This window comes from Streptomyces sp. R35 (genome assembly GCF_041053035.1).
Taxonomy (GTDB): Bacteria; Actinomycetota; Actinomycetes; order Streptomycetales; family Streptomycetaceae; genus Streptomyces; species Streptomyces lutosisoli.
Genome location: NZ_CP163440.1, coordinates 4,728,664 through 4,954,958, shown reverse-complemented (window position 1 = coordinate 4,954,958; position 226,295 = coordinate 4,728,664). Strand labels below are relative to the sequence as shown.

The window sequence follows — 226,295 nt, the reverse complement described above, 5'->3', positions numbered from 1 at the left end:
CCCGGACCACCCCTTCCCCGAAATGGGCCACGCCTTCACCGTCGACATGAGTGCCGACGGGGAGTGGATCGCGGTCAGCAGTTACGTCGGCGCGCGTGTCGTCAGGTCCCAGGTAGGGATCTACCGCACCGCCGACCTCTCCCTCTGGCACCTCGTGGAGCTGGACCAGAGCATTGAGGGACTCGCCTTCCACCCCGCCCTCCCGCTGCTGGCCATCGCCACGGAGGAGGGCGACGAGGCGTACCGCCGTGGGGAGTTGGTGCTGTACGAGCCGGGGACCCGGCGCCGTACCGCCGTGCCCTTCGACGAGGTGGGCGTGACGGCGTTGCACTGGATCGACGAGCGCCGTCTGGAGATCGCCGTCGCGGAACCGGACCATGCCTACGAACGCGACGGCTCCGACGCCTACTTGGCGTGCGTCGCCGAACGGGACGACTGGCGCGGCTGCCTGGACGACGTGGCGGCGGGCGGGCTCGCCTTCGGGCCGCGCACCCCCGTGGACGACGACGGCCCGTCGGCCTGGGACCCGATCCCCCCGAGGCCCCCGCTGGCCGACCTGGCGGACCGGGCAGGGCGGACCTGGAACCGCCGTGACGAGGTCGTCGCCGTGGAGGCGCTCACCGACGGCCGCGTGATCGCCGCCCTGCGCTGCGGCACCCTCCTGGAGTGCTGGTCGGCGGAGGGCGAGCTCCTGTGGTCGGTGCCGGAGCCGGACGATTTCTCGCACCGCTCCGGCGGGCAGCTGTACATCACACCGGACGAGGAGACGGCCTGGGTCACGGTCCTCGTCGGGAGGAGCGACGACCGGAGCACGCTGCTCCGCCGCATCGCGCTCACGGACGGCACCCAACTCGCCGAACACCGACTCGACTTCCCCGTCGCCATCACGGCGCGTGCGGACGGCGCCTGGGTGGCCCGCGACTCCCGCGACCTGTTCCCGCCGGCGCGCTGGCCACCGTACGAGAGCCGTGTGTACACGCCCTCCGGCAAGCAGCTCGGCACGCTCGAACTCGGCGAGTGCGACCGCTCGTTCGACTTCCACGTGCGCCGCTCGCCCCGCCTGCTCTTCCTCTGTCGCGCCGAGGAGGAGAACGAGAAAGAGAACAGTGAGAAGTGGGTCGTCGAGGCCACGCCGAAGGGGATCGAGCCGCTCTTCCCGTTCCTGGAGGACGCCGCGCCGGACGACTACGTCATGGGCGGCCCCGCCGTGTACGTCCATGACGCCCTCGGCCCGGGCATCGTCCACTCCGTCCTCGTCAACCGCCGCAACCCCCGCCTCCTGCGCCGAGCCCTTCCGCACGGCGACATCGTCTGGACCTGCCCCACGGACGCCCGGGTGACGGGCGTGGACACCCACGAGGGGCTCGTCCACGTGGTGACCGGCGGGCACGAACTGCTGACCCTGCGCGCGGACGACGGCAAGGTCATGCACCGCGGGACGACCACCGACGAGGACACCTACGGCCCGTACGCCTTCACTCCGTGCAGCCTGACCGTCGCCCCGAACGGCGACCTGCTGATCGGTACGGCGGAGGGGCGCATCCTCGTGCGCCGAAGTGGCGGCCTGGAGTAGAAACGGGAGGAGAACCGGGTTGTCGGCGACGGCCGCCATCGGTCAGGGTTCCGGCATGACCGCTGATCACGACACCCCAACCACCAGCACAAGCGCCGCCGGACTCCCCGTACTCGCCGAGGAGATCACGGCGTACTACGAACGCGACAACGAGGACGGGCGGCTGCGGAAGGGCAGCGGGCGACTGGAGTTCTGGCGCACGCAGGACGTCCTGCGCCGGCTCCTGCCGCCCGCTCCGGCGAAGGTGCTGGACGTGGGCGGCGGCAGCGGCGTCCACGCGCAGTGGCTGGCCGCCGACGGGTACGACGTCGAACTCCTCGACCCGGTACCGCTGCACGTCGAACGGGCCGCACGGCTCCCGGGCGTCACCGCACACGTCGGCGACGCCCGCGCCCTGCGCCTGCCCGACGAGTCGGCGGACGTCGTCCTGCTGCTCGGCCCCCTCTACCACCTCCCCGAGCGGGAGGACCGGGTCCGGGCCCTCGGCGAGGCTCGGCGCGTGGTGCGCCCTGGGGGAGTGGTGGTCGCCGCGACCATCAACCGGTTCGCGGGGCTGCACGACACCCTCAGCACGGGCCTGTACTTCGACCCCGACCGGCGACCGCAGATCGAGTCCGCCGCCCGGGACGGCCGGATGCGTCCCACCGGAGGGGACAAGTCCCTGTTCACCACGGCCTACTTCCACCAACCCGCGGACGTGCTCGACGAGTTCGCGGCGGCCGGGCTGGCTCCCTCCGGCCAGTACGGTGTCGAAGGCGCGGCCTGGCTGATGGGAGACGTCTCCGCGTGGCTGGACGATCCCGGCCGACGGGAGTCGGTCCTGCGGGCCGTGCGGCAGACCGAGTCCGAGCCGTCGCTGCTCGGCGTCAGCGGCCACCTGCTCACGGCGGGCGGCAGGCGGTAGGCAGGCGGAGAAACCTCACCCCCGGCCCAACACCACCGTCCCCGACGAACAGAACCAGCCCCCGGTCCCGGACGCCACGGCCAGCTGCGGCAAACCCCCGTCGGCCCTCCGTACCTGCCGCTCTTGCGCCACCTCGCCCCGCAGCTGCCGTACGGCCTCCACCAGTAGGAACAGGCCCCGCATGCCGGGGTGTTGGGCCGACAGGCCGCCTCCGTCCGTGTTCACCGGCAGCTCCCCGTTCACCAGCAACCGTCCCTTCCCGGCGTCCACGAAGGAACCCCCCTCGCCCTTCGCGCAGAAGCCGAGGTCTTCCAGGGTCACGAGGGTCATGTAGGTGAAGGCGTCGTAGATCTCGGCGAAGTCGATCTCGTCCGGGCGGACCCCGGCGCGCTCGAACGCGAGCGGGCCGCTCACCGCCGCCGGGGACACCGTGAAGTCGGCCCACTCGGACATGGTGGTGTGCGAGACGTGCTCGCCGGTGCCGAGGACCCACACCGGGGCCGTACGGCAGTCGCGTACGTACTCCTCGGCCGCCAGCAGCACCGCCGCGCCGCCGTCGGAGCGGATGCAGCAGTGCAGCTTGGTGAAGGGGTCCGCGATCACCGGGCCGGACAGGACGTCGTCGACGGTGATCGGGTCGCGGAACATCGCCTCCGGGTTCGCCGCCGCGTTCGCGCGGGCCTGGACCGCGACCGAGGCGAGCTGTTCCGGCGTCGTGCCGTACTGGTGCATATGGCGGCGCGCGGCCATCGCGTACTTGGCGATGAGCGTGTGGCCGTACGGGACCTCGAACTGCAAGGGCCCCCGCGCGCCGAAGGACAGATTGCCCGTGCGCCGCCCCGCCTTGATGTCCGCGCGCGCCGTCGACCCGTACACGAGCAGGACGGCGTTCGCGTGGCCCGCCGCGATCGCGTCGGCCGCATGCGCCGCCATGACCTCCCAGGTGGAGCCGCCGACAGAGGTGGAGTCGACCCACGTGGGCTTCAGGCCCATGTATTCGGCCACTTCTATGGGGGCCAGCGTGCCGAGGCCCGCCGACGCGAAGCCGTCGATCACCGATCGGTCCAGGCCCGAGTCGGCCAGCGCACGGCGGGCCGCCTGGGCGTGCAGGGCGTACGGGGTGGTCTCGTCGACGCGGCCGCAGTCGGAGAGGGCTACGCCCACGACGGCGACCTTGCGCCGGCCGGAAGTCTGAGCCGACATGTGCCGACCGGACGTCCGATCCGATATGCGTTGGCCGGAAGTCCTTGGAGTTCCTGGCGTCGTCGTCATGAATCTGACGGTACATCAGATAAGTGCCCTGCCGGGAGGTCGCTGTCGGGAGATCGCCGCTGGGGGACCTGTCGCGAGATCCCTGTCGGGAGGCGGTCGCACCCCTGTGCATCTGTGACCCCTCGCCCTAACATGACGGCCCGTCAGATCCTGGATGGATTCGAGGAGCCCGCCCATGGACGCCCGTTTCACCGCCGAACAGGACGAGATCCGCCGTACCCTCCGGGAACTCCTCCTCAAACGCTGCGGTCCGGAGGAGGTGCGGGCCGCCGTGCGGACCCCCGCCGGGTACGACAGCGGTCTCTGGGAGGCGCTCGCGGGGCAGCTCGGGCTGCCCGGGCTCGCCCTTCCCGAGGCGTACGGCGGTGTCGGCTGCTCGGTGACCGAACTCGCCCTGGCCTGCGAGGAGTCGGGGCGCGCCCTCGCTCCCTCGCCGCTGCTGTCCACGGCGGTGCTCGCCGCCCCGCTGATCCTGGCCCTCGGCAGCGCATCCCAGCGGGCCGGACTGCTGCCGCGCCTCGCCTCGGGCGAGCTGACCGCCGCGCTCGCCGTGCCGGGGGCCGGGCCGGCCACCGCGCTCGGCCTGGTCGGCGACAACCGGGGGGACTGGGCGGGCGGCGGGCGCGCCGGGGGCGTACAGGCGCGGCGGGTCGAGGGTGTGTGGCGCCTCTATGGGCAGGCGGCACAGGTGCTCGACGGACATAGTGCGGGGCTGCTTGTGGTGGCCGCGCACACAGGGGGATTCGCTCGGTCGCGGACGTTGCTGTTCCTGGTGCGGGAGGGTGCCGAGGGGCTCGTACGGGTGCGGCAGACATCGTTGGACGAGACACGGCCGCAGGCCCGGATCGAACTGCGGGACGTGGAGGCCGAGTTGCTCGGCGAGGACGACCCCGACGAGCCCGGCGTTCCCGGTGCGCTCGCCGCCGTCGGGGACACCGCCGCCGCCGTGCTCGCCACGGAGGCCGTGGGCGCCGCCGACCGTGCGCTGGAGCGGACCGTCGAGTACGTACGCCAACGCGAGCAGTTCGGGCGGGCGATCGGCTCCTTCCAGGCGGTGAAGCACCGGCTGGCCGATGTGTACGTGGCGGTGCAGGCGGCGCGCTCGGCGGCGTACTACGCGGCCTGGGCGACCGCGCACGGAGAGAACGTCGGCGGACTGGCGCTCGCCCAGGCGCTGGAGGCGCTCCGCACGGCATCCTCCGAGGGTATCCAGCTGCACGGCGGCATCGGCTTCACCTGGGAGCACGAGGCCCATCTCTACTTCAAGCGCGCGTCCGGCGACGAACTGCTCTTCGGGCCGGTCCACCGGCTGCGCGGGTACGCCGCCGACGCCGCGCGTCTCTTCGACGGCGGCGAGGTGACGGTCTGATGGCCCCCGGAGTCCGACTGGTGCAGAAGGTGTCCTCGACCCGGACCTTCGCGAAGATCGCGCCGCATCTGATCCCCGTCCTGGACCGGGCCGTACACCGCCTCACACGCGGAAAGGTACTGCTCAGCGCACAGATGCTGCCGGGAGTGATCCTGACGTCCACCGGCGCGCGGAGCGGACTTGAGCGCCGTACGCCGCTCGCCTGCATGCCGGAGGAGGGCGGGCGCAGCTGGATCCTGATCGGCTCCAACTTCGGGCGCACCGACCACCCCGCCTGGACCCACAACCTCCTCGCCCGTCCTGACGCCGAGGTCAGCTGGAAGGGCGAGGACGTCCCGGTCACGGCCCACCTGCTGGAGGGCGAGCAGCGGGCGGCGGCCTGGAAGGCGGTCTTGGCCTTCTGGCCGCCGTATGCGACGTATCAGGCTCGCGTGGAGCGGGAGATACGGCTCTTCAGGATCGAACGGCGATGACGACGCGCTCCTGGGCGCGCCCAGGTGCCTCACCGGCGCCTCAGTGCGTCGAGACCTGGAGGCAGGCCACGTCGTACTGGGACACCGAGTGGGGGTTCGTGGAGTTCTGGGGCTGCTCGCCGGCGTAGTGGGTGCCGGAGACGCCGTCGGGGTTGAAGGCGGAGCCGGGGGCACTCTCGGAGTGCCCGGGGCGGGTGGGCTGGTCTTCGCAGGACGCGCCGGGCTGGCCCACCGCGAAGGCGGGGGCGGCGGCGATACCCGCGGCGCCGGTGACCAGGGCGACCGAGGACAGGGCCAGGGCCGCGCGCTTCAGGAGGTTCATGGTCGCCTCTCCTTTCGCATACATCTGTCTGGATTCGCGGACATCCGGCTAGCGGGCATCTGCCTACTAGCGGACATCTGTCTATACGTGCGCAAAACGGATAGGGATTGCTCACCGCGACTACAGCGTCGCCAGCCGCTCCACCAGCAGGAACGCACCGATCCCGAGCATCGCGGCGCCCGACGTTCGGGTGACCGCGCGGGCGGCGGCCGGGCGTGCGCCCAGGACGGCCCGGGCCAGGGCGCCGACCGTCAGATACACGGCGGCGCAGCACCCCATGTGCAGCAGCCCGAGTACGGCGGTCTGCGCCGCCACCGGCAGGTGCCCGCCCCCGGCGACGAGGAACTGCGGCAGCACGGAGAGGTAGAGGAGCAGGCCCTTGGGGTTGAGGCCGCTGATCGTGGCGCCGCGCAGAAAGGCACGGGCGGGACGCGTGCCGTCGGCCCCCTCCTCGGCCGTGGCCCCCGGAACCCCGGGGCGCCGGAGCACCCCCCACCCCAGCCACACCAGATACCCCGCCCCGACCACCGTCAGCACGGTGAGCACTGCTGGGGACCCCGCCACCAGCACCGCGAGCCCAGCCACTGCCAGCAGCGTGTGGACGGCGTATCCGGAGACGAGGCCCGAAACGGCCGGAACCACCGACCGGCCTCGCAGCCCCGCCGAGATCGCGTACGCCCAGTCGGCGCCCGGTACACACACCAGTAGCAGGTCCAGGGCGAGGAAGGAGAGGAGGGTTCCGGAATCCATAGCGGGGACATTAGGCGCGATTGGCCCGAAAGTGTTCCTGAAATTTGCCCTGATCCGCGGTTTCAGAGGGAAAATATTCCTCATGGATTCCATGGACCAGAAGATTCTTGCCGAGCTCCAGCAGGACGGGCGGCTGACCGTGACGGAGCTGGCCGCGCGGGTGCGGCTCAGTGTCTCGCCGTGTCATCGGCGTCTGAGGGAGCTGGAGCGGTCCGGAGCCATCCGCGGATACCGCGCGGTCGTGGATCCAGCCGCGGTCGGCCTGACCTTCGAAGCGCTGGTCTTCGTCTCGATGCGCCAGGAGGACCGGGACACCGTCGCCGACTTCGAGCGCGCGCTGGCCGACATCCCGCACGTACTGGACGCGCAACGGCTCTTCGGGGAGCCGGACTATCTCCTACGGGTCGCCACCGCCGACCTCGCGGCCTTCCAGCGGCTCTACGACGACCGGCTGGCGACGCTGCCGGGTGTGCAGCGGCTGACGTCGACGCTCGTGATGAAGCATGTGGTCACGGACCGGCCGTTGCCCGCGTGACCGGCGCCGCCCGCGCGACCGCCCGTACAGCGCAGGAGGCGGCAGCCCACACCGGTGGACTGCCGCCTACATGACAGGAGTTGAGGCAAGGAGGAGCGAAGGAAAGAGGGCAAGGAGGCGAGGGGGGAAGGAGGAAAGGGGCAAGGAGGGGCGAAGCGTTACTTCGTCGGCTTCTTGCCGGTCACGCCGAGGTGCACCAACAGCGCGAGGTTCGGCTTGAGTTCAGCCTGCTTGACGCCCCACGTCTGGAAGCCCTTCTGGTGCGAGGCCACCGCCGCGAGCATGGCGACAAGGGAACCGGCCATCGCTGCCGGGTTCACGTCCTTGTCGACCTTGCCCTTGGACTGGAGGTCGGTGACCGTGTCCGTAAGGGAGTTGTTCACGGAGTTCAGGATCTTCATACGGATCTTGTAGAACCGCTTGTCGCCCTCGGCGGCACCCAGATCGACGACCCGCAGGATCGCGTCGTTCCTGCGCCAGAACTCCAGGAAGCCGTCGACGAGTTCCTGCGCGGTCTGCCAGCCGGCCTTGCCGACCCAGGAACGCCCTTCGAGCAGCTGGGTCAACCCGGCGCCCTCCGCGGCCATTTGCTCGGCGATCTCCAGGACGGCGCCTTCGACGTCCGGGAAGTACTGGTAGAAGGTCGCGGGCGAAGTTCCCGCCTTCCGGGCGACATCAATGACTTTGACGTCCCGGTAGGGCGAGGAGCTGAGCATCTCGCTGAGGCAGTCGAGCAGCTTCTGCCGAGTCGCCTGCCCACGCCGTCCGGCCACGCGGCCGTCGACGGTACGCACTTGTCCTGTCATGCCGTCAGCTTACCGAGGGGTGATCGGAGCGCGATTCGGCCGACTGCAAATGGGGTGTGGCCGTTCGGCGCGGGGGTGCGCGGGGGGTTCACGAGGGTGCGCGGGAGCGATTCACGGGCGTTCCTGGGGTTCACGGGGGTGGGTGCTTCTGCTCTGCGGGATGCGTGAAGGGCCGTTAGCTTGGCCGCATGGCCGATTCAGCCGTTTTCGCCGACTTCACCGAGGGCGTGCCCTGCTGGGTCGACGCACAGCTCCCCGACGTGGAGGCGGGCAAGCGCTTCTACGGCGAGCTCTTCGGCTGGACCTTCGCGGAGGGGTACGGCCCGTCCGGCCTGGCGCACCTCGACGGTGAGCCCGTCGCCGGGCTCACGCCCAAGCTGGACGGCCGGATGCCCACCGTATGGACGGTGTACTTCGCGACGCCCGACGTCATCGGGCTCTCCCGGCGGATCATGGACGCGGGCGGGCAGGTCATCACCACCCCGACGGCGGCCGGCCTGTCCGGCGAACTGGGCACGATGGCCCTCGTGACTGACCCCGAGGGCGCTGTCTTCGGCCTCTGGCAGGCCGGCACCCTCCCCGGCTTCGGCAAGCGCCACCAACGGGGCACCTTCTGCTGGGCCGAGCTGTACGCACGGGACACCACGGCCGTCGACCGCTTCTACGGCACCCTCTTCCACGACGCCCTCTTCGGCCCCGACGCGACCCCCGACTTCGGCCGCGCACCCGTCTCCGACGTTTTCCCGGCCGAAATGCCGCCCCACTTCCTCGTCCACTTCGGCGTCGAGGACTGTGAGGCGGTACTCGGGACGGTGAACCGGCTCGGCGGCCGTGTCCAGGCGACACCCTTCGACACGTCGTACGGACGGGTGGCCGTGGTCACGGACAATCAGGGGGCGTCCTTCGCCGTACTTCAGCGGTGATGCGTCGTACTTGAGCGGTGTGAGCCGTACTTGAGTGGTGATGAGCTGTACTTCAAAGGTGAACAGTCGCGTTTCGGCCTGACCATGGCCGCGGCGGGCCCGAGGAGCGGGTGGAATGTCCCGAGACACCCCGATCCGCCCCCGGGTTCGCAACCTGTGGCTCGGCCAGGAAGAATCGGGGTGCGTGCCGCCATGGCGGTGCGGTGGTGAGACGCTGCACTGGGCCGCGTTCATACGTGGATGACGTGGCTCGTACGGGGAGGTGGCAGGCAAGTGGTGGATCAGCTGACGCAGCACGATCCGCGGCGGATCGGGCCGTTCGAGGTGCTGGGACGGCTGGGTGCCGGCGGCATGGGGCTGGTCTATCTCGCGCGCTCGGCTTCCGGCCGGCGCGTGGCGATCAAGACGGTCAGGACGGAGCTCGCCGAGGACCAGCTGTTCCGGGTCCGCTTCTCGCGTGAGGTCGAGGCGGCCCGCGCCGTGTCCGGCTTCTACACGGCGGCGGTGGTCGACGCCGACGCGCGCGCCGCGGTGCCGTGGCTGGCCACCGCGTATGTGCCCGCGCCCTCGCTCGAGGAAATAGTGAACGAGTGCGGGCCGCTCCCGGCCCAGGCGGTGCGCTGGCTGGCGGCGGGCGTCGCGGAGGCCCTGCAGTCGATCCATGGCGCGGGTCTCGTCCACCGTGACCTCAAGCCCTCCAACGTCCTCGTCGTCGAGGACGGGCCGCGCGTGATCGACTTCGGCATCGCGTCCGGCGTCTCGAACACCCGTCTGACCATGACGAACGTCGCCGTCGGTACGCCCGCTTACATGTCCCCCGAGCAGGCGAAGGACTCGCGCAGCGTGACCGGCGCGAGCGACGTCTTCTCACTGGGATCGATGCTGGTGTTCGCCGCGACCGGCCACGCGCCCTTCCACGGCGCGAACCCGGTCGAGACGGTGTTCATGCTGCTGCGTGAGGGCCCGGACCTCGAAGGCCTGCCCGCCGAGCTGCGCCCGCTCATCGAGTCCTGCATGCAGATGGAGGCGACGGCGCGTCCCAACCCCGCCGATCTCCAGGCCCAGCTCGCGCCCCACCTCTTCGGCTCCGGCTCCGACGACAGCGGTACGGCGTCGGCGTGGCTGCCCGAGCGGGCGGTGGGCCTGATTGAGACGCGCCGTGGCGGCCGTCCGCCCGTGAAGCCCTCCTCCGGGGGGAGTGGACGGAGTGGTGGGGGGCGCGTGCCCGCGCCCGCACCCCCCTCGCACGCGCCTGTGCCCGTGGGGGCGCCCGACACCGGCCCCGTGCGCCTCGCGGGCGCCCAGGTGCCCATCGGCCCCGGCCCGCGCGTCGCGGACGCCCGCGCTGCCGCCGTGAAGGCGCCCCCTCCGGAAGCCGGGCTCGCGGCGTCCTGGTCCCGGCCGCGCGCCGGCGTGAACGGTGCCGATCCGGCGCCCGCGCCCACCGTCGCGCCCCCCGCGCCCGATTCACCCTCCGGCTGGCGCCCCTGGCGCTTCCGTATGTCCAACGACGTCTGGGGTACGCCCTCGGTCGCCGGCGACCTCGTCTACGTCACCTCCTTCGAGGTCCACGCCCTCGACGTCGCGACCGGCCGACGCCGCTTCAAGACGCGGGACGTGGCGTGGTCGATGGCGGTCGCGGACGGCCGTATCCACGCCTCGGACGGCCCCACGCTGTTCGCGCTGGACGCCCGCGAGGGAGGCGACCTCTGGCGCCTGTCGACGGACGCCTGGGTGTACTCGCTCAAGGCTGACCGGGGAACCGTCATCACCGGCACGCGCGGTGGCGGAGTCCAGGCGTGGGAGGCCTCCAACGGCCAGAAACTCTGGGAGCTGACCGGCGCCCAGACCGACTTCGAGTCCCCGGAGGCCGGGCCCGCCATCCACGACGGCACGGTGTACGTCTGGAAGGACGCCCGGCTGCGCGCCCTGGAGGCCCGTACCGGTGAGGAGCGCTGGTCGTACCCGATCGGCGACGCGGCCTCCTGCGGCGGCGTTCCGGTCCGGCTGACCCAGGCGCCCGACGGCTACGTCTACGTCTCCGCCGGCACCCGCGTCCTCGCCGTCGACGTGGCGAGCGGGCACGTCCGCTGGCACTTCGAGGCCCCGGCGGTCTTCCTCTGTCCGCCCACCTTCGCGCCGGGCCCGGCGGTGACGGGCGGCGGCGTCTACCTGGCCGACTACCTCGGCACGGTCTACGCCCTCGACGCCACCGACGGCCGCGACCGCTGGCGCATCGCCACCGAGTCCCGCGCCTCCATCGAGCCGGTGCTCGTCGCCGCCGGGCACGTCCACGTCGGCAGCGGCAAGGGCCTGTACACCCTCGACGCCGTCACCGGCACCCCGAAGTGGCGTTTCCAGGCCGGCGGCGACCTCGTCGGCGCCCCCGCCGTCGCCGACGGCCGCATCCACTTCGGCTCCACCGACCATCTCCTGTACACCCTGAAGTCCGACGACGGCCGACTCCGCTGGAAGCTGGCGACCGGGGGTGAGATCACCGGGGCTCCGGTGGTCAAGGACGGCGTGGTGTACGCGTGCAGCAAGGATCGGTGCGTGTACGCGTTGGACGCGGAGAAGGGAACGGGGACGGCTCGGACTACGTGAGCCGCCCCCACCGCTGGGGCTCCGCCCCAGACCCCGGGGGTCGTTCGTCGGCTGCGGGCCGGTGGGGGCCGTTCGCGCAGTTCCCCGCGCCCCTTAAGGGGCGCGGCCCCCAGGAACGGGATGGGACGGGTAGGGGCGGCGGGGGCGAAAACGTGTGACGGCCGTCGTGCCGGGCACGGAAGGGGTGCCGGACGGCGGCCGTCTTGATGGCGACGCTACGCCGCGTGCGACGAACCCGCCACGCGGAGCCACCGGAGGTCACCGCAGGCGGAAGCCGGGACGGCGGGCCGTGAACAGCCCCGCCTGCCGTTCCCCCGGCAGATTCCCGAGCGACACGAGCTGCGGCGCATGCGCGAGGGCCTGCGCCCGAGCCGCCTCCTTGGCCAGCCACAACGCCCGCACCGTCCCCTGCACCGCCTCCACCGGATACGAGGCGATGACAGCGGCACAATCGACGGCCGCCCCCAACGCCGCACCGGGCGCGGTGAGTTCCGACACCAGCCCCACCTCGTACGCCCGCCGCGCCGACACCCGCTCGGCGGTCCCCATCAACGCCATCCGCGCCACCTCCCCGAACGGCATCCGCTGCGCCATGTAGATCGACTCGTACGCGCTGACCATCCCGTACGTCGTATGCGGGTCGAAGAAGGTCGCCGCTTCGTCGGCCACCACGAACTCCGCCTCCCCCAGCAGATAGAAGGCACCCCCGCAGGCGATCCCGTTCACGGCGGCGATCACGGGCTTCCACAGGTCGTTCGCCTTCGGCCCGATCGCGACGAGCGGATCGTCCACCATGTAGGGGGAGTCGGGCTGCGGCACGACGACGTCGCGGTCGATCCCCGTGCAGAAGGCCCGCGTGCCCGCCCCGGTGATGACGAGCGCCCGTACGGTGTCGTCGAACCGGAACTCCCGCCAGGCGGCGGCGAGTTCGGCGGCCGTGTCGAGGTCGATGGCGTTGAGCTTCGCGGGCCGGTCGAGGGTGAGGACGGCGACGCCGGTGTCCTTGTCTGCGGTGACGCGCAGCCCGCCGCTCACGGCCGCTCCAGCACCCAGCGGGGCACGGCTACACCGTTCACCTCGGCGAACACCACCTGCACCCGCGCCCCGATCCGGATCCGTTCCGGCGGGACGGAGTTGAGGGCCTCACCGGCACCGCTCACCAGATTCCCCACGAGCCGTATCCGGGGGGCGTCCGCCAGCTCCACCACGATCGCGTTGTACGGGGCCTGCTCCGCGTAGGCGGGAAGCAGCGGCGGATGCGGGAAGACGTACGACCAGACCTTCCCCCTGCCGCTCATCTCCCGCCACCCGCTCGCGAAGGAGTGGCAGTGCGGGCAGCAGGGCCGGGGCGGAAAGCGCAGTTCGCCGCAGTCGGCGCAGGACTGGATCCGGAGTTCGCCTCGGGCCGCGTACTCCCAGAAGGGGGCGCCGTCGTCGTCGGGAACGGGCGAGAGAAGGGACTCGTCCGAGGTCGTGGCGTGAGTGGCGCTCGTGGTGCTCGTAGCGTTCGTGGTGCTCGTGGTGTTGATGGTGGTCATGGCGGCGGCTCCTCAGGCCCGGAGTAGAAGCGCGGACGTCGGTACGCCCTCACCCGCCGTGACCAGGCAGGTGGCGGCACCGGGGACTTGGGCCGTACTGGTCCCGCGCAGTTGCTTCACGCCCTCGTTGATGAGGTTGAAGCCGTGCACGTACGCCTCGCTGAGCCCGCCCCCGCCGGTGTTGACGGGCAGCCGCCCGCCGATCTCCAGCGCGCCGCCCTCCGTGAAGGCCGCGCCTTCCCCTCTCCCGCAGAAGCCGTATCCCTCAAGGGAGAGCGGTATGAGAGGCGTGAACGCGTCGTAGATCTGGGCCACATCGACATCGTCCGGCGTGAAGTCGGCGTGTTTCCAAAGGTGCCGGGCGGCGGTCCAGGCGGGTCCGGTGAGCGGGTCGTCGTTCCAGTAGTTGACCATGCCGTGATGCTGGGCGGGCAGGCCCTGGGCGGCGGAGTGGACGTACACGGGGCGCCGGCGGCAGTCGCGGGCGCGCTCGGCGGAGACGATCACGCAGGCCAACGCCCCGTCTGTCTCAAGGCAGTTGTCGAAGAGGCAGAGGGGTTCGCTGATCCAGCGGGAGGTCATGTACATCTCGCGGGTCAACGGCCGCTCGTACATGATCGCGGCCGGGTTCTGGTTGGCGCGGTTCCGGCAGGCGAGGGCGACGTTGAAGAGGTGGTCGCGGGTGGCGCCGTACTCGTGCATGTAGCGGCGCGCGAGCATGCCGATCTCGTCGGCGGGCCGGAGGAGGCCGAAGGGGCGGGTCCACTGGGCGGGGGTGGGGAGTTGGACGGCGGTGTTCTTCCACGGCCGGGGCCCGGACCCCCGCTTCCGCGACCGCCAGGCCACCCCCACCGTCGCCTGCCCGCCGGCGATGGCGGCGGCGAGATGCGCGACGGTGGCGCAGGAGCCGCCGCCTCCGTAGCCGACCTTGCTGAAGAAGGTGAGGTCGCCCAGACCGACCGCCTTGGCCACCTCCACCTCGTCCGTCTCCTCCATGGTGTAGGAGGCGAGCCCGTCGACTTCGGCGGGCGCGATCCCGGCGTCGTCGAGGGCGGCGAGGATCGCCCGGCAGGCCAAGGCCTTCTCGGATTCGGGGAGTTGTTTGGCGAAGGGAGTCTGCCCGATCCCGACGACGGCTGTGGCGTCCTTGATCCCCGGCATGGGTGCACCTCCGCAGACAGTCCCGGCTGCTGACAGGGCGTCAGGCTACAGCTAATCTGACGGTCAGTCAGCTAGTGTGCTTGGGCCGACGGGAGGCGGGCGATGCGCGGAGACCTGGAGTGGGGCAGCATCCCGGGACTGGTGCGGTCGGCGGCGACACGGTTCGCGGAGCGCGAGGCGGTTGTCGAGGGCCGTACACGGGTCTCGTACGCCGAGTTGGGCGCCCGCGTCGAACGTGCGGCGGCGGCCTGCGTCGCGAACGGGGTGCGGCTCGGCGACCGCGTCGCCATCTGGGCGCCGAACACCCTGGACTGGATCGTCTCGGCGCTGGGCGCGGTGTCGGCGGGGGCGGTGCTGGTGCCGCTGAACACGCGGTTCAAGGGCGCGGAGGCGGCGTACGTCCTCTCCCGGAGCCGGGCGAAGCTGCTGTTCGTGACGGGCACCTTCCTCGGGACGTCGTATGTGGCGTCACTGCGGCGGGCCGCGGGTGAGGGGCAGGGGGAGGCAGAGGGTGAGGCTGAGAGGAATGCCGCCGGCCCGCTCCCGGGCCTCCCGCACCTGGAACAGGTGGTCGTCCTCGCGGACGACGCCCCCGCCGACTTCCGTACCTGGAAGGACTTCCTGGCGAGCGGGGAGGGCGTGGGGGCGGAGGAGGTACGGCAGCGGGGGGACACCGTGTCCGGCTCCTGCGCCTCGGACATCGTCTTCACGTCGGGCACGACGGGCCGCCCCAAGGGCGCCCTGATCACCCACGCCCAGACACTCCGCGGCTACGCGATCTGGAGCGACCTCGCGGGCCTGCGCGAGGGCGACCGCTACCTGATCGTGAACCCCTTCTTCCACACCTTCGGCTACAAGGCGGGCATCGTCGCCTGTCTGATGCGCGGCGCGACGATGATCCCGCAGCCGGTGTTCAACGTGGACACCGTGCTGGCGAACGTCGCGTCGGAACGCATCTCGGTCCTCCCGGGCCCGCCCACCCTCCACCAGTCACTCCTGGACCACCCCTCCCGCGACGCGTACGACCTCTCGGCGCTCCGTCTGGTGGTGACGGGCGCGGCGGTGGTCCCCCTGCGCCTGGTGGAACGCCTGAAGTCGGAGCTGAAGATCGACACGGTGCTGACGGCGTACGGACTGTCCGAGGCGAGCGGCATCGTCACGATGTGCCGCCGGGGAGACGCGGCGCAGGTGATCGCCTCGACCTCGGGCCGGGCGATCCCGGACACCGAGATACGGGTCGAGGCCGCCCTCGGCTCCCCGGGCGAGGTCCTGGTCCGCGGATTCAACGTCATGCAGGGCTACTTCGAGGATCCGGACGCCACGGCGACGGTCCTCGACGCCGACGGCTGGCTGCACACGGGCGACGTCGGCGTCCTCGACGACGCCGGCAACCTCCGTATCACCGACCGCATCAAAGACATGTTCATCGTCGGCGGCTTCAACGCCTACCCCGCCGAGATAGAACAACTCCTCGGCCTGCACCCGGACGTGGCCGACGTCGCGGTGATCGGCGTACCGGACGGACGCCTGGGCGAGGTGGGCAAGGCGTACGTGGTCCGCCGGGCGGGGGCTGTACTGACCGCCGACGACCTCATCGCGTGGTCCCGGCGCGAGATGGCGAACTACAAGGTGCCGAGGGCGGTGGAGTTCGTGGGGGAGCTGCCGCGGAACGCGAGCGGGAAGGTGGTGAAGGGGGAGTTGCGGGGGCGGTGAGGGTCTGAAGGGTCAGGTGGGTCAGGGGGGCAGGTGGGTCAGGGGGGCAGGCGGGGCAGCCGGGTCAGGCGGGCCCCGAGGCTGCGAATGAGGCTGCGAATGAGGCGGCCGGAAAAACTTCCGGCCGTCGTGTCACACCCGTACGCCGCCCGGTGTCAATCCAGTGACGGACGCACACACCAGCCCGGGCGGATCGGATCAACCCCGCCCCGGCCCCCCTGACAAGGAGCCTCCCCCATGTCCACTGCCCACATCATCGTCACCATCCTGGCCGCCGCCATGTCGGGCTACTCGGCCGGCGCCATCCTCTTCCACGCCCAGTGGGTCCTCCAGGCCCTGACCGACTACAGCGTCCCCCGCTCGTGGTGGCCCTGGCTCGGTGCGGCCAAGGCGGCGGGGTCCGTGGGCCTGCTGGCCGGCCTGTTCGTACCACCGCTCGGCGTCGCGGCCGGAATCGGCCTGGTCCTGTACTTCACCGGGGCGGCGATCACCGTGGCCCGGGCGCGCTGGTACTCGCACATTCCGTTCCCGCTGGTGTATGCGGCGCCGGTGGTGGGGGCGTTGGCGCTGGGAGTGGCTGTCTGAGGGCGCTGGAGCGACGCGCTCCCCTGTCTGCTCGCTGAGGGGGCGGAATCCGCCGCATTCGCGGACGCCGCCCCCTCAGCGCGCGCCGCTGCCGGAATCGGCCGCACCCAGGGCGGCGCGGATCTGGGCAAGCATCCCCGCCGCCCGGTGAAAGACATCCTCCGCGGTGAAGCGCAGCAGTGTCCGGACCTCGGGGCACTGGAGGATCTGGTTGAAGCGGTGCAGGTCGCGGCGGTGGGCGTCGCGGGTGCCGTGATAGGCGTAGCCCTCGATCTCCACTCCCAGGCCCTCGGCACGGAAGAGGAAGTCCAGGAAGCGGCGGCGTCCGTCGGGGGTACGCAACTCGGCCTGGGGTTCGGGCCGGAGGCCGACGTCGTGCATCCGCAGGCGCGCGATCGTCTCTGCGGGGGACCCGGAGTTCGGGTCGGCGAGCCGTAGTCTGTCTCGCGCTCGGGGCGCTCCGAGGAGCGGGGCTTCGAGGGCGGCGGCGAGCGCGGCCGGCGTGGTGAGCGGGGCGCGCCGCACGGAGCCGATCCTGCGCCGGGTGAGTGCCGACTCCACGGCGACGAGGGCGTCGTCCCTCGGTTCGGCCCGCAGGAGGTCGGCGACGGTGCGGTTCACTCCGGTGACCCGCAGCCCTTGCCGTTCCACGACCTCGCACGGGGCGAGGGGGATCCGGTGCACCTGTACGCCCTCGCCTCCGCGCCGGACGCTGAGCCCGGGGTCGGTGAAGTCCAGGGTGGTTCGGTTGCTTACGGTGTCCAGCGTCTCGATCCGCCAGAGCCGGGCCGCCGAACGGTGACTCACGACGAGTTGGGGCTTGAGGAGCTGCGCGGCCTTGAGAAGCGTGAGGAGGTCCACGTCCCACCCCGGCGGGACCCAGGCACCCGTCTGAACCCGCGTCCACCCCTCGGCACCCAGCCGCCGAAAGAGGGAGACCCGAGGCCACCCGCTCCCGAGGGCCCGCGAGGTGAGCAACACACCCCCTTCCACGAGCCCCTTCAACTCCGCACGCTCCACGGGCCCACTGTCCCGCACCCGCCCGGTCGCCCTCCGGCCCCTGTGGATAACTCACCCGGAGGCGGCCGAGGTGGGCGGGGGAGGAGGGATTGGCAGATGCGTGCCAGGGGTGGGCCTGTGGGGGCGGGTTCTTACGCCGAGAACGTGGAACGGGATTGCCAATCGCTCCCGCCCATAGCCTCGGTTAGTGCTTCAGGGAGTTTAGGAAAGGGGTCCAAGAGGTCGTGCGGAACAGGAGTACTGGGCCGTTCTGGGATTTTGAGTCGCGGACGGGGATGACTCCGGGGTGGCCGGGGGCGACCTCGACGCAATCGCCGCCGCTGCCGTTGCTGTAGCTGCTCTTGCGCCAGGCCACGGTGCTCAAGTCAGGCTTTGTGCTGGCCATTTCGGTAGTCCTCTGCTGCTTGCTCGACCAGGGTCAGGGACTCGTCCGGCGGAAGCGCCGCTGCCCTGAGCAGATCGTACGACCTCCGGTAGTTCTTCACGAGGGCCGGAAAGTCGATGAGCTGGCCGCTGTGCAGGCCCTCCGTGTACACCACGGGCGGTGCGTCCGGGAAGGTCATGACCTTGACCATGCCCATCATGAGCGGGTGGGCTGCCGCCGTTTCCGGAACGATCTGCAAAACGCTCTGCGTGGAGCGGATCACGTGCGCGATGTGCCCCAGCTGGGCGGCCATCTCCGCGGGTTCCAGCAACGGATTGCGGATCAGCGTCTCGTGTAGCACTGCCCAGAACGCCGGGTGTTCCTCGCTCTCCCAGAGCTGCGCGCGCTCCATGCGGGCGCGGACCTGCTTCTCTACGGTTTCGGGCGGCAGCCACGGAAGCGAGGTGTGCACGACCCTCGTGGCATACGCCGCGGTCTGGAGCAGCCCTGGGATCAGTGAGGGCGCCCACTCCTCAATCGTCTCCGCATGCCGCTCCATCTCCGCCACGTCGGCGAAGTACTCCGCGTGCCCCGACTGCCGTGCCCGGCGTACATCTTCACAACGCCGCTCGAAAAAGCCGTCGGTCCCGAGCTTCTGGTCGGCGTGCCGGGCCAGGTCCAGCGGCATGCGTCGCTCACCCCGCTCGATCTGACTCAGAAACGGCACGCCCCGGTAGCTGCCCTCCGCCAGTTGTTCGAGCGTGAGGCCCGCCAGCTCCCTTTTGAAGCGCAACTCGGCGCCGTAGAAGGAGGGAACGTTCGCCGAAGCGTCGGGATTCTTACGGGAGGGCACAACACACCACCACCATTTGCCAGTTGCCGTGCGTAACTCAAACCTCTTTTACGGTACGCCGCTTCACGTCATGGTGTGACTGCTTCGTCACGGAACGCGACGGCTCGGCTCACGGAAGGCGTACCCCATGCAAGCCCACCAACCCCCCACCGCCCACGACGTGGAACGCTGCGTGGACGAACTCCGCGCCGCCCTCGTGGCCCACGGCGTCACGCTGCCCTCCCTGCGCGTCGACCTGCCGAGTTTCGCGGGCACGTACCGGCCCCCGGCGGGGCTGGTGGCGCTCGGAAACTGCAACACCGCGACCGCGCGCAGACTCACCGCCGTGCTTAAGGGGGATGGCCGGATCCCCGGCGCAGCTCATCTCGAACTCGATCTGCTCGCCGTACCCAAGGCGGTGCCGGACCTGCGCCGCGCCGTACGGGGGCATCTGGGCGAGCCCTGCGCGGATGTTCAGCTCTGCGTCACCGAGCTGGTGGCCAATGTCATCCGGCATGTGGGGGAGGGGACTCCGGTACGCGTACGGGTGTTCCGGGCGGAGGCCCGCACCCGCGTCGAGGTCACCGACCCGGATCCGCGCGCCCTGCCAGTCCTCCTGCACGCCACGGGCGACGACGGGTCCGGGCGCGGCCTTGCCCTGCTTGAGGCGGTGGCGTTGAGGTGGGGTGTGGAGCAGAGAGGTGCGAGCAAGACCGTGTGGTGCGAGTTGGGGGAAGGGTAGTGCGACTGCTGGTCCTGCTGCTGTCACGCCTGCTCGCGCTGTTGCTTCCCGGCACCGGCAGGCGGCGGTGCGGTGTGCGGGACCTCGGGCCCACGGAAGTGACCCCGTCGCCGAGGCGTCCCCGACCGCACCCCGGCGCGGCGCTCGCCCTCCCACGCCTTCGCAGCCCGTACGCCCGCGAAGCCGCCACAGACCACCGCGTCGATGTCACCGCCGCCCCGCTCACTCGCCCTTACTACCGCGCGGCGGAGAAGCAGCGGCTTCAGGAGGAACGGCGCTTGGCGCTGTTGCTCGCACTGGAAGGCGTGGACTTCGGACCGGCAGCTATTCACGGTGTGATGGTGGGTGCATGAGGGGCGGACGTATCGCGGCCGGGTTGTCAGGGGTTGTGTCGTGGAGCGTCAGGGGCGTGTGGCGGACGTACGAAAAGGAGTTGGATGCGACGTTGGGGGCCGAGGGCATCGCTTGGCCCCCAACGCGTGACAGCTCAGGTCGCGTGCATGTCGTCCGTGGTGACGGGGGTGTCCGTGGCGTGCATGTCGTCCGTGGTGACGGGGGTGTCCGTGGCATGCATGTCGGCGAATGCCGGTGCTGACGTGCCGATCGCGGCAGCGGCCGCGATGGCCACGGTGACGAGGGCCTTCTTGGCACGAGTCATTCCAACTCCTCGGGGAGAGGGGACCTCTGGACACCGAGTGACGCTAGCGTCAGGGGGGGCGATTGTTCGAGTGACTCGAACGGTTCCCGCCATGAAATGGCGTGAACCGTGCATCGGACACACGTCGGCCGCGACGGCTCCCCCTCCGCGCCGCCGCGGCCGACGTCCCCGTCAGGCAGGTCTCTTCTGGTGTCAGCTGGTCTCGTCGGTGATGTGGCTGTCCTGCGGCGTGAGCAGGTCGGCGACGGCGGCGGGCTCGTCGGTGATGTGACTGTCCTGAGTGGTCACCGTGGCAGGCTCGTCGGTGATGTGGCTGTCCTGCGGCGTGACCGTGGACTTCTTGGCGTCGCTCATTTCATGAACTCCATCGACGTGTGGGAGAGCTGGATCAGTGAGGCCAGTCCGGCCGCTCCCCCGTGGGCTTCCGGACTGGCCTCTTTGGGCTGCCCACCCTAGTTCGGCGGTGCGAGGCCCTCTTCGGTGACCCATCTGCCCCCCGACACGACGGATCGACTAAGGAGAGAATGGCCCTCGGTGATAAACGAACGATGAACGTCCCGGCCTGGCGTCAGGCGGCCTGCGCGGGCGCCAGCAGACCGCGGACTTCCGCGATCTCCGGCGACCCCAATTCCTCATAGATTCGGGCCGCTTCCTGCCAGCAGACCTGGGCACGTCCGGTCTGGCCGATGGCGGTGAGCGCACGGCCGAGGACCGTGAGCACGTTGCCGCGTCGCCATTCGCCGCCGATGCCTCGCAATACGGTCAAGGCCATCTCTGCGTTCGCCGCTGCCTGGGCCGGTCGACGAGCCATCAGATCCACTTCGGCAAGGCGGAACAGCGTCATTCCTTCCCACAGGCGCTGACGGCTGTCGCGGAAAATGGTCAGCGCATGGGAGAGCCGTTCCTGCGCTTCGTCCGCCCGGTCCGCCTGTGCCAGGGCGAGACCCAGGGCGTAACTCCCGTTCGCAAGGCGAAGAGTGAGGCCCATATGGCGATAGATCTCAGTACCCGCCTCGGCGAGTTCCACCGCGCTCGCCACTTGGTTCATGGCCAGGTGCACCCTTGAGAGGTTGCACAGGGCACTGGCTTCACCTGCGCGATTGCCGTCTGCCTGGAAGGCTGCGAGCGTTTGCTGTAGGTACACCTCTGCCGCGCTGTGCCTGCTTTGGTAGGCCGCAACGATGCCGCGCTCACTGGGGGCGTTGCAGTTCGTCCAGGGGTCGTCCGCGTCCGCTGCGAGCAGCATGGCGCGCTCGGCCTCCTTCTCCGCCTCCGCGAACCTTCCCGCTGTGCTGTGCACTTGGGCGAGCGTGGTGCGTGCCCGGGCCTCTACGCGTGCATCACCGGCCGCCTCGCCCGCGTCGCGAACGGCAGCTGTGGTGGTACCGAACTGGTGTGAGTTCGCCCCCGATTCGGCCAGGTCTTTCGCAGCGAGAAGCAGGTCCACGGCCCTGCGCAGAGTGCTGAGCGAGACGGACTGCCGGACGGTGGCCAGAAGGCAGTCGGCCTCCGCGTACAGCCAGTCCAAAGCCGTGCGGTGATCTGTGAAGGAGAGGCCTGGGTACTGAGTCGGCTCAATGTGCTCCACGGTGCGGTCCCCCGGCCGTTCAATCGCGTAAACCCCCGCCGCCGTAGCCAGATAAAAGTCCAGCAACCGCGACATAGCCGCCTCCCGCTCACTCGGCGGCTGCTCGTCCCGCTCCGCGCAAGCACGCGCGTAGAGGCGTACGAGGTCGTGGTACCGGTACCGGCCGGGCGCCGCGGACTCGAGCAGCGATGTGTCGACGAGGGACTCCAGCAGGTCTTCCGTGTCCTCGACCGGAAGGTCCAGCACCGCCGCAGCGGCCGCCACGGAGATGTCCGGGCCGTCGGCGAGGCCCAGGAGGCGGAACGCGCGCGCCTGCGCCGGCTCCAGCTGCCCGTACCCCAGCTCGAAAGTCGCCTTCACCGCCAAGTCCCCGGCCTGGAGTTCGTCCAGGCGGCGGCGTTCGTCCGCAAGCTTCGCCGCCAGTACGGAGACCGTCCAGGTGCGCCGGGCGGCCAGTCGTGACGCCGCGATGCGGATCGCGAGGGGCAGGAAGCCGCACGCCGCGACCACGTCCAGGGCGGCCTCCCGCTCGGAGGCGACCCGCTCCTGGCCCACGATCTTGGTGAAGAGCTGGAGGGCCTCCTCGGGGGACATGACGTCCAGGTCCACCAGATGGGCGCCCGCGAGGTCCACCATCCGTACCCGGGAGGTGACCAGCGCCGCGCAGCCCTCCATCCCGGGGAGCAGGGGACGGACTTGCGCGGCGTCGCGGGCGTTGTCCAGCAGGACGAGGACGCGACGGCCGTCGAGGACCGAGCGGTACAGGGCCGAGCGTTCCTCCAGGGAGTCGGGGATCGCGGAGTCGGCCGTGCCGAGGGCGCGGAGGAAGGCGCCCAGGACCGTTTCCGGTTCGGCCGCTCTTGAACCCGCGCCCTGGAGGTCGACGTACAGCTGCCCGTCGGGGAAGGCGGCGCGCGCCTGGTGGGCGACGTGTACGGCCAGGGTGGTCTTGCCCACGCCCCCGATGCCCGCCAGCGCCGAGACCGCCATGACCCGGCCCGCGTCGGACGACGCCGAGGCCAGGACGTCGCTCAGTTCCTGTACGAAGGACGTCCGGCCGGTGAAGTCCGTGACCGTGGCGGGCAGTTGGGCGGGGCGGACGGGTGCGGCGGCGGGTTCGGCGGCCGGGGCCGACGGTTCGGCGAGGCCCGGGTCCGCCTGGAGTATGCGCTGCTGGAGTTCCTTCAGGCCCGCCCTCGGGTCGACGCCCAGCTCGTCGGCGAGCAGGCGCCGCGTGTCCGCGTAGACCGCCAGCGCTTCCGCCTGGCGGCCGCTGCGGTACAGCGCCAGCATCAGCAGCTCGCGCAACCGCTCCCGCAGCGGATGTGCCGCCGTCAGGGCCGTGAGCTCCGAGACCGCCTCCGCGTGGCAGGCCTGCTCCAGGTCCATGTCGAGCCGCGACTCCAGCAGCTGGAGGCGCCACTCCTCCAGCCGGGCGCGCTGTGTCTCGGCGTACGGCCCGGGAACGCTCGCCAGCACCTCGCCGTCCCACAGGCCGAGCGCGTCGCGCAGCACCTCGCGGGCACGGCAGAGGTCACCGGAGCCGCGGGCCTTCTCCGCCTCGGCCGCCAGTTCCTGGGCGCGGGCGAGGTCCAGGGCGCCCTCGCCGAGGGACCGGATCGCGTACCCGCCCGACTCGCTGACCAGGACTTCGGGGCCCAGCGCCTTGCGGAGCCGGGAGGCGTACGTCCGTACGGCGGCCAGGGCCTGGGACGGGGGCTCGTCGCCCCACAGCGCGTCGATGAGCTCGGAGGCCGTCGCCGTGCGGCCCTCGCGGAGCAGCAGCGCGGCCAGCAGGGCGCGTTGCTGCGGGGACCCCGCCGGCAGGGGCTCCTCGTCGCGCCAGGCGCGCACCGGTCCGAGCACGCTGAAGCGCAACGCCGCCGATTCCTCGCGACGCCACTGCTCCGGTACTCGCGGCACACCGTCCATCGCTGCCCCCTGCCGAACCGTCAGTACAACGAGGCCAGTTTGCCTTGTTCATGGCGGATGCGTCAGCCGTGCGAGACGGCGATCACAGGCAGCCGCACGGGACGCCACAGGGTCCTCACATACTCTCCCCACACAACCGCACACAGTCGACCATTCCGGACGCCCGGCAAGGGGGCGGACAGGTGCCCGACGGCCAGCAGGCGGATAGCAGACGGGGAGGGCACCGGTAGCTCGCGAGTAGCTGACGGGTCGTCAGATCAGCGCTACCGTGGGCCGTATGGAGACCATGGAGACGCCCGCGGCCGGCCCGGCCTTCCCGAAGATCATCTCCGTCGACGACCACACGGTGGAGCCCCCGAACGTCTGGCAGGACCGGCTCCCGAAGAAGTACCTGGACACCGGCCCTCGCATAGTCCGCGCGCCGCTGAAGGAAATGACCTTCCTGGGCGGAAAGTTCGCGCCCGTCATGGGCAGCCCCGGCGACGACGGCCCCATCGGCGACTGGTGGGTGTACGAAGACCTGCACCGGCCGCTCACCCGTCTCGACACCGCCGTCGGATACGACAGGGACGAGATACGCCTCGAAGTCATCACGTACGAGCAGATGCGACCGGGCTCGTACGACGTCCCCCAGCGCCTGGCCGACATGGACGTCAACCACGTACAGTCCGCCCTCTGCTTCCCCACCTTCCCCCGCTTCTGCGGCCAGACGTTCACCGAGGCCAAGGACCGTGAGCTGGGACTTCTCGGGGTCAGGGCCTACAACGACTGGATGGTGGAGGAGTGGTGCGGACCGGCCGCCCGGGGTCGTCTCATTCCGCTCACCCTCATCCCCCTGTGGGACCCCGCGCTTGCGGCGGAAGAAGTACGCCGCAATGCCGCCCGTGGCGTACGCGCGGTGGCCTTCTCCGAGATTCCGCCCCACCTGGGGCTGCCCTCCGTCCACACCGACGACTGGGACCCCTTCCTCGCCGCCTGCGACGAGACCGGCACGGTCGTCGCCATGCACATCGGCTCCTCCAGCCGTATGCCGTCGACCTCCGCCGACGCCCCGCCCGCCGTCGGCTCCACCATCACCTTCGCCAACTGCTGCTTCTCGATGGTCGACTGGCTGATGAGCGGCAAGTTCGAGCGCTTCCCGAACCTGAAGGTGATGTACGCGGAAGGGCAGATCGGCTGGATCCCCTACATCCTTGAGCGCGCGGATGTGGTGTGGGAGGAGAACCGCGGCTGGGGCGGCGTCGCCGACAAGGTCCACCGCCCGCCGTCCGAACTCTTCGCCGACCACGTCTACGGCTGCTTCTTCGACGACGCCTTCGGCCTCAGGAACCTCGACGCGATCGGCGTCGGCAACGTCCTCTACGAGACCGACTACCCGCACTCCGACTCGACCTGGCCGAAGTCGAAGGAGGTCGGCGAGGCCCAGATGGGGCACCTGGCCCCGGACGTCGTCGAGCGGATCGTGCGGGGGAACGCGATCGAGCTGCTGGGGCTGACGGAGGACGGGCTGTGGCCCCGGGGAGGCGCCGGTTAACGATTCGGGAATTCCCGCCGTCTTCCAGGGCAACCCTGCCACCACCACAGGAGTCGTACTGGCGGCGGAGTGAGGATCTTGACTTCTCCGTCGGGCAGCTGCACTTTCAGCGCGGGAGTTTGGGTTCCACATGAGAAGACGCAAGTTTCGTTCCCGCCTCGGACTCGTGGCCGCCGTGGCCGTCGCCGGAGCCGTTGTCGGCCCGGTGAGCGCGCACGCGGCCGGTACGGCGAGCGCCGGGGCGACGAGCGTGCGCGCCGACTTCAACGGCGACGGGTACACGGACCTCGCCGTCGCCGCCCCCTGGGGCACGGTCGGCGGGTACGCCCGTGCCGGGTACGTGAGCGTCGTGTACGGCTCCTCGCAGGGGCTGGACACCAAGCACCGGCAGGTCATCAGCCAGAACACGACCGGCATCCCCGGCGCCGCCGAGACCGGCGACTGGTTCGGCTGGGGCCTGTCCCTCGGCGACCTGGATGGCGACGGGTACACGGACCTGGTCGTCGGCGCCCCGAGCGAGGACGTCGGGTCGGTGCAGGAGGCGGGCACCCTGACCGTCGTCTGGGGCGGGAAGACGGGTCTGTCCGGCGGCAAGGTCGTGGCGACCGGCTCCATGCTCGACCAGGTCAAGCCCCGGCACGCCACCGTCGGCGACTTCAACGGCGACGGCCGGCTCGACGTGGCCACGGACAACCATCTGCTGACCGGTCCGTTCACCCGCACCGCCGGTGCCGCGGCGTCCGCGGACATCGCCTTCGACCTCAGCTACGAAGACGCCGGCTTCGTCATCGACGACGTCGCCGCCGGGGACGTCGACCACGACGGCATCACCGACCTCGTCGGGCTCGTCCACACCCCCACCGAGGAGGGTCCGCCGGGCGCCGCCTATCGCATCGCCTACCTCCACGGCACCAAGCAGGGGCTGAGCGACCTGGTCGTCCTGAAGCGGTCCGACGGCACCAACATGCCCGGCGGCTCCAGCCTCGGCCTCGGCGACGTGAACAAGGACGGGTACGCCGATCTGGTCGTCGGGCGCCCCGTCGACGGCCAAGGTGAGGAATCCGTCGAACCGGCGCTCCTCGGCGGGCAGGTCGGCGTGGTGTACGGCTCGGCGAACGGGCCCGACACCTCTCGTACGACGGTGATCAACCAGGACACGGCGGGCGTGCCCGGAGTGTCCGAGAAGGGCGATGACTTCGGCCTGGGCATCTCCGTCGGGGACACCAACGGCGACGGGTACGCGGACGTCGCCGTCGGCACCCCGGGTGAGGCCGTGGGCACGATCGCCTCGGCGGGCGGCGTGGCCGTGCTGCGCGGCGGTGCGTCCGGTCTCACCGGCAGCGGCGCCGTGTCCTTCACCCAGAACACCACGGGTGTGCCCGGCACCGCCGAGAAGGGCGACCTCTTCGGCGGGCACACCGCGCTGGCCGACACCAACCATGACGGCCGTGCCGAGCTGTACGTCGCCGCGCACGGCGAGAACACCTACGACGGCGCCGTCTGGGCCTTCCGCTCCACCAGCACCGGCCCGACCGCCTCCGGCTCGGTCGCCTTCGGGCCCGCCGAGGTCGGTGCGCCCGTCACCGACGCCTGGTTCGGCTTCGGCTTCGCCCGCTGACGCACAGCCCACGCGCCCTGTCCCGGGCAACAGCCCCGGCGGACATGTTCCGCCGGGGCTTCCCCTTGTCTGACGCGGCGTCAGCGACGACTATGTGCGAGTCCCATTCAATCTGACGGTTCGTCAGCCGGGCGGCCGTCGGTCAGGCAAGGGGGTCGTCGTGCCCGTCCCGTCCGAGGAACGCCTCTCCTACGGCATCCAGCTCCCCGTCCAGTCCCAGAGCACCATCTACGCGGAACCCTGGGAAGCCGCCGCCGGCCCCGACGACCTCGTCGAGATCGCCCGCGCCGCCGACCGCGCCGGATTCGCCTATGTCGCGAGCTGCGACCACGTCGCGATCCCACGCAGGCTCGCGGGCGCGATGAGCACCGTCTGGTACGACCCGGTCGCCACCCTCGCCTTCCTCGCGGGCGTGACCGAGCGCGTCCGGCTGCTCAGTCATGTCGCGATCGTCGGGCTCAGGCATCCGCTCGTCACGGCCAAGCAGTACGCGACCCTCGACCATCTGTCGGGCGGCCGTCTGGTCCTCGGGGTGGGCGCCGGGCACGTGCGGGAGGAGTTCGAGGCGGTCGGGGCCGACTTCGAGCGCCGGGGAGCCGTCCTCGACGAGACGATCGACGCGCTGCGCGCCGCGCTCGGGTCGGACGAGTTCCCCGTCCACCACGGCAAGATGTACGACTTCGAGGGGCTCGGCCAGCGGCCCAGGCCTGCCCAGGAGCGGGTCCCCGTGTGGGTGGGCGGCTCCTCGCCCGCCGCCGTGCGCCGGGCCGCGCTGCGCGGCGACGGCTGGCTGCCGCAGGGTGATCCGCGCGACCGGCTGCCGGGGCAGATCGCCCGGCTCCGGGAGCTGCGCGCCGGGGCGGGGATCGAGGAACCCCTGACCGTCGGCGCCATCACCGAGCCGCTGTACGTCGGCGAGCCCGGCTGGGAGGTCGGGCGGCGCACGCTGAGCGGGCCGCCCGAGGCTCTGGCCGAGTCGCTGCGGGAGTACGGCGCGATGGGCGTGCACCAGATACAGGTGCGGTTCCGCAGCCGGAGCCGCGAGGAACTCACGGACCAGATCGCGGCGTTCGGCGCGGACGTCGCGCCCCACCTCAACTAGGGAGTCACGGCATGGGCAAGCTGGACGGGCGCGTCGTTCTCATCACCGGTGCGGCGCGCGGGCAGGGCGAGCAGGAGGCGCGGCTCTTCGCGGCGGAGGGTGCCGACGTCGTCGTCGCGGATGTGCTCGACGACCAGGGTGAGGCCCTGGCCAAGGAGATCGGCGCGCGGTACGTCCATCTCGACGTGAGCCAGGAGGCCGACTGGCACGCGGCCGTCGCCGCCGCGAAGAGCGCGTACGGGCGCATCGACGGGCTCGTCAACAACGCCGGCATCCTCCGCTTCAACGAGCTGGTCGCCACGCCCCTCGACGAGTTCCAGCAGATCGTGCAGGTCAACCAGGTCGGGGTGTTCCTCGGGATCAAGACCGTCGCGCCCGAGATCGAGGCCGCGGGCGGGGGGACCATAGTGAACACCGCCTCGTACGCGGGGCTCACCGGGATGGCGTGGGTGGGGGCGTACTCCGCGACCAAGCACGCCATCGTCGGGCTGACCCGGGTCGCCGCACTCGAACTGGCCGCCAAGAAGATCCGTGTCAACGCCGTCTGCCCGGGCGCCGTCGACACCGCCATGAGCAACCCCGCCCAGCTCGACCCGGACGCCGACCCCGCCGACAGCGCGGCGGCCTCCGAGGCGCTCGACGAGCTGTACCGCAAGCTCGTGCCGCTCGGGCGGATCGGCAGGCCGGAGGAGGTTGCCCGGCTCGCCCTCTTCCTGACCGGTGAGGACTCCTCGTACATCACCGGGCAGCCGTTCGTGATCGACGGCGGCTGGCTGGCGGGCGTCAGCGTTCTCTGACGTCGTATCAGGTATTGACGGTGCATGCGCGCGGTGGAACAGTCGGCTCAAAGAATCTGACGATGCGTCAGATAACTGGATGGGGACGGTGAACCTCCTTGGAATTCGGGCTCTTTGTACAGGGATACGTGGGCAAGCGGGCCGAGACCGATCCGCTCGCGGAGCACAAGGCGCTGATGGAGGAGACCGAGTACGTCATCCAGGCGGACAAGTCCGGCTTCAAGTACGCCTGGGCGTCCGAGCACCACTTCCTGGAGGAGTACTCGCACCTCTCCGCCAATGACGTCTACCTCGGCTATCTGGCGCACGCGACGGACCGCATCCACCTCGGCTCGGGCATCTTCAACCCCCTCGCCCAGGTCAACCACCCCGTGAAGGTCGCCGAGAAGGTCGCCATGCTCGACCATCTCACCGAGAACCGCTTCGAGTTCGGGTCCGGACGCGGTGCGGGATCGCACGAGATCCTCGGCTTCCTTCCCGGCATCACCGACATGAACTACACCAAGGAGATCTGGGAAGAGACCATCGCCGAGTTCCCCAAGATGTGGCTCCAGGACGAGTACGTCGGGTTCAAGGGCAAGCACTGGCAGCTGCCGCCCCGCAAGGTGCTCCCCAAGCCGTACGGGAAGTCGCACCCCGCGATGTGGTACGCCGCCGGGTCGCCGCCCTCGTACGCGATGGCCGCCCGCAAGGGCCTGGGTGTGCTCGGCTTCAGCGTGCAGAAGGTCTCCGACATGGAGTGGGTCCTTGAGCAGTACAAGACGGCGGTCGTCGACGCCGAGCCCATCGGGGACTTCGTCAACGACAACGTGATGGTGACGACCACCGCGATCTGCGCGCCCACGCACGACGAGGCGATCCGGATCGCGGTGAGCGGCGGGCTGCACTATCTGCCCTCCCTCGTCTTCCGCTACCACGACACCTTCCCGCGCCCCGAGGGCTTCCCCGTCTGGCCCGAGACGCTCCCCGAGTACAACGCCGAGTTCGTCGAACTCCTCATAGAGGAAGAGCTGTTGATCTGCGGCGACCCCGACGAGGTGCTCACCCAGTGCAAGCGCTGGGAGCAGGCGGGCGCCGACCAGCTGAGCTTCGGGCTCCCGGTCGGAGTGCCCAAGGAGGAGACCCTCCAGACGATCCGGATGATCGGCGAGCACGTCATTCCGAAGATCGACACGGATCCTGTGCATCGGACTACGCGGTTCCGGGGGGCGGTCTGAGGTTCGTGGGCGACTGCGGGCTGGTTGTGGTTGCTCGCGCCGTTCCCCGCGCCCCTTTCGGGGCGCACCTCCACCCACGATTGGAAAGGGGCGCATCTCCGTGCTCGACCATCTGATCAAGGGCGCGACCGTCGTGGACGGGACGGGCGAGCCCGCGTACACCGCCGACGTGGGGATACGGGACGGCCGTATCGCCATCGTCGGCATGACCACCGAGGAGGCGAGGACGACCGAGGACGCGCACGGCCTCGTCCTCGCCCCCGGCTTCGTCGACCCCCACACCCACTACGACGCCCAGCTCTTCTGGGACCCGTACGCGACCCCGTCCCTGAACCACGGGGTCACGACGGTCGCGGGCGGCAACTGCGGCTTCACGCTCGCGCCGCTGAACCCCGCCAGGCCGGAGGACGCCGACTACACACGGCGGATGATGTCCAAGGTCGAGGGCATGTCCCTGGTCGCCCTGGAGGAGGGCGCGCCCTGGAGCTGGCACTCCTTCGGCGAGTACCTGGACGCGCTGGAAGGCCGGATCGCCGTCAACGCGGGCTTCATGGTGGGGCATTGCGCGCTGCGGCGGTACGTCATGGGCGCGGACGCGGTGGGCGGGCAGCCGACCCCCGGTCAGCTCGCGGACATGCTCGCCCTCTTCCACGAGGCGATGGACGCCGGGGCCTGGGGCCTGTCCACCACCCAGTCGTCCACGCACTCCGACGGCGACGGGAAGCCGGTCGCGTCCCGGCACGCGAAGCCCGCCGAGCTGCTGGCGCTGGCGAAGGCGGTGGGCGAGCACGAGGGCACCCAGATCGAGGCGATCGTCGCCGGGTGCCTCGACCAGTTCAGCGATGACGAGATCGACCTGTTCGTGGAGATGAGCGCGGCCGCGGGAAGGCCCCTGAACTGGAACGTGCTGACGATCGACGCCGCCGTCCCCGAACGCGTCCCCCGCCAGCTGGAGGCAAGCGACCGCGCCCGCAAGGCCGGCGCCCGCATCGTCGCGCTCACCATGCCGATCCTCACGCCGATGAACATGTCGCTCGGCACGTTCTGCGCGCTGAACCTCATCCCCGGCTGGGGCGAGGTGCTGGGCCTGCCCGTGCCGGAGCGCATCGCCCGGCTGCGCGACCCGGACGTACGGGCCGAGATGCTGCGGCGGGCGGGCTCCAAGGAGGCCGGCGTCTTCCGGCGGCTCGCCAACTTCGGGCGGTACGTCATCGGCGACACGTACAGCGTGGCGAACGAAGGCCTGACCGGGCGGGTCGTCAACGACATCGCGGCCGAGCGGGGTCAGGAACCCTTCGCATGCCTGGTCGAGATCTGCGCGGCCGACGAACTGCGTACGGTCCTGTGGCCGATGCCCACCGACAACGACCCCGGCTCGTGGGCCCTGCGCGCCGAGACCTGGCAGCACCAGGACGTCATGCTCGGCGGCTCCGACGCGGGCGCCCATCTGGACCGCATGTGCGGAGCCCCGTACACCACCCGCTTCATCGGCGACTGCCTGCGCGGGCGGAAACTGGCGACGCTGGAGCAGGCCGTGAAGATGCTGACGGACGATCCGGCGCGGCTCTTCGGCCTGCGCGAGCGCGGACGGATCGTGGAGGGCTTCCATGCCGACCTGGTGCTCTTCGACCCGGAACGGATCGACGCCGGAAAGGCCACCCTGGTGCACGACCTGCCGGGTGACAGTCCGCGGCTCGACTCCAGGGCGATCGGGATAACGGCCGTGTGGGTCAACGGGGTTGAGGCGATACGGGGTGACGTGGTGACGGGCGCGGTGCCGGGGAAGGTGCTCCGCTCCGGGCGGGACACACGGACGGTGAGCACCAAGTGACCCAGGAACAGCGATTGTTCATCGGCGGGTCGTGGGTGGAGCCCGACCACGGGCACTACGAGGTGACCGACCCGGCGACCGAGGGTGTCGTCGGGCGGGCGCCGGAGGCCTCACGGGATCAGGTGCACACGGCCGCGGCCGCGGCCCGCGAGGCCTTCACTGCGTGGTCGCGCACACCCGCCGAGGAACGCGCCGCCGTCCTCTCCCGCGCGGCGGACATCATCCAGCGCAACTTCGTCCCGTACGCCGAACTCGCCCAGGCCGAGAGCGGCGCCACGACCGGGACAGCGCGCGGCATGCAGGTGGGGGTGGGCATGGCCCGCTTCCGGCGCTACGCGAAGACCGAGCCCGTCGAGCAGCCGCTGCCCCCGCAGATCAACGAGGCCGGCCCCTTCGGCAAGGCTGCCGTGATGGGAGCTGTGGCCGTGCGCCAGCCCGTGGGCGTCGTCACCTGCATCACCTCGTACAACAACCCCTGGGCCAACCCGGCGGGCAAGATCGCCCCGGCGCTGGCGATGGGCAACACGGTGGTCGTGAAGCCGGCCCCGCAGGACCCCCTGTCCGTGTACCGGATGGCGGAGGCCCTGGAAGCGGCGGGCGCCCCGCCGGGCGTGGTCAACGTGGTCAGCGGTTCGCGTCCGGAGGTGGGTGAGGCCGCCGTCGACTCCCCGGACGTCGACATGGTCAGCTTCACCGGTTCGACGGCGGTCGGGCAGCGCATCGCCGAGGTGTGCGGGCGCGGGATGAAGCGGCAGCTGATGGAGCTGGGCGGCAAAGGCGCGGCGGTCGTTTTCGACGACGCCGATCTGGAGTCGGCGGTGTCGGGCATCGGCACGACCTTCTCCTTCTACAGCGGGCAGATCTGCACGGCGCCGACCCGGGTGCTGGTGCAGCGGGGCGTGCACGACCGATTGGTCGAGCAACTCGCCGCGTACGCCGGTTACTTGAAGGTGGGCGACCCGAGGGAGCCGGGCACGGTCGTCGGACCGGTCATCTCGGCGGCACACCGGGACCGGGTCGAGTCGTACGTCGACCTCGGCCGGAAGGAGGGCGCCCGGGTGGTCACGGGCGGCGACCGTCCCGCTCTCGACCGCGGCTTCTATGTGGCCCCCACCCTGTTGGCCGACTGCACCCCGGACATGCGCGTGGTCCGCGAGGAGATCTTCGGCCCGGTCGTCGTGGTCGTCCCCTTCGACGACGAGGAGGAGGGCATCGCCCTCGCCAACGACTCCGACTACGGGCTGATCGACTACGTCTGGTCCGGCGACGTCGCCCGCGCCTTCCGCGTCGCCCGCCGGCTGCGCGCCGGCGGGGTGGGCGTGAACACGGTCGGCCGCAACATGGAGGCGCCGTTCGGGGGCTTCAAGAAGAGCGGGGTGGGGAGGGACGTGGGGTCGTACGCCCTGCACGCGTACAGCGAGGTGCAGGCGATCGTGTGGCCGGGGTGAGGCCGCTCAGCCGGTCAGATCGACCCGCACGGTCAACAGGTTCGTGCCGAGCGCTCGTACGGCGGTGCTGTTCATCCGGGGCAGCGACCTGAGGCGGGCGCGGGCGTCGTCCTCGGGGAGCGGATGGGCGATGCCGGGGTGCCAGCGCCCGTTGATGCGGACCCGGACCTTCGGGTCGGCCATGATGTTCCGTACGTAGTGGGACTTCTCGCCGAACTCCGAGACGAGCCAGAACGTATCCCCGACACGCCGCCCGCCGAGCGGTGTCCGGCGCGGCAGCCCGGAGCTGCGCCCGGTGGTCTCCAGGAGGGTCTGCCAGGGCAGCCGTTTGATGACCGGATTGCCGATCCTCCGCTGGAACGTCGTGACGGCCCGGTGCTTGATCTCGTTGTAGCGCGACATGGGGGGCTCTTCCGGTTCGGGTATCAGCGAGCCTATCGGGGTGGCGGGGATCCGGCGGCGCGCCTCGACCTGTCCAAGGGCTCAGTGCCCGCCCGGGCCCCCGGATCCCGCCCGGCTCACTCTGACGCGCGTTCGTCGCGGTGGACGACCGTGATGCGGCGTTCGGAGCCAGGGGTGTCGAGTTCGTCGACCACGGCGACGGCCAGGTCCTCGGCGCTGATCCATGATTGCCCGTCGGCGCCGGTGAGCAAGGTGTCGGTGCCGCGCCGATAGCGGCCGGTTCGGTCACCGGGTTCGAGCAGGGCCGGCGGGCTCAGGTAGACCCAATCGGCACCGGTGTGGGCCTGGCAGACCCGCAGCTGAGCTATCCCGGCAGCGGCGACGGTCTTCCATTCGGCGGGCACGTACGCGGGGTTGTCGGCGACCAGCAGGTCGTGGTCGTCGGGGCTGCGCAACGCGCCGGCGCCGCCGACCACGAGAACGCGGATCCCGAGCTGTGCGGCGACATCCAGCACCGTACGGGTGGCGCCGACCAAGAACTCCTGGTCGACCGGAAGGGTCCGTACGGTCAGCACGACGGCGTCCGCGGCGCCGTTCGAGGCATCGTTCGGGGCGCCGTTCGGGGACGAGCCCGCAAGCGCCTCGCGTACGGCGTGCGAGTCGTTCACGTCGACCGCGATCGGTGTCACGTTCGGGTCCTCACTCGCAGGCTTCCGGGACAGGGCGAGCACCTGGTGTCCGCGTGCACGGGCCTCGGTGATCACCCGGCTGCCGACCATCCCGGTGGCGCCGACCACAGCGATCGTCATACCTGACTTCATCGAATTCTCCTGTTCGGGGGGTTGAGCTGTGCGGCGAGCAAGGCGGCCAGGGCGAGGACGAAACCAAGGGTCTGCGGCAGGCTCAGTGACTCGCCGAGCGCGAGGCCGATGGCGGTCGCGACCAGCGGAGACAGCAGCACCAGCGGTGCGGTCGCGCCCACCGGCAGCTTTCCGATCCCGCGGAACCACAGCGTGTACGCGATCAGCCCGCCCATGCTGCCGAGCCACAGGTAGCCGCCGACCGCTCCGGCGTCGATCCGCTGCGGCACCCCCTCGATCGCGAGGGTGAGCGGGAGCAACAGCAGCCCGCCGACCGTCAGTTGCCAGCCGGCAAGGGTGAGTGGACCGACCCCCGCCGGACGGCCCCAGCGCTTGGTGAGGACGACCCCGCCGGCCATGGTGGCCGTATGGCCGAGGCCGGCGAGTACTCCGACGGCGTCCAGCCGGGCCCCCGGACCGAGCACGACGAGTCCGACGCCGATCACACCGATCACGCCCCAGGCCAGTCGCCAGGCCGTCGGCCGGTCGTGGAGCACCGCGACGGCCAGGCCCGCGACCAGCAGCGGCTGGACAGCGCCGAGGGTGGCGGCGACACCGCCGGGGAGTCGCTCGGCCGCCAGGAACAACAGGGGCATCCCGCCGATGTTGAGCACGCCGAGGACGGCGGCCTTCCACCACCAGTCCCCGCGCGGGAGCACGCGGGTGAGCGCCAGCGCGAGCAGCCCGGCGGGCAGGGCGCGCATCAGCCCGGCGAACAGCGGATGCCCGGGCGGCAGCAGTTCCGTGGTGACGACGTACGTGGTGCCCCAGGACGCGGGAGCGAGTGCGGTCAGCGCGACGGTCGCCGCCTGCTGTGCGGACGTGGACGAGGTCCTGGACGGGATCCGCGGCCGGTCCGGTGATCGCTCGGTCATGGAATGCATGTGAGGAAGTCTCGGCACAACGCGTCATGAATCCAACGCATGCTTGCCATGCCAGCTATGAACGAGAACGATCACTGTGTGGATCTCCAGCAGATGCGATACGTCGTGGCCGTCGCCGAAACCCGTAACTTCACGCGCGCGGCGGAGCGCTGTTCCGTGGTGCAGTCGTCCCTCAGCCACCGCATCGCGAGCCTGGAACGGGAGCTCGGGGTCAAGCTGTTCGCCCGGTCCAGCCGCCGCGTCGAGCTGACCAGTGCGGGAGCGGCGTTTCTCGCGGGCGCGCGCGAGTGCCTGGCCGCCGCCGACCGTGCCGTCGCCGACGCCGCCGCCGCGACCGGCGTCGTACGCGGCCGGCTCGCCGTCGGCGTGATCGTGACCACGGCTGCCGTCGACGTACCCGAACTGCTGCAGCGGTACCGCGCCCGGCACCCGGACGTCCGCGTCGCCCTCCGCTCCGGACGTAGCGACGAACTGGCGGCGGCGATCCGGAATGGCGACCTGGACATCGCGTTCCTCGGGCTGCCGGAGGGCGAACCGCCGTCCGGTGTGGAGACCGTTGTTCTCGACCACGACGAGCACGTACTGGTGGTGCCGGCCGGGCACCGGCTCGCGGGCGCTTCCCGGGTCGCGCTGCACGAGATCGCCGAGGAGACGTTCGTGGACTTCGTGGCCGGGACGCCTGCCCGGGCCCAGTCCGACCAGGCGTTCGCCGCCGCGGGACTGGTCCGCGACGTCGCGTACGAGGCCGGCGTCGTCGAGCTGATCACCCGGCTGATCGCGCGCGGGCTCGGTGTCGCGCTGCTGCCGTCGGCGTTCATCCGGCCGCTGGCCGCCGACGACCCCGAACTGGCGCTGGTCCCGGTGGCCGACGGACCGCACCGCATCGAGTACCTGGCGTGGAGCCGGTTCAACCCGAGCCCGGCCACCCGGGCGATGCTCGACGTTCTCGGGGTCGGACGGCGATCAACAACGTAGCGATGCTACGGCAGGGGGTAGCGGCGCTAACGTCAAAGTGTTAGCGTTGTTTCTGCCGGAAAGCGAAACACCGCTACCCCAGCCGTGACAAGGAGCAACGCCATGAGCGAGCAGCCCAGCACCCCCACCGCCTCCACTGTTAGCAACGCTTCCCCCCGCGTCGCGATCGTCACCGGAGGTTCCCGTGGCATCGGCCGCGAGACCGCCGAGCGCCTGGCCGCCGAGGGATACGCCGTCGTCGTGAACTATGCGGGCAACGAGGTCGAGGCCGACAAGGCCGTCGCCGCGATCACCGAGACCGGCGGACAGGCCATCGCCTTCCGTGCCGACGTGGCCGACGAGACCGAGGTGGCGGCCCTCTATGACGCCGCCGAGGCCACGTACGGCGGAGTCGACGTCGTCGTGCACGCGGCGGGCGTCATGACCCTGGCCCCGCTTGTCGACCTCGACCTCGACGCCCTCGACCGGATGCACCGCACCAACATCCGCGGCACGTTCGTCGTCGACCAGCAGGCCGCGCGCCGGCTGCGCGCGGGCGGCGCGATCATCAACTTCTCCAGCTCCGTGCTGGCCCTCGCGATCCCCGGCTACAGCGCGTACGCCGCCACCAAGGGCGCCGTCGAGGCCATGACCCTGATCCTGGCCCGCGAGATGCGCGGCCGGGACATCACCGTCAACGCGGTGGCCCCCGGGCCGACCGCCACCGCCCTGTTCCTGGACGGCAAGGACGAGGAGACCATCGCGCGGATGGCCGCCCAGCCGCCGCTGGAGCGCCTCGGCACCCCCGAGGACATCGCCGGGGTCGTCGCCTTCCTCGCGGGACCGGCCGGGCGCTGGGTCAACGGCCAGGTGGTCCGGGCCAACGGCGGGATCGCGTAAGCCCCGCGGGGCAGCCCCCCGTCCCCTTCTCCCCTTCTTCCCTTCTCCACTTCAAGGAGTTCCGCCATGCCTGTCACGGGCAAGACGATCGTCATCACCGGCGCCGGTTCGGGTTTCGGCGCCCTGGCCGCCCGCGCCCTCGCCCGCGCCGGGCACACGGTCTACGCCGCGATGCGCGACACCGCGGGCCGCAACGCGGGCCGGGTCGCCGAGGCCGAGGCGTACGAGGCCGAGCACCAGGTGGACCTGCGTACCGTCGAACTGGACGTCCTCTCCCAGGAGTCGGCCGACGCCGCCGTCGCCACGATCCTCGCGGAGGCGGGCCGCCTGGACGTCGTCGTCCACAACGCGGGCCACATGGTGACCGGCCCGACCGAGGCCTTCACACCCGAGGAGCTGGCCGCGGTGTACGACACGAACGTGCTCGGCACCCAGCGCGTCAACCGGGCCGCGCTGCCGCACCTGCGCGCCCAGCGGCACGGCCTGCTGCTGTGGGTCGGCTCCACGTCCAGCAGGGGCGGCACCCCGCCCTACCTGGCGCCGTACTTCGCCGCCAAGGCCGCGATGGACGCGCTCGCCGTGTCGTACGCCGCCGAGCTGGCCCGCTTCGACATCGAGACGACCATCGTGGTGCCGGGCGCCTTCACCTCCGGCACGAATCACTTCGCCACGGGCGGCCACCCCTCCGAGCAGACGGTGATTCCGGCGTACGAGGAGCGCTACGCGGGCCTGATGGACCAGGTCGCCGAGCGCCTGGCCGCCCTCGCGCCGGCCGACGCGGACGTGTCGCTCGTCGCCGACGCGATCGTCGAGGTCGTCGACACCCCGCACGGCGAGCGGCCGTTCCGGGTCCACGTCGACCCCGCCAACGACGGCTCGGAGGAGGTCAGCCGCGTAGCGGACCGCATCCGCGCCGAGTTCCTCACGCGCATCGGCCTCGACGACCTCCTCGCCCCGCACGAGACGGCCGTATGACCAGCCGTATGACCTCGGGTAGCGTCGCTACCGTGAGTACGAAAGCGCGCATTCTCGAAGTGGCGGCCGCCCTGGTCGCGGAATCCCCGAACGGGGACGTCTCGACGCGGGCGGTGTGCGAGGCGGCGGGCGTCGGCGCGCCGGCCCTCTACCGCCACTTCGGGGACAAAGAGGGCCTGCTGTCGGCGGTCGTCGACAACGGCTGGGACAAGTACCTGGCGACCAAGCGCGACCGCGCCCCCGGCACGGACCCGGTCCAGGACCTGCGCGACGGCTGGGACACCCACACCGAGTTCGCCCTCCAGAACCCGAACCTCTACCGCCTCATGAACTCCCCGGCCATGCGCACCCCACCCGCCGCGGCCCTGGAGTCCCACCAGATCCTCACGTCCGACCTCCAACGGGCCGCCGAACAGGGCAAGTTGCGCCTCGCCCCCGAGCTCGCCGCCCAGATCATCATGTCCGCCAACGTCGGCGTCGCCCTGATGCTGGTCTCCCGCCCGGCGACCTTCAGCGACAAGAGCGTGTCGCGGCGGGTTCGGGACGCGGTGCACGCGGTGGTCTTCATACCGGAGGTGACCGGCTCCGGTCCCGCCCTCGCGCCGGCCGACGGTGACGAGGTGGAGGTTCCCGCCACGGCGGCCCGCCTGGGCGCGATGATCCGTACGTCCCCGAGCCCGGCCTTCACCCCCGCCGAAACGGGCCTGCTGACCGAGTGGCTGGACCGGCTCTCCAACACGTCACGGGACTGAGGGATGGGGCACGCCGGGTCGGGTCAGGGGTGGTCGGAGGGAACCTGATGGGACCTGGTCCGGTGACGGCTGCGGAATTCGGCCAGCAGCTCGTCGGTCGCCTCGGCCCCGGCGCTCACGGCGGCGTGGACCTCACGGAAGTAGTTCTCGTAGCCGGCGGGGGTGTAGAGGCACAGGGCGCGGGCGGGGACCGAGCCCGCATTGCGGAAGCCGTGCGGGGTGCCGCGGGTGGCAGCGAGCAGATGTCCGGGGCCGGCCGTCACCTCACCGTCTCCTGTGTGGAGCGTCAACTCGCCCTCAAGAACGTAGAAGTACTCGTCGTGTCCGTCGTGCACGTGTGGTCTGGCACCGATGGTGCCCGGAGCGAGGCTGAACTCCTCGAAGGCGAAGTGCCCGCCCGTGTGCTCGCCGGTGAGCCGGAAAAAGTGCGCGACACCGGCGACGTCTATGAGTTCACCGTCCTGGGGGCCACGTAGCAGCGCACGGACGGGAGATCGGGCCTGGTGATCGGTCATGGGCGCATTGTGGCCCAGCGGCTGTCCGGGGAGTCATGAGCGGAGCCGGAGCCCGGCCCCCACGCCAACTCCGCGACCCACCTCAGCTCGTTTCTGCGGTGGCGGCGACCCCGCACGGTGATGTGCTCCCGCTCGCTCATGTCGAGCAGGTGCTGGAGCTGGGTGCGCGCCACATCCCGGCCACCGACGCGCATGCGCAGGGCTTCATCAGGAGCAGATCATGAGCGCACAGCCTGAGCACGGCTGGGGAGCGATGCCTCTCCCCGAGATCCGGACCGTGGACGACCTGCGCAGCGCGCTCAGCCGTTACGGCTTTCCCGGCGACCGGGAGCGGTTCGAGGAGGAGCTGGCGGCGGCTGTAGGAGCCGCCCCGACCAACGATTTCGAGGGCGCCGCAGCCGTGGTCCGGGCCTACCGGCACCGCGTCCACATCAGGAATTCGCCCGAGATCACGGCGGCGCTCGAAGATGCCCGCGCCGGAGGCGGCGGTACATGAGCGAGGCCGCGTACTCAGGCCACGAGCGCGCACCGGCCTGAGTACGAACGCGGATGCCGCCCCGTCACAGGCCTCCGTAACGTCCGTCTCATGGAGAACACCGGCAGCACCTTGGACACCGCCGACCTCGACGCCGAGCCCCGGCGCACCGCCGCCGAGTGGACCGGGCTGACCGTCCTCGCGATCCTCGTGCTGTTCACCGGCGCCTTCATCGGGATGCTCGGGCCGCTGCTCGCCATCGCCTGCGAGGCCTGCCAGGACGGCGTCCGCACCCCGCAGTTCGGCGACGCGCTGTTCGCCGTCGCGCGGTACGCGGTGCCGCTCGTCACCTTGGGGACGGTCGTCGGCGTCTTCGTCCCCAAGGGCGGCGCACGAGTGGGCGGGGTCGGGCTGGGGGTGCTGGTGGTGCTCCTGGTGGCGATGCTGGTCCTCGGCCAGTGAGCGCGGGCCTCGTCAGCTGGGCGGCGGCATCCCCTACGCGGAGCGGAAGGAGCGGGTGAAGTCCGCGGGACGGCAGAAGCCCCAGCGTGAGGCTATGGCGTGGATGGTGCGGGATCAGGCCACCGAGCCGTCGTCGCTCGCCCTCACGCCCCCAGGAAGATCGGGTTCGTGAACGCCGCCAGCGCCCCAGGCAGGGGACCGGCCGCCACCTCGTGCCGCAACTCGGCCCGTACGTACGCCGCGTACGCAGGCGTCGTACGCCACTCGGCCGTGCCGGAGCCGGACACCGGCAGCGGAGCACTCGTCAACAGCACCCCCTGATCGGTGACGAAGCGCACCGTGCAGCGGGGTGCGCCACTGACCTCCAGGCGGACCGTGACCGGAGTGTCGGCGTCGACCTCCAGCCGCTCGCCGATCCCCGCGTGCTCGCCCTTCGAACCCGTCGCCGTGAAGGTCAGGGAGACCAGCTTCGACTCGGCCACGTACGAGCGCCCCGCGCGGATGCCGTCCTGGATGGCCTCGCGGGTCAGGTCGTCGGCGAGGACGACCGTCTGGGGGGTGCCGACGGGGTCGGGGTCGCGGTGGGCGTCACTGTTGCCCATCGCCGGGATCCAGTCCCGTGAGCCGGTGCGGGCGGAGGCGACCAGCATGTTGTCCCAGTCGGCGAGGGTGACCTCGTCGTCGGGGGTGTAGGGGCCGTTCCACACCTCGACGGCGTCCGCCTCCCCGAAGCCGAACTTCCAGCCGCAGCCGACGCAGGTGGCGTGCGGATGGGCGGGGACGACGAGACCTCCGGCGCGGCGGATCTGGCGCGCGTACTTGCCGAAACGGTTGTCGCGGGCCCGGTAGCGCCAGTCGACGAAGGTGCCGGGGTCGGTTCCCAGCGCGACCACATGGCCGTTGCGGGTCGTGACCTCCTCACCGAGCATGATCAGAAGGTCGTCGCCCGCCTGGTCCGCCCAATGGGGGTGCGAGGCGTGAGTGTTGTGCTCGGACGTGTTGATGAAGTCCAGGCCCGCGGTACGCGCCAGCGCCGCGATCTCCGCCGGGGTGCGGCGGCCGTCCGAGTACCAGGAGTGCAGATGGCAGTCGCCGCGGTACCAGTCGCGGCCGCGGCCCTTCGCGCGCGACGGCGGGTACACCGGCTTCGGGGTCGCGCCCTGCTCTCCGTACGTGAGGGTGATCGTGATCTCGTACGGCAGTCCCTGCGGCGCCACCGTGTACGGGCCGAGCGCGATGTGCCACGTCCCCGCCCTGACCGGTCCCGGGATGTAGCCGGGCGTCGCGTCGTCGCCGCGGAGGAAGAACTCCGTGCGTGCCCCGCCCGACCAGCCGCGGAAGCCCCGGCCGCCCGCCTCCGTGCCGCGCTCGTCGAAGATGCCGATGTCGAGGGCGTTGCCCGCGGTGCCGGCCGGGACGGACGGCTTCTCGTAGGTGTACGCGACCTTGATCTCCCGTACGCCGTGCGGGACTTCGACCGGGAGGTACACGAAGTCCGGCGAACCGATGGGCAGGGTGCCGCGCACCGTCCGGGTCTCCTGGCTGCCGTCGGCCGCGTCGTCGGCCTCGGCGCCGCTCGCGAAGGTCACGCTTCCCAACGTAAGCGCGGCGGCGGCGCCCGTCACGAACAGCGCGCGTCTCGCCATGAGGTTTCCCTCAACGTTTCCCGTGACGTTTCCGTGGTCGTCCTCGCACATGCTGCTGCTCCCAGGGTGTCGAGGGTGCCGAGAGTGGTGAGTTGGCAGTGACATGACATCGTGTGGTGCGGGTGGGGCTGGGTGAGAGACAGATGCAAGCCTCGTATCCGGCCGTGAACACAGGCGCACAGGAAGGGAATCGGCACCTGTCGCGCAGAACGACAGCAGGACGACAGCAGGACGACGGCAGGGGCGACGCCTGTTGAGCCTCCGTGCCCTGGTCGGCGCGGATGCCCGCCGCCAGTGGCGCTGTGTAACGATCTGCGGCCCCCGACGAATACGGCCGGGCCCTGCAATGCCTGATCACCGCGACCGTATGCTCGAAGGATGACGATTTCCGCGACTCCCGGAACCGGTCCCGGAACCGGGCCGACGGCGAACTCCATGCGGCGCGCGCTCAAGCGTGCGCGGGACGGCGTCGCGCTCGATGTCGCCGAGGCGGCGGTGCTGTTGCAGGCGCGCGGCGCTGACCTCGACGACCTGGCCGCGTCCGCCGCGAAGGTGCGGGACGCGGGCCTGGCGGCGGCGGGCCGCCCCGGCGTCATCACGTACTCGAAGAGCGTCTTCATCCCGCTGACCCGGCTGTGCCGGGACAAATGCCACTACTGCACCTTTGTGACCGTGCCGGGCAAGCTGCGCCGCGCCGGACACGGGATGTTCATGTCCCCCGACGAGGTCCTCGACATCGCCCGCCGCGGCGCCGAACTCGGCTGCAAGGAAGCCCTCATCACCCTCGGCGACAAGCCGGAGGACCGCTGGCCGGAGGCCCGCGAGTGGCTGGACGCCCACGGGTACGACGACACGATCGCGTACGTACGGGCCATCTCCATCCGCATCCTGGAGGAGACGGGCCTGCTGCCGCACCTCAACCCGGGTGTCATGTCGTGGACCGACTTCCAGCGGCTGAAGCCGGTGGCCCCGAGCATGGGCATGATGCTGGAGACGACCGCGACCCGGCTGTGGAGTGAGCCGGGCGGACCGCACTACGGCTCCCCCGACAAGGAACCGGCGGTCCGGCTGCGCGTGCTGGAGGACGCGGGCCGCTCCTCCGTCCCCTTCACCAGCGGGCTGCTGATCGGCATCGGGGAGACGTACGAGGAGCGCGCGGACTCACTCTTCGCGCTGCGCCGCGTGTCGCGGGCGTACCACGGCATCCAGGAACTGATCATCCAGAACTTCCGCGCCAAGCCGGACACCGCGATGCGCGGGATGCCGGACGCGGAACTGGACGAGCTGGTGGCCACGGTCGCGGTGGCCCGGCACATCATGGGCCCGGCGGCCTGTCTCCAGGCGCCGCCGAACCTGGTCGACAGCGAGTACGGGCGGCTCATCGGCGCGGGGATCGACGACTGGGGCGGGGTCTCACCCCTGACCATCGACCATGTGAACCCCGAGCGCCCGTGGCCGCGGATCGAGGAGCTGGCGTCCCATTCGGCCACCGCCGGCTTCGAACTGCGGGAACGTCTCTGCGTGTACCCCGAGTTCGTCCAGCGCGGTGAGCCCTGGCTGGACCCGCGGCTGCTGCCGCACGTACGGGCGCTGGCGGACCCGGAGACGGGCCTCGCCCGCGAGGACGCGGTGGTCGAGGGACACCCGTGGCAGGAGCCGGAAGAGGCCTTCACATCCTCCGGCCGCACCGACCTGCACCACACGATCGACACCGAGGGACGTACGTCCGACCGCCGCGACGACTTCGACGCGGTGTACGGCGACTGGGAGGCGCTGCGCGAGGCCGCCGCGCCCGGGATGGTGCCGTCCCGCATCGACACGGACGTACGGGCGGCGCTGGCGACGGCGGCGGACGACCCCACCAAGCTGACCGACGACGAGGCCCTGGCCCTGCTGCACGCGGACGGTCCGGCGCTGGACGCCCTGTGCCGGGTGGCGGACGACGTCCGCAAGTCGATGGTCGGCGACGACGTGACGTACATCGTCACGCGGAACATCAACTTCACCAACGTCTGCTACACCGGCTGCCGCTTCTGCGCCTTCGCCCAGCGCCGCACGGACGCCGACGCGTACACGCTCTCCCTGGAGCAGGTGGCGGACCGCGCCGCCCAGGCCTGGGACGTGGGCGCGGTCGAGGTCTGCATGCAGGGCGGCATCCACCCGGACCTCCCCGGCACGGCGTACTTCGACATCGCGAAGGCGGTGAAGGAGAGGGTCCCCGGCATGCATGTGCACGCGTTCTCGCCCATGGAGGTGGTGAACGGCGCGACCCGCACGGGCATGTCGATCCGCGAGTGGCTCTCGGCGGCCAAGGAGGCCGGCCTGGACTCGATCCCGGGCACGGCGGCGGAGATCCTGGACGACGAGGTCCGCTGGATCCTGACGAAGGGCAAGCTGCCGGCGGCGACCTGGATCGAGGTGGTGACGACGGCCCACGAACTGGGCATCCGCTCCTCCTCGACAATGATGTACGGCCATGTCGACCAGCCCCGCCACTGGCTCGGCCACTTCCGGACCCTGGCGGACATCCAGCAACGCACCGGCGGCTTCACGGAGTTCGTGACCCTCCCCTTCATCCACACCAACGCTCCGGTGTACCTGGCGGGCATCGCCCGCCCGGGCCCGACGACCCGCGACAACCGCGCGGTGGTGGCCATGGCCCGCCTTCTCCTGCACCCGCACATCCCCAACATCCAGACCAGCTGGGTGAAGTTGGGGACCGAGGGCGCGGCGGAGATGCTCCGCTCGGGCGCGAACGACCTCGGCGGGACGCTGATGGAGGAGACCATCTCGCGGATGGCGGGCTCGTCCTACGGCTCGTACAAGTCGGTCAAGGACCTGATCGCGGTGGCGGAGGCGGCGGGGCGTCCGGCGAGGGCGCGGACGACGTTGTACGGGGAGGTGCCGGAGGAGCGGCAGCGGGCGGCTGCCGCTTCCGACGGGCATCTGCCGGAGCTGTTGCCGGTGTTGGAGTCTCCGTGAGGACGACTACTCGGTGTCCTTGGGGTGGCGGGTAGACGCGTACACGAGGTGGACGGTGCGGCGTGTTTCGTCGACGAGATAGCGCACGCGACCGCCTGCCGTCACCTCGTACTCCCACTGGGGATACTCCTGGCCGCCAAGGTTGCCCGTGGCCAGACGACCGCGCAGCCGGTGCTGACGGTCGGGATCCGCTCGGGACAGCGGGTCGCAGCGCAGCGCCTCGAAGCAGCGCCGGGTGTTGCCCGGCGCCTCCGCGCCCAGCTCGCCCCATCCCTTCGCCGCCTCGTTCGTCGCGAATCGCAGGCGCCATTCCCCGCCCACCGGCGGTGGGGTGACGTCGTCGCCCCGCTTCGGGCTCACGGCGCGGTCACCTCGCCGTGGTCCTCGTCCGGCAGCCGACGGGTGAGCTGCGCGGTGAGCTCGGGGTCGGCGAGGATGCGTGCCGTCGCGCGCCATTCGACGACGACTCGGTGGAGATTGCCATGGACGTCCAGCTGGGCCGCGTCGTACGTGCCGTCGATGAGCTCGGCGACGAACTCCTTCAACTCGTCCGCCGACAGATGACGAACCCACGGGAAGACTGAGGGAAGTGCCCGCACTATGGCCCGCTCACCGGCATCGCTGCGCACGAGGGCGGCCAGAAGGCGGGCCGTGATGTCCGCCGTCTCCTCGCGCTGCTGATCATGGCGTGCCGTCGTCAGGTAGAGATCCTCGCCGTCCCGGCGCGTGATGTGTACGCGCTGAGCCCGGTCGAGCGTGTCCGCGACACGCTTGGAGTTCTTCGAGAGCTCGGAGAAGGCGACCGTGGGAGTGGACATGGCCCCACCGTACTTCGGAACGTATTCCGAAGTCAATCGTCGGGTGTCTGTCCGGGCTCTCGGGCCCTCTGCCAGAATTCAGTCGGACCAGCTACGGGGGTGGGACGGATGGGGCCGACGCGACCGTCGATGCAGGAGCTGATCGGGCGCCGTAAACGCGCGGGTTTCGTCGGCCGTCGCAGCGAGCTCGACCTCTTCCGCGCCAACTTCGACACCTCGCCGGAGGATGAGCGGCACAGCTTCGTCTTTCATGTCCACGGAACGGCGGGAGTCGGCAAGTCCTCGCTGGTCCGTGAACTGGAGGCCCTGGCTGCGCAGCGCAAGGCGCTCACCGCCTGCACGGACGAGACCGTGAACAGCGTGCCGGAGGTGCTGGCGGCGATCAGTGCGCAGTTCGCCAAGCAGGGCGCGGAGTTGAAGGCCCTCGACAAACTCCTCGCCGCCTACCGGCAGCGCCGCCATGAGGCGGAGACGGCGTCGGCTGTGCTGGACCCCGGCGCGCCCCAGCCGCCCTCCGCGGGCAGCATGGCCGTGGCCCAGGCGGGGGTGATCGGACTGGGCATGGTGCCGGGCGTGGGCGCATTCGCCGGAGCCATCGACCCGGCCCAAGTGGCCTATGGCACAGACTGGTTGAGGGCGGCGCTCAGCGCGCGCTTCCGGAATCACGACGATGTGCAGCTGGTCCTGGAGCCGCTGAATGTCCTGACCCCGGTCTTCGTCTCGGAGCTGGACCGGGTGGCCGGCTACGCGCCCTGGATCGCGCTGTTCTTCGACACCTACGAGCGAACCGCCCCCTTCCTCGATCCCTGGCTGCTCGACCTCATCACCACGGACCGGTACGGCGCGCTGCCCGCGAACGTGGTCGTCACGCTGGCGGGCCAGCACGGCCCCGACCCCGCCCGCTGGGCGGACTACGCCGGGTTCGTCACCGAGATCGCCCTGGAGCCGTTCACGGAGTCCGAGGCACGCCAACTCCTGGCGGCGAGAGGAGTGGTGGACGAGGGCGTCGTACGAGAAGTGCTGCGGTTGTCCGGGTGCCTTCCGGTGCTTGTGTCGACTCTCGCCGAGAATCCGGGTGTGGTCGACGACCCCACGGCCACCGCAGTGGAGCGCTTCCTCAAGTGGGAGCGCGATCCGGCGCGGCGGGAGGCCGCACTCATGTGCGCTCTGCCGCGGCAGCTGGACGAGGACGTGTTCCGGGCCACCGTGGACGACGGGGAGACCGAGGGGTCGTACGAGTGGCTGCGCGGGATGCCCTTCGTGAGCGAGCGGGTCGGCCGCGTCCGCTACCACGATGTCGTGCGTACCGCCATGCTCCGGCTGCAGCGGACGCGGTCGCCGCGACAGTGGGCCGAGCGGCACGCACGGCTCGCGGAGGTGTTCGGGGAATGGCGTGCCGGGGCGGAAGAGGGGCTGGAACCGGACGAGTGGTGGCTCGACGAGCCATGGCGTGAGCTGAGGCTTGAAGAGTCGTACCACCTGTTGTGCGCACGGCCGCAGACGGCACTGAGGCAGGTGCTCACGGATTTCGTCGGAGCCTGCCGCGCAGATGCGGTCGCGGCGCGTGGCTGCGCGCAGGCGTTGGCCGACGCGGGGGAGCACGCAGACGCGGAGGCGCTCCGCGCATGGGGGCGTGACCTTCTCGCGGCGGTCTCGGGAGAGTCGGGCACTGTACTGAGCGGGCTCGGGTTGTTGCTGGACCGGGCAGGCCTCGACGCGGAGACCCGGGCCGTGGCGCACATGGTGCGGGGACGGGAACTGCGGCAGACGGGAGAGGACGAGAAGGCACTCGTGGAGTTCGATCGGGCCGTCGCTCTGGCTCCGACGTCCGCGAGGGCGTACCACGAGCGTGGCCTCTTTCACGCGCTGCTGCGTGAGCCTGCTGCAGCCTTGGCGGACCTGGACCGTGCCGACGCATTGCGCCCCGACACCGCCTGGATCATCTTTGACCGGGGCATCGTTCTGCAGCACCTGGGCCGTCATGAAGAGGCCGTGGCGGCCTTCGACCGTGTGCTGACCTTCGATCCTGCAGATCGGTTGGCATGGGCAAGCCGGGGGTACAGCAAGCACTTCCTCGGCGACGACGACGGGGCGCTCGCGGACTTTGACCGAGCACTGGAGATCGACGCCGAATATCTGTGGGCTCTCGCCCACAGAGCTGAGGTATATCGCCGCCAGGGGCGGCTCGATGAGTCGTTCGCAGACCTCGATTGTGCTGTACGGGCAGCACCGGACAGTGCGTGGATCGCGTCCGAACGAGGAGACGCCTACCGATTGGTGGGCCGGTACGAGGAGGCTGTCGAGGAACTCGGGAGGGCCTGCGAGCTGAACGCGGAGTACGCGTCGGCACATGCCGGCCGCGGAGACGCGCTCCTCCGTCTGAACCGCCTCGATGAGGCGCTCGCGGCCTTCGACCGCGCGATCGAGCTTGAGCCCACCTACGTGTGGGCACTGCTGAACCGTGCTCGTCTGCGCGGAGACCTGGGCGACGAGGAGGGCAGGTTCGCCGATCTTGGTCTGGCTGTCGCGGCTGAATCATCGGGTAGCCGGGCCTTGCACCAGCGAAGTGTTGCTCACCTCAAGGCCGGCCGTTTCGAGGAGGCGCTGGCTGACGCAGACCTCGCGCTGGAACGGGAACCCGACAATGTCGATCATCGTGACCTCAGGAGCATCGCCCTGTCCGCGCTGGGCAAGCACGCCGAATTGGGTGCCCAGCTCGACCGCATATTGGAGCACGATCCCGACGACTGGGCAGTGCTGGGGGCCAGAGGCAGGAACCATCTGAGCTTGCGGCAGTACTCCGAGTCACTGCGGGACCTGAACAGAGCCGTCTCCCTTCGCGCGGACCAGGCGGGCCTGTACGCGGCCCGCGCGAATACATGCATCGCCATCGGACGGCTTGAGCCGGCACTCGCCGACCTTGGCCAGTGTGTTGAGCGCGGCCACGAGACCGAGTGGGCGCGCGGCAGAACCGTTGATGTCCTGCTGATGCAGGGACGGTACGACGACGCGGTGCGACTGCTGGAAGGCATCCACTCGACCGGCGGCCTTAAAGGCAACATGGCCGCCATGGGCGTTTACTGGTACGTCGACGCGATGTGGGCCGCCGACGTCATGACCGGCCGGTGGGAACGGACTCGGCAGCTCGCCGACTGGCTGTACGCGAACCATCCCGACGGAGCGGTCAGGTTGGCCTTGACGGTGGGTCTGACGGAGGGCGCGGAGGCCGCTGAACCCCTGTGGCGCGAGGCACGGACCGCCACGGCGGACGCGGACGCGCCGGACACCCGGCGGATACTGCCCAGTTGTGCACTTGGAGAGTGGAGCGGGGCCGACACGTCGCTCTCCGCGGCGCTCGCCGTGAACCACGACTGGGAGGACCTGGCTCACCTGGCCGACTCACTCAGCCTCCTGGCGCGTTGCCCCGGCGTCGATACGGCACTCGTCCGATCCCACCTGGCCCGGGTCGTCGGAGCCCGTGATGTCTTCCAGTCCCGTTACGCGGAGTAGGTCTCGACAGACGCCGCCCATGACCGGTCCGCGAAGCCGTCCTGCACGGCCGCGTACCGGGCCGCGACTTCAGGATGACGCTCCGGCTCGGTACGGCCGGGGTGCTCCGTATCGAGGTGACCGACGCCCGGGGTGACCGGGTCCCGCGTATCCCGGACCCGGTCGAGGAGTGCGCGGAATCGGGGCGGGGGCTGCGGCTGGTGGTGGCGTACGCGGACCGTTGGGGCGTCGACGAGGCACCGGCTCACTGCAAGACCGTCTGGGCCGAACTGGCGCCGGATCGCGTAAATCCGTGACCCGGTCGAGCGCGACGCCAAAGAAATAAGAACCGGGGAAAGAACCAACCCGGCCCCACCGCCCCCGGCGATCACCCGCAGGAGTGAACATCGCCAACTCGGCTGGCGCGGAAGCCGTGTTGTGGTGCAGCGTCGGCGAAACAACCGCACGCATAATTTCGGCCCCCGCCGGGACGGCAATCCCAGTGCGAGGGCCTGATCACCAAGGAAGACAGAACCTTCCCCATGACTGCACAGCAGCCTAGCGCGCCTCCGCGCGCCCGGTCCGGCCCTTCCGGACCCGGAATCGACCACGTCACCGAACGCCACCACGAGCAGTTCACCGTGGTCGGGAACCACCTCGCCCAGCACCCCGAGCTGTCCCTCACGGCGATCGGCCTGGCCACCCACATCCAATCGCTGCCCAAGGGCACCCCCGTCGGGATCAAGGCCCTGGCTGCCCGATTCCCCGAGGGGGAGATCCGGATCGCCGCCGCCCTAAGGGAGTTGGAGGCGCACGGCTATCTGACCCGCATCAAGGAGCGGCTGCGGTCCGGCCGGGTAGTGACCCGGACGATCTCTTACAACAGGCCACGGCTCGCGGCCCTTCCGGCTGCGGCTCTCGCGTCCGATGCCCACGTGACTCCCGCAATTCCTGTGACTCCCGTGGCTCCCGTAATTCCCGTCGCGCCGCCAGACTCCCTGGACCCGGAACCCGCACCCCCGAGCCATTGCCCGGCGGTCGATCTCCTCTCCGGCCTACGGGCCTACGACGCACGCCTGTTGCTCACGGAACGGGATGTACACCGCCTGGCGCCATTCGTCTCCGCCTGGCTGGAGCGAGGCGTGCCCGCCTCTGCCGTACGGCTAACCCTGATGAACGGCCTGCCCCAGGAGCCGATCCGGCATCCAGCGCGATTCCTCGCGCACCGCCTCGTTGCCCAGCTTCCGCCGCCCCTGCCCACCGCACCACAACCACACAGCACCGCCACCCCTCTTGGCTCCCTTCGTCCTGACCCTTTCCAGACCTGCGACGGGTGCGAACGGGCCTTTCGTGCTCCGAGCCCTGGCCGCTGCCGTGACTGTCGCGCGTGCGGGGCGACGGCATAGAAAACCGCCCAGTCCGCACCGGAGGTCACCATGAGTGCCCAGACCGGCGGCCCGTACGGACCGCTGATCCCCATGCCCGAGCTCACGCCGGACGCGCTGCGGGCAGCGGTCGCGCGGATCGCGCCGAGCCGGATCCCGGCCCTCACACAGCACCTCTTCGAAGCCACGACGAACGCGCAGCAGACGCAGAGCCTCGCGCCGCTGCGGGCCTTCGTGCACTCCTGGGCCGTGCTCGTGGCGATCGAACGACACCCGGAACGTGCCTCCCGGCTCCGTGCACTCGAACGCATCGTGGACGCGGGGGAGCAGAACCCGGCAGAGGCCATCGCAGAGATCCGTGCGATCCGGGAGGCTGCCGAGGCGGAGGCTTTCTGCCCGTACCCCGCCATGCGTGCATCTACGTCTGCAATGTCACCTGGTATGGCTGATACCTGACCACTTGGGGTCACTCCGGTCACATTCCGCATACCGTTCCGGGCCCTCAACCGCCCGTTCCCGTTCGATTACAGTGCTGAGCTGTCGGACGTAAGGACGTGCCTCGGGAGGTCTCGGTGGGTGCGACAGCCGGTGCCGTCTGGGGCCGTGCCGAACAGCAGGACTTCCGCAGCAGGGTGCGCGGAACGCTGCTGGGGGCCGCCGTCGGCGACGCCCTGGGCGCGCCGCTCGACGGGCTCAGTCTGGAGGAGATCCGGGAGGCGTACGGCGCGGAGGGCCTCACCGACCTGGCCTTCGGATACGGCAGACGCGGTGCCGTCACGCACCTCACCCAGCTCACGCTGTTCAGCGTCGACGGGCTGATCCGTGCCCAGGTGCGCCGCGACACCGGCGCCTGGCATCCGCCGACCGACCTCCACCGGGCCTACCGCCGCTGGGCGGCCACCCAGAGCGACTGGGGGCCCGACGAGCGCCGCAAGGACGACGGCTGGCTGGCCCGCGAGGAATGGCTGTACGCCCGCCGCGACCCGGCCCGGTCCTGTCTGCTCGGCCTCGGTGACGAGACCATGGGCACGCCGGACGCGCCCAAGAACCCCGGCGAGCCCGGGCCCGAGGCCGCCGCCCGCTCCGCGCCCTTCGGGCTCCTCGTCGGCTGGGAGCCGCAGCTCGTGGTGCAGCTCGCCGTGGAGTGCGCGGCGCAGACCCACGGCCACCCCACCGCGTACCTGTCGGCGGGCGCGTACGCCGTGATCGTGCACGCGCTGGCCCGGGGCGAGAGCCTCGACGGGGGCGTGCAGCGGGCGCTGGCGGTGCTTGCCGCACGGCCGGGGCACGAGCCCGTCACCGACGCGCTCCAGCACGCGCTGGGCGCCGTGCGGCAGGGGATGCCGTCGCCGGGGCGGGTGGAGGAACTCGCCGGGGACGGTACGGCGGAGGGGGCGCTGGCGGTCGCGGTGTACTGCGCGCTGGTCGGGGAGGACATCCGGCACGGGTTGTGCCTCGCGGTGAACCAGGGTGGGGCCTCCGGTGTGGCGGGGGCGCTCACCGGGGGGCTGCTGGGCGCCCTGCACGGCGAGACTGCGCTCCCGCCGGCCTGGCTGGCCGAGCTGGAGGGCCGTCCCACCATCCTCGTCCTCGCCGACGACTTCGCGATGGAGATGACCCAGGGTCCGGCCCTCCACGGCCCGGGCGGCTCCTCACCGGGCTGGCTGGCCCGCTACCCACGGGGCTGACACCGAGGGGTTCTTCGCCCCCGCCGCCCCTACCCGTCCCATCCCTGGGGGCTGCGCCCCCAGACCCCCTGGGTTGTGCGTCGGCTGCGGGCCGGTGGGGGCTTGTCGCGCAGTTCCCCGCGCCCCTAAAAGCACAAGCCGCCCCCACCCACCCGCAGCCGAACGAACAACCAAACCAACCAACTAAACGCCGGACGGGCTCGCCGTGTCCGCCCCGTCCGCCTGGGCCGGGATCGCCACCCCCATAGCCCCGTCGTCGTCATCGGTGTTGATCTTCTCGATGATCGCGTCCCGCTCCGGCGTGTCCTCGGGCTTCAGGAAGCCGATGAGGATGTACAGGACGAGGGAGATGGCCATGGGGACGGAGACCTGGTATTCCAGCTTCACATCGGTGCGCTGGGAGAAGTCCAGGTTGTAGTTGACGAAGAAGAAGGCGAGCAGGCCGCAGGCCCAGCTGGTCAGGGCCGCCGTCGGGCCGGACTTACGGAACGGTCGGAGCAGGCCCAGGATGAACGGGATCGCGATCGGGCCCATGAGTCCGGCCACCCACTTGATGACGACGGTGATGATGTCCTTGAAGGCGGGGGAGTTGACCTGCGTCGCCACGGCCATGGAGAAGCCGAGGAAGGCGACCGTCGTGACGCGCCCCGCGATCAGACCGGCCCGGGTGTCCCAGGCTCGCGCGGCCTTCGACAGCACCGGCGCCACGTCCCGGGTGAAGACTGCCGCGATGGCGTTGGCGTCCGAGGAGCACATGGCCATCGTGTGGGAGAAGAAGCCGACGACCACCAGGCCCAACAGGCCGTGGGGGAGGAGCTGTTCGGTCATCAGGCCGTACGCGTCCGACCCGTCGGGCTTCTTCGCCGTCACCAGCAGCGGCGACAGCCACATGGGGATGAAGAGGATCACCGGCCACACGAACCACAGGCCGGCGGAGAGGAAGGCGGACCGCGTTGCCTGCTTGGCACTGCCCGTCGCCATGTAGCGCTGGGCCTGGTTCCACATGCCGCCGTTGTACTCGAACAGCTTGATGAAGAGATAGGCGATGAAGAACACCGTCAGATACGGGCCCGCGAAACCGTCCGCGTGACCGTTCAGCTTCGGCGAGTCCAGCGCCTTGGACAGGCCGCCCTGGTCGGAGATCTTGTTCAGCGCGATGACCAGCATCGAGACACCGGCCAGCAACTGGATGACGAACTGGCCGAGTTCGGTGAGCGCGTCGGCCCACAGCCCGCCGATCGTGCAGTACACGGCCGTGATGCTGCCGGTGATGAGGATGCCCTGGGTGAGGGTGACCCCGGTGAAGACGGTGAGCAGGGTCGAGATCGCGGCCCACTTCGCGCCGACGTCCACGATCTTCAGCAGGATGCCGGACCAGGCGAGTGCCTGCTGCGTCGGCACGTTGTAGCGGTCCTTGAGGTACTCCAGGGGTGAGGCGACGTGCAGTCGCGAGCGCAGCCTGTTGAGGCGGGGCGCGAACGCCTTGGCGCCGATGGCCACGCCGATGGCGATGGGCAGCGCCCAGGTGACGTACGACGTGATGCCGTACGTGTACGCGATGCCGGCGTATCCGGTGAACATCACCGCGCTGTAGCCCGACATGTGGTGCGAGATGCCGGACAGCCACCACGGCATCTTGCCGCCCGCGGTGAAGAAGTCGCTGACATCGTCCACACGCTTGTGGGACCAGACACCGATCGCGGTCATGACGCCGAAGTACGCGACCAGGACGGCCCAGTCGAGACCGTTCATGTGCCCCCTCCAGGGGTCCGCCTTGTGAACTTGCAGATACCGGACGGCACTTCGCCAGTACGCACATGGGCGGCGCCCCCGTTGCGGGAGCGGGGACTTCGGGGATTGAACCGCTGGTCCGACCAGCCGGTCAAGACCTCCTGCGGTCACAGATATGAACACAGATCAGAAAGCAGAACGATTTTGCTTCTACTTTACCCGTACGGCTGTTGTCGTGCTCGTGACGTGGAACACACGATGAGCGGGCACTTCGTCAGACCCACAGCAGCAACGACAAGCAGCCATGGCAAGCAACCATGGCAAGCAGTGACAGCAAGCAGCAACAACAAGTCGACGGCCGTGCGGGATGCGGGTCCCGTACGCCTGAGAAGGGAGCGCCGGCGCGCCAACCCCGGCCGTGGGGACCGACGGAACGGTCGAATCTATGCCCCGCCAGGCTTCGATGAGGCATCTGACCTGGGATTATCGGGTGCCAGTCGACGTGTGTGAGGGGATTCAGTCGTGCTCTTCCTCCTCGGATTCCATGCGCCGGATTCCCTCGTGGGTGAGGGTGACCATCGCGGGGGTGTTGCCCGTGTCCCAGTCGACGGTGATCAGGCCTTCGCCCGCCAGGTAGGTGCAGGCGGCGGCCAGGTCCTGTTCCGGTACGTGGAGGTCGTGCCGCAGCTGTGCCCCGGTGATGCCGAGGAGGCGGTTGCCTTCGACGGCTTTGTACAGGACCTGGAGCACCTGTTCGCGGTAGGTCTTGCGTTCCCGCAGTGTGGCCATGACCGCGTCCTCTCGTGTGCGGGGGTGGGCTCCGGGCCCGGGGCTCTCAGATTTCGTCGGAGTGGGCGCCCGCGCCGGCAGGGGTCCGGCTGGCGGCCAGCCAGGAGCGGGCGGGGCCGGCGGGTGCTGCCGTGTCCACGGTGAGGTGGAGGCGAGTGCCGCCGCCGAAGCCGGGATAGCTGCGCTGTTCCGCTCCGGCGAAGCAGTGACGAAGCGCTTCCGCGACCGCGCGGGCGGCTTCGGGCGTGTGCGCGATGATCCGGACCTCGGCGTACCCGAGCTTCGGCAGTATCTGGGTCTCGTTCTCGATGTACTTCACGCGGGGGTGCTCCCTTTCGGAGTGGGCGAGAAGCCGGCGGGTGGGGGCGCCGTGGCGCCCCGCCCGCTGCCCCGGGCCGGAGGAAGGTCTGTTCGGTCTGTTCCTCACCGGTCGGCATCCGTGCGGTGGGCTCGACGACTGGTGTCGTCCGGCAGGCCGGGAGGTCTCGGCAGGGGGTCGCTGAAGTGGTAGGCCGCGATCCGCGCGTCGTGCTGGGCGTTCAGCAGGTGGATCCGGAGCATTCCGATGCCGATTGCCAGGATGATCAGCGCGACGAGGACGATGGTCTCCATGTCGCTCACCTCCAGGTGCTTTCGGGCAGACGGAGGGCGCTTCGTCCCATCGGGTACCCGAAGGGGGACATGCAGGCCCCGCCTTCGCCCTCCCAGGTGGCTTCCCGGCGCACGGCGTCGCGGATGCCGTGCCTGATGGCGGCTTCGTCGGCCATCAGGACGCCGGCGGTGAGGACGCTGCCGGGGATCGCGGCGGCGGCCATCAGGCGGGCCGCGGCGGCGGGCTCGGTCTCGGGCGGGATGACGAGGAGGTCCCAGCGCCCCACGGTGTAGGAGAGCAGGATCAGCTTGTCGGGGTCCTGTTCGGTGAACCAGGCCACGTGCAGCGTGCGCCCGTCCACGGGCACCGTGTGGGGGATGACCGGCCAGCGGGTGGGGTTCACGGTGACGCGGGTGATGCGCCCCCAGGGTTCCTCCAGGGCGGCGGCGAGCGGTGGGAGCTCGGCTGCAAGGTCGCGGGAGTAGGGCCACCAGGCCCCGTCCAGCTGGCCGGCGAGGGTGGTCTTCGGGGTGAGGGACAAGCGTGCCGGGAGCTCTGCGGCGAGGTCGCGGGGCGTGGTCCGGTCGAAGGTCGTGATCATGATGCGGACCTGCCCCCGGACTGCCCGTCGGCAGTCCGGTTTTTATGCGATCGCCGGAAATGACACCCGCGTGAAAGCGGGTGCGCGAAGTACTTCCGGTGCTTTTACTGTACGCCCGTTCGATGGACTATAAACCGGTTTGACCAGGTATTTTCCGGCGAAGGCGCGGTGCAGAGCAGCGGTGCGGGCGGCGGGATCACCGTGAAACGACGGCGGGCTCGCGTACGTCGTCGGCCGGGCGCCGGTGCCGACCTGCGACGAGGCACGGCCGCACCCCGTAGACGGGCGGATCCACATGGCTGACTCCGACATTTCCGGCCTCGGGGCGTGGGCTCCGCAATCGTGGTGCGGCTTTCGGCTCAGTCCAGGGCGGCGAGGTGATCGGCGGCGCCCCCGCGCCACTCCATCAGGAAGAGGGTCGCGTCGTCGCTGGTCGTGCCGCCCCGTTCCTCCATCAGGGCGTGGGAGAGGGCGCGCACCACCGCACGCACTCGTTTCTCCGCGTGCTCGATGCGGTTGATCCAGTGGACGAGTTGTTCCTCGCCGAACTGCTCTTCGCCGGCTTCGTGCTCCTCGATGAGGCCGTCGGTGAAGCACAGCACCCGGTCGCCGCGTTGGAGGGTCTGCTCGCTGATCAGGGGCTGTTCACCGCCGAAGCCGACCGGCAGGGTGGTCGGGCTCTCCAGTTGCTGGACGACCTCGTGGTTACGGATCAGCAGCGGTGCGGGATGGCCCGCGTTGACCCATTGCAGATGGCCCGTTGTGATATCCAGGCGCATCATCTGCGCGGTGACGAAGTGCTCGGGCCCGAACTGCCCGGCGATGGCCCGGTCCATGAACGCGTAGATCTCAGCCAGTCCGACGTCGGCGCGTCTGGCGTGCCGGTAGGCGCCGATAGCGACGGTCGCCATGGTGGCGGCGTTCAGGCCGTGGCCCATCGCGTCGATCACCGCCAGATGCAGGATGTCGTCATTGAGGGCGTAGTCGAAGCTGTCGCCGGCGACCTTGTAGGCGGGCTCGAGGATTCCGGCCACCTCGACCTGCGGGACGGACATGGCCAGCGGGGGCATCAGGGACCACTGGATCTCCGCGGCCACGCTCATCGGCTCGCGGCGCCGGGCCTGGAAGAACCGGTCGGTGTAGCTGTGCTTGGTGACCAGAGTGTCGGCGACCAGGCCGGCGAGCCTGCGCAGCAGTCGCCGGTCGTCGTCATCGGCGGTGTCCAGGGTGAGGGCCATCACTCCCACCTGGTCGCTGCCGTCCAGCAACGGCAGGTACATCCGGACACCGTCGGCCTGTGACACCTCCACAGGCGTCGCGGACAGGAAGGCCGTGCCGGCGTGGGAGTCACCGATCGGCTCGGGCTCGCCGACGGTCAGCCGCCTGCCCGGCAGCGGCACCAGCACCCGCTGGCCGTAGTCCTGAAGGAGGATCGAGACGTCGCGGCCGCCGACCCTGGCCACCTCTTCCGCGACCAGCGGGGCGATCAGCTGCGGCGGCATCTCGTGCGCCCGGTCCAGCAGCACCCCCAGTAGCCGCTCGCCGAACCCTTCAGACCGGTCCACCATGGCCTTGTCAGGCCACCGCTCGCTGTCCGCCATGGCCGCCTCCTTCACTCCACCAGAGCCGATTTCGCCTGCTCGATGGGTGTTCCGAGGGGCCGCTCACGGGACGGCACGGTGTTCGGCCTCGGGGGCTTGGAGCTGGCCCGGCTCACCTTGCACCGCAGAACCGACGCCCGCCCCGACACGCGCGGGTCCACCCGGCGGTCACGGCAGATCCGCTCGAGACCCACTCATCTGTACACACGGGCTCCTGACACGACCGTGATCAACCCGCACAGAGTGACGTGGCCGGCCAGCCTGAAGAGCCCATTACGCCAAAAGCGGCATGTCGTACCAGGTCGGGACGGGTGGCTCTCAACTTCGGCCGCGGGGAACATCGGTACAGCGGTTGTCGGTGCGTACGGCGGACGGAAGTCCCCCCCGACAGTGATCGAGGATCTTCCTCTAACGCATGAGTTCGCCGGCGTTCACGAGCAGCGACTGCCCCGTGATCGCCCGCGCCCGGTCGGACGCCAGGAACGCCACGGCGTCCGCCACATCCCCGTCCGTGGCCAGCTCGGGCAGGGCCATCCGCTCGGCGAGCCGCTTCAGTACGTCCGCCTCCGGTACACCCTCGGTGTGGGCGGTGAACTGTACGTACGCCTCGACGGGCGGGCCCCACATCCAGCCGGGCAGCACGGTGTTGACCCGGATCCGGTGCGGGCCGAGTTCCCGGGCCATGGAGTACATCGCGCTCGTCAGCGCACCCTTCGACGCCGCGTAGGCCGCCTGGCTCACCTGGCTCGGCGCGGCCACCGACGACTGGGTGCCGATGATGACGACCGAGCCGCCGCGTGTCTTCAGCGCGGGCAGGCAGGCGCGGGTCATCCGCAGGGTGCCGAGCAGATTCACGTCGATGACCGACTGCCAGGTGGTGAAGTCGGCGTCCTCCAGGCCACCGAAGTAGCTGTCCCAGGCGGCCACATGGGCGACCGCGTCGATCCGCCCGAAACGGTCGAGGGCGAGCGCCGCCAGCGCCTCGCACTGCCCCTCGTCCGTGATGTCCGTCGCCCGGTACGCCGTGTGCGCGCCGTCCGGATCGATGTCGGCCGCCGCCTTGGCCAGATTCGCCTCCGTGCGCGCCCCGAGCACCGCGTTGCCCCCGTCGCGCACCACGGCCGCCGCGACCTGATGGCCGAGACCGGCCCCTACCCCCGACACCACGACGGTCTTGCCAGCGAGCAGTGACATCGGCGGCCTCCCTGAGTCCCGTACGGAGTCTGGCGCATTGTCTGACGGAGCGTCAGAGTATGGGCGTCCGGCGGAAGAAGGAAGGGGATCGTCATGTCGGAGGAGACTCGCAGCGACACCTACGCGGAACTGGCCGCCCTCGGCCCGTACGGCGTCCACCCGGGCCACGCCCTGATCACCATGGTCGAACCGCACCCGGGCCACGAGTACGCGTACAACCGCTGGTACGAGGACGACCACTACTACGCCGGCGCGATGGCGATGCCCTGGATGTACGCGGGACGCCGCTGGGTGGCGACCCGCGATCTCCAACTCCTGCGCTACCCGGAGAAGTCGGCGGTCGCCCAGCCCGTCACCGCGGGCTGCTACATCTCCACGTACTGGGTCACCGACGGCCGCTACGACGACCACATGAAGTGGACCGTCGGCATCAACAAGCGGCTGAATCGCGACGGCCGCGTCTACCAGGACCGTACGCACGTCTTCACGGCCTTCCAGGACCACGAGGCCACCGTCTACCGCGACGGTGCCGCCGGCCCCCGCGACTTCCACGCCCTCGACCACCCGTACGCGGGCCTGGTCGTCGAGGTCATCGACGCCGAATCCGCCGTGCGACGCGCCGAGTTGCTGGAGTGGCTGCGATCCCGCCACCTCCCGAAGCGCCTGGCGGGTTCCCCTGCCGCCATGGTCACCCTCTTCCGCCCGACCCCCCTCCCCGGCGACCGCATGACGTACGTCAAGCAGGTCGAGGGCGTGGATACGCGGCTGACCCTGCTGTGGTTCCTGGAGGCGGACCCCCGGGAGTGCTGGGAGGGCTTCTTCACGGGCTTGGGCGAGGGGGTGGCCGAATCAGGCCTGGGGCGAGTGGAGTTGGTGGCTCCGTTCATTCCGACCGTGCCGGGGACGGATCGGTACGTGGACCTGCTTCGGTAGCGACAGGAAGCGCCAGGTAGCGACAGGAAGCGGCATGTGACGGGTAGTGGGTGGCCGAGGTCAATGCCGAGCCCCCTCGGCCGGGACGGCGGGCCAGTCGAGAGGGCTCTGTCAGTGAGTCTTATGAAGTTGTGGTGGGTCATGAGTCAGGTGAGGTCTTAAGCTCCCCGGCTCACCTCGGCGACGAAGGCGTTCCACGCGTCGGCGGGGAACGCCAGTGTGGGGCCCTGGGTGACCTTGGAGTCCCGTACGTCGATCGCCGCGAGAACCGGGGACTTGACCTCGACGCAGGCGCCGTTGCCGGTGGAGTAGGAAGACTTGGTCCACGTGTCGGTGGCACCCTGCTGAATAGGCATGTTCTCTCCAGTAAGCAGTCGTTCATCGGTGAGTTGCCGCCACCGGCCCGCGTCGACGCGCTGTCACCGTGCTGCGGGTTCGTTCCGGAACCCGCAGCTCGGATTGCGCCAACGTTGTTGTTCGGTGGCGTGATCGACGCTACTCGCCAACATCGGCTGACGAAGCGACTATTCACTCGACTGGATGGCATATTCCAGTGGGGTCTTCCGCGCCGACGTGGCGAAGGTGTATTGTCCGGCACCTTCTCGTCGGGTACCCCTGTGGGGCCGCCCCATGCCTCTCAGCGCGCGTACTCCTTCGCGATGTCCGCGATGAACTGACGCGACTGTTCCACGTTCAGGGCCTGCGCCCGCAGATGCTCGTACATCACGCTGTACTTCTGGACGTCGTTCGCCTTCTCCAGGTACAGGTCGCTGGTGACGCCCTCGATGTAGACGACGCTGGAATCGGCCGCGTCGGGGAACTCCAGGATCGCGTACTGGCCGTTCAGCCCCGGGTGTGCGCCCATGTCGAAGGGGATCACCTGCACGGTGACGTGCGGCAGTTGGGACTGCTCGACGAGGTGTTCCAGCTGGTCGCGCATGAGGGAGCGGTTGCCGACGGTGCGGCGCAGTGCGGCCTCGTCGAGGACGGTCCACAGGCGCAGCGGGTTGTCCGGGGCGGAGATTCGTTCCTGCCGCTTCAGCCGTACCTGGACCCGCTTGTCGATGTCGCCGGGCGCGGTCTCGGGCAGGGCTCCCGCGATCAGGGACTCGGCGTACGGGCGGGTCTGGAGGAGTCCGGGGACGACCTGCGGGTCGTAGACGCGCAGTGACGCGGCGTCGGTTTCCAGTCCGATGTAGACGCTGTACGGGATGTCGCCGAAGGAGTGCCACCAGCCCTGCTGGCGCGAGTCCTTGGCCATCTGCATCAGGGAGTCGACGATCCGGTGGTCGTCCACCTCGTAGACCCCGCACAGATCGCGGACGTCTCGCTGGCTGATACTGCGCCGCCCGTTCTCCAGACGGCTGATCTTGGACTGCGAGACCAGGAGCCGCTCGGCGACCTCTTCGGCCGTCATGCCCTTGAGCTCACGGAGCCGGCGCAGCTCCTGGCCCAGCCGGCGCCGCCGGACGGTGGGATTGACATTGGACGCCACGGGACGTGCACCTCCGGCTGCGGGCCTCTACTTTGCGTATCTGCTGTTGAGCAGACTGCCACCAAGGTGCTTTCTACCGCTGGGAAACAGCGGATATGCGCTGGGTACACGCCAGTTCGGGGATCCGGCGTGTATATACGCCTGCCCCGGCCCTCGTCGGCGCTCGCGCACATGCGGCCGCGCGGGGCGGTGGGGCCGTGTCGTCGTCCGGACGTACGGCCTCATCGCCCCGCGCGAGCCAGCGGCTCCCGAACCGGATCCTGGGGACTGCGGTGCGGCGCTGAGGTGAAAAATGGCGGTGCTGTTCGTGCTGCGGTGCCTTCGGTACTGGCGGCCTGATCGTGCCGTCGGTACCGATCGTGCGTCGGTACTGATCGTGCGGTGGTGCTGGTCATACGTCGGTGCTGGTCGAGCTCGCGCGGCCCTGGGGCTACGGCTCAGTGGGCCACGGCTCGCGCCATGGCACCGTGGCGCGATTGCATCGGAACACCGCGGGCGGGTTCCGGCGCGGACCTGACTCCGGCGCTGGCCGGACGGCCTGCCGGTGCCGGGTTACGGCGTGGCTGTGCGGCCACACCGTTCTGAACGTCCATGACCGCGTGGGCCACGAGGCCGCCCATGGGGTCATGCCTGATCAGGTCCCGCAGCCGGGAGCGGGACGAGCGTCCCTCGTTCCCCGGATACAGGTGCTTGCCGAGACCGACCGCATGGGCCAGCGCGGCGAGCGCCGCGGTCCGCGGGTCCGGCGGTACGCCGGTGCGGATCGCGGTGTCCAGCCGGGCTCTGATCTCCCGGCTGATCTCCGTGTCCGTCGCTTGGTAGCGAGTCGTTGGCAGCACCCCGCACATCTGGCCGGCCACGGCATGGACCATGCCGCACCTCTCCAGATGCGAGAGGTAGGTCTGGCGCAGCCCCAGTCGGGGTCCGCCAATCCAGTTCACCGCGCGCACGGGTGCTCCGCGTCGGCGAAGCAGTTCCAACGCACAGTCCAGCGTTGGGTCTCCAGTCGGCCGTGGCTGCACCACGGCGATACGATCCCCGTCTGGGGCTATCCGTCCGGCCAGCGCCAGCTCTACTAGCTGTGCTCCGGCCAGACCGAGGTCGAGCGACTGAGGCTGTGCGGTGGTACCCGTGGTCGGGTCCAGCGCCAGCAGTAGAAGCTCTTCCGGAATTGATCTGCGGCTCCTGCCCATCCATGCCTCCCCGCGTGGATGAATGACAGGGTGACCCCTCTCACATTGGTCTGTCGAGGGTGCGTGACCGGTTCGTAGTGGAACCGATAGATATGTCGTTCTCGTCTACCGCAGGGGTTAAGCCCTCACACAGGACACTGGTACATGGTTCGGACAGCGGTGTCCGGGCGGCGGTTCACGGGTTTTCACGGTTCGGTTGGGCGCACGGAGGGTGTGCGGCCCATGGAGGAGGCATCGGTGGCGGGCGAGTCCCCCGACAGGTCGAAGCAGCACGAGTCGTCGGCGTCGTCGGCAGAAGCGACGCCGGGGACCCCGGCCGCGGTTCCGAGTCCGGCGCGGGGCGCCGCGTCGGCCGCGGCTTCGGCTCCGGCCGCGGCTGACCCCCGCATGGCGGTGGCCCGCGAACGGGCGTCCACCGTCGGGGTGGATCAGGCTACGGCGGTGTTCTCCACGAAGGCCCTCGCGGCGGCGGAACGATCGCTGAAGCAGGCCGAGGGGACCTCCGCGCCGGAGGATGCCCCGTCGGACGGGGGCGCGTCCTCCGGGTCCGGCACGGGTGGCCCCGGGGGCGACTCCCGACTGCGCGCGGCTGTGGCCGCGTGGGTGGCGGGGGCGGACGGGGACGAGTCCGCGGCGGCCGGCCGTGACGGCCGGGTCTCCGCCGCGGGGCGCCCTGGGACCGACACGGCCACGGAGGACACCGACGACGTGGCTGACGCCGCCGACGAGGAATCCACCGAGCCGACGGCCGACGCCGACGCCACCGCCGACGCGGCGGACGCCGAGGGTGACGGTGGCGCGACGGCGTCCGGCGACGAGCCGACGCGCGGGGAACGGGGTTCCGGCTCCAGGGGCTCCGACGCGGCTGCGGACAGCGCCGCGTCCGTGGTCGACGCCGAGGGTGACCGTGAGGCGGGGGCGACTGACGTGGCGTCAACTGTCGATGTTGATGTCGATGCCACCGCCGACGATGACACCGCCTCCGGCGAGGCTTCTGCCGCGGGGGAGCCCGAGGCCAAGAGTGCCTCCGACACCGCCTCCGCGCCCGCGGCCGAGCCCGAGGGCAAGCCCGAGGAGGAGGGCGGCACTTCGGGCAAGGATGCCGCCTCCGGTCCGAAGAGCACGTCGGAGGACTCGCCCAAGGAGCCCGCCGACGCGTCTCCGAAGGGCACGTCGGAGGACTCCCCGAAGGAGCCCTCGAAGGCCACCTCGGCCCCCTCCAAGGACTCCACGGACTCGAAGGACCCGGCTTCCGCCGAGTCCCCGGTGGACACCCGGGACTCGAAGGACTCCGTCGACTCGGAGGCCTCCGCTGACGCGAAGGACAAGCACCCGGTCGACCCGCGGGCCTCCGCGGCCGCGAAGAGCTCCACGGACCCGAAGGCTTCCGCGGCGGCCAAGGCTCCGGCCGATGCCAAGGCTCCGGCCGACGCCAAGACTCCGACCGACGTCAAGGCTTCCGCGGCGGCCAAGTCCCCGGTCGACGCCAAGGACTCCACTCCCGAGCCCCCCGTCGACCAGCCCACCGCCATCTTCAAGGCCCCCCGGCCCCCGGCCGTGGACCAGCCCACCACCATGCTCAAGCTGGGCGGCGCCACCAAGCCGCCCGCCGCCAAGCCCGCAGGCGAGTCCGACGCCAAGCCCGCGAGCAAGCCCACCCCCACCGTCAAGCCCGAGTCCGACCCCGAGCGCACCAGCAAGTTCGTTGCCCTCAAGTCGCTCGACGCGGCGGCGGCCCCCGCGAAGCCGAAGACCCCGGCCGGGCCCGCGAGCACCCCCGCCGACGCGACCGCCGCCCTCCCGCAGGTCGGCCCCGAGCGCACCACCCAGCAGCCGTTGCCGCCGAAGCCGCCGCTGGATCTGCTGGCCGAGCTGACGAACACGCCGCCGCCCCCGCAGACCCCGGTCCGGACGGTCGTGCGGCGGGTCAAGATCTGGACCCCGCTGGTCCTGCTGCTCGCGGTGATCTTTGCAGTCGTACAGGCGGTACGCCCGCTCCCGGCCCCGGCCCTCGCGCTCACCGCCGACGAGACGTACACCTTCGACGGCGGCACGCTCGACCTGCCCTGGCCGGGTCAGGGACAGTCGGCGATCGAGGTCGAGGGCGTCGGCAGCCTCGGCACGGAGGGCAAGCAGTCGCCCGCCCCCATCGCGAGCGTCGCCAAGATCATGACGGCGTACGTGATCCTTCAGGAGCACCCGCTGAAGGGGAACGAGGGCGGCGAGAAGATCACCGTCGACCAGCAGGCCGAGGACGAGTCGAAGCTGCCGGACGAGTCGACGGCGGCGATGTCGAAGGGCCAGCAGTTCACGGAGCGCCAGATGCTCCAGATGCTGATGATCCCCTCGGGCAACAACGCGGCACGGCTGCTGGCCCGCTGGGACTCCGACAACAAGACCTTCGTCGCCAAGATGAATGCCGCGGCCAAGAAGCTCGGCATGACGAAGTCGACGTACACGGACCCGAGCGGTCTGGAGAAGACGACGGTCAGCACCGCCACCGACCAGCTCAAGCTGGCCAAGGCCGTCATGCAGGACGAGGTGTTCCGCGGCATCGTCGGGATGGCCAGCGCCAAGATCCCCGGCCTCGACAGCACCATCTACAACAACAATGACCTGCTGGTGAAGCAGGTCGGCGTGATCGGCCTGAAGACCGGCTCGTCGACGCCCGCGGGCGGCAACCTGGTGTGGGCCGCCACCAAGACCGTGAACGGCAAGACGCAGACGGTCTACGGAGCCGTCCTGAACCAGAACGCCGGCACCGGCAAGGTCTGGGACAGCCTCCAGCTGGCGCTCACCAACAGCCAGAAGCTGATCAACAAGGTCCAGCAGAGCCTGATCTCCGCCACGGTCGTGAAGAAGGGCCAGGTCGTCGGCTATGTGGACGACCAGCTCGGCGGCCAGACCCCCGTCGTCGCCACCAAGAACATGACGGCGGTCGGCTGGCCCGGTCTGAAGACCAAGCTGTCGGTCGGCCTGGTCGACGGCAAGGCGGTTCCGCACAGCGGCAAGGCCGGCACGGTCGTCGGTCAGCTGACGGTCGGCGACGGCTCCAGTCACGCCGTGAAGATCCCCGTCGCGCTCCAGTCGGACCTCGCCGAGCCCGCCCTCGGCGCCAAGCTGACCCGCGTCGGCTGAACGGACCGTACGCAGCGGCCGTAGGAACAGTCGTACGGAACGGACGTACGCACCGGTGAGGTACCGACCCGCGCACCGGTGACGTACGACATATACGAAAGAACGCACCGCACCCCGCCGATGGCGCCCCACCCGGGCGCCCACCGACGGGGTGCGTGCTAGCGTCGCGAGATCGGGGCTGGTCGCGAGCCGCGGGTCCCGGACGAGACGGAAAACGGGACAGTGGGAGTGCCTTGCAGTGGCCACAGCGGAGCCGACACACGCCGACGACGCCGATCCGGGCCCAGGAACAGGCCCGCGAATACCGCTGCGCGCCCGCACATCTGAGGGAGGGCGCGACGAAGCGTCCGAGGTGGCACACAGCACCCGCCTGAGCCGGTTCCTCCGGCACCCCGTCACCCTCGCCACCGCCCTCTCCGGCGTACTGCACATCGTCTGGTTCTTCACGTTCGCGAACAGTGGCGGGGATCTCGCCGCGCAGGACGCGTGGGCGGAGTTCGTGGGGCGGCACCCGGACTCGGCGTACAACCTCGCCTGGTACGGCGGGATGCACCCGGTGTCGTACAGCGTGGTGTCGCCGTATCTGATGTCGGTGCTCGGCGTCCGTACGACGATGATGATCGCCGGGACCATCTCGGCGGGCCTGCTGACGCTGATCCTGATCCGCAGCCGGGCGGTGAAGAACCCGCTGTGGCCGGCCCTCGGGGGCGTCTTCGCGCTGCTGTGCAACGCGATCTCGGGCCGGGTGACGTACGGCCTGGGCATCGTGTTCGCGCTCGGTGCGACGGCGATCGTCTTCTGCTGGCCGTACCGCTGGCGCTACAAACGCTGGGCGAAGGCCCTGTGCGCGGCGCCGCTCGCCGCGCTGGCGACCGCCGCGTCGCCGGTGGCCGGACTGTTCGTCGGCCTGGTGGCGGTGGCCCTGTTCCTCCAGAAGCGCCGCCCCGGCGCATACGCCCTCGGGATCGCGCCGACGCTCGTGGTGGCGGTGTCGGCCTGGCTGTTCCCGTTCTCCGGCACCCAGCCGATGGCCTGGTACTCGGTCATCCTGCCGTTCCTGTACGCGGTCCTGGTCTTCTGCCTGGTTCCCAAGGAGTGGAAGACGGTACGGATCACGGCGGCGGTGTACGGCCTCGGTGTCCTCCTCGTCTGGCTGATCAGCTCGCAGATCGGCACCAACATCAGCCGGCTCCCGATGCTGTTCGGGGGCGTCACGCTGCTGGCGGCCCTGCCCTTCACCGTGCCGAAGTCGCGCAAGTGGTACACCCTCGTCATCGCCATCGTCGGGCTCAACGGGTGGATCGGCTTCAAGTCGATCGACGACATAGTGCATACGACTCCGGCGGCGTCCTGGGCCCGCGAGCTGGCCCCTCTCGTCAACGAGCTTCAGGTGGTGGGCGCCGAGAAGGGCCGCGTGGAAGTGGTCCCCGCCCGTTCCCACCGGGAGGCCTCCGCCCTCGCCCCGTACGTGAACCTCGCCCGCGGCTGGAACCGCCAGGCCGACATGGAGCGCAACCCGCTCTTCTACGACGACACCCTCAACTCCGCGAACTACCACGAGTGGCTGCAGCGCTGGGCCGTCCACTACGTGGTGCTGCCGAAGGGCGAACCGGACGGTGACGGCGGCGAACGCGAACGCCAGCTCGTCCAGCGCGGTATGCCTTACCTCCGGCAGATCTGGGGCGACGCGAACTGGCAGCTCTTCGCGGTCACGGACCCCGCGCAGCTCGCCGAGCCCAACGCCGTCGTCGACAGCGCGGAGCAGGGTGAGCTGACCATCGAGGTGGAGAAGGCGGGGCGCATCCTCATTCGCGTGCCGTACTCCCCGTGGCTCAGCATCGTCGACGCCAAGGGCAAGAGTGTGCAGCCGCCGCAGGAGACGGAGGCGTCCAAGCACCGTGAGGACGGCACGCCGAAGACGTTCGACAACCTCAACGGTTGCCTGATGCCGACGGAGGAGACCGCGGCGGGCGACAAATGGACCGAACTCCTGGCCCCCAAGCCGGGCACCTACCGCCTGGCGGCGCCCTACCAGCTCCCGCGGGGGACACCGTGCCCTGAGGAACTGCGCTGACACCTGGCGGTTGAAAGATTGCGCAGTTCCCCGCGCCCCTTTTAGGGGCGCGGGGAACTGCGCAATCTTTTAGCGGGGGTCTGGGGGCGCAGCCCCCAGGAACGGGATGGGACGGGTAGGGGCGGCGGGGGCGAAAACCAGCCCCGACGACGTCACCTCACCGGAAACGCCACATCGCACACCGCGTCCTCCGGCCCCGCCGCGTCCCAGTCCGCGAAGTAGATCTCACGGCAGGGACCGTCGTACGACAGCCCCTGTTCGGTGATCCACGCCTCGACGGCCTCGAAGGCGGCGAGGATCTGGGGGTGGGCGACCTGGGCCTTGGTGATACGGGCGTAGGCGAGCCGCTGGGCGGGCTCGACACGCACCTGGATTCCCCGGGCCCGCGGCTGCCCCTCGGCCCAGGCCCGCGCGGCGTCCGCGTCGGCGACCGGTACGCACGACTCGGCGGGTCCGTCGCTCTCGTTGCTGACCGCGGCGTAGTAGACGACGAAGGGGTCTCCGGTGATCCCCCCGGCCTCCCGGGCGCCCTCCTCCAGCCGCCCCAGCGCGGCCGGGATCCAGACCGGCAGCTCGTCCGCGAGCATGTGCCGCTTCTCCGTCAGCACCACGCGCTCGGGCAACTCGACCGTCTCGATCACGAACTTCCCGTACATCTCCGAACTCCTCCCGGACAGCCGTCCACGGAGGTACTCGGCCAGCGTCCGCTGCGAGGCGAACCGCGCCTCGATGTCCGCCCAGTACGCGTCGAGAAGGCCGGCGGCGGCGGAACCTTCCGCCGCCACCACCTCCGCGATCCGCGCGAGCGGCATGTCGAGCTGCCGCAGCAGCGCGACGAGCCGGGCGCGCTCGGCCTGGTCGGCGCGGTAGTAGCGGTAACCGCTGACCTCGTCGACGTGCGCCGGGGCCAGCAGCCCCAGCCGGTCGTACAGCCGCAGGGCTTTCGGCGAGAGCCGGGCCCGCGCGGCGAACGCACCGATCGTGAGCAGTTCCTTGTCCACGAGCACATCCTCCGTCACCGGGCTCCTTCCGCCCGGTGACATGAAGGCTCGACCCTGCCCCAGGGGCAAGGTCAACCGGCGAGCTGCTTCTCCACCGCCGCGACGACCTCGGCCGACTCCGGCTCGGTCTGCGGCGAGAAGCGGGCGACGACCGCGCCGTCCCGGCCGATCAGGAACTTCTCGAAGTTCCAGCGGATGTCCCCGCTGTGGCCCTCGGCGTCCTCGGTGCCGACCAGCCGCTCGTACAGTCCGTGCCGCGCGTCGCCGTTCACCTCGACCTTCTCGGTGAGCGGGAAGGTCACGCCGTACGTGGCGGAGCAGAACTCGGCGATCTCCTCGGAGGTGCCGGGCTCCTGCCCGAGGAACTGGTTGCAGGGCACGCCGAGGACGGTGAAGCCCTGGTCGGCGTAGCGCTCCTGGAGTCGCTCAAGGCCCGCGTACTGCGGGGTCAGCCCGCACTTGGAGGCCACGTTCACGATGAGGACGGCCTTGCCGCGGTACTGGCCGAGATCGGCCGAACCGCCCTTGAGTGCCCCGATTTCGACGTCAAGTACAGAATTCTCAGTAGTCATACAGCGATGCTAACCAGCGTGCACGGGCCGCTCGAAGAAGGTCTCCAGGACGACCGTCGCCTGCGTCCCGCTGACCCCCTCGATCGCGTACAGGCGGCGCAGTACGTCCTGGAGCTGTTCGGTCGTCGCCGTGCGCACCTTCACCAGCAACGATGCGCTGCCCGCGATGACGTGGGCCTCCTGGATCTCGGGTACGGCGGCGAAGGCGTCGGCCCGCTCGCCCATCCACGTATTCGAGTCGACGAGCACGAAGGCGAGGACCCCGCGGTCGAGCGCCGCGGGGTCGACGTCGACCGTCGTGGCCCGGATGACCCCCTGTTCACGCAGCTTGCGCACACGCTCGTGCGCGGCGCCCGCCGACAGGCCGACCGCCTTGCCCAGCACGGCGTAGGACTGGGTGGCGTCCTGCTGAAGCAGTGCGATCAGCTGACGGTCAATGTCATCCACTCGTTTCATGGAAAGACCATATCTCGTTCGGCGGTGTGCGTGTTACGTTGAATCACATCCTGATCACTGCCGCATCAATGGTGCGTCAACGCTGCTGAGGGGAAACCATGTCCGGCCACATCGTCAAAGGCCTGTACGAGATCCTGGACGACCGCTTCCGCACCGGCCGCTGTGTCAACGGCGACAGCAGGCTGGAGGTGCTCCACTCCGACTGCCGCTGGGCCGAGGGCCCGCTCTACGTGCCCGCCTGGCGTCAGCTGATCTGGAGCGACATCCCGAACGACCGCATCCTGCGCTGGGACGAGGGCACCGGGACGACCGGCCTCTTCCGCGCCCCGGCCGGTCACAGCAACGGCAACACCCTCGACCGCCAGGGCCGCCTGGTCACCTGCGAGCAGGGCAACCGCCGCGTCACCCGCACCGAGCCCGACGGCAGCGTCACCGTCCTCGCCGACCGCTACGACGGCAAGCGGCTCAACAGCCCGAACGACGCGGTCGTCCGCTCCGACGGCACGATCTGGTTCTCCGACCCGGACTTCGGCATCACCAGCGACTACGAGGGCCACCGCGCCGAGTCCGAGATCGGCGCCCGCAACCTGTACCGGATCGACCCGGCGAGCGGCGAGGTCACGCTCGCCGCGGACGGCTTCGACGGGCCCAACGGCGTCATCCTCTCGCCCGACGAGAAGCGGCTGTACGTCTCCGACACCCGCGCCGCCCGCATCCACGTCTTCGACGTCCACGACGACGGCACCCTCACGAACGGCAAGGTCTTCGCCGAGGCCAAGGGCGACGTCCACTTCGACAACATCCGCTTCGACGACGAGGGCCGCCTGTGGGCCGCCGCCCTCGCGGACGGCGTGCACTGCTACGCCCCCGACGGCGACCTCATCGGCCGGCTGCTCGTGCCCGAGACGGTCTCCAACATCGCGTTCGGCGGCCCGAAGAACAACCGCCTGTTCATCACGGCGTCCACGTCGCTGTACTCGCTGGTGATGTCGGTGACGGGGGCGCCGCGCGTCTGAGCCTCACGCGCCTCACCTGCATTGCGCGCATCAGGCGCCTTGCGCGGCCCGCACCAGCACCTCACCGGCCGCCGTCCGCGAGTACAGCACCGACCGCCCCGCCCGTCGCCGCTCCACCAGCCGCGCGTCCAGCAGCACCTTCAGATGCCGCCCGACCGAGCCCAGCGCCTGCCCGGTCACGGCGACGAGCTGGCTCGTGGACATGGGGGAGTCGAGGAGGACGAGGACGCCGGCGCGGGCGGGGCCGAGAAGCGCGCCGAGGCTCTCCGGGACGGCCTCGCCGCCCACGTCGGTCAGAGCGCCCGCGCAGGGGTAGACGACGGCGTACCGGTGCGGCTCCTCCCAGCTCACCCACCCGGCCTTCGGCGTGACGGGTACGAAGAGGAGCTGGGCGCCGGAGATCTCGCGCGGCGGGTACTCGTGCAGGTTGACCTGGAGCCGGTTGTCGCCGAGCCATCGGGTCCCGGGCCGCAGCGCGTCCAGGGCCGCCGCCCAGCCGCCCTGACTGAGGTGTGCAGTCCGGGCGACCACGTCCGCCTCCAGGATGCGCCGCCGACGGTCCCAGTAAGGGCGTACGGACTCCTCCCATACGTAGGTGAGGAGACCGGCGGCGCGTTCGGGCAGGTCGTCGCGGTCCGCGAGTTCGGCGGGGAGGGGGCCGCGCAGGGAGCGGGTGAGGTGGGCGCGGGCGGCCTCCGGCTTCGCCTCGCGCACCCGGGCGACTTCGGCCTCGAAGGACTCGTCGCCGTACGGGGTCGGGGTCAGGAAGTCGGCGATCCAGTCCCGGCCGAGGCCGGACCGGATCAGCAGCGCGGTGACCGGATCGGTGGCCAGGCGCCTTTGGTACGCGGGCAGGTGGGCGTTCAGCCAGGTGCGCTCGCCGGGGTGGGTGGCGGTGCCCGCGTGCAGCAGCTTCAGGCTCGCGAAGGTCTCGGCGAGGGGGGAGAGGGCGAAGCGGCTGCCGGCGAGGGTGTCGGCGTTGACCTGCCACCAGCCCATCCGCCGCCCGCCCTCCGTCCGCCCTTTGGTTTCGCGTCCGCGCGAAACAATAACGGCCGCCCGTCGCGTCCTCGCAGACTCCGCCCATGCGCAGCTACTCGGACCTCTTCCGCACGCGGGAGTTCACCCCGCTGTTCCTCTCCTCCTGTTTCCGGACCGCCGCCTCGACGGTGAGCGGTCTGGCCCTCGCCACCCTCGTGTACCGGGCGACGGGTTCGCCGCTGCTCACCGCGCTGAGCATGTTCGGCCCGTCGCTGGCGCAGGTCGTCGGCGCGACGACCATGCTGTCGGCGGCGGACCGGCTGCCGCCGAGGGCGACCGTGGCGGGCATCGCGCTCGCGTTCGGGGCCGGTACGGCGGTGATGTCGATCCCGGGCATGCCCGTCTGGACGATCTTCGTCCTGCTCCTGCTCCTCGGCCTGATCCAGTCGTTCGGCGGCGGAGTGCTGTGGGGTCTGCTGAACGAGATCCTCGCCAAGGACGGCAACAGCGGAAACAGCGGCGAGGGCAGCAAGGGCAGCAATAGCAGCAATAGCAGCAATGGCGGCAACAGCGGCTATCTGCTGGGGCGTTCGGTGTTCAACATGATGAATGGCATTGCGCAGATCACCGGGTACGGGACGGGAGGCGTCCTGGTCGCGCTGCTGTCCCCTCGCGTCACGCTCCTCACGGCGGCCGCGCTGTACCTGGCCGCCGCGGTGGTCGCCCGCCTCGGCCTGACCCGCCGCGCCCCGCGCGCCTTGGGCCGTCCCTCGATCGCGACGACCTGGCGCACCAACGCCCGCCTGTTCTCCTCGCCCGAGCGCCGCACCCTCTACCTCCTCCTCTGGATCCCCAACGGCCTGATCGTCGGCTGCGAATCGCTGTTCGTGTCGTACGCGCCGAGCCGGGCGGGCGCGCTGTTCGCCTTCGCGGCGTTCGGGATGTTCGTGGGGGACGTGACGACGGGCCGCCTCCTGCCGCCCCGGGTGCGGGCGCGCCTCGGCATCCCGTTCCTGCTGCTGCTCGCGACTCCGTATCTGGTGTTCGTGCTCCGGCCGGGCGTGGCTGTCGCGGCGGCCGCCGTAGCGGTGGCTTCCATCGGCTTCGGTTCGAGCCTGATGCAGCAGGAACGCCTGGTGGCCCTGATCCCCGACGAACTGAGCGGCCACGCCCTCGGGTTGCACACGGCAGGGATGCTCACCATGCAGGGCGCGAGTGCGGCGCTGGCGGGTGGGGTGGCCCAACTGACCTCGCCCGGTACGGCGATGACGGTGATGGCGGTCGCCTCGATCGCCGTGACGCTGACGCTGGCGCCAACGGTGGGAGGTGTCCGCGCCAAGGGGGAGCCAAGCGAGAGTGAACTCTCCCTGAATTGAGCCAAGTTGGGCGACATGGGTCACAACCACCCCACGGTCGCCAGTGTCGAAGGAGGTGACCAAAAAGCGCACACGAGCGCGCAGAAACACACCAGGGCACACCAAGGGGTAACCATGTTCAGTCGCCGCAGCCGCCGTACCACAGCCGCCGCCGCCTTGCCGAAGGCACTGGCGCTCGCCGCCGTGTGCGCCGCGGTCGCCGTCCCGACGGCGACGGCCCACGCCGCGACCGCCACGAGCGCGTCGGCCAAGAGCGCGACGGCGAATGTCGTGGGCCAGAAGCTCTACTACACGGCGGCCGCGGGCCAGAAGAACAACCTGAGCATCACCTGGAAGCTCGGCGCGTTCGACTCGGGGTCCCAGCTCTCCGACTTCATCTACACCTTCGACGACTCCGTCACGATCGCCCTCGGCGACGGCTGTGTCCGCCCGGACGCCACCGACGACACCAAGGCGGTCTGCACGGTCACCGAGCCCAACACCTCGGCATCCGACCTCGACTCCCTGATCGTCGACCTCGGCGACGGCGACGACACCGCGACGACCGGCGACACCAGCGGTGGGTACACGAGGATCTACGGCGGCACGGGCAACGACACCCTGACCGGCCACGGCGTGGACGTCCTCTACGGGCAGGACGGCAACGACCACCTCGCCGGGGGCGGCGGGGTCTACGACGAGGGCGCGTACGGCGGCGCGGGCAACGACACGCTCGTGAAGTGCCACGCCGAGTGCCACGGCGGCACGGGCAACGACAGCCTGTCGGGCACGAGTTCGGGCAACGCCCTCTTCGGCGACGACGGCAAGGACAAGCTGTACGGCAACGCGGGCGGCGACCTCCTCCAGGGCGGCCGCGGCAACGACTCCCTGTACGGCGGCACGGGCAACGACAAGCTGTACGGCAACAGCGGCGACGATCTGCTGCACGGGGGCGCGGGGACCGACTTCCTGTCGGGCGGCCCGGGCAGCGACAGGGTGTACCAGTACTGAGGCAGCCGCCCGCCGGTTGTCGCCCCCGCCGCCCCTACCCGTCCCATCCCTGGGGGCTCCGCCCCCAGACCCCCAAAAGATTGCGCAGTTCCCCGCGCCCCTAAAAGGGGCGCGGGGAACTGCGCGACCAGCCCCCACCCACCCCGACACCGAACCGGCCCGCCGTTGACACTCTCCGTGTCCGCCCGCTAACTTCACGGCGTCGTCGCCACACCAGGAGCACGAGGCTCCATTGGGACTAGCGACGCGAAGGACACTCTCCAGTTGACTACTGCAACTGTTTCCGAGAGCCGGCACGTCACTCCCAGGCCAACCATCTCCGGCCTCTTCAGAGTTCAGCCTTACACCCCCCACTGCCAGGTCATCCACGCGGCGGGCGACCACGCCGTGATCGGTGTCTCGCCGGGCAACAGCTACTTCTCGGCCCGCCGGATCAACGACCTGGCCCGCTGGGGGATCGAGCACTTCGACCGGGTCGACTTCGTCTATACGGACCTCCATGTGGCGGACATGTACGAGGCGTTGGGCTACGCACCCGACGACGCCCGCCGCAAGGCGGTCAAGAACCTCCGGGGCGTACGCGCCAAGGTGACCGCCGCCGCTGAGGAGTTCGGCGCCGGGGGGCTCGCCGCGTACGCGATGTCCGACTTCGTGGACAACCCCGCGTACCGGCGGATCCACGACCACATCCGCGAACTCCTCGACACCGACGGGGAGTTCCGCCGGACCTGCGACACCCTCGTGGACGCGTACCTCTCCTCGAAGGTCCTCGACGGACGGGAGGGCACCGCGCGGCAGCGCGAGGTCTGCCTGCAGTACGTCTGCGCCGAGGCCCCGCTGTTCCTGGACACCCCGGCCATCCTGGGCGTCCCGTCCTCCCTCAACTGCTACCACCAGCTCCTGCCGATGGCCGAGCTGCTCTACGCGCGTGGTTCGGGCCTGCGTGCGTCCCGCAACCAGGGCCACGCGATCGTCACGCCCGCCGGCCCGGAAGGAGCCACCGATGACGACCACTGAGACGCTGATCGACTTCCCGTTCTCGTGGCGGGGCGACCAACTTCCCTCCGAAGTCGAGGAGCTGCGGACATCGGCCCCGGTGCGCCGGGTACGGACCATCGCGGGCGACGAGGCCTGGCTGGTCTCCTCGTACGACCTGTGCAAGCAGGTGCTGGAGGACGACCGCTTCAGCCTGAAGGACACCTCGGCGCCCGGCGTGCCACGCCAGTACGCGCTGACGATCCCGCCCGAGGTCGTCAACAACATGGGCAACATCACGGGTGCCGGGCTGCGCAAGGCCGTCCTCAAGGCGCTCAACCCGAAGAGCGAGGGCCTGACGGACTGGATGCGGTCGTACGCGGCCGAACTGATCGACGGCCTGCTGGCCGAGGGCGCCCCCGCGGACCTGCGCGGCGGCTTCGCGGACCCGTACTCGGCGGCCATGCACTGCCACATCCTCGGCATCCCGCAGACGGACGCGCCCCGGCTGATGCGCAGCCTGGACATCGCGTTCATGAACTCCGCCTGCCCGGTCACGGGCGCCAAGCTGAACTGGGACCGGGACATCGCGTACATGACCGCCCGCCTGGACGACCCGTCGACGACGGGCCTGATGTCCGAGCTGGCGGCCCTGCGCGAGGACCCGGAGTACGCCCACCTGACCGACGAGATGCTCGCGACGGTGGGGGTGACGATGTTCGGCGCGGGCGTCATCTCGACCTCGGGCTTCCTGGCGATGGCGCTCGTGTCGCTCCTCCAACGCCCGGAGCTGAGGCGGGAGTTGACCGCGAACCCCGCCCGCATCTCGGCTGCCGTCGACGAACTCCTGCGCGTCAACCTCTCCATCGGTGACGGCCTGCCCCGCCTGGCCCTGGAGGACGTACGGCTCGGCGAGGTGGAGGTCCGGAAGGGCGAACTGGTCCTGGTGCTGGTCGAGGGCGCCAACTTCGACCCGGCGCAGTTCCCGGACCCGTACCGCTTCGACCTCACCCGCGACAACAGCACCACGCACCTCTCCTTCGGGGGCGGCCGCCACTACTGCCCGGCGACGGCCCTGGGGAAGAGGCACGCGGAGACAGCGCTGGAGGTGCTGCTGGAGCGGATGCCCGACATCCAACTGGCAGTCCCGATCGAGCAGTTGGTCTGGCGGACGGGCTTCATGAAGCGCATCCCGGAGAGACTCCCGGTGATGTGGTGAGGGTGTGATGTCCGGCCGCCGAGACAGGCCCTAGCGGTCCAGACAGGCGAGGACCGCGAGGACGCGCCGGTTGTCGGTGTCGGATGGCGGAAGGCCGAGCTTGGTGAAGATGTCGCCGATGTGCTTGGCGACGGCCTTCTCCGAGATGAACAGGCCTTCCGCCATCCCGGCGTTGGAGCGGCCCTGGGCAAGCCGGCCGAGGAGCTGGGAGACCACCTGGGGTCCATGGCCGTTACTGGGAAGTCCCCTTCGTGGGCGGCTGCCGCCGCGTCCCGTAATAGCTGCGCGAGATGGACCACACGCCAAGGGGCATGGCGGGCAGCAGGGCCAGCCCCGACCAGGGCTCGGGAATCCGGCTCCGCAGGACGGTGACGCCGACGGCGACAGCCACCAGCCAGAGCATCAGCAGGGGACGTCGTGCGACATGACGTGCGACGCTCGTGAACTTCGGTCGCTCGTCTGTGCGTTCAGCGCTCGTTGGCCGCATGGCTGGACGATAGCGGCCTGTTCCGTCCCGGGGTTTCCCGGGACACCATGTGCGCATGCGCCGCAGACAGCCCCTGACACCGACTCCGACACCGACACAGGCACCGGCACCTTCGCGCGAGACCGAGCGCTGGACCTCCGCGCCGGACCCGCTCCTCGCCCTGGCCCTGGGCGACTTGGCCTTCTACGAGCAGGTGCGCGACTCGGCCCGACGGTGGTACCGCCTGTCCGAGCTGGGAGCCCTGACCACGTCCTCGTGCACGGTGGTGGCGGCGGGCCTGGGCGCACCGGCGTGGCTGACGGCCCTCATAGCCGGGGGAGCCCTGTTCTTCACGGGCTTCCGTCAGGTGTTCGGCCACGGGCCCCGCTACGTCCTGGCGGCCCAGTCCCGGGAAGGACTGCGCAGAGCCATCAACCGCTACCAGTTGCTCCCCGACTCGGCCCGCGACGAAGAGGCCCGCCAAACCCTCCTCGCCGCCGTCGAGAACGTAGGAGCCGAGGAACTCCGACAGTGGTCCGACCAGCGCCAGCGCGCGACTACGGGGGGCAGCTCCCCGAGCTGACCGGGGTCCGGGCGAGAGGCACCTCGGATCACGGATCGCTACAACCCCAGGGGCCCTCCAGATGTCCAGGACATGACCGGGTGGCCAACGCCCCCCCGGTCACCGTCCCGACCTCTGACCGACCCCCGACCAACCTCGACGAGGAGACCAACCGTGCGTCAGCACCTCCGCCCCTCGGCAGCCCTCGTGGCCGCCGCCGCGATCGCCGCCGTCGTCCCCGTGGTCGTCGCCCCCGTGGCGCACGCCGAGGAGGGCGCGCCCGACCTGGTGATCTCGACGCTGCCGCGCGCCACTCCCCAGCCCGGCGAGACGTACGACCAGTCCGTCACCCTCACCAACAAGGGCACGGCGGCGGCGGACGGCGTCACCTTCCGTATCCGCCTGACCCGTGGCCTCGACTTCCCCGAGACCGTCGAGGGCTGCACCTACTCGACCATCGAGGACCAGGTCAGACAGGCGCTGTGCGAACTCGACACGGTCATCGAACCCGGTGCCTCCATCACCACGCCCGTACGGTTCAAGGCGCTGCCCAAGGCGCTGATGGAGGCCGTTGAGTACGGCACGGGGCCCACCGGTGATACCCCCGGCGAGGGGTACAACGACAGCTACAAGCGCCTGGCCCTGACCGCGGACAGCTCGGCGGACCTCGTGGCCGTCGGTGACCGGGCCGAGGCGGCTCCCGGCAGCACCGTGACGGTCAAGGCGACGCTGCGCAACGACGGCCCCGGCTGGATCCAGAACCAGGAGAGCGACGACCAGACGGCACTCATGGTGCAGATCCCGCCCGGCACCGTCGCCACCGAAGTGCCCAAGGACTGCGAGCCGTTCGGCATCGACGGCCCGACCGGCCCGTCGGAACCGGGCAAGCCCCGCTACGTGTGCTCGCCCGCCGACCACACCATCGAGGTCGGCCAGTCGCTCACCTACTCCTTCACGCTCAAGCTCAAGGACACCATGCAGGACACCAAGGGCGAGGTGAGGGCGACCTCCGTGTACGACATCCACCCGGTGTTCGACAAGAACGCGGCCAACGACACGGCCGCCCTCACCATCGACGTACCCGCCCAGGCCACCTCGGGAGGCACCAGCACCGGCGGCTCGGACGACGGCGGCTCCGACACGGGCGGCGACGACAACGACCCCCAGCCGCAGTCCGCCGGCGGCACGGGCACGACGGGCTCCAGCTCGGCGGGCACCTCGGCCGGCGGCTCCACGGGCGGTTCCAGCAGCAGCTCCACCGGCAGTTCCACGGGCGGCAACCTGGCGAGCACGGGCTCGAACGGCACCCCGCTCCTCACCGCCGCCGCAGCCATCGCCGCGGCACTCGGCGCTCTCCTGATCCTGGCCGTACGCCGGCGCGCGGGCACCAAGTCCTCCTGAGGCCCTCGTCGGTCCCGTGCACGACAGCGCCGGGCGAGCCGGAGTGGCCATCCACGCCCTGGGACAACATCCCGCCCGACCCCGACGATCCTCTCCGCAAGCTGATTTTCCAGGGGAAGAAGCGAGGCCGGCCACCGCTATGGCTCCGTTATGGCTCCGTCGAACGGGGCTGGGTCTCCGGGATCCGTGAGGTGAAGAACATCGCGAGGAGAGCGGCGAAGGCGAGGATGGCGAGTGCGGCGCGCAGACCGTCGATCCTCGCCTCGGCGTTCGCGTCGAGTGCCGCTTGAGTCACCTTGGTGCTCGTACCCGCTTCGTCGAGGGCGGACTTGAGCTGGGCGTCCGACAAGAACGGTACGCCGCTTTGGAGTTCGACCGTCGCCTGGTTCTGAACCTCGGCCGGGATCGCCGGATTCTGGTCCACGCTGGTGAGGAAGGAGGTCGTCAGCGCGGCGATCATGACCGACCCGGCGAGCGCCGTACCGATGGAGGCGCCGAGGTTGGTGACGGCGTTCTGGACGCCGCCGACTTCCGCGCTCTGTGCTTCAGGCACCGCGGACACGGTGACCGAGCCGAGCTGGGACGCCAGCGCGCCCATGCCGAGCCCGATCAGCAGAAGGGGGATGGTGACGATTTCCGCACTGGCGTCCACGTCGAGCGCGGCCATCAGGACCACCGCGCCCGCGAGCAACGCGAGGATCCCGAGCCGCACCACCCGTCGCGGCGAGACGTCCGGCAGGAAGCGGGGGATCAGGACGGCGGCCGCCAGCAGCGTCAAAGAGAGCGGCAGGATGCGGGCGCCGGTCATGAGCGCGGACAGGCCCAGGGCCACCGACAGATAGAGCGGTACGACGAAGAACACGCCCATCTGAACGAGGTACTGGAAGAAGAACATCGTCAGTCCGCCGGTGAGCTGCTTGTTGTGCAGCATGGCCGGGTCGATGAGTGGTTCTTTGCGCCGCTCCACCATGTGGTTCTCCCAGGAGAGGAAGAGCCAGATCAGCAGCAGACCGGCCAGCATGAGCCACATGACCAGCGAGACCCCGAGCCACGAGGGCGTGTCGGGCTTCGGCTGGAACCAGCCCCATTCGTCCGAGCGGAGTACGCCGTAGACGAAGACCCCGAGCCCCAGCGCGGACAGCACGGTGCCGACGAGATCGATGCGAGGCCGTTCGGCGACCGGCGCGTCGGCGATGCGGCCGGCGAGCACCAGGATGCCGAACACCATCACGACCTCACCGGCGAAGACCCACCGCCAGGAGAAGTACGTCGTCGCGACTCCCCCGATGAGCGGCCCGACCGCGATCGCCACGGCACCTGCGGCCGCTACGAGACCGTAGGCGGCGGGACGGCGCTCCGTGACGAAGTTGCTCGCCACGAGCGCCACGATCGCGGGCAGGATGAGTGCCGCCCCGATGCCCTCCAGGAACGACCAGCCCAGCAGCAGTACGGGCAGGTTCGGCGCGAGCGCCGTGGTGAGGGAGCCACAGCCGTAGATGAAGCAGCCGATCATGAACGCGCGTTTGCGGCCGATCAGCGCCCCTACCTTGCCGCCGGGGATCATGAACATCGCCATCACGAGGGTGTAGGCCGTGATGGCGCCCTGGATACCGGTCACCGTCGTGCCCACGTCGTCGGCCACCGTCGCGATCGAGACGTTCATGACCGAGCTGTCGAGCGCCATCAGGAACTGTCCGGCCGCGAGCGCCACCAGGACAATGCGCGCCGTTGCCGAACTCTCAGCAGTGCCTGTCCTGGGTGCCATGGGCGAATGGTCCCAGCGGCCCCGCACGATGGATCCGCGACCCGCCATGGAGATCAGCTGATTGGCGGACGGGAAGTGGGTGGAGCGATTCCGGGCGGTACGGGGCAGACGGCCACCACCTGCCGCGATGAGCGGTGACGGCGGCGATCAAGGTGGCCGAGATGCCTGCCGGATCAGAGTGTGGAACGGTGGAGGCAAGCCGGGTACAGCGCCCATACGGGGCGGGCGCCCCCCGGGCCGCGCCGTCCAGGAGGTGGCATGGCGGCGACCAGGTCAGCAGGAGCCCCTCGGAGTGCCAGCCGCAGACGAATCGTCGACCGGACCCGTTGGACATCATCGGGGCCGAGTCGGGGGACCGTCTGCGGGAGTTCGTGCCCATGCGCTACGGCCGGACGCCGGACTCTCCCTTCCGCTTCTGCGCACCGGCCGGGTCTTCGCCGAAGTCGCCTGACGCGGCGTCGGCACCACGCGACAGGGAGAACCGCCCATGACCGAGAACAGGACCCCTGAAGAGAACCTGGGTGCGCTCGCAGAGGGCAACGCCCCAGTGTTCGAGACCCTGGTCCACATGACGACCGACACCTTCGAGCGGTCGGGTCTGGACGAGGAGACCTATCTGCTCCTGCGTATCGCCGCGCTCGTGGCGATGGACGCCGCACCCGCCTCCTACCTCCTCAATGTCGGAGCGGCCGGTGCGATCGGCGTCCCGCTGGAAAAGGTGCAGGGAACACTCGTCGCGGTCGCGCCCGTGGTGGGCACCGCCCGGATCGTGTCGGCCGCGGGTCATATCGCGGAGGCGTACCAGGCGGCCTGACGCGGCGCTGGTAGGTGTCGGCAAGGGGGCAGGAAATGTCTGTCGCGTCGCGAGGCGCGACCAAGGCAGGAGGACAACGATGAGTAAGAACCTGATCCTGGCGTACGACTACCCACTCCTGGGCGCGTTCTGGACGATGCTGTGGATCTTCATGTGGGTCCTGTGGCTGTTCCTGCTGTTCCGCGTCATCGGCGACATCTTCCGGGACGACTCGATGGGTGGCTGGGGGAAGACCGGATGGCTCCTCTTCGTGATCCTCCTGCCGTTCCTCGGCATCTTCGTGTACCTGATCGCCCGGGGACGCGACATGGGCAAGCGTGAGCAGGAGCACGCCATGGCGCAGAGGGCATCGTTCGACACCTACATCAAGGAAACCGCCGGAGGTACGAGCCACGCGGACGAGCTGGCGAAGCTCTCCGACCTCAAGAACAAGGGCGCGATCACCGAGGCGGAGTTCCAGCAGGCCAAGCAGAAGGTCCTGGCGGCCTGATCCGGTGCCGGCCGCGGCCGCGCCGCCGCCGGCACCTGAGTTGTTCGGCACGGTCCGTCGCCCTGCTGCCGCTGCTCGTCGCGCAGGAGCACCGGCAGGAGACACGAGGAACCCCCGGGTCCATGACACTGACCGGGGGTTCCTCGCTAGCCCTTGGTGGCCTCGTCCAGGAGCAGATACAGCAGGCCGACCAGGCTGCCGCTGCTGGGCACCACCGACTCAAGGACGATCACCGTCAAGCTGACGGCCAGCGACGATTCGGGCATCAAGTCCGCGGACTTCACGCTCTACCACGGAAGCAGCCTCAGCAACGCCGACGCGGTCCTGAAGCCCAGCGAGGCGGCGCCGGTGTGCACGGCAGACGGAACCACTTCCGTCTGCACCGCGCACTACACGATCGACCCCCGGCGTGATCTGAAAAACTCGCTGGCCGGCATCTGGAAGGTCAACGTCGAAGCCGACGCCAACGACGGGGACTACGTGAAGGTGGACGGCTACACCACCTTCTTCATGAAGCGCTACGCCAAGCTGACCGCCAACGCTTCTCCCGAGCCTGTCGCCAAGGGCGGCACCATCACCGTCACGGGCAAGCTCACCCGGGCCAACTGGGACACCCACGACTACCGCGGCTACACGAACCAGCGCGCCTACCTCGAGTTCCGCCGACCGGGCACCGACTACTACGAGTCTCTGGGCTACACCACCACGAACTCCACCGGGGTCGCCACCGCGAAGGTCACCGCCACCGCCGACCGCTACTGGCGCTATGAATTCAGAGGCACCATGACAACTCGTGCCGTCAAGGCGACGGGTGACTTCGTGGACGTTCGTTAGCCGTGTCGGGCTCGGTCGATCGGCCGGGCCCGGGGCGCCCCTCCACCACCAGTGGTCGTGCCTCCAGGTGCTGCCTCTTTCGCGCGTGCGGGGCACCTCGGCGTCCCCTGCGACAAGGACGCGATGATGACGCTTGTCGTGGGGGCAGGGGAAGGAAACGGCGTGGTTAGTTCGGGGTCGCAGGAGTCGTGCTTTTGGTCCTGGGGCTGGGGTCTGTGGCGGGCTGGTGACAGCGCCGACCGCCCCAGCCACAGCAGGGTTTCCCACCTCTGCCCGCATACAGACAGCACGCCGCAGAGGCGGCGCGCCCGCGCCGTGCGCGTGCCCAACCGGACGCCGACGCCGCTTCATTGAGCGCGGCCACTTGCCGTGAGCCCACCCCTCACTCCAACGGCTCAGCACTGGTTGCGGCGTCTCACGGAGCCGAGTGTGGTGGGGCTTATGCAGTCACAGTCTCGTGCTTCGGGCGGCGGTACCTCAGGGCCGCCCGACCGGCCGCCCGTCGAGCGGTCGCACTGGGTGGCCTTCGCAGGGGTCATGCTGATGCTGAGCGGCCTGTTCGACATCATCAATGGCTTCGTCGCCCTGCTGGACGACGGCTACTACTCCACGACCGTCGATCACGGTAACCGACTTCTCATCTTCAACTATGACGCCTGGGGCTGGGTGTGGATCTTTGTCGGCATCGCGCAGATCCTGGCCAGTCTCGGCGTATTCATGGGGTCGAGATTCGCGCGGATCGCCGGCATCGTGCTGGCCGGTGCCTGCATGGTCGGCCAGCTGATTTTCCTCTCGACCTTTCCTTTCTGGTCCCTGGCCACCATGGCCCTCTCCGTGCTTGTCATCTACGGGCTGGTCTCCGTGCCTCGCCACCTTCCGGGCGAGCGGGTCTGAACCCGCCCGGCCAGTCCCGGAGCCTGGTGCCTGGGGGACCGGACGGTGTGAGAAAGCGCAGCCGGACAGAGTGAAGCGCGCAGGCGGTCAGGCACCAGGGCCCGAGTCGGCTGAGTGCTGAGCACGGAGCGTCAGGGCAGAGTGAAAGGGGCCGGCGCGGGAGGAAATCCTCCTTGGCCGGCCCTTCGTGCTGTGCCCCCGGCAGGATTCGAACCTGCGACACCCGCTTTTCGATCACGCGGAAGTTGACCCACCACGTCAGTGACGGCTTCTCCAGTCCGCAGGCCGCCGCCGGTGCGGCCAGGACGCGCTCGATGACCTGGGCTCGTACGTCCGGCTGCCAGGCGGCATCCAAGACCGCGATGCCGATCACCATCGCGTCGAGTTCCTGACCGGCGTTCGGAAGCAGCCGTCTGACGATCGCCATCATGTCGCGCTCGCGCTCGACGAAGTGCACCTGGAACATGCGCCGGCGGCCGGAGCAGGCTGCCTGTGCAGTCCTGGCCCAGGCCCTGGGCCTTGAAGTGCTTCTTGCTGGTGGGGCGCTTGGCGGCTGAGCCGTCGCCCTGCTTCAACCTCCGTAGTCCAAGATGCGCTGCTGGATGCGGCGGTGTGCGGCCGTGCGACCGCCCGCCGGAAGTGCTCTTGTGGGACCCTGCAGGGCATCGGGCCCCGCCCCGGCCCGTACGGTACCTTCCTGCGGCGCACCCCAACCCGCCCGCGGCAGCGGACAAGGACGCGGAGAAGCACACCGGATGAGCGCACGTTTCGAGGAGATCGACTGGCGGGCGACCCCCATGGGCGAGATCAGCCTGCGGCGTCGGCGGGACCCCGTGTCGGGGGAGGACGTGTACGAGGTGAAGCTCGGCGACGAGTACCTGATGTCCAGCCTCTTCACCGCGGGGGAGGTCGAGCTGGCCCGGCTCGGCCTGGCGGAGCTGCCCGACGGCCCGCTCGATGTCGCCGTGGGCGGACTCGGCCTCGGTTACACGGCCCGGGCTGCGCTGGACGATCCGCGGGTGCGCTCGCTGATCGTCGTCGACGCCCTGGCCGAGGTGATCGACTGGCACCGGCGCGGGCTCGTACCGCTGGGCGCGGGACTGGTGTCGGACTCCCGGTGCCGGCTGGTGCGCGGGGACTTCTTCGCGATGGCCGCGGGGAGCGCGGCTGCGGGCGGTCCGGTGCCTGCAGACGGTGCGGAGGTGGGCGGTCCGGTGCCTGCGGGGGGCACGGCCCGCGGCGTCGGTGCGGCCCCGCGGGGTCTGGACCCCGAGACTCCCGGCCGCCGTTTCCACGCGATCCTGCTGGACGTCGACCACTCACCGCGCCATGTGCTGCACCCCGGCCATGCCGCGCTCTACCGCCCGGCCGGTCTGACCGCTCTGGCCGAACTGCTCCATCCCGGGGGCGTGTTCGCGCTGTGGTCGAACGACCCGCCGGACGAGGAGTTCGGCTCGGTGCTCGCGGAGGTCTTCACGGAGACCGCTGCGCACGTGGTCGATTTCGACAATCCGCTCCAGGGCGGGACCGCGGCCAACACTGTCTATATCGCCCGCAGGCACGACGGCTGAGGACACCCGGGCAGCGCAGCGGCCGCCACCGGGGTCTCCGTCCCCCGTTCCAACCCGCAGGACGTATGTCTGTCCGGCCGGCTCCCGCCGGTCCACTCCAAGGGCATGGTCCGGAAAGACCGCAAGGCGCTCAAGCATGGTTTGAGGCACGGTCGGCCTGGCTGGAACCAGCAGAGCACGAGCGGTCTGAAAACTGCGCTCTCGGCTTGGGAAGCGACGGCGCTTGTACCGCGACGTGGCTTCTGACCTGCGTAGATACCGTCTCCTGGAGGGCCCTGCGGGTCGGCTTGCACCGCTGTCGACCGTGGTCGTCCGCTCTGAAGGGCACGCCGTGGGCACGGAGGGATGGGACCCCGGAGGGTGCGACGGTCATTCCGCGCGGTCGCGGCGCTCTCTGCTGTCCGGTCCCTGCCGACCGGCCGGCAGACGGGCGGAGTCGGGCGGTTCGGCCTCTTGGCAGGCCGAACCGCCCGTACCCTTCGTGGTGTCTACGGCGTCACATAGCGGGCGCCAAACACTGGAGGCAACACCCCGTGCTGATCGCTCAGCGTCCCTCGTTGACCGAAGAGGTCGTCGACGAATTCCGCTCCCGGTTCGTGATCGAGCCGCTGGAGCCGGGCTTCGGCTACACCCTCGGCAACTCCCTGCGTCGTACGCTCCTCTCCTCGATCCCCGGTGCGGCTGTCACGTCCATCCGGATCGACGGTGTTCTGCACGAGTTCACCACCGTGCCGGGCGTCAAGGAGGACGTCACCGACCTGATCCTCAACATCAAGCAGCTGGTCGTCTCCTCGGAGCACGACGAGCCGGTCGTGATGTACCTGCGCAAGCAGGGTCCGGGTCTGGTCACCGCCGCCGACATCGCGCCCCCGGCCGGTGTCGAGGTGCACAACCCCGACCTCGTCCTCGCCACGCTCAACGGCAAGGGCAAGCTGGAGATGGAGCTGACCGTCGAGCGCGGTCGCGGTTACGTCTCCGCCGTTCAGAACAAGCAGGTGGGCCAGGAGATCGGCCGTATCCCGGTCGACTCCATCTACTCGCCCGTTCTGAAGGTCACGTACAAGGTCGAGGCGACCCGTGTCGAGCAGCGCACCGACTTCGACAAGCTGATCGTCGACGTCGAGACCAAGCAGGCCATGCGTCCCCGTGACGCCATGGCTTCGGCCGGTAAGACCCTGGTCGAGCTGTTCGGACTCGCCCGCGAGCTCAACATCGACGCCGAGGGCATCGACATGGGCCCGTCCCCCACGGACGCCGCCCTCGCCGCCGACCTCGCGCTGCCGATCGAGGAGCTTGAGCTCACCGTTCGGTCGTACAACTGCCTCAAGCGCGAAGGCGTCCACTCCGTGGGTGAGCTCCTTGCGCGCTCCGAGGCCGACTTGCTGGACATCCGCAACTTCGGTGCGAAGTCCATCGACGAGGTCAAGGCGAAGCTGGCCGGCCTGGGCCTGGCCCTGAAGGACAGCCCGCCCGGATTCGACCCGACCGCCGCCGCGGACGCCTTCGGCGCGGACGACAACGCGGACGCGGGTTTCGTGGAGACCGAGCAGTACTGAACGCTGCGCCGGGTCGCGGGGGAGCCAGGAAGGCAGAGGAGCCGGCGACAAGCACCGGCCGACCGCACCCGGCTCCCCGAGGGCCCATCGGCGGAGATACAGACGCCCAAGCCCTCCGAACCTGATCAAGATGGCGAAGACGGCTGCCATCTCTACCTCGTCTTGCCTTCTGTCTCCCCGGATGCGGCCGAGGAGGCCGCCTGACGCGCTGTCCCCCGTTTGTCGCCGGGGCACGAAACAGCCCCCTCGGAGATCACTCCGAGGGGGCTGTTCGATGCTTAATGCCTAGTCAGGCTAGGTGCCCCCGGCAGGATTCGAACCTGCGACACCCGCTTTAGGAGTTCGATCCGAGCCCGCTCCGACTGCTGTCGTCAGTCGCGCCAGCGATCCGTGATCTCCGACCGATCGATGCCCCGCCTCGTCGCCAGAGCGGCCACGTCCACACCGTGCTCGCTCAGGGTGAGGTCGATGTATTCGCACAGCTGCTCCCGCTCCTCCGTGCAGAAGCCAGCGCCGTCGTGCTGGCCGTCTCCGTCGATCGCGTTGAGTGCGAGAACCACCCCCTCAACAGTTCCGAAGACAGCTTCGTCGGACGGCTCCCGCAGCGCGCGCACCTCGCCTTCGAACGCCTGCAGGGCGGCGTCCGTCGCCCGCAGCAACGACTCGGGGTAGAGATCCGCCCCACCCGCTGTCGTGGCCCGACCTTCCCCGTGCTAGGTTGCGCCCCTTGATCGTGAAGGTTATGTGGGGGCCTTTCATGAAGCTGGCGCGATTCTCGCCGCCAACCGCCGCAGCGCTGCTCGTGGGACTGACGACTGTCATCGGTCCCGGCGCGGTCGACTCGTACGCGGCGTCGGACATACCGCTGCCGATCGCGCACTTCGCGCACATGGTCGTGGACGCGCCGCACGGACACCTGTTCATCAGCGGCGGCGCCGGCACCGACGGCATTCTCGTCACCGACCTCGACGGCGGGAACCCGACGATGATCAGTGGTGAGCCGGGTGCCACGGGTCTCACCCTCTCCGAAGACGGATCCGCGCTGTACGCGGCTCTCCCGGACCAGGACGCGATCGCGGCGATCAGCACGGAGAACCTGACCGAGTCGGCTCGTTACGGTACGGGCGCGGGCACCCGTCCGGACTCGCTGGCCGTCGCCGGGGGCACTCTCTGGTTCGGCTACGGGACAGCGGGCGCTGACGGCATCGGATCCATCGACGGAGCCGGTACGGTCACTTTGCGGCAGGATTCCGGCACTTGGTCGGCAACGCCCATGCTGGCGACGACCCCGACGCCCTCCGGCGTACTCGCGGCCGCCGTGCAGACGGGCGACACCTCCGCCTTCGTCACGTACCGGGCCGAGGGCGGTGCGCTGACCCGGCAGGCCGCGAAGGCGCTGCCCGTCCCTGACCTGAGCGACTTCGAGGTCACGGCGGACGGGCTGCACTTGGCGGTCGCGTCATTGCAGAACGCGACCGCCAATCGGTACCGCACCTCGGATCTGGCGGTCGACGGGCAGTTCGCCACGGAGGTGTGGGGCAAGGCTGTCGCCGTGGCCCCGGACGGGACCATGGCCAGTGGCGGCCGCGGACTCAAGACGTTTCCGGAAACGGGCGAAGGCTTCTACACCGAGTACTACTACGCCCGGGAGCTGAACCCCGCCGCACACGGTTTCGCCTGGGCACCGGACGAGAGCCGGCTCTACGGCGTGGCCGTCGACGCCTCCGGGGGAACACCGACGCTCCACATCTCTCGTAACCCGGAAATCGCGCCGGTCACGCTCTACGGACACTGGACCACTCCGCTCGCCCCCGGCGAGGCCTACTCGTTCGTGGTGTCGCCCGAGTCGACCCTCAGCCTCGGCGCCGGAGAATCCATGCTTCCCGGCACCGTACGCATCACGCGCTACGACGACGCCGATCCGGACGGCGTGCTCGTCCCGGACCCGACAGCCACCCCGGCAAGGATCCCGGTCAGCTTCTTCGGCTCCTACCGCGTCGACGGCACGGCTCCCCTCACCGGTCAACTGAGCTTCCGCGTCGACTACTCCGGAAGTGGCCACTACGGACCGGCCGGCCGCCCCTTCGACATCCCGGTCGCCAAGTACGCCCCCACCATGGCGCTGACCGCTCCCTCCTCCGCCGATCGTGCCGCACCGCTGACCGTCACCGGCCACCTCACCTGGCCGCATGCGCATGTGACGACCGGCGCGGTCCACGTCGTGAAGACCGACCTGGCGCACCCTTCCGGCTACTCGGTGGGCACCGTGCCCGTCGCCGCCGACGGCAGCTTCGCCTTCCACGACACCCCGCAGGTCGGCGACGCGAACACGTACGCCTTCACCTACGACGGTGGCACCTCCTACCTCCCGGTCACGACGTCGGCGAAGGTGCAGGTGTCCCGAGCCACTCCGACCCTGAGCGTGGCGACCGACGCGAAGTCGTACCACTCCGGCGCGACCGTCAAAGTCACCGCGCATCTGGGGACCACGTACAACTCCCGCTCCGTGACGCTGTACGACCAGCCCGCGGGCACGTCGCGGACGCAGCTCAAGAGCGGCAAGGTCGACGCGCACGGGAACCTCGTCGCGTACTACAAGATCACCCGCAACACCGTCTTCAGCGCGGCCTTCGCGGGGGACTACCGCTACGCGCCGCGCACGGTGACCACCAGCGCGACCCTCACGCCGACGGTCCGGACGCAGATGCAGTGGCCGCTCTCGACCACTCGCATCGGATCCACCACCTACCAGGTCTTCTACAAGTCCGAAGTCAACATGGGCTTCAACCTGCAGGTGACCCCCCATCAGTCCGGCGGCTGCATGTCGGTGTACGTCGAGCACTACTACTCGGGGGCCTGGCACCAGGTCACCTCGCAGAGTTGCGTGCCCTTGTACTCCGACGGCTGGTACGGCTACGGCCGGGCTCTCAAGCTCTTCGCGAGCAACGACCACTACCGCATCCGCGGCCACTACACGCCGCCGGCCAAGGGCGCACAGACCGGCAGCGTGTGGAGCCAGTGGACCTACCTCACGGTCCGCCCCGGCAGCCCCTCGTGAGGCCGAAACCCTCGGGGCCGTCCAGCACCCGCAGCTGAACCGACACGAGTCGGGGCGCCGCCCGGCCCCTTCAAGAACCCGCACGCGCAGCCAGCCGGCCGTGCGTGCGGTGTATCCGGCGCTCGTCGCACCGCGTCGCCCAGTCCGCCGGCCTCCCCATGATCCGGTTGCACGACGTCCGACACGGCACGGCCACCCCTCGCCACGGCGGCCGGAGTCTTACCTCGCGTCGTGATGGAGATCCTCGGCCAACCCCAGATCAGCATCACCACGGACGTCTACACCCACGGCGTCCAGAACACGCAGCGCGAGACCATGAGCCCCATGGACCAGCTGCTGCGGAGGCGTCCCGGTCGTCAGTGACCACCGGCGTTGACGTCAGAAGGAGATGCGGAGGGCCCCGGACCATGATCGGTCCGGGGTCCTTTGGCTGGTGCCCCCGGCAGGATTCGAACCTGCGACACCCGCTTTAGGAGTGAGGTCGAGTCCTTGCCGGGGAATGCCTGGCGCTGCCGCGCGGTGCTGTTTCCCCTGGTCAGAAGCGCAGGGCGAGCCACTTGATTCCGGCTCATGCCGCCGTGTACCGGGCTGTCCGCTCACGCATCGCTCACGCGCTGTCGGCTGCTGAGCAGCGCGTGGGTCAGATCTGGTCGAGGTCGATCTCCACCGCGAAGGGGGCCGCTGCCTTGAGGACGCCGGTGAACACGTCTCCGTCCCGGTAGGTCTTCGTCGCGGGGTCGAGAACGTAGGTGTACACGAGAGGAACGCCTGTTGCGGCCTGCTCGATCCTCCAGTAGAAGCCGATGCCTGCCTTGGCGTACTGGTCGACCTTCACGATCCGGTCGGTGGTCTCCGAGCCTGGCGACACCACCTCCGCGACCAGCAGCACGTGCTCAGGGCGGGTGGGGGTGATGTCGATAGTGTCCGCGCGGTACACGACGACGTCCGGGCGGCGATTGGTGAGAGGGACGTCCTGAAGCCGGACGTCGAAGTCCGTGTCGGCGTTCCACTCCGGGCCCGAGGCGGCATCCAGGGCGTTCGCCAGAATCCGGGCCAGCCGGTTGTGCCGCTTGGACGCACTCGGACTCACGACGACCATCCCGTCCACGATCTCGATACCGGCGCACTGCTCCTCGGACCAGGACTCGTACTCCTCCGCCGTGATCTGCTCATGCATCCACGCCGGGGCCATCATCTCGGCCGTCATGAAGCACCTCCCGGACACTGTGCTGCGGGCCCGATCCCGTTGGATTCAGCGTACTGTCTGCCGTCCGTCGGGCATGCAGATCTCGCTCACGCCCCTCCCCGTCGGCCGGCATCCGACCAGCGAGCCCACGACAAGTGAGGAACCAGCGCAGGCCTGCGGAACGTCCCGGTTGGCAGCCGCGCCTTCGTGGAGGGACCGTACGGGGCGTTCACGCACTCTCCGGCTTTCATCACCAGAGTGCCGCTAGATTTTGTGCGTATTTGCGTTCGTGGTGATGGTGATCCAATGGTCCTCCGGCCGTCGCACTTTTCAGACCTACGTGACATGCTAGGAGTTGAAAGCCCGCTGCGCGGAATCATCTTCGTCGAGGATGAAGTGGCGCGGGAGCTCCTAAGGCTGATTCTCTCCGCGCATGGCTTCACTGGCGGGAATGAAGTTGAAGTAATCGACATAGGTTCATGGAATGACGTGCTGATCGCCGCGGATGGAATTAATAGGTCAGAAAGAATCCGGGGCGTAGCAGTTGTTGATGGCGACCAGCGTGAAAATCTGAATGGGAGGGATAAGGGGCGCGGCGCCTTGTTCCTTCCCGGTAATTTGCCCCCTGAGCAAGTGGTAATACGTAGCGCTGTCCTGTATCCGAATGAATTGGCCGAAATGCTCGGCCGTTCTCAATCCTCGATGAGCGTCTACCTGGCTGAGCTAGTAGGAATGGACCATCATCGATGGTTGGAGACCTTAGCTCGCAGGACAGGGAATGACTGGCGTTACTGCCTGTGGTCGGCATTCACCATTTGGAATAAACTCTCCGAGAATCATGCAGAGGCGGAGATCCTGGTCCGAGAAATCGAGAAGAGAGTTTGTTGGCTTGCGTAGAAGCCCGGGGGGAATGACGCAAGGTCGGCGGAGCGGCTTTGGGGTGGCGCTGCTTTGGCGCGAGTGATCATGGCCCCGTAAGCTTGCGGCGCGTCGGGCAGGTAGTGGACCTGCCCGGTAAAGCACGACGTTGGGGCCATGATCTTCGAGGCTCGCGCCAAAGTGGCTCCGTAAAGCCGTGGAGCCGACCGCCCCAGCCACGACGTACCCCTTCTCTGGGATCAGGTGGCTGATTGCTGTGTGCGCGGCCCGGCCGGGGGCCGGGCCGCGCGCGGTGAGCGGAGCGAGCCGCCTTGAACCAGTAGAGAAAGTTGTAACTCAGTCGGTCGCGCGAGGCTTGTCCGGTCTCGGTTGGTGCTTGGCCCAGTGGCTTCGCTGAGGGCTGGCCGCCGGGGTTTGCGGAGAGGCGTGGTGGGCCGAACAGTCAGTTGCTCGCCCAGGATTCGGTTAGGGGAGCAGCTCACAAGGCCCGATGGCGACACCAACGCTCGGCGGCTGTGAGGAGACGGGTTGTCCACGCATCCGGCCGGTTGCCCGCGATCTCCGTCCACACCGCGGCGTTGGCTCTGGCGAAGGCAGTCACCGTGGTGGGTGGAGCGCTGGGCCAGGCAGGGATTTGTGCGGCCTGGGCTTCTGCCTGTTCGGGGGTATGGCCGGATGCGATGAGCCAGATGATCCAGTACGCGGGGTCGATCCAGGCGGCGCCTCGGGTTGCCCAGCCCCAGTCGACGAGGTGCGCGCGGTCGTCGGTGATGAGGACGTTGTGGTCGTTCCAGTCGGTGTGGAGCAGGGCGTCGCCCTTGAAGGCCTCCGCGTCGGCCGGGTTGTCGACGTAGCCGGCCAGGCGTTGTTCGGCTCGGCGGAGTTCGATGTCGGGACACGGAGTCTCGCCGAGCCGGCGCAGGGCCTCCACGACCTTGGGGAGGTCGGGTGAGCCCGGGCTGAAGTCGGCGTGGTGGCCGTTGACGGCCTCGAAGCCGAGGATGTCCCAGCCATCGGCGACGACGTGGAAGAGCAGGGCCGGAGCGAGCGGTGTGACGTAAGGGTTGATGTCGGCTTCACGCTGCTGGGTCCAGACCCAGCGGTGCCCCGCGGGCAATCCCTTGAGAAACACGGCCCCGTCGGCGGTGCGCATACGGACGGAGAGCGCGCTGTTCAGGCCGGAGGGGATCGCCTCGGCTTCAAGGATCGGCCCCGTCTCGGCCTCGATCGCAGCGCGGACCTGAGCGGGAAGTTCGTCGTAGTCGACGGAGGTCACGGCCATGGTGGTCAGGTTTCCAGACGCGAGGCCGGAAGGGGCCCTGCGGCGCGTGAGACGTCGCAAGGCCCCTCCGCAGGTGGGAGTGGGGGTGGGTCAGTTGTACGGGTTGTCGTCGCCGCAGCCGGGCAGGGCCGTCTGCGCGAAGGCGTCGAGGTCCTCGATCAGTTCGATGAGGAGGTCGCCCTCCTCTGCGTCGGCCGGACGGATGGGCGCGATCTCGATGTCCACCAGTGCCATAGGTGTTCAGCTCCTTGTCTGTGCGTGTTGGCAGTACCTGTTCAGTGGTGCCTTCGCCTCCTGGTAGACCTTGGCCAGCGGCCTGCAGACCCGGCAGGTACCGGAGAGCCGACAGCCGGAGCAGCCACCAGTGCGAAGCATCAAGGCATCGGCGACGCCGCCCAGTTGGGCGAGTCCCTCGACGCCTTCTGTCATCAGCGGAATGGCGTTGTCGCGGCCGACCTTGCAGATCGATGCCATGCCTTGCGGGTCGACGTGGAAGAACGTGTGGCCGGCGTTGCAGCCCCGGAACGGCTCGCGGTCGCCGAGGTGGTCCGGGGCCTGGGAAGCGAGGGTCTCGGCTCCGCCGTAGATCGTCGGAGACATATGCGTGTACTCGCGGTACGGAAGCCCGTAGCGGTCGGCGAAGGCCCGCATCCCGTCGGCCTCATGGGCGTTGTGCCGCGTGATGATCAGCGCCAGATCGAGGGGCAGGTCGGCTTCGTGGGCGGCGTTCAGGCCCTTGAGGAACATGCGGTACGCGCCCTTGCGGCGGGTCAGGCCGTCGTAGGACTCGGCGGTGGCGCCGTACAGGCTGATGGTGATCCGGTTCGGGCGGCGGCGTGCGAGCAGGGCGAGGTTCTTGGGGGTGGCGAGGCGGGAGCCGTTGGTGAGGATCTCCACGAGCATGCCGAGTTCGTGGGCCATCTGGTATGTCTCCGGGAACAGCTTGTCGATCATTGGCTCGCCGCCGGTGAGCTGGAGCCACAGCACTCCAGCGGCTTGGATGGTGCGCAGGAGGCGTTCGCGGTCGAGCCATTCAAGGCCGGAGAATTGCTTCAGGCCCAGATAGCAGTGCTCGCAGTCGTAGTTGCAGCCCAGGTTCAGCTCGTACGAGGCACGGGCGTACGGGAGGGGGGAGGGCAAGCGGACGTGGACCGCCTCGTCGAGCGCCTTGCCCACCAGATCCACGGCCCAGGTGCGTCGCGCGACGTTGACCAGCCAGGTCGGAACCCCATCGGAAGGGCGGGGGCCCTGGACGTAGTCGGGTTCGGGGCCCATGAGGGCGCGATAGCGGTCGAACGGCAGGCGGACGGCCTTGCCGCTGCCCGGGCGGACCAGCAGGTGGTGTTCGAGGAACGGGGCGGCGATCAGCTCATGCATGGGTCTCCTCCTTCGGCTCGCCGAGGAGCAGGCGGGCCCAGACGGTCTTGCCCAGGGGACTGCGCGGGCGATGGCCGGTCTCCTCGGCAAGGGCGGCAACGAGGTGCAGACCGCGGCCACGTTCGTCGTCCGTACCGGCCGTGACGGGTCGGGGCTGCCGGGGCGTGGGGTCGGACACCTCCACGAGACAGTCGGCTCTTTGGGCCGTGACCCGCACTTCGAAGAGGTGTCCGGCTCTGTGGCCGTGCTGGACGGCGTTGGTGGCCAGCTCGCTGCAGATCAGCAGCGCCCGGTCGATGTCGTCCTGGCCGTAGCCCCAGCCCGCCAGAGCCCTGCCGACCTGTCTGCGCACGAGGGCGATGCACCTGGGGGTGGATGTGAACTGCATGGTCCAGAGCCGGGCGGCCTGCTGGTTGGGCGTCGTCATCGGGAGCATCGCGTCCCCTCTTCGCGGGCGGTTGCGGAACATCAGCTCACCGCAGACAGCGATCACGGGATCAGGTCATGGTGATTACCCAACGTGGGTAACATCCTTGGCGGTTGACTCCCCACACCGTCCGCCGCCGCGGGACGAGGAAGAGGGACCCGAGTGTCCGGACCACCGCCTCATCGCGCGCTTCCATCAGAGTTATTGGCCAGCCCCGAATGGCAGGAAGCCTGCCGACAACGGGACTTCACCCGTGTCTTCCACCTGGTCAAGACGAAGGCGGGCATCTACCCCTCGCGCGTGGCGGCACTGTGCGGCATGACGCCCAGCCGGGTCGGCGAGATCATGGCCGGCCGTCGGAGCCTGGCCCACATCGACGTGATCGAGCGCGTCGCCGACGGGCTCCGTATCCCGGGCGCGATGCTGGGCCTCGCCCACCGTCCGTGGGAGATCCCCGCGCCTGCCCATGTACGGGAGCGGGCACTCGCTGCCGCTCCGACAGAGGAACCCAGCGCAGCTGGCCCCGCGCCCAGCGAAGGCCTGGATGACCTCCTGGCCCTGGCCGATGGCCAGGTCACTCGCTCCACGCTCACGGCGCTGCGGTCCTCGGTGGAGGACTACTGGCGACTCGACGACCAGCACGGAGGCGCATCGCTGCGGCCCGCAGTCCTCGGGCATCTTCGCTACGTCACTCAGCTCATGCGTACCGCCGAAGCCGCGCTTCACCGGGATCTGCAGTCGCTGGCCGCGGAGTTGGCGCGCCTCGTGGGCTGGGCGTACTTCGACGCCCGCCAGTACAGCACTGCTCGCACCTATTTCACTCAGGCCCTCCAGCTCTCCCGCGGCCAGGGAGACGGCCTGTTCATGGCCAACGTGCTCTCCTGCATGAGCCTGCAGGCCACCTACGACGGCAACCCCATCGACGCTCTCGCCCTCGCCTGCAAGGCCCAGGACACCGCCCGGTCCTCCGGCGATCAGCCGCTCGTGATGTCGATGCTGCACATGCGCGAAGCCTTCGCCCATGCCACCCTGCGCGACGCCCTCTCCTGTCACCAGGCCATCGACCGCTCTCGCGACGCGTACGAACACGCGCGTGGCCGTGAGGACGAAGCGCCTTCCTGGGTGCGGTACTTCGACGAGACCAAGCTCATCGTCGACACCGGCATCGCCCTGGCGCGGCTCGGTGAGGCGGGACGGGCCGAACCGCTGATCGCCGAGGGGCTTCGACGGGAGAGGGGCGCTCAGCAGCGCGGCCGCGCCTTCCACGCCTTCTGGCTTGCCAGCACCCAGCTGCAGCAGGGCAGACTCGACGACGCATGTCGCAGTGCGGGACTGGCCCTTGACCTGTCGGCGACCATCGATTCGCCTCGGGTGGCCGGCCATGTCCACGAGTTCCATCGGCGTCTTACGCCCTACGCGCGGGAGGCATCCGTGATCGCCTTCGAGCAGCGGATGCGGGAGGTCCTCGGCCAGGACCTGTCCTAGCCCTTGGTGGCCTCGTCAAGGAGCAGATACAGCAGGCCGACCAGGCTGCCGCTGCTGACGATCTCCCGGCGGTCGATCATGCCGCGGACCTCCGAGATCGGGATCCACTCGATGCGGTCAGCCTCGTTCTTCTCCGTCGGTGGGCCGATATGAGTGGCCCCATCGGCGCGGAAGACATGGTGCTCGGAGTCGGTGATGCCATTGGCGGGCTGCGCGTACACCAGCGGTTTCATGGCCTCGACACGCCAGCCGGTTTCCTCCTCCACCTCTCGGGCGGCTGCCTGCTCCGGAGTCTCGTCCGCTTCGATGAGGCCCATGGGCAGTTCCCAGCCCCAGGTATCGGTGATGAAGCGGTGGCGCCACATCATCAGCACGCGCTTCTGCTTGTCGACCACGGCGGCGACCGCCAGGTGCCGCATCCGTACGACATGGTGTTCCCAGCGGTGGCCGTCCGGCTGCTGCACGTCCACCAGCCACAGGTTGACCCACGGGTTGCTGTAGATCTGCCGTTCACCATGCACGGTCCACTGCATGAGTCCAACTCCCTGTCGCCGGTGCCGTTTCCAGCATGTCACTTCGACGAGAAACCGTCCGCCGTACCGCTACGCCGGCGGTGACGCCGACGAGTGCCAACATCGCGGTGGGGAGCCGTGGAGAGTCCTGTCAGGGACATGCCCCATGGCTGCCGCTCGGCGGGCTGCTCTTGCTCTGTTCGCACGCCGACCGACTCGGAGGGATGATCCGCAAGGGGGGCGGCCGGAACGGGCCATGAGGACCCCACTGGGATGAAACGGCACGAGAGTGGCGCGGAGCCGGATACGGCAAAGGGCCAGCCTGGGAGGAAAACCCTCCTGAGCTGGCCCTTCTCTCTGTGCCCCCGGCAGGATTCGAACCTGCGACACCCGCTTTAGGAGAGAGGCTGGGGAACAGTGCCGCTGGCCTGCGCCTTCGGCGCCTGGTGAGGCAGCCGCAAACTCGACTGCAAGAACCCCTGTTGACCGTGGCTGACCCTTGCATCTGGCACGGCAGTGGCACGAACCTCAGCCGACGAACGTCAGCCACGATGACGGGTGCGCTGGCCGATCAGGCGCGCGTGTGCCTCGCTGCACCCCCACCGGCCTCAGCCACGCTATCGGGGCTTGTCGTCGCCAACAGCAAGTTGCACCAGCCGGCCCGTGACTACGGCGTGAGCCCTCAGCTTGGGAAGCATGTGCACTCTCCAAGGCAGCCCTTCTGTCCCTATACCGGGATTACGGAAGGTTCCCCGCAGAAGTCCGAAATCCGCAATCACTCGTAAGCGTCGCCAGGAATTCCTTTATGGCTTTATCGCGCAGGAAGTCGATGTATGCGGTATCCCATTCGTCTAGAAACTCTCGATGGGAGAAACCGATCCGGCCAGTACCGTCGGGGAATGAATAGGTTTCGCCACTGTAGCCGAAGGTGAGCCACAGACCCGCTCCGTTTTTATTGGCGGGCGCTTCGACCGCATACCGCTCAAGGCGTCTCAATACTTGGCCAGGGGTCCGTTCAACCTCCACCCATCGTGTAATGTTCACATCTGTTCTACTTGTGTCGCTGACGAACTTCTCATCACGGGAAAGCCTTCCGGTGTCGCTAGGAACCCCACTCACGAGCCTACTCATTATGTATGAATTGCGCACAGATTCTTCCTGCAGCGGACTGCCAGAGAACTTCTTTAGGTCATGCAGGAGGAACTTGAACGCAAAACCTGCTCTGAATACCTTGAATTCTCGGTCGGTAGTCTTTCGTAGCATTTCAAGAATGCTAGCAATCAGCACCTTCACATTTGGCATCAGGGACAGGTACCAATCATGAAAATCGGCGAACCGCGAACCCTGCCGGTGAAGCATTATCCTGGAATTGTCGAGCTGTAGCTCAAAATCGAAACGATCGTCATTGTAGGCGACTCCGCACTTGCTTGGCCCGCTCATTAGGGTTAGTTCATCCTCGCTGAAAAAGCGAGCACTATCCACTGCAGTCACAACGCTGTCGTATATAGCGCTAGACATGCCTGATGCTTTAACTGGGTCAGAGAGCTCTGGCACGGGAGGAATATCTGCAATCAACGCGAACTCATTGACATCTGTTAGCATCCTAAAGATGTCGATACCCGAGTGGTAGCTATCCCATGTGATCATTCCTTCGGCGGTCATCTTTCCTCCCAGATGTCTATGTATCTGTGCTTTGGTAGGCTTTGCTGCGATAGCGCAGGTCGTCGGCTCGGATTGAAATTTCCATTCCGTCGCCATTCTTTTCGACCGTGCTGAGGCGTCGAGTCATGTACGGAAATATGAGTTGATGCAAGCCTCGTGCGCCCATCTTTAGTTGCGCGGCATCTGTCGCCAGGATTCGGTAGGATGCCTCATCAATGGTGAGCCGCATTTGAATTGCATCAAAATACTCTCGCCACAAGCACAAGGGAGACTCCGTCTCGTGGCGCAGGATCGCTTCAAGGTCTCGATCTGTTAGTGACTCATATTGGACAATAAGCGGCAATCGAGAGCTTAGCTCGGGCAAGAAACCGTAGTGTGTGACATCTTCAGAAACGATTGAGTCGGATCCAAATAGCTGCCGGTATATCTCATCCCCCGTGCGCTGTGCCTGAATTTCGTTGCTGGTGATTTCAGTGAAAGCCCCGCCAACTATTATTAGCAGCTTACTGCTGTCTATATACTGCTCTTGCGGCTGACTCTCGTCGCCACGGTGCTTAACCCCCACGCGAATATAGTCACCCTCGACAAACTTGAGAAGGCGGCGCTGAACTAGTCTGCGGTTGGCGTCTCCTTCTGATTCCTGTAGCTTTCTGGTTGCAAGCTTGTCGAACTCGTCGAGGAAAACTACTCCCGTATGGGCATTCCGTGACACTTCTTCCTCGTTAAAGTATTCGCTAGACCTTTGATTTAGACTTGCTTCGGCAGAGCGCCAGAGCATCAGCATAATGTCTTCAATTTGAAGACCCACTACTCCCGATGGGACGAGTCCTGTGGCGTCTGCGATCACGAAGGGCAAGCCCAGGTTACTTGCGAGTGTCCGCATGGAGTGCGTCTTTCCTACGCCAGTGGGACCCATCAGCACTGCTCGTGGGAGCACACGGTCGTAGGCTATATTTCCCTTGGGCTGCTGTGATATTCGAGCCAAGTGCATAGAGAACAGCAGACTTAGTTGCCGCTTAGCGCTCTCCTGGCCGACTACTGCGCGGTCCAAGCAAGCCTTCAAGGTTTCTGGGTGTATGTCATTGATACCTGTGGTCATTAAGCATCACCGACTCAATCGACCTCAGCGACAAGTCCATTCATGCTATTCCAGTTCTGCCCTTGAATATCCGTCCAAGTGACGTTGATCTCGAACGTGAGACCCGGCTCGTTTCCTGCGTCGGTGAAGTCATAGAACGTCGCGGATCCCTCAGATGGCGGGATAGCTCCGTCCTCGTCGCTTGATGCCGAGAACTCTTGACTGCGAGTTCCCTGATGATCTCTTGCCTTTACTTCTATGTGCCAATCGAAAATTGGAGCCCGAGAGTTGTTTCGAACGGCGATCTCCCACCCGATGGGTTTGCCCAGCTGATTCTTATGCCGTCTGGGCCATACGGTAAAGAGAGATGCCTCCGCCGTCCGTTCCTGGATTTTCTGCAGGGATTCTCTATCCAGTCGACTCCTGCGCTCAGAAAATACTTCCCAGATTGTAAACGATAGAACCGCAGCGGTAGCTATTGATCCGAACCATTGCCCCGCTGAGCCGGCGATCTGAACATTCCAGCCCAGATTGTTCTGCCATAGAAGAATGGTTACGATCCAACCTGTAACGGCAAGCGCGAGACCCAGGCGTGTCCAAAAAAGCGCAGAACGCCTAAGGGGCACGTTCGGACTGGACAAGGGGTCACCCGCCAATTGCTTGGTACTATCACTTTGCTTGGGGAACTCCTAAATTTAGAGTGCGTCGACTTTGAGCTGATCGCAACCTGGCTCGGCTGCTTATGGCTAAATAGTAGAGAAACAGACTAGTTTCTGGGACAACGGCGGCTACAGCTGAGAGTGCCCTCGCTGGCTCCGATCGCCCTAGCCGCCCGTCAGCCTTTCGCATCAGGTGGGGTGATTGCTTGATCGCGGCACGGGCGCTGGCCGGGCTGGAGCGGGACGGAGGCAGGAGTGCAGGCCCGGCCGGGGGCCGGGCCGCGCGCGGGGAGCGGAGCGAGCCGCCTTGAACCAGTAGAGAAAGTTGTAACTCAGTAGGTCTGCTGGGGCTTGAAGTCGTATGCACAGGCCGGGAGTTCGATGCCCTGTCGGTGAGCGAGTGCCACGAAGAGGACTGGGCGAATCGTCCAGGTGATGCGTGTGCCGGCGTGGGTCACTGAGACTGTGCAGGGCTCCATGCGTGCGAGGGCTCTCCGGGTCCGGATGCGTCCCTCGTAGAGCCAGGCCCACGCTTCGTCGGAGGCATCGGCGTCGAGCGCCGGCGAGATCGTGCGGAGTGCGACCGCGACCCATCGGTCGGCCTGCGGTGCCGTATAGGCGTCGAAGGATGCCCGGAGCTCTGGCGGTTCACCTTCGGCGAGTTCTTCGGTCCAGCACTCGCACCAGTAGCCGCGCCGCGGCTTGTCCATCAGCACGGGTGGCCTCCCCTGCGGGCCGCGGTGAAGAGCTCTGCTGTGACGGTGTGGCCGCCGTCGCTGTCGTGGACCACGACGCGGTGCGCGATCACGCTGACCATGCCCAACCCGCGGCCGTGCTCGGCCTCTTGGTCCTGGTGCTCGACGGCCGGAGCCGATCCCGTGCCTCCGTCATCCGTGACCGAAAGAGCGATCACCTGCGAGGAGACCGCGAGCGCGAGATGGAAGCTGCCCGACTCCTTGCCGCTGGCCGTGTGGAGGATCGCGTTCGCGCTCAGCTCGCTCACGATCAGTTCCGCGTCCTCCGCTAAAGGCGAGTCGCGCAGGATGTCGCGCGTCCAGCGGCGGGCTCTGCTCACCTCTTCCGGGAAACCTGGGCAAGTGAGGCCCCAGACCCGCGCAGTGCTCGTATACTCGTGCATACAAGTTCCTTCGTGCTGGTAGGCCGCCATGTGCAGCGGGTTCGGGCTAGACGAGTTTCACGCCGTCGTGGGCGCGGATGGCCGGCGGGGACGCAGCGTCGAGAGCATCCAGGACGCGGATCGCGTACGCCTCGTCGGCGAGGTCGATGACTTCTCCGCGGGTGGCCCAACGCAGCGCGTGGGTCTCGTCCCCGGTTGTGGGCGTGCCGTCGGCGGCCTCGCAGCGGAAGACCAGAGAGACGATCAAGCCCGTCATGTTCTTGTAGACGCCGGTGAGGGTCGCGGGAAGCGCGATCTTGATGCCGGTCTCTTCGAGGACTTCGCGCTGAAGTGCCTCGGGGAGGGTTTCCTCTCGCTCGACAACGCCACCCGGAGGTTCCCACTGGCCGTTGTCGCGCCGCTGGATCAAGAGGGCCCGGCCCTGGTCGTCGACGATGACTCCGGCAACGCTCACGGAGTGCGGACGGTCAGTGGTCACGTTCCTCGGCCCTCTCGGATGGCTAGGCTCTCCACCGTAGCAACAACACTCGCCCACTCGTCTAGATACCTAAAGGAGTACTCGTGACCTCACTTCCGTCCCTGCTCGGCGATCTGGACCCCACGAGCGATCGTGCGGTGTTCCGGCAGATCGCTGACCAGCTGCGCGAGGCCATCGACCGTGGGCGATTCAAGGAGGGCGAAAAGCTCCCCTCGGAAGCCGAACTTGTCGAGCACTACGGAGTGTCCCGGATGACTGTCCGGAACTCTTTCTCCATCCTCCAGGGCGAGGGGCTGGTGCACGCCGAGCATGGCAAGGGCGTCTTCGTCCGGCCGCGACCGCCCGTCCGCCGACTGGCCTCCGACCGGTTCGCCCGGCGCCACCGCGAGCAGGGGAAGTCCGCGTTCATCGTCGAAGCGGACGCCGCGGGCAGTCACCCGCAGGTGGACAGTCTTGAGGTCAAGGAGGAGAAGGCCAGTCAGGACATCTCCACCCGGCTCGGGTCCGTGCGGCGCGTGCTGGCTCGTCGGCGCCGGTATCTGCTCGACGGTCGTCCGGTTGAGTTCGCCACCTCGTATCTTCCGCTCGATATCGCGCGCGGTACGCAGATCGCCGAGCCCAACCCCGGTCCTGGCGGCATCTACGCCCGTCTGGAGGAGCTGGGTCATCACCTCGACCACTTCGAGGAAGAGATCCGCGCCCGGATGCCCTCGCCGATCGAGGTCAAGACGCTCCGGCTGGCCTCGGGTGTGCCGGTGATCCACCTGATCCGCACCGCGTACGACACCGAGGGGCGGGCCGTGGAGGTCTGCGACACGGTGATGGCGGCGGATGCGTACGTGCTGTCGTACCAGCTCCCGGCCACGTGAACACGGGTCGTGAAGTGTCTGGCGGAGCCTGGACGGGTGACGACCGTGAACACAACGATGCATGTCACGAGCGCTGGTTGCAGGTGCAGCACAGGCCTACCGGCCAGGCCGGCTATCGGGATGGCTGGTATGACGCGCAATGCGGCGGGTGTCACTACTGGATTGCGCTGAGTGGAGAGTTGGGGCGGGACTGGGGGGTCTGTACCCACCCCACCTCGGCGTTCGACGGGCAGGTCCGCTTCGAGCACGACGGTTGCGATCGCTTCACCCTCCGCCAAGACGGCTCCTTCGGGTGAGTTCGGGTGGTGCGTGGGGATGCTTTTCGGACTCGTATGCCCCAACAGGCCTACTCGTATAGACGAGTGGCCGAGTTGCATGGCAAGGTGGTTCACGTTCCCGGAGTCACCGGGTTCGAAGACTGCATCTTGTCTAGACGAGTAGATGGGAAGAAATCTTGCGCACCATCCGTGTGGAGACCTCGGCCGCGACGATCCTGCTGACCGAGGCGCCCGAGCCCAAGGTCCGCGACCGTCAGACCGGCGAGATCGCGAAGGACGCCGTCAGTGGCGAGGCCCTGATGACGATCGGCGTCGTCTACATCGAGGAGGGGGAGTCGTCCCTGATCAAGGTCACGGTTCCGGAGAGCGGGGTGTCCGAGGGGCTCGCGCTCGGTGCTCCGGTCTCGCTGCCGGGGCTCGTGGCCCGGCCCTGGGAGAGCGTGTTCAACGGGCAGCAGCGGCACGGCATCGCCTACCGTTCCGCGGCCGTCACTCCGGCCGCGTTCCCGGTCGCCATGGGGGCCACGGCCTGATGACCGATCTGTCAGCGCTTCTGGAGGTGGGTGGTCCTGTCGCCGCGCTCGGCGGCGGGGCTGCCTACACCCGGGCCAAACACCCCGGGGTCTACTGGTCCACGGTCGGCCTGCCGATATCCACGGCCCGGCTGCTCAGTTCGTACAGCTCGGTGATGGAGGCGTGCGGTCTGACCGTGGCTCCGTCCCGGCTGCGGGTCCTGGCGGTCAAGGCCACCACTCGACGTGAGGTCCGGCCCGTACCGCCGCGTCGGGGCATCATCCGCCCTACGTCGACCGGGTTACGCCTTCGCCTGAGGCTCGCCCCGGGACAGGAACCGGCCGACGTGGCTGCCTCGGCCGAACGGCTTCGGCACGCCTGGGGAGTTCACGCCGTGTACGTCACGGCCGTCAAGCCCGGTGTGGTCGAACTGCGGCTCGTCGGCTTCGACGTTCTGCGGCGGGTGCGGATGCCGCGCAAGGTCGCGTCCGGGCTCCTCAAAGTGCCCGTCGCCCTGCGCGAGGACGCCACCCCGTTCGTACGCGACTACCGGACCGTTCCCCACCAACTCACCCTCGGTGCAACGCTGTCGGGCAAGTCCATGTACCTGCGCCACCTGGTCACCGGACTCGCTTCGCAACCTGTCGCCCTGGTCGGCATCGACTGCAAGCGCGGCGTGGAACTGTCCCCCTTCGCGGCGAGGCTCTCGGCTCTCGCCACCGATCCGGAGCAGGCGGCCGAGCTACTGCCTGTGCTCATCAAAGAGATGGAGGACCGGTACGAACTGATCAAGGCCCGTCAGGGTCTCGCCCCGGGCACGCCCGACGAGGAGATCACCTCGGACGTCTGGGGACTTCCCGAGGACGAACGCCCCGTACCCATTGTGCTGTTCGTCGACGAAGTGGCCGAACTCTTCCTCGTCGCCACACGCAAGGACGAGGAACGCCGGGACGAGATGGTCACCCAGCTCATCCGCCTCGCCCAACTCGGCCGCGCTGCCGGGATCTACCTGGAGGTCTGCGGGCAGCGCTTCGGCGCCGAACTGGGCAAGGGAGCGACGATGCTCCGGGCCCAGCTGTCCGGCCGCGTCTGCCACCGCGTCAACGACGAAGCCTCCGCCAAGATGGCCCTGGGCGACATCGCCCCCGAAGCAGTCTCCGCCGCCTGCGCCATCGCGCCCGAGCGGCCAGGCCTCGCCGTCGCGGGCGACGCCTCCGGCGGCTGGTCCCGCATCCGCACGCCCTACCTCTCTCTCGGCGACGCCGCCGAGATCTGCCGGGAGTCGGCGCACCTGGTGCCCGACCTGCCCGCACTCAAGCCCTTCCGGCCCGACGTGCCCGTACACCCCGTCGAGTCTCTGGCCCCGGTTGTCCAGCCTCGCCCTGTGACCGACTGAGCTTTCCCTCTTCCTCCCGGTCGGCGTGACCGTCTCGCGCCAGGTCCCTACCCCTGCCATGCCTGATTCCGGAAGGAGCCGCAGCATGCGTGCCCAACTGGCCCGTGTCGACGCGGTGCTCGTCCAAGCGGTCATCGCCGCCGCGCTGTCGTTTGCCCACCTGCACGACGTCGCCTCGGCGGCCGGTCAGGACGGGTGGAAGGCGTGGGCGTATCCCGTCTCGGTCGACCTGTTGCTCGTCGCGGCCTGGCGTCGGCTGCGGACCGGTGACGCGAAGGCCGCTGGGTGGTGCTGGTTCGTCATCGCGCTCGTCGCATCCCTCGGTGCGAATGTCGCCACTGCCGGGCTCCTTGACCCGGACCAGGTCCCGGCCTGGCTTCGCATCCTCGTTGCGGGCTGGCCCGCGGTCGCCTTCCTCGGCGGCACGCTCCTCGCCCACTCGGCGCCAGCACCCCGCGAGGACACCGAGGACCAGGAGGACGCGCCCGAAGCCGTACCGGAGCTCCCCGCGCAACCAACATCCGAACCGACCCCAGCTCCGTCCGCCGTATCCGTCCCGGCCGCACTGGTCGAGCACGCCCGAAAGGTCGCCGCCGAACACCAGACCCGTACGGGAGCGGCCATCGACACCCCGACCCTCCGAGCCCGACTCGGTGTCCCCGCGCCAATGGCCGACGCCATCGCCGCTCAGCTCTGAAAGGAGATCCGCGTGACCCCCAACCGCCGCTTCCGCTCCGTCACCCGCATCGGCCCCGTTCAGGTCGGCACGTCCTACGACGGCCGGGGCCGTGAGAAGCACACCGCAGCCTGTACCGCTCCGCGCTGCGGCTTCTCCGCCGACTACGACAGCCGCGCCGCCGCCGAACTGGCCGCCCGCACCCACCGCTGCCCCGTCCGCTGAAAGGACCCGCCCCCGTGACCGTCAGCCTGCCGCTTGTCCTCGTCCTCGGGCTCATCGCCTGGGGAGCGGTCAAGTTCCTCGGCGTCCGTACCTGGGTCGTCGTCGTGATCGCCCTGTTCGGCTTCCTGCTCTCACAGACCTTCATGGCTCCCGCCATCGACTCAGGCACGCGCTCCGGCGTGAGCGTCATAAACGGCTCACACGACTAGACGAGTAGGCAAGGAGAGGTTCGCCGTGTTCCTGCCCAAGTACCCCGACAACCCGACACCGCCGCCCGCGCACACCCACACCCCGGCCGATCCCGCACCCGTACGACGTGCGGCCCCGCAGATCTCCATCAGCCCGGGAGCGGTCGCGGCCGTCCTCGTCGGCGGAGTCGTCCTCACCGCGCTCCTGGCCGCCGTCGCCGTCACGGCCATCTCCGTGGCCATCGCCGCGGTGGTCCTGCGCTCGATGCTCCGCGACCAGCACCGCCGCTGAAATCCGCTGAACAACAGATCCCCGGGACGGCCTCGATACCGCCAAGCATCCGCCGCCCCGGGGGCCCTACCCCTCCTAGCCGAAGCCAGAAGGAGAAAGCCATCATCACCCGCTCCACTCCGCCACCGCTTCCCCAACTCGCCGAACTGGTCGCGCTCGGCACCATGCCCGAACTGCTGCGGCAACTCTCAAGCCTCGGCGGCTGTACCCACCCGATCCGCCTCGACGGCCACCGCACCGAGTACGACGTGAACACCCACACCGGCGAGATCGGCAACGTCCTCCACCACCTCGACTCCGCCAGCCTCCCGGCCGGGCACCTCCTGGTCCGCTGCAACAACCGTCGTACGACCCGCTGCGAAGCCTGCGCCGAGGTCTACCGCCGCGACACCTTCCACCTGATCACCTCCGGCCTGCGCGGCGGCAAGGGCATCCCGGAACGCGTCGCCGCACACCCCCGCGTCTTCGCCACCTTCACCGCCCCGAGCTTCGGGCCCGTCCACAACCGCCCCACAGGTCCGGCCGGTTCGGTCCGCCGCTGCCGGTGCGGCGTCCTCCACGACCAGGACGACGACGCCCTCGGTACCCCGCTCAACCCGGACACCTACGACTACGAAGCCGCCGTCCTCTGGAACGCGCACGCCGGTCCGCTCTGGCGGCGCTTCTCCACCTACCTGCGCCGCGAGGTCGCCAAGCGCGCCGGACTCTCACAGCGCGCCTTCCGCGAACACGCCCGGGTCTCCTTCGCCAAGGTCGCCGAGTACCAGAAGCGCGGCGCCGTCCACTTCCACGCCGTCATCCGCATCGACGGACCCGAGGGCGGCGACACCCCGCCTCCCGCCTGGGCAACCGCCGAGCTGCTCACCGACGCCATAGGTGCCGCCGCTGCCCACGCCCGCGTGGACGGCCCCGTCATCGACGGACGCGCGCACACCTTCACCTTCGGCCGCCAACTCGACGTACGAACCATCCGATCCGCCGACTTCGACGGCGGCCAGGAACTCACCGAGCGGGCCGTCGCCTCCTACATCGCCAAGTACGCCACCAAGGGCGCCGAGACCGCGACGGGAGCTCTCGACCGCCCGCTCAAGTTCCTCGCCGAACTCGCCCAGCTCGACATCAGCGACCACGCCCGCCGGCTGATCCGCACCGCCTGGACCCTCGGCGCACACAAGGAATTAGAGGACCTCCGGCTCCGGGCCTGGGCCCACATGCTCGGCTTCCGCGGTCACTTCTCCACCAAGTCCCGCCGCTACTCCACCACCCTCGGCGCCCTCCGCACCGCCCGCACCGAATGGCGCCGCGCCCAAGCCGCAGCAGCTGCCGAGGGCGACACCGACACGACTCTCGTTGTCTCGCACTGGGTCTTCGCCGGAACCGGTCTGTCCTCCGCCGAAGCCTGGCTCGCCGCATCCCTCGAACCCGCCCCCGGAACAGAAGGAGAACCGACCCGTGGCTGACCGCTATCTCACCGTGGCGCAGGTCGCCGAACTTCTCGGGACTACGGAGCGGTTCCCGCGCCGCCTCATTGCGGAGCGGCGCATTGTGTTCGTCAAGGTCGGCCGACATGTGCGCATCCCCGAGAGCGCGTTGGGGACCTTCATCGAGGCTCACACCATTCACCCGATACGCCGGAGTGGTGGGGCCCTGCGGACGGCTGCCTGATGGCTAACAAGAAGGGAAGGCGCAGAAGCTTCGGGTCCTGCCGTCAGCTCGCCTCCGGCCGGTGGCAGGTGCGCTACCGCGACCCGGAGACCGGTCTCCTTCGCCCGGCTGAGAAGACGTACGACACCAAGACCGATGCGCAGGTCGCGCTCACGCACATCGAGGCCGACATCACCCGCGGGCAGTGGACGGACCCCGATGCTGGGGATGTTAACTTCGCCGAATATGCCACGGCGTGGCTGAGGGATCGGAAACTGGCCGACCGGACTCGTGAGCGGAATGAGTCGGTGATGCGGCTGCATATCGTTCCCGTTTTCGGCGCGGGCTCCATCGCTGACGTCACGACCGCTCGGGTGCGGAGCTGGCCCGGCAAGCTGCTCGCTGCTGGGGTGGGGGAGCCCACGGTGGTCAAGGCGTACCAACTGCTGCGGGCCCTGATGAACACCGCGGTAGATGACGAGCTGATCCGCCGCAACCCGTGCCGGATCAAAGGCGCGGACAGCTACGACGTGCCCGAGCGGCCCGTGTTGTCGGTGGCGGAAGTCTTCGGAGTCGCCGATGCCATCGCCCCGCGCTATCGGCTGCTCGTCCTCCTGGCCGCGTTCACGACTCTCCGCTTCGGGGAGCTGGCCGCGCTGCGTCGCAAGGACATCGATCTGAACGGCCGCCTGGTCGTGGTTCGCCGGGCCCAGGCCGAGTTGCAGAACGGGCGGCTCTTCGACAAGGCGCCCAAGTCGGCCGCCGGCGTCCGGACCGTTTCCTTCCCCGCTGAGCTGGTCGACGAGATCAGCCACCACCTGAAGCACTACGCCGCCGATGGCCAGGAGGGGCATCTGTTCATCGGCCCACAGGGCGGGCAGCTTCGGCGGAGCAACTTCAGGGATGACTGGATCAAGGCCAGGAAGGCGGCGGGCGTCTCGGCCGAGCTGCACTTTCACGACCTGAGGCACACCGGCAATACGTTGGCTTCGACGGCTGGCGCCAGCACCCGGGAGCTGATGACGCGGATGGGGCACAGCAGCTCGCGCGCGGCGTTGATCTATCAGCACATGACGAGTGACCGTGATCGGGCGATCGCCGATCGGCTCGGCTCGATGATCCGGGAGACAGAAGGGAAACGGGCTCCTAAGGGAGAGGAGCATGAGGGGCCGCTGCCCTCATAAGAGATAGGCGCAGGGAGCGTCTGCTGTGCACGCGCAGCAAGTCGCTCGCTTCGAAAGCTTCCCGAAGGGCGGTCTCCGCCCACTCAAGTGTCTGCTGGAGACTGGCTGCCTCGGCTCGCGTCCCGTCGGTCCAGTCGCGGACCGGACCGCTCGATCGGACATGGTCAGCCAACGACACGCGAGCGGCGTAGGCAGCGGATTGCAGGGCCACCAGGGAGTCGGGAACCTGTATGTCGTCCACCCCCACATGCTAGGCGCGGCGGGAGTGCCATAGGGCAGGCTCAGCGGCGTTGTGGCACGTGTGTGGCACGGCGCCGAACATGCCGAAGGGCCAGTTCGAGGAGATAAAGCCTCTGAACTGGCCCTTCATCGTGTGCCCCCGGCAGGATTCGAACCTGCGACACCCGCTTTAGGAGAGCGGTGCTCTATCCCCTGAGCTACGAAGGCGGGGATCTGTCGGAAACCGTGTCTGGCAATTGGTCCGCGGGTGAGCGGATCGATGCAGACGAGGTCTCGCCAGTTGTGTGGCGGCGTGGTCGATGTAACGGCCGTGCCACCGCCGACAGTGTAGCGGTTGGGGAGATGGCAGCTGTCGAGTAAGTCAGGGTGGGGACTGGGAGTCGGCCAGTGCGGAGCGCTGTGAGGCTCCGGACGCCGGTCCGGTCCTGCGGCCGACCGGCATCGAGGCCCACACGGCCGCCCTCCACGTCGCCAACCACGACCCCGACGCCCATCAGCCACCACACCGTGCCGACCTCGGGCGCCCCACGAAACACCCTTCCTCCGCTGCCTGCTGCCACCCAGCACATAACAAACAGACCAGTCTGAATTGTGTGAAGTGCGGACTGTCGAGCAGGTGGGCCTTGCGTGGGCGGGTGTCTCGCCGTGGTCGTACTTAACGGAGTCTCAGAGGCTGCTCAAAGGAGTTGTGTCGCAGGGCTGCCATCCGAAACAGGCATGGTTGTATGATTTGACTTCACCGCGGGGGCCGGTTCGGCGTGTTCGGGATGTCCATGTTTTCCGTGTTTTTCGTGATTTCCATCTTTTCCATGTATTGCTCGTGCTTTGAAGAAGAGAGGGCGGGTGCAGCCGATGCAGACGCGGTCCGAGCACACCCGTGAGGCGCTCGTCCGCGCCACGGCGGAACTGATCGCGGACGGCCAGCCCTCCGACGCGGGCCTGGTCAACATCTGCCACCGGGCGGGCGTGAGCCGAGGGGCCCTCTATCACCACTTTCCCTCCACCGCGGCCCTGGCGGCCGCCGTGTACGCGCAGGCGCGCAGCCGGGTCGTCGCGTTGACGGAGGAGGCGTTCGAGGGTCCGGCGGCGGACGCCCCGGAGCGTTTTCTCGCCGCTCTGGGCGAGGCCCTGCGCACGGAGGAGGTCGTCCGGGCGGGGATGCGGCTCGCGGCGGACGGGTCGGCCGGGCCGCCGCGACTGCGCGACGATCTGCTGACGATGGTTCACCAGCGCGTCTCCGACACGCATCAGGACGTCGTACGACCGACGCGGGACCCGGCCGATCTCGCCGATCTGGCCGTGGTGGTGGCCGCCGGGCTGGAGTCGCTGGGATACAGCGACGACGTCTGGTGGGACGCCAAGACCTCGCGGCGGCTGTGGGGATTGCTGCGCCCGCTCTACAGCCCGGACGGGGAGGAGCGGGACTGAGTGCGGCCGGCCTCGGCCCTGGCCGCTGACCTCCGGGCCCCTCGGTCCGGCTCCTGTCTTCCGGCCCCCGGGGCCGAGGCGGCCGTCGCGGCCGAACCGCAACCCGTAAGTCCGCAGCAGCCCGCGGCTTTCGGCCCTCAGCCCGCGGCTTTCGGCCCTCAGTCCGCGGCTCTCAGGCTTCGCTGCCGACCGGCGACAGGCGAGCGGGCCTGAGCCGCGCGCGCCGGCCGGCAGTACCCGGCCGGTCCTCAGCTTTCGGCGTCGGCCGGTGGCGGAGTCGTGCGCAGTCGGCCGATCAGGCCCGGGATGGCCAGGCCCGGCAGCAGGAAGCGCCAGAACACGCCGGTCCGTTCGGGCAGGTCCTCGCGCTTGGTGTACGCCTGGGACATGATCTGGAGACCGGTGAAGGCGCCGACGATGGTCGACGCGGCCTCGCGCACATCCACGCCGGGCAGGATCTCGCCCCGCTCCTCGGCTTCCTGCAACAGGCCGAGAATGGCCACGCTGGACTGCTCGTAGGCGGTCTCCGGCGGGACGGAGAAGGACGTCTGCTCGACGGCGAGGCGCACACTGGCGCGCAGTACCGGGTCGGTCTGGAGTCGCCTGGCGAACTGCATGGTCAGGTCGATGACGGCCTGGAGCTTCACCGGCTGGTCGGAAACCGTCAGGGCCTCGCCGTGCGCTGCCACCAGGGCGAGCGCGATGGCTTCCTTGGAAGGGAAGTGGTGGTAGAGCGAACCGCGGGTGAGACCGGTTCTGGCGAGGATGTCGTTGGTGCTCGCGGCGTCGTAGCCGCACTCGTCGAACACCTGCGCAGCAGCTTCCAGGATCGACTGCCGCGACCGCTTACCGCGTTCCTGCTGAGCCATGCCAGATCCTCACCCTGAATTAACAGACTAGTCTGTATTGTATCGCGACTGTCGCGATAGTCGCGACGGTGCGGGATGCCGGCGGCGGCAGGGTGGCACTTTCGGTCAGGCGTGGCCTCCGGGGCGGGGACCCGGGGCGAGTCCAGGGTGTCTAGGGGTGGCCGAGCCGGAAGCCGATGCCCCGGACGGTGGTGATCCATTCGCTGGCGCCGAGCTTGCCGCGCAGGGTGCTGACGTGGGTGTCGACGGTGCGGCCGTGCGGGGACCACGCGTCGTCCCAGACCTGGGCCATGATCTGGCGTCGCGGGACGACGGTGTCGGGCTGCGACGCCAGCAGGTACAGCAGGTCGAACTCCTTGCGGGTCAGGTCGACCTGCTCCCCGTCCAGTGTGGCCACCCGGGCGCCCGCGTCGATGCGCAGCGGCCCGTGGTCGATGATCCGCGCGGTGGAGCTCTGCTGCGAGCGCACCCGGCGCATCACCGCGTCCATACGGGCCAGCAGCTCGCGGAAGCCGTACGGCTTGACGAGGTAGTCGTCGGAGCCGGCCTGGAGGCCGAGCACCCGGTCGAGTTCGGAGCCGCGCGCGGTGACGGTGATGATCGGGGTGTTGCTCACCGCGCGGATGCCGCGGCACACCTCAAGGCCGTCCAGGTCGGGCAGATCGAGGTCGAGCAGCACCAGGTCGGCGTCGTGATGCGCCCGCAGCGCCTGGGCTCCGGTGCCCACGCTCTGGGCGGCGTAGCCCTGGCGCAGCAGGCCCTTGAGGAGTGTGTCGGCGGCCCGTGCGTCGTTCTCCACGACCAGTACCCGCAGTACCCCTTCCCGGTTCGCGCCCTGTGGGGCGGTCGCCCCTGCCCCCCGGGCCGCGGTGATCGCGGGTCGGTGTGGCTGGTAGTGCTCCGATGTTGGTTCGAGTACATCCACGGCCTGCCGATTCATTGCCCCTCCTGAGTCACAGCCTCGTCATCACAGACTGCTGAACGCTCACAGCAGCGAAGATACCAAACAGACTTGTCTGATTGTCAACCATGATTCACCCACCTCCGCGCCCCTGTGTGGAGGCTCACTAGATGCGTCGTGAGCAGTGACGGCACGGTGTTTCCGGGCTTCTGCCGAGGTCAAGCACGGTGGGTTACTTCTGGGTCGGCGGGTTGCGGCGCTGGCGGAGTTCCATCGCAACCGTACTGAGCTGCCTGTTTTGAAGGTCTGGTGGAGCGAATCGGGCAATTCGCCGCTACTCGCCTGTAGCGGAGTGTCGCATGGGGTGACAGGGGCAAATCTTTACTTGAAAAACCGAACTGACCTGTCTGTATCTTGGCGTTGCAGAAGACGTCGGCCAAGGGGGGTGCCGATGTCCGGAGTGCTACCCCCTGCCCGGAAACTGACAGGAGTGCTGCACATGCGGGATCTGAAGACTCTGCCTCGACTGACCACCACGGTGCCGCGCGAGTACGTCCATCGCGCCGCTGTCTCCGAAGTCCTCCTCACCGGCTGGGAAGCCGACGATCTCCGCGGCCCGGGCGGCCGGGAGGGCTTCGTGGTCAAGGCCCAGTGGCCGCGCAGCCACTCGCTCTTCGCCCGGGAGGGCGGCTACCAGGACCCCATGCTGGTGGTCGAGTCCGTCCGCCAGGTCGGCTCGCTCCTCGCCCACGCCGAGTTCGGGGTGCCGTTCGGATACCAGTTCCTGATGGGGGACATCTCCTTCGCCGCCGCACCCGAACTCCTCGTCGCGGACGCCGTCCCCACCGAGGTCGAACTGCGCACGGTCTGCCGCGACATCGTCCGCCGGGGCCGCTCGCTCTGCGGGATGCGGTACGACGTCACGGTGCTCCGCGAGGGAAAGGCGCTGGCCACCGCCGGGGCCGGTTTCCGTTGCGTGAGCCCGGACGTCCACCGGCGGCTGCGCGGCGGCCGTCCCACCACCACCGGCCGCACACCGCTGCCGGCGATCGATCCGGCCGCCGTGGGGCACACCAGCACCCGGCACGTCGTCCTCGCCGAGCCGGTGCCGGGCACCGGGAACCGCTGGGAACTGCGGATCGACACCGCTCATCCGACCTACTTCGACCACCCGGTGGACCACGTGCCCGGGATGGTGCTGCTGGAGGCCGCCCGGCAGGCCGCCCACGCCTCGACCGGGATGCCCGACGCCCTCCTCCTCGACCTGAAGAGCGACTTCACGCGCTACGCCGAGTTCGACGCCCCGTGCTGGATCGAGGCACGCCCCGAGCGGCACGGCGGCACGGGCGACGTCCTGGTGCGGGTGCGCGGCACGCAGCAGGAGGAGACCGTCTTCGGCGCCGAAATGATACTGAGCCCCCGCACCCGCTGAGCCGGGCATCTGCTGAGTCGGGCATCTGCTGAGCCAGCACCCGCCGAGCCAAGCACCCGCTGAGCCGGCACCGCCGAGCCAAGCACCCGCTGAGCCGAGTACCTCACTGGAGAGTGCCCAATGCCTACCATCATGATCACCGGCGCGTCCGGCTTCGTGGGCGGCCATGTGACCCGCGAAGCGGAGCGGCAGCAGGCCGGCGTACGGGTCATGGCGCGCCGCCGGCCCGTGCCGGACTCCGGCCGCCGCGTCGTCCCCGGCGATCTGGCCGACCCGGCGAGCCTGCGCGGGGTGTGCGACGGCGTCGACGTCCTGATCCACTGCGCCTCGCAGATCGGTGGAACCGTCGAGGCCAACGAGGCTGTCAACGCCCGTGGTACGACCGCCCTCGTCGACGAGGCGCGCCGCGCGGGAGTCTCGCGCATCGTGTATCTCAGTACCGCTTCCGTCTACGGCCGCGGAGTCTTCCGCGGCAGCCGGCCCGGGGAACTGACCCGTAATCCCGGATCACCCACGTCCCGCACCCGGGCCGTCGCCGAGGACGCCGTCCTCTCGGCCGGCGGCATCGTCCTGCGGCCCCATCTGGTCTACGGGGAGGGCGACACCTGGGTGGGCCCGGGCCTGACCCGGATCCTGCGCACCCTGCCCGGCACGGTGGGGGGCTGGCCCTCCCTCATGTCCGTCATAGCCGTAAGGGACCTGGCCCGGCTCATGGTGGCCACCGCCCTCGCGCCCCTCTCCGCCCTGACCGCGGCCGTCTACCACGCGGCCCACCCGGAGCCCGTCACGGTGGACGCGGTGCTGCGGGCCGTCGCCGAGTGCACGGCGACGCCCTGGCCGGAACTGGAACTCACGGTCGAGCAGGCCCGCGCGATCCTCGCGGCGAACGGTCAGCCGCCGTCCGTACTGGACATGCTGACGACCGATCACTTCTTCGACAGCGACCCGCTCTGGTCCGACCTCGGCCGTGAGCCCGGGGCCGGTTTCGACGAGGAGTTCCAGGGCGCCGCGCACTGGTACCGAAAGACCCTGCGGGCGGCCTGAAGAGCCGCCCGCTTCCACCGCCGGAAACTCCGGACACAACCGCCGGAAACTGAGGAGTAGTTCATCGTGCGCAAGGTGCTCATCGCCAACCGTGGCGAAATCGCTGTCCGCGTGGCCCGGGCGTGCCGGGATGCCGGGATCGCGAGCGTTGCCGTGTATGCGGAACCGGACCGGGACGCTCTGCATGTCCGTGCGGCGGACGAGGCGTTCGCGTTGGGCGGTGACACCCCGGCCACCAGTTACCTGGACATCGCCAAGGTGCTGCAGGCCGCCAAGGATGCGGGGGCGGACGCCATCCACCCCGGGTACGGCTTCCTGTCCGAGAACGCCGACTTCGCCCAGGCCGTTCTCGACGCCGGGCTGATCTGGATCGGCCCGCCCCCGCAGGCCATCCGTGACCTGGGTGACAAGGTCGCCGCCCGGCACATCGCCCAGCGCGCCGGCGCTCCGCTGGTCGCGGGCACCCCCGACCCGGTCTCCGGCGCGGAGGAAGTCGTCGCGTTCGCCGAGCAGCACGGCCTGCCGATCGCGATCAAGGCCGCGTTCGGCGGTGGCGGGCGCGGCCTGAAGGTCGCCCGCACCCTCGAAGAAGTCCCCGAGCTGTACGAGTCCGCGGTCCGCGAGGCCGTTGCCGCGTTCGGCCGGGGCGAGTGCTTCGTCGAGCGCTACCTCGACAAGCCCCGCCACGTGGAGACCCAGTGCCTGGCCGACTCCCACGGCAATGTCGTCGTCGTCTCCACCCGTGACTGCTCGCTGCAGCGCCGTCACCAGAAGCTGGTCGAGGAGGCCCCCGCCCCCTTCCTGTCCGATGCGCAGGTCGCCGAGCTGTACGCGTCCTCCAAGGCCATCCTGAAGGAGGCCGGCTACGTCGGCGCGGGCACGGTGGAGTTCCTCGTCGGCATGGACGGCACGATCTCCTTCCTGGAGGTCAACACCCGTCTGCAGGTCGAACACCCCGTCACCGAGGAAGTCGCCGGACTCGACCTGGTCCGCGAGATGTTCCGCATCGCCGACGGCGAGGAACTCGGCTACGGCGACCCCGAACTGCGCGGCCACTCCCTCGAGTTCCGCATCAACGGCGAAGACCCCGGCCGCGGCTTCCTGCCCGCCCCGGGCACCGTCACCGCCTTCGCCCCGCCGTCCGGGCCGGGGGTCCGCCTGGACGCGGGTGTGGAGTCCGGCAGCGTGATCGGCCCGGCCTGGGACTCCCTGCTCGCCAAGCTGATCGTCACCGGCGCCACCCGCGAACAGGCCCTCCAGCGCGCCGCCCGCGCCCTGGAGGAGTTCCAGGTCGAGGGCATGGCCACCGCCATCCCCTTCCACCGCAAGGTGGTCACCGACCCCGCGTTCGCCCCCGAACTCGGCGGATCCGACGCACCGTTCACGGTCCACACCCGCTGGATCGAGACCGAGTTCGTCAACGAGATCCCCGCCTTCAGCGCCTCCACCGATACGGAGGCCGAGGAGGAGCCGGGCCGCGAGACGGTGGTCGTCGAGGTCGGCGGCAAGCGTCTGGAGGTCTCGCTGCCGGTCTCGCTGGGCATGTCGCTGGCCCGCACCGGGCTTGCCGCCGGTGCCAAGCCCAAGCGCCGCGCCGCCAAGAAGTCCGGCCCGGTCGCTTCCGGCGACACCCTCGCCTCGCCGATGCAGGGCACCATCGTCAAGGTCGCCGTCGAGGAAGGCCAGGAAGTCAACGAAGGCGACCTGATCGTCGTCCTGGAAGCCATGAAGATGGAACAGCCGCTGAACGCCCACCGCTCCGGCACCATCAAGGGCCTGTCCGCCGAAGTCGGCGCCTCCGTCACATCCGGCGCCGCCATCTGCGAAATCAAGGACTGACGGTCAGTCCTCATGCGAGGCCGTTGTTCGCCCCCGCCGCCCCTACCCGTCCCATCCCCAGGGGCTCCGCCCCTTCGACCCCGGGGGGTTGTTCGTCGGGTGCGGGTGGGTGGGGGTTGCTCGCGCAGTTCCCCGCGCCCCTAAAAGATGGGCCGGTGGGGGATCGCGGGGCGCAGCCCCGCGCCTTTAGGGGCGCGGGGAACTGCGCGGCCAGCCCCCACGGCCCGCACCCGAAGAACCCACCCGAAGCACAGGCCCTACGCGGCAGCCCCCCGCCCCCTGAGCGTCTCCACGACATCCCCGCCGTGGTAGTACGTACGGCCTTGGCGGCTGCGGCGGCGCCACTTGGACTCGCTCGCGTGGCGGTACACGCTGCCGGTCGGGACGCCCCAGAGGCGGGCGATGTCGGCCGCGGTCACCCAGCGCACGGGTTCCGGATCCGCGGCAGCGGGACGCTCGGCGGTCGCGCCGGCGCCGGCAGCAGCCTCGGTCTCGGCCCCCGTCTCGGGGACCGTGCCGCTGAGGCGGCGCCTGAGCTGGAGCCACTCGTGGCCCAGCCAGAGGTGCGCGGGGTCGCGGTCGCAGCGGATCACGGCGGGGAGTTGTGGCTGCTGGGGTCTGACGACCGCGGCCAGTGAGCCTGTGCAGCCCGGTTCCACGCACGCGCCGATCGGGACCTGATGGCGTACCTCGGGATCCACCACCCGGCGGGCGCGCCGGACCAGCCGGGCCACCTCGGCGGAGAACTCGCCCGCGGCGTCGTGCCCGGCGAGCCAGTCGAGGTGCCGGTCGAGGAACGCGGCCAGCGGGAGCACCGCCCGGCGCGGCGCGGGCGCCCGGCGCTCCTTGACCACGGCGCCCGCCCAGGATCCGAGCACGCCCAGGATCTCGGTCCGCGCCTCGGCCGCCCCGGCGTTGAAGGCCATGCCGGGCAGCGGGCCGCCGGACGTCTTGGGGCGGGCCGGGTCGCTGGCGCTGCCGGCCAGCCGGCGGCCGCAGGCCTCGTACAGCTCGGGCAGCCGCCCCAGTTCCGCGGACAGCCGTTCCCGGCAGACCGGGCACAGCCGGCTGCCCGCGGCCGCGAGGTGCCGGCCGTGCCCGGACACTTCGAGGCCGGTGCAGCCCGCTCCCACGCACGCCCGCACGGCGGTCGCGCGGGCTCCTTCAGTAGTTGTCGGTGCATTCCCCACTTGATCCCCCACTCGTGGTTGTCCACATGGCGGGAAAGTTAGTTCGACAGAGATTTGCCGTGCAACCCGGAGAGGGGTCTCCTGTCGAGGGCCTGACCTTCTTCTGGGATCCGCACGCGGCTTTTCGTTCACCTGACGTTGTTTCACGTTCACCTGAACTCGAATCCATTGACTCAGGCGGCGGATCCGAAGAAGCTACTCAGTAATTTCGGAGAACTGGCTCCAGGGGTGCGGAACCTTGCGGAACCCCTTCGGCGGCAGGCGTCTCTGTCCGAAGTGTGCCTGGTCGGGCCGGACTTGACATTCCTCTGTACCTCGCCTGACGTTCTCTTGTATCTCATGTACTTCCGCTGGAAAAGTGGACGGAATCCTTGAACCGGAACTGTTGAGGGCGTCGCCGGAAGCGAAGAACATGGAACCTAACGTCGCTGAATTGTCGTTAATTCGCGCCGTGTGAATCTATTTCCTTTCGTCGATCCCGCGCGGATCAGATCAGAACCGGAAGAAGAGGCAGAACCATATGACCAAGATCGGAATCATCCTCGGCAGCACCCGCCCGGGCCGCCGGGGCCAGATGGTGGCCGAGTGGGTGGCCAAGGTCGGTGCCGAGCAGGTCCCGGACGCGGTCTTCGAGGTCCTCGACCTCGCGGACTTCGCCCTTCCGATCCTCGACGAGCCGCAGCCGCCGGCGTTCGGCAAGTACAGCAAGGAGCACACCCAGAAGTGGGCTGAGGCCATCAGCTCCTACGACGGCTTCGTGTTCGTGACCCCCGAGTACAACCGCTCGATCCCGGGCGTCCTGAAGAACGCGCTCGACTTCGTCTACTCCGAGTGGAACAACAAGGCCGCCGGCTTCGTCGGTTACGGCCTCCAGGGCGGCGCCCGTGCCATCGAGCACCTGCGGCTGATCCTGTCGGAGCTGAAGGTGGCCACCGTCCGTTCCCAGGTCGGCCTGTCCCTCTTCGGTGACTTCACCATCAGCAACCCGACGGAGCCCGGCGAGTTCACCCCCGGCGCCCACCAGGTGCAGACCCTGACCACCATGCTGGAAGAGACCGTTTCCTGGGCGCAGGCGCTGAAGCCGCTGCGCGAGGGCGCGTGACCCGGGTAGAGGCCGAGCCCGCAGCACCTCAGGAGATCACCCCGGCGATTTGGCGACTCGCCGGGGTGATCGCTCTTGGCGCGTTCGCGGGCGGCCTGGACACCTCGCTCATCAACATCGCGCTGGAGACGATCCAGCGCGAGTTCCATGCCGGTATCGGCACGGCTCAGTGGGTCGCCAGTGGCTACCTGCTGGCGCTGGCCGTCTCGCTGCCGATCTGCGCCTGGCTCGGCCGCCGGGTCGGCGCGGGCCGGCTGTACCTGTGGGCGCTGGCCGCGTTCACGGTGATCTCCGCGCTGTGCGGACTGGCCCCGAACATCGAGTCGTTGATCGTCCTGCGTGTGTTCCAGGGGCTGACCGCGGGCCTGCTCGTCCCGACCGGCCAGACGATCCTCGGCCAGGCCGTGGGACCGGGCCGGCTCGGCCGTGTGATGGCCCGGCTCGGCATCGCCGTCACGCTCGCGCCGGCGCTCGGGCCCACGCTCGGCGGCCTGATGCTGCACTCGCTGTCCTGGCGCTGGCTGTTCCTGATCAACGTGCCGCTCGGCGTGATCGCCATCCTGCTGGGGCGGCGCTATCTGCCGCTCGACAAGGGGGCGTCGACCACAAAGGCGGACTGGACCGGCTACGGCTACATCGGCCTCGGTCTGCCGCTGGTCGTGTACGGGCTCACCAGCTGGGGCGAGCTGGGCTCCCCGGACGGGTCCAGGGTGCTGCTGCCGCTCGCGATCGGCGTCGCGGGCCTGATCGCCTTCGTCCGGCACGCCACCCGCCGTGAGCAGCCGCTGCTGGACCTGCGGCTGTTCCGCGACCCCGGCTATGTGGCGGCCTGCGCGGGCTTCATGTTCAACGGGGCGCTGGGCTTCGGCAGCGCGCTGCTGTTCCCGCTCTACTTCCAGCTGCTGCACTCCGACGGCGTGGTCGCCACCGGACTGCAGATGCTTCCGCTGGGCCTGGGCACCGCGATCATGCTCCCGCTCGGCGGGCGGCTGACCGACAAGTACACCGGAGGTCCCGTCGCCGTGCTCGGCGCCGGTCTCACCACCCTGGTCACCGGCGCGTTCGCGCTGGCCGACCACCCCGGCACGGTGTTCGTCCAGTTCCTGCTGTTCGGCCTCGGCATGGGAACCGGCCTCGCCACCACCCCGATGATGGTCGCCGCGTTCGGCATCGTCCCCCGGGACCGGCTGCCCGACGCCACCGCGCAGATCAACATCCTGGTCCGGATCGGCGGCGCCCTGGGCGCGGCCCTGTTCTCGGTCATCGTCGCCCGCGGCCTGTCCGAAGGCGCCGAACACGCCTTCCACACCGCCCTGTGGTGGCAGTTCGGCACGGCCGTCGCCGCCCTGCTCGGCACCCTCGGGCTGTGGGCGGCACTGAGCTCCGGCAACCGGCCGACTCCGGCACCGGCACATCCCCACTCCTCAGGAAAGGCCTGAACATGGGTGAGACCGTTTACGACGTAGCCATCCTCGGCTCGGGCATGGCCGGCGGCATGCTCGGGGCCGTGCTCGCCCGCAACGGCGTCAGCGTGCTGCTGATCGACGCGGGCGTCCATCCCCGGTTCGCCGTCGGCGAGTCGACGATTCCGTACACCTCCGTGCTCACGAAGATCATCGCGGAGCGCTACTCGGTGCCCGAGCTGGAGCCGCTCGCCAGCCACCAGGGGATCATCGAGAAGGTCTCCCCGATGTGCGGGAAGAAGGCGAACTTCGGCTTCGTCTACCACCGCGAGGGGCACCCGCACGACCCCGAGCAGATCAACCAGATGGTGATCCCCGCCTGGCAGCGCACCGAGAGCCATCTGTTCCGCCAGGACGTCGACGCCTATCTGTTCCACCTCGCGGTCTCCTACGGGGTCGAGCCGCTCAGCGGCACCCGCATCCAGGACATCGACGTCGACCCGGCCGAGGGCGTCACGCTGCGCTCGGACAAGGGCGAGGAGTTCCGCGCCCGCTACCTCGTGGACGGCAGCGGCTTCCGCTCGCCGGTCGCCGACAAGTTCGGCCTGCGTGACGTGCCCACCCGGGCCCGCCACCACTCCCGCTCCATGTTCACCCACATGGTCGGGGTGACGCCCTTCGACGACGCCGAGGCCGCCCAGCCGCACAAGCACCGCAGCCCCTGGCACGAGGGCACACTGCACCACGTCTTCGACGGCGGCTGGCTGTGGGTCATCCCGTTCGACAACGAGGACGACTCGCTCAACCCGCTGTGCAGCGTCGGCCTGACGCTGGACGAGCGGGTCTTCCCCAAGACCGACCTGACCGCGCAGGAGGAGTTCGACGACTTCCTGCGCCGCTACCCGGAGATCGCCGAGCAGTTCCAGAAGGCCAAGGCGGTACGGCCCTGGGTCAGCACGGGACGGCTCCAGTACTCCGCCCACGACACCGTGGGCGAGCGCTTCACCCTGACCTCCCACGCGGCCGGTTTCATCGACGCGCTGTACTCCCGCGGCCTGACCAACACGCTGGAGGTCGTCAACGCCCTCGCCTGGCGGCTGATCGAGGCGTCCAAGGACGGCGACTGGTCGACCGAGCGCTTCGCCTTCATCGACGTGCTCCAGCAGGGCCTGTTCGACGTCCACGACGACGTCGTCTACAGCTCCTTCGTCGGCTTCAGGCACTACGACCTGTGGAACGCGGTGCTCCGCGTCTGGGAGGCGACCACCGTCATGCCGACGGTGACCCTGGAGCAGGCCTACCGGCGGTTCCTGGACAGCCACGACGACCAGGTGTTCCGCGACCTGGAGAAGCGGCAGCACCCGGGCCTGCCCGACCCCGTCGGCCAGGACATCCACGAGCTGCTGACGTTCACCCGGGAGACCTGTCAGGCCGTCGAGGCGGGAACGCTCGACCCGGCCGAGGCCGCCGAGCGGGTCTTCGCCCGGATCTCCACCTCGCCCTGCCTGCCCGAGCCCTTCGACCGGGGCAACCGGGACGACAAGTGCTTCGAGGCGACTCCGGAACTCGTCGAGCTCGCCCAGAAGTGGGGCCGTACCACCGCACCCGAACACATCGCCCAGATCTTCAACTGAGGGCGCAGGAGGACGACTTAAGGAGTCTGATGCCACCCATAGATCTGCTGTTCCTCGACATCGTCATCATTCTGGCCGCCGCCCGTCTCCTCGGGGCGGCGGCCGTCTTCGTGAAGCAGCCCAGGGTGATCGGAGAGATCGCGGCGGGGATCGTCCTCGGCCCGACGCTGCTCGGTCATCTGGCGGGCGACGCGGTCTTCCCCACGTCGGTGATCCCGCCGCTGAAGACCCTGGCCGCCGTCGGCCTGGTCCTGTTCATGTTCGTGGTCGGGATGGAGCTGGACCACCGCCTCATCCAGGGCAAGGGCCGTGTCGTCACCGGGGTCGCGGCGGGCGCCACGCTGCTGCCGCTCGCGCTGGGCTGCTCCTTCGCGCTCTGGCTCGCTCCCCGGTACGCCGACGGCGGCACGCTGCCCTTCGTGCTGTTCTTCGGGGTGTCGGTGTCGGCCACCGCGTTCCCCGTGCTCGCCCGCATCCTCACCGACCGCGGGATGCAGCACACGCTGATCGGCGGGATCGCCCTCGCCGCGGCCGCCGTCATCGATGTCGTCGCCTACGCCTTGCTGGCCGTGGCGGTGGCCCTCGCCTCCGCCTCCGGCCACGAGTCCTGGCGGCTGCTGCTCGCCCCGGTGTACGTGCTGCTGATGTTCCGTCTGGTACGGCCGCTGCTGCGCCGCCTTGCCGACGCCGCCGAGCCGCTGCCGTACCTGCTGATCGGCCTGTTCGCCTCGGCCTGGGCCGCCGAGTGGATGCAGATCCACTACATCTTCGGGGCGTTCGTGTTCGGCGCGGTGATGCCGCGCTCCGAGGGGTTCCTGGAGCGCCTCAGGGAACGGCTTGACCCGGCCATCCATCTGATGCTGCCGGTGTTCTTCGCGGTCACCGGGCTCACCGTCGACCTGACCGGGCTGCGCCTGAGCGAACTGGGCATCCTCGGCGTGATCCTGGCGATCTCCATCTTCGGCAAGGTCGGCGGCGGATACGCGGCGGCCCGTCTGTCCGGCATCCCGCCCCGGGGCTCGGCGGTCGTGGCGTCCCTGGTCAACGCCCGCGGGCTGACCGAGATCGTCATCCTCTCGGTGGGCCTGGAACAGGGCCTGATCGACGTCGAGCTCTACGCGATGCTCCTGGTCATGGCCCTGATCACCACGGCGATGACCGGGCCGCTGCTCAGCTGGAGTTACCCGGCCGACCGGCTGCGCGAGGACCTCGACGCGGCGGGCCGGGCCGGTGTGCGCACTCCCCGGTCCCCGAGCAAGGCCACGGTGCCGGACTCGGGACCTTCCGACGAACCTCTTGGAGACAACACCGATGGACGCTGATGTCATCGTCGTGGGAGCCGGCCCGGCCGGCCTGATGCTCGCCGGTGAGCTGCGGCTCGCCGGGGTCGACACCATCGTCGTCGAACGCCTCCCGGAACGCACCGGCGAGTCACGCGGACTGGGCTTCACCGCCCGCACGATGGAGGTCTTCGACCAGCGGGGGCTGCTGTCCCGGTTCGGCGACATCACCACCAGCAACGTGGGCCACTTCGGCGGGCTGCCGGTCGACTTCGCCGTGCTGGAGGGCGCGCACCAGGCGGCCAAGAGCGTGCCCCAGTCGCAGACCGAGGCGGTGCTCGAAGCCTGGGTGAAGGAACTCGGCGCGGATCTGCGCCGCGGCCACGAGGTCGTCGAGCTCACCAACGGCCCCGACGCCGTGGAGGTCGAGGTCAAGGGCCCCGACGGCAGCCAGACGCTGCGCGCCCGCTACCTCGTCGGCTGCGACGGCGGTCGCAGCCTGGTCCGCAAGACGGCGGGCTTCGACTTCCCCGGCACCGCGGCGACCCTGGAGATGTTCCTCGCCGACGTCAAGGGTCTCGAAATCGAACCGTCCATGATCGGGACGACGTACCCCGGCGGCATGGTCATGGTCGGCCCGCTGCCCGGTGGCGTCACCCGGCTGATCCTGTGCGAGCGGGGCATCCCGCCGAAGCGCCGTACCAGCCCTCCCGGTTTCGACGAGGTGGCCGAGGGCTGGAAGCGGGTCACCGGTCAGGACATCTCGCACGGCGAGGCGGTCTGGGTGAGCTCCTTCGGGGACGCCACCCGGCAGGCCACCGAGTACCGCCGCGGCCGGGTGTTCCTCGCCGGGGACGCCGCGCACATCCATCTGCCCGCCGGCGGCCAGGGGATGAACACCAGCATCCAGGACGCGGTCAACCTCGGCTGGAAGCTCGCCGCCGTGATCCGCGGCAAGGCCCCCGAGGCCCTGCTGGACACCTACCACGACGAGCGCCACCCGGTCGGCAAGCGGCTGCTGATGAACACCCAGGCCCAGGGCCTGCTGTTCCTCAGCGGCTCCGAGGTGCAGCCACTGCGCGACGTACTGAACGAGCTGATCAAGTACGACGACGTCAGCAAGCACCTCGCCGCGATGGTCAGCGGTCTGGAGATCGGCTACGACGTCGGCGGCGGCCGGCATCCGCTGCTCGGCCGCCGGATGCCGCACCTGGAGCTGGTCGGCGACGGCTTCAAGACCAGCAGCACCGAGCTGCTGCACGGCGGCCGCGGTGTCCTGCTCGACCTGGCGGACAACGCGGCACTCAGGCGCCGGTCCGCCGGCTGGGCCGACCGCGTCGACACGGTGACCGCCGAGCCGCACGCCGTCGCCGACAGCAGCGCGCTGGCCGGCACGTCGGCCGTCCTGATCCGCCCCGACGGCTACATCGCCTGGGCGGCGCCCGGCAGCCACGGCGACCTGCCGATGGCGCTGGACCGCTGGTTCGGCCCCGCACGCTGAGCCGCCGCGCCCCCGCCCCCTGCACGGCCGTCGGCCGCGCCACCGGACGGCCGGCGCACGGCAACGCCCGTACGCCGGCCGTCCGGTGGCCGATCGCCGGAACCCAAGGAGTTTTCCCGTATGCCGCAGCCCGTCCTGCGCGAGGTCGAGCACGAGATCACCGTCTCGGCTCCCGCCGCCACCGTGTACCGCCTCATCGCCGAGGTGGACAACTGGCCGCGGATCTACCCACGGACCGTCTACGCCGAGCAGGTCCCGGAGGCCGGTGGGCAGGAACTCGTCCGCATCTGGGCCACCACCGAGGCGTCGTTCGAACACTGGACGGCGCTGCGCACCCTCGACCCGGAGCATCTGCGGATCACCTTCCGGCCCACCGGATTCGGCCCGCCCCTCGCGTCGATGGACGGCGGCTGGGTCATCGAGCCGCTGTCCCCGGCCGAGTCGAGGGTGCGGCTGCTGCACGCGTTCAGTGTCGTCGACAACGACCCCGGGGAACTGAAGCGGATCGACAGCGCCGTCGACCGCAACTCCCGTACCGAACTCGCCGATCTGAAGAAGAGCGTCGAAGAGGCTTACCTGGCTGAGGAGTTCACCTTCTCGTTCGAGGACACCGCGCGGATCGCGGGCTCGGCCGAGGACGTCTACGACTTCGTCAACGAGGCCCAGCTGTGGGCCGAGCGCCTGCCGCACATCACGGAGGTCCGGCTCGACGAGGACAAACCCGGCCTGCAGACCCTGGAGACGGTGACCCGGGCCCCGGACGGTTCGACCCACCTCTCCAGGTCCCACCGGGTCTGCCTCCCGCACCACCGGATCGCCTACCGGCAGGTCACCTTGCCCGCGCTGCTGAGCCTGCACACCGGCTCCTGGACGTTCGAGGAGACCGCCGCGGGTGTGGCCGCGTCCGCCCGGCACACCGTCGTGCTGAACACCGCGAACATCACCGCGATCCTCGGCCCGGACGCGACTGTCGCCGACGCCCGCGCGCACGTCCGTGAATCGCTCGGCGGCACCGGCCGGGCCGTGCTCGCGTACGCCAAGCGGTACGCCGAACGCGGGCGATGAGCCCGGCCGGCGGATCGGCACCCCCACCCCACCCACGATCTGGAAGAAGGACATGAGCGGACTCACGGGCAAGACAGCGCTGGTCACGGGCTCCAGCCGCGGCATGGGCCGGGCGGCCGCCCGGCGGCTCGCGGCCGACGGCGCACTGGTCGCCGTCCACTACAGCAGCAACAAGGAAGCGGCCGAGGACGTCGTCGCGGCCATCGAGAAGGACGGCGGCCGCGCCTTCGCGGTGCGGGCCGAACTCGGCGGGCCCGGCGACGTCCACGAGCTGTTCCTTGAGCTCGAAGAGGGCCTGCGGGAGCGCACCGGCTCGCCCGGGCTGAACATCCTGGTCAACAACGCCGGGATCATGGGCGGGGTCAAGCCCGAGGACACCACCCCCGAGAAGTTCGACGAGCTGTTCGCGGTGAACGCCAAGGCGCCGTTCTTCCTCATCCAGCGCGCGCTGAAGAACATGCCGGACGGCGGCCGGATCATCAACATCACCTCCGGGCTCACGCACTTCGCCAACCCGGACGAGATCGCGTACGCCATGAGCAAGGGCGCCGTCGAGCAGCTCGCGCTGCACTTCGCCAAGCACCTCGGCCCGCGCGGGATCACCGTGAACAGCGTCGCGCCGGGCATCACCCGCAACGACAACCCGGTGTTCGGCATCCCCGAAGCCGTCGAGCAGATGGCGCAGCTGTCCGCCTTCAACCGCGTCGGCGAGCCCGAGGACATCGCCGACGTCGTGGCCTTCCTCGCCTCCGACGACGCCCGCTGGATCACCGGCTCCTTCGTGGACGCCACCGGCGGCACCCTCCTTGGCTGAGGCCGGGATGACGACGTCTGCGACGGACGCCCGCCGGCAGGGTCTGCTGATCGTGCTGGCCGGCAACATGCTCATCGACGCCCTTGAGGTGTCGACGCTGGTCGTGGCCATGCCCTCGATCGCGGCGGACCTGCGTCTGTCGCCCACGGCCGTGCAGTGGACGATGAGCGCCTTCGCCCTGGGCTTCGGCGGTCTGATGCTGTTCGGCACCCGGCTGGTGGAGCTGCTCGGCCGCCGCCGGGTCTATCTGGCGGGGCTGCTCCTGTTCGCTGCCGCGTCCGTGGTCGCGGCCTTCGCCGGTGACCCCGCGCTGCTGGCGGCGACCCGCTTCGTCAAGGGCTTCTGCGTGGCGCTCACCGCGCCCACCGGGCTGGCCATCATCAGCACCGCCTTCGAGGAGGGCCCGGCCCGCCAGAAGGCCGTGTCCGTCTACTCCTTCTTCGGGGCCTGCGGATTCACCGCGGGCCTCGTGCTGTCCGGCGTCCTCACCGCGGTGAGCTGGCGCTGGACGCTGGCGTTCCCGGCCCCGGTCGTCCTGGTGCTGTTCGCCTTCTGTCTGCGGCTCATCCCGGCCGGCCCGGCCACCGCGGGACCGCGGCAGCCGGGCCGCTTCGACGCGGCGGGGGCGACGGCCCTCGCGGGCGCGCTGGTCGCGCTCGTCTGCGCCATCGTCTCGGCGGGCTCGGGGATCCGGACGGGCGTCGCGCTGGTTGTCCTTGCGGTGCTGGTGGCCGCGTTCGTGGCCATCGAGCGGCGCGCGCCGCGGCCGCTCGTCAAGGCGGCCGCGGTCACCAGCGGTCCGCTCATCAGGTCCGCGCTCGGCGGCGCGGCGTTCAACGGCTCCTATCTGGGGCTGCTGTTCGTCGCCACGTTCCAGTTGCAGGCCCGGCAGGGCTGGTCGCCCCTGGTGACCGCGCTCGCCCTGCTGCCCGCGAGCCTGCCGCTGGCGCTGACGTCGCTCTCGTCGGGGCGGATGGTGCGCCGGTTCGGCGGGCCGCCGCTGATCGCGGCCGGCGCGTTCCTCGCACTGCTCGGCTACCTGGTCTATCCGCGGGAGCACCCGCCACAGTCGTACGCCGTCGATGTGCTGCCCACGCTGCTGCTGGTGGGGGCGGGCTTCGTGCTCGCCTTCGCGCCCCTGAACATGCAGGCCGCGTCCGGGGTACCGGCCGAGCTGCGGCCGATGGCCGGCGGTGTGTTCCAGGCGGCGGTCCAGACGGGCGCCGCCGTGGCCGTCTCCTCGGCCGCGGTCCTCTCGGAGCGGTCCTCAGGCGGCGCGGCACTGCGTTTCGTCGCCGTGCTGTCGGCCTTCGGGCTGCTCGTCGCGCTCACCGGACTGCTCCCGCGCCGCCTGCCGCGGACCGGCGCACCTCGCTCTTCCGCATCCGAACTCCGGAGGTAATGGCCCGATGCCCGATCTGACCGGCCTGTTGTCCGCGGCCGAGACCGCCGCCGAGGTCGCGGCCCGCCACGCGGCCACGGCCGACACCGACCGCAGACTCTCCGACGAGGTGGTCGAGACACTGATCACCGCCGGGTTCGCCCGCCGTTTCGTGCCCGAGCACCTCGGCGGCGCACCCGTCGGCTTCACCGAGCTCATGGAGTCGGTGGCCACGGTCGCCGAGGGCTGCGCCTCCGCCGGATGGGTCGCTTCGCTGATGGCGCAGGGCGCCCGCATCTCCGGCTATCTGCCCGCGGAGGGCCAGGCCGAGGTGTGGGCGAAGGGACCCGACACCCTGGTGGTCGTCGGGTTCGTCTCCCAGGGCAGCGTGCGAGCGGTGGACGGCGGCTGGGTCCTGTCGGGCGACTGGCCCTACGTCAGCGGGATCGAGTTCTCCGAATGGGCGCTCCTGCTGGCCGACGACGGGGACGGCGCGCGTTTCTTCGCCGTGCCCCGCCCCGACTACGGCATCACCGAGTCGTGGTTCACGCTCGGCATGCGGGCCACCGGCAGCCACTCGCTGACCCTCGACGAGGTCTTCGTCCCGGCCCACCGGTCCTTCCCCCGCGACGAGATGTTCCTCGGCCGGCCCGCCGTGTCCCGCGAACCGTTCCACACCGCACCGCTGTTCGCGGTGAACGGGCTGACCTTCGGCTCGCCCGTCCTCGGCGCTGCCCGCGGCGCCCTGAAGCTCGCCGCTCGCACCCTGCCGGCCCGTGACGCCGCCCGGACCGGCTTCGCCCGCGCGGCCGGTGAGATCGAGGCGGCGACCCTGCTGCTCACCCGGGTGGCCGAGAACGCCGACCTGGGGCTGTACGACGAGGACCGGCTGCGGCGCGCCTCCCTCGACAGTGCCCTCGCGGTGGACCTGCTGGCCGGTGCGGTCGAGCGGGTGTTCGCCGAGGCCGGCACCCGGGGCCAGCGCGAGACGCAGCCGCTGAACCGGGTCTGGCGCGACGTCCGCGTCGCCGCCGGCCACGGGGCGCTGCGGTTCGAGCCCGCCGCGATGCGGTTCACCGAGCCGCTGCTCAGCGCCTCATGACCGCTCCCGTCCACTCCCGAAAGGTGTCCGCCATGCCCACCAGGCCCTTGCGCCTCGCGGTGCTCACCACCTGCGGCAACGACAGCAGGTCCGGTCCCCTGGTCGCCCAGTGGTTCGTCCGCGAGGCCGAGCAGTACGGCGACTTCGCGGTCGACGTGATCGACCTGGCCACGGCCGAACTGCCCGTCATGATCACCCGGCCGCCGAACGAGGAGGCGGAACGGCAGCTGTCGTCCGTCACCCCGCGGCTGGCCGCCGCCGACGCGTTCGTCGTCGTGACCCCCGAGTACAACCGCGCCTACCCGGCCGTCCTCAAGAGCGCGATCGACTGGCACGTCGCCGAGTGGCGCGCCAAGCCGATCGGCTTCGTGTCCTACGGCGGGCGGTCCGGAGGCCTGCGCGCGATCGAGCAGCTGCACCCGGTCTTCGCCGAGCTGCACGCCGTCACGCTGCGGGACTCGGTCAGCTTCATGGACGTATGGGACCAGTTCGGTCCCGACGGACTGCCCAAGGACGGCCCCGGCTGCAGCGGAGCGGCCAAGGTCATGCTCGACCAGCTGCAGTGGTGGGCGGCCTCGCTCCACGACGCCCGGCTGAGCCGCCCCTACCGGGTCTGAACCCCTCACACCACGGAGACCAACCGATGCGCGTCCTGATCACGACCATGCCCGCGCCCACCCATCTCACCCCGAACGTGCCGCTCGCCTGGGCGCTGCACAACGCCGGGCACGAGGTGCGGGTGGTGAGCCACCCCAGCATGGTCGAGCACATCACCTCGGCCGGGCTGACCGCGGTACCGGCCGGCGAGAACGTGAACATCCCGGCCGCCGTCCAGGCCACCGCCCAGGACGAGCGGCTGGAGCGGATCACCGAGGCCCTCGGTCTCGGCACGGGCCCCGACGACGCCGACAAGCGCGGCCACATCCGCAACTTCGTGCTCGCGGCCTTCACCCTCTACTACTCCCAGGAGGCGGTCGGCGCCGGCGGCCGGGCCTTCACCGACGACCTCATCGCCCACGCCCGCGCCTGGCAGCCCGACCTGGTGCTGTGGGACCCGCTCGTGCTGGCGTCGCCGATCGCGGCCCGCGCCTGCGGGGCCGCGCACGCCCGGGTGCTGTGGGGCCTGGACCGCACGGGCTGGCTGCGCCGGCGGTTCCTGGACCAGCTGGCCGACCCGGCGTCGGGCCTGGACGAGGACCTCATCCGGCAGGTGATGCAGCCGACGCTCGACCGCCTCGGGCACGAGTTCGACGAGGAGCTCCTGACGGGGCAGTGGACCATCGACCTCATGCCGCCCCGGCTGGCGGCGGCCGAGGCGACCGGCCTGCGCACCATCCATCTGCGCCGGGTGCCCTACGCCGGTCCGGCCACCGTGCCCGACTGGCTGAGCACCCCGCCCGAGCGCCCCCGGATCTGCCTGACCCTGGGCGCCAGCGGGCGCACGTTCTTCCAGGAGAACCACGGCATCTCGATCGCCGCGCTGCTGGAGATGCTCGGCGACCTCGACGTCGAGGTCGTCGCCACCTTCAACTCCGTACAGCTCGACAAGGCCGGCACGGTGCCCGCCAACGTCCGTACGGTCGACTACATCCCGCTCGGCCAGCTGCTGCCGACCTGCTCGGCGATCATCCACCACGGCGGCGGCGGCACCTACGCGGCCGCGGCCGCGCACAAGGTCCCGCAGATCGTCATCCCCAAGCACTTCGGCGACTTCCTGGACAACGCCCGGTACGTCGCCGAGCGCGGCGCGGGTGTCCTGGTGGACCGCGAGACGACCACCATGGACGAGCTGAAGAAGCAGATCCTCCAGGTCCTCACCGAGCCGTCGTTCCAGGACGGTGCCGCCGACCTGTACGAGGAGGCGCTCGGCACGCCGGGCCCCAACGAGATCGTCCCGGTTCTGGAGCGGCTCGCCCGCGAACACCGGTCCCGGACCGCGCCCGTCGCGTGATCCACACGTCCTATCGAAGGAGCACCGCATGGCTACGCCCGAAGCAACCCTCGTACGTGCCCAGGCCGGTCCCGCGGAGGACCGGCGCGCACTCGTGGACGCGGCCCGCGCCGTCTTCGCCCGCGAGGGCTGGATCCACACCACCCTGGAGGCCGTCGCGGCGCAGGCCGGTCTCGACACCGAGGACGTGGGCCACTACTTCAAGGACAAGGAACAGCTGCTGCTGTCCGTCCTCCTGGACAGTGCCGCCTCGCTGTCGGCCGCGCTGACGGTCATCGCGGAGAGCCACCTGGCGGAGATCACCGACCTGGAGCGGGACCTGGTGGCGCTGGGCCGGGACTGGCTGACACCGCTGGCCACGTTCCCCGAGCACTTCGCCATCGTGCGCCATCTCCAGGCCGAGGCGGCCCGGCTGCCGGCCGGTCTGCTGGAGATGTGGCAGACCGCCGGGCCCCGGCAGGCCCAGCGGGAGCTGGCCCGCCGCTTCCAGCGCGTCGCCGACCAGGGACTGCTCGACATCGCCGACGCCGACTGTGCCGCGGGCCGCTTCATCCAGCTCGTCGCCGGCGGTGCGGTCACGCGCTCCTTCTACGGCGCCGTTCCGCTCGCGGAGTACGAGACGGAGCAGCTCATCAGCACCGGCGTCGAGGACTTCATCCGCCTCTACCGCCCTTACGCGGGCCGCTGACCGGCCCCCCATGACGCCCGCACACCCAGCCCGGACGACTGACAACGGACGAGAACGGAAGAGAGAAGACATGCACAGCACCCTCATCGTGGCGCGCATGGACCTGGCGTCCAGCGCCGAAGTGGGCCGCCTGTTCGCCGAGTTCGACCGGACGGACATGCCGCACCGCATGGGCACCCGCCGCCGCCAGCTGTTCGCGTACAACGGCCTGTACTTCCACCTTCAGGACTTCGACACCGACAACGGCGGCGAGCTGATCGAGGAAGCCAAGACCGATCCCCGGTTCGTCGGGATCAGCCAGGACCTCAAGCCGTTCATCGAGGCCTACGACCCGGAGACCTGGCGGTCCCCGAAGGACGCCATGGCCACCCGCTTCTACAACTGGTCGGCCGCTCAGTGATGCCGCCGACGACCGACACGAAGGGAGGCCACGTCCAGTGAGCCGTCGCGTTGTCATCACCGGGGTCGGCGTGCTGGCGCCGGGCGGTATCGGTGCCAAGAACTTCTGGAGTCTGCTCAGCGAGGGGCGCACGGCGACGAGGGGCATCACCTTCTTCGACCCCTCCTCGTTCCGCTCGCAGGTCGCGGCGGAGGCCGACTTCGACCCCGAGCTGCACGGGCTCACCCCGCAGGAGATACGCCGGATGGACCGGGCGGCCCAGTTCGGTGTCGTCGCCGCCCGGGAGGCGCTGGCCGACAGCGGCCTGGCCCTGGCCGGCTTCGACCCGCACCGCACCGGCGTCACCATCGGCAGCGCCGTCGGCGCGACCACCGGACTCGACGAGGAGTACCGGGTCGTCAGCGACGACGGCCGGCTCGACCTGGTCGACCACACCTACGCGCCCCAGCACCTCTACAACTACTTCGTGCCCAGCTCCTTCTCGGCCGAGGTGGCCTGGGCGGTCGGCGCCGAGGGCCCGGCCACCGTGGTGTCCACCGGCTGCACCTCCGGTCTCGACTCCGTCGGCCACGCCGTCGAGCTGATCCGTGAGGGCAGCGCCGACGTCATGATCACCGGCGCCACCGACGCCCCGATCTCGCCGATCACGATGGCGTGCTTCGACGCGATCAAGGCGACCACGCCGCGCAACGACGACCCCGAGCACGCCTCGCGCCCCTTCGACAGCACCCGCAACGGGTTCGTCCTCGGTGAGGGTGCGGCCGTGTTCGTGCTGGAGGAGCTGGAGAGCGCCAGGAAGCGCGGCGCCCACATCTACGCCGAGATCGCCGGGTACGCCTCCCGCTGCAACGCCTTCCACATGACGGGTCTGCGGCCCGACGGCCGGGAGATGGCCGAGGCGATCCGGGTGGCGCTGGGAGAGGCGCGGATGAACCCCGAGTCCATCGACTACATCAACGCCCATGGCTCGGGCACCAAGCAGAACGACCGCCACGAGACGGCGGCGTTCAAGCTCAGCCTCGGCGACCACGCGTACCGCACGCCGGTCAGCTCGATCAAGTCGATGGTCGGGCACTCGCTCGGCGCGATCGGCTCGATCGAGATCGCCGCGTCGGTGCTGGCGATGGAGAACAACGTGGTGCCGCCCACCGCGAACCTGCACACCCCCGACCCGGAGTGCGACCTCGACTACGTCCCGCTCACCGCGCGCGAGCACCGCACCGACGCGGTGCTGACGGTCGGCAGCGGCTTCGGCGGGTTCCAGAGCGCGATGGTGCTGGCCCGTCCGGAAAGGAGTGCGGCATGACCGCCAAGGCAGTGATCACCGGCATCGGCGTCGCCACCGCCAACGGGCTCGGTGTGGACGACTTCTGGGCCGCGACCCGCGTCGGCAAGAACGCGATCGGTCCCGTCACCCGCTTCGACGCGTCCTCCTACCCGGCGCGCCTTGCGGGGGAGATCAACGGCTTCGCGGCCGAGGAGCACCTGCCCAGCCGGCTGCTCCCGCAGACCGACCGGATGACCCGGCTCGCGCTGGTCGCCGCGGACTGCGCCTTCGAGGACGCCGACGTACGGCCCGGGGACATCCCCGAGTTCGACATGGGCGTGGTCACCGCGTCGACGTCCGGCGGCTTCGAGTTCGGCCAGAACGAGCTGAAGAAGCTGTGGAGCCAGGGCAGTCAGTACGTGAGCGCGTACCAGTCCTTCGCCTGGTTCTACGCGGTCAACAGCGGCCAGATCTCCATCCGCAACGGGATGCGGGGCCCCAGCGGTGTCGTCGTCAGCGACCACGCGGGCGGCCTCGACGCGATCGCGCAGGCGCGGCGGCAGATCCGCAAGGGCAGCAAGCTGATCTTCTCCGGCGGCTTCGACGCCTCGATCTGCCCCTGGGGCTGGGTCGCGCAGATCGCCGGCGGCCGGCTGTCCACCCGCAGCGACCCCGAGCGCGCGTACCTCCCGTTCGACGCGGACGCCAACGGCTATGTGCCGGGCGAGGGCGGGGCGCTGCTCATCCTGGAGAACGAGCAGACCGCCCGCGAGCGCGGTGCCCGCACCATCTATGGCGAGATCGCGGGCTACGGCGCCACGTTCGACCCGAAGCCGGGCAGCGACCGCGAGCCGGCGCTGCGCCGCGCCATCGAGGTGGCGCTGGCCGACGCCGGTGTGGCGGCCGAGGACGTGGACGTCGTCTTCGCCGACGGCGCCGGCACACCCGACCTGGACCGTGCCGAAGTGGACGCGATCACCGCGGTCTTCGGCCCCGGCGGGGTCCCGGTCACCGCGCCGAAGACGATGATCGGGCGGCTCTACTCCGGTGCCGCCCCGGTCGACGTGGTCTCCGCGGTGCTGTCCATCCGCGAGGGCATCATCCCGCCCACCACCAACGTGGAGTGCGCGCCCGCCTACGACATCGACCTGGTCGTCGGACAGCCGCGTCCCGCTTCGGTGCGCACGGCACTCGTCCTCGCCCGCGGTTACGGCGGCTTCAACTCCGCCGTGGTCGTCCGCGAGACCGACTGACCTCCGGCCGCCCGCCGGCCGGACGCCCCCTCTACCGAAGTGCCCGTCGCCACCCGGCGGCGGGCACTCGTCATGCAGCACATCGGAGCGCCCATCGGCGCGAGAAAGGCAGGCACATCCATGTCCGAGCGGACGTTCACCATCGAGGACCTCAAGCGCATCCTCCTGGAGGGTGCCGGTGCCGAGGAGGGTGTGGACCTCGACGGCGACATCCTCGACACGGAGTTCGAGGAGCTGGGCTACGAGTCACTGGCTCTGCTGGAGACCGGCGGCCGAATAGAGCGCGAGTACGGCATATCGCTGGACGACGACGTCTTCACCGACAACCGCACCCCGCGGACGCTCGTCACCGCCATCAACACGCAGCTCGAAGCCCTCGTCGCTCCCTGACGCCCCCGGCCCCCGGGCCTTCCGGCCCCCTCCCCGCGCGGCCGCCGTGTCCCCCGCACGGCGGCCGCGTCCCTTTTCCTCCCAGCAGTTCCCCCTCCGTCCCTCACGCCTTCACGCCATTCACGCCTTCACGAGCCTTTGGAGAAGTCACCCATGTCGCAGCAGGACAAGCGGGTCGCCCTGGTCACCGGCGCCACCAGCGGGATCGGCCTCGCCGCCGCCCGCCTCCTGGCCACCCAGGGCCACCAGGTGTTCATCGGCGCGCGCGACGCCGAGAACGTCGCCGAGACCGTCAAGCAGCTCCAGGACGAAGGCCTGGACGTCGACGGCACCACCCTCGACGTGCGCTCCGAGGACAGCGTCCTGGCCTTCGTGCAGGCCGCCGTCGACCGCTTCGGCACCGTCGACGTCCTGGTCAACAACGCGGGCCGCAGCGGCGGCGGCGTCACCGCCGACATCCCCGCCGAGCTGTGGCACGACGTCATCGACACCAACCTCAACAGCGTCTTCCGCATGACCCAGGAAGTCCTCAACACCGGCGGCATGCGCCACAAGAGCCGCGGCCGCATCATCAACATCGCCTCCACCGCGGGCAAGCAGGGTGTGGTGCTCGGCGCCCCGTACTCGGCGTCCAAGCACGGCGTCGTCGGCTTCACCAAGGCCCTCGGCAACGAGCTCGCCCCGACCGGCATCACCGTCAACGCGGTCTGCCCCGGCTACGTCGAGACGCCCATGGCCCAGCGCGTCCGCCAGGGCTACGCCGCCGCCTACGACAGCACCGAGGAGCAGATCCTCGCCAAGTTCCAGTCGAAGATCCCGCTCGGCCGCTACTCGACGCCGGAGGAGGTCGCCGGCCTCGTCGGCTACCTGGCCTCCGACACCGCCGCCTCCATCACCGCGCAGGCCCTGAACGTCTGCGGCGGCCTCGGCAACTTCTGATCCCCGACCCACCCCCTGCCCAAGGAGAGTTCACGATGACCACCCGTGAGGTCGAGCACGAGATCACCGTCTCGGCGCCGGCCGAGGCCGTCTACCGTCTCATCGCCGAGGTGCGCAACTGGCCGCGGATCTTCCCGCCCACCATCTACGTCGACCAGGGCGAAGAGGACGGGAACACCGAGCGCATCCGCATCTGGGCCACCGCCAACGGCGAGGCCAAGAACTGGACCTCGCGCCGCGTCCTGGACCCGCAGAAGCTGCGCATCGAGTTCCGCCAGGAGGTCAGCACCCCGCCGGTCGCGGCGATGGGCGGCACCTGGATCATCGAGCCCGTCTCGGCGACCGAGTCCCGGGTGCGGCTGCTGCACGACTACCGCGCCGTCGACGACGACCCCAAGGGCCTGGAGTGGATCGACGAGGCCGTCGACCGCAACTCCCGCTCCGAGCTCGCCGCCCTGAAGACGAACGTCGAACTCGCCCACGCCGCCGAGGACCTGACCTTCTCCTTCGAGGACACCGTGCCGGTCGCCGGCTCCGCCAAGGACGTCTACGACTTCATCAACGACGCCCACCTGTGGTCCGAGCGGCTGCCGCACGTGGCGACCGTACGGCTGGAGGAGGACACCCCCGGCCTGCAGTCGCTGGAGATGGACACCCGCGCGAAGGACGGCTCGACGCACACCACCAAGTCGTACCGGGTGACCTTCCCGCACCAGAAGATCGCCTACAAGCAGGTCACGCTGCCCGCGCTGATGACCCTGCACACCGGCTACTGGACGTTCGCCGACACGGCCGACGGCGTCACCGCCTCCTCGCAGCACACCGTCACCATCAACACCGAGAACATCGCGAAGATCCTCGGTGAAGACGCCACCGTCGAGGACGCGAAGACGTTCGTACGGGACGCCCTGAGCACCAACAGCCGCGCGACCCTCGGCCACGCCAAGGACTACGCGGAAGCCAGGGCCTGACGATGGCTCAGGACTGCATCACCACACAGGTGATCGTGGTCGGCGCGGGTCCGGTCGGGCTGATGCTCGCCGGTGAGCTGCGGCTCGGCGGCGCGGACGTCGTGGTCCTGGAGCAGCTCGACGCGCCGACCACGGAGTCCCGGGCGTCCACCCTGCACGCCCGCACCATGGAGATCCTCGACGGCCGGGGCCTGCTGGACCCGCTGGGCGAGATCCCGGACGAGCCGCGCGGCCACTTCGGCGGCCTCCCGCTCGACCTCACCCTGCCCAGCCCGTATCCCGGCCAGTGGAAGGTCCCGCAGACCCGGCTGGAGGAACTGCTCGGGGAGTGGGCCGCCCGCCTCGGCGCCGAGGTGCGGCGCGGCCACCGGCTGACCGGTGTCACGGTCACCGACGAAGGCGTCGACGCCGAGGTGCGCGGCCCGGACGGGCGGACGGCGCTCTTCCGGGCCGCGTACCTGGTGGGCTGCGACGGCGAGGACAGCGCCGTGCGACGCCTCGGCGGCTTCGCGTTCCCCGGCACCGACGCCGCACGCGAGCTGCTGCGCGCCGACGTGGCCGGCATCGACATACCCAACCGGCGGTTCGAGCGGCTCCCCGCCGGACTCGCCATCGCGGCCCGGCGTCCCGACGGCGTGACCCGGGTGATGGTGCACGAGTTCGGCGCCCGGCCGCGCCCCGGGCAGCCGGAGTTCACCGATGTCGTGGACGCGTGGAAGCGGGTCACCGGCGAGGACATCGGCGGCGGCACACCGCTGTGGGTGAACTCCTTCGGCGACGCCTCGCGGCAGGCCACCGCCTACCGCAGCGGACCCCTGCTGCTGGCCGGCGATGCCGCCCACCGGCAGATGCCGATCGGCGGCCAGGCCCTCAACCTGGGGCTCCAGGACGCCGTCAACCTCGGCTGGAAGCTGGCCGCCCGGGTCACCGGGCGCGCCCCCGAGGACCTGCTGGACAGCTACCACGCAGAACGGCACCCGGTCGGCGCCCGGGTCCTGGGCAACATCGCCGCCCAGGCCCGGCTGCTGCTCGGCGGCACCGAGGTGAACGCCCTGCGCGAGGTGCTCGCCGAACTGATCCCGCTGGACCACGTCCGCACCCGGCTGGCCGGCATGATCTCCGGCCTCGACATTGCCTACGACACGGACGCGGGCGACCGTCCCGAGGCCGGGCGCCGGCTGCCGCCCCGCGACGTCACGGTCGACGGCACGCCCGTCGGCACCGCCGAACTGCTGCGCGCCGGGCAGGGCGTGCTCGTCCTGCCGCACGGCGACACCGCGCTGCGCGCCGCCGCCGCGCCCTGGGCGCGGCTGGTGCGCGTCGCGGACGGCGGCCCCGAGGACACCGACGCCCTGCTCGTACGGCCCGACGGCTATGTGGCATGGGCCGGGACCTCGGCACCGGGAGCCACCGGCGCGCTGCGGCGCTGGTTCGGCGAACCGTCCGCCGCCGCGCGCCCCGCGTCCGTACGTCCGGCGGCCACGGCCGCGGTACCGGCGCTGCCGTCCGTGACCGCCACCGCAACCCCGAAGAACTGGAGGACCGACATGCCGAAGCTCAGCGGCAGGACTGCGCTCGTCACGGGATCGAGCCGGGGCATGGGCCGTGCCACGGCCCTGCGCCTGGCCCAGGAGGGTGCGCTCGTCGCCGTCCACTACGCCACCGGCAAGGAAGCGGCCGAGGACGTCGTCGAGCGCATCGAGAAGGACGGCGGCCGCGCCTTCGCGGTACGGGCCGAACTCGGCGTCCCCGGCGACGTCCACGAGCTGTTCCTGGCGCTCGAAGAGGGCCTGCGGGAGCGCACCGGCGGCACCGCCCTCGACATCCTGGTCAACAACGCCGGAGTGATGGGCGGGGTCAAGCCCGAGGACACCACGCCGGAGAAGTTCGACGAGCTGTTCGCGGTGAACGCCAAGGCGCCGTTCTTCCTCGTCCAGCGCGCGCTGAAGAACATGCCGGACGGCGGCCGCATCATCAGCATCTCCTCCGGCCTGACGCGTGTCGCCAACCCGGACGAGATCGCGTACGCGATGACCAAGGGCGCCGTCGAGCAGCTGACCCTGCACTTCGCCAAGTACCTCGGCCCGCGCGGGATCACGGTCAACAGCGTCGCGCCGGGCATCACGCGCAACGACAACCCGGTCTTCGGCATCCCCGAAGCCGTCGAGCAGATGGCGCAGCTGTCGGCCTTCAACCGGGTCGGCGAGCCCGAGGACATCGCCGACGTGGTCGCCTTCCTCGCCTCCGAGGACGCCCGCTGGATCACCGGCTCCTTCGTGGACGCCACCGGCGGCACCCTCCTCGGCTGAGCCGCGCGGCACGCCCGCGCCCCCGGCGTCGGCGCGAGGTCTCCCCCCGCGCCGACGGGCCGGCCGCCCCTTTCACCCCCCGTCGGGGGCGGCCGGCCCCCCTTCGGCTCCTAGGCCCTGTCGTCAAATTCCCGTCTGCCGGGCGTCGCCCGGCCCGCCCTTCGGGCGGACGACGGGAATTCGACGACAGGGCCTAGCCGGACCCTCACTCCAAGGACTTCAGATGACCACCGAAGCGCCAACCGAAGGGACGGCCGCCGCCGAGCCGCCCGACCCCGCCCGTCTCGCGGCACTCACTCCCGAGGAGCGGCGGCAGAGCCTCGACCGGTACGTCCGCGACGAGATCGGCCGGCTCCTGGGCATCGCCGCCGACCGCGTCGACACCACCGGCCGCACCATGTACAGCCTCGGCATCGGGTCGATCGCCGGGCTCGAACTCCAGTGCCGTCTGGAGGCGGCCCTGCACGTCACCGTGGACCTGCAACGACTGCTGCGGGCCAACAGCGCGGCCGAGCTGATCGACTGCCTGGCGGGGCAACTCGGCCCGGACAGCGCCCACCAGCGGTCTGCGGTACCGGCATGACGGCGCCGGCCGCCCCACCGGCGCCGTACGGCACGGCACTGCCGTCGCCGGTGTTCACCGTCTCGTCCGACCGGCTCGACCTGTGGCTGATCCGCAGCCCCGCCGTCGGTGACGTGAGTGCCCTCGACCTGTCCGAACTCGACGACACGGAGCGGTCCAAGGCCGAGGCCTTCCTCCGCCCCGCCGACGGGCTGCTCTACGCGAGCGCCCACATCGGGCTGCGCCGCCTGCTGGGCCGCTACACCGGCCGGCGTCCCGAGGACGTGCGGTTCGGGTGCGAGCCGTGCCCGGGCTGCGGCGGACCGCACGGCCGACCCGTCGTGGCGGACCACCCGCCGCCCCTGCACTTCTCGCTCTCCCACAGCTCCGGCGTAGCCCTGGTGGGCGTCGCCGCCGTACCCGTCGGCGTGGACGTGGAGAAGCTGCCGAGCAAGGAGAGAGCCGACGTCTGCGCGCAGTCGCTGCACCCGGACGAACGCGCCGAACTCGCCGCCGCACAACCGGACGACCGGCAGGGCCGGTTCGGCCGGCTGTGGACCCGCAAGGAGGCCTACCTCAAGGGCCTGGGGACCGGTCTGAGCCGCAGTCTGGCCGCCGACTACCTGGGTCTTCGCGCCGAGAGGCACCCGGCCGGGTGGACGGTGCTCGACCTTCCCTGCTTCCCGACCCACGCGGCCGCGGCCGCCGTACGCCGTCCCGCGCCCGCCGAGGCCCGGGTGCGCTGTGTGCCGGAGCGCTGGCTGGACGCCTCGGACGCCTGGCTGACGGAGGACGCCCCGGAGGCGGTGCGGGTGAACCTCGCCGCAGCGGTTCCGGCTACTTCCGCGGCGGTCCTCCCGGCCCGCCTCACGAACGACGGAAAGGACGCGATCGGATGACCCGTACCGCCTTCGTCTTCTCCGGCCTCGGCCCGTACCGCGTGGGCATGGCGGAGTCCCTGCTCGCGCACCGGCCCGGCCTGGCCGCGACGTACTTCCGCGCGGCCGACGACCTCCTCGGCATCCCGCTGACCCGGCTGTGCCGGGAGGGCCCCGCCCACCACTTCGCCGACCCGGCGGTCGCCCATCCGGCGGCCTTCGTGACCGGCCTCGCGGCCCTGGAGGTGCTGCGCGCCGAGGGCGTGCGGCCCGACATCGTCGCCGGGCACGGCCTGGGCGAGTACACCGCCCTGGTCGCCGCGGGCGTCCTGGAGTGGCCCGACGCGCTGGTGCTGGTGCGGCTGCACGCCGAACTCGTGGCCACGGCCGGCGACCGCGTGCCCGGCGCCATGGCCGCGGTCGAGGGCCTCGACGCGGCCGCGGTGGCACGGCTGTGCGCCGAGTCCACTGCTGCCGGCCGGCTCGTGGAGATCGCCTGCGAGAACGGCCCCGGACACACCGTCGTGTCCGGCAAGGCGGCCGGCGTGGACCGGCTGGCGCGGGCCGCCGAGGCCGCCGGCGCCACCCGCACCGCCCGGCTGCCCGTCGGCGGGCCGTTCCACTCAAGCCTGCTCGGCGACTGTGTGGCGGAGTTCACCGAGGCGCTCGTGGAGACCGAGTTCCACGACCCGAAGGTGCCCGTCGTCTCCAGCGTCACCGCCCGGCCGGTGACCAGCGCGGGCCGGGCCGTCGTGGCCCTGCGCGACCAGCTCACCGCACCCGTGCGGTGGACGGACACCGTGCGGCGGCTCCTGGCCCTGGGCACCAGGCGGTTCGTGGAAGCCGGCCCCGGACCCGTGCTGGACGGCTCGATCCGCCGTCTCGCCCCCGGCGCCGACGTCCAGGTGACCGGCACCGTCCCCGGGCTGCGCCTGGCCCTGGAGGCGGCGGCGCCCGCAGCCATCCCCGTCTGAACCCCGTGGAGGACCACATGCCCGACGCAACCGAGACCATACGGAACCGCATCGACGAGCTGACCGACCGCAAGCGCACCGCGCAGGACGGCCCGAGCCCCGCCGCCACCGAACGCCAGCACGCCAAGGGCAAGCTGACCGCGCACGAGCGGATCGCGCTGCTGCTGGACAAGGGATCGTTCAACGAGGTGGAGTCGCTGCGCCGGCACCGGGCGACCGGCTTCGGCCTGGAGGACAAGAAGCCGTACGGCGACGGCGTCGTCACCGGCTGGGGGACCGTCCACGGCCGCACGGTCTTCGTCTACGCCCATGACTTCCGGGTGTTCGGCGGAGCGCTCGGCGAGGCGCACGCCCAGAAGATCCACAAGATCATGGATCTGGCCGAGGCGGCCGGCGCGCCCCTGGTGTCGCTCAACGACGGCGCCGGCGCCCGCATCCAGGAGGGCGTCACCGCGCTCGCCGGCTACGGCGGCATCTTCCGGCGCAACACCAAGTCCTCGGGCGTCATCCCGCAGATCTCGGTGATGCTCGGCCCGTGCGCGGGCGGCGCCGCCTACTCGCCCGCCCTCACCGACTTCGTCTTCATGGTCCGCGAGACCTCGCAGATGTTCATCACCGGGCCGGACGTCGTCAAGACGGTCACCGGCGAGGAGATCACCCAGAACGGGCTGGGCGGCGCCGATGTGCACGCGAGCACCTCGGGCGTGGCCCACTTCGCGTACGACGACGAGGAGCACTGCCTGGAGGACGTGCGCTACCTGCTGTCGCTGCTGCCCGCCAACAACCGTGAACTGGCGCCCGTCGAGCGGTCGGGCGACCCCGCGGACCGGCTCAACGACCGGCTCCTGGAGCTGGTTCCGACCGAGCCGGGCCAGGCGTACGACATCCGCGCGGTGATCGAGGAGATCGTCGACGACGGCGAGTACTTCGAGGTCCACCCGGCCTGGGCGACCAACATCGTCTGCGCCCTGACCCGGCTCGACGGCCAGGTGGCCGGCATCGTCGCCAACCAGCCCGCCAGCATGGCCGGCGTGCTGGACATCGAGGCGTCCGAGAAGGCCGCCCGGTTCGTGCAGTTCTGCGACGCGTTCAACATTCCGCTGGTCACCCTGGTCGACGTGCCGGGCTTCCTGCCGGGTGTGGACCAGGAGCACAACGGCATCATCCGGCGCGGCGCCAAGCTGCTGTTCGCGTACTGCAACGCGACCGTCCCGCGGATCTCCCTGGTGCTGCGCAAGGCGTACGGCGGCGCCTACATCGTCATGGACTCCCGTTCGATCGGCGCCGACCTGTCCCTAGCCTGGCCCACCAACGAGATCGCGGTGATGGGCGCCGAGGGCGCCGCGAACGTCGTCTTCCGGCGGGAGATCAACGCGGCCGACGACCCGGACGCGGTACGGGCCGAGCGCATCGCCGAGTACAAGTCCGAGCTGATGCACCCCTACTACGCGGCCGAACGCGGACTCGTCGACGACGTCATCGACCCGCGTGAGACCCGCTCGGTGCTGATCCGCTCGCTGGAGATGCTCCGCGCCAAACACGCCGACCTGCCGTCGCGCAAGCACGGCAACCCCCCGCAGTGACCACCGTGAGGACACCGCCCGTGACCATCCCCGCCACCGACCCGGCCGGTGCCGGGCCCGCCGACACCATCCGCGTCGAGCGCGGCGTGCCCACCGACGAGGAACTCGCCGCGCTCGCGCTGGTGCTGATGGCCCGCTCGTGCGGCAGCTCCGGCGAGGAGGAGACACCGCAGCACTGCCCGACCGCCCCCTGGCGGGTGCCCGGCCACCGGGTCGCCCGCAGCTGGCGGGCCGCGCCCGCGCCCGCCGCCCCCGCCGTCGCCGCGCGGCGCCCGTGATGCCGGGCGCGGTCGCCCGGATCACCTGGGCGGCCATCACCCTGGCCGCCCTCCTGGCGGTCGCCGGCCCCAGTCTGTGAAACCGAGTGAGGGAGTGAAAGACGTGACGACCGTGGCACCGCACCACCCCACCCCCGTCCTGACCGGCGCCGCGGCCGCCCAGGACACCACCGCCGCGCACGCGCTGGCCGACGAGGTCGCGGCCCTGCGCCGCGAGGTGCGCGACCTGCGCGACCGCGCCGAGATCAGCGACCTGATCGGCCGTTACACGGTCCTGCTGGACACCCAGGACCAGGACGGCTTCGACGGGACCTGGCCGGCCTCCGTCTTCACCGACGACGTACGGCTGCACTTCCCCATCGGCGTCCACGAAGGCATCCCGGGCGTCGCGGAGTTCCACTACCGGGCCAAGCTGCGGTTCGACCGCACGATCCACCTGAGCTCGAACCACGAGGTCCGGCTGGACGGCGACCGGGCGCGGGTGCGCTGTCACATGCACGCCACCCACGTGCACCACCCCTCGCCGCAGGCGCCGGACCGGATCGGCGCGCTGTTCACGATCGGCGGCCACGGCGAGGGCGAGGCCGTCCGCACCCCCCGGGGCTGGCGGATCCGCGAGTGGGGCTTCCACCTCGCCTGGGCCGACGGACCCGGTCCGGACGGCACACCGGTGCTGTGAGCCGGACGTGAGTGAACTGCTCGCACCCGAACGGCACTCCGCCGTCGCGGCCCCCGCCGCCGCTCACGACATCGTCCTGGACGCCGACGGCGTCCAGCTCTCCGGGCTGCTCGCCGAGCCGGCGGGGCACCCGCCGCGCGCCGTGGTGGTCGCCGTGCACGGCAGCGGAATGCGCGCCGGCTACTTCGACAGCCGGGCCTGCGCGGGGCTGTCGCTGCTGGCCACCGGGGCCGGGCTCGGCTACACCGTGCTGTCCGTGGACCGCCCCGGCTACGGCCTGTCGGCGGACCGGCTGCCGGAGGGGCTACCGCTGGCCGAGCAGGCGCGTGTCCTGCACGCCGCGCTGGCCGCCTTCGCCCGCACCCATTCCGTCGGCGCCGGGTTCTTCGTCGTCGGCCACTCCAACGGCGGCAAACTGGCGCTGGCCACCGCCGCCCACGAGGACGGCACCGAGCTGCTCGGGGTGGACGTCTCCGGGATCGGCACCCGGCTCGCCGTCACCGCCGACCAGCTGCCCGGGCTCGCCGGGCACGGCGACTGGCGGCGGCACTGGGGCGCCCTGCGGCTGTATCCGCCGGACGCCTTCCGGCTCGGCCGCGCGCTGGTGTCGGCCGTTCCCGCCGCCGAGGTGCGCGAGGCACTGGCCTGGCCGCGCGTGTACCCGTCGCTCGCCGCCCGGATCCGGGTCCCGGTCCGGTTCACCTTCGCCGAGCAGGAGCGGTGGTGGCGCTTCGACGAAGCCGCCGTCGCCGAGCTGCGCCGCCCGCTGGCCGCGCCGAAGGTGACGGTCGACCAACTTCCCGACGCCGGCCACAACATCAGCCTCGGCTGGGCGGCCCGCACCTACCACCTGCGGGTCCTGGGCTTCCTGGAGGAGTGCCTGCTGGCCCGCGACGCGGCCCCGCCCGCCCTCCGCACGCCCGACGCGGGCCGCGCCAAGAAGACGTAGCCGAGAAGACGTAGAAGACGACCGAAAAAGACGTGACAAGGAGACCCCATGGCTTCGTTCACCTCGACTCCCGCGGCCGCCCCGCCGCTCCCGGCCGCCGCGGACACCGCGTCGGCCACCCGGCTCGCCGCACTGGAGGAGCGGCTGAGCGCCCTGGAGGACCAGGCCCAACTGACCTCCCTGGTCGACCGGTTCGTCCACGGACTCGACAACCCGGGCCCGTTGACCGAGGCCTGGTACCGCACGCTGCTCACCGAGCAGGTCCGGCTGAACCTGCCCAACGGCACCCACGCGGGCATCACCGGGCTGCCCGAGTTCCTGGCCGCCCCCAAGGCGTTCTTCGCGGGCAACCAGCACTACGCCACCAACTGTGCCGTCGACATCGACGGCGACCACGCCACGGCACACGCCAACCTCCACGCCATACACATCCCGCTCGACGACTCCGCCCCGCTGTTCACCGGCGGCGCCCACTACGACGTACGGGCCGAGCGCACCCCCGGGGGCTGGCGCATCGCGGAGCTGACCGTGAGCGTGCTGTGGACCGCGCAAGGAGTACGCGGATGACCCCCGGCCTCCTGGAGAAACCCAGCCTCCAGGAGGAGGACGGGCACGCGTCGGCCGAACCCGGCACCGAGCGGCCGGCGCTGCTCGCGGGCGAGGAACGCGACGTTCCCGACCGGCACATCTTCCGCGGCACCGACTGAGAACTTTCCGTTTTCTGACGCTCCTTTGAACCACTTGTCACGGAGCGCGGAGGCGAGACGAAAACTCACCGGAATCTGTAGGGATCCGCCTTCCCCCGCGTCCGCCCATCGAAGAAGAATTTTCGGCAACGTCCCCGGAATCGGGGCGAGAGGAAGAATCTGCCATGAAAGCTCTGGTGTTGTCGGGCGGGTCGGGGACCCGTCTGCGGCCCTTCAGCTATTCCATGCCGAAGCAGCTCATCCCGATAGCCAACAAGCCGGTTCTCGAGCACGTTCTGGAGAATGTGCGGAACCTGGGTGTCACCGAGGTCGGGATCATCGTCGGCGACCGTGCGGCGCAGATCAGCGCGGTCATCGGCGACGGCGCCCGGCTCGGGCTGCGCATCACGTACATTCAGCAGGAGGAACCGCTGGGCCTCGCCCACTGTGTCTCGCTGGCCCAGGAATTCCTGGGCGACGACGACTTCGTCATGTACCTCGGCGACAACATGCTGCCGGACGGCGTCGAGGCCATCGCACGGGAATTCGCCGAGCAGCGGCCCGCGGCCCAGATCGTGGTGCACAAGGTGGCCGATCCGCGCGCCTTCGGTGTCGCGGAACTCGGCCAGGACGGCCGCGTCGAACGGCTCGTGGAAAAGCCGGAACATCCGCGCAGCGACCTCGCCCTCGTCGGCGTGTACTTCTTCACGCCCGCCATCCACGAGGCGGTGGCCGCGATCAGCCCCAGCGCCCGCGGCGAGCTGGAGATCACCGACGCCATCCAGTGGCTGGTCACCCGGGGCGACCAGGTCACCGCCAGCACGTACGACGGCTACTGGAAGGACACCGGCCGCGCCGACGACGTCCTGGACTGCAACCGCAAGCTCCTGGACGGGCTGACGCACTCCGTGCGCGGCCAGGTCGACGAGGCCAGCGTCCTGATCGGGCCGGTCGTCGTCGAGGAGGGCGCCCAGGTGATCGGCTCGCACATCGTGGGACCGGCCATCATCGGCGCCGGCACCCTGGTCGAGCACAGCCACATCGGCCCGGACACCTCCATCGGCCGCGACTGCGTGCTGCGCCGCACCCACCTCGACTTCTCCATCGCCCTCGAAGGCGCGACCGTCACCGATGTGCGCGGTCTGCACGGCTCGCTCATCGGCCGCATGGCCATCATCGGCCCCGCCGACGGGCGCACCCCGCACCACCGGCTGGTCGTCGGCGACCACACCACGATCGAGGTCGCGGCATGAGGATCCTGGTCACCGGCGGCGCCGGCTTCATCGGCTCGCACTACGCGCGCACCCTGCTGGACGGCGGATACGACGAGTACGAGGGGTTCGCGGACGCCCGCGTCACCGTCCTGGACAAACTGAGCTACGCGGGCAACCGCGACAACCTCCCGCTCCACCACCCGCGGCTGGACTTCGTCGAGGGCAGCGTCTGCGACCTGCCCCTGCTGCTGGACCTGCTGCCCGGGCACGACGCCGTGGTGCACTTCGCGGCCGAGTCCCATGTGGACCGGTCCCTGGAGTTCGCCGCGGACTTCGTCCGCACCAACGTGGGCGGTACCCAGGCACTGCTGGAGGCCTGCCTGCGCACCGGTGTGCCGCGGGTCGTGCACGTCTCCACCGACGAGGTGTACGGGACGATCGACGAGGGCTCGTGGACCGAGGAGTGGCCGCTGCTGCCCAACTCCCCGTACGCGGCCTCCAAGGCGGCCTCCGACCTGATCGCCCGCTCCTACTGGCGCACCCACGGCGTCGATCTGTCGATCACCCGCTGCTCCAACAACTACGGGCCCCACCAGCACCCCGAGAAGCTCATCCCGCTGTTCGTCACCAACCTCCTGGAGGGCCGTCCGCTGCCGTTGTACGGCGACGGCGCCAATGTGCGGGAGTGGCTGCACGTGGACGACCACTGCCGGGCCATCCAGCTCGTGCTGACCCGGGGCCGGGCCGGCGAGATCTACAACGTGGGCGGCGGCAACGAGCAGACCAACCGCGACATCACCGAGCGGCTGCTGGACCTGTGCGGGGCCGACTGGTCGGCGGTCCGCCCGGTCGCCGACCGGCTGGGACACGACCGGCGCTACTCGCTCGACGAGACCAAGATCCGCACCGAGCTCGGCTACGCGCCGCGCATTCCCTTCGAGCGGGGCCTGGCCGACACCGTCACCTGGTACCGCGACAACCCGCAGTGGTGGAAGGCCGGCAAGGACCGGGCGGGGCAGGCGTGAGGGGCCGCGACGTCGTGGTGCTCGGCGCCACCGGCTTCCTGGGGCGTCATATCGCCGACGCCTTCGAGGCCGCGGGCGACCGGGTGCTGCGGGTGTCGCGGAGCGCGCCACCGGGAGCCGCGGGGCGCCGGGCCGCCCTCGACCTCGCCGCCGCCACGACGGGAGAGCTGGCCGCCTTCCTCGCGGCGCACCGGCCCGACGTGGTGGTGAACGCCGCGGGCACCGTGTGGCAGGCCGACGAGCGGCGGATGCGCGAACTCAATGACGCGTTCGTGCGCCGCCTCGTCGCGGCCCTGTCCCAACTGCCCTGGCCCGTACGGCTGGTCCAGCTCGGCAGCGTGCACGAGTACGGCCCGGCCCCGGCCGGCGTCCCGCTCACCGAGGACCGCGAGCCGGCCCCCACCGGCACCTACGGCCGCACCAAGCTGAGCGGCACCCGGTGGGTGCTCGGCGCCGCACGGGAGGGACTGGACGCGGTCGTCGTCCGCGTGGCCAACGCGTGCGGTCCCGGCGCGCCGCCCGAGAGCCTGCTCGGCAAGGTGGCCGTCGAACTGGCCCGCCAGGCCGACCGTAGGGACCCCGCGGGCGAACTGCGGCTGTCCCCGTTGCGGGCCCGGCGCGACTTCGTCGACGTACGCGACGTGGCCGACGCGGTCGTCGCGGCGGCCGGCGCCGACCGGGGTGCGGCCTCCGGCCGGATCGTCAACGTCGGCCGTGGCGAGGCCGTTCCGGTGCGCCGCCTGGTGGACCGGATGGTCACCCTCAGCGGACTCCCGGTGCGGCTCGTGGAGCAGGAGGCCCCGGACGGGACGCGCGCCGCCCCCGAGTGGCAGCAGACCGACATCGCACTCGCCGGACGCTTGCTGAGCTGGCGGCCCCGGCGCGAGCTGGACGAATCGCTGCGAGACCTGCTCGCAGCCGTGTGAACCCCATCAGCGACAAACAGGCAGGAAAGGCGACGATGAGCGTCCACAAGGAACTGGTTCTGGACGAGGTCCGCAAGTACCACCGCGACACCCTCGCAGACGACGGATTCATCCCCGGCACCACCGAGATCTGGCCGTCCGGCGCCGTGCTGGACGAGGAGGACCGGGTGGCGCTGGTGGAGGCCGCCCTGGACCTGCGGATCGCGGCGGGGCGCAGCTCACGCATGTTCGAGTCCCGGTTCGCGCGCCGGATGAAGCGCCGCAAGGCCCACCTGACCAACTCCGGCTCCTCGGCCAACCTGCTCGCGACCACCGCGCTCACCTCGCACCTGCTGGAGGACACCAGGCTGCGCCCCGGCGACGAGGTGATCACGGTCGCGGCGGGCTTCCCCACCACCGTCAACCCGATCCTGCAGAACGGTCTCGTCCCGGTCTTCGTCGACATCGAACTCGGCACCTACAACACCACGGCGGACCGGGTCGCCGCGGCCATCGGCCCGAAGACCCGCGCCATCATCATCGCGCACGCGCTCGGCAACCCCTTCGAGGTCGCCGAGATCGCCCAGCTCGCCGAGGACCACAACCTGTTCCTCATCGAGGACAACTGCGACGCGGTCGGCGCCACCTACGGCGGACAGCTCACCGGCACCTTCGGCGACTTCACGACGGTCAGCTTCTATCCGGCCCACCACCTGACGATGGGCGAGGGCGGCGTCGTCCTCACCTCGAACCTGGCGCTGGCCCGCATCGTCGAGTCGCTGCGCGACTGGGGCCGGGACTGCTGGTGCGAGCCGGGCGAGAGCAACAAGTGCCTCAAGCGGTTCAACTACCAGATGGGCACCCTGCCGGCCGGGTACGACCACAAGTACATCTTCTCGCACGTCGGTTACAACCTGAAGGCGACCGACCTCCAGGCGGCGCTCGGCCTCACCCAGCTCGCCAAGCTCGACGATTTCATCGACGCCCGCAAGCGCAACTGGCGGCGGCTGCGCGAGGGCCTGGACGGCACCCCGCACCTGCTGCTGCCCGAGGCGACCCCGAACAGCGACCCCAGCTGGTTCGGCTTCGTCCTCACCGTCCAGCCGGACGCGCCGTTCTCCCGGGCCGCGCTGGTCGACTTCCTGGAGGACCGCAAGATCGGCACCCGGCGCCTGTTCGCCGGCAACCTGACCCGGCACCCCGCCTACATCGGCCAGCCGCACCGCGTCGTCGGCGACCTCGCCAACAGCGACGTCGTCACCGAGCAGACCTTCTGGGTCGGCGTCTACCCGGGGCTGACCGACGAGATGCTCGACTACGTCATCTCCTCGGTCAAGGAGTTCGTGGAGGCCAACTCATGAGCACCCTCACCCTGGGGCTCGCTCTCAAGCCCCGCGAGGACACGGTGCTGCCGTCCCGCATCGCGCGCTCCGCGGCTGCCACCACGGGTGCCTGGCTGCGCACCGAGGACTTCGCGGACTGGCTCGAACAGCGCCGCCGTGCCCACCACTTCGAGGTCGACCGGATTCCGTTCGCGGAGCTCGACGGCTGGTTCTTCCAGCAGGACACCGGCGACCTGGTGCACCACAGCGGGCGCTTCTTCTCCGTACAGGGGCTGCACGTCACCACCGGCGACGGCGCCGTACGCGACTGGCACCAGCCCGTCATCAGCCAGCCCGAGGTCGGCATCCTCGGCATCCTCGTCAAGGAGTTCGACGGCGTCCTGCACTTCCTGATGCAGGCCAAGATGGAGCCCGGCAACCCCAATCTGCTCCAGCTCTCGCCGACCGTGCAGGCGACCCGCAGCAACTACACGAAGGTGCACAAGGGCGCCGACGTGAAGTACATCGAGTACTTCACCGACCCGCGGCGCGGCCGGGTCCACGCCGACGTGCTCCAGTCCGAGCACGGCTCCTGGTTCCTCCACAAGAGCAACCGCAACATGATCGTCGAGGCGGTGGGCGACGTCCCCCTGCACGACGACTTCTGCTGGCTCACCCTCGGCCAGATCGGCGAGCTCCTGCACCGGGACAACGTCATCAACATGGACTCGCGCACCGTCCTGTCCTGCGCGCCCTTCCCGGACGAGACGAACGGTGCCCTGCACTCCGACACGGAGCTGCTGTCCTGGTTCACCGCCGAACGCTCCCGCCACGACGTGAGCGCCGTACGCGTACCGCTGGCCGGTCTGCCCGGCTGGCGGCGCGGCGAGAAGGCCATCAGCCACGAGGAGGGCCGCTACTTCGACGTCGTGGCGGTCCGGGTGCAGGCGGGCAGCCGCGAGGTCACCGGCTGGAGCCAGCCGCTGTTCGAGCCGGTCGGCCGCGGCGTCACCGCCTTCCTGACCCGTCACATCGACGGGGTGCCGCACGTCCTGGCCCACGCCCGGGTCGAGGGCGGCTTCCTCGACACGGTCGAGCTGGGCCCCACCGTCCAGTACACGCCCGGCAACCACGCACACCTGGGCGAGGCGGACCGGCCCCCCTTCCTGGACCTGGTGCTGGGCGCGCGTGCGGACCGCATCCGCTACGAGGCCGTGCACGCCGAGGAGGGCGGCCGGTTCCTCAACGCCGAGAGCCGCTATCTGATCGTCGAGGCCGACGAGGACGAGGCGCCGCTCGACCCGCCGCCCGGCTACCGCTGGGTCACCCCGGCCCAGCTGACCACGCTCGTCCGGCACGGCCACTACGTCAACGTGCAGGGACGCACCCTGCTGGCCTGCCTGAACGCGATGAGGACACACACCTGATGGCACCCCTTCGGATCGGCGTGCTGGGCTGCGCGGACATCGCCCGCCGCCGCATGCTGCCCGCCATGGCGGCCGCTGAGGGCGTCGAGATCGCCGCGATCGCGAGCCGCGACACGGACCGGGCCCGCAGGCTCGCACAGCGGTACGGGGCCCGGGCCGTGCACGGCTACGCCGCACTCCTTGAGCGGGACGACGTCGACGCGGTGTACGTGCCGCTGCCCGCCGAGCTGCACGCGCGGTGGACGGAGGCCGCGCTGCGCGCGGGCAAGCATGTGCTCGCCGAGAAGCCGCTCACCACCGATCCGGTGACCACCGCCGAGCTGCTGGCACTGGCCCGGGCGTCCGGCCTGGTCCTGATGGAGAACGTCATGTTCGTCCACCATCCGCAGCACGAGACGGTGCGCGGCTGGATCGCCGACGGCCTGATCGGCGAAGTCCGCGCGTTCCGCGCCGAGTTCGCGATCCCCCGGCTGCCCGACCGGGACATCCGGCACAGCGCGGAACTCGGCGGCGGCGCCCTGCTGGACACCGGGGTGTACCCGGTCCGGGCCGCGCTGCACTTCCTCGGCGACGAGCTGCGCGTCCTGAACGCCGCGCTCCACAGCACGCCCGGCCGGTCCGTGGACATCGCGGGCGCGGCACTGCTGACCGCCGCCGGCGGGGTCGGCGTCCAGCTCACGTTCGGGATCGACCACGCCTACGGCTCCCGCTACGAGGTGTGGGGGAGCGAGGGCCGCCTCACGGTCGACCGGGCCTTCACACCCCCCGCCGACCACCGTCCGGTGGTCCGCCTGGAGCGGAGGTCCGGCACCGAGCAGCGGGAGCTGGAACCCGCCGATCAGGTCCTGGCCGCGGTCCGGGCGTTCGCGGCCGCCGTGACGTCCGGCGTCACGTCCGGCGCCCGGCCCGACGCACATGTCCTGCGCCAGGCCGAACTCGTCGCGGACATCCAGCGGCTGGCCCGTAACACGTTGTCCGCGGTGTCGTGAAGACGCGGCCGGAGCGGAACGGCGAGGGCGGCCTCGCCGCGTTTGCGGCCGGCGGCGACACTTGGACGGTCGTCGGCTGACATCAGCCGTGCCCGTCCCCACCTGGGGACAACTCGGCACCACCCAGCACAGGAGAGGCAGAACCCCCATGGAAGACCGCTTCGACGTCGTCGTCCTCGGAGCAGGCCCCGGTGGCTACGTCGCCGCCATCCGCGCCGCCCAGCTGGGCAAGCGGGTCGCGGTGGTGGAGGAGAAGTACTGGGGCGGGGTCTGCCTGAACGTCGGCTGCATCCCGACCAAGGCCCTGCTGCGCAACGCGGAGCTCGCCCATATCTTCACCCGCGAGGCCAAGACCTTCGGCATCAAGGCCGAGGGCGAGGTGACCTTCGACTACGGCGAGGCGTACCGGCGCAGCCGCCGCGTGGCCGACGGCCGGGTCAAGGGCGTCCACTACCTGATGAAGAAGAACAAGATCACCGAGTTCGACGGCCGGGGCACCTTCCTGGACGCCAACACCCTGCGGATAGCCCAGGCCGACGGGACGACCCGCACCATCGGCTTCGACAACTGCATCGTGGCCACCGGCGCCACGCCCCGGCTGCTCCCGGGGACCCGGCGCAGCGACCGCGTGGTGACGTACGAGGAGCAGATCCTCTCCGAGGACCTGCCGCGCTCCGTCGTCATCGCCGGCGCGGGCGCGATCGGCATCGAGTTCGCCTATGTCCTGCACAACTACGGCGTGAAGGTCACCATCGTCGAGTTCCTCGACCGGGTCGTGCCCCTGGAGGACGCGGAGATCTCCGCCGAACTCGCCAAGCAGTACCGCAAGCTGGGCATCGACGTGCTCACCTCCACCCGCGTCGAGTCGATCGACGAGTCCGGCCCGCAGGTGCGCGTCACCGTCACCGGCAAGGACGGCAACCAGCAGGTGCTCGAAGCGGACAAGGTCCTTCAGGCCATCGGCTTCGCGCCCAACGTCACCGGCTACGGCCTGGAGAACACGGGCGTACGTCTCACCGAGCGCGGCGCCATCGACGTCGACGCCCGCTGCCGCACCTCCGTGCCGCACATCTACGCCATCGGTGACGTCACCGCGAAGCTGATGCTCGCCCACACCGCCGAGGCCATGGGCGTGGTCGCCGCCGAGACGATCTCCGACGCGGAGACCATGGAGCTGGACTACGTGATGGTCCCGCGCGCCACGTACTGCCAGCCGCAGGTCGCGAGCTTCGGCTGGACCGAGGCGCAGGCCCGCGAGAAGGGCTTCGACGTCAAGGTCGCCAAGTTCCCCTTCACCGCCAACGGCAAGGCGCACGGCCTCGGCGACGCCACCGGCTTCGTGAAGGTCATCAGCGACGCGAAGTACGGCGAACTCCTCGGCGCCCACATGATCGGCCCCGACGTCACCGAACTCCTGCCGGAGCTGACCCTGGCCCAGCAGTGGGACCTGACGGTCCACGAGGTCGCCCGCAACGTCCACGCCCACCCGACGCTGGGCGAGGCGGTGAAGGAGGCGGTGCACGGGCTGGCCGGGCACATGATCAATTTCTGATCCCGAGGGATCCGGCTCTGATCCCGAGGGATCCAGGAGGGGCGTGGCCACAGGCCGCGCCCCTCCTTTTTTGTTTGTGTCCTGCCGCTGCTCGACGGGTTCGAGGACCGAGTCGGTATGGGTGCCGTCAACGGCTCACCGCCCACGACACCTCGGCGCCCGAAGGGGGGCGGCCCGGCTGGGAGTTCACCACCTACCGGATCGAAGTGCCCGGCGATGCACCGAACAGCCAGAACAGCCAGAACAGCCAGAACAGCCAGAACGACCAGCCCAGCCCAGCCCCCTCCCTGAAAGGCAGGACCGCATGACGGCGACCACCGCCGGACGCGGGCTGTGGGTGCGCGAGTACAGTCCCGCGCCCGCCCACGGCCTCACCCTCGTCTGCTTCCCGCACGCGGGCGGCGGCGCCAGCGCCTACCGGCCGCTCGCCACCGCCCTGTCCCCCCGCGCCGGAGTGCTGAGCCTGCAGTACCCCGGCCGCCAGGACCGCCGTACGGAAGCGCCGTACACCAGCGTGGACGCGCTGGCGGACGACATCGCCGCCACCCTTCGGCGCCAAGCCGCGGGACCGGTGGTGCTGTTCGGCCACAGCATGGGTGCCCTTGTCGCGTACGAGACGGCCCGCCGCCTGGAGCGGGACGGCGGCGCCGGGCCGCTCGGGCTGGTCGTCTCGGGCGCCCGCAGCGCCGCGGAGCCCCGTCCGCGCGACGTCAGCCTGCGCTCCGACGCCGGGATCATCGACGAGCTCAGGCAGCTGGACGGCACGAGCCCCGAACTCCTCGACGACCCCGAGATCCAGGCCATGATCCTGCCGGCGTTGCGCGCCGACTACACCGCCCTGGAGACCTACCGGCACCGGTCAGGGCCGCCGCTGCGCTGCCCCGTCAGTGCCTACGTCGGCGACGCCGACCCGCAGGCCGGCGCCCTTGACGCGGAGCGCTGGGCGGACCTCACCTCCGGGACCTTCCGGCAGCGCACCTTCGCGGGCGGCCACTTCTTCGTCGACTCCGCGCGTCAGCAGGTCGCCGCCGCCCTGGCCGAGGACCTCGACGCCTTCGCCCCCTGACTCGACAGCTCCCTGGAGCCCTGCCGGCGCTCGGCAACCCGCGGCCGAAGCAGACCGCGCCCGCACAGCCGTCCGCCGCCGCGGCGCACGGGCTTGTGGAAATTCTGACGCACACCTGTAATTCCTTTTTCGCCGCCACATTTCCCTGAAGTTGATTGACGAATTCCTGTCGTCGGATTCATTGACGGATCAATGCGGCCGGAAAGAGGATCCTTTCCGACCCGGACATCGAATACCGAATACGGAGGAAGGCATGGACGAAGTGACGGCGCCGACCGCGTCCAGCCGCCCGCCCGTCGGCCCGCTGGGCCTGCCCGCCGCGTACTGGTGGATCTGGACGAGCATTCTCGTCAACTGGCTGGGCGCTTTCACGGGTCCGATTCTCGCCCTCTCGCTGACCGACGCCCGCGGCTATTCCGTGTCGTACGCGGGTTTCGTGGTCTCGCTGCTCGGTGCCGGGGCAATCGCGGGCTCCGCGGCCGGCGGAATCCTCGCCGACCGGATCGGGCGCCGGCTGACGATGTTCGCCGGCCACTGTCTTACCGCCGTGAGCATGGTTCTGCTCGGGCTCAGCACGGCCCAGGGGGCGGTGAGCGCGGCGGCGTTCGCCGCGGGGCTCGGGGCCGCCTCGGTGCGGCCGGCCGCCCAGGCGTCGCTCGCGGATCTGGTCCCGTCCGCCGACCGGCCGCGCGCCTTCGCCTACAACTACTGGGCCGTCAACACCGGCACCGCGGTCTCCGCCGTCCTCGCCGGTCTGATGGTGGAGCACGGCTACACCCAGCTCTTCCTCGCCGACGCCGCGACCACCCTGCTGTGCGGCGCGGTCGTCCTGGCGAAGGTCCCCGAGACCCGGCCCGAGCACCCTGCCCCGGCCCCGGCGGACCGCGCACAGCGGCACACCGCGGAGGCCCACGCCCACGTGCCGCTGCGCAAGGACGCCCCGTTCCTGCTGTTCGTCCTGCTCACGCTGGTCTTCGCCGCCGTGTACGAGCAGAAGGCCGCGGCGCTGCCCGTCGTCGTCACCGGGCACGGCCACAGCGCGGCCACGTTCAGCCTGCTGATGGCGCTGAACGCGCTGCTCGTCGTCCTGCTGCAACTGCCCGTCACCAGGCTGGTCTCCGGCCGTTCGCGGGCCGCGGTACTGCTCGCCGGAGGCGTCCTCGTGGGCGTCGGCTTCGGGCTCACCGGCCTGGCGACGGGCACGCTGCCGCTCGTGGGCACGGTGGTCGTCTGGACGGCCGGCGAAATGCTCTACGCCCCGCTGGCGGGCGCCGTCTCCGCCGAACTGGCCCCGGTCCACCGGCGCGGCCGCTACCAGGGCGCATACGGGACCGCCTGGTCCGCCGCCGCGTTCATCGGGCCGGCCGGCGGTACCTGGGTGCTCGCTCACGCGGGCCCGGGCGCCCTGTGGTCGCTGTGCGCGGCGGCGGGCGTCGCGGCCGGCGTCGGCTGCGCCCTGATCCTGCGCACGGCCCGCGGCAGCGGCCCGCACCCCGAGAACTTCCGCACGGCGTCCGCCGTGCGGAGGCGCCGACGCGACAACGGGTCGCGCCGGCCGTCCCCGTCCCTTCCCGGACGGGACACCACCACCGAGAGGAGCTCCACATGAGCGAGCGGATCACCCCCAACACCTGCGTCGCGGCCTTCGCCCCGAACACCTGTGTCTCGGCGTTCACGCCCAACACGTGTGCCCCGGCGTTCGCCCCGAACACCTGTGTCTCGGCCTTCGCGCCCAACACCTGTGCCCCGGCGTTCGCCCCGAACACCTGTGCCCCGGCGTTCGCGCCCAACACCTGTGTCTCGGCGTACGCCGCGTAATGCAGACCACTCAGCACCCGAAGCCCGCTCCGGACGGAAACCACCGTCCGGAGCCGGGCTCCGGCCCGTTGTCCGCCGTCGTCACCGGAACACGGGTGTTCACCGGCTACGGCGGCACCCCGCCCCGGCTGCACCTGGCCGTGTCCGAGCTGCGGGACGTCACCGAACGCCTGCCGTGGCAGACCGAACGGCAGTCCTTCGGCACCTCCTGGGAGAACCCGGAACAGGCCGTCCGCTCCGCCGAGGGCGAGGCTGTGGAACGCTTCTGCGGCACCTGCCCTCCCGCACGCCCGGTCCACGGCTCGTACGAGCAGCTCACCCGGCGCGGGCTGCGGGCCCTCGACCCGCGGACGCTGGTGCTCCACTCGGACCGCCAGTACGCCACGGCGGGCTTTCCGTTCCAGCCGTTCCTGCGCGACTCTCCCGCACACTGGGTCGAGGGCCGCAGCGCCGTCGACGGCGAACCGGTCCTGGTGCCCGCGTTCATGGTCTACACGGCGTGGGCACAGATGCCGCGCCCCCACCCCGAACCCTTCTACGCCTTCCCCGTGATCGGTGGCATCGCCGCCGGCCCCACCGAGGACTTCGCGCTGCTCTCCGGCCTCGAAGAGGTCATCGAACGTGACGCCGTCGCCGTGTGGTGGGCCAACGCCACGGCGCTGCCCGCCCTCCCGCCGACGGACCGGCTGCGCGCCCTGGGAGAAGGCGCCGAGCACGCCTTCGAGACCCGGCTGGTCCGTATCGACAACGAGTTCGGCCTTCCGGTGATCGCCGCCGGGGTGCGCAGCGTCGCCGAGGGATGGCTCACCTACGGCTGTGCCGCCCGCGCGGACGAGGAGGAGGCCGCGGCCAAGGCGCTCGCCGAGGCGCACACCCTGCAGATCACCTGCCGGGTCCTGGACGACCCGGCGACGAGTCTGGCCACCCCGGGCCGGCCCTCACCGCTCAAGTCATGGCGCGGTGACCGCCGTTACCTGGACGACTACCGCGCCGACGGCTCGGACGCCGTCGAGCAGATCTGCCAGCAACAGCTGTATCTGGACCGCCGGGCCGCCGACCGCGCGGCCCCCTGGGCCTGGGACCTGCCCGAGGGCCACTGGACCGAGCCCGCGCACCGCTCGCGGTACGACGCGTCCGCGCTGGTCGGCCGGGTCGCCGCCGCCGGGTACGACGTCGTGACCGTGGATCTCACCACCCCGGAAGCCGCCGCGGCCGGCATGCGGGTGCTGCGGGTCGTCGTCCCGGGGACGGCCGGGGTCGCCCCCGCCGCCTATCTGCCGCTCGGCCGCGGGCGCATGCAGGACACCGCGGTCCGGCTCGGCTGGCGGCGGACACCGCTGCGCGAGGAGGAGCTCAACACCTTCCCGATGCCGCATTCCTGAGTGTGCCGGGCGGTGCCGCTCACGCCGGTCACCGCCCGGACAACGCCGGCCGCACGACTCGAAGCATCCGTCCCAGCCATTGCTGCGCGCTCTCCCGCTTCCCGAACGCTCCATCGCCGAAGGCGAGTTCGGAGTGGGTGCGCGTCATCGCGGAGGCCCCGACCACGAGCGACATCATCACGGCGGCGGCGGCCCGGACATCGACGCTGGGAAGCAGGGACCCGTCCACCCGGGCTCGTCGCAGGGTCCGGAACAACGCGCCCAGCCAGTTCAACTGGCAGTGCAGAGAAGGGTCGTCGGGGGTTTCGAGCTCCCCCGCGAGCCGGGTCCCCGCGCGGACCACCACATCGCTCTCCAGGAGCCGCACGAGCGCCTGGACCATCTCGACGACGATCTCGAAGGCCGCGCCCTCGCGCTCGGCCAGCTCCGCGAGGACACCGCCGGAGGCGGCGCAGGCCTCGGCCTGGACGGCGCGGGCGAGATCGGACTTGGCCGCGAAGTGGAAGGACAGTGCGCCCTTGGTGACTGTGGCGAGGTCGCTGATCACCATGAGGGTGGCGCGTTCGTATCCGACCTGGTCGAACACCGTGGCGGCCGCTCGTATCAGGTTGCCCCTGGTGCGCTCGGACCGCTCCTGCTTCACCACGACGCAACCGTCCAGACGCTCATCGCCACGTGCCCTCTTGATCCTGTCTAGATCCTGTCGCCAGCCGACGCCCACGACGCTAGAAACCAACCCCTCGGTTTGTCAATGGGGCGGAGTGGGGGAAGATTGTCTCCACTTCATCGCGACAACCTGCACATCCCGGCCAAGATCCACCACGGACAGGTGGTTGTTCCCCGTCGGTCGGGCGGTGAAAGGAAACCGCTCGCCCGGTTTTGCAGCGCCCAGTCACGGGCGCACGGGTGGGGGGATGCGGGCGGCGGGGATACGGGTGGACGCCTGCGCGTTCGCCGTACCGGCCGGGCATGTCGGCGCACGGCACCGCGCGGGGACTGCCGGGAGGCCGGAGAGGCGGGCGAGGTCGGAGATGCCTACGGGCTCGGTGGGTTCGGCGGGCTCGGCGAGTTCGCGGGCTGATTCCGGGGCCGGCCCGCCGCATCACGCCGTACCCCGCTGCCCCGAGGGGGCGCTGCCCCGAGGGGGCGCTGTCCCGCCGTAGAGGTCGAGCCCGTCGCGGATCAGGGTCCGGCCGTGACCGTGAAGCCTTCGTACTCTGTGAAGTCGGAGGCGAAACTGCGCCCCGCAAGAGGTGCGTGGCTGTGGCACCCTGCGGCTCCGGCATCCTGCGGCTCCGCCGCGTGGGCGCGACCGGCTCCCATCGCCGGCCCGCGCCGAACGAACCGCATATCCGGCGGAGTGCTCAGTCGGTGCTGCCGCCCGCCGCGACCCCGGCCGGGGACCCGGTGCTCGCCGACAGGGCCGCCGCCGGATCGATGACTCCCTCGGGGTGGATGCGGGCGATCGTGCCCGGGTGGGCGATGGACGGCAGGATGTGACGCCACATCACGGCGACCCGCTCGCGCAGATCGGCCCGCTGCGTGATGGCCTCGGACACCAGCTGGACGCCGGTGAAGGAGGCCACGACGAACTCGGCGGTCTCCCGCGGCTCGACCTGGGGGAGCACCTCGCCCCGCTCCTTCCCCTCGGCCAGCAGCTGGGCGATGAGTTCGAACCAGTCGCCCCACGGATGCGTGCCGTTGAAGAACACGCCCTCGATGGACAGCCGCGTACCGGCGCGGGCGAGCGGGTCGTGGCGCAGGGCGTAGGCGAACTGGTGCGTGATGTCGACGACCGACTGGAGGGGTGTACCGAGGTCCGACACGCTCACCAGGCCGGTCTGCTCGTCCATGATCGCCTGGGCGAGTGATTCCTTCGAGGTGAAGTGGAAGTACAGGGCGCCCTTGGTGACGTTCGCCCTGCGGAGGATCTCCGAGATGGCCGCGCGCTCGTAGCCGTGGTCGGCGAATACGCGCGCCGCCGCTTCCACGATCGAGCGCCGGGTCTGCACCGCGCGAGCCTGCTTGGCCATGTCTTCCCCTCCGGGACGTGCGTTCGTGCCGGGCGGCGCCATGCCGAACCGCCGTCTAACAGAGTGTGTCTTCGCCACTCTACCCGACCCGCCGGTTTGTTTCTCCAGCTCAAGTGGAGCGGTGATGGGCGGAATAACGCATTCCGTAGGGCCCTGTCCGGGGTGTAAGTGACGTAGATCACGTAGACGCGTCCGGGATTCGGAGTAAAAAGAAACCGCCCAAGCTGTTTTTTTGGCACACTCGCTCCCGAGAGCCACACGGGCTACTCGTGAAGGGGGATCACAGATGACCGTGCTCGTTTCCACCCCGATCAAGGCCGGCAACTCCATGGCCGCCACCACCGCCATGAGCTCCGCCGGCGTCACCGGCCGCAACACGCTCACCCGCCCGTCGCACGCCGCCGAAGCGGCCGACGGCGCCCGGATACCGCGGGAGTTCGTCCACCGGGCCGACGACTCCGACGTCCTGCTCACGCACTTCCAGGCCTGCGCCGATGGCTCGTACCGGATGGCGGCCCGATGGCCCCGCGCCCACGCCCTGTTCAGCCCGGTGGCGGGCAGCCGGGAGAATCCGATGCTGATGGCGGAGACGATCCGTCAGGCGGGCGCCGTCGTCTCGCACATGGCGTACGACGCCCCGACCGATCTGCACTTCCTTCTCTGGGACCTGCGCTACGAAGTGCCCGAGGAGGTCCTCGGGGCCGGTGTGCCGCTGTCCCCGGCGACCGCCGTCGTGCGGTTCGACGACGTGAAGATGCGGGGCAAGCGGCTGTCGTCCTTCCGCTTCGAGGTGGAGCTCTACCGGGGCGCCGTACGCGTCGGCCACGGCGCCGCCTCCGCGAGCTGCGTGAGCCCGGCGGCCTACAGCAGGCTGCGCCCGGCCCGCCCCGAGTCCGCCGACCCGGCCCCGCTGCCCGCGCCCGTCTCGCCGGTGCTGGTCGGGCGCACCCGGGCCCAGGACGTGCTCGTCGCCCCGTCCGGCACCCCGGGCAGCTGGCTGCTGCGGGCCGACCGGAGCCACCCCGTCATCTTCGACAGCCAGAGCGACCACATGCCCGGCCGCGGCGTCATCGAGGCGATGCGGCAGGCCGCGCAGCTGGCGACGGGGTACGAGCACATCATCGTGCCCTCCATGAACGCGGAGTTCTGCCGCTACGTCGAGCTCGACCGCCCCTGCCACCTCACCGCCGAACACCGCCGCCCGCTGCCCGACGGCCGCATCCCGACCCGGGTGACCCTCACCCAGGACGACGAGGTGGCCGCGCGCGGGATGCTGATGGTGCGCCCGGCCGCCGCGGACTCCGGAGCGAACGGGACCTCGGCCCCGGCGGCCTTCGCCACGGTGTGACCGGCGGTCCTACCGGTCGCGTCCTGATCCGGCGGTACGGGGTTCATCGGCCCGGCCGGTGAGGATGGCGAACCCGGCACCACCCGCCCTGGGCCGGCAGCCGCACCTGGCTGCCGGCCTGGGCGGTCCGTGGTCGCTCCGGCCGGAAGGGTGCCGCGGTTCAGCTCAGCTGAGGGGTACGCGCCGGAAGCGGCCCGCCACCCGCAGATCCGCCTCGATCCGACCCGCCGTGGCATGCAGTTCCGGCAGTACGTCGCGCACACACTCCTCGGCCGTGCGGCGGCTGCTGTGCATGCCGACGTTCACCGCGGCCACGACCCGCCCGCCGAGCCCGCGTACCGGCACGGCGATGGACCGCAGCCCCTCCTCCAGCTCCTCGTCGACCAGGGCGTATCCGGCTTCCCGTACGCGGTCCAGTTCGGCCCTGAGCTTCTCCGGGTCGGTGAGGGTGTGCGGGGTCAGCGGGAGCAGGTCGGGAAGCCGGGGCTCCGGCAGGTCCGCCAGTATCACGCGGCCCAGCGAGGTCGCGTACGCGGGCAGCCGGGTGCCGACGGTGATGTTGACGCTCATGACGCGGCTGGTGGCGACGCGGCCGGTGTACTGGATCTCGTCGCCGGCCAGGACCGCGAGCGACACCGAGTCCTGCAGCCGCTGGGAGAGTTCGGTGAGGTGAGGGGCCGCGATCCCGGCGAGCGTGGTCCGTGACAGCGGCGGGAAGCCGAGGCCCAGGACGCGCGGCGTGAGCCGGAAGACGCGGTCGTGCGTGGTGACGTATCCGAGGTGTTCCAGGGTGATCAGGGCACGCCGGGCGGTCGCGCGGGCGAGCCCTGTGGCCTGGGCGACCTCCGTGAGGGTCAGCTCGGCGCGGCCCTCGCCGAAGGCGGTGATCACGGTCAGCCCGCGGGCCAGCGACTCGACGAACTCCCGGCCCAGTTCCTGCTTGGAGGCGCCGGTCCAGGTCGCGAGCCCGGACGCGGCACCCGGTGCGGCGGGCGGCGCCTCCCGCAGCTCCCGCTCCATCGCCGCCACGGCCGACCGCAGCCGTGGCAGCAGTGTGTCCCGCAGGTCGGCCGCGGTGTGCCGGCTGGTGTGGCTCACCACGCTCACCACACACGCGATCCGTCCCGCCTCCCGCACGGGCAGGGCGATCGCGACCAGGCCCGGCTCGATCAGCTGGTCGTCCAGCGCCCACCCGGCCTCCAGGACCTCGGCCGTACGCTGCTCGAAGTCGTCGCCGACAGTGGGGAGTTGGACGGGCGGGGAGACGGGCGCCGGTGCGGAGCCCGGTTCCTCCTCGTCGCGCCGGGAATCGTCGGTGAGCGGCCGGCTGCGCGCCGGTACGGCGGGAAACCCGCGGTCCTCCGGATCGGCCGCCCGGCGTTCGCGCCAGCGCGTCCACTCCTCCTCGCCCCACTCGGTGGCGAACAGGAAGCCGGGCGCGGTGCGTTCTGCGGGCAGCAGGTCGCCGATGCGGAAGCTCAGGGACATGGCGCGGCGGCGGGTCGCCTGGTGGATGAAACGGATGCCGTCCCGGTCGCCGACGGCCAGGGACACCGACTCGTCCAGTTCGTCGGCGAGCGCGTCGGCGTGCGCGTCCAGGAGGCGGGGGAGCCGCAGGGCGGCGAGGTAGGCGTTGCCGAGTTCCATCAGACGGGGGGCCAGTACGGCGTCCCGGCCGTCGAGGCGTACGTATCCCATGCGCGCGAGGGTCGCCGTGATCCGGTCGACGGTGGAACGTGCGAGTCCGGTGGCCCGTTCGAGACCGCTCAGGCTGGACACCCCGTCGGCCTCGGTCAGCCGCCGCAGCACGGCGATACCGCGGATGAGGGGGGTGACGGCCTCGGCGGGCACCGCGGGCACGACGTTCGATGGCATGGGCTCTCCGATGCGGCTCACAGAAGAGACACCGTAATGCTTACCGGGGCACTCCAGCAGGTCAGCGACAGACCGCGGGGCCTCAGCGGCGCGTCACGTACACCCGGTAGTTCCCGGCGAGGTCCGCCCCGGCGACCTGCACCGTGACGCCCGTCTTGGGATCCTTGAAGGACTCGCCGGGCGCGAAGGGCGCGTCGGAGAGTTCCGCGTGCACATTGGGGGAGCGGGTGCAGCCGCCGCTGTCGCGCTTGGAGTCGTACACGGTGATGGGCCCGTTCCCGGTGTCCACGCCCGCGTCGACCTTGTAGATGAGGATGCCGGGGCGGCAGACCGCGGAGTCGTTGCCCCCGTGGGTGCGCAGTTCGAGGGCGTACCCGGTCTTGGGGCTGGTGGGCACGAAGACGAGCTTGTTGCCGCCGCGCCGGGCCAGCGGGGTGAGCGTGTACTCCTTGGTTCCGGGTGCCGCCGCGCAGCTGACCTGCGAGTTGTCGAGCCAGCCGAGCTTCCACTTGTGCCAGCCGAGCAGATCGTTGTCGGCCCCCCAGTCCTCGCTCATGATGTCCCAGTGGCCGACCGCGCCCCCGCCTTCCTGGGTGTAGAGGTCGGGCAGGCCGAAGGTGTGGCCGTTCTCGTGCGGGAGCACCCGGTAGCCGGTGTCGGAGTAGGAGCCGGAGCCGTCGTCCTGGCGGCTGTAGACGAAGGACGCGTTGGCGACCGGGACACCGTCGGCGACCGGCGCCTCCGTGTTGCCGGCGAAGGTCACGGACAGCACGGTGTCCAGCGCGGAGGGCCCGGCGTTCGGCGTCATCAGGACGTTCAGGATGTCGTACGAGCGGAAGTCGACGTTCGGGTCGGCCGCGGTCACGATGTCCTGGACCAGATCGCGGTACCCGGGGTCGAAGGGCGCGCCGCGTTCTATGCCGTACGCCTTGAAAGGCTTGGGCATCCGCAGCCAGTGCTGGATGGGGGTCTCGGGGCGGTAGTCGAGACGGCCGTACGAGCCGGTGCGGAACCATTGCTGGGTCTTCGGGAAGAACTCGCTGTAGCGGTCGTGCGCGCTGCCCTTCCCGGGCGCGTCGGAGAAGTCGACCATCAGGGTGAGCGCCCGGACGGTGCCGGTGGAGCGGGCGTAGCCGGACGCGGTCGGGACGCCTTCCCCCATCTGCACGTTCTGCGGGCCGGTGATCATGCAGGGGCCGAGCGCCGTGGTGCGGGCCAGCGCGATGGAACCCGCCGCCGTGGAGCCCGCCGTGAGGTGCCCCGTACCGGCGGAGGTGCTGACCGCCAGCGTCAGAAGGGTCACCGCGGCGAGCGCGGCCACGCGGCGCGTGCCTATCCGGCGGCTGGTCAGCGGCATGCGGGGGGCCCTTCGCTCCACGGCAGCCGCCGGTCTCCGACTGCACCCTTGCGATCACCCTGTGTCGACGGCGTGGCGGGCGCGCGCTGGAGGAGCCCGATCGTGGGTTTCTCGCCCGGGGGCCTCTGAGGCGTCCGGATGGGTAGGTGGAGCGGGTACGACGCGGGTGTGGTGCAGGTCACATGAAATCTCTTCGGGGTCGGGAAATAACCGGGGATCGTTTCCCCGTTTAGCCATACGTCCGAGCGAAACGGGGAGCGAATCCCCGGATCGCGATCCCCCTCTCTTCGAGGAGTCCACCGTGGAGACCGCCACCCCCGTACAGCGCCGAGTGGTCCGGCCGCGCGCCGATGCCCTGCGCAACAGGGAGCGGATCGTCGCCGCGGCCCGCGAGATGTTCGTCGAGTTCGGCCCCGAGGTGCCGTTCGACGAGATCGCCCGCCGGGCCGGGGTCGGCAACGCCACGGTGTACCGCAACTTCGCCGACCGCGACGCCCTGGCACGGGAGGTCGTCTGCTCGGTGATGGACCGCACCTCGGAGTGGGTCGAGGCGGCGCTCGTCGAGGGCGGCGACGCCTTCGAGGCACTGAGCGGCTTCGTGCACTTCGCCGCCGACGAGCGGATCGGCGCCCTGTGCCCGATGCTCTCCGCGTCCTTCGACCAGCACCACCCCGATCTCGTCGCCGCGCGCGACCGGATCACCGTCCTGATCGAGCAGCTGATGGACCGCGCCCGCGAGGACGGACAGCTGCGCCCCGACGTCGAGTTCGGCGACCTGATGATCGCGGTCAGCCAGCTCACCAGGCCGCTGCCCGGCACCGCGTGCCAGGGCATCGACCGCTTCGTGCACCGTCATCTGCAGCTGTTCCTGGACGGTATGCGGGCCCCGGCCCGCTCCGAACTGCCCGGAGTGGCCGCCACCGTGGAGGACCTGCGACGCGCGTGACCGACCACGCCGTCCACCTGACCGATTAGTTCAGCGCGCAGCACCAGTCAGAACGCGCACAAAGCTTCCGGCCGTCACCGGAGACGAGCCGTCCCTGTCCCTCACCTTTTTTCGCTACGAAGTCCCGGAGTGGGTACCCCCATGTCTGCAACAGGAAAGTCGACAGCAATGTCCGACACCGAAGCACATTCCAACCGCTGGAAAGCGCTCGCCTTCATCGCGCTCGCCCAGCTGATGGTCGTGCTCGACGCGACCATCGTGAACATCGCCCTCCCGTCCGCCCAGACCGACCTGGGCATCTCCGACGGCAACCGGCAGTGGGTCGTCACGGCCTACGCCCTCGCCTTCGGCGGACTCCTCCTCTTCGGCGGCCGCATAGCCGACCTGTGGGGCCGCAAGCGCGCCTTCGTCGTCGGCCTCACCGGCTTCGCCGCGGCCTCCGCGCTCGGCGGTCTCGCCACCTCCGGCGCCATGATGTTCGGCGCCCGTGCCCTCCAGGGTGCGTTCGGCGCCCTGCTCGCGCCCGCCGCGCTCTCCCTGCTCGCCGTGATGTTCACGGACGCCAAGGAGCGCGCCAAGGCCTTCGGCATCTACGGCGCGATCGCCGGTGGCGGCGGCGCCGTCGGCTTCATCCTCGGCGGCGTGCTCACCGAGTACCTGGACTGGCGCTGGACGTTCTTCGTCAACATCCCGTTCGCGATCGTCGCGGCCCTCGGTGCCTACTTCGTCATCCGTGAGCCGGAGGGCGGCCGCAACCGCAACCCGCTCGACATCCCGGGCGTGCTCCTGTCCACCCTCGGCCTGGTCTCGCTCGTCTACGGCTTCACCCGCGCCGAGTCCAACGGCTGGGGCGACTCCTCGACCGTCGCGCTGTTCATCGCGTCCGCGGTCCTGCTGATCTCGTTCGTGGTCGTCGAGGCCAGGGTCAAGGCCCCGCTGCTGCCGCTGCGTGTGATCACCGACCGCAACCGCGGCGGGATCTACCTCTCGCTCGGCATCGCCATCATCGCGATGTTCGGCACGTTCCTGTTCCTGACCTACTACCTCCAGGTCGTGAAGGGCTTCTCGCCGATCAAGACCGGCTTCGCCTTCATGCCGATGATCGTCGGCATGATGGTCGGCTCGACCCAGATCGGCACCCGCCTGATGACCCGCCTGCCGGCCCGTCTGCTGATGGGCCCCGGCTTCCTGGTCGCCGCGGTCGGGATGCTGCTGATGACCCAGCTGGAGATCGGCTCGTCGTACGCCTCGATCATCCTGCCGGCGATGCTGCTGCTCGGTCTCGGCATGGGTACGGCGTTCATGCCGGCCATGTCCCTGGCCACCCTGGGCGTCGAGCCCCGCGACGCGGGTGTCGCCTCCGCGATGGTCAACACCTCGCAGCAGGTGGGCGGCGCGATCGGCACGGCCCTGCTGAACACGATCGCCGCCTCCGCGACGACCGCCTACATCAAGGACCACATCGCCGACGCCGGTACCTCCAAGACCCAGCAGCAGCTCGTCGCGCTGCAGGGCCAGGTGCACGGCTACACCAACGCCATCTGGTTCGCCGTGGGCATGCTGGTGGCGGCCGCGGCGATCGTCTCGGTCCTCGTCAACGCCGGCAAGCAGGGCTCCGACCCGGTCGCCGCCTCCGGCGAGGGCGTCGAGGACGAGGTGAAGATCCCGGTGATCGCCCACTGATCACCCGCACCACGGGTACTCCGGATACTTCGCGTACGGACGCGGGGTGGGGACGCCTCGTTCGTACGAATCCCAGGGTCCGCCCCGGCTCCGAACTCATCGGAGCCGGGGCGGACCCGCGTCCGGGGCCGGCGGAGCGAGAGCTCTCCACGAGTGAGCTCTCACCGCGGCGTCAGAAGCGACCTAACGCAACCAGGGCAGGTCGGCGCCCGCGTCCTTCGGCTGGAGCCCCTCGGCGACGATCCGCATGGCCTCGCCGAAGGCCTTCTGCTGGTCCGCGGTGAGCCGGTCGAACAGGGCCTGCCGCACGGCGGTCACATGGCCCGGCGCGGTGCGCCGCAGCACCTCGTAACCGTCGTCCGTCAGGACCGCGAACTGTCCCCGCTTGTCGGAGGGACAGTCCTCACGCCGCACCCAGCCGTTCTTCTCCAGGCGCGCGATCGCGTGCGAGAGCCGCGAGCGGGTGATCTTCGCGTTCATGGCCAGCTCGGTCATCCGCAGCCGCCTGCGCGGCGCTTCGGCGAGCTGGACGAGCAGGCCGTAGTAGATGTGCGGCATGCCCGCGTCACGCTGGAGCTGGCGGTCGAGATGGTCCTCAAGGAGGGTGGTGGCGTGCATGTACGCACGCCAGATGCGCTGTTCCTCGTCGGTGAGCCAACGCGTCTCTTCAGCGGGTGCCGTGTTCATGTACTCCACTGTACGAGCCCCTTCTTGAAAGTTAAACAAACCAGGCGTAAGCTCGGCGGCGAGAGCTTGAGACTTCAAGCAATAAACTTCAAGTATCAAGCACCCGCGCCGTACGATTGAACCCTCTGGAGGGAGCCGCCATGTCCGCCGCCACCGAGGAGCGTCCCGCACTCGGGCGCATGCCCGCCCTCTACTTGAGCCATGGTGCCCCGCCGCTCGCCGACGACCCGATCTGGCCGGGCCAGCTCGCCGCCTGGTCCGCCGACCTGCCGCGCCCCAAGGCGATCCTCATGGTCTCCGCCCACTGGGAAGAGGCCCCGCTCGCCCTCGGCGCGATCGAGACCGTACCGCTCGTCTACGACTTCTGGGGCTTCCCCGAGCACTACTACCAGGTGACGTACGCGGCTCCCGGCGCCCCCCAACTCGCCGAGTCCGTACGGAAGCTGCTGCGCGCGCCCGGTACACCGGTGCAGGACATCCCGGACCGCGGGCTCGACCACGGCGCGTATGTGCCGCTGGTGGAGATGTTCCCCGAGGCCGACATCCCGGTCCTGCAGATCTCCATGCCGACCCTCGACCCGGTCCGCCTCTTCGAGATCGGCCGCAAGCTGGCGCCACTGTGCGACGAGGGCGTCCTGATCGTCGGCTCCGGCTTCTTCACCCACAACCTCGCCGCGCTGCGGCACGCCGGCGGGGGAGTCCCGACCTGGTCGAGCGAGTTCGACGACTGGGGCCACCGCGCCCTGGACGCCGGTGACGTGGACGCGCTCCTCGACTTCGAGCGCAAGTCCCCGGCCGGCCGCCTCGCCCACCCGCGCACCGAGCACTTCGCCCCCCTCTTCGTGACCATGGGCGCGGCGGACGCGGCCGGTGAGCTGGACGGGCAGAAGTCGGTGATCGACGGCTTCTGGATGGGGATGGCCAAGCGGTCGGTGCAGTTCGGCTGACCCGCGGGCGGACGGGGGTGGGCGCCCGTGGCTATGAGGTGAGCTCCTTCTCGTACCAGGCCACGTCCCAGTACCGGCCGAACTTGCGGCCCACCTCCCGGTAGGTGCCGACATGCCGGAACCCGAAGCGTTCGTGCAGCCGCACGGACGCTTCGTTTCCTTCGGGCTGGGCGATGCCGGCGTAGGCGCGGTGCAGATCCTCGCCGGCGAGGGCTTCGAAGAGGGCCTCGTAGAGCAGGGTGCCGACGCCACGGCCACCGGCGTCCGGGGCGAGGTAGACGCTGACCTCCACGGAGGTGTCGTACGCGGCCTTCACGCGAAAGGCGCTGGATGTGGCGTACCCAAGAATCGCCCGCCCGTCTCCCGGCCACCGCCCCTCAACGAGGCGCTTTCGCGCCGCCGTGCCTGATTCATAGTCCGCCTCCGTGGCAACCATCAGGCGGTGCGGTCCGTCTTCAGGGTGGGAGAGCAGCCACGAGCGACGCTCTTCCGGCGTGAAGACAGCGGTATCGAATGTGATGGGCGTCTCACGTACGTAGTGGTTGTAGATATCGGTAAGGGCGTCGAGGTCACTCTCGACTCCCGGCCTGACCTGCACCTCTGTACGTTCCGGCATCACCTGCCCACCCCCTGTGGCGGGACAGGGTACTGCATGATCAGAAAAATTGAGGGGCAGGTTGGGAATTCTGTCCGGATTCCAGTCGTTGTTTCCTTCGGATGCCGGGTACCCGGGAGGGTGAGCTACCCAGTGTCCAGCGACCACCAGCCAGCCCACCATCGCAAGGGAGCACGCATGGCAACCCGTGCCGTCGCCCGTCGTAAGTCCGCCACCGGCGAGACCAGCGACGCGGCACGCAGTGTTCGCGTCGTAGGCGGCGAGATCGCCGACCGCGACCTGGTCGGCATGTACCTCGACGAGATCGCGCGTACGCCACTGCTCGACGCCGCCAAGGAAGTCGAGCTGTCCCAGACCATCGAGGCGGGTGTGTTCGCGCGGCAGATCCTCGACGGCGAGGCTGCGGCCGGGGCGGACGCGTCCCGCGAGGAGCTCGAGGCGCTGGTCGCCGAGGGCGAGCGGGCGAAGGACATCTTCATCCGCTCGAACCTCCGGCTGGTCGTCGCTGTCGCCCGGCGCTATCCGCGCAGCGGCCTGCCCCTGCTCGACCTGATCCAGGAGGGCAACGCGGGTCTGGTGCGCGCCGTCGAGAAGTTCGACTACCGCAAGGGCTTCAAGTTCTCGACGTACGCGACCTGGTGGATCCGTCAGGCCATCACCCGTTCCATCGCCGACCAGTCGCGCACGATCCGCCTCCCCGTCCACCTGGTCGAGGAACTGGGCCGGATCCGGCGCGTGCAGCGCGAGTTCAACCGCAAGAACGGGCGCGAGCCCGAGCACGCGGAGATCGCCGCCGAGCTCGACTCGACACCGGAGCGCGTGACGGACGTCCTGGACTGGGCCCGCGACCCGGTCTCGCTGAACATGGCGGTGGACGACGACGGCGACACCCAGTTCGGCGACCTGCTGGAGGACACCTCCGCGGTCTCCCCCGAACAGTCGGTCATGACCTTGCTGCGCAGCGAGGAACTGGACGACCTGATCGGCCGCCTGGACCAGCGCACGGCCTCCATCATCAAGATGCGGTACGGCATCGATGACGGCCGGGAGCGCACGCTCACCGAGGTCGGCAAGGAGCACGGCCTCACGCGCGAGCGCATCCGCCAGATCGAGAAGCACGCGCTTCTCGAACTGAAGAAGCTGGCCCGTGACACCGGGTTCGACGCGGCGGCGTGAGTCCATGACGGACACGCCGGCCACGTTGGCCACAAGTCGACCAGACATGGCCATGTAAGGCCGCTTAACCTGCCGGGCTCTGGGCACAAGACTTCAGGGCCCAAGGTTCAGGGTTCCACCCGGGGCACACGCACACGCCCCCACCAGAACCGAGTCCCGACGCACACCCCCCCCGCGCCGGGACTCTCCCAGAGCCGGGCTCCGGCGCCTTCCCCCCCCTGGCGCCGGGGCCCGGCTCCATTTTGTTCTGGGGGTGGGGGCAGGGCTTGGGGGCGCCTTCGTAAGAGGGTGAGGGGGGCGCCCCATAAGGGGCGCGGGGAACTGCGCGACCAGCCCCCACCGTCCCGCAGCAAAAGAACTCACCCGGGGTCCAGGGGGCGAAGCCCCTGGCAGGGTCGAGGGGCGGAGCCCACCCGCGATGGTTTCCGCGCAGGTCATTGTCGGGCCACCCCGAACCTGAACCCCGGGGTGACCCGAATGGCAGATTCTGCCACAGAGGCATAACCTGCCGTCCGTGACCGGTACCGAACGCGTGGTGCACACCTCCGCAGGCCGAGCGGCGCCTGCCTCAGCCCCAACCTCAGCCCGAGCCTCCGCCCCAACCCCTGCCCCTGGTTCCGCCAACGGCACCCCCCGTACTGTTCCTTCGCTGACCGAGCGACGCAAGGCGGCCACCCGCATGGACATCTCCCGGGCGGCAGCGGGGCTCTTCATGCGCAACGGCCTGCGCGCCACCCGTGCCGAGGACATCGCCCGGGCGGCCGGGGTCGCGCCGCGCACCTTCTACCGGTACTTCGCCACCAAGGAGGAATCCCTCGGCCCCATCTTCACCGCCGGCAGCCAGAAGTGGGCCGAGGCCGTCCGCGACGCCCCGGCCCAACTGCCGGTACCCGAAGCCCTCCGCCACGCGATCGTCGCCACCTTGACCCCGGGCGTCGGTGTCAGGCCCGAGTCCCTGGACTGGGTCCGCGCCCTCCTCCGCCTGGCCGAGGGAAACCCGGCCCTGCTGAGGGTGTGGGGCGAGGCGTGCCAGACGGCGGAGCGGACGCTGGCGGGGGTGCTGGAGGCAAGGGCAGTGGCCGCGAGGGCGGTGGCGACGGGGGCGGTGGCGACGACGGAAGCTTCGCCCACCCCTTCGCTCCCCCCTGCCCCCACCCCGTCCCCCAAGCTCCGCCTCACCGCCGCCACAGCCAGCGCTGCGGTCCGCGTCGCGGTGGAAGCCTGGGCTGCCACGGACGACGCGTCCGACGGACCGGACGGCCCCGTCGCGCTCGCACTGCGCCATCTCGAAGCCCTTCGCGACTTTCCCTGGAGTGCCGAATGAGCAACGACCTGACCGGCAGGACCGTCCTGATCAGCGGGGGCGCCCGCGGCATCGGCGCCGAGATCGCCCGTACCGCCGTCGCCGCCGGAGCGAACGTCGTGCTCGGCGACGTACTGGCGGAGGAAGGCCAGGCCCTGGCGGGGGAGTTGGGCGACGCGGCCCGCTTCATACGGCTCGACGTGACGGACGAGACCGCCTGGCAGCGGGCCGCGGCCTTCGCGCGGACGGAGTTCGGCGGCATCGAGGGGCTGGTGAACAACGCCGGTATCGCCACGGGCCAGTTGCTGGAGACCGAGACCGTGGACCACTTCCGTCAGGTCCTCGACGTCAACCTCACCGGCGTCTTCATCGGCATGAAGACCGTGATCCCGGTGATGCGGGACAACGGCGGCGGCTCCATCGTCAACATCTCCTCCATGGCGGGCCTCACCGCCGTCGCCACCACGTCCAGCTACGGCGCCTCCAAGTGGGGCGTACGCGGCCTGACCAAGGTCGCCGCGGTGGAGCTCGGCACGGCGAAGGTCCGCGTCAACTCCGTCCACCCGGGCATGACGTACACGCCGATGACCGCGAACATCGGCATCCAGCAGGGCGACGGCCGCTTCCCGAACAGCCCCATGGGGCGGGTCGGCGAGACCCACGAGATCGCGAAGGCCGTCGTCTTCCTGCTCTCCGACGACTCCGCGTACGTCACCGGCGCCGAACTCGCCGTGGACGGCGGCTGGTCGGCGGGCCCGACGATCAAGTACGTGACGGGCCAGTGAGGCCGGCGTCCCCCGAGCCGCCGCCCTCCACCGAACCTCCGCTCTCCGCGGCACCGTCGCTCTCCGCCGAACCGCCCCCCGCTCGCGTCAGACGCTCACCCAAGTCCCGTACATAACCCACCAGTTCAGCGGGTTCCCGCACCACGAACTCGCAGTCGACCATCGCGATCCGCACCGCCAGCCACTCCACGGAGTCGCCGGCGGAGGAACGCAGCCGGCAGCTGTGCTCGTCGATCGGCTCGGGCGCGCCCAGCCAGGCGGGCAGCCGCGCCGCGACGAACTCGGCGGGCGCGGCGAACGTGACGTCGAACGCGTACGTCTCCTGCCGCCGGAACATCGACTGCCGCAGAAACTCCGCCGCACTCCCCGTCGGCAGCTCGCGCGGCGTGAACCGCGCTCCCGTCGCGTACGGCTCGGCGACCCGGTCGACGCGGAACGTACGCCAGTCCTCGCGATCGAGGTCGTACGCGACGAGGTACCAGCGACGGCCGGTGGAGACGAGCCGGTACGGCTCGGTCAGCCGCCGCGACGGCGTTCCGTCCCCCGAGCGGTACGCGAACCGCAGCCGCTCCCGCCCGGCGACGCACGACGCCATCACGGTCAGCGTCTCGGGCGCGATACTCGCCCCGTCCCCGCTGGTCAGCGGGGTGGTCGCGGCCTGGAGGACGGACACCCGGTGGCGCAGCCGGGACGGCAGCACCTGCTCCAGTTTGGCGAGCGCCCGTACGGACGCCTCGTCCACGCCCTCGACGGCGTGCCCGGCGCCGGCCCGCAGCCCCACCGCGATCGCCACGGCCTCCTCGTCGTCGAGCACGAGCGGCGGCATCGCCTTCCCCGCCACCAGCCGGTACCCGCCGTCGGACCCCTTGGTCGCCTGCACCGGATAGCCCAGCTCCCGGAGCCGGTCGATGTCCCGGCGGACCGTACGACGGGACACCCCGAGCCGCTCGGAGAGCTCACCGCCGGGCCATTCGCGAGGCGTCTGGAGAAGGGAGAGGAGCTGGAGAAGCCGGGCCGGCGTATCCGTTGTCATGTTTTCCAGGGTGCCGCACATCTAGGACACGATCTGACCTAATGGGGGCTTAGCTTTGCTGCATGACCTCCACCGAGACCACTCGTAACAGCTTGGCCGCGGCCGCCGTGGCCGACCGGCGGCGCTGGTTCGCCCTCGCCATCGTCATGACCGCGGCCTTCATGGACCTGGTCGACGTGACGATCGTCAACATCGCCATCCCGTCGATCCGGCGGGACGCGGGCGCTTCGTTCAGCCAGATCCAGTGGATCACGGCGGGCTACGCGCTGGCCTTCGCCGCCGGGCTCATCACCGGCGGGCGGCTCGGCGACATCCACGGCCGCAAGCGCGTCTTCCTCCTCGGCATAGCCGGCTTCACGATCGCGTCGGCGCTGTGCGGCTTCGCCGCGAACCCGGAGATGCTCGTCGCCTCGCGCATCCTCCAGGGCGGGATGGCCGCGCTGATGGTGCCGCAGGTGCTGTCGATCGTGCACGCCACCTTCCCGGCGCACGAGCGTGGCAAGGTCTTCGGTCTCTTCGGCGCGATCGTCGGCCTGGGGGCCGTGTCCGGTCCTCTCCTCGGCGCGCTGCTCACCGAGTGGAACCTCTTCGGCCTGGAGTGGCGGCCGATCTTCCTCATCAACCTGCCGGTGGGTGTCGCCGCGCTGATCCTGGGCCGCCGGTTCATCGGCGAGTCCAAGGCCCCGCGCGCCCTCAAGCTCGACCTCGTCGGCGTCGCCCTCGTCATCCTCGGCCTGCTGATGCTGCTCTACCCGCTGACCCGCGGCCGTGAGCTGGGCTGGCCGCTGTGGGGGTACGTGTCGATGGCCGGCGCCTTCGTCGTCTTCGCGGCGCTGGTGGCGTACGAGAAGCGGAAGACGGCGCGGGACGGTTCGCCGCTGATCGAGCTGTCGCTGTTCAAGGTGACGAGCTTCGCGGCGGGCATCGCCGTACAGACCGTCTTCGGTGTCGCGCTCGGCATCTTCTTCCTGGTCTGGACGCTGTACCTGCAGATCGGGCTCGGGTGGAGCCTGCTGCGGGCGGGTCTGACCGGGGTGCCGTTCTCCCTCGCGGTGTCGGCGGCGGCGGGCATGTCGGTGCAGCTGCTGGTCCCGCGCTTCGGACGCAAGGTGCTCCAGGCGGGCGCGCTGATCATGGCGCTCGGCGTGCTCCTCTACATCTGGGAGTCCGACCGGTACGGCATGTCCATCGCCTCCTGGCAGATGGCGCTTCCGCTGGTGGTCATGGGCGCGGGCATGGGCTTCATCGTGGCCCCGCTGACGGACGCGGTGCTGTCGGAGGTCCCGCGCGAGCACTCCGGTTCGGCGTCGGGGCTCATCAACACCGTGCAGCAGATGGGCAACGCGCTGGGGCTCGGGCTGGTGTCGGTCCTCTTCTTCGGCCAGATCGGCGACCGGCTGACCCGGGACCAGGTGGGACCCGCCTTCGTGAACGCGTTCCAGTACGCGCTGGGCTGGGTCGCGGCGGTGATGGCGGTCATCTTCCTGCTGATGTTCGCCCTGCCGAAGCGGCCGGCGCAGCACGTAGAGGGTGCGGGTGCGGGTACGGGTGCGCCGGAGGAGGCCGCGGAGGAGGAGCCGGTGCTGGTTTCCTGATCCGGTGAAACGACGGTGGGGGCAGGCCGCATGAGCGGTCTGCCCCCACCGTCGTTTCAGCCTCCGCCCCCTGCGAAGCCCGTTTGCGCCCACATCGGGCCCGAACCTGTTTACTTTCCGGAAATCCGGGCGTAGCCTCCGACTGAAACCACAGGTTCGGGCATCAGTCGGAGGCGAACGGACATGTACGCACCGGAGCGGCAGCAGGAGATCCTCCGGCTCGCCCGTGACGGCGGCCGGGTGGATGTGCTCTCCCTGGCCGAGGAGTTCCAGGTCACCGCGGAGACCATCCGCCGGGACCTGAAGGCCCTGGACCGCGCGGGTCTCGTACGCCGTGTGCACGGTGGTGCGATCCCCGCCGGGCGCCTGGACTTCGAGCCCGACCTCGCCGAGCGCGAGTCCACCGCGGCCGACCAGAAGGACCGCATCGCCGAGGCCGCGGTCGCCGAACTGCCCCACGACGGCACGGTGATCCTGGACGCCGGCTCGACCGTCTCCCGGCTCGCCGCGGCGCTCCCGCTGGAGGCGACCCTCACCGTCGTCACCCACAGCCTTCCGATCGCCGCCCGCCTCGCGGACCACCCCGGCATCCAGCTCCATCTGGTCGGGGGGCGCGTACGGCACCGTACGCGCGCCGCCGTGGACGCCTGGGCGCTCCGCGCGTACAGCGAGATCCGCGCCGATGTCCTCTTCATCGCGGCCAACGGATTCTCCCCCTCCTACGGACTGACCACCCCCGACCTCGCCGAGGCCGCCGTCAAGCGCGCGACCATGCGCGCCGCGCGCCGCGTGGTGCTCCTCGCCGACTCCTCCAAGAACGGCCAGGAACACTTCGCCCGCTTCGGCGACCTCAGCGATGTGGACCTGCTGATCACCGACCGCGGGCTGAGCCCCGAAGACGTCTCCGCCATCGAGCGCGGCGGCACCGAAGTGCTGTGTGTGTAGGACGCGACACGCAAGTGCCCTGTCCTGAGAACGTGTTGAGAAACGAGTGCGCATGATCCTCACCGTCACCCCCAACCCCTCCCTCGACCGTACGTACGAGGTCCCGTCGCTCGACCGCGGCGAGGTCATCCGGGCCACCGGCGAACGCATGGACCCGGGCGGCAAGGGTGTGAACGTCTCGCGCGCGGTCGCGGCCGCCGGGCGGCGCACGGTCGCCGTCCTGCCCCTCGGTGGTGCGCCCGGCGCACTCGTCGCCGACCTGCTCGACGCGCAGGGCATCGAGGTCGCGCCGGTCCCGGTCGCCGGAGCCACCCGCTCGAACATCTCGGTCGCCGAACCCGACGGCACCTTGACGAAGATCAACGCGCCCGGACCCGAACTCTCCGCCGCCGAGGCCGAACTCCTCCTGGAGACCGTCCGCAAGCAGTACCGCTCCGGCGACACCCACTGGATCACCTGCTGCGGCAGCCTGCCGCGCGGGCTCGCGCCCTCCTGGTACGCCGATCTGGTCGCGCGGGCGCACGCGGCGGGCGCCCGGATCGCACTCGACACCTCCGGACCGGCGCTTCTCGCGGCGCTGCGCGAGCGGCCCGACGTGGTGAAGCCCAACGCCGAGGAGCTCGCGGAAGCCGTCGGGCGCCCCCTCGCCACGGTGGGCGACGCGGTGAAGGCGGCCGAAGAGTTGCGCGAGTTGGGCGCGCGCGCCGTCCTCGCGAGCCTGGGCGCCGACGGGCAACTGCTCGTGGACGACGCGGGCGCCTGGTTCGGCAGCGCACGCGTGGATGCCGTACGCAGCAACGTGGGCGCCGGCGACTCCTCCCTCGCAGGCTTCCTGATCGCCGGCGGCAACGGCCCCGAGGCCCTCGCCTCCGCCGTCGCCCACGGCGCCGCGGCCGTCCAACTCCCCGGCAGCGTGATGCCGGGCCCGGCCGACCTCGACCCCTCCGCCGTGACGGTCACGTCGGACGTCCCGGTGGATCTCGTACTGACGGAGCCCGTGTCATGAGCACCGGATCACGCCGCAACGGCGCGCACGGCTCGCAACTCCCAGGCGTGCGTGGATCACTCCACGACGGCGCACGTGGATCACGTCACAACGGCGCGTGCGGTTCACGTCACGACCGCGCGTGCGGCTCTCTTCGTGGCGGCGCATGCGGCTCGCTTCACTACGGCTTGCGCGCCGCGCACGCCGGATCGCGTACGGGTCCTGCGAGCCCGGTGGCCCGCCGCCCGGCGGCCCGCCCGTCCCGTACGCCCCCTGAACCGGCTCTGAAGCGGCGGGGCCTCCCCTTCCCCGCCGCAGCCATACGGAGGCGGGATCTTCCCGATCCCGCCGCCGAGGAGAGGCGGGGTTTCCCCGGCCCCGCCTCTTCGACTCACCTCACCCCTGTCCCCTACGCCCTATCGGCCCTACCTGCCCCATCTGAGCGCAACACCCCCGTCCCCACCCTCGCCCACCACTTCCCCCGGGCGATACGCGTGCGAAGGAGCCCGCGATGAGCGAGATGATCACCGCGGACCTGGTCGACCTCGACCTGTCCGCCGATACGAAGGAAGCGGCGGCGCGCGCCCTCGCCGAGCGCATGGTCGCCAAGGGTCGGGTCACCGACCTCGACGGCTTCCTCGCCGACGTGGCCGCCCGCGAAGCCCAGATGCCGACCGGCCTGGACGGCGGCATCGGCATCCCGCACTGCCGAAGCGAACACGTCACCGAGCCGACGCTCGCCTTCGGACGCAGCGCGGCCGGGATCGACTTCGGCGCGCCGGACGGGCCCGCCGACCTGATCTTCCTGATCGCCGCCCCGGCCGGCGCGGACGACGCCCACCTCACGATCCTGTCGTCCCTCGCACGCCAGCTGATGAACGCCGAGTTCACGTCCGCGCTGCGGGCCGTGGACGACGCGGCGGCCGCGGCCGCGCTCATCCGCGGGGACGAGCCCCCGGCGCCCGCGGGCGCCCCCGAGAACGCCGTGGCGGAGTCGAATGCGGCGGCCTCCGCCGACTCCGCCACGGACGGCGCGGCCCCGGTGCCGGGTGCGACCGTCGAGGACGGACCCGCCCCGGCGCCGGGCGCCACCGATGGTGGTCAGCCGTTCCGCATCGTCGCCGTCACCTCCTGCCCCACCGGCATCGCACACACCTACATGGCCGCCGAGTCGCTGGAGAACGCGGGCCGCGAGGCAGGCGTAGAGGTGGTCGTCGAGACGCAGGGCTCGGCCGGCTTCACCCGGCTCGACCCGGCGGTCATCGCGGCCGCGGACGGCGTGATCTTCGCTCACGACGTGCCCGTACGGGACAAGGACCGCTTCGCCGGCAAGCCGACCGTCGACGTCGGCGTGAAGGCGGGCATCAACAAGCCCACCGAGCTGATCACGCAGGTGCGCGACAAGGCCGCACGCGGCGAGGTCAGCGCGGGCGCCGCGCCCGGCACACCGGTGGAGCGCGCCGGTGAGTCCGGCGAGGGCTACGGCACCAAGCTCCGCAAGTGGCTGATGTCCGGCGTCAGTTACATGGTCCCGTTCGTCGCCGCGGGCGGTCTCCTCATCGCCCTCGGGTTCGCGATCGGCGGCTACAAGATCAACAAGGCGCCGTCGGTCATGGACCACTTCCTGTGGACCCAGGCGGACAGCTGGGGCGCGCTGTTCTTCCAGATCGGCGTCGTCTCCTTCGGCTTCCTCGTCCCGGTCCTGGCCGGCTACATCGCCTACGGCATGGCGGACCGGCCAGGCCTCGTGCCCGGCTTCGTCGGCGGCGCGATCTCCCTCACCATCAACGCGGGCTTCCTCGGCGGTCTGGCCGCCGGTCTCATCGCCGGTGGCGTGGTGATCGGGATCCAGAAGGTCAAGATCCCGGCGGCCTTGCGCGGCATCATGCCGGTGGTGGTGATCCCACTGATCTCCGCGGCGATCGTCGGGTTCCTGATGTTCGTGGTGATCGGCAAGCCCATCGCCTCCGCCCAGAAGGGCATGACCGACTGGCTCAACGGCCTCACCGGCACCAACGCCGTCCTCCTCGGCATGCTCCTCGGCCTGATGATGTGCTTCGACCTCGGCGGCCCGGTCAACAAGGTCGCGTACACCTTTGCCACCGCCGGTATCGCCGTCGCGAGCCCCAGTGACTCGGCGATGAAGATCATGGCGGCCGTGATGGCGGCGGGCATGGTCCCGCCCCTGGCCATGGCCCTCGCGACGACCGTGCGCGGCAAGCTCTTCACCCAGACCGAGCGTGAGAACGGCAAGGCGGCCTGGGTCCTCGGTGCCTCCTTCATCTCGGAGGGCGCGATCCCGTTCGCGGCAGCCGACCCCCTGCGCGTCATCCCCTCCGCCATGGTGGGCGGCGCGGTCACCGGCGCCCTGTCGATGGCCTTCGGCGCCACCCTGCGCGCCCCGCACGGCGGCATCTTCGTGGTCCCGCTGATCGGCAACCCCTTCCTCTACCTGATCGCCATCGCAGCGGGCGTCTGCGTCACCACGGCTCTGGTCGTCACCCTGAAGGGCCTGCGCAAGCAGGCACCCGAGGGCGGCGCCACCGCGGCAGGGGCCGACGCTCCGATATCCACCAAGGCCCAGTCGAAGGAGCCCGTCGCGGCCTGAACGGCCAACCCTCTGCCCCTTTAGGGCACCTGTGAGTTGTTCACCGCATCTGCGAGATGCGTCACGGTCCGGGACCAAGGTCCCGGACCGTGGTGTCTACTGGAGCGCATGCCTGAGCACGTGTCGATCCTCCAGCTGATAGGCGTGGCCGCACTCGCCCTGGCGACCGTCATCTGGGTCGTCGGCCTGGTACGCCTCCTGCGCCGCGACCGCTTCGAGGTCGCGGTATGGCGCCACGGCGACATGCTCCGGGCCATCCCCCACCAGCGCCAGTCGGGCCCCGTCGCGGAGTCCGTCGAACTCACCCCCGAGGAACACGCAGCCTTCGCGGGCCTGGTACGCCAGTTCAGCGACAGCCGCCCGTAGCCTGCGCCCGGCGCTCACAACCGGCGTGCCGCTCAGCCGGTGCGTTGCTCGCGGCCGACCGCCGCACGCGCGGGTCGCACCCCGCCGCCCTGGCGCGTGCAATGCCACGGCCCCTGGGCGGTGTACAAAGTCCCGCGCCCCGGGCGTACCCGGAGCCGCGTGCGCTGATGCCGCGGCCGACGCGCGCCGGTGTCCAACGAGTCGCGCTGATGTCAGCCGAGTCGCGCCGCGCGCCGTTCCATCGCATCCCGCGCCGCGTCCTCCGTCGCGTACACCTCGCACATGTGGCGTCGGTCCGGTGTCGCCGTGTGCTCGACCTCCCACAGGGAGATCTCCCGCCCGTCGCGCAGCAGGAACGCGTGCTCGTAGAGCGAGAAGCACAGCCCCGCCTGACCGGCGCGGCAGGGGCGCCCGAAGGCCTGGGTGATCTGGTGGGCGAAGGCCTCGCGCAGCAGGAGCGACGTGATGTCGGCCCCCGGTCGGTCCGGGTTCTCCGCGCGCCGCAGGAGCCGGCGCGCGTGGTCGGCCGAGTCGTCGGGCACGTACGCGTGGCGCGGTTCGGGGATGGGCGACAGCTGGACGAACACCGGCAGTTCGAAGTCCGGGGCGTCCGGCGGCAGCGGGAGCCGGGCCGTGGCGGCGCGCAGCTCCTCCTCGTCGACGTACACCTCGTGCTGAGGGTCCCTGCCGGGCGCCGTGTTGTGCACGAGCTCCCACAGCGTGACCGCCGAGCCGTCGGCGAGCAGCCACGTGTGCCGATACGTCTCGCGGTGCAGCCCCGCGCTGTGGTGCGCGGAGTGCAGCGAACTGTCGTGCGCCAGCGCGCAGTCGAGTCGCCGTATCGTCTCGTCGGGCAGCTCGAAGGAGTTCAGGGCGCGACCGAGGAGTCGCGCGAGATGCTCCTCCGGAGACTCGGGCGACTCGGGTGGTTCGTACGCTGCTGTCTCGTACGGAACGCTCAAGGTTTCTCCCGGCGTTGCTGCATGTCACCTTGTGGGTGCATACCGTAGCCCCTCGGTCGGACATCATGTCCGCGAACCGAGAAAACGTACGGACGGAAAACGGGCGGGCCGCGCGGCAAGTTCCCACGCGGTCTGCACCGGCGTCAAAAGGTCCTCGTCAGACGGCACTTCCCGCGGTCCATGCACTCCACGACATGTTCCAGCCGTTGAGCCCGTTGTCCGGCGAGACCGTCTTGTCGGGCGAGTTCTTGACCGTCACGACGTCCCCGATGAGGGAGTTGTCGTAGAACCACTTGGCGGTCGTGTCTCCCTGCGCACCCTGCACGTCGGCGAGTCCCACGCAGCCGTGGCTGGTGCCTTCCCGGCCGAAGGGCGGATTCCCTCGGTTGTACCAGTAGTTGCCGTGGATGAACGTCCCCGACGACGTCAGGCGCATCGCGTGCGGCACATCAGGGATGTCGTACTCGCCGCCGTAACCGACCGTCGAGCCGTTCATCCGTGTCTGGACGAACTTCTCCGAGATCACCATCTGCCCGTTGTACGTGGTGTGCTGCGGGCTGCCCGCCGAGATCGGGACCGTCTTGAGGGTCTTGCCGTCCCGCACGACCGTCATGGTCTGCGTGTTGACGTCGACCGTGGAGACCTGGGAGCGCCCGATGGTGAAGGTGACCGTCTTCTTCTGCACCCCGAAGACGCCGTTCGTGCCCTCTACCCCGTCAAGGTCGATCTTCATCGTGACCTTGGAGCCGGCCTTCCAGTACTCCTCGGGCCGGAAGTCGAGCCGCTGCGCCCCGAACCAGTGCCCCACCACCTGCTGCCCGCTGCTGGAGGAGACCGTGATGTGCGACTGCACGGCCTTCTTGTTGCTGATCGTCTTGTCGAAGGTGAAGGAGACCGGCATGCCGACACCGACAGTGGTGCCGTTGTCGGGCGTGTACGTACCGATGAAGCTGTTGCTCGAAGAGACCGTGGTGAAGATGGAGTTGGCTGCCGACGTCCGCCCACTCGCATCCTTCGCCGTGACCGAAATCTGGTACTTCGTTCCCCGCTCCAGCTGCTCCTTCGGTTTCCAGGAGCCGCCGTTCGCGGATATCGCCCCGGGTACGGCAGTCCCGGTCCCGGCCACCGTCATCTTCACGTCGGTCAGCTTGCCGTCGCTGACCTTCACTCCGGTCGCGTTGATCGACGCGCCCGTCGAACCGTCCTTGGCCGAGATGACGATCTTCGCCGTGGACGTCTTGGTCGCGTTCTTGCCGTCCTTGCCGCTCTTGCTGTCGGCATTGGCGTTGCCGCCGCAGGCGGTGAGCGTGAGGGCGCCGACCATCAGGGCGGCACAGGCCCCCAGTGCGCGCCGCGCTGTTGTGTCCGGCGTTGTCACGGGCTGCTCCCAGTTCTCATGATGTGCGTGATCCGCTCCAGTGCGTGGAGAAAGAGCGAGCCGCGGGGAGAAGGGTTCCCGCGACCCGCGCCGAGCGGCATCACGTGACAGAACCGGGACAATCGCCCAACTACTTGCCCCCGTAGAGCTCCTCGTACGACGGCCACACCCCGCCAGGCCCGTCCACCGACTCGGCCGAGCGCACGGCCCGCACGATCGCGCGCGTCACCAGGTCCGCGCCCGCCGCGAGGATCTCGTTGAGCGCCAAGGGGTTCTCGGTGGCGAGCGCCCGGGCGCCCGTGGCCAGAGCGAACACCGTGTCCCCGTCGTTCAGCAGATGCACCGGCCGCACGGCGCGCGCGATACCGTCGTGCGCCGTCCCCGCCAGCTTCTGCGCCTGCGCGCGAGTCAGATCGGCGTCGGTGGCGACAACGGCGAGTGTGGTGTTCAGCGGGGGAGGGGCATTCTTCGCCGCCGCCTCTGCCAGCCGCCGCTGCGCCGCCTCGTGCACCTGGGCCGCCGGGAGCGCCGTATGCCCCCGCAGCAACTCGCCGTACAGTGCCCCCGTTTCCGGTTCCACCGCCGAACCCGCCGCGTTGGCCACCACCAGCGCCGCCACCGTGATGCCGGACTCCAGCACGGCGCTCGCCGTCCCGACTCCGCCCTTGAACCGCCCGACCGCCGCCCCCGTACCGGCGCCCACGCACCCCTCGCGCACCGGCGCACCCGGCTCACTCGCGTCGGCCGCCTCGACCGCGGCCCGTCCCGTGGACGCGTCCGGCCTGGCCCGGAAGTCTCCGCCGCGCCCCAGATCGAAGACGCAGGCAGCGGGCACGACCGGCACGACGTGCGCCGGGTCGGGACCCACCCGTACCCCGCGCCCCCGCTCCTCCAGCCAGGCCATCACGCCCGACGCCGAGTCCAGCCCGTACGCGCTGCCGCCGGTCAGCACGACCGCCTCGACCTTCTGCACGAGGTTGCGCGGATCCAGCGCGTCTGTCTCCTTGGTGCCGGGCCCGCCGCCACGTACGTCGACGGCCGCGATCGCACCGCCCGGAGGGGCGAGCACCACGGTGGTGCCGGTGAGCCAACCGTCGCCGGAACGCGTCGCGTGCCCCACTCGCAGGCCCGCGACATCTGTCAGAGCGTCAACTGTCATGCCCCCAGTGTTCCTTGGCCGCGCGCTTTAGCAGCTGTACGCCTCAGTAGCCGCAGAGCTCAGGAGGCGCACGGAGCGCACGGAGCGCACGGAGCGCACGGAGCGCATGGGGTGCATGGGGTGCACGGCTCCTTCCTGCGCGCCCCCGCACCTTCTTCTTGAGCGGATCCCCGCACGTTGCTACGCGGACCCTGCTCCCTCCCTCACAACCATCTGCGCCGTCAACGTCACCCCGACCGCCACCGCCAGCGCCGAGACGATGCCCGCCGCGAGCACCGCCCAGTCGCCCAGGAACGTGCACAGGATGACCAGCAACGCGTTGGTCGGCAGGACGAGCTGCTGCGCGATGCCCACCTTGAAGTGGCGGGAGTGCAGTACCCACACGGTGAGGAGGTACAGCGCGGTCGGCAGCGTCACCGCGGCGGACGCCGCGAGCGTCGAGATGTGCGCCTTGCCGACCGCCTGCTCGACCGCGACCTCCAGGCCCGCACCGATTGCGGCCGCGGAGGCGAAGATCAGGTAGTGGCCGTACCCCCACAGGAACGCCTGCGCGTTGGACCGCAGATGTCCGTGGATCGGCACAACGAAGTAGATCCACCAGGCGGAGAAGACGATCAGCAGCCCACCCGCGGCGATCGGCAGCAGCTCGCCCAGCGCGTCGTGCTCATCCACGGCGGACTTCACGGCGACCGTGGCCGCGGCGATCGTCTCGCCCAGCACGATGATCGTGAACAGGCCGTACCGCTCGGAGATGTGGTGCGGATGCCAGGAGGTCGTGAAGTCCTTCTCCGCGAACACCGGGACGCACAGCTCGGCGATCGCCACCACCAGGAACACCCACGGGCGGCCGGACTCCGGCAGGAGCAGCAGCCCCAGCCAGCCGATCTGGCACAGCAGTACGCCGCCCGCGTACCGCAGGGCCATGGTTCTCTCGGCTCCCTCGGCGGAGCGTGCCACCCGCAGCCACTGCGCGATCATCGCGAACCGCATGATCGCGTAGCCGAGCCAGACGACCACGAAATCGTGGTCCTGGAACGCCCGCGACACCCCGGCCGCGAGCACCAGCACACCGCCGATCTGCACGAGCGTGACGACCCGGTAGAGCGCGTCGTCGTTGTCGTACGCCGAGGCGAACCAGGTGAAGTTCATCCAGGCCCACCAGATCGCGAAGAAGACCATCGCGTAGTTGAGGATGCCCTCACCCGCGTGCCCCTCCGTCACGGCGTGCACCAGCTGGATGCCCGCCTGGGCGATGGCCACGACGAAACACAGGTCGAAGAAGAGCTCCAGCGGCGACGCGACCCGGTGCGCCTCGTCGCGGCCTCGGGCGGTCATTCTGCGCAGCGGTCCACGGCCGGCGGGCCGTGGCGTCGCAGCCGGTTCGGAAGTGGAACTGGACGTCATACGGCCAAGCACAGCAGAAAAGTCCCGGAAATTCTTGTGAATGCGTTCACAAGCGGCCCTGGGTCGAAGGTCTCGAAGGGACGACGAGGTCAGACGGACCAAGGGAAGCCGAGCCCGCCGGGCAGGAGGACCTTCGGTCTCCGATCGGGGACTAATGCGGCCGTCTTCTTCACTAGCGCGCTGTGGCTGTTCATCGGCTTCTACGCGACGTGCCTCGTCGTCTGCTGGTGGTTCTACGCCCGCCCCGGCGCCGAGGCCCCCAGCTGAGCCGGGTCGGGCCGCCACCGCCTCCGCGTACCCTGGAGGCATGAGTACCGCCCCCGCCCCCGAACCGCGCGATCCGAAATCGGCGCTGGTCTTCGACGACCCGCTGAGCCAGCAGTCCTCGGACGACACGGACCGCGGGTGGGGCGAGCGGGCCGACAGCAGCAGCGACAGCGCGGCCGACCTGAAGCGCTTCCTCGACGAGAAGCCGCCCCACCACCTCTGAGCCAGATCCCCGAGCTTCTGGGCCCCGGCGCAGAGGCTCGCTGTCAGTCCTGGCTGTGCCCCGAACCGCGCTGCGCCACGAGGGCGTCGCGGATCTCCTTCAGCACCTCCAGCTCGGACACCTCGATGACCTCCTGCGTGCCCTCCTTCGCCTTCTGCCGGGCTGCCTGCGCCGCCAGGTACTTGGACATCGGCAGGACCATCAGGAAGTAGACGACGGCTGCCGTGATCACGAACGTGAGGGTCGCGCTGAGGACCGTGCCCCACAGGATGGGGATGCCGCTCGTGACCGTGCCCGTCGCCTCGTCGAACTTGCACGGCGACTTCAGACACGAGCTGTACTTGTCGAGGTCCTTGGTCCCGAACGCGCCCACCAGCGGGCCGATGACGCCCTTCACCACCGAGTTGACGATGTTGGTGAAGGCCGCGCCGATGACCACCGCGACGGCCAGATCGACGACGTTGCCACGCATCAGAAAGGCCTTGAAGCCTTCCCAGACGCCGGGTTGCTTCTTCTCGCTCACCAAGAGGCCCCTCTGCACAAGTTGTGGAACAAACAGCTCCGCAACCTACGGCAGCGCATGCCGCGCCTGTCCAATTCGGTAGCTCGATCGAGGGACTTGACACCGATTCGTCATTCAGCACAGCGTCACCGCCAGCCGTGAGGTGGCGCTCGCGCCGGCCAGCCGTGCCGCCGTGGCCCGCGGGACGGCGAGTACGACCAGCGCCCCGGTCTCGGTGGCGCTGATGTCCGGCACATCGGTGACCCGTGCCCCGGCCGCGACCACCCGTGCCTCGCCGCCGCTGTCCGCTGCGACGACATCGACCCGGTCGCCCGGACGCAACAGCCGCACCGTGGCGCCGTCGGAGATCCGCACCGGTGCCGTCACCGTCTCGACGGCGCGCCGCTCGCGTACAGGAGAGGACGCAGTGATGGAGGCTGCCGGCGGATGTCCCCGCGTCCGCTCCGCGTCACGTGGGCCCGCCGCCACGAGGGCCGCCGCCGTGACCGCGAGCCCCGCGGCCACGGCCCGCCTCCTGTGCCGTGCGAGGCGCCGCAGCTGATACCGCCCGCCGCGCACGCGTACCGGAGCGAAGTGCGGCACCTCGCATGTCGGCGGCGCGTCCGCGCCGGGTGGGCGTACGAGAGGGGAGAGCTGAGCCATGGTGACCACCACCTGCGACGAGAGATCGGTTTGCGATCCCACGATGAGGCGTCGCGGCGAAGCCCGCTGGAGCCCGTGGACTACTCGCGAGTTGTGGAAAACTCCCTCACCCGAACGGGAAGTTCCATCTGCCCTGGGCCACCGTCACGGCAGTGTGAACCCCGGATCCATCCCGCCCAGCGCCGTCGTGCACAGACAGTCCCGCGTCTCGTTCGCCGGCAGCCCCGCGACCGCGTCGAAGAGCACGCGCCGCAGCCGGTCCACATTGGCAGCGAACACTTTGAACACCTCGTCGTGCGAGACGCCCTCTCCGGTCTCGGCACCCGCGTCAAGGTCGGTGACGAGGGTCAACGACGTGTAGCAGAGCTCCAGCTCGCGGGCGAGCGCGGCCTCGGGATGGCCGGTCATGCCCACCACGGACCAGCCCTGCGCCTGATGCCAGAGCGATTCGGCACGAGTGGAGAACCGCGGCCCCTCGATCACTACGAGCGTGCCGCCGTCCACCGGCTCCCAGTCCCGACCGCGCGCCGCTTCGAGGGCAGCCTTGCGCCCGACGGGGCAGTACGGGTCGGCCAGCGACACATGCACCACGTTCGGCACCGTGCCGTCCGGCAGCGGCATCCCGTCGAAGTACGTCTGCGTCCGCGCCTTCGTGCGGTCCACCACCTGGTCCGGCACGAGCAGCGTCCCCGGGCCGTACTCCGCGCGCAGTCCGCCCACCGCGCAGGGCCCGAGGATCTGGCGTGCGCCGACGGAACGCAGCGCCCACAGGTTGGCCCGGTAGTTGATGCGGTGCGGCGGCAGATGGTGGCCACGGCCGTGGCGGGGGAGGAAGGCGACCCGCCGCCCGGCGATCTCGCCGAGGAACAGGGAGTCGCTCGGCGAGCCGTAGGGGGTGTCCACCTGTATTTCGGTGACGTCGTCGAGGAAGGAGTAGAAGCCCGAGCCGCCGATGACACCGATCTCGGCCCTGGCCGTCGCCTGCTCCCCGTCCGGGCTCTGTGGATTCTCCGTGTTCGCCATGGACCGCACCCTAGCCGGGCCGGGGAACGCCGAAGACCCTGCCGTCGTGCGACGGCAGGGTCTTCGGCAAGAACGAGTCCTGCGAAGCCTTACGCGGCGGAGCTGCTGGACGAGCCCGTGCCCGACGACTTCGAGTCTGAGGACGACGACGAGGTCGTCGACGACGAGGTCGAAGAAGAGGTCGCCGGCTTCGACGAAGCCGGCGAGCTGCTCGACGAGGAGCCGCGGCTGTCGTTCCGGTAGAAGCCGGAGCCCTTGAAGACAATGCCGACGGCCGAGAACACCTTCTTCAGGCGGCCACCGCAGTTGGGGCACTCGGTCAGGGCATCGTCGGTGAACTTCTGCACCGCCTCGAGGCCCTCGCCGCACTCGGTGCACTGGTACTGGTAGGTCGGCACTTGTCTTCCTCCTGGCACTCTCACTCAATGAGTGCTAACGATCGTCAATACTAACCTGTGTCGCCAACGAATGGAGTAACGTGCGTCACCTGCCCACGGGCAGCGGTCAGGGCTTGACCGTCACGAGGGCTTTTCTGCCCAAGTGAGAAGCCGCTTCGGCGGCGGAGTCACAGTGACGTATTCCGCGAAAATCTCACGTCACATCTCACCGATCGCGACAGGCTCGCGATGGGCCGCGCCGCGCGTGACCACTCTGGTCGCGTGCGGCGGCATCAGCTGCGCGCGCAGGGCCACCAGGGTCGTCAGAGCCAGTGCCGTACCGGCCATAGGCACCAGGAAACCGGCACCGTCCCAGAGGCGGTCCTCCAGCTGTCCGGCGACCGTGACGGCCGCCGCCTGGCCGAGCGCGACCGCGCCGGTCAGCCAGGTGAAGGCCTCGGTACGGGCGGCCTGGGGCACCAGGCCCTCGACCAGGGTGTAGCCGGTGATCAGGGCCGGAGCGATGCACATGCCGACCAGGAGGCCGATCCCGGCGAGCACGACCACGGAGTGGGCGGCCCACAGCCCGGAGGCGGTGAGCGCCAGGGCCGCGTACCCGAGGACGAGTCGTCGCTGCGGGGCCACCTTCCAGGCGATGGCGCCGCAGACGATGCCGGAGAGCATGTTGCCCGCGGCGAAGACGCCGTACAGGACGCCGTTCAGTCCGGGCTCGCCGATCGACTCGCTGAACGCGGCGAGGGAGACCTGCATGCCGCCGAAGACGGAGCCGATGCCGAGGAAGGTGACGATCAGAACGCGCACTCCGGGGACCCGCAGAGCGGAACCGCGCTCCACGCGTGCGTGCCCGTCGAAAGCGACGGAGGGCTGCGTGCTCTTCTGCGCGGCGAAGAGGAGACCGCCGATCAGGGTCAGCGCCGCCTCGGTGAGCAGGCCCGCGGCTGGGTTCACGGCCGTGCACAGCGCTGTGGCGAGCAGGGGGCCGAACACGAAGGTCAGCTCGTCCGTGACGGACTCGAAGGCCGCGGCGGTGGTCATCAGGGGCGAGCCCTGCAGCTTCACGCCCCAGCGGGCGCGCACCATGGGGCCGATCTGCGGTACCGAGGCGCCGGTCGGCACGGCGGCGACGAAAAGGGCCCACAAGGGGGCGTCCGCCAGTGCGAGCGCCGTCAAGGAGAGGCCCGACAGGGCGTGCACCAGGACGCCGGGCAGCAGGACGGCCCGCTGCCCGAGGCGGTCGGCGAGGCGCCCGGTGAAGGGCGCGAACAGCGCCATGGAGACACCGGTGACGGCGGCGACGGCGCCGGCAGTCCCGTACGAGCCGGTGGTGTGCTGCACGAGCAGCACGATGGAGATGGTGAGCATCGCGAACGGCTGGCGTGCGGCGAAGCCGGGAAGCAGGAACGTCCAGACGCCGCGGGTGCGCAGCAGCTGTCCGTATCCAGGGCGGGAGGTGACCGTGGATGCCACGGCCCGTGCCTTTCTGCCACCTGGTAGCGCGCCCGTGCGGGGGGCGCCGAGAGCTGTCCTCTTGCGCGGAACTGCGGTAGATACCGGCGCCCACTGCGGGGAGAGCGTCACGGCCGCCATACGGTCGGCGCCAGCTCTGCGTCAGGCAGAGTTGGTTCGATCAAGGTGTGCCTTCATCGTACAGGGAAGGCGGCGTCAGTGCCTGTGAAAACGAGCACCACGGCAGCGTTCGCCTGCGAATGCCCATCGCCCCTTAATGTCCCGTTTGCTGTCCCGTTCCGTTGCCCGACGTCCCCAGCCAGCCGGCCAGCTTGCCGCCCTGGCCCACCGCGCGCAGCCGCTTCTCGGCTGCGTCCCGGACCGGGTCGGTGGCCACCACGAGCAGTTCGTCGCCGCGCCGCAGCACGGTTGTGGGCAGCGGCACGAAGGACTTCCCGTCGCGCACGACGAGCGTGACGCCGGCGCCCGCGGGCAGTCGCAGCTCGTTGACCTCGACGCCGTGCATGCGCGACCCCTCGGGGATCGCGACGGACAGCAGATGGCCGCGCAGCCGCTCCAGGGGCGCCGATTCGATGCCCAGGTCGGCGGCCTCCCCGGTCTCGCCCAGGCGCAGCTTCCGGGCCAGCCAGGGCAGTGTGGGCCCCTGGACGAGGGTGTAGACGACGACCAGGACGAAGACGATGTTGAAGATGCGGCGGCTTTCCGCGATACCGCTCACCATCGGGATCGTCGCCAGGATGATGGGCACGGCGCCGCGCAGCCCCGCCCAGGACAACAGCGTCTGCTCCTGCCACGGAATACGGAACGGCAGCAGGCTGACGACGACGCTCAGTGGCCGCGCCACCATGGTCAGCACCAGGCCGATGACGAGCGCCGGCCAGATGTCGTCGCCCATCTCGTGCGGGGTGACCAGCAGGCCGAGCAGGACGAACATGCCGATCTGGGCGATCCAGCCGAGTCCTTCGGCGAAGCCGCGCGTGGCGGGCCAGTGCGGCAGCTTCGCGTTGCCGAGCAGCATCGAGGCGAGATAGACGGCGAGGAAGCCGCTGCCGTGCGCGAGCGCGCCGGCGGCGTACGCGACGACCGCGATCGCCATCACGGCGATCGGGTAGAGGCCGGAGGCGGGCAGCGCCACATGCCGCAGCCCGTACGAGCCGAGCCAGCCCACCGCGAGGCCGATGGCCGCGCCGATGGCCAGCTCCAGGGCTATGTCGCCCAGCAGTGCGTACCAGTGCTCGACAGGGCCCGCCGTGGAGAACGCGACGACGAGGATGACCACCGGAGCGTCGTTGAAGCCCGACTCGGCCTCCAGAACGCCCGTCACGCGCGCGGGGAGGGGGATTTTCCGCAGCACCGAGAAGACCGCCGCCGCGTCCGTCGAAGACACCACCGCTCCGATGATGAGCGCCTGCCGCCACTCGAGACCGATCAGATAGTGGGCCCCCGCGGCCGTGACGCCGACGCTCACCGCGATACCGACCAGCGCCAGCGAGGAGGCGGCCGGAAGCGCCGGCTTGATCTCCTTCCACTTCGTGCCCAGACCGCCCTCGGCCAGGATCACGACCAGGGCCGCGTACCCGATGACCTGGGTCAGCTCGGCATTGTTGAAGTGGACGTCGCCGATCCCGTCCTGGCCCATCGCGACGCCGATGCCCAGGTACACGAGCAGCGTGGGGAGCCCGCTGCGCGAAGAGACCCGGACCGCTGCCACCGCGACGAGCAGGACGAGCGAGCACACGAGCAGGAGCTGGTTGAGGTGGTGGACAGTCAGCGGCCGTTCCCTTCTCGCCAATCCGGGCACTGGATCCGAACACGTCGATCCGAACACCGGACATTGGTACGTCAGTCCAAGTACTTCGTTACCTTACCTAACTCTTGACGCTTTCTTGACACTCCAATGGGCAAGATCGAACTCTCGTGCGCTCGGGTACCCGACTCCGCGTCAAGGCGCGTTGGGCCCTGCGCCTATGGTTGCTCCAGCACTCCAGGACCGCCTGCCGCTCGCGTTAGGACAGCAAGGACAGCGATGCCCCCCAACACCACCGCCTCTTCCGGCCAAAAGCCCGGCAAGTCCGGCAGGAAGAAGGGGCGCAAAGCCCGACTGTTCTTGATTGTCCTGGTTCTTGCGATCATCGGAGGCGTCGCCTTCGGCGCGTACTGGAGCATCAGCACCGTGCGCGCCTCGTTCCCGCAGACCAAGGGCTCGATCACGCTCGACGGGCTGTCGGGGCCCGTCGACGTCAAGCGCGACGGCTACGGGATTCCGCAGATCTACGCCTCGTCCGACGAGGATCTGTTCATGGCACAGGGCTTCGTCCAGGCGCAGGACCGGTTCTACGAGATGGACGTGCGCCGCCACATGACCTCGGGCCGGCTGTCCGAGATGTTCGGCAAGGGCCAGGTCAAGAACGACGAGTTTCTGCGGACCCTGGGCTGGGACCGGGTCGCGAAGAAGGAGTACGACACCAAGCTGTCGGCCTCCACGAAGAAGTACCTCCAGGCGTACGCCAAGGGAGTCAACGCCTACCTGAAGGGCAAGGACGGCAAGGACATCTCCCTGGAGTACGCGGCCCTTGGTTTCACCAACGACTACAAGCCCCAGGAGTGGACCCCGGTCGACTCGGTGGCCTGGCTCAAGGCGATGGCCTGGGACCTGCGCGGCAACATGCAGGAGGAGATCGACCGCTCGCTGATGACGAGCCGTCTCGGCCCGAAGCAGATCGCCGACCTGTACCCGGAGTACCCGTACAGCCGGAACAAGACGATTGTGCAGGAGGGCGAATACGACAGCGTCACCGGGTCGTACGTCCAGGGCAGCTCCAGCACGGCCTCCTCGACCTCCACGACGTCCGCGGCGGGCACGGGGCTCACGGGCAACGTCACGGCGCCCTCCAGCCTGCAGAGCCAGCTGTCGGGGCTCTACGAGGTCCTCGACGACCTCCCCACGGCCGTCGGCGTGAACGGCAACGGCATCGGCTCCAACTCCTGGGTCGTCGACGGCGACCACACCATCACTGGCAAGCCCCTGCTGGCCAATGACCCGCACCTGTCGGCCTCGCTGCCGTCGGTCTGGTACCAGATGGGCCTGCACTGCCGCACCGTCTCCACCAAGTGCCAGTACGACGTCTCCGGCTACACCTTCGCGGGCATGCCCGGCGTGGTCATCGGCCACAATCAGGACATCGCCTGGGGCATGACCAACTCCGGGGTCGACGTCACCGACCTCTACTTGGAGAAGCTCACCGGCGAGGGCTACCAGTACGACGGCAAGGTCGTGCCCTTCACGGCCCGCAAGGAGACGATCAAGGTCGCGGGCGCCGCGTCCAAGAAGATCGTCGTCCGGGAGACCAACAACGGCCCCCTGCTGTCCGACCGCGACGACGAGCTCGTCAAGGTCGGCAAGAAGGCCACCGTCGACACCGCGGCGCCCGACCGTGGCGACGGCTACGGCATCTCGCTGCGCTGGACCGCGCTGGACCCGGGCAACTCCATGGACGCCGTCTTCGAGATGGACAAGGCGTCGAACTGGACGGAGTTCCGCAAGGCGTCCGCGTCCTTCGACGTGCCCTCCCAGAACCTGGTCTACGCCGACACCGAGGGCAACATCGGCTACCAGCTCCCGGGCAGGATCCCCACCCGCGGCGAGGGCGACGGCTCGCTCCCGTCACCGGGCTGGGACTCCAAGTACAACTGGACCGGCTTCATCAAGCAGACCGAGCTGCCCTACGAGTACAACCCCAAGCGCGGCTACATCGTGACCGCCAACCAGGCCATCGTCGACAAGGACAAGTACCCCTACACGCTCACCACGGACTGGGGCTACGGCACGCGCAGCCAGCGGATCGCCGACCTGATCGAGTCGAAGATCAAGGGCGGCGGCAAGATCTCGACCGACGACATGCGCCAGATGCAGCTCGACAACAGCAGTGAGATCGCCAAGCTGATCGTGCCCAAGCTGCTCAAGATCGACGTCGACGACAAGAACGTCCGCGAGGCGCAGAAGCTCCTCGAGGGCTGGGACTACACCCAGGACGCCGACTCCGCGGCGGCCGCGTACTTCAACGCGACCTGGCGCAACATCCTCAAACTCGCCTTCGGCAACAAGCTGCCCAAGGAGCTGCGGGTCAAGGGCCAGTGCCTGTACGTCGACCCGGTGGACACCACCGGTCCCGTGGACGACGACGGCAACAAGGTGCGCGAGTGCGGCCAGCGCGACGCGGACCAGGCGCAGCCGGACGGCGGCGACCGCTGGTTCGAGGTCGTCCGCAAGATCATCGACGACCCGAAGAACGACTGGTGGTCGGCGCCCAGGACGCGCACCGACATTGCTGTCACCGATCGCGACGGGCTGTTCAAGCGGGCCATGAAGGACGCCCGCTGGGAGCTGACCGCCAAGCTCGGCAAGGACATCGACACCTGGAGCTGGGGCCGGCTGCACCGCCTGTTCCTGAAGAACCAGACCCTGGGCACCGACGGTCCCCGCATCGTGCAGTACGTGCTCAACCGCGGTCCCTGGAAGCTCAGCGGCGGCGAGGCGACGGTCAACGCGACCGGCTGGAACGCGGCGGGCGGCTACGGAGTGGTCTGGGTGCCGTCCATGCGGATGGTGGTCAACCTCGGGGACCTCGACAAGTCCAAGTGGATCAACCTCTCCGGCGCCTCCGGGCATGCCTACAGCGCCCACTACACCGACCAGACGGACAAGTGGGCCAAGGGTGAACTGCTGCCTTGGGCCTTCTCGGAGAAGGCCGTCGACAAGAAGACGAGCGACACACTGGTCCTGAAGCCGTGACGCTCCGACGGTCCTGTGACGTCAGGGAGCGCTGAGGCCGAGGCCTCGTGAAAGTGGCCCTCCACGCGTGCGTGGAGGGCCACTTCTCGTGTGCGGAGCGGTGCGCGTATGCGGGGCGAGTGTCAGCGGAAGCGGCGCACGCCGGATGGGGTCACCACCGCGTGGACGGGTCGGTCGTGCGCCTCCTCGGGCACCCGCTCGACGACCTCCGCGTCGTACAGGAGCACCACCAGCGCGGGATCGGCTCCCGCACGCTCCAGACGGGCCAGTACGCGGTCGTACGAGCCCCCGCCGCGCCCCAGGCGCATGCCGCGCGCGTCGACGGCGAGACCGGGCAGCAGGACGGCGTCGGCGTCCTGGACGGCCTCCGGTCCCAGCCGCGCGCCCGCCGGCTCCAAGAGCGCCATCTTTCCGCCGTGTTGGACGCGTTCGAGGGAGCCCGCCCCGGCGTACGCGCCCCAGTCCAGGTCGTTGTCCGCCATCAGGACCGGCAGCAGTACGCGCACCCCGCGCGCGAGGAGCGCGTCCAGGAGCGCGAGGGTGCCGGGCTCGCTCCCGACGGAGACGTACGCCGCCACCGTGCGCGCGTGCGCCAGTTCGGGCAGCTCCAGGGCGCGTGCGGCGAGAGCCTCGGCTGTTTTCCGCACGTCATCGGCCGTCAACCCGTTTCTCACCGCGAGGAATCCTCGCCGCAACATTCGCTTGTCAGGCTCTGGTTCACGTCCGAGGTCGCTCACAGGATGCTCCCGTACTCTTCCTAATGCGCTCATATGAGAGCGAATTAACCGGAGCCACATGTTCCGCACATAGCCACCGGATATGGTTGCGGGCATGACTGAGTCGCACCCCAGGATCAGCAAGGCTGTCATCCCCGCAGCAGGCCTCGGCACCCGGTTCCTCCCGGCCACCAAAGCCACTCCCAAGGAGATGCTGCCGGTCGTCGACAAGCCGGCGATCCAATACGTGGTCGAAGAGGCCGTGTCGGCGGGTCTTGATGACGTCCTGATGATCACGGGCCGCAACAAGCGCCCCCTCGAGGACCACTTCGACCGCAACTACGAGCTCGAATCGGCCCTTCAGAAGAAGGGCGACGCCGACCGGCTCGCCAAGGTCCAGGAGTCCAGCGACCTCGCCACCATGCACTATGTGCGCCAGGGCGACCCCAGGGGCCTCGGTCACGCCGTTCTGTGCGCGGCCCCGCACGTCGGGCACGAGCCCTTCGCCGTGCTCCTCGGTGACGACCTGATCGACCCGCGCGACCCCCTGCTCGCCCGCATGGTCGAGATCCAGGAGCAGCGCGGCGGCAGCGTCATCGCGCTCATGGAGGTCGCCCCCGAGCAGATCCACCTCTACGGGTGTGCTGCCGTCGAGGCCACCGACGAGGGCGACGTGGTCAAGGTGACCGGCCTGGTCGAGAAGCCGGACGCGGCGGACGCCCCCAGCAACTACGCGATCATCGGGCGCTACGTCCTCGATCCGCACATCTTCGACATACTGCGCAAGACCGAGCCGGGCCGCGGCGGCGAGATCCAGCTCACCGACGCCCTTCAGCAGCTCGCCGACGACGAGAAGGTCGGCGGCCCCGTGCACGGCGTCGTCTTCAAGGGCCGCCGCTATGACACCGGGGACCGTGGCGACTACCTGCGTGCCATTGTCAGACTCGCGTGCGAACGTGAAGACCTGGGCCCGGACTTCCGGACCTGGCTTCGCAGTTACGTAGCCGAGGAGATGTAGGGACTTTGAGCAGCGCCGCGACCCGCGCCACCGGCCAGGATCACCTCTGGTCGGTGGACGATCACCTGGAGGACATCCTCGCGACCGTCCGCCCCCTCGAACCCATCGAACTGCAACTCCTCGACGCCCAGGGCTGTGTCCTGGTCGAGGACGTCACGGTGCCGGTCTCGCTGCCGCCGTTCGACAACAGCTCGATGGACGGGTACGCGGTCCGGGTCGCCGATGTCGCGGGCGCGAGCGAGGAGTACCCGGCCGTCCTGACGGTCGTCGGCGATGTGGCGGCCGGCCAGGCCGAGCAGCCCTACGTGGGCCCCGGCCAGGCCGCCCGCATCATGACCGGTGCCCCGCTGCCGCCCGGCGCCGAGGCCGTCGTGCCCGTGGAGTGGACCGACGGCGGCCTGGGCGAGGGCCCGGTCTCCGGGATGCGCGCCCGCAGCGCCGCCCCCGAGGGTGCCTCCGGCCAGGTACAGGTCCACCGCCCGGCGCAGGCACGCGCGCACGTGCGCGCGAAGGGCAGCGATGTGAAGGCCGGCGACCGCGCCCTCGAAGCGGGCACGATCCTCGGCCCGCCTCAGATCGGCCTGCTCGCCGCGATCGGCCGCGGCACCGTACGCGTGCGCCCGCGCCCGCGCGTGGTCGTCATGTCCACCGGCAGCGAACTCGTTCAGCCCGACGAGGAGTTGGGCACCGGCCAGATCTACGACTCCAACAGCTTCGCCCTCTGCGCGGCCGCCCGCGACGCCGGGGCCATCGCCTACCGCGTGGGCGCGGTCGCCGACGACGCCGAGACGCTCCGCTCCACCATCGAGGACCAGCTCATCCGCGCGGACATGCTGGTCACGACGGGTGGCGTGAGCGTCGGTGCGTACGACGTCGTCAAGGAGGCGCTGTCCTCCGTGGGTGACGAGGACGAGGCGGGCAGCGGCATCGAGTTCCGCAAGCTCGCCATGCAGCCCGGCAAGCCCCAGGGCTTCGGTTCCATCGGCCCCGACCACACCCCGCTGCTCGCGCTCCCGGGCAACCCCGTGTCGTCGTACGTCTCCTTCGAGCTGTTCGTGCGCCCCGCGATCCGCGCCCTGATGGGCCTGAAGGACGTCCACCGGCCCACGACCAGGGCGACGCTGAACGCGGACAAGGCGCTGACCTCGCCCGCGGGCCGTCGGCAGTTCCTGCGGGGGACGTACGCGGACGGCGAGGTGACGCCCGTCGGCGGCGCCGGATCCCACCTGGTCGCGGCCCTCGCGCACGCCGACGCGCTGATCGTCGTCCCCGAGGACGACACGTCGGTCGAGCCCGGCGCGGAGGTCGAGGTGGTCCTGCTCGGCTGACCGGCCGGGCCGGAAGGAGCCTGCTCCGCTGGACACCCCGAGTTGGCGGTACCGTGTCGCGCACAACAGGCCCACGCGCCGTACCGCGACGGGCCCTGACCGGGAGCGGCCACGCACATGAGCACGCAGGACCGACTGACGCACATCGACGAAGCGGGCGCCGCCCGCATGGTCGACGTATCCGGGAAGGACGTGACCGCGCGCACCGCCCGCGCCAGCGGCCGCGTCCTGGTCTCACCTCGTGTGGTCGAGCTGCTGCGCGGTGAGGGGGTCCCCAAGGGCGACGCCCTCGCCACCGCGCGCATCGCGGGCATCTTGGGAGCCAAGCGCACACCGGACCTGATCCCGCTGTGCCACCCGTTGTCGGTGTCGGGTGTCAAGATTGATCTGTCGGTCGCGGACGACGCCGTCGAGATCCTCGCCACCGTGAAGACCACTGACCGTACGGGCGTCGAGATGGAAGCCCTCACCGCGGTCAGCGTGGCGGCCCTCACCGTGATCGACATGGTCAAGGCGGTCGACAAGGGGGCGGTCATCACGGACGTACGGGTGGAAGAGAAGACAGGCGGGAAGTCCGGCGACTGGAGCCGGGCATGACGGCATCGTCGTATCGCGCCCTGGTGGTCACGGCCTCCAACCGGGCCGCTGCCGGTGTCTACGAGGACAAAGGCGGGCCCTTGATCGCCGAGGGGCTGGCGAAGTTCGGCTTCGCGGTCGACGGGCCCCAGGTCGTCCCCGACGGCGACCCGGTGGAGGCCGCCCTGCGCGCGGGCGCCGACGCCGGATACGACGTCATCGTGACCACCGGCGGCACCGGGATCTCGCCCACCGACCGGACGCCGGAGGCGACGCGGCGGGTGCTCGACCACGAGGTGCCGGGCATTCCCGAGGCCATCAGGGCGTTCGGAAGAGAGAAGGTGCCGACGGCGGCGCTGTCCCGGGGGCTCGCCGGAGTCGCGGGACGGACGCTGATCGTCAACCTGCCGGGCTCCACCGGCGGGGTGAAGGACGGCCTGGCCGTTCTGGAGCCCCTCCTGATCCACGCCGTCGACCAGATCCGCGGCGGCGACCACCCCAGACCCAGCGGCAGTGGGGGTGCGAGCTGAACAGCCCATCCTGGCCCGTCGAGCTGGTGGACGGCGATGTCGTCCTCCGGCCCATAAAGCTGCGCGATCAGCGGGCCTGGCGCGAGGTGAACCGGCGCAACCGGGACTGGCTGCGGCCCTGGGAGGCGACCATCCCGCCGCCCACGCCCAGCGGCCCGATCGCGCACCGGCCCACCTACCGCCAGATGGTCCGGCATCTGCGTGCCGAGGCCAACGCGGGCAGGATGCTGCCCTTCGTGATCGAGTACCAGGGGCGGCTGGTCGGGCAGCTGACGGTCGCCGGCATCACCTGGGGATCGATGTGCTCCGGGCACGTCGGCTACTGGGTGGACCAGTCGGTCGCGGGCCGCGGAGTGATGCCGACGGCCGTGGCGCTGGTGACCGACCACTGCTTCCGCACCGTCGGTCTGCACCGCATCGAAGTCTGTATTCGCCCCGAGAACGGGCCCAGCCGCAGGGTCGTGGAGAAACTCGGATTCCGCGAGGAAGGCCTTCGTCCACGCTATCTGCACATCGACGGGGCCTGGCGCGACCATCTCGTCTTCGCGCTCACCGCCGAAGAGGTGCCCGAAGGACTGCTCGGACGCTGGCGCCGGGCGCGCTCGTCACAGACACGCTCGGAGCAGGTGGGATCGGAGCAAGCCGGCTCGCAGAACCCGAGCAAGCCGGGCAACGCTGGTAAATGAAATAAGTGTTCGAAATTGATCGCTCGACGATCGCCTCGGGGCATTAAATTCGCGGTCCCGACGGCCTGCTGATCGCATCGGTCACAAAAAAAGCTCGAAATATCAGCCAGATCGTGCGACACACCGGCGCAATTGGCAGATGGCCTCACACAAACCCCTCTACCGTGTGAGGCGTGAGCAGCAGCGGCCTCATCTACGCAGTCATCGTCGGGGCCTGGGCCGCCTACTTGGTGCCGATGTGGCTCCGTAGGCAGGACGAGCTGAACGAAGCCCGTCCGACGGAACGCTTCAGCACCGCCATCCGGCTGCTGTCCGGACGGGCGGGTATGGAGCGCCGATACGCCAAGGACCTGCGGGCGCGCTCCGCCGACGAGGGGGAGTCCAGCGCCGACCCGGACGGCGTCACCGATTCGGTGGACGTCCGGGCCTTCGCCATGCCCCCGACCCGGCCCCAGGCGCAGGCCCAGCACCGGCCGCAAGTGCAGGAGCGGGTTCAGCCGCCATCCCCGGCACAGCCGGAGCCGGCACCCCAGGCGGCCGTCAGACAGGGGGGCGCACACGAGGCCCCGGGCGCCGCCAGGCCCGTACCGCAGCAGTCGGCCAAGCCGGCGCCGAAGCCGTCGGCCAAGTCCGCGCCCCAAGCGCCCTCCAACTCCGCGTCCCGGCAGGTGCCGGGCGCGCGGCGTGGTTCTTCGGCGGAGGCCGCAGCGCGCGCCCGGCGCTCGAAGGTGCTCGCGCGCCGGCGGCGTACGACGGTGATGATCTTCCTCGCCTTCACGCTCGGCGCGATCGTGGCAGCCGTGGGCGGGCTCGCGTTCCTGTGGGCCCCCGGCGTGCCCGCCGTGATGCTGAGTGCGTACATCGTCTACCTGCGCGCCCAGGAGAAGCGGCGCTTCACCTACACCATGGACCGGCGCCGGGCCGAGGCCGCGGCGCAGCGGCTGCGTGAGCGGCAGCCGCGCCGGCGGCCGACCCTCGACCCCGGGGCCGACGAGCCGGACGAGGGACCAGAGCCGGAGACCGACCCCGGCCTCTCCGCGCTCGCGGCCGACCGCCGCGCGCTCGTCGAGCAGACCGACCACGCGGAGTGGGTCGACCAGCAGCGCGAGCGCCAGCGCGGGCCCGGCCGGGGCGACAGCTGGGATCCGGTGCCGGTTCCGCTGCCGACGTACGTGACCGCGCCGGTCGCGCCCCGGGCCACGCCCAGCGTCGACCTGGGGGCGCCCGACGCGTGGAGCTCCGCGCGGTCCAGCGCCGTGGAGCCGAGCGCGCCGGAGGCGGACATGGTCGCCGAGGAGCAGCCCGACGGCGCGGAGACCACCGACGACGGTCGTAGTGACGCGCGTCGCGCCGCGTCGGCCCGGCGCGCCCGCGAGCGCGGTCGCACGCCGCTCTTCGACCAGTACGAGGACGGGGGACGGCCGCGCGCGGCCAACGAGTGACGGGTGGGACGACGGGGCCCGGGAGCCCCTGGCTGACCAGCCAGGAACGGATTTCCGAGCACCTCGATGAGGATGCTAGAGTTTCACTCGTTGCAAGGGCCTGTGGCGCAGTCCGGTAGCGCACCTCGTTCGCATCGAGGGGGCCAGGGGTTCGAATCCCCTCAGGTCCACGCAGCAGCTGTTCTTGAGTTATCTCGGGGACAGTTGACGAGATCCCGTCCGATCTTTTGATCGGGCGGGATCTTTGGTTTTCCTGGGCGCAGCGGAACGTATCCAACTCCTGGGCGTGAAGGCAGTGTCAGTGCCGTCCGGCAGGATGCGTCGCATGTGCTGCGCGCGATGCACCGCGGATGCTCGGCACGTCGCCTACAGCCAGTACTGCCTGCGGCGCGACGACTTCGTGTGGTCGATGGCGCTCCACCGGCAAGTTGGACCCCTTGCGCCCGTTGCCCGCCAAAGACCGGTGGATACGCGCCACTTCGATCGTGGAGCGGTGCCTCGGGAGGCGTGCACCGCACTAGGGTCCTCGCCGCGCCGAGCACAAGGGAGACCATGAAGACCGGGGCAGATGTACCGACGATGCGTACGGCGCCCCTCAGGGGCGCGGCGTTCCGGCGATTCGTGCTGGCGAATCTGATCTCGGCAACCGGATCCGCCATGGCGCCCCTGGCACTGGCCTACTCCGTGATCGAGCAGGGCGGGGGGACGGGGGCCCTCGGCCTGGTGCTGGCCACGAACACCGTCCCCACGATCGCCTTCCTCCTCGCGGGCGGAGTCCTCGCGGACCGTCTGTCCCGCAGCCGGATCCTGTTCCTCGGCAACCTGCTGGCAGCCGTCGCGCAGGGCGTACTGGCCGCGATCGTGGCCACCGGCCACGCGACGACAGTCGCCATTGCCGTCTGCGGTTTCGCCTCGGGAACCGCCGTGGCCTTCACCGTGCCCGCCGCCCAGGGCGCCGTCGCCCAGATCGTTCCCACGGAGCAGCTGCAACAGGCCAATGCCCTGCTCAGACTCCCGAGCAACGCCATCAGGGTGCTCGGCCCCGTCATCGGCGGACTCGTCGTGGCAGCCGGCGGCCCGTCCTGGGCCCTGGCCTGGGACGCGCTCACCTTCGTCGCCGCGGCCCTCCTGCTGCTCGGCCTGCGCCTGGACGCTCCCTTCACCGCCGGAAGCGCGCTGGGCGATCTGCGGGCAGGATGGACCGGCTTCTGGTCACGCACCTGGCTGTGGACCTACACGGCCGCCGGAACCGTTCTCGTTGCCGCCTGGCTGGCGGGCTTCCAGCTCCTTGGGCCCGTCGTGGCCGCCGAACGGTACGGCGGCGCGCGTGACTGGGGGCTGGTTCAGGCGGCCTTCGCTGCCGGGCTGCTGGCCGGGACACTGGTGTGCCTGCGCTGGAGGCCGTACCGGCTGCTGACCGTGGCGGTCGTGGCCAGTTCGGCGCTACTCCTTCCCCTGACCGCCTTGGGATGGGGCCTGCCACTGCCCGGCGTGCTCCTGGCCGCCCTGCTCGCGGGCGTCGGGCTCGACGTCGCGATCGTCGCGTGGACCACCGCCTTCCAGCAGCACGTGCCCCAAGCCGAAATGGGGCGCATGAGTGCGTTCAACAGCGTGGGGGAGCGCCTCGCGATCCCCCTCGGCTACCTCATCACCGCTCTCGCGGCCCACGCCTGGGACAACCGGACCGTGCTCATGGCGTGCGCGGGACTCATCGCCGCCGCTGCCGTCCTCAACCTCTGCGTCCCCGACGTCTACCGCGTCAACCGCCTCACGGGAAATGATCAGGCCGACACCGGGAAGTGAGCGCTTACGGTGGAAGCCGGGGAGGGGGACCGTGAGCAGGAGACGTTACGTGGCCAGAGGGGTGCCGGGTGGCTATCGGATCTGGGACAACACGGGGCGCCGTTGGTGGGGCGATCTCTACGAGCTTTGTCCGGACGAGTTGCTGACCGAGCTCAACGGGGCGGCGCGCAACGAGAGGATCACGGCTCTCCTCAAGCATTACCGGGCACAGAAGCGGTAGTTGCCGAGCAGCGATGGCTGCAGTTGCTGAGCAAGGACGGCCCGTCGAGTGTGGGACGGCCCGTCGAGCTTGGGACGGACCGGCGCGCGGTCATCAGGAGCGCTGCTACCGACCCGCTAGAGCGACTTGGCGTAACAGAGGCTCAGTTCGTGGAAGCGGTAGTGGCCGAACTTGGGGCAGGGCAAGTAGCCGCTCGACGCGTAGAGGGCGACCGCCTCGGGCTGCTTGGAGCCGGTCTCCAGGACCATGCGGGTGCGGCCGGCCGTGCGGGCGTCGGTCTCCAGGGCGGCGAGCATGCGCCGGGCGAGGCCGAGACCGCGGGCCTCGGGGATCACGTACATGCGCTTGAGCTCGGCGTCGCCGTCCGAGTACCCCTCGTCGTTCTCATCCTGGGTGCGCCAGCCGCCCGTGGCTACGGGGCGGTCCCACTCGTCGTACGCGATGAGGTAGAGGCCGAGTGGTGGGGCGAACATCGACGCGTCGAGGTGCGTGGCGTCGCCCTCGTCCTCGTAGCGCTCGGCGTATTCGGCCTGCACCTGGTCGTTGAGCTTGACGGCGTCGGGGTGGTCGAAGGGGACCCGGCGGATATTCATGCGATGAACCGTACATCTATGCGTGGGATGGGGGGTAGGGGTTAAGTATCGTGCCCTGGTGCTGACTGTTACCTCTGTGAATGTGAATGGGCTCCGGGCCGCCGCGAAGAAGGGTTTCGTGGAGTGGCTCGCGGGGACCTCCGCGGATGTGCTGTGCCTCCAAGAGGTGCGGGCCGAGCCCGGGCAACTGCCCGACGAGGTGCGCGCGCCCGAGGGCTGGCATGTCGTGCACGCTCCCGCGGCCGCCAAGGGGCGTGCCGGTGTGTCCCTCTATACGCGCCGCGAGCCCGATCGCGTGCGGGTCGGGTTCGGCTCCGAGGAGTTCGACTCCAGCGGGCGGTACGTCGAGGCCGACCTGCCCGGTGTCACCGTCGCCAGCCTGTATCTGCCCTCCGGTGAGGTCGGGACGGAGCGGCAGGACGAGAAGTACCGGTTCATGGCGGAGTTCCTCGACTATCTGAAGGTGCTGCGTGTGCGGGCCGCCGCCGACGGGCGCGAGGTGATCGTCTGCGGCGACTGGAACATCGCCCACCGTGAGGCCGACCTCAAGAACTGGAAGGCGAACAAGAAGAACTCCGGCTTCCTGCCCGAGGAGCGGGAGTGGCTGGGGAGGGTCTTCGCGGACGACGACGGCGGATACGTCGACGTTGTGCGGGCTCTGTATCCCGATGTCGAAGGGCCGTACTCGTGGTGGTCGTACCGGGGCAGGGCATTCGACAACGACGCAGGGTGGAGGATCGACCTGGCCGTCGCGACGGCCGGGCTCGCGGGGCGTGCCGTCAAGGGGGTTGTGGAGCGGGCCGCCAGTCATGAGGAGCGGTGGTCGGACCATGCTCCTGTGACTGTGGTCTTCGAGTCCTGACGGGCGCGGGGCGTGCCGCCCCGATCGGCACGCCCCGCCCGCCGAGGCCTCAGTCGACTCGCTGTGCGTTCTCTCGGGTGACTTCGGCCTCGCCAGTGACCGCCTGAAGGTAGCGGTCGACCGTGTAGTCCTCAAGCCAGTCCGAGCGCATGCCGACGGGCCCGGGGCACACCTCGCCCCGGGCCGTAGCGCGACACACGTAGTCACCGTACGGATATCCCTTCCGCGCTGCGAAGTACATGCGTCCCCCGCAGCCTGCGCAGTGCGCCACCCCGGTGAGCAGGGACGTTGTCGTGCGACGCTTGCGACGAGTGCCGTTGGAGCGCTCAAGCAGGACGTCTTGCAGGGTGCGGAACTCGTCCTCGGTGAGCAGTGGTGGACCGATCAGCACAGGCGCACCCTCGACGTCGCGCACGGTTTGGGACTGGTGTATGCGATGGCCCATCAGTGACGGGCTGCGCAGCACTTTGGACAGGGTTCCGGACGTCCAGCGGAAGCGTTCGAAGTCGCGTTCGTGGCGTCGGCCGCCCGATGGACGTCCTTGGAGCTGGGCGTGGCGGTCACGCGGGACCAGTACATCCGTCTCGTTGAGTTTGCGTGCGATGGCTACCAGAGAGAGCCCCGCGTGCACTTCATTCACGATCATGCGGACAACGGCGGTGGTCTCGGGGTCCGGAGCCAAGCACCATCCGCTACCGGACGGGTGCGGTGCCTTTCGGTAACCAAAAGGCACCAGGCCTCCTCCGTAGCGACCGGCCGCACGCAGCGCTTCGTGGCTGTCGGTGAGGCGGGTGGAAATGGTGCGGGTTTCTTGTTCGGCGGCGTGGGCCAGGTCCATGCACCGCCGGATGACGGCGCTGTCCGCCTGCGGTGCGACTGTCAGCGGGTGGTCCGCCTCGGGCATTCCGAAGACGAGTGTCCTGTCGTGCCGACGCCCCCAAGCGATCAACTCGACCATGTCTGCCACGGATCGCACGGCACGGTCCACGTGAGACCACATGACGGCGTCGTACTCCTGGGGCCGACGCAACCAGGACGACAGGGACGGCCTCTCGAACGGGGACGTCCTGCGGGCTGAGACGCCAAGGTCCGATGCCTCGCCGATCAGAGTGAAACCGAGCTGTTCGGCGCAGAGGTGGATTGCGGCGTGCTGTCGACCGGGCGACGTGGTCACACGGGTCAGGTGGCTGAGGCGCAGGGCAGCGATGGCGCCCTGTTGCCTGGCGGAAGACGAAGTAGGCGGAGCCTGTGTGGAACCAGGCTTGGACAAGCCGGCACTCCTCGAAAGTGTCGGCCACGCCCCGGGGCTGGTGGGACAGCTGCCGGGGTTCTTTGGCCCCACTCTCGAAGTGCGAACGGATGTCTGTCTTGCGATGACCGGAAAGTACCTCGATGGTGTGAACCTTCAGGGAACGGGTTCTGGATCTCTCTGACGGTTCGGCCGCGAGGCCCCCACCCGAGAGCGGGCACTCAAGTTCCCTGTCGTCGGTTGAGCCGTCGGTCCAGCGCCATCGACAGTTCCGCCTCCACCACGCTCTTCGCGAGCGGGCGCAGCCGCTGGAGGTCCTCGGTCGTGCGGTCCTCGGTGAGGACGAGGGTGGTGAAGAGTTCGGCGAGCGCGTCGGCGTGATCGCGTACGCGCCGGGCGGTCTTCAGGACGTCCGCGAGCGGGATGCCCTCGCGGACGAGGGCGGCCGAGACGTCGAGCAGGCGCCGGCTGATGTGGACGATCTCGCCGCCGTCGGTGGCGAGGTAGCCGAGATCGAGGGCGGCGGCGAGGTTCTCCGGGGTCGCCTGGCCCGCGAAGACGTCGGCGAGTTCCTCGGGGGAGATGCGGACGGGGGTCTCCTCGGTGGGTTCGCCCAGGCCGAGCAGTTCGCCCACGTCGCGGCCGTGGTCGAAGGCCTCGGCGAGCTCGGCGATGCCGCTGAGGGTGTGGCCGCGTTCCAGGAGCGCAGAGATCGTGCGCAGGCGCGTGAGGTGCGTGTCGTCGTACCAGGCGATACGGCCCTCGCGCCGGGGCGGCGGGATGAGTTTGCGCTCCCGGTAGAAGCGCAGGGTGCGCACGGTGATGCCGGCCTCCTCGGCCAGCTCCTCCATCCGGTACTCGCGCTTGCCGGGCTCCGCCGTACTGCCGTGCTCGCGCGCCCCCGCGCTCTGGTCACGCGCCGCGCTCGCGCGCCCCCGCGCCTTCGCGCCCCGCTTTCCTGATCCCTCGGCCACGTGCGCACCCTACGTCGTACCCCCGGTAACTTTCCCGGTCGCGACCCCTACCCATCAGTACGCGGCTGCTCTACTCTCCCCATTGCGCCAGTGTTCACTGGCAGGGTCGTGCGGCTAGGGAGGCGTCGGGATGACCGAGCACGAGCATGTACGAGTGGCGGTGATCGGGTCCGGCTTCGGCGGTCTGGGGGCCGCCGTGCGGCTGCGCCGTGAAGGGGTCACCGACTTCGTCGTCCTGGAGCGGGCCGGCAGCGTGGGCGGCACGTGGCGGGACAACAGCTACCCCGGGTGCGCCTGCGACGTACCGTCCCACTTGTACTCGTTCTCGTTCGCGCCCAACCCCGACTGGCCGCGCACCTTCTCCGGGCAGGAGCACATCCGCGCGTACCTGGAGCACGTCGCGGACGTCTTCCGGTTGCGGTCGCACCTGCGCTTCAACTCCGAGGTCAAGATGATGACCTGGGACGCGGAGAAGCTGCGCTGGGGGATCGAGACCAGTAGCGGGTTCCTCACGGCGGATGTGGTCGTCTCCGCCACCGGTCCGCTGTCCGACCCCAAGATCCCGGACATCCCGGGGATCGACACCTTCCCCGGCAAGGTCTTCCACTCCGCGCGCTGGGACCACGACTACGACCTGCGCGGAAAGCGCGTCGCGATGATCGGCACGGGGGCCTCGGCCATCCAGATCGTGCCGTCGATCCAGCCGGAGGTCGACAGGCTGACCCTCTTCCAGCGCACTCCGCCGTGGGTGATGCCGCGCGTCGACCGGGCCATCAGTGGCGCCGAGCGGTGGCTGCACCGGCAGCTGCCGTTCACGACGCAGGCGCGGCGCGGGCTTCTGTGGGGCATCCGGGAGTTGCAGGTCCAGGCGTTCACCAAGCGGCCCAACGAGCTCGGCATGGTCGAGCAACTGGCCAAGCGGAACATGGCGCGCGCCGTCAAGGACCCGGCGCTGAGGGCCAAGCTCACGCCGGACTACCGGATCGGCTGCAAGCGGATCCTGCTGTCCAACGCGTACTACCCGGCGCTCACCCGGCCGAATGTCGACGTGGTGGCCTCCGGGCTCGCCGAGATCGACGGCTCCACCCTCGTCGCCGCCGACGGCAGCACCGCCGAGGTCGACGCGATCGTCTTCGGTACGGGCTTCCACGTCACCGACATGCCGATCGCGGAGCGGGTCGTCGGGGCGGAGGGCAAAACGCTCGCCGAGGTGTGGCGGACCGGCATGAAGTCGCTGCGCGGCGCCACCGCGGCCGGCTTCCCCAACTGGATGACGATCATCGGGCCCAACACCGGTCTCGGGAACTCGTCGATGATCCTGATGATCGAGTCCCAGCTGAACTACATGGCCGACTTCGTAAGGCAGTTGGAGGTACTCGGGGGGCGTGCGGCCCTCGACGCGCGCCCCGGCGCCGTGGACGCCTGGAACCACAAGGTGCAGGAGCGCATGAAGCGCACGGTGTGGAACACCGGCGGCTGCAACAGCTGGTACCTCGACGCCAACGGCGTGAACACCACCATCTGGCCGGGCACGACGAGCGAGTTCCGCACGGCCACACGGCGTGTGGACCTCGGGGAGTACGAAGTCCTGCGCGCGCCGGAGCCCGTAACCGAGCCCGTAACCGAGCCTGCAACCGAGTCCGCGTCCTCGTCGCGGACGAAGAACACGCGTAAGAAGAAGGCGGAGGCCGGGGCATGAGCCGACTGATGCATGTGGCGCACGGGGCGTACGCGCCGCCCGCGCCGGCGCGCGAGCTGACCGCAGTCTCCGCCGACGGTGCGCGTCTGCACGTCGAGGTGCACGGGCCCGAGAACGCGCCCCCCGTCGTCCTCGCGCACGGCTGGACCTGCTCGACCGCCTTCTGGGCGGCGCAGATACGGGACCTGGCCGCCGACCACCGGGTCATCGCGTACGACCAGCGCGGACACGGGCGCAGCCCCGCGAGCGCCACGTGCAGCACGGAGGCGCTCGCCGACGACCTGGAGGCGGTGCTTGCCGCGACGCTCGCGCCGGGTGAGAAGGCTGTGCTCGTGGGGCACTCCATGGGTGGGATGACGCTCATGGCGGCCTCGACGAGGGCGCGTTTCCGGGAGCACGCGGCGGCCGCGCTGCTGTGCAGTACGGGGAGCTCGCGGTTGGTCGCGGAGGCGCGCGTTGTGCCTTTGCGCGCCGGGCGGCTGCGGACCCGTATCACCAAGTCCGTGCTCGGATCGCGCGCCCCGCTCGGGCCGGTCACGCCGGTCGCCCGCCGGATCCTCAAGTACGCGACCATGGGCCCCGGTTCGTCGCCCGGAATGGTGGAGGCGTGCGCGCGGATCGTGCACGCCTGTCCGCGCAAGGTGCGCCACGCCTGGTCGGTCGTCCTTGAGATGCTCGATCTCGATCACGGTGTACGGGAGTTGAAGGTGCCGACGGCGGTCGTCGTGGGGACGGCGGACCGGTTGACGCCCGTCGTGCACGCGCGCGCCCTCGTGGCGGCGCTGCCGCACTGTGTCGGTGTCACCGAGCTGCCGGGGCTCGGGCACATGACGCCGGTGGAGGCGCCCGAGCTCGTGACCTCCCGCATACGCGAACTCGTCACCACGTACACGCACGCCGCCCAAGCGAAAGAAGCCGCAGCGGCCGCACAAGCCGTAGAGATCAAGGAGGGCGCATGAGCAGGGTGAGCCTGGAAGGGCAGGTCGCGGTTGTCACGGGGGCGGCGCGCGGTGTCGGCGAGCTCCTGGCGCGCAAGCTGTCCGCGCGGGGCGCGAAGGTAGCGCTCGTCGGACTGGAGGCGGACGCGCTCAAGCAGGTCTCGGAGCGGCTGCACAGCGACAGCGACCACTGGTACGCCGATGTCACCGACCATGAGGCGATGGCGCGGGTCGCCGAGGAGGTCAAGCAGCGGTTCGGGAAGGTCGACATCGTCGTCGCGAACGCCGGGGTCGCCAGCGGTGGGCCGTTCGTCGACTCCGACCCCGTCGCCTGGCGGCGGGTGATCGAGGTGAATCTGATCGGGTCGGCGGTGACGGCGCGGGCGTTTCTGCCGGCGCTGACGGAGAGCCGGGGCTACCTGCTCCAGATCGCGTCGCTGGCCGCGATCACTCCCGCTCCCATGATGACGGCGTACTGCGCGTCCAAGTCGGGCGTGGAGGCGTACGCGCACAGTCTGCGCGCCGAGGTCGGCTACAAGGGCGTGCGCGTGGGGGTCGGGTATCTGTCGTGGACCGACACGGACATGGTGCGGGGCGCCGACCAGGACGAGGTGATGCGCGAGTTGAGGGAGCGGCTGCCGTGGCCGTCCAACAAGACGTATCCGCTGGGGCCGGCCGTCGACCGGATCGTGGCGGGGATCGAGCGGCGGTCGAGTCATGTGTACGCGCAGTGGTGGCTGCGGGGGATGCAGGGCGTCCGTGGCTATCTGCCCGGGATCATCGGGGCGGTCGGGCAGCGGGAGATGCGACGGTTCGAGCCTCGGCTGGCGAGTGTGCGTACCGGGTTGGTCGGGGCCGGCGGGGCGGCCGATGAGCAGGAGCGGCAAGGGTCTTCGCAGTGAGTGATCCGTTGTTGCTCACTGTGAGTTACTGATCGAAATGCGTGCTGTGTCCCTGCGTGTAAGTCTGGTCGAGCCCCGATCCCCCTCACCCACAACGGGAGTGAAATCTCATGGGCATGCAGGACCAGTTCAAGGACAAGGCCGAGCAGCTGAAGCAGCAGGCCAAGAAGAAGAAGATGGGCGACCCCAAGGGCGGGAGCGAGCGCACCCCCCAGGGCGAGCGCACCCCCCAGGGCGAGCGCACCCCGCAGGGCGAGCGCACCCCGCAGGGGCGTGACCGTTCCATGCAGGACGCGGAGCGCACTCAGCGCGAGGCCCAGGAGCGCTTCGACCAGGACTACGACGTCTGATCGTTGCACTTGGCTTGCGCCGGAGTGGGGCGCCCTCTCTCAAGAGGGCGCCCCGCTTCTTGCTGTTACCGCTCTTCTCCGGATCGGCTAACCCGCCGACCTCGGTGGCAGTTTCGGTCTCGTCCTGTCCGGAACGTACGAGTAGTCCGGAGGAGACGCGGCCGGCTGGTTGCTCAGCAGCTCCAGGGCCAGCTGGATCGCGTCGTCGAGCTGGGCGTGGCGGCCCTCCGCCCAGTCCAGGGGGGTGCGGAGGATCTCCAAGTCGGGGGAGACGCCGCGGTTTTCGACGGTCCAGCCGTACGCGTCGAACCAGGCCGCGTTCATGGGGACCGTGATCACCGTGCCGTCGCCGAGGCGGTGGCGGCCGGTCATGCCGACGACGCCGCCCCAGGTGCGCTGGCCGACGACCGGGCCGAGTTTCAGGAGCTTGAAGGCGGCCGTGATCATGTCGCCGTCCGACGACGTCGCCTCGTCCGCGAGGGCGACCACCGGGCCGCGCGGCGCGTTCGACGCGTACGACACCGGCTGGGCGTTGCGCGTCAGGTCCCAGCCCAGGATCTTGCGGGTCAGCTTCTCGACGACGAGCTCGCTGATGTGGCCGCCCGCGTTGCCGCGCACGTCGACGATCAGGGCGGGGCGCGAGACCTCCATGCGCAGGTCGCGGTTGAACTGCGCCCAGCCCGAGCCGCCCATGTCCGGGATGTGCAGATAGCCGCAGTGGCCGCCGCTCAACTTCCGTACGACTTCGCGGCGTTTGGCCACCCAGTCCTGGTACCTCAGTGGCCGTTCGTCGATCAGCGGGACCACCGCGACCCGCCTCGACGGGCCCTCGCCCTCCGCCGGGGTGAACGTCAGCTCCACCGTCGTACCGCCCGCGCCCGCCAGCAACGGGTACGGGCCCGTGACCGGGTGCACCGGACGCCCGTCGACGTGGGTGAGCACCGCGCCCTCGCGGATCCCCGTACCGGCCAGGGGAGAGCGGGCCTTGGAGTCGGACGAGTCGCCGGGGAGGATCCGCTTGAGCATCCAACTGCCGTCACGGCGTACCAGGTTGGCGCCCAGCAGGCCCTGCCAGCGCTGATAGTGGGCCGGGCCCTCGTTGCGGCGGGCCGGGGTGACGTACGCGTGCGAGGTGCCCAGTTCGCCCAGCACCTCGCGCAGCAGGTCCGCGAACTCGTCCGGCGAGGCGACCCGTTCGACCAGCGGCCGGTACTGCTCAAGGACCGCGTCCCAGTCGATGCCGCACATGTCGGGTTCCCAGAAGTAGGCGCGGATGATGCGGCCGGCCTCCGCGTACGCCTGGCGCCATTCGGCGGGCGGGTCCACCTCGTGGATGATGCGGCGCAGGTCGATCCAGACGGTCGAGTCGCTGTCGCCGGACTCGGTGGAGGGGACGGCGCGCAGGTCGCCCTCGTCCACGACCACCAGCCGGGATCCGTCGCCGCTGATCCCGAACCAGTCCAGATGCGCGACGAGTTCGGACCTCTTCGCCTTGGTGATGTTGAAGAACTCCAGCGTCGGCCGCCCGGTCGTGTCGTCGGGGTTGGCGAAGGTCTCACCCAGCGCGCCCGAGATCGGCCAGCGCAGCCAGACCAGGCCGCCGCCCGCGACCGGGTGGAGCGCCGAGTACTTGGAGGCGGTGACCGGGAAGGGCGTCACCCGGCTCTCCAGGCCTTCGAGCTCGACGGTCGCGGCGCCGCCGTCCTCGCCCGCCTCCTCCTCGACCGGGTCCAGACCGCCGGCGACCGGACGGCCGTCCGGGTTCAGTGCGAAGGGGGAGGGGGTCGCGGAGGACAGCGGCACCAGATACGGGCGGCAGCCCAGCGGGAAGGACAGGTCCCCGGTGTGCACGTCGTACACCGGGTCGAAGCCGCGCCAGGACAGGAAGGCCAGATACCGGCCGTCCCGCGTGAACACCGGGTTCTCGTCCTCGAAGCGCCCGTTGGTGACGTCGACGATCAGGCGGTCCTTTATCCGCGCCATCTTGATCTGCCTGAGCGACCGCCCGATGCCCGGATGCGACCACGTCAGCCACGCCCCGTCCGGCGAGAAGGCGAGATCACGCACCGGCCCGTTGATGGACCGAATGAGCTCCGTGACCTCCCCTCCCCCAGACTCCGTCCGGGAGGTGTCCCCAGACTCCTCCGTCGCGTCGAGGAGGAGCAGGCGCCCGTCGTTCGCGGCGATCGCGAGGCGCTCGCCCTGCGGGTCCGACACCAGTTCCTGCACGCGGCCGAGCTCACCCGAGGCGAGGCGGCGCGGTGCGCGGTCGCCGGTCGCGCGCGGGAGGTAGGCGATCTCGACGGCGTCCTCGCCCTCCGCGTCCGTGACGTAGGCGACCTGACCGCCCGAGCCGAGCATCTCGGGGAGCCGGACGCGTACGCCCGGGGTGTCCGTGATGGTGCGCGCGGGCCCGTCCCGGTGCGTGAGCCAGTACAGACTGCCGCGTACGACGACGGCGCTGGCCCGGCCCGTCTCGTCGACCGAGATTCCGTCGATGTTCTGGGTCGCCGGCACCTGGTACGTACGGCGTCCCGCGCGCGGCCCGCCGAGCCGCACGTCGAGACGGCGCGGGACCGACTCCGGGGACAGGTCGTCGACGATCCACAGGTCGCCCGCGCACTGGTAGACGACACGGGTGCCGTCCGACGAGGCATGGCGTGCGTAGAAGGCGTCGTGGTCGGTGTGGCGGCGCAGGTCGGAGCCGTCGTACGCGCACGAGTACAGGTTCCCGATGCCCTCGTGGTCGGAGAGGAAGGCGATCCGGCCGCCGACGAACATGGGGGAGTCGAGGTGGCCTTCGAGGTCGGGGACCAGTTGCTGCCCGTGCAGCCAGAGCCGGCCCATGGCCCCGCCCCGGTACCGCTTCCAGGCGGCCGGTTCGTGCGGCGGGGTGCCGGTGAGCAGCAGGGTCTTGCGCTCGCCGTCGATGTCGGCGGTCGCGATGTGCGAGACCGGGCCCCAGGGCATCTTGCCGCCGGGGTCGCCGTCGGTGGTGACCTTGTAGGCCCAGGTGAAGTACGAGAAGGGCTGACCGTGCGAGGCGACGGCGAGGATGTCGCCGTCGGGGGACCAGCCGCAGACCTGGGTGTCCGCGCTGCCCCAGTAGGTGAGCCGCTTGCCGGGACCGCCGTCCACCGGCGCCAGATGGATCTCCGGCACGAAGCTGCGCCAGCTCGTGTACGCGATGTGGCGGCCGTCGGGCGAGAAGCGCGGGTGGCCGACCTTGGTGCGGTCCACGGTGACGCGCCAGGCGCGGCCCGGCCCGTCGAGGGGGGCCACCCACAGGTCGTCCTCGGCCGCGAAGCAGAGCAGGTCGCCGCTGAGGTGCGGGAAGCGCAGGTATCCGGGCGCGCCGCTGCCGGCGGCCGCCCGGCCGCCGGCAGCCCGGGCGGTGGTTACCTGGCCTGCCGCTTCCCGGTCCGCACTCGTTGCCCGGTCCGCACTCGCTTCCCGGTCCGCACTCGCTTCCCGGTCCGCACTCGTTGCCCGGTCCGCACTCGCTTCCCGGTCCGTCGCCGCCCGGTCCGCACTCGCTTCCCGGTCCGTCGCCGCCCGGTCCGCACTCGCTTCCCGGTCCGTCGCCGCCCGGTCCGCACTTGCCTGCCGGTTTGTCGTCTCCCGGTCCGCACTCGCCTCCCGGTCCGTCGTCTCCCGGTCCGTGCCCGTCCGACCCGTCGTCTCCCGGTCCGTGGTCGCCCGGTCCGTCGTCGGCTTGTCCTTGGTCGCCTTCTCGTACTCGTCGCTCACCTCCTTATGCTTTTCCGCTCAGCGACCCCCGGCAACTTGTGAATCGCCGCCACCGGCAGCTCGTGAGGCCACCGGCAGCTTGTGAAAACGTTCGCGTGACACAAGACACGTACGAAACGGTTTCGTTTCGCTTCTTCTCGGGGTATCTTCGGAGTCGTACGAAACCGTGTCGTCCGGAGCAGAAGAAGGTGAGTGGGATGGCTGAAGCCGCAACGGTGCGTCGCAGTCGGATCACGCCCGAGCGCGAGGCCGAGCTGTACGCGGCCGTGCTCGACCTGCTCCGGGAAGTCGGCTACGACGCCCTGACGATGGACGCCGTCGCCGCCCGCACCAAGTCCAGCAAGGCCACCCTCTACCGCCAGTGGGGCGGCAAGGCCGAGCTCGTCGTCAAGGCGCTGCGGCATCAGAAGCCGCCCGTCGGCAGTGTCGACACCGGGTCCCTGCGGGGCGACTTCCACGCGAGCGTACGGCGCGAGGACGACTGCCACATGGAGCAGAACTCCGCGTTGATGCGGGGTCTGGCCACGGCCGTGCACGGGAACCCCGATCTCCTGCGCGCTTTCCGTGAGTTGATCATCGAGCCGGAGCAGGAGGAGCTGCGCGCGATGCTGCAGCGCGCCGTCGACCGGGGTGAGATCCGTGCCGACAACCCTGCCAGGGAATACGTGCTGCACATGCTGGTCGGCGCCTTCGCGGTGCGCAGCATCATCGATCAACAGCCGCCGACCCAGGCCTTCCTCACCTCGTACATCGACGCCGTGATCCTCCCCGCTCTCGGCGCCTGAACCCTCAACTCCTCAAACTCCTCAGCACATCCCTGTAACTGCACCTGACGCGACCGCTCACGTCGTCGGGCTGATCACCTCTGCCCCCACTCGGGTGATCACACCAGCCCCTGCCATCCACACGACCTGACCGGGAGTTCGCCCTCGTGGCCACGTTCCTCTACAAACTCGGCCGACTCGCCTTCAGGCGACGGCACTTCGTCGCCCTGATCTGGGTGGCACTGCTGACGCTCGCGGGTGTCGGCGCCGCCTCCGCGCCCACCGCGGGCTCGTCCTCCTTCTCGATCCCCGGCACCGAGGCGCAGAAGGCCTTCGACCTGCTGGAACAGCGCTTCCCCGGCATGAGCGCCGACGGAGCGACCGCGCGCGTCGTCTTCAAGGCGCCCAGCGGCGAGAAGATGGCGGACAAGGACAACAAGGCCGCCGTCGAGAAGACCGTCAAGGCACTCGGCGACGGTTCCGAAGTCACCTCCGTCACCGACCCGTTCAAGGCGAAGGCCGTCAGTAAGGACGGCTCGGTCGCCTACGCCTCGGTGAAGTACAAGGTCTCCGGGATGGAGTTGCAGGACTCCTCGAAGGACGCCCTGAAGGAGGCCGCGCAGGACGCGCGGGCATCCGGGCTGACCGTCGAGGTGGGCGGTGACGCGCTCACGGCGACGCCCGAGACCGGATCCTCCGAGGTCATCGGTATCGCGATCGCCGCGGTCGTCCTCGTCATCACCTTCGGTTCGCTGATCGCGGCCGGGCTGCCGCTGCTGACCGCGCTGATCGGCGTGGGCATCGGCGTCTCCACCATCACCGCCCTGGCCAACGCGCTCGACCTCGGCACCACCACCTCCACGCTCGCGATGATGATCGGCCTCGCGGTCGGCATCGACTACGCGCTGTTCATCGTCTCCCGCTACCGCGCCGAACTGGCCGAAGGCCGTGAACGCGAGGAAGCGGCCGGACGGGCCGTCGGCACGGCGGGCTCCGCGGTGGTCTTCGCCGGTCTGACCGTCGTGATCGCGCTGGTCGGCCTCTCGGTCGTCAACATCCCGATGCTGACGAAGATGGGTGTCGCGGCGGCGGGCACGGTCGCCATCGCCGTACTCATCGCGCTGACGATGATCCCGGCCCTGCTCGGATACGCGGGCCGCAAGGTCCAGCCCGCCGGCCAGAAGAGCAAGCTGCTCGGCGGCGGCCGCGCCGCCAAGAAGGCCGGCAAGCCCAACATGGGCACCCGCTGGGCCAGCTTCGTGGTCCGCCGTCCGCTCGCCGTCCTGCTGCTCGGCGTGGTGGGCCTGGGCGCGGCCGCGCTCCCGGCGAGCTCGCTCGAACTGGGCCTGCCCGACGACGGTTCGCAGCCGGTGTCGACCACGCAGCGCCGCGCGTACGACCTGCTGTCGGACGGCTTCGGGCCCGGCTTCAACGGCCCGCTGATGGTCGTCGTCGACGCCAAGGCGAGCGACGACCCGAAGGGCGCCGCCACCGAGGTGTCCGACAAGATCAAGGACCTCAAGGGCGTCGTGACGGTCACCCCGGCGGCGTTCAACAAGGCCGGCGACACCGCGACGATCACGGTCATCCCGAAGTCCAAGCCGTCCTCCGTCAAGACCGAGGACCTGGTCCACGGCATCCGTGACGCGGGCGGCGACATCAAGGCGGACACCGACGCCACCGTGCTGGTCACCGGCACCACGGCGATGAACATCGACTTCTCGCAGAAGCTCAACGACGCGCTGATCCCGTATCTCGCGCTGGTGGTCGGCCTGGCCTTCCTGCTCCTGATCGTGGTCTTCCGCTCGATCCTGGTCCCGCTGAAGGCGGCCCTCGGCTTCCTGCTCTCGGTGATGGCCGCGCTCGGCGCCGTCGTCGCGGTCTTCCAGTGGGGCTGGCTGTCCAGCCTGTTCGGCGTCGAGGAGACCGGCCCGATCATGTCGATGATGCCGATCTTCATGGTGGGTGTCGTCTTCGGTCTCGCCATGGACTACGAGGTCTTCCTCGTGACCCGGATGCGCGAGGCGTACGTCCACGGCGAGAAGCCCAGCCAGGCGATCGTGACCGGCTTCAAGCACGGCGCGCGGGTCGTCACGGCGGCGGCCGTCATCATGATCGCGGTGTTCTCCGGCTTCATCGGCTCCAGCGAGTCGATGATCAAGATGATCGGCTTCGGCCTCGCGATCGCCGTCTTCTTCGACGCGTTCCTCGTGCGCATGGCGATCGTCCCGGCCGTCCTGGCGCTGCTCGGCAAGAAGGCCTGGTGGCTGCCGAAGTGGCTGGACCGCGCCCTGCCGAACGTGGACGTCGAGGGTGAGGGCCTGCGCGCGCTGGACGCGCAGCGGAAGAAGGACGAGGACGACGACCGGGAGCTGGCCCGGGTCTAGCTCCTCCAGGTCCTTGGCCCAGGGCTGATCCGACGGATGGTCCGAAGGCTGATCCGAAGGACTGGCCCTGGTTCACACCGAGTTCAGTGAGCCACTGGGGTGGCGACCGTGTACGTACGACGCAGGAAGCGCATCAGGGCTTTCGAGTCGACCTGCACGACCGCCACCCCTTGTGCCGAGTGGAACTCCATGACCGCCTGCACCCGGCCGAGCGGCCAGACGCGCACGCCGCCCTTGCTGACCGGCACCCGCAGCCCCTGCTCCAGCAGCTCGCGGGCGAAGACCCACTCATGGGGGCCGGGCAGCGTGATGTGCACCTGACGGGGATCGGTCTCGGGGTCGTAGCGAAGGGCGACGGGGACGACTCGGCGCTCGTCGTCCGGGGAGTCGGCGGTGTCGGTGACGATATGGGCACGTGCGTACTGTTCGACGGCGTACATGAACCGACTCCTTACGCTGCGTTACCTGTGCGGAAGTTGTGAATCCGTCACCTTTCCAATGTCGCACATTTCACGGAAACCGCTCTCGGACGGTCCGCGGCGACTGAATGCCTCTCACGTGCTGTTCGTAGGCCTTTCGCTCTTGCAAGTCATTCGCAACAAGGCACTATGATCGAACGGTGCATGTGCCTGACGGATTCATCAACGCCCCGGTCTCCGCGGTCACCGGAGCGGTCGCCGCCGGTGCCATCGCCGTGAGCCTGCGCGGCGCCCGCCGCGAACTCGACGAGAAGACCGCGCCGCTCGCCGGCCTGGTCGCCGCCTTCATCTTCGCCGTACAGATGCTGAACTTCCCGGTTGCCGCCGGGACCAGCGGACATCTGCTCGGCGGCGCCCTGGCGGCGATACTCGTCGGCCCCTTCACCGGGGTCCTCTGCGTCTCGGTCGTCCTGCTGATGCAGGGCATCCTCTTCGCGGACGGCGGCCTCACCGCGCTCGGCGTCAACATCACCGACATGGCGCTCGTCACCACGGTCGTCTCCTACGCCCTCTTCCGCGGCCTGGTGAAGATGCTGCCCCGCAAGCGGCGCTCCATCACCGTCGCCGCCTTCGTCTCCGCGCTGCTGTCGGTCCCGGCCGCCGCCCTCGCCTTCACCCTCATCTACGCGATCGGCGGCACCACCGACGTCGCGATCTCCAAGGTCGCCACGGCCATGATCGGCGTGCACGTCCTCATCGGCATCGGCGAGGCCGCGATCACCGCGCTCACGGTCGGCGCCGTCATCGCCGTACGACCCGATCTCGTGTACGGCGCACGCGGCCTCCAGCAGCGGCTCAAGCTGCGTGTGAACGGGGAGCTCGTCGACGCGCCCACGGCCGCCGTCCCCGTCGCCGCCCGCTCCTCGCACCGCAAGGTGTGGATCACCGGCCTCGTCGCCTCGCTCGTGCTCGCCGGGTTCGTCAGCTTCTACGCCTCCGCCAGCCCCGACGGCCTGGAGAAGGTCGCCAAGGACAAGGGCATCGACCAGAAGGCCGAGCAGCACGCCACCGAGGACTCCCCGCTCGCCGGATACGGCGTCAAGGACGTCTCCGACGCCCGGATCTCCGGCGGTCTCGCGGGCGTGATCGGCGTCGGCGTCACGATCGTCGCGGGCACCGGCGTGTTCTGGGCGATCCGCAGGCGCCGTACGGCCGACACCTCGCCCGCCTCCCTCCCCGAGGGCGTCTGACGTGGGCGCCGGTCACGCGCACAAGCTGTACCGGCACGGGCACTCGCCCGTGCACGCCCTGCCGCCGCACACCAAACTCGCCGCGGCCTTCGCCTTCGTGGTCGTGGTCGTCTCCACCCCGCGCGAGGCGATGTGGGCGTTCGCCCTGTACGCCGCGCTGCTCGCGACGGTGGCGTACAAGGCCCGCGTACCAGCGGGTTTCCTCCTGAAGAGGCTGCTCATCGAGATCCCGTTCGTCGCCTTCGCGGTGCTGATGCCGTTCGTGGCGGAGGGAGAGCGGGTGGACGTGCTGGGCATGTCGCTCAGCGTGAACGGTCTGTGGGGCGCGTGGAACGTGCTCGCCAAGGGGACGCTGGGCGTCGCCGCGTCCGTCCTGCTGGCCTCGACGACCGAACTGCGTGAACTGCTCCTCGGTCTCCAGCGGTTGAAACTCCCGCCGCTCCTCGTGCAGATCGCCTCCTTCATGATCCGGTACGGCGATGTCATCACGGACGAGATGCGGCGGATGCGGATCGCGCGGGAGTCGCGCGGGTTCGAGGCCAGGGGCGTACGGCACTGGGGGGTGCTCGCGAAGTCGGCGGGCGCGCTGTTCATCCGCTCCTACGAGCGCGGAGAGCGCGTGCATCTCGCCATGGTGAGCCGGGGGTACGCCGGCTCGATGCCGGTCATCGACGAGGTGACCGCGTCCCGGGCGCAGTGGTCGTACGCCCTCGCCCTCCCGTTCGCCGCCCTTGTCGTATGTCTTCTGGGATGGACACTGTGACCGCTTCTCTGGAGGTCTCCGGCCTCGCCTTCGCCTACCCCGACGGGCACCAGGCCCTCTTCGGCGTCGACTTCCGTGTCGCGCGCGGCGAACGCGTCGCGCTGCTCGGCCCGAACGGCGCCGGCAAGACCACCCTCGTCCTGCACCTCAACGGCATCCTGAGCGGCGGCACCGGAACCGTCACGGTGGCCGGACTCCCGGTCGGCAAGCGGCACATGGCGGAGATCCGGCGCAAGGTCGGCATCGTCTTCCAGGACCCCGACGACCAGCTGTTCATGCCGACCGTGCGCGAGGACGTCGCCTTCGGCCCGGCCGCGGCGGGGATGAAGGGCGCCGAGCTGGAGGAACGTGTCCGGACCGCCCTGGAACAGGTCGGCATGGAGGCCTTCACCGACCGGCCCCCGCACCATCTGTCCTTCGGGCAGCGGCGCCGGGTGGCGGTCGCGACGGTCCTGGCGATGGAGCCGGAGATCCTGGTCCTCGACGAACCCTCTTCCAACCTCGACCCCGCCTCGCGGCGCGAACTCGCCGACATCCTGCGGTCCTTGGACGTCACCGTCCTCATGGTCACGCACGACCTGCCGTACGCCCTCGAACTGTGCCCCCGGTCGCTCGTCCTGAGCGACGGCGTGATCGCGGCCGACGGCAAGACCGGCGAACTCCTCTCCGACGACGCCCTCATGCGCACCCACCGTCTGGAGCTCCCCTTCGGCTTCGACCCGCGCTCCGTGACAATGGGCGCGTGACAGAACAAGAGGACGTCGGGCCGACCGGGTCGCTGCTGCTCGACGACCAGCTGTGCTTCGCGCTGTACGCCGCCCAGCGCGCGGTGACGGCCGCGTACCGCCCGCTGCTGGAGGAACTCGGTCTCACCTACCCGCAGTACCTCGTCCTGCTGGTCCTCTGGGAGCGCGGCGAGACCACGGTCAAGGAACTGGCGACCGCGCTGCACCTCGACTACGGCACGGTGTCGCCGCTGCTCAAGCGGCTCGAGTCCGCGGGGCTCGTGCGCCGTGAGCGCTCGGCGCACGACGAACGCTCCGTGCTCGTCGCGCTCACCGGGCGCGGCGAGCTGCTCAAGGAGCGCGCGGAGACCGTGCCGGAGGCGCTGCTGACGGCCACCGGAGTGAACGGCGCCGACGTCGCGCGCCTCCGGGAGGAGCTGTGGCGCTTGGCGGAGTGCGCGGAGGGGGCGGCGGCGCGGGGGCGTTGAGGCGCGCGCAACCTGCTTCGCGCTGGCGTGCGCGACCAAAAGCCCGCGAGATCCGGGACCCACACGCCGGGCTTGTGCGGCGACCGCCGGGCGCGCGGCCGCCCCCGGACGCCGCCCCGTCGCGGGTTACCCACGGTTTCTGCCCCCTGGTAATACAGACCTCCGTACCGGCGGGTACCTTGTGCACGATGTACTTGCACACTTCTGTGTTGCGTGCCGTTTTGTCCGCAGTCGCACCTGCTGCTGTACCCGCCGTTGTGCCCGTCGTGTTGTACGCCCTGGGGGAGGTCCTGCCGTGATCGATGGCACCGTTGTCGACACCCGCCCGACGAAGATCATGTACGTCGCCGAGGCCACCGCGCACGGTGGCCGGGACGGCTATGTGACCAGTCAGGACGGCCAGCTGGAGCTGAAGGTCGCGATGCCGCCCGCGCTCGGTGGCGACGGCAACGGCACGAACCCGGAGCAGTTGTTCGCGGCCGGTTACAGCGCCTGCTTCCATAACGCGCTGGTGCTGGTGGGCCGCCGCGCCGGGTTCGATCTCTCCGGCTCCACGGTCGCCGCGAAGGTCGGGATCGGCCCGAACAAGCAGCGCGGCTACGGCCTCGCGGTCGCTCTGAGCGTGTCGCTCCCCGTCGTCGACCAGGACGTCGCGACGAAGCTCGTGGACGCGGCCCACGAAGTCTGCCCGTACTCGAACGCCACCCGCGGCAACATCGAGGTCACGATCCTGCTGGGCTAGGAATCGACGCCGGTACGTGCGTGTTGCACCCACCGTTGGCACAGGTGAGGCGACAAGGAGCGCGGGCGTGGACGTGAACGGCACAGTGGCCGAGGGCTTCGAGCCGGTCGGGGAAGCGTTCGTACGCAACTTCGAGGTGCTCGGGGACCGGGGCGCCGCCGTCACCGTGTACCGCGACGGGCACAAGGTCGTGGACCTGTGGGCCGGCACGCGGGACGTCGACGGCACCGAGCCCTGGCGGCACGGCACCGCGCAGATCGTGCGCTCGGCGACCAAGGGCGTCGCCGCCGCCGTACTCCTGATGCTCGCCCAGCGCGGGGAACTCGACCTGGACGCTCCGGTCGGCCGCTACTGGCCGGAGTACAAGGCGGCGGGCAAGGAACGGACGCTCGTCCGGCATCTGCTCGCGCACCGGGCCGGGGTGCCCGTTCTCGACCGTCCGCTCACCCTCGCCGAGGCCGCGGACCCCGGCCTGGCGGCCGCGACGGTGGCCGCGCAGGCGCCGGTGTGGGAGCCGGGCGCGGACCACGGCTATCACGCGCAGACGTACAGCTGGCTGACCGGTGAGCTGGTCCGGCGGGTGACCGGGCGCTCGATCGGTGAGTGGATCGCGGACGAGATCGCGGGGCCGCTGGGGCTGGATCTGTGGGTCGGGCTGCCGGCGGCGGAGACGGGCCGGGTGGGGCGGGTCGCGCAGATCGAGGCCCCGGCGGCGCCGGGCGGCCTGAAGACCCGGCCGAAGCGGGCGGTCTCCGAGGCGTACGCGGATCCGGACAGCCTCACCCGCCGTGCCTTCGCCGCGATCACCCCGATGCCCGACGAGAACGACCCGGCGTACCTGGCGGCGGTCCTGCCCGCCTCCAACGGCATCGCCACGGCCGAGGGCCTGGCCCGCTTCTACGCCGCGCTGATCGGAGAGGTCGACGGCGTACGGCTGTTCACGCCGGACACCGTCGAACAGGCCCGCGCGGAACGGTCCGCAGGCCCCGACCGCGTCCTGGTCGTCAACACCCGCTTCGGCCTCGGCTACATGCTCCACGGCACGGCCTCGCCCCTGCTCTCCCCGGGCTCCTTCGGCCACCCCGGCCGCGGCGGCGCCCTCGGCTTCGCCGACCCCGAGTCGGGAATCGCCCTCGGGTACGTGACCAACGGCTTCCGCAAGAGCGTGACGGCGGACGCACGGGCGCAGGCGCTGGTACGGGCGGTACGGACGGCGATCGACGCGTAGCCGGAGGAGGGGGCGGGGCCCGGGGCGGGTCGCGACGGCTCCCGCGCCACCCCGCTACCCCGCTGACTCGCTAACCCGCGTGCAGCATCAGCCCGATCCCCACCACCAGCAGCCCCGCCGCCGCGATCCGCGGCGCCCCGAACCGTTCCTTGAAGAACACCGCCCCGATGGCCGCGCCGACGATGATCGATGTCATACCGGGCTCATACAGTATTTCCATGAGTCGATCGAAGTTAGCCAAGGCCACCATCACGCCGGGCGAGCCCGCGGCGATCTACTGCCGGATCTCCCACACCAAGGATGAGGATCAGACCGGAGTCGACCGACAGGAACGCATCTGTCGGGAGATCGCCGAACGGCTTGAGCTCCGTGTCGAGGCGAGCCACGTCTACGTGGACAACAACCGTTCGGCATGGCAGCGCAACCGCAAGCGGCCCGGGTGGGAAGAGATGTTGAGGGCGATGGGGGAAGGGGAGATCCGGCACGTCATCGTCTACCACCCCGACCGCCTCATGCGGCAGCCCAAGGACCTCGAAGAGCTTCTCTCGATAGCCGACGACAAGCGCGTACTCCTGCACGGCGAGGCGAACCGGCGCGACCTGTCGGACCCCGACGACCGGTTCATCCTTCGTATCGAAGTGGCCCACGCCTGCCGCTCCTCCGACGACTCGTCACGACGGCTGAAGGACGCCCTCAAGGACAAGGCTCGTGAAGGCAAGCCGCACGTGGGCAATCGTCCCTACGGCTACACGGGCAACGGTCAGGCCATCATCGAGGAAGAAGCGGAGATCGTCCGCGAGGTCTTTCGGCGGTATCTGGACGGTGAGTCCCCCTTGGGCATTGCCCAGGACCTGACCGCGCGGGGAGTGACGACGTCCAAGGGCAAGACGTGGCAGCCGGAGAACGTCCGCCATCTGCTGTCGTCCAACTTCGTGGCGGGTGTCCGGATCCACCAGGGCGAGGAGGTGGGAACCGGCGCGTGGCCCGCCATCATCGATCGCGGCCAGTGGGAGGAGGTTCAGCGGTTCAAGGAGTACCGGGCCGCGCAAGCCAGGGACCAGCAGAAGCGACCGACCCGGTACTACGTGCTGCGCGGAGTGGTCACGTGCGCGTGCGGAGCTCGCATGGCCGGCACGAACAGCGGTCGGTACGCCTACTACCGGTGCACTCGCGCCGACGACGTCGATCAGCAGAAGTGCGATCGATCCGTGTCCGCAGTGCCTCTCGAAGCCTTCGCACGAGATGTCGCGATCAGGGTCCTGACCAAGTTGGACACCTCCGGCTATGAGCCCGCCGCGACCACGCGCCCCGAATCCGATGTTCTCGCGGACGAGAAGGACCGGGCGAAGCTGGAGGAACTGAAACAGCTGTGGCTCACAGATGACGACTTCACGACCGCCGAGTTCCACGCCATGCGCGCCGTCGTACTCAAGCGGATGAAGGAGCGCCAGCGGAAGACGGTGAAGAGGCCGGTCGCCGTCCTGGAAGGCATCGCCGGGCCGGACGCTGAAACCAACTGGCAGAGGTTGGAGAAGGAAGAGGACTACGCGCGCATGAACGCGATCTACCGGTTCCTTTTCGCCGCCGTGGTCATCCGCCCGCCGACGAGGAAGGGCAGGGGGTTCGACACCGACCGGGTGGAGATCAAGCCGAACCCGCTGGACTAACCTCTCCGGTCGCGCATATAACGCACATTAAGAGATCATCTCATTTGGTAAGTCGGCGGTAGCAGATCAGGGTGCTGGCGATGCTGGCGAAGGCGAGGAAGTGGATGGCTTTGCGTTCGTAGCGGCGGTGGAGTCGGCGGCAGCCGGCGAGCCAGGCCATGGTGCGTTCGATGGTCCAGCGGTGTCGTCCGAGTCGTTGGGAGGACTCGATGCCTTTGCGGGCGATGCGGGGTGTGATGTTCCGTGATCGGAGCCATAGCCGCAGGTGACGGTTGTCGTAGGCCTTGTCCGCGTGGAGCTTGGCGGGTCGGCGTCGGCGTGGGCCGCGGCGGGAGCGGATCGGAGGGATGCCGCGGACGAGCGGCTCAAGTGCCTGGCTGTCGTGGAGGTTTGCGCCGGATATGCCGATGGAAAGGGGCAGGCCGGTCCGCTCGGTGATCAAGTGGATCTTCGAGCCGTACTTGCCCCGATCTACAGGATTCGGACCTGTGAGGTCCCCTTTTTCAGGGCCCGCATGTTCACTGAGTCGATCGCGCACCGCGACCAGTCCAGCTCGCCGCGGGCCCCGAGCTCGTCCAGAACCAGGCGGTGCAGTTTCGCCCACACCCGCAGCTGGCTCCACTCCATGAAACGGCGGTGGGCCGTCGCCCCGGACGGCCCGAACACCGGCGGGACCTGCGACCACGTACACCCCGTCGTCGCTACGAAGATGATCGCCGCAAGCACCTCACGATCCCCGTACCGGCGCCGACCGCCCCCTTGAGGACGAGTCGGCGCCTCCGGAACCACCCGCTGGAACAACTCCCACAACCCGTCCGGCACCAACCGCTCCACCATCAACACACAGACAGACT

At 70.1% G+C, this 226,295-nt stretch carries 213 protein-coding genes, 2 tRNA genes and 6 pseudogenes (1 of these 221 running past the window's edge); 141 read left to right on the top strand and 80 right to left on the bottom strand.

Annotation, left to right across the window (positions count from 1 at the left end):
- Together AB5J50_RS22635 and AB5J50_RS22630 are read left to right on the top strand one after the other, a co-directional pair.
- A protein-coding gene (locus AB5J50_RS22635) for a hypothetical protein (RefSeq protein ID WP_369260224.1) crosses the window boundary here: on the top strand, positions 1-1,573 show its 3' portion. The gene continues 11 nt to the left of window position 1, outside the view; 1,573 of the gene's 1,584 nt are visible here — the last part of the coding sequence; the start codon falls outside the window, past its left edge; the stop codon is at positions 1,571-1,573.
- A gap of 55 nt (positions 1,574-1,628) precedes the next feature.
- Positions 1,629-2,477 (top strand): class I SAM-dependent methyltransferase, encoded by an 849-nt coding sequence (locus tag AB5J50_RS22630; RefSeq protein ID WP_369260223.1) that lies wholly within the window; start codon positions 1,629-1,631, stop codon positions 2,475-2,477.
- 15 nt (positions 2,478-2,492) lie between these two features.
- Here AB5J50_RS22630 and AB5J50_RS22625 read toward each other — a convergent pair whose 3' ends face one another.
- Entirely contained in the window at positions 2,493-3,680 is a 1,188-nt protein-coding gene (locus AB5J50_RS22625; protein ID WP_369260222.1) for an acetyl-CoA acetyltransferase, read from the bottom strand.
- A 244-nt stretch (positions 3,681-3,924) separates the two neighbouring features.
- Between AB5J50_RS22625 and AB5J50_RS22620 the strand changes: the two genes are divergently transcribed.
- Together AB5J50_RS22620 and AB5J50_RS22615 are read left to right on the top strand one after the other, a co-directional pair.
- Complete coding sequence (locus AB5J50_RS22620; protein ID WP_369260221.1) at positions 3,925-5,118, top strand: acyl-CoA dehydrogenase family protein; 1,194 nt, start codon at positions 3,925-3,927, stop codon at positions 5,116-5,118.
- Positions 5,118-5,591 (top strand): nitroreductase/quinone reductase family protein, encoded by a 474-nt coding sequence (locus tag AB5J50_RS22615; RefSeq protein WP_369260220.1) that lies wholly within the window; start codon positions 5,118-5,120, stop codon positions 5,589-5,591. The genes AB5J50_RS22620 and AB5J50_RS22615 overlap by 1 nt, the downstream gene beginning before the upstream one ends.
- A gap of 40 nt (positions 5,592-5,631) precedes the next feature.
- Here AB5J50_RS22615 and AB5J50_RS22610 read toward each other — a convergent pair whose 3' ends face one another.
- A complete protein-coding gene (locus AB5J50_RS22610; RefSeq protein WP_327429573.1) occupies positions 5,632-5,913 on the bottom strand; it encodes a hypothetical protein in 282 nt (93 codons plus the stop codon).
- A 120-nt stretch (positions 5,914-6,033) separates the two neighbouring features.
- Positions 6,034-6,663, bottom strand: a complete 630-nt coding sequence (locus AB5J50_RS22605) for a LysE family translocator (protein WP_369260219.1) — start codon at positions 6,661-6,663, stop codon at positions 6,034-6,036.
- A gap of 82 nt (positions 6,664-6,745) precedes the next feature.
- On the opposite strand from AB5J50_RS22605, the gene AB5J50_RS22600 reads away from it, so the two are divergent.
- Positions 6,746-7,198, top strand: a complete 453-nt coding sequence (locus AB5J50_RS22600) for an Lrp/AsnC family transcriptional regulator (protein ID WP_327429571.1) — start codon at positions 6,746-6,748, stop codon at positions 7,196-7,198.
- 158 nt (positions 7,199-7,356) lie between these two features.
- On the opposite strand, the gene AB5J50_RS22595 is transcribed toward AB5J50_RS22600, so the two are convergent.
- Positions 7,357-7,992, bottom strand: a complete 636-nt coding sequence (locus tag AB5J50_RS22595) for a TetR family transcriptional regulator (RefSeq protein ID WP_327435070.1) — start codon at positions 7,990-7,992, stop codon at positions 7,357-7,359.
- Between the two features lie 200 nt (positions 7,993-8,192).
- Between AB5J50_RS22595 and AB5J50_RS22590 the strand changes: the two genes are divergently transcribed.
- Positions 8,193-8,927 (top strand): VOC family protein, encoded by a 735-nt coding sequence (locus tag AB5J50_RS22590; protein ID WP_369260218.1) that lies wholly within the window; start codon positions 8,193-8,195, stop codon positions 8,925-8,927.
- Between the two features lie 273 nt (positions 8,928-9,200).
- A complete protein-coding gene (locus AB5J50_RS22585; RefSeq protein WP_369260217.1) occupies positions 9,201-11,531 on the top strand; it encodes a PQQ-binding-like beta-propeller repeat protein in 2,331 nt (776 codons plus the stop codon).
- Between the two features lie 258 nt (positions 11,532-11,789).
- Here the strand turns inward: AB5J50_RS22585 and AB5J50_RS22580 are convergent, their stop codons facing one another.
- The 3 genes from AB5J50_RS22580 to AB5J50_RS22570 are packed head-to-tail and all read right to left on the bottom strand — an operon-like array spanning position 11,790 to position 14,230.
- Complete coding sequence (locus tag AB5J50_RS22580) at positions 11,790-12,566, bottom strand: enoyl-CoA hydratase/isomerase family protein (protein WP_327429568.1); 777 nt, start codon at positions 12,564-12,566, stop codon at positions 11,790-11,792.
- On the bottom strand, positions 12,563-13,069 hold the full coding sequence (locus tag AB5J50_RS22575; RefSeq protein WP_369260216.1) for a Zn-ribbon domain-containing OB-fold protein: 507 nt from the start codon (positions 13,067-13,069) through the stop codon (positions 12,563-12,565). Before AB5J50_RS22575 ends, AB5J50_RS22580 begins: the two co-directional genes overlap by 4 nt.
- Before the next feature lie 12 nt (positions 13,070-13,081).
- Positions 13,082-14,230: a lipid-transfer protein gene (locus AB5J50_RS22570; protein WP_369260215.1), complete on the bottom strand. Its 1,149-nt coding sequence runs from the start codon at positions 14,228-14,230 to the stop codon at positions 13,082-13,084.
- Positions 14,231-14,332: 102 nt separating this feature from the next.
- Here AB5J50_RS22570 and AB5J50_RS22565 point away from each other — a divergent pair, with 102 nt between their 5' ends.
- Positions 14,333-15,943, top strand: coding sequence for a FadD3 family acyl-CoA ligase (locus AB5J50_RS22565; protein ID WP_369260214.1), 1,611 nt, complete (start codon positions 14,333-14,335; stop codon positions 15,941-15,943).
- A gap of 237 nt (positions 15,944-16,180) precedes the next feature.
- Positions 16,181-16,528, top strand: coding sequence for a DoxX family protein (locus tag AB5J50_RS22560; protein WP_369260213.1), 348 nt, complete (start codon positions 16,181-16,183; stop codon positions 16,526-16,528).
- A gap of 75 nt (positions 16,529-16,603) precedes the next feature.
- Here AB5J50_RS22560 and AB5J50_RS22555 read toward each other — a convergent pair whose 3' ends face one another.
- The 3 genes from AB5J50_RS22555 to AB5J50_RS22545 form a co-directional block, all read right to left on the bottom strand.
- A complete protein-coding gene (locus AB5J50_RS22555; protein ID WP_369260212.1) occupies positions 16,604-17,389 on the bottom strand; it encodes a hypothetical protein in 786 nt (261 codons plus the stop codon).
- A gap of 343 nt (positions 17,390-17,732) precedes the next feature.
- Positions 17,733-17,933 (bottom strand): DUF397 domain-containing protein, encoded by a 201-nt coding sequence (locus AB5J50_RS22550; RefSeq protein WP_369260211.1) that lies wholly within the window; start codon positions 17,931-17,933, stop codon positions 17,733-17,735.
- Positions 17,914-18,765, bottom strand: a complete 852-nt coding sequence (locus AB5J50_RS22545; RefSeq protein WP_369260210.1) for a helix-turn-helix domain-containing protein — start codon at positions 18,763-18,765, stop codon at positions 17,914-17,916. Before AB5J50_RS22545 ends, AB5J50_RS22550 begins: the two co-directional genes overlap by 20 nt.
- A gap of 127 nt (positions 18,766-18,892) precedes the next feature.
- Between AB5J50_RS22545 and AB5J50_RS22540 the strand changes: the two genes are divergently transcribed.
- A complete protein-coding gene (locus AB5J50_RS22540) occupies positions 18,893-19,486 on the top strand; it encodes an ATP-binding protein (RefSeq protein WP_369260209.1) in 594 nt (197 codons plus the stop codon).
- Positions 19,486-19,839 carry a hypothetical protein gene (locus AB5J50_RS22535; RefSeq protein ID WP_369260208.1) on the top strand — a complete coding sequence of 118 codons (354 nt, stop codon included), beginning with the start codon at positions 19,486-19,488 and terminating at the stop codon, positions 19,837-19,839. Before AB5J50_RS22540 ends, AB5J50_RS22535 begins: the two co-directional genes overlap by 1 nt.
- 134 nt (positions 19,840-19,973) lie before the next feature.
- Here AB5J50_RS22535 and AB5J50_RS22530 read toward each other — a convergent pair whose 3' ends face one another.
- From AB5J50_RS22530 to AB5J50_RS22520, 3 genes are all read right to left on the bottom strand, one after another.
- Positions 19,974-20,144, bottom strand: coding sequence for a hypothetical protein (locus AB5J50_RS22530; RefSeq protein WP_369260207.1), 171 nt, complete (start codon positions 20,142-20,144; stop codon positions 19,974-19,976).
- A 192-nt stretch (positions 20,145-20,336) separates the two neighbouring features.
- On the bottom strand, positions 20,337-20,498 hold the full coding sequence (locus AB5J50_RS22525) for a hypothetical protein (protein WP_369260206.1): 162 nt from the start codon (positions 20,496-20,498) through the stop codon (positions 20,337-20,339).
- A 214-nt stretch (positions 20,499-20,712) separates the two neighbouring features.
- Positions 20,713-23,664: a BTAD domain-containing putative transcriptional regulator gene (locus AB5J50_RS22520; RefSeq protein WP_369260205.1), complete on the bottom strand. Its 2,952-nt coding sequence runs from the start codon at positions 23,662-23,664 to the stop codon at positions 20,713-20,715.
- A 277-nt stretch (positions 23,665-23,941) separates the two neighbouring features.
- On the opposite strand from AB5J50_RS22520, the gene AB5J50_RS22515 reads away from it, so the two are divergent.
- From AB5J50_RS22515 to AB5J50_RS22485, 7 genes are all read left to right on the top strand, one after another.
- Positions 23,942-25,198, top strand: a complete 1,257-nt coding sequence (locus AB5J50_RS22515) for an amidohydrolase family protein (RefSeq protein ID WP_369260204.1) — start codon at positions 23,942-23,944, stop codon at positions 25,196-25,198.
- Positions 25,199-25,328: 130 nt separating this feature from the next.
- Positions 25,329-26,816 (top strand): VCBS repeat-containing protein, encoded by a 1,488-nt coding sequence (locus AB5J50_RS22510; protein ID WP_369260203.1) that lies wholly within the window; start codon positions 25,329-25,331, stop codon positions 26,814-26,816.
- A 160-nt stretch (positions 26,817-26,976) separates the two neighbouring features.
- Positions 26,977-27,918, top strand: a complete 942-nt coding sequence (locus AB5J50_RS22505) for an LLM class F420-dependent oxidoreductase (protein ID WP_369260202.1) — start codon at positions 26,977-26,979, stop codon at positions 27,916-27,918.
- Between the two features lie 11 nt (positions 27,919-27,929).
- Positions 27,930-28,715 carry an SDR family NAD(P)-dependent oxidoreductase gene (locus tag AB5J50_RS22500; RefSeq protein ID WP_369260201.1) on the top strand — a complete coding sequence of 262 codons (786 nt, stop codon included), beginning with the start codon at positions 27,930-27,932 and terminating at the stop codon, positions 28,713-28,715.
- A 98-nt stretch (positions 28,716-28,813) separates the two neighbouring features.
- A complete protein-coding gene (locus AB5J50_RS22495; protein WP_327429552.1) occupies positions 28,814-29,932 on the top strand; it encodes an LLM class flavin-dependent oxidoreductase in 1,119 nt (372 codons plus the stop codon).
- Between the two features lie 100 nt (positions 29,933-30,032).
- Positions 30,033-31,763, top strand: a complete 1,731-nt coding sequence (locus tag AB5J50_RS22490) for an amidohydrolase family protein (RefSeq protein ID WP_369260200.1) — start codon at positions 30,033-30,035, stop codon at positions 31,761-31,763.
- Positions 31,760-33,211, top strand: a complete 1,452-nt coding sequence (locus AB5J50_RS22485) for an aldehyde dehydrogenase family protein (RefSeq protein ID WP_369260199.1) — start codon at positions 31,760-31,762, stop codon at positions 33,209-33,211. The genes AB5J50_RS22490 and AB5J50_RS22485 overlap by 4 nt, the downstream gene beginning before the upstream one ends.
- A 6-nt stretch (positions 33,212-33,217) precedes the next feature.
- Here AB5J50_RS22485 and AB5J50_RS22480 read toward each other — a convergent pair whose 3' ends face one another.
- From AB5J50_RS22480 to AB5J50_RS22470, 3 genes are all read right to left on the bottom strand, one after another.
- Positions 33,218-33,613: a nitroreductase/quinone reductase family protein gene (locus AB5J50_RS22480; protein ID WP_327429550.1), complete on the bottom strand. Its 396-nt coding sequence runs from the start codon at positions 33,611-33,613 to the stop codon at positions 33,218-33,220.
- A gap of 116 nt (positions 33,614-33,729) precedes the next feature.
- Complete coding sequence (locus tag AB5J50_RS22475) at positions 33,730-34,434, bottom strand: NAD(P)-dependent oxidoreductase (RefSeq protein WP_369260198.1); 705 nt, start codon at positions 34,432-34,434, stop codon at positions 33,730-33,732.
- A complete protein-coding gene (locus AB5J50_RS22470; RefSeq protein ID WP_369260197.1) occupies positions 34,431-35,357 on the bottom strand; it encodes an EamA family transporter in 927 nt (308 codons plus the stop codon). Before AB5J50_RS22470 ends, AB5J50_RS22475 begins: the two co-directional genes overlap by 4 nt.
- A gap of 78 nt (positions 35,358-35,435) precedes the next feature.
- Here AB5J50_RS22470 and AB5J50_RS22465 point away from each other — a divergent pair, with 78 nt between their 5' ends.
- From AB5J50_RS22465 to AB5J50_RS22450, 4 genes are all read left to right on the top strand, one after another.
- Entirely contained in the window at positions 35,436-36,332 is an 897-nt protein-coding gene (locus AB5J50_RS22465) for a LysR family transcriptional regulator (RefSeq protein WP_369265481.1), read from the top strand.
- A gap of 102 nt (positions 36,333-36,434) precedes the next feature.
- The gene (locus AB5J50_RS22460) at positions 36,435-37,211 is read left to right on the top strand and encodes an SDR family oxidoreductase (protein WP_369260196.1); all 777 of its coding nucleotides are present in this window, start codon (positions 36,435-36,437) and stop codon (positions 37,209-37,211) included.
- Between the two features lie 66 nt (positions 37,212-37,277).
- On the top strand, positions 37,278-38,186 hold the full coding sequence (locus tag AB5J50_RS22455; protein ID WP_369260195.1) for an SDR family NAD(P)-dependent oxidoreductase: 909 nt from the start codon (positions 37,278-37,280) through the stop codon (positions 38,184-38,186).
- 8 nt (positions 38,187-38,194) lie between these two features.
- On the top strand, positions 38,195-38,938 hold the full coding sequence (locus AB5J50_RS22450) for a TetR/AcrR family transcriptional regulator (protein WP_369260194.1): 744 nt from the start codon (positions 38,195-38,197) through the stop codon (positions 38,936-38,938).
- 23 nt (positions 38,939-38,961) lie between these two features.
- Here AB5J50_RS22450 and AB5J50_RS22445 read toward each other — a convergent pair whose 3' ends face one another.
- Both AB5J50_RS22445 and AB5J50_RS22440 read right to left on the bottom strand, forming a co-directional pair.
- Entirely contained in the window at positions 38,962-39,453 is a 492-nt protein-coding gene (locus AB5J50_RS22445) for a cupin domain-containing protein (protein WP_369260193.1), read from the bottom strand.
- Positions 39,454-39,563: 110 nt separating this feature from the next.
- A pseudogene (locus tag AB5J50_RS22440) lies at positions 39,564-39,662 on the bottom strand (Scr1 family TA system antitoxin-like transcriptional regulator); the annotation flags it as partial.
- Between the two features lie 11 nt (positions 39,663-39,673).
- Between AB5J50_RS22440 and AB5J50_RS22435 the strand changes: the two are divergent.
- A complete protein-coding gene (locus AB5J50_RS22435; protein ID WP_369260192.1) occupies positions 39,674-39,949 on the top strand; it encodes a hypothetical protein in 276 nt (91 codons plus the stop codon).
- Between the two features lie 90 nt (positions 39,950-40,039).
- Positions 40,040-40,390, top strand: a complete 351-nt coding sequence (locus tag AB5J50_RS22430; RefSeq protein ID WP_369260191.1) for a hypothetical protein — start codon at positions 40,040-40,042, stop codon at positions 40,388-40,390.
- Positions 40,391-40,533: 143 nt separating this feature from the next.
- On the opposite strand, the gene AB5J50_RS22425 is transcribed toward AB5J50_RS22430, so the two are convergent.
- The gene (locus AB5J50_RS22425; RefSeq protein WP_369260190.1) at positions 40,534-42,087 is read right to left on the bottom strand and encodes a CehA/McbA family metallohydrolase; all 1,554 of its coding nucleotides are present in this window, start codon (positions 42,085-42,087) and stop codon (positions 40,534-40,536) included.
- Positions 42,088-42,414: 327 nt separating this feature from the next.
- On the opposite strand from AB5J50_RS22425, the gene AB5J50_RS22420 reads away from it, so the two are divergent.
- Entirely contained in the window at positions 42,415-45,018 is a 2,604-nt protein-coding gene (locus AB5J50_RS22420; protein ID WP_369260189.1) for a bifunctional FO biosynthesis protein CofGH, read from the top strand.
- Positions 45,019-45,024: 6 nt separating this feature from the next.
- On the opposite strand, the gene AB5J50_RS22415 is transcribed toward AB5J50_RS22420, so the two are convergent.
- A complete protein-coding gene (locus tag AB5J50_RS22415; protein WP_369260188.1) occupies positions 45,025-45,378 on the bottom strand; it encodes a hypothetical protein in 354 nt (117 codons plus the stop codon).
- Positions 45,375-45,836 carry a prevent-host-death family protein gene (locus AB5J50_RS22410; RefSeq protein WP_369260187.1) on the bottom strand — a complete coding sequence of 154 codons (462 nt, stop codon included), beginning with the start codon at positions 45,834-45,836 and terminating at the stop codon, positions 45,375-45,377. The genes AB5J50_RS22415 and AB5J50_RS22410 overlap by 4 nt, the downstream gene beginning before the upstream one ends.
- A gap of 108 nt (positions 45,837-45,944) precedes the next feature.
- Here AB5J50_RS22410 and AB5J50_RS22405 point away from each other — a divergent pair, with 108 nt between their 5' ends.
- The 4 genes from AB5J50_RS22405 to AB5J50_RS22390 all read left to right on the top strand — a co-directional run bounded on the left by AB5J50_RS22405 (position 45,945) and on the right by AB5J50_RS22390 (position 52,398).
- Positions 45,945-49,346: a tetratricopeptide repeat protein gene (locus tag AB5J50_RS22405; protein WP_369260186.1), complete on the top strand. Its 3,402-nt coding sequence runs from the start codon at positions 45,945-45,947 to the stop codon at positions 49,344-49,346.
- 74 nt (positions 49,347-49,420) lie between these two features.
- On the top strand, positions 49,421-49,642 hold the full coding sequence (locus tag AB5J50_RS22400) for an ATP-binding protein (RefSeq protein WP_369260185.1): 222 nt from the start codon (positions 49,421-49,423) through the stop codon (positions 49,640-49,642).
- A 1,119-nt stretch (positions 49,643-50,761) separates the two neighbouring features.
- Positions 50,762-51,166 (top strand): DUF6247 family protein, encoded by a 405-nt coding sequence (locus tag AB5J50_RS22395; protein ID WP_369260184.1) that lies wholly within the window; start codon positions 50,762-50,764, stop codon positions 51,164-51,166.
- 116 nt (positions 51,167-51,282) lie between these two features.
- On the top strand, positions 51,283-52,398 hold the full coding sequence (locus AB5J50_RS22390; RefSeq protein ID WP_369260183.1) for an ADP-ribosylglycohydrolase family protein: 1,116 nt from the start codon (positions 51,283-51,285) through the stop codon (positions 52,396-52,398).
- Between the two features lie 183 nt (positions 52,399-52,581).
- Here the strand turns inward: AB5J50_RS22390 and AB5J50_RS22385 are convergent, their stop codons facing one another.
- The 7 genes from AB5J50_RS22385 to AB5J50_RS22355 form a co-directional block, all read right to left on the bottom strand.
- Positions 52,582-54,150, bottom strand: coding sequence for a sodium:solute symporter family protein (locus AB5J50_RS22385; protein ID WP_369260182.1), 1,569 nt, complete (start codon positions 54,148-54,150; stop codon positions 52,582-52,584).
- 495 nt (positions 54,151-54,645) lie between these two features.
- Positions 54,646-54,918, bottom strand: a complete 273-nt coding sequence (locus tag AB5J50_RS22380; protein ID WP_369260181.1) for a hypothetical protein — start codon at positions 54,916-54,918, stop codon at positions 54,646-54,648.
- Between the two features lie 46 nt (positions 54,919-54,964).
- Positions 54,965-55,237, bottom strand: a complete 273-nt coding sequence (locus AB5J50_RS22375; protein ID WP_369260180.1) for a hypothetical protein — start codon at positions 55,235-55,237, stop codon at positions 54,965-54,967.
- A 104-nt stretch (positions 55,238-55,341) separates the two neighbouring features.
- Positions 55,342-55,530 carry a hypothetical protein gene (locus tag AB5J50_RS22370; protein WP_369260179.1) on the bottom strand — a complete coding sequence of 63 codons (189 nt, stop codon included), beginning with the start codon at positions 55,528-55,530 and terminating at the stop codon, positions 55,342-55,344.
- A 5-nt stretch (positions 55,531-55,535) separates the two neighbouring features.
- Entirely contained in the window at positions 55,536-56,111 is a 576-nt protein-coding gene (locus AB5J50_RS22365; RefSeq protein WP_369260178.1) for a DUF5994 family protein, read from the bottom strand.
- A gap of 359 nt (positions 56,112-56,470) precedes the next feature.
- Positions 56,471-57,712, bottom strand: a complete 1,242-nt coding sequence (locus AB5J50_RS22360; protein WP_369260177.1) for a PP2C family protein-serine/threonine phosphatase — start codon at positions 57,710-57,712, stop codon at positions 56,471-56,473.
- Between the two features lie 408 nt (positions 57,713-58,120).
- Entirely contained in the window at positions 58,121-58,906 is a 786-nt protein-coding gene (locus tag AB5J50_RS22355; RefSeq protein WP_330305301.1) for an SDR family oxidoreductase, read from the bottom strand.
- Positions 58,907-58,999: 93 nt separating this feature from the next.
- Here AB5J50_RS22355 and AB5J50_RS22350 point away from each other — a divergent pair, with 93 nt between their 5' ends.
- Entirely contained in the window at positions 59,000-59,839 is an 840-nt protein-coding gene (locus AB5J50_RS22350; RefSeq protein WP_369260176.1) for a hypothetical protein, read from the top strand.
- A 158-nt stretch (positions 59,840-59,997) separates the two neighbouring features.
- Here the strand turns inward: AB5J50_RS22350 and AB5J50_RS22345 are convergent, their stop codons facing one another.
- The 3 genes from AB5J50_RS22345 to AB5J50_RS22335 form a co-directional block, all read right to left on the bottom strand.
- The gene (locus AB5J50_RS22345) at positions 59,998-60,195 is read right to left on the bottom strand and encodes a DUF397 domain-containing protein (RefSeq protein ID WP_369260175.1); all 198 of its coding nucleotides are present in this window, start codon (positions 60,193-60,195) and stop codon (positions 59,998-60,000) included.
- A gap of 281 nt (positions 60,196-60,476) precedes the next feature.
- Positions 60,477-61,334: a helix-turn-helix transcriptional regulator gene (locus AB5J50_RS22340; RefSeq protein WP_327429525.1), complete on the bottom strand. Its 858-nt coding sequence runs from the start codon at positions 61,332-61,334 to the stop codon at positions 60,477-60,479.
- A gap of 437 nt (positions 61,335-61,771) precedes the next feature.
- Complete coding sequence (locus tag AB5J50_RS22335; RefSeq protein WP_327429524.1) at positions 61,772-62,527, bottom strand: GPP34 family phosphoprotein; 756 nt, start codon at positions 62,525-62,527, stop codon at positions 61,772-61,774.
- 222 nt (positions 62,528-62,749) lie between these two features.
- Here AB5J50_RS22335 and AB5J50_RS22330 point away from each other — a divergent pair, with 222 nt between their 5' ends.
- Positions 62,750-65,665, top strand: a complete 2,916-nt coding sequence (locus AB5J50_RS22330) for a serine hydrolase (protein ID WP_369260174.1) — start codon at positions 62,750-62,752, stop codon at positions 65,663-65,665.
- Between the two features lie 238 nt (positions 65,666-65,903).
- Positions 65,904-67,739 carry an MFS transporter gene (locus tag AB5J50_RS22325; RefSeq protein ID WP_369260173.1) on the top strand — a complete coding sequence of 612 codons (1,836 nt, stop codon included), beginning with the start codon at positions 65,904-65,906 and terminating at the stop codon, positions 67,737-67,739.
- 152 nt (positions 67,740-67,891) lie between these two features.
- On the opposite strand, the gene AB5J50_RS22320 is transcribed toward AB5J50_RS22325, so the two are convergent.
- From AB5J50_RS22320 to AB5J50_RS22310, 3 genes are read right to left on the bottom strand one after another with little or no spacing between them, the layout of a single operon-like run.
- Positions 67,892-68,758: a MerR family transcriptional regulator gene (locus AB5J50_RS22320; protein WP_369260172.1), complete on the bottom strand. Its 867-nt coding sequence runs from the start codon at positions 68,756-68,758 to the stop codon at positions 67,892-67,894.
- A 53-nt stretch (positions 68,759-68,811) separates the two neighbouring features.
- The gene (locus AB5J50_RS22315; protein ID WP_330305295.1) at positions 68,812-69,312 is read right to left on the bottom strand and encodes a glutathione peroxidase; all 501 of its coding nucleotides are present in this window, start codon (positions 69,310-69,312) and stop codon (positions 68,812-68,814) included.
- A 9-nt stretch (positions 69,313-69,321) separates the two neighbouring features.
- Entirely contained in the window at positions 69,322-69,759 is a 438-nt protein-coding gene (locus AB5J50_RS22310; RefSeq protein WP_369265480.1) for an Lrp/AsnC family transcriptional regulator, read from the bottom strand.
- A gap of 107 nt (positions 69,760-69,866) precedes the next feature.
- Between AB5J50_RS22310 and AB5J50_RS22305 the strand changes: the two genes are divergently transcribed.
- Positions 69,867-70,784: an SMP-30/gluconolactonase/LRE family protein gene (locus AB5J50_RS22305; protein ID WP_369260171.1), complete on the top strand. Its 918-nt coding sequence runs from the start codon at positions 69,867-69,869 to the stop codon at positions 70,782-70,784.
- Between the two features lie 30 nt (positions 70,785-70,814).
- Here the strand turns inward: AB5J50_RS22305 and AB5J50_RS22300 are convergent, their stop codons facing one another.
- The gene (locus AB5J50_RS22300) at positions 70,815-71,783 is read right to left on the bottom strand and encodes an ArsR/SmtB family transcription factor (RefSeq protein WP_369260170.1); all 969 of its coding nucleotides are present in this window, start codon (positions 71,781-71,783) and stop codon (positions 70,815-70,817) included.
- Between the two features lie 86 nt (positions 71,784-71,869).
- Here AB5J50_RS22300 and AB5J50_RS22295 point away from each other — a divergent pair, with 86 nt between their 5' ends.
- From AB5J50_RS22295 to AB5J50_RS22280, 4 genes are all read left to right on the top strand, one after another.
- Positions 71,870-73,141 carry an MFS transporter gene (locus AB5J50_RS22295; RefSeq protein WP_369260169.1) on the top strand — a complete coding sequence of 424 codons (1,272 nt, stop codon included), beginning with the start codon at positions 71,870-71,872 and terminating at the stop codon, positions 73,139-73,141.
- 114 nt (positions 73,142-73,255) lie between these two features.
- Positions 73,256-74,131, top strand: coding sequence for a calcium-binding protein (locus AB5J50_RS22290; protein ID WP_369260168.1), 876 nt, complete (start codon positions 73,256-73,258; stop codon positions 74,129-74,131).
- A gap of 264 nt (positions 74,132-74,395) precedes the next feature.
- A complete protein-coding gene (locus tag AB5J50_RS22285) occupies positions 74,396-75,148 on the top strand; it encodes a tRNA-dependent cyclodipeptide synthase (protein ID WP_369260167.1) in 753 nt (250 codons plus the stop codon).
- The gene (locus AB5J50_RS22280; RefSeq protein WP_369260166.1) at positions 75,135-76,325 is read left to right on the top strand and encodes a cytochrome P450; all 1,191 of its coding nucleotides are present in this window, start codon (positions 75,135-75,137) and stop codon (positions 76,323-76,325) included. Before AB5J50_RS22285 ends, AB5J50_RS22280 begins: the two co-directional genes overlap by 14 nt.
- 30 nt (positions 76,326-76,355) lie before the next feature.
- Here AB5J50_RS22280 and AB5J50_RS22275 read toward each other — a convergent pair.
- Positions 76,356-76,532: pseudogene (locus AB5J50_RS22275) on the bottom strand (LuxR C-terminal-related transcriptional regulator); the annotation flags it as partial.
- Positions 76,533-76,557: 25 nt separating this feature from the next.
- Entirely contained in the window at positions 76,558-76,812 is a 255-nt protein-coding gene (locus AB5J50_RS22270) for a hypothetical protein (RefSeq protein ID WP_369260165.1), read from the bottom strand.
- A gap of 55 nt (positions 76,813-76,867) precedes the next feature.
- Between AB5J50_RS22270 and AB5J50_RS22265 the strand changes: the two genes are divergently transcribed.
- Complete coding sequence (locus tag AB5J50_RS22265; protein ID WP_369260164.1) at positions 76,868-77,374, top strand: SLATT domain-containing protein; 507 nt, start codon at positions 76,868-76,870, stop codon at positions 77,372-77,374.
- Positions 77,375-77,527: 153 nt separating this feature from the next.
- Positions 77,528-78,754 carry an LPXTG cell wall anchor domain-containing protein gene (locus tag AB5J50_RS22260; protein ID WP_369260163.1) on the top strand — a complete coding sequence of 409 codons (1,227 nt, stop codon included), beginning with the start codon at positions 77,528-77,530 and terminating at the stop codon, positions 78,752-78,754.
- A 148-nt stretch (positions 78,755-78,902) separates the two neighbouring features.
- Here the strand turns inward: AB5J50_RS22260 and AB5J50_RS22255 are convergent, their stop codons facing one another.
- Entirely contained in the window at positions 78,903-80,519 is a 1,617-nt protein-coding gene (locus tag AB5J50_RS22255) for an MFS transporter (protein ID WP_369260162.1), read from the bottom strand.
- A gap of 487 nt (positions 80,520-81,006) precedes the next feature.
- Here AB5J50_RS22255 and AB5J50_RS22250 point away from each other — a divergent pair, with 487 nt between their 5' ends.
- From AB5J50_RS22250 to AB5J50_RS22220, 7 genes are all read left to right on the top strand, one after another.
- Positions 81,007-81,333, top strand: coding sequence for a carboxymuconolactone decarboxylase family protein (locus AB5J50_RS22250; RefSeq protein ID WP_327429507.1), 327 nt, complete (start codon positions 81,007-81,009; stop codon positions 81,331-81,333).
- Positions 81,334-81,412: 79 nt separating this feature from the next.
- Positions 81,413-81,823 carry an SHOCT domain-containing protein gene (locus tag AB5J50_RS22245; protein ID WP_369260161.1) on the top strand — a complete coding sequence of 137 codons (411 nt, stop codon included), beginning with the start codon at positions 81,413-81,415 and terminating at the stop codon, positions 81,821-81,823.
- Positions 81,824-81,979: 156 nt separating this feature from the next.
- Positions 81,980-82,657, top strand: a complete 678-nt coding sequence (locus tag AB5J50_RS22240; protein WP_369260160.1) for a calcium-binding protein — start codon at positions 81,980-81,982, stop codon at positions 82,655-82,657.
- A gap of 441 nt (positions 82,658-83,098) precedes the next feature.
- Positions 83,099-83,551 (top strand): hypothetical protein, encoded by a 453-nt coding sequence (locus AB5J50_RS22235; RefSeq protein WP_369260159.1) that lies wholly within the window; start codon positions 83,099-83,101, stop codon positions 83,549-83,551.
- A 245-nt stretch (positions 83,552-83,796) separates the two neighbouring features.
- Positions 83,797-83,943, top strand: coding sequence for a hypothetical protein (locus tag AB5J50_RS22230; protein ID WP_369265767.1), 147 nt, complete (start codon positions 83,797-83,799; stop codon positions 83,941-83,943).
- Positions 83,944-84,306: 363 nt separating this feature from the next.
- Positions 84,307-85,122 carry a spermidine synthase gene (locus AB5J50_RS22225; RefSeq protein WP_369260158.1) on the top strand — a complete coding sequence of 272 codons (816 nt, stop codon included), beginning with the start codon at positions 84,307-84,309 and terminating at the stop codon, positions 85,120-85,122.
- 533 nt (positions 85,123-85,655) lie between these two features.
- Complete coding sequence (locus tag AB5J50_RS22220; protein ID WP_369260157.1) at positions 85,656-86,678, top strand: DNA-directed RNA polymerase subunit alpha; 1,023 nt, start codon at positions 85,656-85,658, stop codon at positions 86,676-86,678.
- A gap of 371 nt (positions 86,679-87,049) precedes the next feature.
- On the opposite strand, the gene AB5J50_RS22215 is transcribed toward AB5J50_RS22220, so the two are convergent.
- Positions 87,050-87,337 (bottom strand): hypothetical protein, encoded by a 288-nt coding sequence (locus AB5J50_RS22215; RefSeq protein WP_369260156.1) that lies wholly within the window; start codon positions 87,335-87,337, stop codon positions 87,050-87,052.
- Positions 87,338-87,435: 98 nt separating this feature from the next.
- Between AB5J50_RS22215 and AB5J50_RS22210 the strand changes: the two genes are divergently transcribed.
- Both AB5J50_RS22210 and AB5J50_RS22205 read left to right on the top strand, forming a co-directional pair.
- Positions 87,436-89,736, top strand: a complete 2,301-nt coding sequence (locus AB5J50_RS22210; protein ID WP_369260155.1) for a hypothetical protein — start codon at positions 87,436-87,438, stop codon at positions 89,734-89,736.
- A 107-nt stretch (positions 89,737-89,843) separates the two neighbouring features.
- Positions 89,844-90,099: pseudogene (locus AB5J50_RS22205) on the top strand (site-specific integrase); the annotation flags it as partial.
- A 277-nt stretch (positions 90,100-90,376) separates the two neighbouring features.
- Here the strand turns inward: AB5J50_RS22205 and AB5J50_RS22200 are convergent.
- Positions 90,377-90,943 carry a Uma2 family endonuclease gene (locus tag AB5J50_RS22200; RefSeq protein WP_369260154.1) on the bottom strand — a complete coding sequence of 189 codons (567 nt, stop codon included), beginning with the start codon at positions 90,941-90,943 and terminating at the stop codon, positions 90,377-90,379.
- Positions 90,944-91,267: 324 nt separating this feature from the next.
- Between AB5J50_RS22200 and AB5J50_RS22195 the strand changes: the two genes are divergently transcribed.
- Positions 91,268-91,819 carry a hypothetical protein gene (locus AB5J50_RS22195; protein ID WP_369260153.1) on the top strand — a complete coding sequence of 184 codons (552 nt, stop codon included), beginning with the start codon at positions 91,268-91,270 and terminating at the stop codon, positions 91,817-91,819.
- Between the two features lie 460 nt (positions 91,820-92,279).
- On the opposite strand, the gene AB5J50_RS22190 is transcribed toward AB5J50_RS22195, so the two are convergent.
- The 4 genes from AB5J50_RS22190 to AB5J50_RS22175 form a co-directional block, all read right to left on the bottom strand.
- Positions 92,280-93,083 (bottom strand): aminoglycoside phosphotransferase, encoded by an 804-nt coding sequence (locus AB5J50_RS22190; protein WP_369260152.1) that lies wholly within the window; start codon positions 93,081-93,083, stop codon positions 92,280-92,282.
- A gap of 90 nt (positions 93,084-93,173) precedes the next feature.
- Positions 93,174-93,317, bottom strand: coding sequence for a hypothetical protein (locus AB5J50_RS22185; protein ID WP_369260151.1), 144 nt, complete (start codon positions 93,315-93,317; stop codon positions 93,174-93,176).
- 6 nt (positions 93,318-93,323) lie between these two features.
- Entirely contained in the window at positions 93,324-94,460 is a 1,137-nt protein-coding gene (locus AB5J50_RS22180) for a radical SAM protein (protein WP_369260150.1), read from the bottom strand.
- Positions 94,453-94,887 (bottom strand): ATP-binding protein, encoded by a 435-nt coding sequence (locus tag AB5J50_RS22175; RefSeq protein ID WP_369260149.1) that lies wholly within the window; start codon positions 94,885-94,887, stop codon positions 94,453-94,455. The genes AB5J50_RS22180 and AB5J50_RS22175 overlap by 8 nt, the downstream gene beginning before the upstream one ends.
- Positions 94,888-95,091: 204 nt before the next feature.
- Between AB5J50_RS22175 and AB5J50_RS22170 the strand changes: the two genes are divergently transcribed.
- On the top strand, positions 95,092-96,372 hold the full coding sequence (locus tag AB5J50_RS22170) for a helix-turn-helix domain-containing protein (protein WP_369260148.1): 1,281 nt from the start codon (positions 95,092-95,094) through the stop codon (positions 96,370-96,372).
- Here AB5J50_RS22170 and AB5J50_RS22165 read toward each other — a convergent pair.
- The 7 genes from AB5J50_RS22165 to AB5J50_RS22135 form a co-directional block, all read right to left on the bottom strand.
- Positions 96,369-96,905, bottom strand: coding sequence for an NUDIX hydrolase (locus tag AB5J50_RS22165; protein WP_369260147.1), 537 nt, complete (start codon positions 96,903-96,905; stop codon positions 96,369-96,371). The two genes, AB5J50_RS22170 and AB5J50_RS22165, sit on opposite strands and share 4 nt — an antisense overlap.
- A gap of 717 nt (positions 96,906-97,622) precedes the next feature.
- Entirely contained in the window at positions 97,623-98,546 is a 924-nt protein-coding gene (locus AB5J50_RS22160) for a hypothetical protein (RefSeq protein WP_369260146.1), read from the bottom strand.
- A gap of 16 nt (positions 98,547-98,562) precedes the next feature.
- Positions 98,563-99,462, bottom strand: a complete 900-nt coding sequence (locus AB5J50_RS22155; RefSeq protein WP_369265479.1) for an AAA family ATPase — start codon at positions 99,460-99,462, stop codon at positions 98,563-98,565.
- 197 nt (positions 99,463-99,659) lie between these two features.
- Positions 99,660-100,265, bottom strand: coding sequence for a hypothetical protein (locus AB5J50_RS22150; RefSeq protein ID WP_369260145.1), 606 nt, complete (start codon positions 100,263-100,265; stop codon positions 99,660-99,662).
- 350 nt (positions 100,266-100,615) lie between these two features.
- A complete protein-coding gene (locus tag AB5J50_RS22145; RefSeq protein ID WP_369265478.1) occupies positions 100,616-100,993 on the bottom strand; it encodes a hypothetical protein in 378 nt (125 codons plus the stop codon).
- The gene (locus AB5J50_RS22140) at positions 100,993-101,421 is read right to left on the bottom strand and encodes an ATP-binding protein (protein WP_369260144.1); all 429 of its coding nucleotides are present in this window, start codon (positions 101,419-101,421) and stop codon (positions 100,993-100,995) included. Before AB5J50_RS22140 ends, AB5J50_RS22145 begins: the two co-directional genes overlap by 1 nt.
- A 46-nt stretch (positions 101,422-101,467) precedes the next feature.
- Positions 101,468-101,875: an NUDIX hydrolase gene (locus AB5J50_RS22135; RefSeq protein WP_369265477.1), complete on the bottom strand. Its 408-nt coding sequence runs from the start codon at positions 101,873-101,875 to the stop codon at positions 101,468-101,470.
- Positions 101,876-101,982: 107 nt separating this feature from the next.
- On the opposite strand from AB5J50_RS22135, the gene AB5J50_RS22130 reads away from it, so the two are divergent.
- From AB5J50_RS22130 to AB5J50_RS22080, 11 genes are all read left to right on the top strand, one after another.
- The gene (locus AB5J50_RS22130; RefSeq protein WP_369260143.1) at positions 101,983-102,768 is read left to right on the top strand and encodes a GntR family transcriptional regulator; all 786 of its coding nucleotides are present in this window, start codon (positions 101,983-101,985) and stop codon (positions 102,766-102,768) included.
- Positions 102,765-103,064 carry a DUF3027 domain-containing protein gene (locus AB5J50_RS22125; RefSeq protein ID WP_369260142.1) on the top strand — a complete coding sequence of 100 codons (300 nt, stop codon included), beginning with the start codon at positions 102,765-102,767 and terminating at the stop codon, positions 103,062-103,064. The genes AB5J50_RS22130 and AB5J50_RS22125 overlap by 4 nt, the downstream gene beginning before the upstream one ends.
- A gap of 158 nt (positions 103,065-103,222) precedes the next feature.
- Complete coding sequence (locus AB5J50_RS22120) at positions 103,223-103,579, top strand: hypothetical protein (RefSeq protein WP_369260141.1); 357 nt, start codon at positions 103,223-103,225, stop codon at positions 103,577-103,579.
- Complete coding sequence (locus AB5J50_RS22115; RefSeq protein WP_369260140.1) at positions 103,579-104,955, top strand: FtsK/SpoIIIE domain-containing protein; 1,377 nt, start codon at positions 103,579-103,581, stop codon at positions 104,953-104,955. The genes AB5J50_RS22120 and AB5J50_RS22115 overlap by 1 nt, the downstream gene beginning before the upstream one ends.
- 85 nt (positions 104,956-105,040) lie before the next feature.
- Positions 105,041-105,652: a DUF2637 domain-containing protein gene (locus AB5J50_RS22110; protein WP_369260139.1), complete on the top strand. Its 612-nt coding sequence runs from the start codon at positions 105,041-105,043 to the stop codon at positions 105,650-105,652.
- 12 nt (positions 105,653-105,664) lie between these two features.
- Entirely contained in the window at positions 105,665-105,856 is a 192-nt protein-coding gene (locus AB5J50_RS22105; protein WP_261688277.1) for a mobile element transfer protein, read from the top strand.
- Between the two features lie 14 nt (positions 105,857-105,870).
- Complete coding sequence (locus tag AB5J50_RS22100; RefSeq protein WP_369260138.1) at positions 105,871-106,065, top strand: hypothetical protein; 195 nt, start codon at positions 105,871-105,873, stop codon at positions 106,063-106,065.
- 25 nt (positions 106,066-106,090) lie between these two features.
- Positions 106,091-106,336, top strand: a complete 246-nt coding sequence (locus AB5J50_RS22095) for a SpdD protein (protein WP_369260137.1) — start codon at positions 106,091-106,093, stop codon at positions 106,334-106,336.
- A gap of 164 nt (positions 106,337-106,500) precedes the next feature.
- On the top strand, positions 106,501-107,796 hold the full coding sequence (locus AB5J50_RS22090) for a replication initiator (protein ID WP_369260136.1): 1,296 nt from the start codon (positions 106,501-106,503) through the stop codon (positions 107,794-107,796).
- A complete protein-coding gene (locus tag AB5J50_RS22085) occupies positions 107,789-108,001 on the top strand; it encodes an excisionase family DNA-binding protein (RefSeq protein WP_369260135.1) in 213 nt (70 codons plus the stop codon). The genes AB5J50_RS22090 and AB5J50_RS22085 overlap by 8 nt, the downstream gene beginning before the upstream one ends.
- On the top strand, positions 108,001-109,164 hold the full coding sequence (locus AB5J50_RS22080) for a tyrosine-type recombinase/integrase (RefSeq protein ID WP_369260134.1): 1,164 nt from the start codon (positions 108,001-108,003) through the stop codon (positions 109,162-109,164). Before AB5J50_RS22085 ends, AB5J50_RS22080 begins: the two co-directional genes overlap by 1 nt.
- Positions 109,165-109,538: 374 nt before the next feature.
- Here AB5J50_RS22080 and AB5J50_RS22075 read toward each other — a convergent pair.
- A tRNA-Arg gene (locus AB5J50_RS22075) sits at positions 109,539-109,611 on the bottom strand.
- 645 nt (positions 109,612-110,256) lie between these two features.
- On the opposite strand from AB5J50_RS22075, the gene AB5J50_RS22070 reads away from it, so the two are divergent.
- Positions 110,257-110,832 (top strand): TetR family transcriptional regulator, encoded by a 576-nt coding sequence (locus AB5J50_RS22070; protein ID WP_369260133.1) that lies wholly within the window; start codon positions 110,257-110,259, stop codon positions 110,830-110,832.
- A 248-nt stretch (positions 110,833-111,080) separates the two neighbouring features.
- Here AB5J50_RS22070 and AB5J50_RS22065 read toward each other — a convergent pair whose 3' ends face one another.
- On the bottom strand, positions 111,081-111,701 hold the full coding sequence (locus AB5J50_RS22065) for a ScbR family autoregulator-binding transcription factor (protein WP_369260132.1): 621 nt from the start codon (positions 111,699-111,701) through the stop codon (positions 111,081-111,083).
- 151 nt (positions 111,702-111,852) lie between these two features.
- Entirely contained in the window at positions 111,853-112,641 is a 789-nt protein-coding gene (locus tag AB5J50_RS22060) for a response regulator transcription factor (RefSeq protein WP_327429462.1), read from the bottom strand.
- A 460-nt stretch (positions 112,642-113,101) separates the two neighbouring features.
- Here AB5J50_RS22060 and AB5J50_RS22055 point away from each other — a divergent pair, with 460 nt between their 5' ends.
- The 3 genes from AB5J50_RS22055 to AB5J50_RS22045 all read left to right on the top strand — a co-directional run bounded on the left by AB5J50_RS22055 (position 113,102) and on the right by AB5J50_RS22045 (position 116,917).
- On the top strand, positions 113,102-114,034 hold the full coding sequence (locus AB5J50_RS22055; protein WP_369260131.1) for a ScbA/BarX family gamma-butyrolactone biosynthesis protein: 933 nt from the start codon (positions 113,102-113,104) through the stop codon (positions 114,032-114,034).
- A 120-nt stretch (positions 114,035-114,154) separates the two neighbouring features.
- Complete coding sequence (locus tag AB5J50_RS22050) at positions 114,155-115,078, top strand: NAD-dependent epimerase/dehydratase family protein (RefSeq protein WP_369260130.1); 924 nt, start codon at positions 114,155-114,157, stop codon at positions 115,076-115,078.
- Between the two features lie 66 nt (positions 115,079-115,144).
- Entirely contained in the window at positions 115,145-116,917 is a 1,773-nt protein-coding gene (locus AB5J50_RS22045; protein ID WP_369260129.1) for a biotin carboxylase N-terminal domain-containing protein, read from the top strand.
- A 257-nt stretch (positions 116,918-117,174) separates the two neighbouring features.
- Here AB5J50_RS22045 and AB5J50_RS22040 read toward each other — a convergent pair whose 3' ends face one another.
- On the bottom strand, positions 117,175-118,062 hold the full coding sequence (locus AB5J50_RS22040) for a hypothetical protein (RefSeq protein ID WP_369260128.1): 888 nt from the start codon (positions 118,060-118,062) through the stop codon (positions 117,175-117,177).
- 565 nt (positions 118,063-118,627) lie between these two features.
- Between AB5J50_RS22040 and AB5J50_RS22035 the strand changes: the two genes are divergently transcribed.
- From AB5J50_RS22035 to AB5J50_RS21845, 39 genes and pseudogenes are all read left to right on the top strand, one after another.
- Entirely contained in the window at positions 118,628-119,209 is a 582-nt protein-coding gene (locus AB5J50_RS22035; RefSeq protein ID WP_327429457.1) for an NAD(P)H-dependent oxidoreductase, read from the top strand.
- Positions 119,206-120,648, top strand: coding sequence for a DHA2 family efflux MFS transporter permease subunit (locus AB5J50_RS22030; protein WP_369260127.1), 1,443 nt, complete (start codon positions 119,206-119,208; stop codon positions 120,646-120,648). Before AB5J50_RS22035 ends, AB5J50_RS22030 begins: the two co-directional genes overlap by 4 nt.
- Before the next feature lie 2 nt (positions 120,649-120,650).
- A complete protein-coding gene (locus tag AB5J50_RS22025; RefSeq protein WP_327429455.1) occupies positions 120,651-122,246 on the top strand; it encodes a tryptophan 7-halogenase in 1,596 nt (531 codons plus the stop codon).
- Positions 122,247-122,275: 29 nt separating this feature from the next.
- Entirely contained in the window at positions 122,276-123,568 is a 1,293-nt protein-coding gene (locus AB5J50_RS22020) for a cation:proton antiporter (RefSeq protein WP_369260126.1), read from the top strand.
- The gene (locus AB5J50_RS22015; RefSeq protein ID WP_369260125.1) at positions 123,558-125,027 is read left to right on the top strand and encodes an FAD-dependent monooxygenase; all 1,470 of its coding nucleotides are present in this window, start codon (positions 123,558-123,560) and stop codon (positions 125,025-125,027) included. The genes AB5J50_RS22020 and AB5J50_RS22015 overlap by 11 nt, the downstream gene beginning before the upstream one ends.
- Positions 125,028-125,147: 120 nt before the next feature.
- On the top strand, positions 125,148-126,092 hold the full coding sequence (locus AB5J50_RS22010) for an aromatase/cyclase (RefSeq protein ID WP_369260124.1): 945 nt from the start codon (positions 125,148-125,150) through the stop codon (positions 126,090-126,092).
- Positions 126,093-126,153: 61 nt separating this feature from the next.
- Positions 126,154-126,906, top strand: a pseudogene (locus AB5J50_RS22005) (SDR family oxidoreductase); the annotation flags it as partial.
- Positions 126,907-126,913: 7 nt separating this feature from the next.
- Entirely contained in the window at positions 126,914-128,308 is a 1,395-nt protein-coding gene (locus AB5J50_RS22000) for an MFS transporter (protein ID WP_369260123.1), read from the top strand.
- A gap of 7 nt (positions 128,309-128,315) precedes the next feature.
- Positions 128,316-129,389, top strand: a complete 1,074-nt coding sequence (locus AB5J50_RS21995) for an acyl-CoA dehydrogenase family protein (protein ID WP_369260122.1) — start codon at positions 128,316-128,318, stop codon at positions 129,387-129,389.
- Between the two features lie 32 nt (positions 129,390-129,421).
- The gene (locus tag AB5J50_RS21990) at positions 129,422-130,006 is read left to right on the top strand and encodes an NAD(P)H-dependent oxidoreductase (RefSeq protein ID WP_327429449.1); all 585 of its coding nucleotides are present in this window, start codon (positions 129,422-129,424) and stop codon (positions 130,004-130,006) included.
- A gap of 26 nt (positions 130,007-130,032) precedes the next feature.
- Entirely contained in the window at positions 130,033-131,340 is a 1,308-nt protein-coding gene (locus AB5J50_RS21985) for an activator-dependent family glycosyltransferase (protein WP_369260121.1), read from the top strand.
- A 28-nt stretch (positions 131,341-131,368) separates the two neighbouring features.
- Positions 131,369-132,028: a TetR/AcrR family transcriptional regulator C-terminal domain-containing protein gene (locus tag AB5J50_RS21980; protein ID WP_369260120.1), complete on the top strand. Its 660-nt coding sequence runs from the start codon at positions 131,369-131,371 to the stop codon at positions 132,026-132,028.
- A gap of 70 nt (positions 132,029-132,098) precedes the next feature.
- A complete protein-coding gene (locus AB5J50_RS21975; protein WP_327429446.1) occupies positions 132,099-132,428 on the top strand; it encodes a TcmI family type II polyketide cyclase in 330 nt (109 codons plus the stop codon).
- Positions 132,429-132,465: 37 nt separating this feature from the next.
- Complete coding sequence (locus tag AB5J50_RS21970; RefSeq protein WP_327429445.1) at positions 132,466-133,734, top strand: beta-ketoacyl-[acyl-carrier-protein] synthase family protein; 1,269 nt, start codon at positions 132,466-132,468, stop codon at positions 133,732-133,734.
- On the top strand, positions 133,731-134,948 hold the full coding sequence (locus AB5J50_RS21965; RefSeq protein ID WP_369260119.1) for a ketosynthase chain-length factor: 1,218 nt from the start codon (positions 133,731-133,733) through the stop codon (positions 134,946-134,948). The genes AB5J50_RS21970 and AB5J50_RS21965 overlap by 4 nt, the downstream gene beginning before the upstream one ends.
- Positions 134,949-135,068: 120 nt before the next feature.
- Entirely contained in the window at positions 135,069-135,338 is a 270-nt protein-coding gene (locus AB5J50_RS21960; RefSeq protein WP_330305228.1) for an acyl carrier protein, read from the top strand.
- A gap of 153 nt (positions 135,339-135,491) precedes the next feature.
- Positions 135,492-136,277, top strand: a complete 786-nt coding sequence (gene fabG / locus AB5J50_RS21955) for a 3-oxoacyl-ACP reductase FabG (RefSeq protein ID WP_327429442.1) — start codon at positions 135,492-135,494, stop codon at positions 136,275-136,277.
- A 35-nt stretch (positions 136,278-136,312) separates the two neighbouring features.
- Complete coding sequence (locus AB5J50_RS21950; protein WP_369260118.1) at positions 136,313-137,248, top strand: aromatase/cyclase; 936 nt, start codon at positions 136,313-136,315, stop codon at positions 137,246-137,248.
- A 2-nt stretch (positions 137,249-137,250) separates the two neighbouring features.
- Positions 137,251-139,557, top strand: coding sequence for an SDR family oxidoreductase (locus AB5J50_RS21945; RefSeq protein WP_369260117.1), 2,307 nt, complete (start codon positions 137,251-137,253; stop codon positions 139,555-139,557).
- A gap of 223 nt (positions 139,558-139,780) precedes the next feature.
- Entirely contained in the window at positions 139,781-140,140 is a 360-nt protein-coding gene (locus tag AB5J50_RS21940; RefSeq protein ID WP_369260116.1) for an acyl carrier protein, read from the top strand.
- Positions 140,137-141,018: a 4'-phosphopantetheinyl transferase superfamily protein gene (locus AB5J50_RS21935; RefSeq protein ID WP_369260115.1), complete on the top strand. Its 882-nt coding sequence runs from the start codon at positions 140,137-140,139 to the stop codon at positions 141,016-141,018. The genes AB5J50_RS21940 and AB5J50_RS21935 overlap by 4 nt, the downstream gene beginning before the upstream one ends.
- Positions 141,015-141,971: an ACP S-malonyltransferase gene (locus tag AB5J50_RS21930; protein WP_369260114.1), complete on the top strand. Its 957-nt coding sequence runs from the start codon at positions 141,015-141,017 to the stop codon at positions 141,969-141,971. The genes AB5J50_RS21935 and AB5J50_RS21930 overlap by 4 nt, the downstream gene beginning before the upstream one ends.
- A 17-nt stretch (positions 141,972-141,988) precedes the next feature.
- Positions 141,989-143,554 (top strand): acyl-CoA carboxylase subunit beta, encoded by a 1,566-nt coding sequence (locus tag AB5J50_RS21925; RefSeq protein WP_369260113.1) that lies wholly within the window; start codon positions 141,989-141,991, stop codon positions 143,552-143,554.
- A gap of 20 nt (positions 143,555-143,574) precedes the next feature.
- Complete coding sequence (locus AB5J50_RS21920) at positions 143,575-143,832, top strand: acyl-CoA carboxylase epsilon subunit (RefSeq protein WP_327429435.1); 258 nt, start codon at positions 143,575-143,577, stop codon at positions 143,830-143,832.
- Positions 143,833-143,935: 103 nt separating this feature from the next.
- A complete protein-coding gene (locus AB5J50_RS21915) occupies positions 143,936-144,511 on the top strand; it encodes a nuclear transport factor 2 family protein (RefSeq protein ID WP_327429434.1) in 576 nt (191 codons plus the stop codon).
- A 16-nt stretch (positions 144,512-144,527) separates the two neighbouring features.
- Positions 144,528-145,460 carry an alpha/beta hydrolase family protein gene (locus AB5J50_RS21910; RefSeq protein WP_369265476.1) on the top strand — a complete coding sequence of 311 codons (933 nt, stop codon included), beginning with the start codon at positions 144,528-144,530 and terminating at the stop codon, positions 145,458-145,460.
- Positions 145,461-145,508: 48 nt separating this feature from the next.
- Positions 145,509-146,027, top strand: coding sequence for a nuclear transport factor 2 family protein (locus tag AB5J50_RS21905; protein ID WP_369260112.1), 519 nt, complete (start codon positions 145,509-145,511; stop codon positions 146,025-146,027).
- Entirely contained in the window at positions 146,024-146,167 is a 144-nt protein-coding gene (locus AB5J50_RS21900) for a hypothetical protein (RefSeq protein ID WP_369260111.1), read from the top strand. Before AB5J50_RS21905 ends, AB5J50_RS21900 begins: the two co-directional genes overlap by 4 nt.
- Before the next feature lie 164 nt (positions 146,168-146,331).
- On the top strand, positions 146,332-147,399 hold the full coding sequence (locus tag AB5J50_RS21895; protein ID WP_369260110.1) for a glucose-1-phosphate thymidylyltransferase: 1,068 nt from the start codon (positions 146,332-146,334) through the stop codon (positions 147,397-147,399).
- The gene (gene rfbB, locus AB5J50_RS21890; RefSeq protein WP_327429430.1) at positions 147,396-148,385 is read left to right on the top strand and encodes a dTDP-glucose 4,6-dehydratase; all 990 of its coding nucleotides are present in this window, start codon (positions 147,396-147,398) and stop codon (positions 148,383-148,385) included. The genes AB5J50_RS21895 and rfbB overlap by 4 nt, the downstream gene beginning before the upstream one ends.
- Positions 148,382-149,311, top strand: a complete 930-nt coding sequence (locus AB5J50_RS21885) for an NAD-dependent epimerase/dehydratase family protein (protein WP_369260109.1) — start codon at positions 148,382-148,384, stop codon at positions 149,309-149,311. Before rfbB ends, AB5J50_RS21885 begins: the two co-directional genes overlap by 4 nt.
- Before the next feature lie 35 nt (positions 149,312-149,346).
- Positions 149,347-150,651 carry a lipopolysaccharide biosynthesis protein RfbH gene (gene rfbH / locus AB5J50_RS21880; RefSeq protein WP_330305214.1) on the top strand — a complete coding sequence of 435 codons (1,305 nt, stop codon included), beginning with the start codon at positions 149,347-149,349 and terminating at the stop codon, positions 150,649-150,651.
- Positions 150,648-152,039 carry an NDP-hexose 2,3-dehydratase family protein gene (locus AB5J50_RS21875; protein ID WP_369260108.1) on the top strand — a complete coding sequence of 464 codons (1,392 nt, stop codon included), beginning with the start codon at positions 150,648-150,650 and terminating at the stop codon, positions 152,037-152,039. The genes rfbH and AB5J50_RS21875 overlap by 4 nt, the downstream gene beginning before the upstream one ends.
- Positions 152,039-153,028, top strand: a complete 990-nt coding sequence (locus AB5J50_RS21870; protein ID WP_369260107.1) for a Gfo/Idh/MocA family protein — start codon at positions 152,039-152,041, stop codon at positions 153,026-153,028. Before AB5J50_RS21875 ends, AB5J50_RS21870 begins: the two co-directional genes overlap by 1 nt.
- A gap of 148 nt (positions 153,029-153,176) precedes the next feature.
- A complete protein-coding gene (lpdA, locus tag AB5J50_RS21865) occupies positions 153,177-154,580 on the top strand; it encodes a dihydrolipoyl dehydrogenase (RefSeq protein ID WP_369260106.1) in 1,404 nt (467 codons plus the stop codon).
- A 304-nt stretch (positions 154,581-154,884) separates the two neighbouring features.
- A complete protein-coding gene (locus AB5J50_RS21860) occupies positions 154,885-155,646 on the top strand; it encodes a thioesterase II family protein (protein WP_369260105.1) in 762 nt (253 codons plus the stop codon).
- Between the two features lie 253 nt (positions 155,647-155,899).
- Entirely contained in the window at positions 155,900-157,255 is a 1,356-nt protein-coding gene (locus tag AB5J50_RS21855; RefSeq protein ID WP_369260104.1) for an MFS transporter, read from the top strand.
- Positions 157,252-157,464 (top strand): hypothetical protein, encoded by a 213-nt coding sequence (locus tag AB5J50_RS21850; protein WP_327429422.1) that lies wholly within the window; start codon positions 157,252-157,254, stop codon positions 157,462-157,464. The genes AB5J50_RS21855 and AB5J50_RS21850 overlap by 4 nt, the downstream gene beginning before the upstream one ends.
- Entirely contained in the window at positions 157,464-158,846 is a 1,383-nt protein-coding gene (locus AB5J50_RS21845) for a YcaO-like family protein (protein ID WP_369260103.1), read from the top strand. Before AB5J50_RS21850 ends, AB5J50_RS21845 begins: the two co-directional genes overlap by 1 nt.
- Before the next feature lie 28 nt (positions 158,847-158,874).
- On the opposite strand, the gene AB5J50_RS21840 is transcribed toward AB5J50_RS21845, so the two are convergent.
- Together AB5J50_RS21840 and AB5J50_RS21835 are read right to left on the bottom strand one after the other, a co-directional pair.
- A complete protein-coding gene (locus tag AB5J50_RS21840; RefSeq protein ID WP_369260102.1) occupies positions 158,875-159,492 on the bottom strand; it encodes a ScbR family autoregulator-binding transcription factor in 618 nt (205 codons plus the stop codon).
- A 778-nt stretch (positions 159,493-160,270) separates the two neighbouring features.
- Positions 160,271-160,879, bottom strand: a pseudogene (locus AB5J50_RS21835) (ScbR family autoregulator-binding transcription factor); the annotation flags it as partial.
- A 286-nt stretch (positions 160,880-161,165) separates the two neighbouring features.
- Here AB5J50_RS21835 and AB5J50_RS21830 point away from each other — a divergent pair.
- Complete coding sequence (locus AB5J50_RS21830) at positions 161,166-162,227, top strand: ScbA/BarX family gamma-butyrolactone biosynthesis protein (RefSeq protein WP_369260101.1); 1,062 nt, start codon at positions 161,166-161,168, stop codon at positions 162,225-162,227.
- Positions 162,228-162,392: 165 nt separating this feature from the next.
- Here AB5J50_RS21830 and AB5J50_RS21825 read toward each other — a convergent pair whose 3' ends face one another.
- A complete protein-coding gene (locus tag AB5J50_RS21825) occupies positions 162,393-164,102 on the bottom strand; it encodes an IclR family transcriptional regulator C-terminal domain-containing protein (RefSeq protein WP_369260100.1) in 1,710 nt (569 codons plus the stop codon).
- 82 nt (positions 164,103-164,184) lie between these two features.
- A complete protein-coding gene (locus tag AB5J50_RS21820; RefSeq protein WP_369260099.1) occupies positions 164,185-165,459 on the bottom strand; it encodes a M6 family metalloprotease domain-containing protein in 1,275 nt (424 codons plus the stop codon).
- 301 nt (positions 165,460-165,760) lie between these two features.
- Here AB5J50_RS21820 and AB5J50_RS21815 point away from each other — a divergent pair, with 301 nt between their 5' ends.
- Together AB5J50_RS21815 and AB5J50_RS21810 are read left to right on the top strand one after the other, a co-directional pair.
- The gene (locus AB5J50_RS21815) at positions 165,761-166,405 is read left to right on the top strand and encodes a TetR/AcrR family transcriptional regulator (RefSeq protein WP_369260098.1); all 645 of its coding nucleotides are present in this window, start codon (positions 165,761-165,763) and stop codon (positions 166,403-166,405) included.
- Between the two features lie 168 nt (positions 166,406-166,573).
- Positions 166,574-168,088, top strand: a complete 1,515-nt coding sequence (locus tag AB5J50_RS21810) for an MFS transporter (protein ID WP_369260097.1) — start codon at positions 166,574-166,576, stop codon at positions 168,086-168,088.
- Positions 168,089-168,271: 183 nt separating this feature from the next.
- Here AB5J50_RS21810 and AB5J50_RS21805 read toward each other — a convergent pair whose 3' ends face one another.
- A complete protein-coding gene (locus AB5J50_RS21805) occupies positions 168,272-168,775 on the bottom strand; it encodes a MarR family transcriptional regulator (RefSeq protein ID WP_327429414.1) in 504 nt (167 codons plus the stop codon).
- Positions 168,776-168,915: 140 nt separating this feature from the next.
- On the opposite strand from AB5J50_RS21805, the gene AB5J50_RS21800 reads away from it, so the two are divergent.
- Positions 168,916-169,722 carry a dioxygenase gene (locus AB5J50_RS21800; protein WP_369260096.1) on the top strand — a complete coding sequence of 269 codons (807 nt, stop codon included), beginning with the start codon at positions 168,916-168,918 and terminating at the stop codon, positions 169,720-169,722.
- A gap of 31 nt (positions 169,723-169,753) precedes the next feature.
- On the opposite strand, the gene AB5J50_RS21795 is transcribed toward AB5J50_RS21800, so the two are convergent.
- Positions 169,754-170,338, bottom strand: a complete 585-nt coding sequence (locus AB5J50_RS21795; RefSeq protein ID WP_369260095.1) for an N-acetyltransferase family protein — start codon at positions 170,336-170,338, stop codon at positions 169,754-169,756.
- Positions 170,339-170,515: 177 nt separating this feature from the next.
- Here AB5J50_RS21795 and AB5J50_RS21790 point away from each other — a divergent pair, with 177 nt between their 5' ends.
- From AB5J50_RS21790 to AB5J50_RS21780, 3 genes are all read left to right on the top strand, one after another.
- The gene (locus AB5J50_RS21790) at positions 170,516-171,514 is read left to right on the top strand and encodes a sigma-70 family RNA polymerase sigma factor (protein ID WP_327429411.1); all 999 of its coding nucleotides are present in this window, start codon (positions 170,516-170,518) and stop codon (positions 171,512-171,514) included.
- Between the two features lie 679 nt (positions 171,515-172,193).
- Entirely contained in the window at positions 172,194-172,838 is a 645-nt protein-coding gene (locus AB5J50_RS21785; RefSeq protein ID WP_369260094.1) for a TetR family transcriptional regulator, read from the top strand.
- On the top strand, positions 172,835-173,602 hold the full coding sequence (locus AB5J50_RS21780) for a glucose 1-dehydrogenase (protein WP_369260093.1): 768 nt from the start codon (positions 172,835-172,837) through the stop codon (positions 173,600-173,602). Before AB5J50_RS21785 ends, AB5J50_RS21780 begins: the two co-directional genes overlap by 4 nt.
- Here AB5J50_RS21780 and AB5J50_RS21775 read toward each other — a convergent pair.
- Positions 173,580-174,635, bottom strand: coding sequence for a helix-turn-helix transcriptional regulator (locus tag AB5J50_RS21775; RefSeq protein WP_369260092.1), 1,056 nt, complete (start codon positions 174,633-174,635; stop codon positions 173,580-173,582). The genes AB5J50_RS21780 and AB5J50_RS21775 overlap by 23 nt on opposite strands.
- Before the next feature lie 62 nt (positions 174,636-174,697).
- On the opposite strand from AB5J50_RS21775, the gene AB5J50_RS21770 reads away from it, so the two are divergent.
- From AB5J50_RS21770 to AB5J50_RS21750, 5 genes are all read left to right on the top strand, one after another.
- Positions 174,698-176,230: an MFS transporter gene (locus tag AB5J50_RS21770; RefSeq protein ID WP_369260091.1), complete on the top strand. Its 1,533-nt coding sequence runs from the start codon at positions 174,698-174,700 to the stop codon at positions 176,228-176,230.
- A gap of 183 nt (positions 176,231-176,413) precedes the next feature.
- Positions 176,414-177,175, top strand: coding sequence for a DeoR/GlpR family DNA-binding transcription regulator (locus AB5J50_RS21765; RefSeq protein ID WP_327429406.1), 762 nt, complete (start codon positions 176,414-176,416; stop codon positions 177,173-177,175).
- A gap of 52 nt (positions 177,176-177,227) precedes the next feature.
- On the top strand, positions 177,228-178,181 hold the full coding sequence (gene pfkB / locus AB5J50_RS21760) for a 1-phosphofructokinase (RefSeq protein WP_327429405.1): 954 nt from the start codon (positions 177,228-177,230) through the stop codon (positions 178,179-178,181).
- Between the two features lie 490 nt (positions 178,182-178,671).
- Positions 178,672-180,768 carry a fructose-specific PTS transporter subunit EIIC gene (locus tag AB5J50_RS21755; RefSeq protein ID WP_369260090.1) on the top strand — a complete coding sequence of 699 codons (2,097 nt, stop codon included), beginning with the start codon at positions 178,672-178,674 and terminating at the stop codon, positions 180,766-180,768.
- A gap of 108 nt (positions 180,769-180,876) precedes the next feature.
- The gene (locus AB5J50_RS21750; protein WP_327429403.1) at positions 180,877-181,134 is read left to right on the top strand and encodes a hypothetical protein; all 258 of its coding nucleotides are present in this window, start codon (positions 180,877-180,879) and stop codon (positions 181,132-181,134) included.
- 212 nt (positions 181,135-181,346) lie between these two features.
- Here the strand turns inward: AB5J50_RS21750 and AB5J50_RS21745 are convergent, their stop codons facing one another.
- The 4 genes from AB5J50_RS21745 to AB5J50_RS21730 all read right to left on the bottom strand — a co-directional run bounded on the left by AB5J50_RS21745 (position 181,347) and on the right by AB5J50_RS21730 (position 186,037).
- Positions 181,347-182,096 carry a DUF6227 family protein gene (locus tag AB5J50_RS21745; RefSeq protein ID WP_369260089.1) on the bottom strand — a complete coding sequence of 250 codons (750 nt, stop codon included), beginning with the start codon at positions 182,094-182,096 and terminating at the stop codon, positions 181,347-181,349.
- Between the two features lie 157 nt (positions 182,097-182,253).
- Complete coding sequence (locus AB5J50_RS21740) at positions 182,254-183,474, bottom strand: Ig-like domain-containing protein (protein WP_369260088.1); 1,221 nt, start codon at positions 183,472-183,474, stop codon at positions 182,254-182,256.
- A gap of 130 nt (positions 183,475-183,604) precedes the next feature.
- On the bottom strand, positions 183,605-184,633 hold the full coding sequence (locus AB5J50_RS21735) for a P1 family peptidase (RefSeq protein ID WP_369260087.1): 1,029 nt from the start codon (positions 184,631-184,633) through the stop codon (positions 183,605-183,607).
- 180 nt (positions 184,634-184,813) lie between these two features.
- Positions 184,814-186,037, bottom strand: a complete 1,224-nt coding sequence (locus AB5J50_RS21730) for a low temperature requirement protein A (RefSeq protein ID WP_369260086.1) — start codon at positions 186,035-186,037, stop codon at positions 184,814-184,816.
- A gap of 307 nt (positions 186,038-186,344) precedes the next feature.
- Between AB5J50_RS21730 and AB5J50_RS21725 the strand changes: the two genes are divergently transcribed.
- Positions 186,345-186,527 (top strand): hypothetical protein, encoded by a 183-nt coding sequence (locus tag AB5J50_RS21725; RefSeq protein WP_327429395.1) that lies wholly within the window; start codon positions 186,345-186,347, stop codon positions 186,525-186,527.
- A gap of 43 nt (positions 186,528-186,570) precedes the next feature.
- On the opposite strand, the gene mscL is transcribed toward AB5J50_RS21725, so the two are convergent.
- From mscL to AB5J50_RS21695, 6 genes are all read right to left on the bottom strand, one after another.
- Positions 186,571-187,050, bottom strand: a complete 480-nt coding sequence (gene mscL / locus AB5J50_RS21720; RefSeq protein ID WP_369260085.1) for a large conductance mechanosensitive channel protein MscL — start codon at positions 187,048-187,050, stop codon at positions 186,571-186,573.
- Positions 187,051-187,164: 114 nt separating this feature from the next.
- Positions 187,165-187,692, bottom strand: coding sequence for a hypothetical protein (locus tag AB5J50_RS21715; RefSeq protein WP_369260084.1), 528 nt, complete (start codon positions 187,690-187,692; stop codon positions 187,165-187,167).
- Positions 187,693-187,836: 144 nt separating this feature from the next.
- Entirely contained in the window at positions 187,837-188,715 is an 879-nt protein-coding gene (locus AB5J50_RS21710) for an S-methyl-5'-thioadenosine phosphorylase (protein WP_369260083.1), read from the bottom strand.
- Between the two features lie 89 nt (positions 188,716-188,804).
- Entirely contained in the window at positions 188,805-189,113 is a 309-nt protein-coding gene (locus AB5J50_RS21705) for an FmdB family zinc ribbon protein (RefSeq protein WP_327429391.1), read from the bottom strand.
- Positions 189,114-189,311: 198 nt separating this feature from the next.
- A complete protein-coding gene (locus AB5J50_RS21700) occupies positions 189,312-190,580 on the bottom strand; it encodes an MFS transporter (protein ID WP_369260082.1) in 1,269 nt (422 codons plus the stop codon).
- A gap of 253 nt (positions 190,581-190,833) precedes the next feature.
- Positions 190,834-192,372 carry a potassium/proton antiporter gene (locus AB5J50_RS21695; RefSeq protein ID WP_369260081.1) on the bottom strand — a complete coding sequence of 513 codons (1,539 nt, stop codon included), beginning with the start codon at positions 192,370-192,372 and terminating at the stop codon, positions 190,834-190,836.
- 234 nt (positions 192,373-192,606) lie between these two features.
- On the opposite strand from AB5J50_RS21695, the gene AB5J50_RS21690 reads away from it, so the two are divergent.
- Positions 192,607-195,372, top strand: coding sequence for a penicillin acylase family protein (locus AB5J50_RS21690; protein ID WP_369260080.1), 2,766 nt, complete (start codon positions 192,607-192,609; stop codon positions 195,370-195,372).
- 122 nt (positions 195,373-195,494) lie between these two features.
- Here AB5J50_RS21690 and AB5J50_RS21685 read toward each other — a convergent pair whose 3' ends face one another.
- Positions 195,495-196,070 carry a 5-formyltetrahydrofolate cyclo-ligase gene (locus AB5J50_RS21685; protein ID WP_369260079.1) on the bottom strand — a complete coding sequence of 192 codons (576 nt, stop codon included), beginning with the start codon at positions 196,068-196,070 and terminating at the stop codon, positions 195,495-195,497.
- A 133-nt stretch (positions 196,071-196,203) separates the two neighbouring features.
- Here AB5J50_RS21685 and galU point away from each other — a divergent pair, with 133 nt between their 5' ends.
- From galU to AB5J50_RS21640, 9 genes are all read left to right on the top strand, one after another.
- Positions 196,204-197,106: a UTP--glucose-1-phosphate uridylyltransferase GalU gene (gene galU / locus AB5J50_RS21680; RefSeq protein WP_369260078.1), complete on the top strand. Its 903-nt coding sequence runs from the start codon at positions 196,204-196,206 to the stop codon at positions 197,104-197,106.
- Positions 197,107-197,111: 5 nt separating this feature from the next.
- Complete coding sequence (gene glp, locus AB5J50_RS21675) at positions 197,112-198,434, top strand: gephyrin-like molybdotransferase Glp (RefSeq protein WP_369260077.1); 1,323 nt, start codon at positions 197,112-197,114, stop codon at positions 198,432-198,434.
- Positions 198,435-198,551: 117 nt separating this feature from the next.
- Entirely contained in the window at positions 198,552-199,031 is a 480-nt protein-coding gene (gene moaC, locus AB5J50_RS21670) for a cyclic pyranopterin monophosphate synthase MoaC (RefSeq protein WP_369260076.1), read from the top strand.
- A complete protein-coding gene (locus AB5J50_RS21665; protein WP_369260075.1) occupies positions 199,028-199,540 on the top strand; it encodes a molybdenum cofactor biosynthesis protein B in 513 nt (170 codons plus the stop codon). Before moaC ends, AB5J50_RS21665 begins: the two co-directional genes overlap by 4 nt.
- 23 nt (positions 199,541-199,563) lie before the next feature.
- The gene (locus AB5J50_RS21660; protein ID WP_369265475.1) at positions 199,564-200,226 is read left to right on the top strand and encodes a GNAT family N-acetyltransferase; all 663 of its coding nucleotides are present in this window, start codon (positions 199,564-199,566) and stop codon (positions 200,224-200,226) included.
- A gap of 173 nt (positions 200,227-200,399) precedes the next feature.
- Positions 200,400-201,668 (top strand): gephyrin-like molybdotransferase receptor GlpR, encoded by a 1,269-nt coding sequence (glpR, locus tag AB5J50_RS21655; RefSeq protein ID WP_369260074.1) that lies wholly within the window; start codon positions 200,400-200,402, stop codon positions 201,666-201,668.
- Between the two features lie 96 nt (positions 201,669-201,764).
- Positions 201,765-201,838 (top strand) — tRNA-Ala (locus AB5J50_RS21650).
- 382 nt (positions 201,839-202,220) lie between these two features.
- Positions 202,221-203,471: an MFS transporter gene (locus tag AB5J50_RS21645; protein WP_369260073.1), complete on the top strand. Its 1,251-nt coding sequence runs from the start codon at positions 202,221-202,223 to the stop codon at positions 203,469-203,471.
- A 31-nt stretch (positions 203,472-203,502) separates the two neighbouring features.
- Positions 203,503-203,691, top strand: a complete 189-nt coding sequence (locus AB5J50_RS21640) for a hypothetical protein (protein ID WP_369260072.1) — start codon at positions 203,503-203,505, stop codon at positions 203,689-203,691.
- A gap of 116 nt (positions 203,692-203,807) precedes the next feature.
- On the opposite strand, the gene AB5J50_RS21635 is transcribed toward AB5J50_RS21640, so the two are convergent.
- Positions 203,808-204,284 (bottom strand): GNAT family N-acetyltransferase, encoded by a 477-nt coding sequence (locus AB5J50_RS21635; protein WP_369260071.1) that lies wholly within the window; start codon positions 204,282-204,284, stop codon positions 203,808-203,810.
- Between the two features lie 58 nt (positions 204,285-204,342).
- Here AB5J50_RS21635 and AB5J50_RS21630 point away from each other — a divergent pair, with 58 nt between their 5' ends.
- Entirely contained in the window at positions 204,343-205,146 is an 804-nt protein-coding gene (locus AB5J50_RS21630) for an exodeoxyribonuclease III (protein ID WP_369260070.1), read from the top strand.
- Positions 205,147-205,195: 49 nt separating this feature from the next.
- On the opposite strand, the gene AB5J50_RS21625 is transcribed toward AB5J50_RS21630, so the two are convergent.
- Positions 205,196-206,320, bottom strand: a complete 1,125-nt coding sequence (locus AB5J50_RS21625) for a recombinase family protein (RefSeq protein WP_369260069.1) — start codon at positions 206,318-206,320, stop codon at positions 205,196-205,198.
- Between the two features lie 296 nt (positions 206,321-206,616).
- Positions 206,617-207,246 (bottom strand): MerR family transcriptional regulator, encoded by a 630-nt coding sequence (locus tag AB5J50_RS21620; RefSeq protein ID WP_369265474.1) that lies wholly within the window; start codon positions 207,244-207,246, stop codon positions 206,617-206,619.
- A gap of 253 nt (positions 207,247-207,499) precedes the next feature.
- Here AB5J50_RS21620 and AB5J50_RS21615 point away from each other — a divergent pair, with 253 nt between their 5' ends.
- From AB5J50_RS21615 to AB5J50_RS21600, 4 genes are all read left to right on the top strand, one after another.
- Positions 207,500-209,068 carry a flavin-containing monooxygenase gene (locus AB5J50_RS21615; RefSeq protein WP_369260068.1) on the top strand — a complete coding sequence of 523 codons (1,569 nt, stop codon included), beginning with the start codon at positions 207,500-207,502 and terminating at the stop codon, positions 209,066-209,068.
- Positions 209,065-210,027 (top strand): alpha/beta fold hydrolase, encoded by a 963-nt coding sequence (locus AB5J50_RS21610; protein ID WP_369260067.1) that lies wholly within the window; start codon positions 209,065-209,067, stop codon positions 210,025-210,027. Before AB5J50_RS21615 ends, AB5J50_RS21610 begins: the two co-directional genes overlap by 4 nt.
- A complete protein-coding gene (locus AB5J50_RS21605) occupies positions 210,024-210,908 on the top strand; it encodes an SDR family oxidoreductase (RefSeq protein ID WP_369260066.1) in 885 nt (294 codons plus the stop codon). Before AB5J50_RS21610 ends, AB5J50_RS21605 begins: the two co-directional genes overlap by 4 nt.
- Positions 210,909-211,018: 110 nt before the next feature.
- The gene (locus AB5J50_RS21600; RefSeq protein WP_369260065.1) at positions 211,019-211,258 is read left to right on the top strand and encodes a hypothetical protein; all 240 of its coding nucleotides are present in this window, start codon (positions 211,019-211,021) and stop codon (positions 211,256-211,258) included.
- A gap of 87 nt (positions 211,259-211,345) precedes the next feature.
- Here the strand turns inward: AB5J50_RS21600 and AB5J50_RS21595 are convergent, their stop codons facing one another.
- The gene (locus AB5J50_RS21595; RefSeq protein WP_369265473.1) at positions 211,346-214,600 is read right to left on the bottom strand and encodes a S41 family peptidase; all 3,255 of its coding nucleotides are present in this window, start codon (positions 214,598-214,600) and stop codon (positions 211,346-211,348) included.
- Positions 214,601-215,205: 605 nt separating this feature from the next.
- On the opposite strand from AB5J50_RS21595, the gene AB5J50_RS21590 reads away from it, so the two are divergent.
- Together AB5J50_RS21590 and AB5J50_RS21585 are read left to right on the top strand one after the other, a co-directional pair.
- On the top strand, positions 215,206-215,793 hold the full coding sequence (locus tag AB5J50_RS21590) for a TetR/AcrR family transcriptional regulator (RefSeq protein ID WP_369260064.1): 588 nt from the start codon (positions 215,206-215,208) through the stop codon (positions 215,791-215,793).
- A 146-nt stretch (positions 215,794-215,939) separates the two neighbouring features.
- On the top strand, positions 215,940-218,159 hold the full coding sequence (locus tag AB5J50_RS21585) for an MMPL family transporter (RefSeq protein WP_369260063.1): 2,220 nt from the start codon (positions 215,940-215,942) through the stop codon (positions 218,157-218,159).
- Positions 218,160-218,242: 83 nt separating this feature from the next.
- Here the strand turns inward: AB5J50_RS21585 and AB5J50_RS21580 are convergent, their stop codons facing one another.
- Positions 218,243-218,599 carry an SsgA family sporulation/cell division regulator gene (locus AB5J50_RS21580; RefSeq protein ID WP_327429371.1) on the bottom strand — a complete coding sequence of 119 codons (357 nt, stop codon included), beginning with the start codon at positions 218,597-218,599 and terminating at the stop codon, positions 218,243-218,245.
- A gap of 179 nt (positions 218,600-218,778) precedes the next feature.
- Here AB5J50_RS21580 and AB5J50_RS21575 point away from each other — a divergent pair, with 179 nt between their 5' ends.
- The 6 genes from AB5J50_RS21575 (at position 218,779) to AB5J50_RS21550 (ending at position 223,774) form a co-directional block, all read left to right on the top strand.
- Positions 218,779-219,828, top strand: coding sequence for an energy-coupling factor ABC transporter permease (locus AB5J50_RS21575; RefSeq protein ID WP_369260062.1), 1,050 nt, complete (start codon positions 218,779-218,781; stop codon positions 219,826-219,828).
- A 1-nt stretch (position 219,829) separates the two neighbouring features.
- A complete protein-coding gene (gene cbiQ, locus AB5J50_RS21570) occupies positions 219,830-220,591 on the top strand; it encodes a cobalt ECF transporter T component CbiQ (RefSeq protein ID WP_369247217.1) in 762 nt (253 codons plus the stop codon).
- The gene (locus tag AB5J50_RS21565; protein ID WP_369260061.1) at positions 220,579-221,337 is read left to right on the top strand and encodes an energy-coupling factor ABC transporter ATP-binding protein; all 759 of its coding nucleotides are present in this window, start codon (positions 220,579-220,581) and stop codon (positions 221,335-221,337) included. The genes cbiQ and AB5J50_RS21565 overlap by 13 nt, the downstream gene beginning before the upstream one ends.
- Positions 221,334-221,804 carry a MarR family transcriptional regulator gene (locus AB5J50_RS21560; protein WP_327429367.1) on the top strand — a complete coding sequence of 157 codons (471 nt, stop codon included), beginning with the start codon at positions 221,334-221,336 and terminating at the stop codon, positions 221,802-221,804. The genes AB5J50_RS21565 and AB5J50_RS21560 overlap by 4 nt, the downstream gene beginning before the upstream one ends.
- A gap of 295 nt (positions 221,805-222,099) precedes the next feature.
- Positions 222,100-222,546, top strand: a complete 447-nt coding sequence (locus AB5J50_RS21555; protein WP_327429366.1) for an organic hydroperoxide resistance protein — start codon at positions 222,100-222,102, stop codon at positions 222,544-222,546.
- Between the two features lie 67 nt (positions 222,547-222,613).
- The gene (locus tag AB5J50_RS21550) at positions 222,614-223,774 is read left to right on the top strand and encodes a serine hydrolase domain-containing protein (RefSeq protein WP_369260060.1); all 1,161 of its coding nucleotides are present in this window, start codon (positions 222,614-222,616) and stop codon (positions 223,772-223,774) included.
- 70 nt (positions 223,775-223,844) lie between these two features.
- On the opposite strand, the pseudogene AB5J50_RS21545 reads toward AB5J50_RS21550, so the two are convergent.
- Positions 223,845-223,967 (bottom strand): annotated as a pseudogene (locus AB5J50_RS21545) (EamA family transporter); the annotation flags it as partial.
- Here AB5J50_RS21545 and AB5J50_RS21540 point away from each other — a divergent pair.
- Positions 223,942-225,441, top strand: coding sequence for a recombinase family protein (locus tag AB5J50_RS21540; protein WP_369260059.1), 1,500 nt, complete (start codon positions 223,942-223,944; stop codon positions 225,439-225,441). The pseudogene AB5J50_RS21545 and the gene AB5J50_RS21540 overlap by 26 nt on opposite strands.
- A gap of 40 nt (positions 225,442-225,481) precedes the next feature.
- Here the strand turns inward: AB5J50_RS21540 and AB5J50_RS21535 are convergent.
- A protein-coding gene (locus AB5J50_RS21535) for an IS5 family transposase (RefSeq protein WP_369265472.1) occupies positions 225,482-226,278 on the bottom strand; the annotation gives its coding sequence in 2 pieces (ribosomal slippage) (positions 225,482-225,943 and positions 225,946-226,278; 795 coding nt in all).
- Positions 226,279-226,295 lie beyond the last annotated feature (17 nt).

Bases quoted from the DNA above. Each gene is read 5' to 3' on its own strand.
- AB5J50_RS22630 (WP_369260223.1), top strand. From the start codon at position 1,629: ATGACCGCTGATCACGACACCCCAACCACCAGCACAAGCGCCGCCGGA.
- AB5J50_RS22625 (WP_369260222.1), bottom strand. From the start codon at position 3,680: ATGTCGGCTCAGACTTCCGGCCGGCGCAAGGTCGCCGTCGTGGGCGTA.
- AB5J50_RS22620 (WP_369260221.1), top strand. From the start codon at position 3,925: ATGGACGCCCGTTTCACCGCCGAACAGGACGAGATCCGCCGTACCCTC.
- AB5J50_RS22615 (WP_369260220.1), top strand. From the start codon at position 5,118: ATGGCCCCCGGAGTCCGACTGGTGCAGAAGGTGTCCTCGACCCGGACC.
- AB5J50_RS22610 (WP_327429573.1), bottom strand. From the start codon at position 5,913: ATGAACCTCCTGAAGCGCGCGGCCCTGGCCCTGTCCTCGGTCGCCCTG.
- AB5J50_RS22605 (WP_369260219.1), bottom strand. From the start codon at position 6,663: ATGGATTCCGGAACCCTCCTCTCCTTCCTCGCCCTGGACCTGCTACTG.
- AB5J50_RS22600 (WP_327429571.1), top strand. From the start codon at position 6,746: ATGGATTCCATGGACCAGAAGATTCTTGCCGAGCTCCAGCAGGACGGG.
- AB5J50_RS22590 (WP_369260218.1), top strand. From the start codon at position 8,193: ATGGCCGATTCAGCCGTTTTCGCCGACTTCACCGAGGGCGTGCCCTGC.
- AB5J50_RS22575 (WP_369260216.1), bottom strand. From the start codon at position 13,069: ATGACCACCATCAACACCACGAGCACCACGAACGCTACGAGCACCACG.
- AB5J50_RS22570 (WP_369260215.1), bottom strand. From the start codon at position 14,230: ATGCCGGGGATCAAGGACGCCACAGCCGTCGTCGGGATCGGGCAGACT.
- AB5J50_RS22565 (WP_369260214.1), top strand. From the start codon at position 14,333: ATGCGCGGAGACCTGGAGTGGGGCAGCATCCCGGGACTGGTGCGGTCG.
- AB5J50_RS22560 (WP_369260213.1), top strand. From the start codon at position 16,181: ATGTCCACTGCCCACATCATCGTCACCATCCTGGCCGCCGCCATGTCG.
- AB5J50_RS22550 (WP_369260211.1), bottom strand. From the start codon at position 17,933: ATGGCCAGCACAAAGCCTGACTTGAGCACCGTGGCCTGGCGCAAGAGC.
- AB5J50_RS22540 (WP_369260209.1), top strand. From the start codon at position 18,893: ATGCAAGCCCACCAACCCCCCACCGCCCACGACGTGGAACGCTGCGTG.
- AB5J50_RS22530 (WP_369260207.1), bottom strand. From the start codon at position 20,144: ATGACTCGTGCCAAGAAGGCCCTCGTCACCGTGGCCATCGCGGCCGCT.
- AB5J50_RS22525 (WP_369260206.1), bottom strand. From the start codon at position 20,498: ATGAGCGACGCCAAGAAGTCCACGGTCACGCCGCAGGACAGCCACATC.
- AB5J50_RS22520 (WP_369260205.1), bottom strand. From the start codon at position 23,664: ATGGACGGTGTGCCGCGAGTACCGGAGCAGTGGCGTCGCGAGGAATCG.
- AB5J50_RS22515 (WP_369260204.1), top strand. From the start codon at position 23,942: ATGGAGACCATGGAGACGCCCGCGGCCGGCCCGGCCTTCCCGAAGATC.
- AB5J50_RS22510 (WP_369260203.1), top strand. From the start codon at position 25,329: ATGAGAAGACGCAAGTTTCGTTCCCGCCTCGGACTCGTGGCCGCCGTG.
- AB5J50_RS22500 (WP_369260201.1), top strand. From the start codon at position 27,930: ATGGGCAAGCTGGACGGGCGCGTCGTTCTCATCACCGGTGCGGCGCGC.
- AB5J50_RS22480 (WP_327429550.1), bottom strand. From the start codon at position 33,613: ATGTCGCGCTACAACGAGATCAAGCACCGGGCCGTCACGACGTTCCAG.
- AB5J50_RS22475 (WP_369260198.1), bottom strand. From the start codon at position 34,434: ATGAAGTCAGGTATGACGATCGCTGTGGTCGGCGCCACCGGGATGGTC.
- AB5J50_RS22470 (WP_369260197.1), bottom strand. From the start codon at position 35,357: ATGCATTCCATGACCGAGCGATCACCGGACCGGCCGCGGATCCCGTCC.
- AB5J50_RS22460 (WP_369260196.1), top strand. From the start codon at position 36,435: ATGAGCGAGCAGCCCAGCACCCCCACCGCCTCCACTGTTAGCAACGCT.
- AB5J50_RS22455 (WP_369260195.1), top strand. From the start codon at position 37,278: ATGCCTGTCACGGGCAAGACGATCGTCATCACCGGCGCCGGTTCGGGT.
- AB5J50_RS22450 (WP_369260194.1), top strand. From the start codon at position 38,195: ATGACCTCGGGTAGCGTCGCTACCGTGAGTACGAAAGCGCGCATTCTC.
- AB5J50_RS22445 (WP_369260193.1), bottom strand. From the start codon at position 39,453: ATGACCGATCACCAGGCCCGATCTCCCGTCCGTGCGCTGCTACGTGGC.
- AB5J50_RS22435 (WP_369260192.1), top strand. From the start codon at position 39,674: ATGAGCGCACAGCCTGAGCACGGCTGGGGAGCGATGCCTCTCCCCGAG.
- AB5J50_RS22430 (WP_369260191.1), top strand. From the start codon at position 40,040: ATGGAGAACACCGGCAGCACCTTGGACACCGCCGACCTCGACGCCGAG.
- AB5J50_RS22425 (WP_369260190.1), bottom strand. From the start codon at position 42,087: ATGTGCGAGGACGACCACGGAAACGTCACGGGAAACGTTGAGGGAAAC.
- AB5J50_RS22420 (WP_369260189.1), top strand. From the start codon at position 42,415: ATGACGATTTCCGCGACTCCCGGAACCGGTCCCGGAACCGGGCCGACG.
- AB5J50_RS22410 (WP_369260187.1), bottom strand. From the start codon at position 45,836: ATGTCCACTCCCACGGTCGCCTTCTCCGAGCTCTCGAAGAACTCCAAG.
- AB5J50_RS22405 (WP_369260186.1), top strand. From the start codon at position 45,945: ATGGGGCCGACGCGACCGTCGATGCAGGAGCTGATCGGGCGCCGTAAA.
- AB5J50_RS22400 (WP_369260185.1), top strand. From the start codon at position 49,421: ATGACGCTCCGGCTCGGTACGGCCGGGGTGCTCCGTATCGAGGTGACC.
- AB5J50_RS22395 (WP_369260184.1), top strand. From the start codon at position 50,762: ATGAGTGCCCAGACCGGCGGCCCGTACGGACCGCTGATCCCCATGCCC.
- AB5J50_RS22385 (WP_369260182.1), bottom strand. From the start codon at position 54,150: ATGAACGGTCTCGACTGGGCCGTCCTGGTCGCGTACTTCGGCGTCATG.
- AB5J50_RS22380 (WP_369260181.1), bottom strand. From the start codon at position 54,918: ATGGCCACACTGCGGGAACGCAAGACCTACCGCGAACAGGTGCTCCAG.
- AB5J50_RS22370 (WP_369260179.1), bottom strand. From the start codon at position 55,530: ATGGAGACCATCGTCCTCGTCGCGCTGATCATCCTGGCAATCGGCATC.
- AB5J50_RS22365 (WP_369260178.1), bottom strand. From the start codon at position 56,111: ATGATCACGACCTTCGACCGGACCACGCCCCGCGACCTCGCCGCAGAG.
- AB5J50_RS22360 (WP_369260177.1), bottom strand. From the start codon at position 57,712: ATGGCGGACAGCGAGCGGTGGCCTGACAAGGCCATGGTGGACCGGTCT.
- AB5J50_RS22355 (WP_330305301.1), bottom strand. From the start codon at position 58,906: ATGTCACTGCTCGCTGGCAAGACCGTCGTGGTGTCGGGGGTAGGGGCC.
- AB5J50_RS22350 (WP_369260176.1), top strand. From the start codon at position 59,000: ATGTCGGAGGAGACTCGCAGCGACACCTACGCGGAACTGGCCGCCCTC.
- AB5J50_RS22345 (WP_369260175.1), bottom strand. From the start codon at position 60,195: ATGCCTATTCAGCAGGGTGCCACCGACACGTGGACCAAGTCTTCCTAC.
- AB5J50_RS22335 (WP_327429524.1), bottom strand. From the start codon at position 62,527: ATGGGCAGGAGCCGCAGATCAATTCCGGAAGAGCTTCTACTGCTGGCG.
- AB5J50_RS22330 (WP_369260174.1), top strand. From the start codon at position 62,750: ATGGAGGAGGCATCGGTGGCGGGCGAGTCCCCCGACAGGTCGAAGCAG.
- AB5J50_RS22315 (WP_330305295.1), bottom strand. From the start codon at position 69,312: ATGACTACTGAGAATTCTGTACTTGACGTCGAAATCGGGGCACTCAAG.
- AB5J50_RS22305 (WP_369260171.1), top strand. From the start codon at position 69,867: ATGTCCGGCCACATCGTCAAAGGCCTGTACGAGATCCTGGACGACCGC.
- AB5J50_RS22300 (WP_369260170.1), bottom strand. From the start codon at position 71,783: ATGGGCTGGTGGCAGGTCAACGCCGACACCCTCGCCGGCAGCCGCTTC.
- AB5J50_RS22295 (WP_369260169.1), top strand. From the start codon at position 71,870: ATGCGCAGCTACTCGGACCTCTTCCGCACGCGGGAGTTCACCCCGCTG.
- AB5J50_RS22290 (WP_369260168.1), top strand. From the start codon at position 73,256: ATGTTCAGTCGCCGCAGCCGCCGTACCACAGCCGCCGCCGCCTTGCCG.
- AB5J50_RS22280 (WP_369260166.1), top strand. From the start codon at position 75,135: ATGACGACCACTGAGACGCTGATCGACTTCCCGTTCTCGTGGCGGGGC.
- AB5J50_RS22270 (WP_369260165.1), bottom strand. From the start codon at position 76,812: ATGCGGCCAACGAGCGCTGAACGCACAGACGAGCGACCGAAGTTCACG.
- AB5J50_RS22265 (WP_369260164.1), top strand. From the start codon at position 76,868: ATGCGCCGCAGACAGCCCCTGACACCGACTCCGACACCGACACAGGCA.
- AB5J50_RS22255 (WP_369260162.1), bottom strand. From the start codon at position 80,519: ATGGCACCCAGGACAGGCACTGCTGAGAGTTCGGCAACGGCGCGCATT.
- AB5J50_RS22250 (WP_327429507.1), top strand. From the start codon at position 81,007: ATGACCGAGAACAGGACCCCTGAAGAGAACCTGGGTGCGCTCGCAGAG.
- AB5J50_RS22245 (WP_369260161.1), top strand. From the start codon at position 81,413: ATGAGTAAGAACCTGATCCTGGCGTACGACTACCCACTCCTGGGCGCG.
- AB5J50_RS22235 (WP_369260159.1), top strand. From the start codon at position 83,099: ATGCAGTCACAGTCTCGTGCTTCGGGCGGCGGTACCTCAGGGCCGCCC.
- AB5J50_RS22225 (WP_369260158.1), top strand. From the start codon at position 84,307: ATGAGCGCACGTTTCGAGGAGATCGACTGGCGGGCGACCCCCATGGGC.
- AB5J50_RS22210 (WP_369260155.1), top strand. From the start codon at position 87,436: ATGAAGCTGGCGCGATTCTCGCCGCCAACCGCCGCAGCGCTGCTCGTG.
- AB5J50_RS22200 (WP_369260154.1), bottom strand. From the start codon at position 90,943: ATGACGGCCGAGATGATGGCCCCGGCGTGGATGCATGAGCAGATCACG.
- AB5J50_RS22195 (WP_369260153.1), top strand. From the start codon at position 91,268: ATGCTAGGAGTTGAAAGCCCGCTGCGCGGAATCATCTTCGTCGAGGAT.
- AB5J50_RS22190 (WP_369260152.1), bottom strand. From the start codon at position 93,083: ATGGCCGTGACCTCCGTCGACTACGACGAACTTCCCGCTCAGGTCCGC.
- AB5J50_RS22185 (WP_369260151.1), bottom strand. From the start codon at position 93,317: ATGGCACTGGTGGACATCGAGATCGCGCCCATCCGTCCGGCCGACGCA.
- AB5J50_RS22180 (WP_369260150.1), bottom strand. From the start codon at position 94,460: ATGCATGAGCTGATCGCCGCCCCGTTCCTCGAACACCACCTGCTGGTC.
- AB5J50_RS22175 (WP_369260149.1), bottom strand. From the start codon at position 94,887: ATGACGACGCCCAACCAGCAGGCCGCCCGGCTCTGGACCATGCAGTTC.
- AB5J50_RS22165 (WP_369260147.1), bottom strand. From the start codon at position 96,905: ATGCAGTGGACCGTGCATGGTGAACGGCAGATCTACAGCAACCCGTGG.
- AB5J50_RS22160 (WP_369260146.1), bottom strand. From the start codon at position 98,546: ATGACCGCCGAAGGAATGATCACATGGGATAGCTACCACTCGGGTATC.
- AB5J50_RS22155 (WP_369265479.1), bottom strand. From the start codon at position 99,462: ATGGGTCCCACTGGCGTAGGAAAGACGCACTCCATGCGGACACTCGCA.
- AB5J50_RS22145 (WP_369265478.1), bottom strand. From the start codon at position 100,993: ATGGACAAGCCGCGGCGCGGCTACTGGTGCGAGTGCTGGACCGAAGAA.
- AB5J50_RS22140 (WP_369260144.1), bottom strand. From the start codon at position 101,421: ATGCACGAGTATACGAGCACTGCGCGGGTCTGGGGCCTCACTTGCCCA.
- AB5J50_RS22115 (WP_369260140.1), top strand. From the start codon at position 103,579: ATGACCGATCTGTCAGCGCTTCTGGAGGTGGGTGGTCCTGTCGCCGCG.
- AB5J50_RS22110 (WP_369260139.1), top strand. From the start codon at position 105,041: ATGCGTGCCCAACTGGCCCGTGTCGACGCGGTGCTCGTCCAAGCGGTC.
- AB5J50_RS22090 (WP_369260136.1), top strand. From the start codon at position 106,501: ATGCCCGAACTGCTGCGGCAACTCTCAAGCCTCGGCGGCTGTACCCAC.
- AB5J50_RS22080 (WP_369260134.1), top strand. From the start codon at position 108,001: ATGGCTAACAAGAAGGGAAGGCGCAGAAGCTTCGGGTCCTGCCGTCAG.
- AB5J50_RS22070 (WP_369260133.1), top strand. From the start codon at position 110,257: ATGCAGACGCGGTCCGAGCACACCCGTGAGGCGCTCGTCCGCGCCACG.
- AB5J50_RS22065 (WP_369260132.1), bottom strand. From the start codon at position 111,701: ATGGCTCAGCAGGAACGCGGTAAGCGGTCGCGGCAGTCGATCCTGGAA.
- AB5J50_RS22060 (WP_327429462.1), bottom strand. From the start codon at position 112,641: ATGAATCGGCAGGCCGTGGATGTACTCGAACCAACATCGGAGCACTAC.
- AB5J50_RS22055 (WP_369260131.1), top strand. From the start codon at position 113,102: ATGCGGGATCTGAAGACTCTGCCTCGACTGACCACCACGGTGCCGCGC.
- AB5J50_RS22050 (WP_369260130.1), top strand. From the start codon at position 114,155: ATGCCTACCATCATGATCACCGGCGCGTCCGGCTTCGTGGGCGGCCAT.
- AB5J50_RS22035 (WP_327429457.1), top strand. From the start codon at position 118,628: ATGACCAAGATCGGAATCATCCTCGGCAGCACCCGCCCGGGCCGCCGG.
- AB5J50_RS22025 (WP_327429455.1), top strand. From the start codon at position 120,651: ATGGGTGAGACCGTTTACGACGTAGCCATCCTCGGCTCGGGCATGGCC.
- AB5J50_RS22020 (WP_369260126.1), top strand. From the start codon at position 122,276: ATGCCACCCATAGATCTGCTGTTCCTCGACATCGTCATCATTCTGGCC.
- AB5J50_RS22015 (WP_369260125.1), top strand. From the start codon at position 123,558: ATGGACGCTGATGTCATCGTCGTGGGAGCCGGCCCGGCCGGCCTGATG.
- AB5J50_RS22010 (WP_369260124.1), top strand. From the start codon at position 125,148: ATGCCGCAGCCCGTCCTGCGCGAGGTCGAGCACGAGATCACCGTCTCG.
- AB5J50_RS22000 (WP_369260123.1), top strand. From the start codon at position 126,914: ATGACGACGTCTGCGACGGACGCCCGCCGGCAGGGTCTGCTGATCGTG.
- AB5J50_RS21995 (WP_369260122.1), top strand. From the start codon at position 128,316: ATGCCCGATCTGACCGGCCTGTTGTCCGCGGCCGAGACCGCCGCCGAG.
- AB5J50_RS21990 (WP_327429449.1), top strand. From the start codon at position 129,422: ATGCCCACCAGGCCCTTGCGCCTCGCGGTGCTCACCACCTGCGGCAAC.
- AB5J50_RS21985 (WP_369260121.1), top strand. From the start codon at position 130,033: ATGCGCGTCCTGATCACGACCATGCCCGCGCCCACCCATCTCACCCCG.
- AB5J50_RS21980 (WP_369260120.1), top strand. From the start codon at position 131,369: ATGGCTACGCCCGAAGCAACCCTCGTACGTGCCCAGGCCGGTCCCGCG.
- AB5J50_RS21975 (WP_327429446.1), top strand. From the start codon at position 132,099: ATGCACAGCACCCTCATCGTGGCGCGCATGGACCTGGCGTCCAGCGCC.
- AB5J50_RS21965 (WP_369260119.1), top strand. From the start codon at position 133,731: ATGACCGCCAAGGCAGTGATCACCGGCATCGGCGTCGCCACCGCCAAC.
- AB5J50_RS21960 (WP_330305228.1), top strand. From the start codon at position 135,069: ATGTCCGAGCGGACGTTCACCATCGAGGACCTCAAGCGCATCCTCCTG.
- fabG (WP_327429442.1), top strand. From the start codon at position 135,492: ATGTCGCAGCAGGACAAGCGGGTCGCCCTGGTCACCGGCGCCACCAGC.
- AB5J50_RS21950 (WP_369260118.1), top strand. From the start codon at position 136,313: ATGACCACCCGTGAGGTCGAGCACGAGATCACCGTCTCGGCGCCGGCC.
- AB5J50_RS21945 (WP_369260117.1), top strand. From the start codon at position 137,251: ATGGCTCAGGACTGCATCACCACACAGGTGATCGTGGTCGGCGCGGGT.
- AB5J50_RS21940 (WP_369260116.1), top strand. From the start codon at position 139,781: ATGACCACCGAAGCGCCAACCGAAGGGACGGCCGCCGCCGAGCCGCCC.
- AB5J50_RS21935 (WP_369260115.1), top strand. From the start codon at position 140,137: ATGACGGCGCCGGCCGCCCCACCGGCGCCGTACGGCACGGCACTGCCG.
- AB5J50_RS21930 (WP_369260114.1), top strand. From the start codon at position 141,015: ATGACCCGTACCGCCTTCGTCTTCTCCGGCCTCGGCCCGTACCGCGTG.
- AB5J50_RS21925 (WP_369260113.1), top strand. From the start codon at position 141,989: ATGCCCGACGCAACCGAGACCATACGGAACCGCATCGACGAGCTGACC.
- AB5J50_RS21905 (WP_369260112.1), top strand. From the start codon at position 145,509: ATGGCTTCGTTCACCTCGACTCCCGCGGCCGCCCCGCCGCTCCCGGCC.
- AB5J50_RS21900 (WP_369260111.1), top strand. From the start codon at position 146,024: ATGACCCCCGGCCTCCTGGAGAAACCCAGCCTCCAGGAGGAGGACGGG.
- AB5J50_RS21895 (WP_369260110.1), top strand. From the start codon at position 146,332: ATGAAAGCTCTGGTGTTGTCGGGCGGGTCGGGGACCCGTCTGCGGCCC.
- rfbB (WP_327429430.1), top strand. From the start codon at position 147,396: ATGAGGATCCTGGTCACCGGCGGCGCCGGCTTCATCGGCTCGCACTAC.
- rfbH (WP_330305214.1), top strand. From the start codon at position 149,347: ATGAGCGTCCACAAGGAACTGGTTCTGGACGAGGTCCGCAAGTACCAC.
- AB5J50_RS21875 (WP_369260108.1), top strand. From the start codon at position 150,648: ATGAGCACCCTCACCCTGGGGCTCGCTCTCAAGCCCCGCGAGGACACG.
- AB5J50_RS21870 (WP_369260107.1), top strand. From the start codon at position 152,039: ATGGCACCCCTTCGGATCGGCGTGCTGGGCTGCGCGGACATCGCCCGC.
- lpdA (WP_369260106.1), top strand. From the start codon at position 153,177: ATGGAAGACCGCTTCGACGTCGTCGTCCTCGGAGCAGGCCCCGGTGGC.
- AB5J50_RS21860 (WP_369260105.1), top strand. From the start codon at position 154,885: ATGACGGCGACCACCGCCGGACGCGGGCTGTGGGTGCGCGAGTACAGT.
- AB5J50_RS21855 (WP_369260104.1), top strand. From the start codon at position 155,900: ATGGACGAAGTGACGGCGCCGACCGCGTCCAGCCGCCCGCCCGTCGGC.
- AB5J50_RS21850 (WP_327429422.1), top strand. From the start codon at position 157,252: ATGAGCGAGCGGATCACCCCCAACACCTGCGTCGCGGCCTTCGCCCCG.
- AB5J50_RS21845 (WP_369260103.1), top strand. From the start codon at position 157,464: ATGCAGACCACTCAGCACCCGAAGCCCGCTCCGGACGGAAACCACCGT.
- AB5J50_RS21830 (WP_369260101.1), top strand. From the start codon at position 161,166: ATGACCGTGCTCGTTTCCACCCCGATCAAGGCCGGCAACTCCATGGCC.
- AB5J50_RS21825 (WP_369260100.1), bottom strand. From the start codon at position 164,102: ATGCCATCGAACGTCGTGCCCGCGGTGCCCGCCGAGGCCGTCACCCCC.
- AB5J50_RS21820 (WP_369260099.1), bottom strand. From the start codon at position 165,459: ATGCCGCTGACCAGCCGCCGGATAGGCACGCGCCGCGTGGCCGCGCTC.
- AB5J50_RS21810 (WP_369260097.1), top strand. From the start codon at position 166,574: ATGTCCGACACCGAAGCACATTCCAACCGCTGGAAAGCGCTCGCCTTC.
- AB5J50_RS21805 (WP_327429414.1), bottom strand. From the start codon at position 168,775: ATGAACACGGCACCCGCTGAAGAGACGCGTTGGCTCACCGACGAGGAA.
- AB5J50_RS21800 (WP_369260096.1), top strand. From the start codon at position 168,916: ATGTCCGCCGCCACCGAGGAGCGTCCCGCACTCGGGCGCATGCCCGCC.
- AB5J50_RS21795 (WP_369260095.1), bottom strand. From the start codon at position 170,338: ATGCCGGAACGTACAGAGGTGCAGGTCAGGCCGGGAGTCGAGAGTGAC.
- AB5J50_RS21790 (WP_327429411.1), top strand. From the start codon at position 170,516: ATGGCAACCCGTGCCGTCGCCCGTCGTAAGTCCGCCACCGGCGAGACC.
- AB5J50_RS21785 (WP_369260094.1), top strand. From the start codon at position 172,194: ATGGACATCTCCCGGGCGGCAGCGGGGCTCTTCATGCGCAACGGCCTG.
- AB5J50_RS21780 (WP_369260093.1), top strand. From the start codon at position 172,835: ATGAGCAACGACCTGACCGGCAGGACCGTCCTGATCAGCGGGGGCGCC.
- AB5J50_RS21775 (WP_369260092.1), bottom strand. From the start codon at position 174,635: ATGACAACGGATACGCCGGCCCGGCTTCTCCAGCTCCTCTCCCTTCTC.
- AB5J50_RS21770 (WP_369260091.1), top strand. From the start codon at position 174,698: ATGACCTCCACCGAGACCACTCGTAACAGCTTGGCCGCGGCCGCCGTG.
- AB5J50_RS21765 (WP_327429406.1), top strand. From the start codon at position 176,414: ATGTACGCACCGGAGCGGCAGCAGGAGATCCTCCGGCTCGCCCGTGAC.
- pfkB (WP_327429405.1), top strand. From the start codon at position 177,228: ATGATCCTCACCGTCACCCCCAACCCCTCCCTCGACCGTACGTACGAG.
- AB5J50_RS21755 (WP_369260090.1), top strand. From the start codon at position 178,672: ATGAGCGAGATGATCACCGCGGACCTGGTCGACCTCGACCTGTCCGCC.
- AB5J50_RS21750 (WP_327429403.1), top strand. From the start codon at position 180,877: ATGCCTGAGCACGTGTCGATCCTCCAGCTGATAGGCGTGGCCGCACTC.
- AB5J50_RS21735 (WP_369260087.1), bottom strand. From the start codon at position 184,633: ATGACAGTTGACGCTCTGACAGATGTCGCGGGCCTGCGAGTGGGGCAC.
- AB5J50_RS21730 (WP_369260086.1), bottom strand. From the start codon at position 186,037: ATGACGTCCAGTTCCACTTCCGAACCGGCTGCGACGCCACGGCCCGCC.
- AB5J50_RS21725 (WP_327429395.1), top strand. From the start codon at position 186,345: ATGAGTACCGCCCCCGCCCCCGAACCGCGCGATCCGAAATCGGCGCTG.
- AB5J50_RS21715 (WP_369260084.1), bottom strand. From the start codon at position 187,692: ATGGCTCAGCTCTCCCCTCTCGTACGCCCACCCGGCGCGGACGCGCCG.
- AB5J50_RS21710 (WP_369260083.1), bottom strand. From the start codon at position 188,715: ATGGCGAACACGGAGAATCCACAGAGCCCGGACGGGGAGCAGGCGACG.
- AB5J50_RS21690 (WP_369260080.1), top strand. From the start codon at position 192,607: ATGCCCCCCAACACCACCGCCTCTTCCGGCCAAAAGCCCGGCAAGTCC.
- AB5J50_RS21685 (WP_369260079.1), bottom strand. From the start codon at position 196,070: ATGTTGCGGCGAGGATTCCTCGCGGTGAGAAACGGGTTGACGGCCGAT.
- galU (WP_369260078.1), top strand. From the start codon at position 196,204: ATGACTGAGTCGCACCCCAGGATCAGCAAGGCTGTCATCCCCGCAGCA.
- moaC (WP_369260076.1), top strand. From the start codon at position 198,552: ATGAGCACGCAGGACCGACTGACGCACATCGACGAAGCGGGCGCCGCC.
- AB5J50_RS21665 (WP_369260075.1), top strand. From the start codon at position 199,028: ATGACGGCATCGTCGTATCGCGCCCTGGTGGTCACGGCCTCCAACCGG.
- AB5J50_RS21645 (WP_369260073.1), top strand. From the start codon at position 202,221: ATGAAGACCGGGGCAGATGTACCGACGATGCGTACGGCGCCCCTCAGG.
- AB5J50_RS21635 (WP_369260071.1), bottom strand. From the start codon at position 204,284: ATGAATATCCGCCGGGTCCCCTTCGACCACCCCGACGCCGTCAAGCTC.
- AB5J50_RS21620 (WP_369265474.1), bottom strand. From the start codon at position 207,246: ATGGAGGAGCTGGCCGAGGAGGCCGGCATCACCGTGCGCACCCTGCGC.
- AB5J50_RS21615 (WP_369260068.1), top strand. From the start codon at position 207,500: ATGACCGAGCACGAGCATGTACGAGTGGCGGTGATCGGGTCCGGCTTC.
- AB5J50_RS21610 (WP_369260067.1), top strand. From the start codon at position 209,065: ATGAGCCGACTGATGCATGTGGCGCACGGGGCGTACGCGCCGCCCGCG.
- AB5J50_RS21605 (WP_369260066.1), top strand. From the start codon at position 210,024: ATGAGCAGGGTGAGCCTGGAAGGGCAGGTCGCGGTTGTCACGGGGGCG.
- AB5J50_RS21600 (WP_369260065.1), top strand. From the start codon at position 211,019: ATGGGCATGCAGGACCAGTTCAAGGACAAGGCCGAGCAGCTGAAGCAG.
- AB5J50_RS21590 (WP_369260064.1), top strand. From the start codon at position 215,206: ATGGCTGAAGCCGCAACGGTGCGTCGCAGTCGGATCACGCCCGAGCGC.
- AB5J50_RS21580 (WP_327429371.1), bottom strand. From the start codon at position 218,599: ATGTACGCCGTCGAACAGTACGCACGTGCCCATATCGTCACCGACACC.
- AB5J50_RS21565 (WP_369260061.1), top strand. From the start codon at position 220,579: ATGGACACTGTGACCGCTTCTCTGGAGGTCTCCGGCCTCGCCTTCGCC.
- AB5J50_RS21540 (WP_369260059.1), top strand. From the start codon at position 223,942: ATGGCCGCGCCGACGATGATCGATGTCATACCGGGCTCATACAGTATT.